The following is a 225,975-nucleotide window of genomic DNA, read 5'->3' on the forward strand; positions in this document are numbered from 1 at the left end:
ACATCGACTGCTGCAGTCCATGCGCAAAACCTCCCACAAAGCCACCGCATATCAAAGTCGATTTAATGAGAGACGATCCGTCAACAATCTCGGCAGTTGGCAGATGCCGGAGCGCATGTAATCCTTGTCGCATCAGTCGCAATCAGGGAGATGAACGATGGAAATCCGCAACGAAAACAACGCATCCGGCGGGCGCTATGTCGCAACCGTCGAGGGCCACGAAGCGGAAATGACGTTTTCCCGCACCTCCTCCAAGCTGATCATCATCGATCATACCGGCGTGCCGGATGCCCTGCGCGGCAAGGGCGTTGGCCAGGCGCTGGCTTTTCATGCGGTCGAAGAAGCGCGCCGCGGCGGCTGGAAGATTATTCCGCTCTGCCCGTTTTTCAAGGCACAGGCGCTGCGCCACGACGACTGGCGCGACGTCGTTAACCTGTAAGCATAGATTGCGAAAAGATTACGACATTGAGCCCGTAGCCGGATGCATCGGCTCCGGCCATTTTGGCCGGGCGCAGTCTGCAAGTACAAAAAGCCGCGCATGGCCGGCCCTGTCACGGCCGGTCACGCGTGGCTTTTGTGTCGTTTCCGTCAACTCGCGCATCTTCCGAAAATGGGTCCCGTATCGGAATGGAATGATGCCTGGGTCGAAAAAGGACGACGGTTTTATGACGTCAGGCGCGTGCCCTTGCCGGGCCAGAACCATCGCGCTCCTCGAGCGCTGCGGCCTTGGCATACTCGGCCTGTATTTCCTCAAGCGAGCTTTCCAACGTTTCTTCCTGAACCTGCAGCTCACGGATCGACACCTGCAGGTTGTCCGCGCGCTGGCGGGCGGCCTTGGCAAAGGTCGGGTAAGCAAAGTGGTTAGGGTCGGAAATACCGGACTTTTTCTCTTCCAGTACGATCTGGCTTTCCAGATCCTTTGTCATGCGGTCAAATTCCGCCATCATCATCTGCAACTGCTGCAGCTGACGGCGTTTTTCGTTCACCTGAAACTCTTTCAGGCGAACTAGGCTCTCACGTGACTTCATACGCATTACTCCCGTGATGCGAGACCCCGGCTCTCGATATTCTCACCCGCCGAGCCGCTTTGAGACGGCTTGGTTAAAAAAATTTCCAGCGATCTTAATAAAAGCCTACCGCTGGTAACCTTTCGTTTACGGGCATCGTTAATGATAGGCGCAATGATTTAAGGCTCGGTAAATGCTGAGGTCGGAATTCGACATGTTGGCATTGATGAGTCGGATGAATCACTTGGCGTAAGTTCCTCATGCGATACTTTAGGAGTCGATTTTACTGATTGTCGTTGGAAAACAGTGCAATGGAAAAATTATTTAATAAATTCGATACGACTTGCCAGAGTGAATCAGAATTTGTTAACCATTGCATGGCAGCTTCCAAATCAAGCAGTGATTTGATCGGTATCGCGTAAGGGGGCTGACGACCTTTCGGCGGCGGTAAAGGGGACAATTATGCGGGTTCTACTCATTGAAGACGACAGCGCGACGGCGCAGAGCATCGAACTGATGCTCAAATCCGAAAGTTTCAACGTCTATACCACCGATCTCGGTGAAGAAGGCGTCGATCTCGGAAAGCTTTACGACTACGACATCATCCTTCTGGATCTCAACCTTCCCGATATGTCCGGCTACGAAGTGCTGCGCACCCTGCGCCTTTCGAAGGTCAAGACGCCGATCCTCATCCTCTCCGGTATGGCCGGCATCGAGGACAAGGTTCGCGGCCTCGGCTTCGGCGCCGACGACTATATGACCAAGCCCTTCCACAAGGACGAGCTGGTCGCCCGCATTCACGCCATCGTTCGCCGCTCCAAGGGCCATGCCCAGTCGGTGATCATGACCGGCGAGCTCATCGTCAACCTCGACGCCAAGACCGTCGAAGTCGGCGGCCAGCGCGTGCATCTGACCGGCAAGGAATACCAGATGCTCGAGCTGCTCTCGCTGCGCAAGGGCACGACGCTTACCAAGGAAATGTTCCTCAACCACCTCTATGGCGGCATGGACGAGCCTGAACTGAAGATCATCGACGTCTTCATCTGCAAGCTGCGCAAGAAGCTCGCCAATGCAGCCGGTGGCGCCAACTACATCGAAACCGTCTGGGGTCGCGGCTACGTGCTGCGCGAGCCCGACAGCAACGATTTCGCTGAAAGCGCTTAAACCCGCCTCCCCGCCAAATACCGCAAAAGCTCTGAAATCCCGCCTCCTTCGGCGGGATTTTCTATTGGTAAGGCTGCCCAAAATAAAAGCCGCCTCAAAGGACGGCCGGCATTACTTCAAGAATGTTCGGCGAAATCAGGCGGCGACGGCGCGATTGCCGAATATTGCCGTCAGGATCTTACGGTCGAAGGGCTTCAGCAGAAAGTCCGTGGCGCCTGCCCGCTTTCCCGCCATCAGCTTGCGCAGGTCCGCTTCGACGACGCAGTAATAGATCTTCACGTCCTTGCCGTTCGGCATGGCGCGGATATTGGTAATGAGATCGAGCGCCCCTTCCATGCCGGCATCGACGATCAGATAATCCGGGATCTCGACCTGGCAGCGTACCAGCGCTTCACGGGCGTCGCCGGCTTCGCTCACGAGGAAATCCAGCTCGGACAGGATCCGTTTGCCGACCTTGCGCACGACATCCGAAGCATCCGTTATCATGAACCGCTGCATCTAGAACTCCCTGGCACCAATCGCCATCGTCGAACGGCGACATCAAATTGGAACGATAGGACCAGCATGCTAAGGATTCGTTACCGCTACATTATCAATTGCACGGACAACCATAAGATTTCGCGGCAATGGCAGCACACGAAAAGATAAGCCCACAGCCACCGGGCGGCCGCAGGCCAGAGAATGAAAAAAGCCGAAATCCGTCTATTCGGCCGGTATCTCGGCGATAAAGGTCAGTATTTCCGGCGTGGCGTTGTAGGAGAGCTCCATGCCGCTCTCTTCCGCAAGAAGCACCGTGTAGTAAGGCTGAATCGAATGAGCATCGATCGCCTCTTCCAGGGTGCCGGAACAAATCTCGGCGAATTTCGGCGGTACGCGCATCAGCCGCCCCTTGGCAGTGATGGTGAACTTGGCGTCGAATTCAGGATTTTCCAGCGTCACTTCGATATTGCCGCCACGCGGGATCGCGCCGTAAGCGACCAGGAAAAGATTGAGCAGCAGCTTGACCCGGTTCTTTGCGATGATGGCGCGCGGGCCGACCCAGCTGACTTCGGTCTTCTTTTCGGCAGCGGCAAAATCCTTCGCGGCCCGTTCAGCCTCGCCGGTATCGATCGATGCGCCGACCGAGCCGGATGCGCCGAAGGCAAGGCGTGCGAACTTGAGGCGAACCGAAGCATTCAGCGCGCTGGTGCGGATCAGATCCATCGCATCGGCATCGGCACCACCCTCGTCGAGCAGCTCCAGGCCATTGTTGATCGCCCCGACCGGCGAGATCACATCATGGCATACGCGGCTGCACAGCAGCGCGGCCAGATCCGGTCCGGTCAGAGTGAGATTTGGATTCTTCGACATTCATTGTCTCCTGAATGCTTGCAGGGCGAAACGTGACTCCACGCTGGCACGGTAAGGTTGCCCGAGGATTGTCACAGCCGGTGTACCGCGCGCCATAATGACACCATATTTGGTAAACCGATTGTTAAGACCAACGACGCAAAATGCATTCATCACCATCAGATCCTTTCGCACGCGAATCGTGCTGCGATGGATGGGCAAAAGGATCTGCTGGAGGGGACTAACCGCAGAGGCGCGTTCCAGCGAACGCGCTCCGCAGCCGTCTCCTATCGCCCCGACCATGATGAACGGATGACTTTCATGCGCTATGAATTCCTGAAGAGAATGCCAAGCCCCGGCACCAGGACGCTCGGCCTCGGCCTGATCCTGGCCATTGCTGCATTCGTGAGTTTCGCATTGCCGGTCCGTCAGGCCTCGGCTGCGCCAGCCAACAACTATTCAGCCCAGGAAATCGTCGATGCCGGCCACTCCTTCTTCGGCTCCACCAGCGGCGGCCTTGCCAAGGTGGTCGAACGGGCCTTCCAGCAATATGGCCTGCCGAATGGCTACATTCTCGGCCAGGAAGGTTCAGGCGCATTCCTGGCCGGCCTGACCTACGGCGAAGGACAGCTGAACACCAAGAATGCCGGCGAGCATCCGCTCTACTGGCAGGGGCCTTCGCTCGGCTTCGACTACGGCGGCCAAGGCACCCGCGTCATGATGCTGGTCTACGATCTGCCGAGTATCGACAGCGTCTACACCCGCTTCGGCGGCGTCAGCGGTCAGGCTTTCGTGGTGGCAGGTTTCGGCATGACCGTTCTGAAGAACAACAATATCGTGCTCGTTCCGATCCGCACCGGCCTCGGCGCACGCCTCGGCGTCAACATGGGTTACCTGAAGGTCACGCCCAATCCGACCTGGAACCCCTTCTGAGCTAGCTTTTAACATCCTCTCCCAGGCAGCACCTGCTTTGGCCCGCTCGGATTGCGGGCCTTTTCTTTCAGTAAATCCGGCGCTCGCCGGTAAACCATATCCGATTTAAACGCTTGCCCGCATGCCCAGCCCATGATTATTCATTTCACAGAGATCGAAAATAACCCCAGGATACTGGCCGCGTCGTGATTCAATTTGCTCTATTGTTCGGATTGGGCTTTCTGACGGCCGCGCTTCTGGTCTTTCTCATTGCGCCGGCAATCCATCGCCGCATCGTCTGGTTCACCGAAAAGCGCCTGAAGGCGACCATGCCCCTGAGCCCCCAGGAAGTGCGGGCGCAGAAGGATATGGCGCGCGCCCTCTTTGCCGCCGAGAATGCCAGAACCGAGCAGGCCCTGACCCAGGAACGCGACAGGAGCGTCGCGCTGCAGATCCATAATGGCAAACTGCAGCAGGAGGCAAGCCGGCTCGTCAGCGGCAACACCGAGTTGCAGACACGCATAGACGATCTGGAAGTGGAAGCAGGCGAATTGCGCTCTCGCCTGCGGCGCGAGGAAAGCTACATCAGCCAGCTCAAGTCAGGCATTCATGCGGCAGAACAGGCCAGCGCGGAAAAGGAAGCCGATATCGACGGCCTGCGCAAGCGCATGACGAAAATGGCGGCCGATGCGGACAATCTCAAGATCGATCTTGCAACGCGCGAAACCGAGATCGAGAGCTTGAAGCTTCGCATCAACACTTTACGGGACGAGCGTGATACGCTTCGCCAGGATCTGAGCGCCGCCAGCCTGCGCGCGGCCGACGCCGAGCAATCGCTGCGCCAGGAAAATGACAAGAACAAGCGGCTGGAAGAACGGCTGGATCGCGAGATTGCAGGCGGCGCCGACAAGGAAACCGCGATCGCACGGCATACTCAGGACATCGTGCGCCTGAAAGAGCGCCTTGAGGCCGCCGTCAAGGAATCGAGGGAAGCCAGCAAGATTCTACGCGCCGCCGGCATTACCCCGCCGAAGAAGTCGACAAAAACACCAAAATTGTCCGCTATCCCGATCATCAAGGATACAGCCGACAAGCAGACGAATGCAGCCGAGCCGGAACGCACAGTGGAAGACGACATCGCACATATGGCGGAAGAGGTCCGCAACCGCGCCGCAGCCCTTTCGGACCGCCTTCTGAAAGCGCGCTCGCCGGTCCACGAGGAAGCTATACGCGAGGAAATCGCCACCATCGCCGCCAACATGGTGGCACTGACGGCGCTCAAGGAAGGCAGCACCTCGCCCATCCTCGATCTTCTGTCCGGAGATGGGAGTTCGGGGGATAAGAATTCGGCCGAAGCCGGTCAGCGCACCAGCCTTGCCGACCGCGTGGCGAGTTTGCTGCCGAAGCACCCCTAGCCGTCGGGAACGATACCCCTCAAATCCGCTTGATTCGCGCGGCCATCTCGAAAAGCGCAATGCCGCTTGCGGTCGCAACGTTGAGGCTATCGAGCCCCGGAGCCTGCGGGATACGCACGCTGCCGAATCTGGACAGGATATTCTGAGGCAGGCCATCCCCTTCCGTGCCGACGACAAGTGCCATGCGCTCCAAGGCCGGAACATCGCGAATATCCACCTTGCCGTTGGGAGACAGGCTCCAGATCGCAAAACCGCGATCGGCCATCGCGGAAAGCAGGTCGAGGTCGCTCGACTGCCGGCAATAGGGCACGGTCAGAATGGAACCAACCGAGACCCGTAGCGCCTTGCGATAGAGCGGGTCGCAGCAGCTCTCGTCGAGCAGCACCGCATCGGCCCCGAATGCGGCCGCGTTGCGAAACATCGAACCCATATTGTCATGATTGGAGATGCCGCAGCCGGCAAGCACGAGCGCCCGTTGCGGCAGGCGCTCAAGGAAGGCGCTAAGCCCCGTCTCTGCCTTGCGGCGGCCAAGCGCCAGAACGCCGCGATGCAGATGAAACCCGACAATGCCGTCGAGCACCTCCGCCGTCGCGACGTAGATCGGAACATCGGCTGGGAGGGCCTCGATGATGTCGCTCAGCCCCGAGACGCGGTTTCTGAGCAGCAGTACCTTCTCCGCGGCGAAATCCCCCTCCGCCGCATGCGCTCCGGCAAGGAGCCTCAGCACGACAGTGCCCTCGGCGATGAAGCGGTTTTCTCGCCCGGTCAGGTCACGCTCGCGGATATCCCGGAATTCCGCAATACGCGGATCGTCAGCATCCGTGATCTCGATGAGCCGGCTGCTCGTCATCGCAATACCGTCAGTTCGACAGGGATATGGTCGCCACGATGCGGCCGATACCGTAGTCGAAGACGATGGCCTGCCGCTGACCGCTGGCGAGCGCACCGTAGAACAGCACCTGATTTCCCGACAGGGCCGTAGACTGAACGGTAAAGCCAGCCGGCAGCAAGGCCGTCACGGCAGCCGGGGCATCCGAGGGAATATTGGAGGCAGCCTGGCCCGCCGGCTTTGCCGGTTGCTTCATCGTCTTGTAGACAACGGCGCCGAAGACGGCCATAAGGCTCACCACCATGACAGCCGCGGAGACGATCTGCAGGCGGATCATCTTGCGTCGGACTTTCTCCAGGGCCGAATCGAGGGGCTTTTCCTCTTGATCGTCTGGCTCAAGATTCGTCATCGATGCATCCTTGCTGATTGAGAGCGCCTTGGAGCGCCGGAGAAATACGTTTGAGCGACCCCTTTAAAGAAGCCGCGGACAATAGAAAAGTCCTAACCGCCGACGAAAGCGCCGAAGGACGGCTGGACGCGTGGCTGACCGCGCAGTTCGGCAAGGAATTCTCCCGCAACCGCATCCAGGCGATGATCAAGGAAGGGGCCGTTCTGCTCAATGGCGAAGCGGTCACCGATGCCAAGCGCAAGGTGCGCCCCGGCGACGTCTATGAAATCGCTCTGCCCGAGCCCGAGGATCCGACGCCGCAGGGCGAGGATATTCCCCTCGACGTGCTTTACGAGGACGAGGACATCATCGTCATCTCCAAGCCTGCCGGGCTCGTCGTCCATCCCGCCGCCGGCAATTGGACGGGCACGCTGGTCAACGCGCTGATCCACCATTGCGGCGACAGCCTTTCCGGCATCGGCGGCGTGCGTCGGCCGGGCATCGTCCACCGGCTGGACAAGGACACGACCGGCGTCATGGTCGTTGCCAAAAACGATGTCGCCCACCGCCACCTGTCGCTGCAATTTGCCGACCATGGCAGAACGACATCACTGGAACGCGCTTATCAGGCCATCGTCTGGGGCCGCCCGCGTCAGCTCATCGGCACCATAGACGCGCCGCTGGGGCGTTCGAGCGTCGATCGCACGCGCCGCGCGGTCAAGCGTCCCACCTCCCAGGATGCCGATGAAGCCATCACGCATTACGAAGTACTGGAGCGCTTCCACGAAGGAGCGGATGCAATCGCCCTCGCCTCGCTGGTCGATTGCCATCTGGAAACCGGCCGTACGCACCAGATCCGCGTACACATGGCGCATATCGGCCATCCGCTCCTGGGCGACGCCGTCTATGGCGGCGGCTTCAAGACCAAGGCCAACCTCCTGCCGGAGCCGACCAAGCAGGTCGTCAACCGCTTCACCCGCCAGGCGCTCCATGCCTATATGCTGCAATTCGAGCATCCGCGCACGGGCGAGATCATGCACTTCGAAGCACCCCTGCCCGACGATATGGAAGAACTGGTGGAAGCCTTGCGTGTGTGAGCCGCAAGCCTCCGTGGTGAACACGTCCCGCTGGACGCATGCGACCTAACGCCCTATAATATCGAATGTAGGACCGAATCCGGTGCGCCGTCTATTGCTGGAAACGCCGATGCGTTTTGACAGCCGAGATGGTAGAGGCTGACTGCGCCGGACCATTCGGGAGGATAACCTCAAGGGCGACGTCACGGCGAGACCGCGGTCACGCTGCTATAACACTTGCGTGACTGCATCCTTGAATCACCGTTTCGCCGTACTTATCTTTACATTGGTTGAGTGCGGGGTCCCTGGACCCGTACGCCTTGGTCCGCTTCGCAGAAGGCGCGCAAATACGCCCCCAGAAGGAACCAAATCTCGAATAGGAGGGTGCACAATCATGGCCCGTAATACCTTGCCGTCCATTGCCGCCGGAGAGGCTGGCCTCAATCGTTATCTCGACGAGATCCGCAAGTTCCCGATGCTGGAGCCGCAGGAAGAGTACATGCTCGCCAAGCGCTATGCGGAACATGCCGACCGTCAGGCCGCGCATAAGCTCGTCACCAGCCATCTGCGCCTCGTGGCGAAGATCGCCATGGGCTATCGCGGCTATGGCCTGCCGATCGGCGAAGTCGTTTCGGAAGGCAATGTCGGCCTGATGCAGGCCGTGAAGAAGTTTGACCCGGAACGCGGCTTCCGCCTGGCAACCTATGCCATGTGGTGGATCAAAGCCTCGATCCAGGAATATATCCTGCGCTCGTGGTCGCTGGTGAAGATGGGCACGACTGCCAACCAGAAGCGTCTGTTCTTTAACCTGCGCCGTCTCAAGGGCCGTATCCAGGCCATCGATGACGGCGACCTGAAGCCGGAACACGTCTCCGAGATCGCCACCAAGCTGAACGTTTCGGAGGAAGAGGTCATTTCGATGAACCGCCGCCTTTCTGGCGACGCTTCGCTGAATGCGCCGATCAAGGCTTCCGAAGGCGATTCCGGCCAGTGGCAGGATTGGCTTGTCGACGATCATGACAGCCAGGAAGACGTGCTGATCGAACAGGATGAGCTCGACACGCGTCGCCGCATGCTGGCCCGCGCGATGAGTGTGCTTAACGATCGTGAACGCCGCATCTTCGAGGCTCGCCGCCTCTCGGATGACCCGGTAACGCTGGAGGACCTCTCGGCCGAATTCGACATCAGCCGCGAACGCGTCCGCCAGATCGAGGTTCGCGCCTTCGAAAAGGTTCAGGAAGCCGTGCAGAAGGATGCGCTGGAACGCGCCAAGGCGCTCCGCGTCGTCGAAGCGACGGCATAACGCTTCCCGCTCGGAGAGTTTCAACAATCAAAAAGAGAGGCGGGCCGCAAGCCCGCCTTTTTTCGTAGCCGTCGATATTCGAAGAGCTTACTGGCCGCTCGAGGCAACGCCGCCGAGAGCCTGCCATTCCGTGATCGCCTTGTTGAAGGCATCCGTGCCGGTTGGCCCCTTTTCCATCGTCAGCAAGGCACGGCGACCGTTGCGGTAGACGACTGGAATGTCGATCCAGTTACGGCTCCTCAAAAGGTCGAGATTGGTCTTGCGCGCATCCGGAAAATCGTTGAGTGCGACCATATAGACATCGTCGGTAACCTTGGCCGGCACGGCGATGAGGGCATCGCCGCGATCCTGCTCGGTCGCCTTCAGTGCAACGCGCTGCACATTATCGATCGCTCCACCTTCGAAATTCGGCGGCACCTGGAAGGCAAGCTCGATCAGATGGCTGGCAGGCAGCGAGGGGTCCGCATTTCTGGACACGGTGATCGTTGCCGCCAGGCCACGGTCGGGAACGCTGATAAGACCCTGCACGGAGGGCTCGGGCCGGCCGTCGGCGCCCTTGCCTTGCTGCAGTGACCAGGTGACAGTGCCCTGAAAGGCGGAAGGCGACGTCTGGCCGAGGCGCTCCTCATAGAGGAAAACCTTCTGTCCGTCGGTTGCCTGAGCCGTCTGCTGCGTGGCCGGCTGTGACGGGTTGGCGGCGGCCTGCTGCTGATTTGCCGCAGGGGTCTGCTGGTTCGTCGAAGCCGGAGTGTCGGCGGCAGGCGCCTGTGCCTGGGCCGCACCCGCATTGTTCGCAGGCGGTGCTGCGGCAGCGTTAGCCGGCGGTGCGACGGCAGCAGCCGGAGCCTTGGAAGCCACATTCTGCTCCGCCACGGACTTGCCTTCGGCGACGCCAGGCTGAGCGCCGGCCGCGGGACCCTTGTCCTCTTCCGTGCCATTTGACAGAAGACGCTGCGTGAACTTCGTATTGACCGTATTGGGATCGCTGTTCAACGCGGCGACATCCGTATTGCCGGCGCCCGCAGGCTTGGTAGCAGCCGCGCTATTCTGTGGGGGCGTCGATGGCTGGGTCGCTGCGGCGGCAGGAGGGTTATTCGCCGCATTGTTGCTTGCCGTGTTCTTGTTTGCCGAATCCGAAGCTGGAGGCGTCGCAGCACTCTTCGGTGCCGAGCTGACGAGCTTCGTCACCATATTGTTGAGCGCATCGCGGTTCAGCCAGGCCGCATAGCCACCGCCACCGACAAGGGCGAGGCCAACAAGCGTCAGGATGATGCTAGTGACATTGATGCGGCGGCGCTTCGGCTCCATTCGGAAGCTCTTGCCCTGCAGCTTGGCAGCCATCGCCTGATCGAGATCCGGCGGCATGGAAGAAGCTCCGCCACGCCCGTCTTCTGCGCGCTTGTCGAAGCCGGCAAGCTCCTTCAGCTCGCGCCAGCCGTCATTGCCCTCATCGGCATCCGCGCCCGTTTTGCGGGGGGAATGCACGTCGGCGAAGAGATCGACGTCCTCGAAGGCGTTATCCGACAGCTGCCGGGCGGGCTGCGCTGGCTGAGAAGCAGCCGGAACCGGCTGCAGTTCTTCGAACACATCCGCATCCCAGGCGAAGGCTTTGTTGGCAGCTTGTGCCGGCGCCTTCACATGTTCGGATGGCTCCACAGGATGACCGAACGCCGCATCGGCAAAAGCCGCAGCCGGCATAACCGGCTCCTCACGATGCGGAACGGCGGGCTCGGGGGCAGCGCGGTGCGAAGGTGCATCGACCTCCGCCCAGATCTGCTCCACTTGGCTGATGACGTCGTCAACCGCTGCGCTTCCAGCCTGATGCGCGGGAGCCGCACGGACGGGCTCGGCCGCAACAGGCCCCACCTCTTCCGCATGGTGCTCGGGTTCTTCGTGATAGGTTTGCGGTTCGTCGTGATAGACCGGGTCGTGGGCCGGCTCCACATGAGCCTCGGCATGATGCTCGGCAACATCATGGCGCGCAGCCGGGACATGCTGCTCTTCCTGATGAGGCTCGCTCCATTGCTCTAAGGGGGCAGGCTTCTGCGGCCAATGCTGCTCCGCCGATGCAGCCGGCTCGTGATGGGCGGGCTCTTCATGGACCGGTTCGGGAGCAGTCGTCTCCTCATGGGCGTGAACCTCGGCCGGAGCGGGCTCCGGCTCGTGCGCATGAGGCTGCGGATGAGCTTCGACATGATGCTCTTCGACCGGCGCGGGAGCCGCCACCTCATGGGCGACGGGCACTTCGGTGACCGGCTCCTCGGCCGCCGGCAGGGCCTCGGCATGCTCGGCTTCGACCTCAACGATCGCGGCTTCGAGCTTGTCGAGCTGGCGGCGTAGCATCTCTTCCGGCGGGCGCGGCTTCATGCTCTCAAGCTGCCGCTGAACGGCACCACGAGCTCGATCGTAAACCTTGACCCGCATCTCGGGAGTATTTTCCGTCAGGCCGTCAACGGCCCGTCGAATGACTGCTACAAAATCCGCCATCAGCACTTTCTCATGATGCCCAGCAAGCAGCCGGGCCGGGATTCGTCATAGGTTCGCGACTTTAGCCCTCAAAGGGGTCGGTCACAAGTATGGTGTCCTCGCGCTCCGGGCTGGTCGAAAGCAGCGCGACGGGCGCGCCGATCAGCTCTTCGACCTGGCGGACATACTTGATCGCCTGCGCCGGCAGATCGGCCCATTTGCGCGCACCTACGGTCGACTGCTTCCAGCCTTCGAGCGTGATGTAAACCGGCTCGACGCGCGCCTGCGCCGCTTGGCTCGCCGGCAAATAGTCGATTTCCTTGCCGTCCAGCTTGTAGCCGACGCAGATCTTCAGCTCGTCGAGACCATCGAGCACGTCGAGCTTGGTCAGCGCGATACCCGTAATGCCCGAGGTCTTTACGGTTTGGCGCACCAGCACGGCATCGAACCAGCCGCAACGGCGCGGACGGCCGGTATTGACGCCGACTTCGCGGCCGACGGTCGACAGGTGCTTACCGATCTCGTCGTGCAGTTCGCAAGGGAACGGTCCTTCGCCGACGCGGGTCGTATAGGCCTTGGTGATGCCGAGGACGTAGCCGAGCGCCGTCGGTCCGAGACCGGAGCCGGCGGCAGCCTGCCCGGCAACCGTGTTGGACGAGGTCACATAGGGATATGTGCCGTGGTCGTTGTCCAGCAGCGCACCCTGCGCACCCTCGAAAAGGATACGGGCGCCAGCCTTGCGCTGCTCGTCGAGCAGGCGCCAGACCTGATCGATATAGGGCAGGATGTGTTCGGCGACCGATGTCAGCTCGTGATGCAGGGCATCGAAGGAGATTTCGTCAACGCCCATGCCGCGGCGCAGCGCATTGTGATGGGTCAGAAGCCGGTCGATCTTGGCCGGCAGCGTTTCCGGCTCGGCGAGATCGATGACGCGGATGGCGCGGCGGCCGACCTTGTCTTCATAGGCCGGGCCGATACCGCGGCGCGTCGTGCCGATCTTCGTGCCGCTGTTGGAAGCCGCATCTTCCCGCATGGCATCGAGGTCGCGATGCAGAGACAGGATCAGCGGCGCGTTTTCAGCGATGCGCAGCACATCCGGCGTAACGGCGACGCCCTGGGCACGCAGTTTCTCGACCTCGGCGACGAAGTGATGGGGATCGACCACGACGCCATTGCCGATGACGCTCAGCTTGCCGCGCACGAGGCCGGAGGGCAGCAGAGCGAGCTTATAGCTGACACCGTCGACGACAAGGGTGTGACCAGCATTGTGCCCGCCCTGAAAGCGTACAATCACGTCGGCGCGTTCCGAAAGCCAGTCGACAATCTTGCCCTTGCCTTCATCGCCCCATTGTGAACCGATCACTACAACGTTCGTCATTCTTCAATTCCCGCTTCCTGCGCACGGAGGCGCGCCTTGCTCAAACCCGCGCATCTATAAAGCTTTGTTTTTGGGAAAGCGACCCTGTTGTCTCAGGAGATTCCGCTTTTTGCATGACGAATCAGCACGCCCAACAGGATTTCTCCGTTGAAACGGCCGGATGGGGCCGGGATCGGCCCCATCCGGCCGGCGTCGATTCCCGATCAGATACCCGGCTTATGCGCGACGACGTGAAAATACTCATGCTCAGGCGACGCAACATCGCCGATCGCCGTTCCATCCAGGTCAAGCAGCAGCGCAGGCGCTGCAAAGCCTGCCCTGGCGAGCTGCGACTGCAGCTGCGCGGGTGTCGTCGCATAGACCATCACGCCGAAATCGTGTGCACCGTGCAACAGGATGGTATGTTCGCCATCACGCTGTTCGAGGGGCCTTAGACGATGCTGACGCAGCGTACCGGCGATACGCCCTTCGACATAGCGAAGCGTCCTGAGCCCGAGCCGCACCGGATTGGCCGTCCATTCCAGTCTGCGATAGTCGACATGATGCTCGAAACCATGCCAGCCGCGATGGAATGTGGAGAAGACGAAAGCCCCGCCGGAAGCGAGAACACGCGCCACCTCGAGCAGAACAGCCCGCCGGCCATCGGCATCGACGGAGTCGATACCATTGTAGCTGAAGACGACGAGATCGAAGCTGGCATCCTGGAATGCCGACAGATCGCGCGCATCCATGATCTCGAAGCGGAGATCGGGGTGATTATGGCGACAAAGGTCGGCCATCTCGGGCGTGTAGTCGATACCGACGTAGTTGCTGGCAGTCGCACGTAAGAGATCGGCTGTGCGGCCTCCACCCACACCGATATCGAGAATGCGCCCCCTGCCCGCCGGCGGGGTAGCAATGGAAAAAGCGATACGCTCGCCTTCATTGAGGTAGCCGCTGCTGCGGCGATAATCCCGCAAGGCCCAGGGATTACGCCAAGTCTGCCGGTTAATACTTTCCATGACATGCATAGCCGGACTCCAACAAAGAAAATGAACAATCATTGTTCGATTTTTCCCCTATGCGCCCCCGGATGATCTATATATTAGCTGAATCGTAGATGCAGCTGCTAAGGCTGCTTAAACCTCCAACCGAGCCATTAATCGTCTGTTAAGGTTAACGGCACGGCGCCTTGCCGGCGAAACGTGAGCGGCGCTAGCCGAGTTCGAGCGTGGTCACGCCGAACACGCGATCGAGCGGTATCTCCGGCGCCTTGCCGCGATACATACGCGCCGTCTCGAAGACCGGCGACAGACCACAGTCTTCCGCGAGTTTGATACCTTGTGCATTGTCGACCGGCACGTCCAGATACACCGGCGCACCCTCGGCCTCGGCCAGCAGCCTTGCCAGCAAGGCCCGCGCTACGTCCGGCTTGTTAGCGAACAGCGGACCGATCTTATAGCCGTGGAAACAGCGGCGAATGGTCCCGTAGCCTCGAACCCTGCTACCACCGCCGACGATGAAGGTTGTCCGTCTTTCCGGCGCGCCGCACCAAGCCCTGATGAAGGAATGACGCAGACCAGGGAAGATCCCGGCATCGTAATGCACCAGGCCTTCAAGCTTGCCATTCGTGACCAGCACGACCTGCGCCGCCTGATCTCCCAGATCGGGCACCTTGGCGATGCCGGCATAGCGCAGCGTCCGATAGGCCGTTTCGAAGCCGTGGCGGCGGTAATAGTCCTGCTGCGCAACGACGCCGTCCAAGCCGACGACGCGATTGCCGGCGAGCGTCATACCCTTGTTCCAGAGCTGCTTGCCATATCCCCTGCCGCGAAATTCCGGATGCAGCATGTAAAGGCCGAGAAAGGCAAAGCTCTCGCCGTAGCGGACGACCGAGATGCAGCCGACCGGCACCTCGCCGATCGCGCCGACCAAAAAACCGGAGGGATCCGCCTCCCAGAATGCGGGGGCATCATCGACGCCGGGATTCCACCCTTCCTGCCGAGCCCATTCCAGAGCGAGCTCCAATTCCCCGGCTCGCATTGTACGCACGGCGAAAGTCGACTTCATGCAATAGTCCCGAACCGCCCATTCTATTTCGTTCCAGTCGAACGATTACCCTTGATTCATCATGCGGCAACATGTTGCCAATCACAAGCGATAGGCATGATAAGCTTAAAGTACAAAGGCTTCGTTTAACTTTGCACCCAGGTAACGGCGCCAGTAGAGCGATAGAGATGCGAGCAGCTTCTGTGACAGTTCCGTCGTAATTGTCCCGGCTGAGGATATCGCATATAGGCGGCTCGATTGATCCTGTGTATAAGCGCAGGTGATCGCAAATGCCGGCTTCGCGTCTTAACGCCAGGCCCGGCGCCAGCAAGAGGATTGAAGTTTCATGCGCATTACGATGATCGGCTCGGGATATGTAGGGCTTGTGTCCGGCGTCTGCTTTGCCGATTTCGGCCATGACGTCATCTGCGTCGACAAGGACGCCAGCAAGATCGCAGCGCTGCAGCACGGCGAGATACCGATCTTCGAACCAGGCCTCGAGCAGCTCGTTGCGGACAATGTCCGCGCCGGACGCCTCTCCTTCACCACCGATGTCGAGACGAGCGTTGCCGCAAGCGACGTCGTCTTCATCGCGGTCGGCACGCCTTCCCGCCGTGGCGACGGCCATGCCGACCTCTCCTACGTTTATGCCGCTGCCCGCGAGATCGCCGAGCACGTCAAAGATTTCACCGTCATCGTCACGAAATCGACCGTGCCGGTCGGCACCGGCGACGAAGTCGAGCGCATCATCCGCGAAACCAATCCGCAGGCCGATGTCGCAGTCGTCTCCAATCCGGAATTCCTGCGCGAAGGTGCCGCGATCGAGGACTTCAAACGTCCGGACCGCATCGTCATCGGTCTCAATGACGATCGCGCCCGTGGCGTCATGACCGAAGTCTACCGGCCGCTCTACCTCAACCAGGCGCCGCTGCTCTTTACCGCCCGCCGCACCTCGGAGCTGATCAAATACGCCGCCAACGCCTTCCTTGCCATGAAGATCACCTTCATCAACGAGATGTCCGATCTCTGCGAAAAAGTAGGCGCCAATGTGCAGGAAGTCTCGCGCGGCATCGGCCTCGATGGCCGCATCGGCTCGAAATTCCTGCATGCCGGCCCCGGTTACGGCGGCTCGTGCTTCCCGAAGGACACGCTGGCGCTGGCCAAGACCGCCCAGGACTTTGACAGCCCGGTGCGCCTGATCGAAACCACGATCTCCATCAACGACAACCGCAAGCGCGCCATGGGTCGCAAGGTAATCGCGGCGATGGGCGGCGATATCCGCGGCAAGACCATTGCCGTGCTCGGCCTGACCTTCAAGCCGAATACGGACGACATGCGCGACAGCCCGGCGATCTCGGTCATCCAGGCGCTGCAGGATGCCGGCGCGACGGTGACGGGCTACGATCCCGAAGGCATGGACAATGCGCGCCTGTTGATCGACAACATCGCCTATGCCGACGACGCCTATGCTGCGGCGCGCGGCGCCGATGCGCTCGTCATCGTCACCGAGTGGAACCAGTTCCGCGCGCTCGACTTCGCCCGGCTCAAATCCGTCATGAATGCGCCGGTCCTTGTCGACCTGAGAAACATCTATCGCCACGACGAGGTCACAAAGCACGGCTTTGCCTATACAAGCGTCGGCAGACCCTCAAACGACGCCACACTTTAGCGCGTTTACGCATTCCGAACGGAAAACCGCTACGCACTTTTCCTGGAAATGCTTTAAGCAAAGGCCGACCAATGCGCTATCTCATCACCGGCACCGCCGGCTTCATCGGATTCCATCTTGCCAAGCGCCTGCTCGACGAGGGTCATTTCGTCGTCGGCTTCGACGGCATGACGCCCTATTACGACATCAAGCTCAAGGAGAAGCGCACAGCCATTCTCGCCCGTTCCAACGGCTTCAAGGCCGTGACAGGCATGCTGGAGGACAAGGCGGCGCTGGATCACGCAGCGGAACTCGCCGAGCCTGACGTGATCGTCCATCTCGCCGCCCAGGCCGGTGTGCGCTACAGCCTCGAAAATCCGCGTTCCTATGTCGATTCCAATGTCACCGGCTCGTTCAACGTGCTGGAGCTGGCAAGAAATCTGCAGCCGAAGCACCTGCTGCTGGCATCGACCTCCTCGGTCTACGGCGCCAACGAAAAGATCCCCTTTGCCGAAAGCGACAAGGCCGACGAGCAGATGACGATCTATGCGGCGACCAAGAAGAGCATGGAGCTGATGGCGCATAGCTACGCTCATCTCTTCAACGTGCCTACGACCGCTTTCCGCTTCTTCACGGTTTACGGCCCCTGGGGTCGCCCCGACATGGCGCTGTTCAAATTCGTCGACGCCATCCGCAATGACAGGCCGATCGAAATCTACGGCGAAGGCAAGATGAGCCGCGATTTCACCTATATCGACGATCTCGTCGAAGGCATCGTTCGCCTCATCGGCGTTGTGCCCTCGGAGGAAAACCGGGTCGTATCAGAGACGGTGATCGACACCCTGTCGAAGAACGCTCCCTTCCGCGTCGTCAATATCGGCGGCGGTCAGCCTGTGGGACTGATGACCTTCGTCGAAACCATCGAGACGATGCTCGGCAAGAAGGCGATCCGCAAGATGCTGCCGATGCAGCCCGGCGACGTCCATAATACCTTTGCCGTGCCGGATCTGCTGGCGGCACTCACCGGCTTCAAGCCGCAGATCGAAGTCGACGAGGGCGTTCGCCGCTTCGTCGAGTGGTATCAGGAAAATTATTGAGAGAAACCGGCTATCTGGCAGGATGATGGGCCCCGCCGGATAGGTGCATTCTTCCAGCCGTCAGGTTCGGGTCGAGATCAGCAGAAACATCGGCCGCTCGCGCTCGATCGCCCAATCCGGATGCAAGGCGAGATCCTCGTCACTCGGCGACCATTCCTCGACATGGGCGATGGCGAAGCCGGATTTGATCAGCAAGTTGAGCGTCGTGCCCATGGTCCGATGCTGCTTGACGACGCCTTCGGCGAGCCAGTTCGTCAATCTCTTGCCTTCGATCTGGTAGGAGTTCAGCGGCCAGATCCTGCCACCATCTTCATCTGTCAGCCATGCCGGCTGCCGCGGCGCCATATAGATCGGATGTTCGATCGAAAAGATCAGCCGCCCGCCGGGCTTCAACGCCCGCCGGATGGTCGCCAGAAGTCCGGCAAAATCCTCGATATAATGGAAGGCCAGGGAGCTGTAGACAAGGTCGAAGCTCGCCTTGGGAAGCTCGAGCTTCTCCAGATCCGCGCTGTCGTAGCGAACGCGGGCATCCGTCGTCTCTGCACGGGCGCGCGCAAGCATCTTGTCCGATACGTCAAGCCCGAGCACGCCGGCAGCGCCCTGCTCGGCTGCCCAGCGGCAGAACCATCCGAATCCGCAACCAAGATCCGCGACTTCGAGACCGTACAAGTCCGGCAACAGGGCTCGTATGGCGGGCCATTCCGCCGCTCCAGCCAGCCCCTCTACCGACCGCTGAAGCCGGCTATAGCCTTCAAAGAAGCCTGGATCGTCGTAAATGTTCTGGGTCATGACGGTCTCCTGAACCTCGCTAGCCGGTCCAGCGGTGCTGGCTGCCGAAGCCGCGGCCGCTGCGCAGGTCACATCACTTTCGCCGCCGTAACCTCGACCTCCACCAGAAACTCGGCACGGGTAAACCCGCCGACGATCAGGAGCGTCGAGACGGGTTGGGGATCCTGAATATAGCGGTCCCGCACGGCCATATAGGCGGGAAAGTCCTCGCGCGTGGTCACGAAGCCGGCGATGCGGATCACGTCGGCAAAGCTCATGCCGGCATCGTCAAGGATAGCGTTGATCGCTCTGAAACACAGATCGGCCTGCAATGTGACATCAGGCGGAATGCGGTCGTCGAGACCGATACCGAGCTGACCGGATGTGACCAGAAGACTGGCGCCCGGCGGCACCAGCAGACCATGATTGTAATTGCCGAAAGGACGGCGGACGGACGGCGGATTGAATATCTTCTTCATCGATATCGACTCCTCGTGATTGGGAGATTTCAGCATTTTGAGATTGAGCCGACAAGCCGTTCAATGCGCTTGTGCGGAAGTAACCGCACGATTCCGCCGAACCTCCAGCAGGATATGACCGAAAAGCGCGGCAAGGACGATCGGCCCGCCGATCAGCGTTGCCGTCGACGGACGCTCGGCAAAGACCATCCAGACCCATAGCGGCGTCAACGGCACTTCGAGCGCCGTCAACAGCGCTGCATCGGAGGCCGGCACGAGCCGTGAGCCGAATGTGTAAAGACTGAGGCCCATGGCATTCTGAACGATGCCGAAGGCGATGATCAGACCGAGATCCTGTCCCGATACGGTAAGCGGCGAAGCAAACCAGAAGGTAATGAAGGAACAGAGCCAGGCGGAAAGCGCCATGGCCGGCAGCATCGGCACATCGCGGTGCCGCCGCATGACGACGGCAAGGGCTGCGACCGTCAGCGTCATGATCGCGGCCAACCCCTTGCCCAGCCAGCTGCCGCCATCGCTCGCATGCCCGGAAAGCATGACGAGAACACCGATGAAGGCAATGCCGCTGGCGATGAGCGTCCTCATATTCGGACGCTCGCCGATGAAGAGAAAGGCTACGCCCGCGGTTGCGAAAGGCACGGTCGCATAGATGACCATGGCGTCGGCAACCGACGTATAATAGATCGAGCCGATCCCGCTGATCATCGACGCCGTCGAAAAAATCGTTGCAGCCAGCGAAGGGCCGCGCATGGAGCGCAGGATGTGCCATGCGCGGCCACGTTCGATGTAGAGAAAAAGCGTAAATACGCCGAGGCCGGAAACGATGCCGCGGCAGAACAGAATGGTCATGAGGTCGGCATGGATAGCGCGCACGAACAGGCCGGATGTCGACCAAGCCAGCGCCGAAAGCGCCACGTAGGTCACGCCGAATCTGTATTGTTGCTGTTCCGCAAGCGTTACCATCAACTCCCCCCGTCGCATTGCGGCAGATCATTAGCGATGAGCAACGGAGGCCACAAGCAAAGCTTGGGCCGCAGCACGTTGCGGCTGCCGGAAGGTGGTGAGGGTTGCAGGAAGGCCACGCTTCCTCAACCCGGTACTGGCGGCGGCCGGCGCGTCTTGAGTGCGGCGCCAATCTCATTCATCTGATCATATTAATCTTGCAGATATTCTCTGCCGCTCTACGGTCTGCACGGTTTCGATCGAGGGAGAATCAGTTGCGCCTGCTGTCAGCCACCTTGTTTGCGTGCGGCTGCGTCAGCCTTGTCGATGGTCCCCTGTGGCCCCCGGCGGAGACCTACATCGATACGACGGTGCAGTGCAGTCAAAGCAGCGATCCTGCCCGTTGCCGGCATAATCGCGACCGGTGGAAGGCCGAGTATGACGAAGCCATCGCCGGCGGATATCGAGCGCAGAAACATGTTGCCTTGTGCCTGAGCACCGGCTGCGACGGGGCGATCCAGCCCGACAAGATGCTCGGCTGCGCCTGGCGTATCGTCATCGCCGATGTAACGCACGCTCAGCCGGACAGCATGGATATCGCCAATCTCAATCGTTTCTGTGGAACGGACTATATCGACGCGAAGGGGAAGCTCGCAGCCGCCTCGCAAGCCAAAGCGATGCAGCAGCAGATCGGCAAGTAACTGGCCGCGGAACAGCCTATAGCTGTTCCGCGGCCAGTTACTTGATCGACTTTACGCGTAGAGTGCGAGGAAGGTGCGGATAGCCTCGATCTCGTTCGGCCTGATGTCATGACCGCCGGCATGCCATTCCATCGTCACCTGTGCCTCTTGCCGGGCAAAGTAGTCGGCGAGCGCCTTGGTGACCGGTGCGGGCGCGATCGGGTCGCGTTCGCCCGCTGTGATCAGCACACGCCTGCCCTGCAGCCTGGCATTGTCCTTCGGCTGGAACGGGATGAGCGGATGCATCAGCACTGCAGCATCGAAGAGGTCGCCTTGCTCGATCAGCACGTTGGCAAGGATATTGGCGCCATTGGAGAAGCCAAGCCCGAGCACCTGCGATGCACCGTATTCGGCAGCAAGGCTCGAGACGTAGTTCGCCATCTTTTCCGTCGCGCGGGCAAGATCGGCCATGTCGTAGACGCCCTCGCCCGTCCGACGGAAAAAGCGGGCAGCGCCATATTCCGAGACGTCGCCGCGCGGCGACACGATGGTCGCGTCCGGCAGCAGACGGGCGGCGAAATCGAAGAACTGGTTCTCGTCGCCGCCGGTGCCGTGGAAAGTAAAGAAAATCGGCTTTCCGGGTGCACCGGCCTTCAACCGGTGCACATAGCTCGTGTCAGTCATGGTCTTTCCTCCGATTAGCCTTCCAGCGGCTCCAGATGCTGCTCGATCAAGCCGCGCAGATGCGCATGCTGTTCGGGCAGTTTCAGTGCCTCGCCGAGATGAGCCGTATCCTCATCGCGGTTGAAGCCGGGCTCATTGGTGGCGACTTCGAACAGCACGCCGCCCGGCGTGCGGAAATAGATCGCCCAGAAGTAGTCGCGGTCGATGACCGGCGTGACCTGATAGCCTGTGTCCATCAGCGCCTTGCGTACCTCGAGCTGCTTTGCGCGGTTCTCGACGGCAAAGGCGACGTGGTGGACGGAGCCGGCGCCCGGAAGCGCGCGGTTGATGTTCGGCATGGTCTCAAGATCGACATAGTCGGCACCGTTGCCGCCGGGAATGGCAAGGCGCTTGATGCCCTCATGCGTGTCGACGACTTCGTAGCCCATGTATTTCAGCAGTTCGGCCGTGGCGCCCTCGTCCCTGAGCCGCATGGCGACGGAATGGAAGCCCCTGATGGCATGCTCGGCATCGACGCCGTTGTGCGTCCAGGGCAGGCGCTTGTCGTCCTTGACCTCGACAAGCGCGAAGCCGTCGCCATCGGGACCGGCAAAATGCAGGCGCTTCTGGCCGAAGGATTCGTCGGTCTTCAAAGCTTCAACGCCGTGCTGACCCAGCCGTTCGGTCCAATAGCCGATTGCGCCTTCCGGAACGGAGAAGACCGTATTGCCGACTTCGCCTGTACCTGGACGACCGCGCGCCATTTTCGGGAACGGGAAGTAGGTCATGATCGTGCCGGGCGTACCGATCTCGTCACCGTAATAGAGGTGATAGACATCGGGAGCGTCGAAATTCACCGTCTTCTTGACGCGGCGCAGGCCGAGCGTGTCGGTGAAGAACTTGTTGTTGGTGCGGGCGTCTTCCGCCATCGAGGTAACGTGGTGAAGACCTTTGATCTGATTAAGCATCTCTAACCCCTTGTCTCGCCTGCACCGGCAGGCGTTTCTGATGGGCAGAAGATGGTCTCAGAGACGGTGTTCCGATAGCCCCCAATAGCCAAACGGATTGTCTTCAATGAGTGAACGATAAATTCTGATCGTTCAATAGGACGCAATACCTTCCGAAAAGCGACGCCTCACGACGCTTCCGGATTGCTCGGCAGAGCCCAGTCGATCGGATCCCTGCCATGTTCGGCCAGATAGGCATTGGCCTTGGAAAAATGCCGGCAGCCGAGGAAGCCATTATGGGCCGATAGCGGCGACGGATGTGCCGCCTTTAGCACCAGATGGCGTTCGGTATCGACAAAGGCGGCCTTCTTCTGCGCGTAGGAGCCCCAGAGCATGAAGACGACGCCGTCGCATTCGTCGTTGACCCTGCGGATGACGGCATCTGTGAAGCGCTCCCAGCCCTTGCCCTGATGCGATGCGGCCTGCGATTCCTCGACCGTCAGCACGCTGTTGAGCAGGAGTACGCCCTGTTTCGCCCAGCTTTCCAGAAAGCCGTGGCGGGCCGGCGGAATGCCGAGATCCGTCTCAAGCTCCTTGTAGATATTGACCAGCGACGGCGGAATGCGCACACCGGGGCGAACGCTGAAGCACAGCCCATGCGCCTGGCCGAAGCCGTGATAAGGATCCTGCCCGAGGATAACGACCTGCACCTCGTCGAGCGGGGTCAGATCCAGCGCCCGGAAATACTCGCTGCCACGGGGGAAGATCACCCGACCGCGCTGCTTTTCCTCGACAAGAAAAGCCTTGAGCTGCTGCATGTAAGGGCTCTCGAATTCCGGAGACAGCGCCTCTTTCCAGCTCTCCTCAAGCTTGATATTCGCTTCCGCCATTGATCATGCCTCCATCTTCGTCAGCAATCCGATTGAGGGCGAAAGCGCCGGCAAGTCAAGGAAAGGACGTCCATTGCGGCAGGCAGATCACAGCTTTCCGGCAATAGCGCTTCGATGCCGACCTATGTTGGCAACGATGGCCAGGCCTCAAGCGGACGTTGCTAGCGATTGCGTCCTCACTCCCGTCGAGATCAGCAAAGCGTCGCGTTCGGCCTCAGGCATGGCGCGCACCCGTCGCCTCACCGTAAGGCGGATCGCAGCAAATCCGGCCAGCATCAGCACAACTTTGCTGCCGATGCCGAAGGCCGGCATGACGACCGCCCATGTGGATAGATCAAAGGCGATCGCAACGAAGGCATTGAGCGCAGCAGACAGGAACATCAGGCCAGCCCAGGCGAAGCCCACATAAGTGGCGACATCCGATGCGACCGACCGCGCGATGGCGGGCAGATACCGGTTCATCCAACCCGGCTTCAGCATCACGACGCCGACAATCGAATAGATGACGCTCGGCTTGAACAGCACGAAACGCGGATCATCCGTCAGCAGCGTTGCCGCACCGGCGGCAATGACCAGAAAGAGGCTGAGCCACTCCATGACCTCGATGGGCTTGCCTCGAATGAATTGAACTCCGATCTGGAGAAGACCAAGCGCAATCGCCAGACATGTCGCAAGCGTGGCGTCGTGCGTTAACGACAGCAAAACGACGAAAAACAGACTCGAGGCCAGATCGGCAAGCAGCAGCCTGGCCGCATCGAAAAAGCTTCTCACCGCACCCGACCCTTATTGCGACGCTAGCGAAGGTTCATAAGGCCCCAGACCACCATTATCAAGGCGACTGCCCGCAATCCCCTTCCGCAATCACCCCTTGATCCGCGCCATCTGCGGATCATAGAGCGGCTTTAGCGAAACCTGACACGGCACGCGGCTCTGCGCGACATCGAGCTCGTAACGGCCGGACAACACAAAATCCTCCGTCACGCCGCCGGGATCGCGGACATAGCCGTAGCCGATGGCTTTGCCGATCGTGTAGCCATAGCCGCCGCTCGACAGCCAGCCGACGCGCTGGCCGTCGCGATAGATAGTCTCGCGACCGAGAAGCACGATTTCGGGATCGTCGGGCACGAAGCAGGCAAGCATCTTCTTCACGCCGGAGGCCAGTTGCCGCTCGATCGCCTCCCGGCCGCGGAAGGCTATGTCCTTCTTCATCTTCACCGCCCAGGCAAGCCCGGCTTCGACCGGTGTATGATCCGGCCCGATATCGGAGCCCCAGGCGCGATAGCCCTTCTCCAGCCGGCAGCTCTCGATGGCACGATAGCCGGCGTTGACGAGACCGTGCTCGCGTCCGGCCACCATCAGTACGTCATAGACGGTGGCCGCATATTCCACCGGCACATGCAGCTCATAACCGAGCTCACCAACATAGGTGATGCGCAGCGCCCGCACCGGGCAGCCGGCGATGCCGACGGTCCTCACCTTGCCGAAGGGGGATGCGGCGTTCGAAACGTCGGCCGAGGTCACGGCCTGCAATATCTCGCGCGACTTCGGCCCCATTAGCGACAACACGGAATAGGCAGAGGTCACATCCACCAGCTCCGCATGCATCTCGGATGGAATGTTGCGGGCGATCCAGTCAAAGTCATGGGTGGCGAAGCCGGTGCCCGTCGTGAGGTAGAATTCGTCCTCGGCGATGCGGGCGACGGTGACATCGCATTCGATGCCGCCGCGGTCGTTCAGCATTTGAGTATAGGTCAAAGAACCGACGGGCTTAGCCACATCATTGGCGGCAATCCACGACATTGCAGCCTCTGCATCCCTGCCCTTCAGCACGAATTTGGCAAAGGAGGTTTGATCGAAGATGACGGCGGCCTCGCGCACCGCCTTGTGCTCGCGACCGACGGCGTCGAACCAGTTCTGACGGCCATAGGTATAGACATCCTTTGGCTCCTCGCCGGCAAAGAGATCGGCAAACCAGTTCGGCCGCTCCCAGCCGAGCTTTTCACCAAAGCAGGCGCCCTGCGCCTTCAGCCGGTCGTAAAGCGGCGACTTCCGGCAGGGCCTGCCGCTGGAATGCTCCTCGAAGGGCCAGGCCATGGTGTAGTGCTTACCATAGGCTTCCAGCGTGCGAGTGCGCACCCAGTCGGTGTCGAAATGCGGGCGGCCAAAGCGCCTGATATCGACCGGCCAGAGGTCATAGGGCGGCTCGCCCTTGGCGACCCATTCGGCAAGCGCCATGCCGGCCCCGCCGGCCGAGGCGATGCCGAAGGCATTGAAGCCTGCGCCGACGAAGAAATTCTTCAGCTCCGGCGCTTCGCCGAGGATGAAGTTGCCATCAGGCGTAAAGCTTTCCGGACCGCAGAGCAGCTGCTTGACGCCGGCCGTCTGCAGCGCCGGCACGCGCACCAGCGCCTGCTCCATGATCTGCTCGAAATGATCGAAATTGCTGTCGAGAAGCGTGTAATGGAAATCTTTCGGAATGCCGTCGAGCGCCCAGGGGATGGGATTGGGCTCGTAGCCGCCCATCACCAGCCCGCCGACCTCCTCCTTGTAATAGGTCAGGCGGTCCGGATCGCGCAGCGTCGGCAGGTTGGAGGGTACGCCAAAGGATTCGGTGATGAGATATTGATGCTCGACAGAGACCAGCGGCACGTTGACGCCGAAACGGCCGGCGAAGGTCCGCGTCCACTGCCCTGCGCAGACGACGACGCGCTCGCATTCGATGCGGCCTCTCTCGGTGATGACAGCGCGAATCCGGCCCTTGTCGATCTCCAGATCGAGAACTTCGGTATCCTCGAAGATCGACACACCGCTCATGCGGGCGCCCTTCGCCAGCGCCTGGGTGATATCGGAGGGATTGGCCTGCCCGTCGGTCGGCAGGAAGGCGGCGCCGACGAGATCATCCACATCCATCAGCGGCCACAGATTGAGCGCTTCCTGCGGCGTCAAAAGATGCATCTGCAGGCCGAAGGACTGCGCCGTCGTCGCCTGCCGCTTGACCTCCGTCCAGCGCTCCTCGTTGCAGGCGAGACGCAGACCGCCATTCATCTTCCAGCCTGTGGCGAGCCCCGTCTCCGCCTCGAGCTTCTTGTAGAGATCGACGGAATAGCCAAGCATCTGCGTGATGTTGGCGCTGGTTCGCAGCTGGCCGACGAGACCGGCGGCATGGAACGTCGTGCCCGAAGTCAGCTTCTTGCGCTCCAGCAGCACCGTGTCGGTGAAGCCGAGCTTGCCGAGATGGTAGGCGGTCGAGCAGCCGATGATGCCGCCGCCGATGACGACGGTTTTCGCTGTGGCCGGCAGTTCCTTCATCGTGTCACCTCAAGAGTTGCGAAAGCTCTGCCAGGCGCTCTCAAATCGCCGCAGATTTTCAGCTGTATAGGATGAATAATCGAATTCGATGTCGGAATGGATTTCCGAAACCATGCTCCACATCGTCTCGCGCAGGAGCGAAGCGCATTTCATCGCCTGATAGCGTCGGCGCAGATCGTCGCTAACGGGAGCCTCGAAATAGGCTTCCAGCATCGCCTCTTCCTGCGCCTCGGAGAACTCATTGTTGGAGGCAAGGCCGCCGAGATCGAAAAGCGGCGTGTTGAAGCCGGCATAGTCCCAATCGATCAGCCAAAGCCGCTTGCCATCATCAAGGAAATTCGCGGCCAGCAGATCATTGTGGCCGAAGGCGATCTGGAAGGGACCGGCTGCGCGTTCGAGCCGCTCGGCAATCTCCAGAAAGGACGACAATAGCGGCTTGTGCCGGCTGCCGCCGGCCTCCAGAAGTGCCGCATAATCCCTGACCACATGGAAGACCCAGAAGATCGCCGCCGGCCCGCGAAAATGCCTGGCAACATCGCGATGGCAGGACCGGACGAGCGAAACGACTCGCGCCATGACGGTCGGCCGGCGGATATCCTCGGCAGACAGCGGCTTTGCGTCAATATAGTCGAGCACCAATATGCCGGGCTCGTGATGGATGACGGCAGGAGAAAGGCCGGCCGCGTGGGCCGCTCTGCTTGCCGCCACCTCGTTGGTGCGGCTGATGTGGTGAACGGGAATGTCCGACCCTAACCGAACGACGAATCGCCGCCCTGCATTATCAACCAGATAGTTGCGATTGGTAATGCCGCCAACAAGCGGGGCGATCTCGATCGGCCCGTGCCAGATGGCGAGAGAATGTATCCTGTCTTCCGGCGTCGCAGTCATTCCCCCTCCGGTGCCACTGCTCAGCATTCTCTGGGCGCGAAGGTTCCTTACAAACGCGTAGCTGTCAAGGCCAATCCACAAAATGAAACAAATATTTGGTTTTTTGTTGGATTTTGGGATAATTCCCAATCGAATGAACGATGGATATTACAACAGAACGCTTCACCGCAGGTGAGATTTGCCTTAAAAACTGCATCGCGAAGCGATCGGATTGATTTGCAAACCTTGATGCTTCCTTCGCATCAGCGCCTGCTCGATCCGGAAGCCGCAATTGAGCTTCGGGATCGTACCCGCAATAGGATCAGGACCATGTCGGGCATGTCCCAACCACCGCTTCACGCCAATCATCGCGAGCGCGAGATTCTGGAAGAACTCCGGCTGGCCGGCGGCGCCAGCCGCATTCAGTTCCTGGCCGAGCGGCTCGGCGTTTCCGAAGAAACCATCCGCCGCAACATCCGCAGCCTCGAAGCCAACGGCCTCGTCACCAAGGTACACGGCGGCGTCCATATCAAGGACTCGATGATCGAGCCGCCACTGCACCTGCGCATGAACGAGAACGCGGAGGCCAAGCGCATGATCGCCGCTTCGGTGGCTGCCATGATCGAGGATGGCGATACGCTGTTCCTCGATGTCGGCTCCACCACAGCCTTCATCGCCGTCGCCCTGCAAAAGCATCAGAAGCTTTTCGTCGTCACCAATGCCCTATCGGTGGCGCACGCACTCGCCACCCGCAACGGCAATCGCGTCTTCTTTGCCGGCGGCGAATTGCGCGGCCACGATGGCGGCGCCTTCGGCATGGAGGCGGCCAATTTCCTGCGCCGTTTCAACATACATCATGCGATCCTCTCGGTCGGCGCCATCAACGCCACCTCCGGCTTCATGCTGCACGATCTTGAGGAAGCGGAATATTCTCGGGAGGCGGCAAGCCGGGCTGAAAATTGCATTATCGTCGCCGACAGCGCCAAGTTCGGACGCAGCGCACCGATCGTCTTGAACGAGCCGTCAAGCTTCGACGTCCTGGTCACGGACGATATGCCGCCGGCAGACATTCGCTTCATGCTGGAGCGCAACGAGATCGAACTCGTGGTCGCCAACCGGCAGCGAACGGAACAGCGATAGCGGCCCGGCGCGCTGATCTGGAGCTCAAGTTAGGGAGCTATCGCGCTTGCCGCTGAGAGCATCACCGACAGAGTGAACCATCGGGGAGTCGACGGCGTCAGCTATTGCCGCCGGCTGCGTCTTCACCTCGCTCAGCTGGATCGAAGTTGACGAATTTGCGATAGCTCTTGCACATGGTCTCCAGCGTCTGGGCGGCCTTGCTGGCATGGCGCTCCTTGTGGCGCAGCAGGCGAAAGCTGCGAGCCGGAAGATCGAACGCCGCCTGAACCATAAAACCTTGTCCGAGATAGGCCTTGGCCGCTGCACTCGAAATAGCCGCAGCACTGTGCCCGACGCAGACTGCCGACAGCACGGCCTCGTTGGAGGGAAGGACAAGCGCAACCCTGAGATCGCGCGGCGAAGCGCCAAGCTTGGCAACCGCATTCTCGAATTCGGAACGGGTGCCCGAGCCCTCTTCCCGCATCACCCAGGACGTATCGGTAACGAGGTCGGCGATCGCCAATTTTCGGCCGTCCGCCCAGGGATGATGCGGTGGTACGACGATGACGAGCGCATCCTGCGCAACGATCTTCATCGACAGAGCCGGCGCATCCACCTCGCCCTCGATGAACCCCAGTTCCGCTGCGCCGTCGATAACAGCCTCGGTGACGGTTCGCGTATTGCCGATCGTAAGATCCAGCTCGATGCCGGGATAGTCGTGCTGAAACCGCATCAGCAAAGGCGGCAGCCAGTAACTGGCAATGGTCTGGCTGGCATAGAGGCTGAGTCGGCCGCGCCGCAGACCGCCCAATTCGGACAGCATAAGTTCTGCCGAACGCACGCGCGCAAGCGTCGCCTTGGCCTCACCCAGGAAAGACCGCCCCGTCTCCGTAAGCTCGATCCGCCTGCCGACACGATGAAACAGTTCCACCCCGTAAAACGCCTCGAGGTTCTTGATCGCCGAACTGACGGCCGAGGGCGTCAGGTTGATGGCTTCAGCGGCATTGGTCAGATGTTCTCGTTCGGCGACGGCGACGAAAATTGCGAGCTGCTCGAAGGTCATGGGAAATCATTCTAATTTATCGAACGAAACATAGGATAATATTCGATGGATGTCGACATCCGCAGGTGAGACTTTCCAGCCGTCAACAAATCAGAAAAAACGAATGGCGGCATGACATGTCCTTTGCTCGACAAACAAGCAAGATCCTTCCCGGCCTCGCTCTCACCTGCACCGTCGCAATTGCCGCCTATGCCGGCGAGCATGTGGAAGTCGGCCTTTTCGGCGGCCGATGGATCGAAAGCCTGGTGCTTGCCATAGCGCTCGGTATCGCCGTCTGCACCTTCAAGCCACTGAAGCCGTCCATGAAGCCGGGCATCGATTTCAGCGCCAAAATCCTTTTGGAAATCGCCATCGTGCTTCTCGGCGCGTCCATCAGCCTCTCGGCCATCCGCGGCGCGGGCGTCTGGCTGATCGCCGGCATCGCCATTGTCGTGGTGCTCTCGATCGCCGCGACCTATGTGATCGGGCGGCTGCTCGGCCTGCCGCCGAAGCTCGCAACGCTCATTGCCTGCGGCAATTCGATATGCGGCAACTCCGCGATCGTCGCCGTCGCCCCGGTGATCGAAGCAGACTCGCAGGAGATCGCCGCAGCCCTTGCCTTCACCGCGGTGCTGGGCATCGCCGCCGTCTTCCTCCTGCCGTTTCTCTACTTCAATTTCGGCATGAGCGTCCCGCAATACGGCACGCTGGCCGGCCTGACCGTCTATGCCGTCCCACAGGTGCTTGCGGCTACCGCCCCGGTCGGTCTTCTCGCCGTCCAGACCGGTACACTGGTCAAGCTCGTCCGCGTCCTGATGCTCGGCCCCGTCATCTTCCTGCTCGGTATCATCACCAAGGTCGAGACAACCGACCCGAACGCAGCGGGCAACGGCCATCATCCCTCGCTGGTCCCGTGGTTCATTTGCGGCTTCCTCGGGCTGATGGCGATGCGCTCCTTCGGCCTCATTCCGAACGCTCTGATCGTCCCGATGGAATCGGTCTCGAGCATCCTGACCGTCATCGCCATGGCCGCACTCGGGCTCTCGGTGAACATCCGCTCCGTCGCCCATGCCGGCGGGAAGGTCATTGCCGCAGCCACGCTGTCGTTGCTCATGCTGGGCGCGATCAGCTACGGCCTGATCATCGCGCTGCAGATCCAGTAGTACCCTCGTCCTCGACGGCAGCAGATCGGCTTCTGCCCCTGGCGTCAGCCGATTTCAGCAGTGTCGCGATCTCGCCTTCCGGAGAGGGATAGCCGATCGCATAGCCCTGAAGTTCATCGCAGCCGACCTCAGCCAGAATGCGCGCATGCTCTTCGGTCTCGACGCCCTCGGCAATAACCTCGACATTCAGAGCTCGTGCTATGTCGACGATCGAACCGACCAGACGACGTTGCTCGTCCGACACCGTCACGGCCGTTACCAGTTGCCGATCGATCTTCAACCGCTTCGGCTTGAGCTTCACCAGGCCGATCAGCGAGGCATGGCCCGAGCCGAAATCATCGATCTCGATGTCGATCCCCATCCTCTTGATCCCATCGATACTGGCGAGCACCCTGTCGTCGGGATCGTCAAGGAAAATGGTTTCCACGAGTTCGAAGGCAATGGCATGGCGCGGTATCTTCAGCGCCTGCAGCCCCTCGATCAGGTCGGGATCCGCAAGCCGACGACCGGAAATATTGACGGCGATACGCGGCGGCACCAGACCGCGCGAAACCCAGCTGGCACGGTCGGCCAGCGCCCGCTTCAGCACGGCAGCGTCGATCTCGGGTGTCAATCCGTATTCATCAGCGACCTTAAGGAAAGCGGCCGGGTTCAGCAGCCCCTTTTCCGGATGCCGCCAGCGCGCCAGCGCCTCCAGGCCGACGATGCGGCGGCTGCGGGCGTTCACCTGAATCTGATAGAAGGGTTCGATCTGCCGCAGCACGGGCGCCAGCCTTAGCTCGTCGGCCAGCCGACGTTCCGCATGCAGCTCGTCCTGGAGCGCCGGTGTGAAAAACTCCGCTCGGTTGCGGCCGAGCTTCTTGGCCTGGAAGAGCGCCACGTCCGATTCCGCCAGCAGATTGCCTGCTTTGCCGGCCTGGCTCAACGCCACGCCGATGGAGGCACCGACGCGCAGCATCTCGTTGCCGAAGCGCACTTCGCGCCGCAGCCGGGAAAAAATGTCGCTGACGATGGCTTTCAGCCGCTCGGAGCTGCCGACGTTGATCAATACGGCCACGAATTCATCGCCGCTGACGCGGGCAACGATGTCGTTGGCGGTGATCGCCGCCGAAACGCGCGCCGCCACACTCTGCAGAGCCGCATCGCCGGCCGCATGCCCCCATGTGTCGTTGATCTCCTTGAAGCCGTCGAGATCGATATGAAGGACGGCCAAGGTTTCGATCGTGGGATCCTTGCGCAACTCCGCCAGCCGCCGGTCGAAATAACGCCGATTGGGGAGCCCGGTCAGATAGTCATGATCAGCGGCATATTCGATACGGGCCCGGCTTTGCTCGAGCGCCACTGCACGCGCCTCTGCGATCGCCTTCTGGCTGATCAGTTCCCGATTGAGCAGGACATCGGCCGTGACATCCCATTCCGCGCCGATGAAGGATGGCGAGCCGTCGAGACCTTCGTAGAAATGCGCCCGCGACCGTATGTAACGCACCTCCCCGCTGGGCAGAATGATGCGAAACTGGGAATTGTAAAAACCGCGCATGTCGAGAGCGACCTGAAAGTCGCTGAAGGCCTTTTCTACATCTTCGGGATGGAGCGCATTCATCCAGACATCAGACGGCACGCGGCGATCCCGCAGCCCGGTCCCATAGAGCCTGTGCATCTGCATGTCCCAAAGCAGCTCGTTGTCGTCGACATTATGCTGCCAGACGCCGATTTGGGACGCGTCGAGCGCCAGCTCCAGCCTCCTCAGCAGGTCCTGGAACTGTTCCTCGGTTCGCCCTGATGCCACCTTTGCCAAAGAGCCTCCCTTCGGAAACTGGAGAGATTACATAGCCGCAACTCGGTAAACTTGCATACTCCACTTTCCCGAACTTTAACGGCAGCTCGATCCGCGCGTCATGACCAGATTCCGGTAAAAATTTTCGCTAGTGATTATGCCGTGGCGGAGTGGCTGCGATATTGCGGAAATCGGCCGCACCGTCGAGCACGGCGCCATCGGAAAGCTGCGTCACCGAACGGCGATAGATGCGCTGCCACGGCGTCGCATCCGGCGGCACTGCCGGAATGCCGTCACCCTTGCGCCGCTCGATTTCAACATCGTCCACCAGCATGTCGCAGCGGCCGTGATTGAAATCGATGCGGATCGCGTCGCCGGTCCTGAGCCATGCAAGGCCGCCGCCGGCAGCGCTCTCCGGCGAAGCGTTGAGGATCGAGGGGCTGTCGGCCGTGCCCGACTGGCGGCCGTCGCCGATTGTGGGAAGGCTGCGGATACCCCGCTTCAGAAGCGCGTCCGGCGGCTGCATGTTGACGACTTCGGCCGATCCGGGCCAGCCGATCGGCCCGGCCCCGCGGATGACGAGGATCGTCCTCTCGTCAATGCCGAGATCGGGATCGTTGATGCGCTTGTGGTAATCCTCCGATCCGTCGAAGACCACGGCCCGGCCCTCGAAGACGCCTTCGTGGCCCGGCTCCTGCAGATAGCGGCTGCGGAACTCCTCCGACACGACGCTCATCTTCATGATCGCGAAATCGAACAGATTGCCCTTGAGGACAAGGAAGCCCGCCCGCTCCTTTAGCGGATCGGCGAAGGGACGGATCACCTCGCGATCGGTCGCCTCGCGGCCCTTCAGGTTCTCCGCCATCGTCCTGCCGGTCACCGTCGGACAGCCTCCATCCAGCTTGCCGGCTTGCAGCAGCTCCCACATGACTGCCGGAACGCCGCCGGCACGATGGAAGCGTTCCCCGAGATAGGCGCCCGCCGGCTGTACATTGGCCAGCAGCGGAATGTCGAAGCCGTGCACCTGCCAGTCGTCGGGATAAAGCTCGACGCCGGCATGCTTGGCCATCGCCGCCAGATGCGGTTGGGCATTGGTCGAGCCGCCGATCGCGGAATTGACCCGGATGGCATTGAGGAAAGCCTCGCGCGTCAGTACGTCCGAGGGCTTGATATCGTCAAGCACCAGCTCGACTGCGCGCCTTCCCGTGCGATAGGCCATCTGCCCGCGCTCGCGATAGGCGCCGGGAATGGCCGCACAGCCCGTCAGCGACATGCCGAGCGCCTCGGCCATGGCATTCATGGTCGAGGCGGTTCCCATCGTATTGCAGTGCCCCACGGAGGGAGCAGAAGCGAGTGCCGCCTCCAGAAAACCCTCTTCGTCGATCTCGCTGGCCGCCAGCTTGCGCCGCGAGCGCCAGATCGCCATGCCGGAGCCGGCAAGCTCGCCATCGTGCCAGCCGTCGAGCATCGGACCGCCTGAGAGAACGATCGCCGGAATATTGACGGTCGAGGCCGCCATCAGTGCCGACGGCGTGGTCTTGTCGCAACCGGTCGTCAGCACGACGCCGTCGATCGGATAGCCGTAGAGCACTTCCACCAGGCCGAGATAGGCGAGATTGCGGTCGAGCGCCGCCGTCGGGCGCTTGCAATTCTCGAAGATCGGGTGGGTCGGGAATTCGATCGGAATGCCGCCAGCGTCGCGAATGCCGTCGCGCACGCGCTTCGCAAGATCGAGGTGATGGCGGTTGCACGGCGTCAGATCGCTGCCGCTCTGGGCAATACCGATGATCGGCTTTCCGGAGCGCAGCTCCTCCGGCGTGATGCCGTAGTTCATGAAGCGCTCGAGGTAGAGCGCCGTCATATCGATATGATCCGGATTGTCGAACCAGTCCTGCGAACGCAGACGACGCTTGGATGCACCCTTATCGCTCATCTCTTCCTCAAGCCTTTCCTCGGGCATTCTTGTCTTCCAGATGCTGCAGCAAAGCGCTGTGATCCAACTCTCCGCCACCACTCTTGACGAATTCTGCAAATTCGGCCCTGACGACTTCGGTCAGCGGTAAATTGAGCGACAGGCCTTGGGCAGCGGCAAGCGCCGTATCGAGATCCTTCAATTGATTGCGGGCGGTTCCGCCCGGCTCGAAATTGCGCTCGATCATGCGCTGGCCGTGCAGTTCCAGGATCTTGCTCTCGGCAAAGCCGCCGCGAATGGCGGCGCGAAAGGCCTCGCGCGAACCGCCGCCGGCTTCGACCAGCAGCATTGCCTCTGCGACGGCGCCGATCGTCACCGCAACGATCTGCTGATTGCCGAGCTTTGCGAGCTGTCCGGTGCCGCTTGGGCCGACACGCGTCACGCGGCCAAGAGGCGCCATGATCTCGCGAACGCTGTCTATAACATCGGCGTCGCCGCCGGCCATGATCGCAAGCGTCCCAGCCTCCGCGCCGACGACCCCGCCCGAAACCGGAGCGTCGATATGCCGAATACCGCGCTCGGCGAGCGCTGCCGCATGTTCGCGGGCAACAGCCGGCGATATCGAGCTATTGTCGATCACGACGGCGCCGGCTTCCAGCGCCTCGGCAACGCCGCTGCCGAACAGAACTTCGCCGACAGCACCGCCATTGGTGAGCATGGTGAAAAGCACCGCTGCTCCCCGCGCCGCCTCTGCCGCCGTATCCGCGACGATGGCGCCATCGGCAGCCAGAAGCTCGGCCTTGCTCCGGTCGCGATTCCAGACGGTCACCGCAAAGCCTGCAGCCAGCAGTCGCCGCACCATCGATGCTCCCATCAATCCCGTACCGAGAAAAGCGATCTTCCTGCCGCTCATAGACTATCCTCCGAACTGAAATGCAGGGGCTCCAGAAGTGATATGGCGACCGATCATGCCGGTGCATCCGACGATGAACTCCTGCACACCATCGCCCTCGAAACCCACCGGTTCCCCATGCCCGACGTACGTCAATCAACTTATCCAAGAGCTTGATAGACCTATGGTGCCAGCATGCAAAGGAAATCGACGGCCACGCGGCGAATTCTCCGAAAATCCTATTAAATTAGCTGAAACGAAAATATTGATCACGCAACGGAAAAGGCGGGACCTTGCGGTCCCGCCCTCGGCGCGTCGAGCACTGGAGTACTGTTCGGCACGGCCCCTATTCGGCGGCTATCGGGAGCACCTCCGCCGAATGTTCGTTGTCGTTGTGATGGTGCTGTTTCAGCGGACGGTTGCCCGTCAGGCTGCGGATCAGCACGTAGAAGACCGGCGTCATGAAGATACCGAAGAAGGTGACGCCGATCATGCCTGCGAACACAGCGACACCCATGGCAGCGCGCATCTCCGCACCGGCACCGGTCGAGGTGACAAGCGGCACGACACCCATGATGAAGGCCATGGAGGTCATCAGGATCGGGCGCAGACGCAGGCGGCTGGCCTCTATCGCGGCCTGAACCGGCGTACGGCCTTCGAATTCCAGCTCGCGGGCAAATTCCACGATCAGGATCGCGTTCTTCGCCGACAAGCCCACCAACACCACCAGGCCGATCTGGGTGAAGATGTTGTTGTCCCCACCCGTGAGCCAGACTCCGGTCAGCGCCGCCAATACACCCATCGGCACGATCATGACGATGGCGAGCGGCAATGTCAGGCTCTCGTATTGGGCGGCCAGCACGAGGAAGACCAGCAGCAGCGCCAACGGGAAGACGACGACGCTGGAATTGCCGGCCAGAATCTGCTGGTAGGTCAAGTCCGTCCATTCGAAGTCTATACCGGGCGGCAACGTCTCATGCAGAATCTTCTCGATTGCCGCTTGCGCCTGGCCTGACGAGAAACCGGGCGCCGGGCCGCCATTGATGTCGGCCGCCAGGAAACCGTTATAGCGGTTCGTGCGTTCCGGACCGGTCGTGGCGTTCACCTTCAGCAGGGCTGAAAGTGGGATCATCTGACCCGATGCCGAACGGACCTTCAACTGGCCGATATCTTCCGGCTGAGCGCGGAACTTGGCATCGGCCTGCACGCGGACGCTGTAGGTGCGGCCGAAGGCGTTGAAGTCGTTCACATAGAGCGAACCGAGATAGATCTGCAGCGTCTGGAAGACGTCAGTGACGGAGACCCCGAGCTGCTCTGCCTTGGCGCGGTCGAGATCGGCGAAAAGCTGCGGCACGTTAATCTGGAAGCTCGAGAAGATGCCGGCGAGTTCCGGTGTCTGGTAGGCCTTGCCGATCACTGCCTTGGCCGCCTGGTCGAGCGCCTGGTTGCCCAGGCCGGCGCGATCCTCAATCTGCAACTTGAAGCCGCCTGTCGTGCCGAGACCGTTGACCGGCGGCGGCGGGAACATGGCGATGAAGGCATCCTGGATGACGCCGAACTTCTGGTTCAGCGCCATGGCGATCGCCCCGCCAGAAAGGTCCGGCGTCTTGCGCTCGTCGAAGTCCTTCAGCGTCACGAAAACGACGCCGGCATTCGAGGAATTGGTGAAGCCGTTGATCGACAGGCCCGGGAAGGCGATCGCGTTGGCGACGCCCGGCTGCTTCAGCGCAATGTCCGTCATGCGCTTGATCACGTCTTCCGTACGGTCGAGGCTTGCAGCATCCGGCAACTGTGCGAAGCCGATCAGATACTGCTTGTCCTGCGACGGCACAAAACCGCCTGGAACCGTTGCGAACAGACTATAGGTTGCTCCCACCAGCGCGAGGTAGATCACCATGACGATGCTCTTTCGCGACAGCAGGCCGCCGACGCCCTTACCGTAGTATTTCGAACCGGCTCCGAACGCCCGGTTGAAGCCGCGGAAGAACCAGCCGAAGACCGCGTCCATGATCCGTGTCAACCGATCCTTCGGCGCATGATGGCCCTTCAGGAGCAGGGATGCCAGTGCCGGAGACAGGGTGAGCGAGTTGAAGGCCGAGATGACGGTCGAGATGGCGATCGTCAGCGCGAACTGGCGGTAGAACTGGCCGGACAGGCCGGAGATGAAGGCTAGCGGCACGAAGACCGCGACGAGGACCAGCGCGATCGCGATGATCGGACCGGAGACTTCCTTCATGGCCTTGTAGGTAGCGTCTCGCGGACTGAGCCCGTTCTCGATATTACGTTCGACGTTCTCGACCACCACGATCGCGTCGTCCACGACAATACCGATCGCCAGCACCAGGCCGAACAGACTAAGCGCGTTGATCGAGAAGCCGAAGACATACATCACCGCAAAAGTGCCGATGATCGATACTGGGACGGCGATCAGCGGGATGATCGAGGCACGCCATGTCTGCAAGAACAGGATGACGACGAGGACGACGAGCGCGATGGCTTCGAGCAGCGTGTCGATCACCTTCTCGATCGAGGCACGGACGAATTTCGTCGTGTCGTAGACGATCTCGTACTTAACACCCGCAGGCATGGCCTGCTGCAGCACGTTCATGGTCGAGCGCACGTTATTCGCGATCTCGATCGCGTTCGAACCGGGCGCCTGGAGAACCGCGACAGCGACGGCCGGCTTGCCGTCGAGCAGCGAACGCAGCGTATAGTCTTGGGCACCAAGCTCGACGCGGGCGACGTCGCGAAGGCGGGTGATCTCGCCGTTGGCGCCCGTCTTGACGATGATGTTGCCGAACTCCTCAGGGGTGCGCAGGCGGCCCTGGGCATTGACGTTGAGCTGCAGATCCACGCCCGGCCGGCTGGGTGAGGCACCGATGATGCCGGCCGCAGCCTGGACGTTCTGGGAGCTGATCGCATTGCTAATGTCGCTGGCGGCAAGATTATGCTCGGCCGCCTTCTGCGGATCGATCCACACACGCATGGAATAGTCGCCGGCGCCGAAGACCTGCACCTGCCCGACGCCTTCGATCCGGGCGAGCCGATCCTTAATGTTCAGGGTCGCATAGTTTCGCAGATAGGTGATGTCGTGGTCGGCCCCGTCCGAGACGAGGTTGACGACCACGATGAAATTGGGCGAGCTCTTGACGGTCGTGATGCCGAGGGCACGGACTTCCGCGGGCAGGCGCGGCTCGGCCTGCGAAACGCGGTTCTGCACGAGCTGCTGCGCCTTGTCCGGATCGGTGCCGAGCTTGAAGGTGACCGTCACGTTGAGAGCGCCGTCTGATGTCGCCTGGCTGGACATGTAGAGCATGCCCTCGACGCCGTTGATCTGCTCTTCGAGCGGCGTCGCCACCGTTTCGGCGATGACGGTCGGGTTGGCGCCGGGATAGGTGGCGCGCACGACAATCGACGGGGGCACAACCTCTGGATATTCGGAGATCGGCAGCGCTCTGAGGCCGATCAGGCCGGCGACCACGATGAGGACCGAAAGAACACCGGCAAAGACCGGGCGGTCGACAAAGAATCTGGAGATGTTCATATCAAAGCCCCCTCTGGGGTGAGAACGGATACAAAATTCCTGTCCGACGATTTGAGAGCCGCCGGCGGATCATGTGATTTCGGAATGTCGGCCTTCTGCCCACGGGCAGAAGGCGAAGTCTTACTGAGCGGTCGCGACCTTCTCTGCCAACTGCGGTGCGACGACTGCACCGGGACGGATCCGCTGCAGCCCGTTGACGACGATCTTCTCGCCGGCTTTCAGGCCGTTCTCGATCACTCGCTGGCCGTCAACCAGCGACCCGAGCTGGACCTGCCGGTAATTGACCTTGTTCTCGCCATCCACGACGAAGACGAACTTCTTATCCTGGTCGGTGCCGACTGCGCGGTCGTCGATGACGATCCTGTTCTCGGCTTTCGGCTGACCCATACGGACCCGCACGAACTGACCTGGGATGAGACGACCGCCCGGATTGTCGAAGACTGCGCGAACGCTGACAGTGCCGCTCGCCGCATCGACCTCATTGTCGATCAGCTGCAGCTTGCCCTTGATCGGTGTCCCGCTATCGCTTGCCGTACCGATCTGAACCGGGATCTGCTCGATCGGCGCAACGGCGCCACCATTCGCCGGCAGTTCGGCCAGCGCCTGGGTCACGGTCTGCTCGTTGGCGCTGAAGCTCGCATAGATCGGATCGACCGATACTAGCGTTGTCAGTGCCGGCGACGAGGAGCCGGCAGCGACAAGATTGCCGACGGTGACGGCGATCTTACCGACGCGCCCGGCGATCGGAGCGCGGACCTGCGTATAGTCGAGGTTCAGCTGCGCCGTCTGCAGGGCCGCCTGCGCCGCCTTCAGATTGGCCTCCGCCTCGGCATAATTGCTGGTGCGCGCATCCATGTCGCTCTGCGAGATCGTCTTGTTGTCGAAGAGCTTCTGGCCGCGGGCGACTTCGACCTTGGTCAGATCAAGCTTCGCCTTGGCGGCCGATACCTGTGCCTGCGCCTGTGCGACCGTTGCCTCATAGGGTGCAGGATCGATCGTCACAAGCAGGTCACCCTGCTTGACCAAGGCGCCCTCGCGGAAATGCACGGACTGAATTGCGCCGGCGACACGCGGCCGGATTTCGACCCGGTCGATGGCTTCAAGCCGGCCGGAAAACTCCTGCCAAGTGGTAATGTCGCGCGGCTCCACAGCAGCGACAGTGACCGGGATCGCCGGCGTCGCCGCCGGGCCGGCTGCCTCGGTTGCCTGAGCGCCACGCGGCAGCTCCAGATAGAAAGCCGCGCCTGAAATGGCCGCAACAACACCCATGCCGGCACCCCATAGGGCCCAGCGCTTACCGTTGGACTTCATGTTAGTCTCTCCTTTGGTCCCCTCTTGGGACACGGGAACCGAAAAATTCCTATTGTCTCGATACAGTCAGGGGCTCGAAGCGCCACGTATCCGCACGAAGATCACTTCTTGCCTTTGCTTCCGACATCTCATCCAGATCCGCGTTTTCCCTCGCGATCGGAACGCTGCCGTCGATCAAGCCTGCACGTCTTCGACAAAACCCTTGAAACAACAGCATACATCGCGTTGCCATGAAGGCCTGTCCTTCGACTGCCCGCCGTAGAGAGTGGGCCAGCCTGTCCCGGCGGGGAGGACTTGCTGGCGAACACGGACGCCAGCATCTCTCAGCCGACTGCCGTATTCCATGCTCTCGTCGCGGAGCGGGTCGTCCTCGGCCGTGAGCACCAATGCCGGCGCGAGGCCCGAAAGCCGCGAACAGTATCGAGGCGCTGCATAGGGATGGCAAACACCGCCCAGGAAACCCAGGTAACGGTTCCAACCCTCCGTCCAGCGCTCGCGCATGCCGCTTTCCTCCGCCTGGAGGAAAGATTTCGATCCCATGAAGGGATCGAGCAAAGGCGAGATCAATACCTGCCCGTCCAGCGAGCCCGGTATCTGGTCGCGCGCCTTCAAAGCGACGCCCGCTGCGACATTGCCACCCGATTCCTCTCCGGCGACAAACAGCAGCGATTTTTTCGCCCCGCCCAGCGCAAGCATGTTCCGCTTGTTGCTGAGGTAGGCGAGAATCCCGTAGGCGCATTCGAGCACCTTCGGAAAAGCATTCTGATTGCAGCTCGTATAATCAGCCGCAACCACGATGGCCCCGGCCTCTGCGAGGCTTGCCGCCACCGGTCTGTTGGTCGCATGGTCGGTATCGAGAAAAGCGCCGCCGTGCAGATAAAGCACGAGGGGTGCCGCCTTCTTCAAACCTTCGCCGTTATAGATCCGAGCTGCCACCGGCCCCGTAGGCACGTTTTCCAGCACAACATCTTTCCACGGCGCACTCATCGACCCAATTCCCTATCTGTTCGAGTGAATATGATCCAATCCAGCAGCCCTCTAACATGCTTTCAATCATATTCTCGATAATGCGGTCTTTGGCGCCCCCATGCCGCATTGCAACAATTACGATTAAAACATATTGTTATTCCGCTTCGAGAATAAGTAGCCTATATTCGATCAGACTATTCAGGATCACAAACAATCGACCTCTTTTCGTCGAGGTCAAGGGACATCATAGAATGGACCAATTATCAGCAATGCGGGCATTCGCGCGCGTGGTCGAAACGGGTAACTTCACCCGCGCCGCCGCCGCCCTTTCCATGCCGAAGGCAACGGTGACGACGCTCATCCAGTCGCTCGAGGCGCATCTTCACGCCAAACTTCTGAACCGCACGACCCGGCGCGTCATGGTGACGACGGATGGTGCGCTTTACTACGAACGCGCCATTCAGATCCTCTCCGAGATCGAGGAGCTGGACGGCAGCATCAGCAATTCGCAGAGCCTGCCGGGCGGCCGCCTGCGTGTTGAAATGGCCGGCGCCTTCGCCGAGAAGATCGTGATGCCGGCACTGTGTGATTTTCACCAGCGCTACCCCGACATCCACATCGATCTCGGCGTCGGCGATCGGCTCGTGGACTATCTGGCCGAGAATGTCGATTGCGCCTTGCGCGCAGGCATGCCGAGCGACCAGTCGCTGATCGCCCGGCGCGTCGGCGAAATGCACTTTGTCACATGCGCATCTCCTCTTTATATCGAGAAGCACGGCGTCCCGGAACGGCCGGAGAACCTTGAAACCAGTCATCATGCGGTCTGCTACTTTCGCTCGCAAACCGGCCGTACGGTTCCTTTCGTCTTCGAACGCGGCAATGAGTCTCTGGAGATCAGCCCCCGCTATATCCTCTCGGTCAATGACGGCCGCAGCTACATTCATGCGGCGTTGACCGGCCTCGGCATCGCGCAGGTGCCGAGCTTCATGGCGCGGGATGCGCTTGCCAGGGGAGACCTCGTGCCCGTCCTCTCAGGCTGGACCCGGCCTGTCATGCCCATGCACATCGTCTATCCGCCCAACCGGCACCTCAGCAACAAGGTGCGCGTTTTCGTCGACTGGCTGGCGAAATTGCTGGTGACCGCACGGGTCGGTGAAGCGTAAGATCGGAAAATCGCCCTCTCCCTTTTCCAAGGGAGAGGGATCGCGGCTTCGGGCATCCTTCAGTTCCAGGAGGCTCCCGCCTGCTGGCGAACCGTCGAGTTCAGCCGGTTCCAGACATTGTCGATCGCGATCGCAACGATGAGGGCGGACAATGCCTTCTCATCGTAATGCCGGGCGGCTTCGTTCCAAATCTCGTCGGTGACGGCATCCGGCCGGTCGGCAAGCCGGGTGACGGCTTCCCCTAGAGCAAGAGCCGCGCGCTCGGCATCCGAAAAATAGGGCATTTCGCGCCAGGCGGAGACGCCGACGATACGTTCCATCGTTTCGCCCGCCTTCTGCAGCTTGCGAAAGCCCATATCGGTGCAGACGCTGCAGCCGTTGATCTGGCTGACGCGCAGATGCACGAGGTCCATGGTGTTTTCCGACAGGCCGCGATCCTTGATCGAATTGCTGACGGCCATAAGCGCCTGCAGCGTTTCGGGCAGGACGAGGGCTGGGTTCTTCATACGAGCTTGCATATTTGTTTCCTCTGTTGTGCGAGCGCTGTTGCCGCTCGCGTTCAGACGATGCACTTTCCTGCCGATCCGTTGTCACACCGGCCGGATTTCGTTCGTCATAGGTCTGACGGAACACGATGAGGGAATGTGACCGATGGACGAAAAAAAGTGGCAGTCGGAAAAATTCGAGGCGAACCGGCCGCATCTGCGCGCCGTTGCCTATCGTATGCTCGGCTCGCGCACGGAGGCCGAGGATGCCGTGCAGGAAACATGGCTGCGCCTGGTCAGAAGCGACACCACCGATGTCGAAAATCTCAGCGGCTGGCTGACGACGGTCACCGCACGCATCTGCCTCGACTTGCTGCGCGCCCGCAAATCCCGCCGCGAAGAACCGCTGACAATTCATGTTCCCGAACCGATGGTGGTACATGAGGCCGGAAACGGCACCGATCCGGAACAGGATGCTCTACTGGCCGATTCCGTCGGCCTCGCCCTTCTGGTCGTCCTGGAAAAACTCAATCCGGCCGAACGTCTTGCTTTTGTTCTGCACGACATGTTCGACGTCTCTTTCGACGATATAGCCCCGATTCTGGGACGCACGACGGTTGCGACGCGCCAGCTTGCGAGCCGCGCCCGCCGCCGCGTGCAGGATACGCCATCGACAACGGAAGCCGATCTCACCCGCCAGCGCCATGTGGTCGATGCCTTCCTGACAGCCTCCCGCGTCGGCGACATGCAGGCGCTATTGGCCGTGCTTGATCCCGAAGCGATCTTCCGTCCGGATGCCGTCGCGGCTCATATGGGATCCGTCGGCGAAATCCGAGGGCGGGCCGCCGTCGCCGCGACCTTCAACGGCCGCGCGCAAGCAGCACGACCAGCCGTCATCGATGGCGCCGTCGGCGCCGTCGTGGTTATCGGCGGGCAGCTCCGCATCGCGCTTGGCTTTACGCTTAATGAGGACAATCTGGTCACGGCCGTCGATGCAATGGCCGATCCGGAACGGCTGCGCAAGCTCGACATCCTGATGATCGAGCCATGAACGCGCTATCTTATCTGCGTCGGGCTCGTCCCCGTCAGCCGGCGAAACATGGCGATGAAGGCGGACGCGTTGCTATAGCCCAGTCGCGAGGCGATGCGCTGAACCGGCTCGCCGGCTTCGATCAGCGACAGGGCGGCGACGAGCTTGGATCGCTGGCGCCATTCGTTGAAGGAAAGGCCGAGATCGTCCTGGCATCGGCGCGACAAAGTCCGCTCGGTCGTTCCCATCCGGCGCGCCCATTCGCTGAGCGAGTGCCGGTCGCCGGGATCGGCCTGCAGGGCGCTCAGAACCGGGCCAAGCAATGGGTCATCTGAAAACGGCAGATAGTTATCGCAGCCGGGCGCCAGACGAATCTGATCGACCAGAACCTGCGCGAGCCGCAAATCTTCTGCTGTTTCCGGCATGGTGATATCCCGCGCGGCGAAATCTGCGAGGATCGCCTTCAGCAGCGGGCTGATGCTCAGCATCGAGGGCTTATCAGGCAAATCGGCGCAGAGCCCGCGTTCGACATAGACGGTCACATAGCGCAGATCATGCTGATTGTGGGCGCCGTGCATCGTGTCCGGCGGCAGCCAGATGGCATAATGCGGCGGCGACAGATAGCGCACGCCCTGAATGTCGAACTCGCAGACGCCGATAAGCGCGTAATTGAGTTCGCCCCAGGGCTGGCTCTTTTTGGGAAAGACCGTGCCCGCTCTATAATTCTCCGTCCGAAAGGAAACGGGATTGGGCGGATCGCCCTGAATGCGTGGAGGCCTGTCCGGCATGTCGTCATTTCACTACTGATTGTCCTAATCTCGTTATATACCAGAATTCGGACAGGCGGTAGAAGAGCCCCACGGTGGCGAATGATGTTCGCCATTCCTCGTTTCGCATCGAAGCCAGAACGACGTCGGGAGACTGTTCCATGAGCAATCAGTCGAACTCATCCGCATCCATCGTCAGCGCAGTCGGATTGGCGCCGCTGCTGACGGTGCTGATCTGGTCCGGCAACACCGTCGTTACCAAGGCTTCCGCCGGCGTGATCTCTCCGGGTTCGATCTCTTTCTATCGCTGGCTGCTGGCCTTCGTCGTGCTCCTGCCCTTCGTCGGCCGCGCGGCATGGCGAAACCGGGCCGCGCTGCGCGAGCATTGGCTGAGGCTCACCATCCTCGGCGCCCTTGGCATGGTGATCTACCAGAGCCTCGCCTATGAGGCGGCCAAGACGACATCGGCCGTCAACATGGGCGTGATGGTTGCTCTGATGCCGCTGATGTCGACCTTGCTCGCCGGCCTGCTGGCAGGCGAAAGACTGACGACCGCGAGCATCGCAGGATGCGCCATTTCGCTGATCGGGCTTGTCTACCTGACATCGCAGGGAGACCCGATGCGGCTGATAAACGGCGGCTTCCATATCGGCGACGGACTGATGATCATCGCCGTCCTCTCGAATGCACTTTATGGCGTCATGCTCAAGCGTTGGGCCATGCCGATACCGATGTGGCAGCAGCTCTTCTGGCAGATCGGCTTCTCGACCATGCTGCTAGTCCCGATTTTCCTGGTGGGCGATATCTCGCCGGTCACCGCAGCAAACCTGCCGCTGATCCTCTATGCCGCAATCCCAACCTCGCTCATTGCCCCGCTCTGCTGGATGATCGGCATTCAAAGGCTCGGAGCGAGCCGGACATCGCTACTGATCAATCTGCTACCCATCCTCGTCGCGGCACTGGCCTGGGCACTTCTCGGAGAGCAGTTGCATTCCTACCATGCCATCGGCGGCGCCCTCGCCCTCATCGGTGTCGGCCTTGGCTTGCGAAAGGCCTCGGCGAAGACCGGTCAAGCCGATAAGGCAAGCTGGGAGGCTGAGGAAGCCTGAGCAAGGCCCCGCGAGCCCCTTTCCTTTCGCCTGCCCTTCGTTTTACCATGGACGAGTCCCAGCAGTGAAAAGGAAGCAAGCGTGCGCATAGCCCTGGAACCGGTGTCCTCCAGAACGACGATCCAGGAGAGCGTCTATCAGCAGCTGAGAAATGCGCTCATGGCCGGCAATTTCGATCCCGGCCAGACCCTGACGATCGCCTCGCTCGCCGAAACCTTCGGAACCAGCAACATGCCGGTCCGCGAAGCCTTGCGCCGGCTCGCCGCCGAAAATGCCCTGGAAGTCGCCGCCAACGGCTCGGCCCGCATTCCGATCGTCACGCTTGCGCGACTCGACGATCTTTGCCGCGCCCGCATCGCTGTGGAGGGCCTGGCCGCCGAGCTCGGCATGCCGAACCTCACCCCCACCGACATTGAAACGCTTGAGCGCATCGCCGGCGAACAGCATGTGATCGGCCTCGGCGCCAACGTCTACGACCTGATGGCCAAGAACCAGCAGTTCCACTTCACCATCTACAGCGCTTCCGGCTCCGAAGTGCTGCTGCAGTTGATCGAGACCTTGTGGCTGCGCTTCGGCCCCTACATGCGCATGCTCTCAGCCTCGGTCGAGCCTTTGATGCGCAGCGGCCAGCTCGACCCTGCGGGCGAGCACGTCGCGATCGTCAAGGCGCTGAAAGCCGGTGATTTTGCCGCCGCCCGAGATGGGGTCGTCGCCGATATCAGACGCACCCACGAAATCCTGCAGGACTATTGCCCGGCCACGCAGGACGAGCCGCGCAAGGGCTCCAGTTCCACCCGCCGCTAAACTTCCGACATAGGTTGAGAAATTTGGTTGAACCTTAAAGTATTTTGTGATCAAATGATCAAAATAGAAGTTTCAATCCCAACATACAGAGCGAGATCCCCATGAGCTCCGCCCCTTCCGCATCGCAATTCGCCGGCCATAACAATTTCCCGGTCGACGAGGTCCGCGCCATGTTCCCGGCCATCCAGAAGGCTGGCGATTTTGTCTTTCTCGACAATGCAGGCGGCGCGCAGGTGCCGCAGACGGTGGTGGATGCGGTTGCCAATCACCTGATCGATTTCAACGTTCAGCGCATGGCGAAATACCAGCACAGCCAGGGCGTCGACCGCAATCTGGACGAAGCGCGCGAAAGCGTCGCCATGCTGGTCAACGCCTATCGCCCGGAAGAAATCTCCTTCGGCCAGAACGCCACCTCCTTCATTCGTCTCGTGAGCCTCGGCATTGCCAAGCTGCTCGGAGAACGCAACGAGATCGTCGTCACCGACATGGATCACGACGCCAACATCGCCACCTGGATGGCGCTGGAAGGTGAAGGCGCCAAGATCGTCTGGTGGCGCATGCGCGAGGACGGCACGCTGCATCCGGAAGATCTGAAGCCGCTCCTGAACGACAAAACCCGGCTCGTTGCCTGCACAGTCACGGCGCATTCGATCGGCACCATCGTCGATGTCGCTGCCGTCTGCAAACTGGCACAAGCCGCCGGTGCCGAAACCTTCCTCGATTGCGTCCACTACGGCCCGCATGGCCTGATCGACGTTCAGGCCTGGGGCTGCGACTATCTCGTCTGCTCCGGCTACAAGAATTTCTCGCCGCATATGGGCTTCCTCTGGGGTCGCTACGACGCGTTGGTCAAGCTTCCCACATTCAAGGAAGACTTCATTCCGGACGTGCCGCCCTACAAGATCGAAGTCGGCACCTTCACCTACGAGAACGTCGCCGGCATGAACGCCGCGGTCAACTATCTCGAAGGCCTCGGCCGTCGCTTCCTGCCGAGCGGCAACCACAGCCGCCGTGAGGCGCTTGCAGCCGCCATGGGCGCGATCCGCCAATATGAACTGTTGCTCTCGCGCGAAATGATCGCGGTGCTGAAGCGCCACGGCGCCACCATCTATGGCGTCTCCGACGAAAACCGTCTCGAACAGCGCGTTCCCACAATCTGCTTCAACATGCCAGGCATCACGCCGCAGGAATTTGCCGGCGAGATGGGCAAGGAGCGTATCGGCCTGCGCGACGGTCACATGTTCGCACCGCGCCTGATGAAGCGCCTGGGCCTTTCCATGGAAACGGGCGCCATTCGCGTGTCGCTGGTGCATTATAACAAGATCGAGGAGATCGCCCGGTTCGAGGCGGTCCTGACCAAGGTCATGGCGCGGCGCAAATAAGCTGCGCTCATGAGCGGTGGCGGCGCCCGAACAACCCCGCCACCGCAATGCTCCGCATCGTCAGTTGCAATCGGCAACGATACGGAAAGCGACCTCGAGTTCAAAGTGGATTACCGCTTCGCAGCTATGGCTTTTCGGTCTATCCCTCGTTGAGAGGACCGTGGGAGTGAGAGGAAGAGGATGAGCGATTTCCGCCGGAATTGCATCGAGCGCAGGCTGATTGTCGGCACCTTTGCGGCCATCCCGCATCCGGTCGCCATCGAAGTCACGGCAGCCGCAGGCGTCGATTTCCTCTGCATCGACTGGGAGCATTCGCAGATCGGCCGCGAGCGCATCGAGGATCTGATCCGTGCCGCCGATCTCCACCGCGTTCCCGCCATGGTCCGCGTCCCCGGGCATGCCGCCGAAGACATTGCAGCCGTTTTGGATGCAGGCGCCGCAGGCGTTCTGGTGCCAAGGATTTCAACAGCCGAGCAGGCTCGGGCTGCCGTACAGGCCACACGCTATCCGCCGCTTGGCGCGCGTGGCGTCGGTCCCGGCCGCGCCGCAGCCTATGGCTACCGCATCCCCGATTATCTCGCCAAGGCCAATGCCGAACTGGTGCTTGCCATCCAGGTCGAGACGGCCGAAGGGCTAGCCAACGTTGCCGATATCGCCGCCGTCGACGGTGTCGACCTCATTTTCATCGGCCCTGGCGATCTCTCGGTCTCGATCGATGCGATTGGACCGGCAGGAAAGGAAAAGCTCGACGCCGCCATCCGCACCATCACGGAAACGGCTCTTTCGGCCGACCGTGCGGTCGGTATTTTTCGCCCTTCGCCTGACGATGTCGGCGCCTGGTCGCAAGCAGGCATAAGCTTCTTCCTGCTCGCGAGCGACACGATGTTTCTCGGCGCCGGCATGGCAGCGGGCATCGTCGGGGCCAAGAAGCATCAGAGCACTTCGGAGGCGAAGGAAAAATGAACGATTCCAAACCTTTAATGTACATGCCGACAGCAACCGAAGCGGATGAAAACATGGACCTTTAAGCTTAAAATTTGTCCTTGAAATGCATTTGTTTTTGGATAAGCATTCGAAAATGAAGAGCAATCCGGGCGCAGGTTTAAGCCGTCGTTTCGTTCCTTCAACACCGATTTCCCAGGGGAATTCCTTGTCTCTTCTGCCGCAGCACAATTTGCCGAACGCCATCGCCGGTCGCGACGCCCTTGAAGGCATCCGCGCCCAGATCCGCGACATGCGCACCGACAACATCGCCGTCCTCGCCAAGCGCGCCCGCGAACTCGGCGGCGTCATACCGCTCTGGTTCGGCGAAGGCGACATCGTGACGCCGGCCTTCATCCGCGACGCCGCGAAGAAGGCGCTGGACGATGGCGCGACCTTCTATGTCCCGAACATGCGCGGTCTCCCGACGCTGAACGAGGCGCTCTCGGACTATCAGACCCGCTGGCACCAGCGCCCTATCCCCATCGAGCGCACGACGGTCGCTCCCGGCGGCGTGCAGGCGCTCTATATGGCGCTCGAACTGCTCGTCGACGTCGGCACCAATGTCGTCTACGTCGCGCCGCAATGGCCGAATATCCACAACGCCATTCACCTGATCGGCGGCGAGCCGCGCGCCGTATCGCTTGATTTCGATACCGACTGGCGCCTCGATCTCGACAAGCTCTTTGCCCGCTGCGATGCGCGCACCCGCGCGATCTTCCTGTCGACGCCCGCCAATCCGACGGGCTGGACCGCCTCTCGCGAGGAGATGCTGGCACTGCTCGACTTCAGCCGCCGCACCGGCATCTGGATCATTTCCGACGAAGTCTATGCCCGCCTCTATTTCGACGGCGAGATTGCACCGTCGATCCTGCAGGTGGCGGAAGACGGCGATCGCGTGATCGCGGTCAACAGCTTTTCGAAGGCATGGGCGATGACCGGCTGGCGCGTCGGCTGGCTGACGCATCCTTCAGCGATTGCCGACCAGCTCGGTGCGATGACGCAATATATCAACAGCGGCACATCGGCGATGGTACAGGCAGGGGCCGCCGCGGCGTTGCGCGAAGGCGAGCCGCTGATTGCCGAGATCCGCGGCCGGATCAAGGCCGGCCTCGACCTTGCTTATGAGAAGCTGCCGCAGATACCCGGCATGATCCTTCCGGAAAAGCCGCGCGGCGGCATGTATGCCTTCTTCGCACTGCAGGGAGAGCCCGATGCGACCGCGCTTTGCGAGCGCATTCTGGAGACGGCCCGCGTCGGTCTGGCGCCCGGCTATCACTTCGGAGAATCCTCGCGGTCATTCCTGCGCATGTGCACTTTCCGCGAAACCGAACAGATGCGCCTCGCCCTCGACCGCATGGTCGATGCGATGACATGAGACGGCCGCCCTGACGGGCGGACGGGGAATACCGCGGGTGAGAGGAAAGCCCGCAGCCATAACCAGAGGGAGACTAAAAAATGCATATAACTCGTCGTAGTCTGCTGGTCCTCGCGACCGCCGTCGGCCTGGCCGGCGGAAGCCACTTTGCCTATGCCGCCGACGCGCTGAATGTCGGCTCCTATCCGAACAACCCGCCCTTCGAATACAAAACTGCCAATGGCGGTTTCGAAGGCTTCGAGGTCGATGTGGTCAACGAAGCGGCCAAGCGCGCCGGCATGACCACCAACATCGCCGACTATGGCTTTCAGGCCCTGTTTGCGGCAACGAGCTCCAAGCGCATCGACGTGGCGATCTCGTCCATCACCATCACGCCGGAGCGCCTGAAGTCGCAGTCCTTCACGCAGCCCTACTACGACTCCGACATGGGCGTCGCCACCAAGGAAGGCAGCTCGATCAAGGCGCTCGCCGATCTCAAGGGCGCGGTCGTCGGCGTACTCTCCGGCTCGACCGGCGAAAAATGGGTCAATGACAACAAGGCCGCTAAGGGCTTTGCCGACGTCAAGGGCTACAATTCGCAGCAGGACATGTTCCTCGATCTCGGCGCCGGCCGTATCGACGCCGTCGTCAGCGACATTCCGGGCATGCAGTATCTCTTCGTCAAGACCAAGGGCTTCGCCATCAAGGATCGCATCAAGACCGGCGAGCAATACGGCCTGATGATGACCAAGGATTCGCCGCTGCTCGGCAAGATCAACGACGCCATCACCGCGATGAAGAAGGACGGCACGCTGGAAAAGATCCACGAGAAGTGGTTCGGCAGCAAGGCGCCGACTGGCTCCTCCACCGTCACCGAATTGCCTATCCCCAAGGCGTGATCAAAAGATCATCGTCGAAATGAGCTGCGCCGGTCGTAACGACCGGCGCAGATACAAGAGCAATTCCGGCAAAAGTGCGAAGCGGTTTTTCGTCCGGAATTGCGTAAAAACAAAGAGATAGAGCATTTCTGCGACTCCGTTTAATGCAGAAATGCTCTAAGAGATCTTGTCTTCGTCTTGCACACGGGAGTGCCAATGTCTTTCGTCGATACCTTCTTCAATTCCGACGTCATGATCTCGGCTTTCCCGCAGCTGTTGCGCGGGCTTTGGATGACCATCGCGCTCGGCGTGGTCAGCATCCTGATCGGCGTGACCGGCGGCCTCATCGTCAGCCTGGTTCGCCTCTATGCTCCTAAGCCGCTGCAACTGCTGATGATCGCCTATATCGACATCATGCGCGCCATGCCGATGCTGGTCGTGCTGATTCTGATCTATTACGCGCTGCCCTTCGTCGGCATCAGCTTTTCGGCCTGGTGGTCGGCGATCATCGGCTTTTCCATCGTGCTTGCGGCCTATTCGGCTGAAGTCTTCCGCTCTGGCATCGAAAGCGTGCCGCGCGGCCAGTTCGAAGCCGCGGCAGCTCTCGGCATTCCCTTCCTGATCACGCTTTACAAGGTCGTGCTGCCGCAGGCGGTCCGCATCGTCATCCCGCCGACGACAAGCAATTGCGTCTCGATGTTCAAGGATACGTCGCTTGCCTCGACTGTGGCGCTGCCGGAACTGCTGAAAGAAGGCCAGAATGCCCAAGGCTTCTACGCCAACCCCTCGCCGCTGATCATGGCCGCGGTGATCTATGTCATCCTGCTCTGGCCGATGGTGCGCCTCGTCAGCGTGCTGGAGAAGAAGTTCAAGGGCGAGCGCGCCCGTTAGAACGGCGTCGGGAAAGGCGCATGGCGGTTTTCCGCAGGCAATCGCTTGGAAACAAGCGGGCCTACGATCGCTACTCGAAATCGGCACCCGAAAGATGGTTGCTCACCGATGACTTCACCTCGCCGATATCCCGCCACAACTCGCTGACGATGGCGGGATCGACATCCGCCATCATATCGCGCAGCCAGCCCTCATGGGCGGCCGCCATGGCGCTGAATGACGTCTCGCCCTTCGCTGTCAGCTTCGCGACCGTCACGCGCCGGTCGCCATCGGGAGTCACGCGCAATACGAGGCCATCGGCCTCCAGCCGCTCGACAAGCCCGGTGACGTTGCCATTGGTGACCATGGTGCGCTTCGACAGCTCTCCGAGCCGCAGGCCCTCGCGCTCGCGATAGAGCTGCGCCATCAGGTCGAATTGCGGCAGGGTCGCGCCGAACTCGTTGCGCAGCCGGCGGCGGATTTCCTGTGAGATCAGCTTCGTGGTCGACAGCATGCGCAGCCAGAGCCGCAGCTCCAGCTTTTTGCCTTCCTGCGCTCCCTGGACAATGATCTCCAGATCAACGTTTGCACTCTCGGACTCTGTCATGACGTCGCCTCGGCCTATCATTCCGCATCATCAATCTAAGCGATCTAGGGAACGATTTTTGAAATGTCAAAGGTTTGGCCGTCAAGTCGCTTTGCCGTCACTTGGCCAGCATTTTCCCCAACATGAAACCGGAACCGGCACCCGTTCCCGCACCCGGCCATGTCGAGGCCCCGCACATGAACAGCGATCCCACGGGCGTCTTGTAACGCGAATAGCCGGCAACGGGGCGGAACAGGAAGTTCTGGTCGAGGTGATGGCTACCCGAGAGATTGTCGCCGCCGACAAGGTTCGGATTTTCGCGTTCGAGATCGATGGGAGAAAAGACCGAGCGGCCCAATATCTTGCTACGCAAGCCTGGGGCGTAGCGCTCGATGATATCGAGGACCCGCTCCGCATAGGCATCCTTGATCCCGTCCCAGTCAGCGCCGGTGATTTCGTCTGCGGCATCGCCACGGAATTGCGCCGGCAGGACGCGCACCTGTATCCAGAGCACATGCTGCCCGGAAGGCGCGCGCGAGGGATCAATGGCTGTGGGCTGGCCCACCACCAGGGCAGGCTCGACCGGCAGCAAGCCGCCCATCGCCTCGGCATAGACGCGCGACATCATTTCGAGATCCGGCGCGATATGCACATAGGCGAAATTCTGCAGCGCCTTGCCCGCCGTCCAGTCCGGAAGACCCGACAGCGCCAGATGGATCATCATCGTGCCAGGGCCGGGCCGGAAGCGAGAAACCTTGCCATCGAACTCCTGGCGCGACGGATCCTGATCGAGAAGCTTGCCGAAGAGGATCTGCGGATGGATGTTGGCAATAACGGCGCGCTTCGCTTCATAGCGGCGTCCATCGGCAAGAACGACGCCCGTCGCCTTTCCGCCTGCCGTGACGATCTTGTCGACGCGCGTGCCCAGCATCAATTCGCCGCCCTTGCTCTTCAGCACGGCCGCCATCGCCTTGATGATCGTATCGGCTCCCCCCTTGCCGATCACCATGCCGAAGGCCTGATTGGCCATGGATTCGAGATAAGGAAACAGCGCGCCGCCGGCGACATCGGGCGCAAAATCGAGATGCAGCCCCCAGGCGGCCATCATCGTTTTGAGCTTGGTATTCTGGAAGCGGGCGTCGAGAAAATCGCGCGGCGAGGCAAACAGCATGCGCGCCGTGTCGTAGACCCAGCCGATCCCCTTTTCGCGCCACGCCTTCCAGACGACCTTGGCGGCGGCCATGGAGGGCATGGGCGAGCCGAGCAGACCGAAGATATGCGGGGCATCCGCGCCAAACTGCGAGAGCATATTGCGCCAGGCGGCAGCATCCTGCGGCGATATATCGGCGATGGCACCCGCAGTCTTCTCCAGATCGGTACTGACGCCGAGGTAGGTATTGTCGCGGAAGACGCTGGCGAAGCAATCCGCAGCGGGCCCGAAGCCCAGGCCTTCGGCCAACAGCTCATTCTTGTACTGCGCAAAGAAGGCGGAGCCTGCGAACATGGAAAGGTTCATGGCGCAAAGATCGTGCCTGAAGCCGGGCAGCGTCACCTCGCGGGTCTTGACTGCACCGCCCGGCTCAGCATTGCCCTCGATGACGGCAACCTTCCAGCCTTTCGCCGCCAGATGCACCGCCGCCGCCAGGCCATTGTGCCCCGCTCCCACTATGATCGCATCATAGCTCATCGTTCGCCCCTCATTCGTCGGTGATTATTATTGTCACATGCATACATCTTGAGCTTTAAGCTTCAAGTATTTATTGGCGCGAATTTCGCCGGTATTAGCAACCAGTGCGAGCATATGCCAAAGTTGTTTCTATAATATCCTTTCATTTTCAGCAACTTAATGACTCAGAGGCGACCCCTGCAAACGCGTCAAAATTGGACGCCTCCCCCATGCCGGAATGCTTGCAATATCATATATTGTGACATAGGCTCCCCTCATTCCGCCGCCGCGCGGGTCTGGTGCTGAGAGGAAAGGCACCCCGCGTCTGGCGAAAATGGCTTCACGCTAGATCCCGTTTGAAGACCCGCGAAGCGGCTCTCCGTACGGGCTCCTGCGACAACAAAGGGAACGCTATCATGACTGCCAACACACTCGCCAGCCTGGCCACCGCCCTGATTTCGGGCTCCGTCAAGGTCGTCGATCTCACCGCGCCGCTCGGCCCGGATACGCCGGTGCTCTACCTGCCGCCACAGTTCGGCAAGAACACGCCCAAGGTCAAGGTCCATACGATCTCGGAATACAACCAGGACGGCCCGTTCTGGGCCTGGAACTGGCTGGAACTCGGCGAGCATACCGGCACTCACTTCGATGCGCCCTGCCACTGGATCACCGGCAAGGACAATCCGAACAACACGACGGATACCATCCCTCCGCAGAATTTCGTCGCTCCAGTCAACGTCATCGACCGCTCCAAGGAAGCCGCCGCCAATCCCGACTATCTGCTGACGGTCGACAGCATCAAGGAATGGGAAGCCCAGCATGGCGCGATCGATGCCGGCAGCTGGGTGCTGCTGCGCACCGACTGGTACAAGCGCAACGGCTCGACCGAGGCCTTCCTGAACGCCGATGAAAACGGCCCCCATTCTCCCGGCCCGACGGCCGAAGCCATCGAATATCTGCTGAGCAAGGGCATTATCGGCTGGGGTTCGGAAACGATCGGCACCGATGCCGGATCCGCCGGCGGCATGAACCCGCCTTTCCCGGCGCACAACCTGATGCACAAGGCCAACCGCTATGGCCTCGCCAGCCTCTCCAATCTCGATCAGCTTCCGGCCAAGGGCGCGGTGCTGATCGCCGCCCCGCTCAAGTTCGTCAAGGGAACCGGCTCGCCGGTTCGTGCTTTGGCGTTGATTGCATGATAGGCTGGAAAAGGTGGGGCCTGCGGGTAATTTAGGCCCCTCCTTTCCATTTTATCTTGCCTATGAGGGGCACTGGCAATGGGCGATCATGATTACATCATCGTCGGCAGCGGCATTAATGCACTTGTCGCTGCCGCGATGCTTGGCAAAAAAGGCCATAAGGTGCTCGTGCTCGAGCGCAACGACCGCATAGGCGGCTGCCTGCGCACCGAGGAGATCACCGAGCCCGGCTTCATTCACGACGTCATGGCGACGACCATGGTGCTGTTCCTGACCTCGCCGGCCTATGGCGCCATCGGCAAGGATCTGGAGGCGCGGGGCCTGGAGTTCGCCCATGCCGACCTTCCCACAGGCGCGCTGCGACCCGACGGTTCGCATGTCATCTTTTCCAAGGACAGGCGGCGTAATATCGCTACCTTTGACGAATTGTCGCTGGGCGACGGGCAGACCTTCTCTCGCGAGATGGAGGCGCTTGCCGCCGACGCGCCATTCCTGTTTTCCCTGCTCGGCGGTGCGCTATGGTCGGGATCGACCTTGAAGACCGTTGCAAAGCAGGGCTGGAACCGCGGCCTGCGCAAGCTTGCGGCCTGGTTTGGCGACGCGCTGACGCCGGCGCGCGGCTATCTCGAAACCAGCTACAAATCCGAGGATATCCGCGCCCTTTGGGCGCCCTGGGTGCTTCATTGCGGGCTTGGACCCGAAAGCGCCTATTCTGCTGAAATGCTGAAAGTGATCGGCTTCGCGCTCGAGCTCGGCGGTGCGCCGATCGTCAAGGGCGGCGCCGCAAAGTTGCTGACAGCCTTCGAACGGCTGATTGGCGACCATGGCGGCGAAATCCGCCTCAATGCCGATGTCGCTGCCATCATCCCAGGCCCCAATCGCCGCGCCGACGGCGTGCGCCTTGCGAGCGGCGAAATCTTGAGGGCCAAATCCGGCGTCATCTGCTCGGTGACACCCAACCAGCTTTATGACCGGCTGATGGAAGATTGGCCGGATTCAATGCCGGCCGAGGTCAAATCCGGCGTTGCCAATTACCGCTATGGCAAGGGCAATATGCAGATCCACTACGCGCTTTCCGAGCCGCCGCGCTGGAAGGCCGACGCCGAACTCGGCAAGGTCGCGCTGCTGCATCTGACCCCTGGCCTCGACGGCGTGTCGCGTGCCGCCAACGAATGCGAGCGCGGACTATTGCCTGCCGAGCCAACCGTCTGCGTCGGGCAGCCCGTCGCGCTCGATCCGAGCCGTGCACCGGAAGGAAAATCGATCCTCTGGCTGCAGCTTCCTGAAGCACCGCGCCATATCAAGGGCGATGCCGCCGGCGAAATCGCAACACCGGAGGACGGCCGCTGGACGGAAGAGGTGCGGGAACGTTATGCCGACCGCGTCGAAGCGCTGCTATCAAGCCATATCGAGAACTTCTCGAGCATAAAGCTCGCCCGCCGTGCCTACTCTCCGGGTGATCTGGAAGCCATGAACATGAACCTCGTCGGCGGCGACCCCTATGGCGGCTATTGCGGCCTCGACCAGTTTTTCATCTGGCGTCCCTTCAAGTCATCTGTTAACCACCGCACCCACATATCAGGCCTGTACCACATCGGCGCTTCGGCGCATCCCGGTCCAGGCCTTGGCGGAGGCTCCGGCTTCCTGCTCGCATCATCGCTGAAGTAACAAGTTTCCTGGGGAGCATCGTCGATGGAGGAACGGTTTTCAGGCACCGTTTTAAGGCGCAAGCGGGATGAGAACGCCAAGCGCCCGACCATGGGCGAAATCGGCCTCAATCATTTCGCGCCCTATCTGATGAACCGGCTGATGGCGCGCTGGAACGCCAATCTTTCGGAAGAGCTGCGCGAATACGACATGACGACCGCGAAGATGCGCGCGCTCGCCGTCCTCAGCGTCTCCTCCAGCGTCACCATCAACGAGCTCTCCGTCTTTGCCGTGACCGAACAGTCGACGATGAGCCGCACCTTGGATTCCCTCGAACAGCAGGGTTACATCCGCCGCCAGCCGCGCGTCGAAGACATGCGCATCCGCGACGTTTCCATCACCGAAGAAGGCCGCGCCGCCTTCGAAAAGGTGTGGCCGACCATGTACGACCTCTTCCTGCAGATGTTCGACGGCGTCGACGAAGCCGAATACCGCACCTTCATCTCGACCTTGCACAAGGTGCTGCACAATATCAGGAAGCACGAGATCTGAGATGGATCATCCCGCCACCGGCGGGCGGGAAAGCAAATTCTTACATTTAGCCGCCGGGCTAAGTGTTAGAATTTGCAAGGGCGGGGGTAGGCAGGGACGCATGAACTTCCGGAACAAAGACGAACAAGAAACGGACCCCCGCTCTGGCAATTTCAATGATTTAGAAATTGCGATGAGCTTTTGAATGAGTGGCGGCGTCTGTGTCGCAATTGCTAAGCCAGTGAAATTGCTTTCTCGCCCGCCAAGGGCGAGATAAGGCCCCGCGCTCGCGGCAACCTCAGAGTGTCCCAACCGTCTTCAGCGCTCCATCAAGCGCAACGCCTTTCTCGTCTAGCAACGCCGCCTGCCGCAGCCGCCTCATCCATGCGGCTCCATCCTCGCGGTCTCGCAACAGTGGCAAAGCGGACATCACACGATCGAACTTCGACAGACCGCGCGCATGCGTATCGGAATAGCCCTTGACGAGACGGCGGTTGCCGAGCACCTCGACCGCAAGATCGTAATTCACCGTCAGCAGATTGGACGCCGCCGTGAGCCAGGCTTCGCGATGTTCGACTTCACGCGCGTGGCGCAGGGTGCCGCGACGGATGCGCCGCAGCGCCGAGACCATGTAGAGGCCCAGGAACCAGAATAGCGTGCCGGTCTGAACGCGCCGACCCTTGTTGACGAAGCGATCGAGCCGCGCAAACAGGCGCGGACGGTTCTCGATCCACAGGCCCATGCCCTTCGGCATCGTGCCGCAGACTTCGTCCATGCGCGGATGCATGTATTCGGTCATGTAGACGATCTGGTCGTCCTTGGCTCCGACCTCCTCGCGCACCCGCTCGAAACGCGAGCCGCGCACCTTCAGATCGGCAACGCGAATGACGTCGTCATAAGCCATGGCAACGGCGACATATTTCGCAGCCTGCACGGTGAAGGCGAAATCCTTGTTCGCGCCACCGGCCTTGCGATCCAGCGCATGAAGTGCCGCGACGCGGCTCAGATATTCGTCGGCATAGGCCGGGTCCTGATAGTCCGTAAGCCGCTTCGCGCCAGCAAAAAGCAGCGGATGTGCTACCTCCGGAAATTCCGCGCGGATGCGGTTGACCAGCCGGTCGAGAGCCGGATGGCCGGCCGTATCAGGCAGAACGTCGAAGTGCTTCGGCGGCGTCGCGGAGACAGCGTCGCGGGGCTTTTCCTTGACCCTATCGAAGGCCGCGTTGAACGCCTTGAGGCTTGGCTCGATGCCCTTGCCGCCGGCGCGGATCATCGCCTCGAAAGCCTGCTTTGCGAAAGGAAGCGCGCCGGAACCAGCCAGAGCGCCGAACATGGAAGCGGAAATGACGCTGCCGTTCCGGACAGCCAGCGTCTCCATGTCGAAGGCGATGGTGCGCTTGGCCGCAAAATCCGTGGCGTCGACCACCACTTCGGGATTGCCGATACCATCGCCCGGCTTCTCCTTTTCGCCGACCGCGAAGGAGCGGTGCGTCGAGGCGATCAGCACGGTCTTGTCCGGCGTGACGAGGCCGCGCAGCACGGAACGGCCGGCTTCCATCAGTTCGGCCGCCATGACGACATCGACATCGCCCGGCGTCGGCATCAACGAGAAGATCGGTGCGTGACCGTCGCGGGCCGGCAGCATCTCGATATAGTAGATCGTCGCGCCAGTGCGCTGGGCAACGCCGGGCACTGATGTCGTCTGCGCCATCCAGCCTTCGCCTTCGGCAAGGCCGACGATCCAGTCGGCCAGCACGCCGCCGCCCTGCCCGCCCATGGCGAGAATGGCAAGCGACAGCGGCTTGTCCGTCGAAAGTCTGTTGGCGCCGAGATCACTCATGCTCACATGCTCGTTCATATCGCCCTCTCAATCTGCGAAGACGATACGGCCGGCGCGGCGGCGCGCCTGCAGCCAGCCGATGACGCCGGAACGCAGGCCGGCGACGAAGCGATCCCAACCCGTCGGATTGTGAATGATATCGGCACGGTAGAAGGAGGGACAGAGCGCCGCCGCCTCCGAAACCTCGCCGCAATTGCCGCAGCCGACGCAATTATTGTCGATCGCCGCGACCGGATCGTCCTTCAGCGGGTCGTCGGTATGCTTGACCGACAACGAGGGACAGCCCGAAAGACGGATGCAGGCGTGATCGCCGGTGCAGACGTCCTCATCCACGCCGAAGCGCTCCTTGACCATGCGCTTGCCGTCCTTGACCGCCTTGGCGAATTGCGGCTTCACGCGGCGCTGCTTGTTGAGCATGCATTCCGAGGAGGCGACGATGATCTTCGGCCCCGGCTCCTTCGAGGTCAAAGCCTCGCGCAGCGTGTCGCGCATCTTGCCGACATCATAGGTCCGGTCGATCTGGCGCACCCAGGTCGCGCCGATGCCCTTGACCGCATTGACGATGGAATTGTTGGTCTTGCGGCGCGGATTGAGCGCACGCGAGGACGGTATGTCCTGCCCGCCGGTTGCGGCCGAATAATAGTTGTCGACGATGAGGATGACGCCGTCCTGCTTGTTGAAGACGGCATTGCCGACAGAGGTCGCCAGCCCGTTGTGCCAGAAGCCGCCATCGCCCATGACCGAGATCGCGCGCTTGTCGGCCGCGACATTGAAGGCCGAGGCGGCAGCCGGCCCGAGCCCATAACCCATGGTCGTGCTGCCCAGATTGAACGGCGGCAGGATCGAGAACAGGTGACAGCCGATATCGCCGGAGATGTGATGCTGGCCAAGCTCACCTTCGACCATCTTCATCGCCGCGAAGATCGGCCGCTCGGGACAGCCGATGCAGAAGCCAGGCGGACGTGGCGGCACGACCTCGGCCAGAGCCTTGATCTTCGGATCGTTGAGGATCGGCGTTGGGTCGGGCAGCGGCGGCTGATTGCCGAGCAGCACGCGCTGGTGAACTTCCAGGAAGTTCTTGATGCCCTTCATCAATACGGGCGCGGTATATTCGCCGCCCATTGGAAGGACATCCTTGCCCGCGACCTTGGTCTGGATGTCACGACGGCGCAGGATGGTGTTGAGCGATTGCTCGATATATTCGGGCGCGCCCTCCTCGACCATCAGCACCGCCTTCTTGTTGGCGCAGAACTCGGCCATCTGATCGTCGATCAGCGGATAAGCGACGTTGAGAACGTAGAGCGGCACGGCGGAATTACCGTAGACATCGGCAAGGCCGAGCTGCTGCAGTGCTCGCATGACGCCATTATACGCGCCGCCAAGCAAGATGATGCCGACCTCACCCTCGGAGGGGCCGAAATATTCGTTGAGCTGCCGCTTCTTGATGAAGTCGACCGCCGCGGGCCAGCGCTTCTCCAGCTTCTCCTTCTCGTGCAGGAAGGATGCCGGCGGCAACACGATACGGTTGACGTCGCGGACAGGCTTTTCCAGCGCCTGCTTCAGCGTATAGACCGGGCGCTTGTTGTCCTTGGCGACAAACTGACCATGCACATGGCAGCTGCGGATGCCGACCTGCAGCATGACAGGCGTATTGGAAGCCTCGGAAAGTTCGAAACCCTCCTCCACCGCCTGCACGATCGACGGCAGGTTCGGGCGCGGATTGAGCAGCCACATCTGCGATTTCATCGCATAGGCATGGCTGCGCTCCTGCATGATCGAGGAACCCTCGCCGTAATCCTCGCCGATGATGATCAGCGCGCCGCCCGTGACCCCGCCCGAAGACAGATTGGAAAGCGCGTCGGAGGCAACGTTGGTGCCCGCCGTCGATTTCCAGGTGACGGCGCCGCGCACCGGATACATGACGGAGGCCGAAAGCATGGCGGCGGCCGCCGCTTCCGAAGCCGATGTCTCGAAATGGACGCCCAGATCTTCCATCACGTCCTTGGCGTCGGCCAGCACGTCCATGAGATGGGAAATCGGCGATCCCTGATAGCCGCCGACATAGGATACTCCGGACTGCAGAAGTGCCTTGGTGATCGCGAGAATACCCTCGCCGCGGAAGACATCGCCTTCCCCGAGCTTCAGATCCTCGACCTCGCGCGCAAATGATCGCTCGGCCATAGTCGTTACCCCTTTGCCCCTATGGGCTTCTTTAAATCATTTGCAAAATCATATTTTGAACTTCCTTGAACTGTCAACGAACAAATATGAGATTAGACTGAATGGATTGCCGGTCGAAGGCGAAAGCAGCGTATTCATTTTCCGAAGCCAGAACCTTAGAATGGCAACAAGCAGCACAGATATATGCTTATGCATGGAATATATGCGCCACTCAGCCACCGGATTTTTTGAAAGGACCAGAGAAAGCGCTTGCCGCTCCGAAATACGTATTTTAAGATTAAAACATTCCGACATAAATCGCCAGTGGCGGGCGGGCGTCATGCCTTTCTGCCGCTTAACAGGGGAACGGAGTGACCATGACAACGCTTACTCGGCGCGAGGCCCTGAGCCTCGGCGCAGCAGCATTCATTACTGGGATTCTCGCAGGCCGGACGCCTGTGGAAGCAGCCGAAGCCGGCACGCTGACCATCGCCTTCAACGTCAACTTGCCCTCTTTCGACCCGACTACAGGGCCATCGGCGGTCAATCCGACGATCCAGGCGATCTATCGCTCGATCTTCGACCAGTTCGTCGGCCAGGGACCGGACCTGAAGTTTCAGCCGGGCCTGCTGACGGCCTGGGGCTGGAACGACGACAAGACCAAGGTCTGGATGGACGTCCGCGAGGGCGTCACCTGGCATGACGGTTCCAAGTTCACCCCGGCAGACATCGTCTGGTCGCTGGAGCGGGCCGCCAAACAGGAAACCGGCAACCCGATCCAGTTCATCTGGTCGACCGCCAATAATTATAAGGTGGAGGGCAACCGCATTACCGGCGATGTCGTCCGCTTCGAGCCGACCTTCTTCAAATGGATGGCGTTCCTGACCGGTTACGTCCTGCCGAAAGACTATTACACCAAGGTGGGTGCGGAAGGATTCGAGAAGAAGCCGATCGGCACCGGCCCCTATATGGTCGACGCCTATGAGGGCAATTCCTATCTGCGCCTGAAGGCGAACCCCAACTATTTCGGCGGCAAGCCCTCCTTCGACACGGTCATCTTCAAGTTCGTGCCCGACACGACGAGCCGCGTCGCCGAAATCGAGTCCGGCTCGTCGGACGTGACGCTGGAAATCCCCTATGAGGATTTCGACAGGCTGAAGACGAAATCCGGCCTTGCCGGCGTTGCCACCCCAATCTCCGATATCGGCATGATCTTCATCAGCAATGTCGATCCGATGCTGGACAAGAACGTCCGCCTTGCCGCCAGCATGGCAATCGACAAGGACGCGATCATCAAGCGGCTGCTGCGCGGCTACGGCAACGCCCTGTCGACACTCGAAGCGCCGGAATACGAAGCCTACGACGCATCGGTCAAAATCCCCTACGACCCGGAACAGGCCAAAAAGCTCCTGGCCGCCAGCGGCTATTCGACGAAAAAGCCGGTCAAGTTCACCATCAAGACCACCCGCGGCTTCAAGCCGAAGGACTATGAGATGATCCAGGCGATCGTCGGCATGTGGCGCAAGGTGGGTATCGAGGCAGAGATCGAAGTCTACGAAATCGCCAAGCATTACGAGCTGCGCGCAGCCCACAAGCTCGGCCCGGCCGCTTTCTACAACTGGGGCAACGCCATCGGCGATCCGACGACTTCGACCGGTTTCGCCATGTTCGGCCCCTCGCCGCACTCCGCTTGGAAGACCAAGGATGTCGACGACATGCTGGGGCCGCTCTGGGTGGAAAAGGACGAGTCAAAGCGCATCGCCGGCTGGAAAGCGGCGATCAAATACATCGCCGAACAGGGCTATGTGATCCCGCTGCTGCAATATGTTCAGCCGATCGTCTACAAGTCGAGCCTGAAGGTAACGCCGAACGTCTCTGGCGCCCTGCAGCCGATGCTCGTGTCGAAGGGTTGATGCGTCGGGCTTTGAGCATGTAGCTTTGCCCCTCACCCTAGCCCTCTCCCCGCTCGCGGGGAGAGGGAACGACCTCTGTTCCCTCGCGTGAACAGGCCGTTAGGGGTAGGCTGCAGACGCCTCTTTCCCCTTCTCCCCGTCAAAACGGGGAGAAGGTGGCCGACAGGCGGGATAAGGGGCCGTACTCTCCATTTGCAGCCAGTATAAGTGATCGGAATTCGTGGCGAATGATAACAGTTTCCATTCTCAACCGGCTGATCATGGCCGCCATCACGCTCTTCGGCGTGGCGGTGATCGTCTTCGTCCTGCTGCGCGTCGTGCCGGGCGACCCGATCGCCATGATGATCTCGCCGGGCGCAAGCCCCGCCGATATCTCAGCGCTGCGCGCCCATTACGGTCTCGATGCGAGCCTGACGACACAGTTCGGAATCTGGCTGAAATCGGTCCTTATGGGTGACTTCGGCACATCGATCTCCCTGAAACGCGATGTGTTGTCCCTGCTCGGAGAGCGCCTCCCCGCGACGCTGGAGCTTGCCTTCGCCGCGCTGGTGCTGGCGGTTTTGCTCGGCGGCGCGGTCGCCATCGTCGGCACGCTTGCCCGCCGCACGATTTTCGAGCCTGTGATCGACAGTCTGAACGGTCTTTTCCTCGCCGTTCCGGATTTCGTCTGGGCCTTGGCGCTGGTTCTGGTTCTCGGGGTTCTCTTTCCGCTTTTCCCGCTCTCCGGCCGCATCGACCCGAGCATCGACGCACAGTTTGCGACCCCATTCTATCTCCTCGAAAGCCTGGTGACGCTCCGCTTCGCGATCTTCGCCGACATCTGCGCGCATATGGTCATGCCGGTTCTGGCGCTTGGCCTGCCGCTCGCCGCCATCATCGCCCGCGTCCTGAAAGCCGCGCTCTCCGAGGCCATGGTGCAGGACTATATCCTGCTCGCCAAGCTGAAGGGCATGTCCGAGCTGCGGCTGGTGCTGCAGGAGGCGATGCGCAATGCCGTCGGCCCGACGATTGCGCTGACCGGCATGCAATTCACCTTCCTGATTGGCGGCACCGTCATCGTCGAGCGCATCTTCGCCTATCCCGGCATCGGCAACATGGCGATCGATGCGGTCATCAACCGCGACCTGCCGCTGATCCAGGGGCTCGTCCTGGTTTTCGGCGCCACCTTCATTCTCGTCAACCTGGCGGTCGATCTCCTGGTCGCGGCCTTCAATCCGAGGCTCGCCAATGGCTGACGTCACCTCGCCCGCCATACCGAGACCACCCTCAAGAACGGCGAAACGCATACGGGCATTGCTCGCCGAGCCGAAAGTGATTTTCGGCGGTGGCTTCATCCTGATCCTGATCATTCTCGCGATCTTCGCGCCTTACATCGCGCCGAAGGATCCGTTGGAGCAGGATCTGATGTCCGGCACCTTGCCGCCGGCATGGATCGATGGTTCCGATCCGGGCTTCCTGCTGGGCACGGACGATCTCGGCCGCGATGTGCTATCCCGCGCCATCTTCGGCACGCGCATCGCGCTCACGGTCGCCTTCGTCGCAGCCGGGCTCGCGGCCCTGATCGGCACGCTGCTCGGCCTGCTCGCCGGCTGGTACGGCGGCTGGATCGACAAGGTGATCTCCCGCCTCGTCGATATCTGGATGGCCTTCCCGCCGGTGCTGCTGTCGATCCTTCTCGTCGCCGTCTTCGGCTCCGGCGTGCATTCGGTCATCGCCGCCATCGTCATCATCGACTGGACGCGTTTCTGCCGCGTGGTGCGATCGGAAACGCAGGCGCAGGCACAGATGGATTATGTGACGGCGGCCCATACGATTGGCTTTTCGCGGGCCAGAATCCTCTTCAGCGAAATCCTGCCCAATGTCACGCCCGTGCTGATCGCCCTTGTGAGCCTCGAAATGGGCATCGCCGTCATCGTCGAAGCCATCCTGTCCTTCGTCGGCCTGTCGGTTGCATCCGACACGCCGACCTGGGGCGGCATGATCGCCGAGGGGCGGCAGATGATCTACCAAGGCTGGTGGGTGCTGGTCGTGCCGTTAATCGCGCTCTTTGCGACGGTGCTTGCCTTCAATCAACTCGGCGATGGCCTGCGCCGCGCCCTCGATCCGGTGATGCGCCGATGACATCTCCACTTCTCTCCATTGCCGGCCTCAGTGCCGTATCCGATCGCGACGGCGGCGCGCCGATCCTGCGCGACGTCTCTCTGACGCTCGAGCGTGGCGAAGTGCGCGGTCTCGTCGGCGAAAGCGGTGCCGGGAAATCGACCATCGCCAAGGCCCTGCTCGGCATCCTGCCGCGCGGAGTCCGCATCACGAGCGGATCGATCCTGTTTGAGAGCCGCGATCTCCTCACGCTCTCAGCCAAAGAATTACGCGGCATCATGGGCAGCGATATCTCGCTGATCCCGCAGGACCCGCAGACGGCGCTCAATCCCGGCCGCCGTATCGAGGCGCAACTGACCGATGGCCTGCGGTTGAAGCGGGGCATGTCCTCGGGCGATGCCCGGCGGCGCGCGCTGAAGCTGCTCGAAGAGGTGCATATCCGCGATCCCGAGCGTGTGCTGCGCGCCTATCCCCATGAGCTTTCCGGCGGCATGCGCCAGCGCATCTTGATTGCCGCCGCCTTCGCGCTTGAGCCGAAAATGGTCGTCGCCGACGAGCCGACCACGGCGCTCGACGTCACCGTGCAGAAGCAGATCCTGCGGCTGATCCGCGGCCTGCAGGAAGCGCACGGCACCGCCGTGATCTTCGTCACGCACGATCTCGGCGTCGTCGCCCAGATCTGCGACAGCGTCACCCTGCTCTACGCCGGGAAGGTCATCGAAGAGGGACGCACGAGCGACGTGCTCGCGCATCCGCAGCATATCTACACGAAATCGCTTCTTGCCGCCGGGCCACGCTATGACCGGCCGGATGCCGGGCTGACACCAGTTCCGCAGGCAGTCTTCGAGCAATTGCGCCGCGAAATCGGCATTCCGGAGGGCGGACGATGAGCGTTTCCGATAATCTCCTGTCGGGTAAAGGCATCGAAGTTACCTATGGCGCCAAGCCGCATCTTTTCGGACCGCCGGGCCATGGCATCAAGGTGCTGCACGGCGTCGATATCGATATCGGCCGCGGCGAAACGGTCGGCATCGTCGGCGAAAGCGGCTCGGGCAAGACGACCCTCGGCCGCGCCCTGCTACGGCTGGTCGATGTGACCGCGGGCGCAATCCATTTCGATGGCAAGGACATCACCCGCCTGCCCGCTACAGACATAAGGCCGCTGCGCCGCCGCATGCAGATGATCTTCCAGGATCCGATGGCTTCGCTCAATCCGCGCCACACGATCCGCCGCATCCTTGTCGAGCCGCTGCTCCTGCATAGGCTGGCTTCGGACCGGAAAGACGCCGAGCGACGCGTCGCCAAAATCCTTGAGCGCGTGACGCTGCCCCAGGCCTGCCTCGACCGCAATCCGCATGAGCTTTCCGGCGGCCAGCGCCAGCGCATCGGTATCGCGCGGGCGGCCCTGCTGAAGCCGGATTTCGTGCTTGCAGATGAGATCGTCTCCGGCCTCGACGTGTCGACACAGGCGCAGGTACTCAATCTGCTGAAGGAACTTTCGCGCGATCTCGGCCTTTCCATGGCATTCATCAGCCATGATCTCTCGGTCATCCGTGCCGTCTGCGACCGTGTCTATGTCCTGCGCCATGGCCGTGTCGAAGAAGAAGGCGATTGCGAACGCGTTTTCACCGCACCCGCCTCCGCCTATACGCGCATGCTGCTGGACGCCATTCCGCTGCCCGAAATCGACCCGAAATGGCTTGGGCGCGAAAGTCTGATGGAAGAAGCGCCCGCTGCATGAAGGTCACCCGATCCGGGCGCAAAGTTTGCGCTTGAGCCGCAGGTGTCAGCGGGAATGCAACAATATCGGCATATGGAAAGGGAAGTCTCTATGAAGGATCCTGTTTCAGTAGCAACAAAAGCTGCGGGGCTGCCCGGACTTCGTGGTCACGACCATACGGGACTCACGGTGCCGGATATGAAGCAGGCGGTCGATTTCTTCGAGGACGTGCTCGGCTGCGAGGTCATCATGTCGTTCGGCCCGTTTGCCGACGATAAGGGCACATTCATGACCGATCTGCTCGGCGTCGATCCCAAGGCTGAGATAAAACAGATAATCCAGGTGCGATGCGGCTTCGGATCGAACATTGAACTGTTCGAATATTCAGCCCCCGATCAGCGGGACCTCAAACAGAAAAACAGTGATATCGGTGCGTTTCATATCGCGTTGTACGTTGATGATATTGATGCGGCAAAGGCGTACCTGGACAGCAGGAACGTTGCGACGCGGTTAGGGCCGCTCCCGATCAGCGACGGCCCGGCAGCTGGCCAGTCGATCCTTTATTTCCAGGCACCATGGGGCCTGCAATTCGAAGCAATCAGTTATCCCAAGGGTATGGCTTACGAAAAAGATGCCGAAACCGTGCTGTGGAGTCCGAAAGATCCGGGCAAATGAGGCGGGGTTTGGATAACGCCGCGCGATCAAGCCGGCGGCGGCTTCAGCCGGAAACGCTGTATCTTACCTGATTCCGTCTTCGGCAGGGCTTCGACGAAGATAATGGAGCGTGGATATTTATAGGGCGCTATCACGGCTTTGACGTGATCCTGCAGTGCCTTGACCAGCAGATCCGAGCCAGTGACGCCCGGCGCCAGCACCACATGGGCCTGAACGATATGGCCCCGCTCCTCGTCCTGCTTGCCGACGACGGCGCATTCCAGCACGTCGGCATGCGAAAGAAGCGCAGCCTCGACTTCCGGACCGGCAATATTGTAGCCGGCAGAAAGAATGATGTCGTCGGAACGGGCGGCGAAATGGAAATAGCCGTCTTCATCCTGAATGAAGCTGTCGCCCGTCACATTCCAGCCGTCGCGCACATAGTCGGCCTGTCTGTGATCGGCGAGATAGCGGCAGCCGATCGGCCCGCGAACGACGAGCTTGCCGATCGTGCCGCGCGGCACCTCGTTCATCTCCTCATCGACGACGCGGGCGTCATAGCCGGTCAGCGGCTTGCCCGTGCTCTTCGGCTTGGCATCGGAGAGCCGGTTGGAGATGAAGATGTGCAGCATCTCGGTCGAACCGATGCCATCGAGGATCGGCTTGCCGGTCTTGCGCGTCCACTCGTCGAAGATCGGCCCTGGCAACGTCTCGCCCGCTGAAACCGCTATGCGAAGCGAGGAAAGATCCGCCCCCTCCTCCATGGCGGCCAGCATGGCGCGATAGGCCGTCGGCGCAGTGAAGCTGATCGTCGCGCCATATTCCTGGATGATCTCGACCATGTTCTTCGGCGAGGCATTTTCGAGCAGAGCCGTCGATGCGCCGAAGCGCAAGGGGAAGACGACAAGCCCGCCGAGCCCGAAGGTGAAGGCGATCGGCGGCGAACCGATGAAGACGTCATCAGGCGTCACCTGCAGCACTTCCTTGGCATAGGCGTCGGCGATGATCAGGATATCCCGATGAAAATGCATCGTCGCCTTCGGCACACCCGTCGATCCCGACGTGAAGCCGAGCAGTGCCACATCATCCCGCCCGGTTTTGACCGGCTCGAAACGAACGGGCTTGTTGAGGGCAATCCGGTCGAGTTCGGCGTCGTGATTGGCGGTGCCGTCGAAGCCGACGACCTGCTTCAGGAAGCGGCTGTCCTTGGCAGCCGTGATGAGCTCTTCCAGAAGCCGCGTGTCACAGAGCGCAAACGAGATTTCCGCCTTGTCGATGACCTTCGACAACTCCCCTGCCCGCAGCATCGGCATGGTATTGACCGCGACCGCGCCGACCTTCGTTACCGCCAGCCAGCAGGCGATCATGGCGGGATTGTTGCCGGAGCGGATGAGAACGCGATTGCCGGGCTTGACGCCGAAATCTTCAACGAGCGCATGGGCGATCCGGTTGGTCCAGTCCGCCAGCTCCTTATAGGTGCGACGACGGCCATTGCCGATCAGGGCCACATTGTCGCCGAAGCCCCTCTCGACCATTCGGTCGCTGAGCTCAAAGCCGGCATTCAGCCATTCCGGATAATCGAAACCATCCATCAGCAGCTCGGGCCATTCACCCAAAGGCGGCAAATTATCTCGTGTGAATGTATCGATGTGACCGGTCGGTCCCAGCATAGCCTCGCTCCCACATGCTTCTCGATCAACCGCCATCATGACCGCCTCCCCAAGGCGGTATGTGTGGCGTCGCTAAAAAGATCGCACCGACGAATGAAATGTTCAAGCAAGAAATTTTAAGCCTAAAATATTTTCGTCTATTATTTGATTTAAAAGGACTTTTCGGAGTTTTCGCAGTATCGTGCAAAGGCTCAGCCCGGAGATTCCGGAACGAAATCTCTTGACGAATGACGGCAGCGAGATATTTTAAACTTAAATGATTTTTCGGAACCGGCCCCGGTTTCACAGGAGGGAAAAGCGATGCGCATCGTCTGTATCGGCGGCGGCCCCGCAGGGCTCTACTTCGCGCTTCTGATGAAGAAGCTCCACCCGGAGCATTCGATCCGCGTCGTCGAGCGCAACCGCCCCTATGATACCTTCGGCTGGGGCGTCGTCTTCTCCGACGCGACCATGGTTTCGATGCGCGAATGGGATCCGGAAAGTGCGGCCGAGATCGAGGACGCCTTCAACCATTGGGACGACATCGAAGTCCTGTTCAAGGGCACGCGCCAGCGCACATCGGGCCACGGCTTCGTCGGCATCGGCCGCAAGAAACTCTTGAACATCCTGCAGAAACGCTGCGAGGCGCTGGATGTCGAACTGATCTTCGAGACGGACGTCAATTCCGACCTCGATTACCCGGACGCCGATCTGGTCATCGGTTCGGACGGCCTCAATTCGCGCATTCGCAATCATTATCCGGAGGTCTTCCAGCCGGACATGATCACCCGGCCGAACCGCTATATCTGGCTCGGCACCGACAAGCTCTTCGACGCCTTCACCTTCGATTTTCGCAAGACCGACCACGGTTGGTTTCAGGCGCATATCTACAAGTTCGACGACAAGACCTCGACCTTCATTGTCGAAACCACCGAGGAAGCCTATCTCGCTCACGGCCTCGACAAGGTCGATCAGGACGGCTCCATCGCCTTCTGCGAAAACCTGTTTTCCGAAGTGCTCGAAGACGCTTCGCTGATGACCAATGCCCGCCATATCCGCGGCTCGGCCTGGCTGAATTTCAACCGCCTGATCTGCGGCAAGTGGAGCCATTTCAACGGCAATTCGCATGTCGTGCTGATGGGCGATGCCGCCCATACCGCGCATTTCGCCATCGGTTCCGGAACCAAGCTCGCCATCGATGACGCCATCGAGCTGACCCGTCAGTTCCAGATCCACGGGCATGAGAAGGACAAGATCCCGGCCGTTCTCGATACCTACGAGGAAATCCGCCGCGTCGACGTCGCCCGCATCCAGAACGCCGCCCGCAATGCAATGGAATGGTTCGAAGTTGTCGGCCGCCGCTATGCGGATACGCTTGAGCCGCCGCAATTCATGTATTCGATGCTGACACGCTCGCAGCGCATCAGCCACGAAAATCTAAGGCTCCGCGACAAGACCTGGCTCGAAGGCTATGAGCGCTGGTTTGCCGAGAAATCCGGCCTTGCCGTCGGCAACGACCGGTGCCTGCCACCGATGTTCACGCCCTACCGGCTGCGCGATGTCCAGCTCGTCAACCGCATCGTCATGTCGCCGATGGCGATGTATTCGGCTCAGGATGGCGTGATGAATGATTTCCACATCATCCATCTCGGCTCGCGCGCCCTTGGCGGCGCCGGACTGATCTTCGCGGAGATGACCTGCGTGACCCCGGACGCGCGCATCACCCCCGGCTGCCTCGGCCTCTGGAACGAGGAGCAGGCGGGTCAGTGGAGGCGGCTCGTCGACTTCGTTCACACGAGCAGCGCCGCCAAGGTCGGTATCCAGATCGGCCATGCCGGACGCAAGGGCGCGACGAAACTTGCCTGGGAAGGCATCGACCAGCCGCTTACCGAAGGCGACTGGCCGCTGATCTCGGCATCATCAGTCCCCTACCTCAAACACAGCCAGGTGCCGAAGGCCATGGATCGCGCTGACATGGATCGCGTCAAGGCCGATTTCATCCGCTCGACCGAGCTCGCAATCGAGACCGGTGCCGACTGGCTGGAATTGCACTGCGCTCACGGCTATCTGCTGTCGAGCTTCTTGTCGCCGCTGACCAATCTGCGCGGCGACGAGTATGGCGGCAGCCATGAGAACCGCGCCCGCTATCCCCTCGAAGTTTTCAAGGCGATACGCGCGATCTGGCCGGCACATAAGCCGATCTCGATCCGCCTCTCCTGCCATGACTGGACCGATGGCGGTAACACGCCGGAAGATGCGGCCATCTTCGCCGCCATGTTCAAGGAAGCCGGCGCCGATTTGATCGACTGCTCTTCGGGTCAGGTCTCCAAGCAGGAAAAGCCGGTTTACGGCCGGCTGTTCCAGACGCCTTTCTCCGACAAGATCCGCAACGAGATCGGCATTCCCACGATCGCCGTCGGTGCGATCTCGGAGGCCGATCACGCCAATTCGATCATCGCCGCCGGTCGTGCCGATCTCTGCGCCGTCGCCCGCCCGCATCTGGCGGACCCGGCCTGGGCTCTGCATGAAGCCGCCAAGATCGGCCTGACTTCCATTCCCTGGCCGAAGCAATATCTTTCCGGCAAGATCCAGTATGAAACCAACCTCGCCCGCGCGGCCACGGCAGCACCGGCGAAATGAGGATAAGATGACGACTTCGGGCAAACTCGCCGGCCGCCATGCCCTCGTCACCGGCGCCGGCAGCGGCATCGGCACCGCGATCGCCAGGGCGCTCGCCGCCGAGGGTGCGCATGTCAGCCTGGCGGGCCGCCGCAAGGGGCCGTTGGAAGCGATCGCCACCGAGATCGGCACGGCTGGTTTCGTGGTCGACGGCTTCGATGTCACAAGTCCCGAGGCCGTGGCCCAGGGCCTCGCCAAGGCGCGCGAAAAATTCGGCCCGGTCGATATTCTCGTCAACAATGCCGGCGAAGCGCCGAGCGCGCCCTTCGAAAAGACGAGCCTGAAGGCCTGGAACCACGTCCTAACGGTCGACCTGACCGGCGTTTTCGTGGTGACGCAGGCAGCTCTTCCAGACCTGAAGGCTCGCGGTTCCGGCGCGCGCATCATCAACATCGCCTCGACGGCGGGCTTGAAGGGCTATGGCTATGTCTCGGCTTACGTCGCCGCCAAGCACGGCGTCGTCGGCCTCACGCGCTCGCTGGCGCTCGAGCTGGCCAAGACCGGTATCACGGTCAATGCCGTATGCCCCGGCTTTACCGATACGCCGATCATTCAGCGGTCGATCGAAACGATCGTCGCCAAGACCGGGCGCACGGCCGAACAGGCGCTTGGCGAGTTCACGAAATCCAATCCGCAGGGACGGCTGATCAAGCCGGAAGAAGTTGCCGACACCGTGCTATGGCTGGCATCGCCAGCCGCGGCATCGATCAATGGACAGGCAATTGCGGTTGCCGGTGGGGAGATTTGAACGCCATGAGCGATCGGGACATGACGATGAAGGGACATCTGAAACCCTTCAAAGATTTGAAGCCGCAGCATTTCCTCTGGGATGTCAGCGAAGACGGCCGTGTTGCTACCATCCGCCTGAACCGCCCCGAGCGTAAGAACCCGCTGACCTTCGACAGCTATGCCGAGCTGCGCGATCTCTTCCGCGATCTCGCCTATGCATCCGATATCCGCGCCATCGTGCTGACCGGCGCCGGCGGCAATTTCTCCTCCGGCGGCGACGTCTTCGAGATCATCGAGCCACTGACCCGCATGGCGATGCCCGAGCTCCTGGCCTTCACGCGCATGACCGGCGATCTCGTGAAAGCGATGCGCAAATGCCCGCAGCCGATCATCACGGCAGTCGACGGCATCTGCGCCGGCGCCGGCGCCATCCTTGCCATGGCCTCCGATCTCAGGCTCGCGACGCCGGAAGCGAAGACGGCCTTCCTCTTTACCCGTGTCGGTCTTGCCGGTGCCGATATGGGCGCATGCGGCATCCTGCCCCGCATCATCGGCCAGGGCCGCGCCGCAGAACTTCTCTATACCGGTCGCTCAATGACGGCAGCGGAAGGCCAGGCCTGGGGCTTCTATAACGGCCTGCATGTCGGCGCCGACCTCGAGAGCGAAGCGGTCAAGCTCGCCCGCTCGCTGGCCGATGGCCCCTGGTTCGCCCATGGCATGACCAAGACCATGCTGAACCAGGAATGGGCGATGGGGATCGAGGAAATGATCGAGTCCGAAGCGCAGGCGCAGGCAATCTGCATGGCGACGCAGGATTTCCGCCGCGCCTTCGAAGCCTTCGCGGCCAAGCGCCGGCCGGAATTCCAGGGGGATTGAGCTGATGTCCACGGCAAGCAGCCTCCCCGGCCCGACCCGCGATCATCTGGATTGGCCCTTCTTCGACGAGCGCCATCACCGCTACGCTGCGGAAGTCGATGCTTTCGCAAAGTCTGGCGCCATGGCTTCGATCGACCACGCCGATGTCGATGGCGCATGCCGCAAGCTGGTCAAGGCACTGGGCGATGCCGGGCTTCTTGCCGCTGCAACCGGGTCCTCCGACAGCGAACCGCTGATCGATTCCCGCATGGTCTGCCTCGCCCGCGAAACGCTCGCCTGGCATGACGGCCTTGCCGATTTCGCCTTGGCCATGCAGGGGCTCGGCACGGGAGCCATCGGCCTCTCGGGCTCGCCTGAATTGCGCGCCGCTGTGTTGCCCAAGGTACGCTCGGGCGATTGGCTTGCCGCCTTCGCGCTGTCGGAAAAAGACGCCGGCTCCGACGTGGCTGCCATGAGCTGCGCCGCCCGCATCGAGGGCGATCACTATGTTCTCGATGGCGAGAAGACCTGGATTTCGAACGGCGGCATCGCCGACGTCTACACTGTCTTCGCGCGTACCGGCGAGGCGCCGGGAACCCGCGGCATTTCCGCCTTCGTCGTCTTTGCCGATGATCCCGGCTTCTCGATCGCCGAACGCATCGAGGTCATCGCGCCGCACCCGCTGGCGACGATCCGCTTCGACAATTGCCGCATTCCCGTTTCGCGCCGCCTCGGCGCACCGGGCGAAGGCTTCAAGATCGCCATGCGCACGCTCGATATCTTCCGCGCCTCGGTCGCTGCCGCAAGCCTTGGCTTTGCCCGCCGCGCCCTGGATGAATCGCTGGCGCACGTTCGCGCCCGCCCGATGTTCGGAGCAAGGCTGGCCGACCTACAGCTGACGCAGGCGGCCCTCGGCGACATGGCGACCGGCATCGACGCGGCCGCATTGCTGACCTACCGAGCGGCTTGGCGCCGCGACGTGCAGCACCTGCCGACGACGCGCGAAGCGGCCATGGCCAAGATGACGGCGACGGAAACCGCACAGAGCGTCATCGACCGTGCCGTTCAGCTCTTTGGCGGCCGTGGCGTTCGGTCCGGAGAGATAACGGAGAAACTCTATCGGGAGATCCGCGCGCTTCGCATCTATGAGGGTGCGACTGAAGTTCAAAAACTCATCGTTGCGCGCGAACTTCTGAAGACCTAGAGCAGTTCCGGGAGAATTGCGCAGCAATTTTCCGTCCGGAATTGCATGAACAAGGAAATTGAGCGGTTCAGGGCTTACGAAAACGCCGAACCGCTCCAATGGGAGATACGAGCATGAGCCGCGAGATTTTCGACTGGGCCGACCCGTTCCGGCTGACGGAACAGCTGAACGACGACGAACGCATGGTGCTTGAAACGGCGCATTCCTATGCGCAGGAGAAGCTTGGCCCCCGCGTCCTCGAAGCCTTCCGCAATGAACAGACCGATCCGACGATCTTCCGCGAAATGGGCGAACTCGGCCTGCTCGGCCCGACGATTGCGCCGGAGTACGGCGGCGCTGGCCTCAGCTATGTCGCCTACGGCCTGATCGCCCGCGAAGTCGAACGCGTCGACAGCGGCTATCGCTCGATGATGAGCGTTCAGTCCTCGCTGGTGATGGTGCCGATCGATGCTTTCGGCTCGGAGGCGCAGAAGCAGAAATACCTGCCGAAGCTCGCAACCGGCGAGTGGATCGGCTGCTTCGGCCTCACCGAGCCGAACCATGGCTCCGATCCCGGCTCGATGGTCACGCGGGCAAAGAAGGTCGACGGCGGCTACAGCCTGACGGGCGCCAAGACCTGGATCTCCAACGCACCGATCGCCGATGTCTTCGTCGTCTGGGCCAAGACCGAAGATGGCCTCATCCGCGGCTTCATCCTCGAAAAGGGCTGGAAGGGCCTGTCCGCGCCCGCTATCCACGGCAAGGTCGGCCTGCGCGCTTCCATCACCGGCGAAGTCGTCATGGAAAATGTCTTCGTACCCGAAGAAAACCTGCTGCCGAACGTGTCCGGCCTCAAAGGCCCCTTCACCTGCCTCAACTCGGCGCGCTTCGGCATTGCCTGGGGTGCTTTGGGTGCGGCCGAAGACTGCTATGCCAAGGCGCGGCAATATGTGCTCGACCGCAAGCAGTTCGGCCGGCCGCTCGCCGCCAACCAGCTCATCCAGAAGAAGCTCGCCGACATGGTGACTGAGATCACGCTCGGCCTGCAGGGCTGCCTGCGCCTCGGCCGCATGAAGGAAGAGGGCCATCCGCCGGTAGAGCTCACCTCGATCCTCAAGCGCAACAGCTGCGGCAAGGCGCTGGATATCGCCCGCGCCGCCCGCGACATGCTGGGTGGCAACGGCATCTCGGACGAATTCGGCATCGCACGCCATCTCGTCAACCTCGAAGTGGTCAACACCTATGAGGGCACGCACGACATCCACGCCCTCATCCTCGGCCGCGCCATCACCGGCATCGCCGCCTTTTCGAACTGAGGCCCGCCTTGGCGTTTAGAACCACCAGACCCTTACGTTTCGGAGATTGCGATCCTTCCGGGATCGCATATTTCCCCTCCTATCTGAACATCCTCGTCGGGGTTCTGGAAGACTACTTTGCCTCGCTCGGCTTCCCCTGGAGGCGCTTGATCGACGACCGCCGCATCGGTGTCCCCACCGTGCGGCTCGATCTGACCTTCATGAAGCCGGGCCTACAAGGCGACGAGCTGGAATTCGTGCTTGTCGTCCGCGGCATCGGCCGTTCCTCGCTCGATCTGGAACATCAGGTCTCGGCGAATGGTCAGGTGCTGTGGACGGCCAAGCACCGCGTCGTCGCCACCTCGCTCGACAACAATCAATCGCACGCATGGCCGGATGATATCCGCGCCGCGCTGACCTCTCATCTGGAGAAGACCGATGCATACCATCCTGCAACCTGAAGGCTGGGCCAAGCCGATCGGCTATGCCAATGGCATGGCGGCAACGGGCCGTATGGTGTTCGTCGGTGGCCAGGTCGGCTGGAATGCCACCTGCGAATTCGAAAGCGACGATTTCGTCGAGCAGGTGCGCCAGACATTGAAGAATGTCGTCGCCATCCTCGCCGAAGGCGGTGCCGAGCCGAAGCACATCACCTCGATGACCTGGTATTTCACCGACAAGACTGAGTATCTCAGCAACCTTAAGGGCATCGGCCAGGCCTACCGCGAAACCATCGGCCGGCATTTCCCGGCCATGGCCGCCGTGCAGGTCGTCGCTCTCGTCGAGGATCGCGCCAAGATCGAGATCCAGGCGACCGCCGTCATCCCGGAATAATATCGGACAGGCTGGTAGAGAATCATGTCGGCATTGCGCTTTTCGGACACCATCTCGGCGGCGCTCGCCGACGGGATCCTCGTCGTCACCATAGACAACGCGCCCGTCAACGCGCTCTCAGCCGATGTGAGAGCCGGCCTGATGGCGGCGCTCGATCACGCGGAGAAAGACGGCGCGGTTAAGGGCGTCGTCCTGACCGGAGCAGGCAGCACCTTCATCGGCGGCGCCGACATCAAGGAATTCGGCAAGCTGCCGGTCGAGCCGCTGCTGCCCGATGTCATCTCGCGCATCGAGGCCTTTTCGAAGCCCATCGCGGCAGCAATCAATGGCGCGGCGCTCGGCGGCGGCCTGGAAGTGGCGCTTGCCTGCCATCGCCGCCATGCCGCTCCATCGGCCAAACTCGGACTGCCGGAAGTCAAGCTCGGCATCGTTCCCGGCGCCGGCGGCACGCAGCGCCTTCCCCGCCTGATCGGTATCGCCGCGGCCATCGACGTGGTCGCTAGCGGACGTATGGTCCCCGCCTCCGAAGCTCTAAAGCTCGGCATTATCGATGGCGTATCCGGCGGTGCACTGCTTGCGGATGTTATCGCGGATATCAAGGTAGCCAACGCGCCCAGCCTGCGCCGCACCGGCCATTTGTCGGTGCGTTCGGAAACGGCTGACGCTGTCGATAGGGCAGCGGCAGACGCATCCCGCAAGGCGCGCGGTCAACGCGCCCCCTCCGAGGCCGTCCGCCTCATCCGCCTGGCGGCAACCGCCTCCTTGGCAGAAGGACTGGCTGAAGAGCGCCGCACCTTCATCGAGCTTCGCGACAGTGAAGAGGCGGCGGCCCTGCGTCATGTCTTCTTCGCTGAACGTGCCGCCGGCAAGGTCGAGGGGCTGGAAGCGGTCGCTCCGCGCAAGATCGAAACGATCGGCATCGTCGGCACCGGCCTGATGGGATCAGGCATTGCTGTTTCGGCGCTTAACGGCGGTTTCCGCGTCATCGGCGTCGAACAGAGCGCGGAAGCCGCAGAAAAAGGCCGAGACCGGATCGTCGGTCTGCTCGATAAGGCCGTACAATCAGGCCGTCTCGATGCGGCTGGCCGTGAGGAACGCGTTGGTCGCTTGACGGTAACGGCCGACATGCAGCAACTGACACAAGCCGGCATCGTCATCGAAGCCGTCTTCGACGATCTCATCGTCAAGACCGAGCTGTTCCAGCGCCTCGATACGATCGTTCCGGCCGAGACAATTCTCGCCACCAATACGAGCTATCTTGATCCTGATGCCATCGCCGCCGCCACCAAGCTGCCCGAGCGCGTCGTCGGGCTGCATTTCTTCTCGCCGGCGCATATCATGCGACTGCTGGAAGTGGTGAACTGCAAGGAGACGGCGCCCGACGTGCTGGCGACAGCCCTTGCGCTGGCAAAGCGGCTGGGCAAGCTGCCCATCGTCTCCGGCGTCACCGAAGGCTTCATCGGCAACAGCATCTTTTCGGCCTATCGCCGCGAAGGAGAATATATGCTCGAGGATGGCGCCTCGCCGCAGGAGATCGATGCGGCGCTGGAGGCCTACGGCTTCGCGATGGGTCCGTTCGCCGTCTTTGACATGGCGGGCCTGGAAATCGCCTGGGCACGCCGCAAGCGGCAGGCCGCGACACGCGATCCTTCGGAACGCTATGTCGTCATCGCCGACCGGCTCTGCGAAGCCGGACGCTTCGGCCAGAAGGCCGGACGCGGCTGGTATGCCTACCCCGACGGCAAGAAGACGGTAGATCCGGAAGTAACGGCCGTGATCGAAGCCGCGCGCGCCGAAAAAGGCATCCTACCGAAAAAGTTCACCGCAGAAGAGATCGTCGCCCGTCTGCTCAAGGCCATGGTCGATGAAGGCGATACCCTGCTTTCGCGGGGAATCGCCGCCCGCGCCAGCGACATCGACCTCGTCATGATCAACGGTTACGGCTTTCCCTCGAGCAAGGGCGGGCCGATGTTTGCCGCTGGCCGTCGCTGAGGGACAGGTTAACCTCGGGTGCTTGAGAGCAATTCAAGCCGCCGTTGTTCGGCCAGGTAACACCCTGTAGAGTTGGGCGACACTTGGGAGATCGGCAACATGGCGCTCAAGCGTATGGATAACGTCGGGATCGTCGTCGAAGACCTCGGAGCGGCGATCAATTTCTTTCTCGAACTCGGCCTCAAGCTCGAAGGGCGAGCCACAATAGAAGGAGAATGGGCGGGACGCGTTACGGGGCTGGGCGATCAGCATGTCGAGATTGCCATGATGCGCACGCCGGACGGACACAGCCGGCTTGAACTCTCCCGCTTCATCAGGCCGGCTGTTGTCGCAGATCACCGCAATGCTCCGGTGAACGCTCTTGGCTACCTCCGCGTCATGTTTACCGTTGATGACATCGACGAGACGCTTGAAAGGCTCCGAAAACAGGGCGCGCAACTCGTCGGCGACGTCGTCGATTACAACGGTATCTATCGGCTCTGCTACATCCGGGGACCTGAAGGGCTTCTCATCGGATTAGCCCAGGAACTGAGCTGAGCGCGATAGCAGTACCGATCAGGCGGCCGAAGACAGCAGCGTAAACAGTTCCTGTGGCCGGTTGACGCCGCGCAGCGCATAGCGGCCCACAGAGACGAGATCGTTGCCCCGGTTGGTCGACAGCGCCTCGACGAAATTCGAGGACATCAGGACGTTGCGATCGGCCGATCGGCACATCGAGGCGATGCGGCTGACTTCGTTGACCGCAGGCCCGATGACCGTGAAATCAAGCCGGTCCATGCTGCCGATATTGCCATAGAAGACGTCGCCGATGTGCAGGCCGAGATAGACCTCCGTCACCGGCCTTCCTTCGATCTGCCGCTGCGAGTTGAGGTCGCGCAGCCGCTGGCGCAGCAGCGATTCCGCCATCAGCGCGGCAGCGCAGGCATCGGCGGAATTCCGGGCCTTGAAGATCGCCAGCGTGCCGTCGCCGATCAGCTTCAGCACATTGCCGCCCGCCTCGTGGATCGAGGAGATGACCGCATCGGCATAGGCATTCAACATCGGGATGATTTCGTCCGGCTCGGCCGTATCCGAGATACGCGTGTAATTCGCCAGATCTGAAAACCAGAGAGCAGCCGAAATCCGTTCCGTCTTACCGCGGGTGATCTTGCCTTCGAGCACATGCCGCGCGGCATCCTCGCCGAGATAGACCTCGGCAATGGTGCGGGCGATGCGGCTCATGCCGGTGCATTTGATCGCTAAGGCCAGAGCCGGCGTCAGCTTGCGCAGCACGCGCAAATCTTCCTCAGGAAAGCCCACTTCGGCGGCCGTCGCGAAGTTGGAATAGAAGCAATCCATCTCGCCGATCGTGCCGCCTTCTTCGAAACGGTGCACCATGGCGATGTAATCGGTGTGCCCGTCGGCCAGCAGCGTATCGAGCCCGAAGAAATCGGTGGGCTCGCCGAAACCGATGCGCCGGCGCACCTCGTCTCCGCCCGTCGTCAGCATGTGATAAAAGGCGGAACGCTGCCAATTCTCGGAGGCGATCCCCTGATGCGTCGGGCCATATTCGAACTCGCGTTCGATCAGCTGATTGCCGTCCCAGCGAAAGGCACGTCCCTCATAAACCGGATGCAGCGTGTCCATCAGCGCCATGGCGCGATCGATGTTGAGGCCATGCTGACGGCACTGCTCGCAGAAACCCGCCAGGATATCGGCTTCCGACATCCCCTTGAGACCGGCCTGCATGAGCCAGCTGGCAATTTCGCCAATGTCCTTCGCGTCCATGGATATCTCCCGACCCTCTGAGGGACTCGCTTTAGTACGAAACTCAAATACTTGGAATGCCGTACCGCACAAAATAGTCTCGACGGAAGCAAGAGATCGCCGCTTCTGTGATATGGAAACGGCGATCGACACGCTGGAAGGGTAGCGGCGAAGCCTCAGCTCAGGATATGAGGCCTCAGCAGATCCTCCACACCGATGCGCCGGAAGAGCTCTGCCCGCACCCGGTCGGCAACGCCGTTGACGATTTCCGCGCCGTCTTCCGATGGATCTATATGGATACGCAAGGGGCGCGTGCCAAACGGCATGTCGACGACTTGCTTGCTCATGATCCTGCCCCTTTGTGGGATTGACTGTCGCTGACGATTGGTAGGAATGGAGAGATCGGCGGCAGGCATTGCCCTGCCGCCTGATTGGCTCAGATCATGCCGCCATTGGCGCGCAGCGTCTGGCCGTTGACCCAACCGCCGTCCGGGCCGACTAGGAAGGAAACGGCGGCGGCGATATCCTGCGGCGTGCCGAGGCGCTCCAGCGGGTTCATCTTGGCCATGCGGTCGATGAGCTCGTCGCTCTTGCCGTTCAGGAAGAGATCCGTGGCCGTCGGGCCAGGCGCGACCGCATTGACTGATATCGAGCGGCCGCGCAGTTCCTTCGCCATGATGCCGGTCAAAAGCTCGACGCCTGCCTTGGTAGCGGCGTAGACGCCATAGGTTTCGAGCTTCAGGCCAACGATGCTGGTCGAGAAGTTGACGATACGGCCGCCGTCACGCAGACGCTTGCCGGCCTCGCGTAGCGTATTGAACGTGCCCTTGAGGTTGATGGCGATATGGCGGTCGAAATGGGCGTCGTCCGCATCGGCAATCTTGGCAAGCTGCATGATGCCGGCATTGTTGATCAGAACGTCGACACCGCCGAAGGCAGCCTCAGCCGCATCGAACATGCGGCGCACGGCCTCGACATCGGAAACATCGGCCTTCTCGGTCAGCGCCTTGCCGCCCTTTTCCTCGATCTTGCGAGCGAGTTCCTCGGCAGCGGCCTCGCTGCCCGAATAGTTGATGACGACGGTAAAGCCATCCTCAGCCAGACGCTCGGCAATCGCCGCACCGATACCGCGCGATGCGCCGGTCACGATTGCTACCTTGTTGGGATTATTGCTCATTTTCCTCATCCTTCGTTGCTTTGCGCCGTAGCGCGTTTCGATGAGGAGAAGATGCCCCTTTTCATAATGCGGATAATCGGCCATTAATCGGCATCACTATCCGAAAATTGCGAACAAAAAGATGGACAGATTCGATGCCATGCGGGTGTTTTGCCGGGTCGTGGAGCGGCGCAACTTCACGCTGGCGGCCGAAGACACAGGCCTGCCCCGCTCGACGGTGACGGATGCGATCAAGCAGGTCGAGGCGCGTCTCGGCGTGCGCCTGCTACAGCGCACGACGCGGCATGTCAGCCCGACGCTCGACGGCGAAGCCTATTACCAGCGCTGTCTGCGAATCCTTTCCGATATCGAGGATGCCGAAGGCGCCTTTGCCGGGGCGAAGCCGAAGGGTGTATTGCGTGTCGATCTGCACGGCACGCTCGCCCGGCACTTCGTCCTGCCGAACCTACCATCCTTCCTGGAAACCTATGCCGACATCGAATTGCAGATCACCGAGGGCGACCGGTTCGTCGATCTCATCCGCGAGGGCATCGACTGCGTGCTGCGCGTCGGCACGCTGCAGGATAGCGACATGATCGGCCGCCGCGTTGCCATGCTGGAAGAAGTGACACTTGCTGCGCCGATCTATGTGAAGCGTTTCGGCATGCCGGCCCATCCCGACACACTCGACGGCCACCGCATGATCGGCTTCCGCTCCTCCGCAACGGGTGGGCTCTTGCCGCTGGAATTCCAGATCGACGGTGCGGTACGCGAAATTACCTTGCCGGCCACCATTTCCGTCAACGCCGCCGAGAGCTATCTTGCTGCGGCCAAGCTCGGTCTCGGCCTTATACAGGTTCCGCGCTATCACGCCGAGGAAGCGTTACGATCAGGCGAGCTGCTGCATGTCCTTCAGGACTATCCGCCGACGCAAACGCCGGTCTCGATGCTCTATCCACGCAGCCGCCAGCTTTCGCCGCGAGTGCGTGTCTTCATAGACTGGCTGGCCAAGGTTTTCGCCGGACAGAACAGCGTCGAAACCCTGCCCGGATGAATATTCCGCGAAAGCGATCAAATAAATGAAATCGGCTCTTTGAATGCGCGAGGAGCACGCCTACGTCGTTATGCATGATCCCGCGGGCGGTGCCGTTGCGACGTCATGATAGCCCAACGATTTTCGAGAGAGAGCCGATGACCGAACAGAAGCAATTGAAGCTCGGGGCCTTCATGCGTCCCGTCAGCCTGCATACCGGTGCCTGGCGTTATCCCGGCGCCTATCCGGACGCCAACTTCAATTTCCAGCACATCAAGAGCTTCGCGCAGGAGCTGGAAAAGGCGAAATTCGATGCCTTCTTCATGGCCGATCACCTGGCGGTTCTCAACATGCCGATCGAAGCGCTAAAGCGCAGCCAGACCGTCACCTCCTTCGAGCCCTTCACCCTGCTTTCGGCGCTCGCCGCCGTCACCGACAGGATCGGCCTCGTCGCCACCGCCTCCACCACCTTCGACCTGCCCTATCACATTGCCCGCCGTTTCGCCTCGCTCGATCACATCAGCGGCGGCCGCGCCGGCTGGAATATCGTCACCACATCCAACCCTGATGCCGCCCTTAATTTCGGCCTCGAAGAACATATGGAACATGGCGAGCGCTATCATCGCGCCCGCGAATTCTACGATGTCGTCACCGGCCTCTGGGACAGTTTTGCCGATGACGCCTTCATCCGTGATCCCGAAAGCGGCATCTTCTTCGATCCCGAACGCATGCATGTCCTCGGACACAAGGGCGAGGAACTCAGCGTTCGCGGCCCGCTCAACATCGCCCGCCCGCCGCAGGGCTGGCCCGTCATCGTGCAGGCCGGCCAATCCGACGCCGGCCGTCAGCTCGCCGCCGAAACGGCGGAAGCGGTCTTTGCAGCGCCCCGCAATCTCGCCGACGGCAAGTCGATCTTTGCCGATATCAAGGGACGCATGAAGGCAATCGGCCGCGACCCGGATCACCTGAAGATCCTGCCCGCCGCCTTCATCGTCGTCGGCGATACCATCGAGGAGGCGAAGGCCAAGCGGGCCAAGCTCGACAGCCTCGTCCATTACGACAGCGCCATCGCTTCGCTTTCGATCGCGCTGGGGCACGATGCTTCCAAATTCGATCCAGATGCTCCGCTGCCGGAAACGCCGGAAACCAATGCCAGCAAGAGCGGCCGCGAACGCGTCATCGCCCTTGCGGAAACGGAGAAGCTGACTGTGCGCCAGCTAGCCCAGCGCCTCGGCGGCTATGCTGGCCTTGCCTTCGTCGGCACGCCGCAAAGCATCGCCGACGAGATGGAGCAATGGTTGCACGAGGAAGGCTCGGACGGTTTCAACGTCGTCTTCCCCTTCCTGCCGCAGGGCCTGCTTGACGTAACGACCCGAGTTGTTCCAGAGCTTCAGCGCCGCGGCATCTTCCGTCGCGACTACGAAGGCACGACATTGCGCGAGCACCTTGGCTTGCCGCGTCCGGAAAACCGCTTCTTCAAGGCAACGGCTGCGGCAGCGCAGTAAAAAGAGAATGACATGAGCCATATCACGCCGATCGACTACGAGACCGCTTCCGACGCCGTACGCGCCGAACATGACCGCGAGGTGCAGCTGCGCGGCCGCATGACGAACATGAAGCGAACATTGCTGCATTCGCCGGTGGCGCATCGCATCTATGCAGAGTGGTTTCCCTTGCGCGAAGAGCTGCGCCCGGCGCTGGACGATCGCGCCGTCTGGCTGCTTTGCCAAGCCATCGCGATCGAATGCCGCTCGATCATCCCGGTCGGTTTCTTCCGGCGTGCGCTGATCAATGCCGGCTTGACGCCGGAAACGATCGTGCCGAGCGAGGACGAAGCGCTCTTGATCGAGTTCGGCAGGGCGATCGTCAGCGATTCCAACGCCATTCCCGAAGAAATCTGGACGCGGCTGAAAGCGCGTTATGACGAGCCGACGCTTGCCAATCTCGTCGCCTTCGCGGGGATCATGATCGCCACGGCCATCTACAACAATGCCGTGAAGGTCGACATCGATCCGGAGCTTGGGCCTTATCTCGAAGGGTTTGAGTTTCCGCCGAAGTGAGGAGCCGCGACGGATGCCGAGCCATCTCGCCCTTGGCGGGCGAGAAAGCAATTTCATTGGTTTAGGAATTGCGGCATGAAGCGTTCTACATTCTCGAAGCCTCGCGCAATTTCTAAGCCATTGAAATTGCAAGAGAGGGGGACCGCGTCTTGCTCGTTCCACTTCCGGCAAGCAGATGCGTCCCTGCCTACCCCGCCCTTGCAAAATCTAGCACTTAGCCTTGCGGCTAAATGCTGATTTTGCTTTCCCGCCCGCAAGGGGCGGGATAGAGCTAAAACTCACCCAGAAATGACAGTCGAAAACTGGGGATTGCCGCGGATCGTGTTGCTGACGGTGCAGATCTCGTCTTCGGCGGCATGTGCGATCGCATTGCGCACCTCATCGCTGAAATCGCCCTTGATGGTGAAGGCAATATTGAATTTCTCGACGCGGGAAAGGCCTTCGGCCGCCTTTTCGCCCGTAACGACGGCCGTGACTTCGGTGAGCTTGTCGAGCACGCCGAGGCTGCTTGCCGCCATGCGGGCGCTGAGAACAAGACAGGCCGACAGCGACGAATAGAGCAGATCGAGCGGGTTGAAACCGGGCTGCGACGGCGAGGTGACGATGTCGATCTCGCCGCCCGTCACCGACGTCACATGCGGAAATCCCGTGCGGCCGACCGTTGCGGTTGCGCCCGTCTGCCTCGTCTTCACTCTCAGTTCGGCCATATCGAAAATCCTTGAAATAAAAGCGGGAAACTCTTTTCCTCAACATAGGGATTCATCGTGCCGGACACAATTGCAGTTCCTGGCCCTTGCGTCTTCGAACCAGTTAAGCCACCAAATGGTTACAGGCTCCTAGAGCAATTCCAGGAAAAGTGCGTAGCGGTTTTCCGTCCGGAATCGCGTACAATCATTCTAGCAGACAGGCAGTTCGACATGACCGTTTCCGATCCCCGCGCCTTCCTGACCTCGCTGTTCGCTGCCGCCGTGCGCGCCGCCGATCCGCTGACCGGCATCCGCGCCAATCTGCCGAAAAAGCCGAAGGGCCGGACGATTGTCATCGGCGCCGGCAAGGGCTCCGCCCAGATGGCGGCCGCGCTGGAGCAATGCTGGGATGGCCCACTGGAAGGCCTGGTGGTGACGCGATACGGTTTCTCCACCCCCTGCCGCCAGATCGAGATCATCGAAGCAGCCCATCCCGTACCCGACGAGGCCGGCCTCGTCGCCTCCCGCCGACTTCTGAAACTTGTCGAGGGGCTGACGGAGGGCGATCTGGTGATCGCCCTGATCTCCGGCGGCGGCTCGGCCCTGCTGCCCTCGCCGGCAGGCGAGCTTAGCCTTGCCGACGAGATCGCCGTCAACAAGGCGCTGCTTGCCTCCGGTGCGCCGATCTCGGCGATGAATGTCATTCGCAAGCATCTGTCGACCATCAAGGGAGGCCGGCTCGCGGCAGCAGCCCATCCCGCCAGGGTCGTCTCACTCGTCGTTTCGGACATCCCCGGCGACGATCCGGCGCTGGTGGCATCCGGCCCGACCGTGCCCGGCGCGGGCACGCGCACTGAGGCGCTCGACCTTATCCGCCTCTACCGCATCGAGCTGCCGCCGGCCGTTCTCGCCCATATCGAAAAGGCCGAGGCCGATGCGCCGCGCCCGGACGACCCGCGCTTTGCCGGCAATGAAGTCCATCTCATCGCATCCGCCGGCGTCTCTCTGGAAGCCGCCGCCGAGATGGCGCGTACCGCCGGCATCGAAGCAGCCATACTCTCCGACGCCATCGAGGGCGAGGCTCGCGAAGCTGCCCATGTCCACGCCGCCATCGCCCGCGAAGTGCTGCATCGCAACCGCCCCTTCGCCAAGCCGATCGTGCTGCTCTCCGGCGGCGAGACGACGGTGACGCTGAAAGGCAAGGGCAAAGGCGGACGAAATTCGGAGTTCCTGCTATCGCTGGCGATCGATATCGACGGCCACACCGGCATTCACGCCATGGCGGCCGACACGGACGGCATCGACGGCAGCGAGGACAATGCCGGCGCCTTTGCCGATGCGGGCACGGTGGCACGGCTGCGCGAGGCTGGATTGATACCAGCCGAGATGCTCGCAAGCAACGATGCCTGGACAGCGTTCAACGCGATCGGCGGTCTATTCGTGCCTGGCCCGACCGGAACGAACGTCAACGACTTCCGCGCGATCCTGATTGTGTAGCATCGCCAAGCAACGGGAAATCAGGCAATGGCGCTGCAATCGTCGCAGCGCCAGTAGGCCGCTGCCGTCGATGACCATCGGAAGAAATGCCGGTGGCAATGGCCACATTCGATTTCAACAACATGCGTCTTTTCGGAAACGACGAGCGACTTGATCTTCGTCATGCGCTCGCTCTTCCAGCGTTCAAGCTTCGTCACGGCCATCACTACCCTCCACGCATTACTTTTGGCTCGACTGAAGGTGCATTAATGTAGATACAACTAATAAAAGAAATATTACAGCAGCCAAGTCGTCAAGCGTTCACTCGCTTTCGGAAGAACAAGGCCCCTTCGTCGATCCAATTTGCCCGATATGAGCGTTGTGGACGTCATCTGGCTATGGGCCGCACTCGTCCGGCCAGGAGCCCCCACATCCGTTGCCGGCTCATATCGAAATCGCGGCCACAAAATTTGCAACTGCGGATATCGCCATTTTCGTCAGAGGCACCATTTCAAGGATGGACTTCATTCCCAAGCCAATAACGGGAGGCATCATCATGCGCCAATTCCGCCACCGGGTGATTTCATCGGTGACCCTGATTACCTTTGCTCTCTTCTCCGCAACAGCGAGAGCAGCCGCCCCGCCTCCGGTCGAGGCAGAACATGGCATGGTGGTCACCGCGCAGCATCTTGCCACGGATATCGGCGTAGAGGTGTTGAAAAGCGGCGGCAATGCTGTCGACGCGGCCGTTGCCGTCGGTTACGCGCTGGCGGTGGTTTATCCGACCGCCGGCAATATCGGCGGCGGCGGCTTCATGACCGTCCGCATGCGGGATGGCAAGACGGACTTCCTCGATTTCCGCGAGCGCGCGCCGCTGGCGGCCACCAAGGGCATGTATCTCGACGACAAGGGCAATATCGTCAAAGGCGCGAGCACCGCCGGTTATCTTGCTGTCGGCGTCCCTGGTTCGGTCATGGGCTTCGAAACCGCTCGCGAGAACTACGGCACGAAGTCCCGCCAGGATCTGATGGCACCCGCCATTCGCTATGCCAAGGAGGGCTTCACGCTGAACCAGGCCGACGCCGCCGAGCTGAATGAAAACAAGGATTGGCTTTCACGCGATCCGGCCACCGCCGCGATTTTTACCAAGGCAGACGGAAAACCCTTCGCGACGGGCGATAAGCTCACGCAGCCGGATCTCGCAAATGCCCTCTCCGGCATTTCGGATCAGGGACCGGATGGATTCTACAAGGGGCCGGTCGCCAACGCCATCGTCAAGGCAAGCCAGGACAAGGGCGGCATTCTCGCCAACCAGGATTTCGAACAATATAAAGTCCGCAAGCTTGAGCCCGCAAAGTGCGACTATCGCGGCTACCAGATCATTTCTTCGCCGCCGCCCTCCTCCGGCGGCGTCATTATCTGCGAAATCCTCAATGTGCTGGAAGGATATCCGCTCTCCTATACCGGCTATGGCTCGGCCGAGACGGTGCATGTCATGGTCGAAGCCATGCGCCATGCTTATGTGGACCGCAACTCGGCGCTCGGCGACCCGGACTTCGTCAAAAATCCCGTCAGCAAGCTGCTGGACAAGGACTACGCAAAGACGATCCGCGACAGCATCGATCCGTACAAGGCCGGTGTCTCCGCGGACCTGATGCCGAAAGGTCTCGGTGAGAGCCACGAAACCACGCACTACTCGATCATCGATAATGACGGCAATGCCGTTGCCGTCACCTATACGCTGAATGGCTCCTTCGGCGCAGGCGTTGTCGCGCCCGGCACGGGTATCCTGTTGAACAACGAGATGGACGATTTCACCTCCAAGCCCGGCGTGCCCAATCTTTACGGCCTGGTGCAGGGCGAGGCCAATGCCATCGAGCCGAAGAAGACGCCGCTATCCTCCATGAGCCCGACGATCATCGCCAAGGACGGTAAGCCTTTCATGGTGATCGGCAGCCCCGGCGGCTCGCGCATCATCACCATCACGCTCGAGGCGATCATCAACGTCATCGATTTCGGCATGAACATTCAGGAAGCGATCGACGCGCCGCGCATCCACCATCAATGGCTGCCGGATAAGATCTACATGGAGCCGCATGGGCTTTCGCCCGATACGATCAAGATGCTCGCCGGCATGGGCTACACGGTTCAGGTCGACAACGACTGGCCGATCTGGGGCCAGTCGGCCGGCATTCTCGTCGGCGGCAAGAGCCTGAGCGACATCGCCAAGGGCGGCGGTGCCCGCTACAACGGCGCCATGGACAGCCGCGCCGGCTCCGGACTGGCGGCCGGCTACTGATGGCGACGCAATGAATAAGACCGGTGCCGCCCACGTCGGCACCGGTCTTTTCACGTCCGAATGTCTACCGAAGCGAGCACATTATCTTAGGTGGCAAAACCAACCGTGAGCATTTCGGCGCCATATCGCGCTATTCGTTCACCTGGCGTTCATCTGCCGCCGCGTTCACGCTTATGTGTGTCATTTTTTTCATCCCATCAATCAGATTTGCGGTTTCTGATATGGCCATCGCGGCCGAGCGGGAGTATACAAACCGCCGTTCAAACAGGCCTTCGCGGCCGTGACCAGACTTGCGGTTCTGTCTTCGGACCCCACCGCACCATCGAGAGCGATCCCCGACAATGTCGGATCAGATATTCCAGGCCGCCCCCGTCAGGCGGGCCGCGCCGAATTTTCGTGTAGTAGCGCTTATCGTGGCAAGCGCGATGTTCATGGAACAGCTTGACGCGACCGTGCTCGCAACAGCCCTTCCGACCATGGCAAGAGACTTCGGCGTCAGCGCGCCGGCCATGAGTATCTCGCTGACTTCATACCTTCTCAGCCTCGCAATCTTCATTCCCGCCAGCGGCGCGATCGCCGACCGCTTCGGGTCGCGCACCGTCTTCCGATCCGCCATCGCGGTTTTCGTTCTCGGCTCGCTTTTGTGCGCGCAGGCGCCGAACCTGTGCTTCCTCGTGCTTGCACGGCTTTTGCAGGGTCTCGGCGGCGCCATGATGCTGCCGATCGGCCGTCTCGTGCTGATGCGCAGCGTCGCCCGCAAGGACATGGTCAACGCCATGTCCTGGCTGCTGATCCCGGCGCTCGTCGGCCCCATCCTCGGGCCGCCGGTCGGCGGCATGTTCGTGACCTATCTCGACTGGCGCTGGATCTTCTACATCAACGTGCCGATCGGCATCATCGGCTTCATCCTCGTGACGATGTTCATCGAAGAGGTGAAAGGCCCGCGCACCGGTCGCTTCGACCTCTCGGGCTTCATCCTCTCGGGCATATCGCTCGGCTCGCTGCTCTTCGGCTTCGAAATGTCGAGCCGCGAGGGCGAAGGCTATCTCGCCATTTTCCTGATCTCCATCGGCCTCTTGTTCGGCATCGCCTATCTGCGCCATGCCCGCAGGCATCCCTCGCCGATCATGGATTTCTCGCTGATGAGGGTGCCGACCTTCCGCACCTCGGTCATCGCCGGCTCGCTGACGCGCATCAGCCAGGGCGCCCATCCCTTCCTGATCCCGCTGATGCTGCAGCTCGGCTTCGGCCTTTCGGCAGCAGCCGCCGGCCAGATCGCCATTGCGACCGCACTCGGCTCCATGGCGATGAAGCCTTTCCAGGTTCGCATCCTGCGCACGCTCGGCTTCCGCACCGCCCTCATCATCTTCGGCCTCATCGGCACGCTCGGCTATGGCCTATGTGCAATCTTCAAGCCTGATTGGCCGCTCCCCGTCATCTTCGTGACCCTGTTCTTCTGCGGCTTCTTCATGTCGTTCCAGTTCACGGCCTACAACACGATCGCCTATGACGAGATCGAGCGCGACCGCATGAGCATCGCGACGAGCTTCTACTCGACCTTCCAGCAGCTGATGCTGTCTCTCGGCATCTGCGTTGCTGCCCTTGCCCTGCATGGCTCAACGCAGTTCCTTGGCCACGCCAAGCCCGAAATGGCGGATTTCTCTGTCGCCTTCGTCGTCGTGACGGCCATCGCGCTTCTCGCGGTGATCTGGAATGCCAGCTTCTCGCGCACCGCCGGCTCCGAGATCAGCGGCCATCGCCGCAAATCGCCGGAAGACAGCGTCGGCGAGCATTGAGCTGGCTCAAGCTCCAAATACGAAGTCGAGGAAAAGCGCCGATTACGCATCGACACTTAGAGCATTTCCAGGACGAGCGCCGTGGTTTTCCGTCCGGAATGCTTAAAAAAACAAGAAGATAGAGCGGCTTATCCACACTGCAGAAGCAGGCTCAGGACAAACAAAAAAGGCCGGGCTAACCCGACCTCTTCCTTCATTGTCTCAACGATCTATGCCCGTACATACGTGGTCAAAGACCGGAAACAAGTGTCTTACAGGGCTTCCAGCTGATCAGCAGACACCTTGCCCGAGCGCTTGTCCTTGACAAGCTCGTAAGAGATCTTCTGACCGTCGCGCAGCGTGCTCATGCCAGCGCGCTCAACGGCTGAAATGTGGACAAAAACATCCGTCGCGCCATCATCGGGCTGAATGAAGCCAAAACCCTTTGCTGCATTGAACCACTTTACAGTACCTGTGCTCATAACGATGACCTTTCAATCACTCATACGAAGACGCCAATCCAGACAACACCCGGATGGCAGTAGACCGATTTTGGGAGGTAAGTTCGTCAATGTCGCGCAGAGTGCGTCGAGGCAAAGCTCATTCACAAATATCGATTATTGTCATGTATCCGATAAGCTCAGCCGTCACAAGCAGAAACATCTAAAATATCAGAAGCCTGGACGGCTCGTCTAAAAATGGCGCGAGCGACGTCAACCGACGACGGAATTGCCTCATCAATGCTTAAGCGTCCACCGCCATAGGATGAAATTAATGTCTTGTGCATGTGGTCGATGAGCTTAGACTATTGAGGCCGACATCGGCACCTATGCGAGCCTAGGAGGCCAACATGACGCCACCGAATAAAGACAGCCTGTTCGGCTCCAAAAGACAGGCACCGTCAGCCAAGGCCGATCAGCTCGATTCCACCGTCAAGCAAATCCTCGCAAGCGAGCATTCGATACGCGAGAAAAAAACAGCCCGCCTGCGCGAGCTTCGTCTTGAGAAGGAAGCATCGCAGTCGCCGCCGGAGCCCAAGACAAAATCCAAGCGAGGGACTGCAAAAACTCCGGAATAGGCGAAATCGAATCTGACAAGTAACGCGGGATGAAACCAGCCTTGCGCATTTTGTGAACAGTGCCTCCACGGACGGCGCATTGCATTGAACAATAGCCGCGGCCTAAATAGCGACCAGAACGGAATAACAGTCTGGAGCATCCCATGGTCGCCGGTATCCATCACATCACGCTGATCACCCGCAAGGTCCAGGCGAATGTCGATTTCTACGTCGGCTTCCTTGGCCTGCGCCTCGTCAAGCGCACGGGCGGCTTCGAGGACGCGACGCAGCTTCATCTCCTCTATGGCGACGCCAAGGGCTCGCCCGGCTCGTTGATCACCTTTCTCGTCTGGGAAGACGGCTCTCCCGGCCGTGCCGGCGTTGGCCAGGTCGGCGAGATCTCGCTCGCCATCAATCCGGCAAGCATCGGCTTCTGGCTGACACGTGCCTTGAGCGCCGGCCTCAAGCCGGAGGGTCCCTCGGACGAATTCGGCGAGCCTGTCCTGCGGCTGAAGGATCCGGATGGCGTCATCGTCAAGCTGGTGGGAACGAACGCGCTGCAGGCGGCAGCTCCTTGGACGAGCGACACCATCCCGCAAGAACACGCGATCCGCCGCATTCGCGGTGCAACGCTGTTCAGCGAAACACCCGAGGAGACCCAGGCAATCCTGGTCGATCACTTCGACTATCGGCCGCTTGCCGCCAACGGAGCGATCAGCCGACTCGTCTCGGCACCGGGCGATATCCTCGACATCCGCGATGCTCGCGGCTTCTGGGCAAGCGCGCCTGGGACCGGCACGGTCGATCATGTCGCTTTTCGCGCCAGTGACGATGCTGAGCTGCAATCGGTTCGCACCGTACTGCAGGCCGTCAGCGCCTGGCCGACGGCGATGCATGATCGCAAGTATTTCCGCTCGCTCTATGTCCGCGAACCCGGCCGCATCCTGTTCGAACTCGCAACCGACGCGCCCGGCATGTTGATCGACGAGGACGAAGCAACACTTGGCACGCGTCTCTTTGCCCCCGGCGACAGTCCGAAGCTTCTGGCTGAGCTGAACGTGGTGCTGCCGCAGTTCTCCATGCCGGGAGAGCCGCGCGTCATCTATCGCGATCTGCCCTTCATTCATCGCTTCTTCACGCCCGAGCAGCCGGACGGCAACGTCTTCATCCTGCTGCATGGTTCCGGCGCCAACGAAACGACGATGCTGCCGCTCGGCCACGAGATCGACCCCGACGCTACGCTGCTCACCGTGCGCGGGCGCGCGCTCGAGGAAGGTGCGCCGCGCTGGTTCCGTCGCAACGGGCCGATGACGTTTGATCAGATCGATATCGCCAGCGAGGCCGAAGCCTTTGCGGCCTTCATCGATGGCGCTATCCATGCCTACGGGCTCGATCCGGAACGTATCGTCTATGTCGGCTATTCGAACGGCGCAAATCTGCTGAATGCTATGCTGTCGCTGCACCCGCACGTCATCCGCCGCGCCGTGCTGCTGCGCTCCATGGCCGTGCTCGAAAATCCGCCGACGATTGATATGTCGGATGTCGACGTGTTGGTGGTGGCTGGCGAGAAGGATCTGTACGGCCCATACGCTCAGCCTCTCGCCGAACGCCTGCGTGACGGCGGCGCGAAGGTCGAGCTTGCGACGGTGCCTGCCGGTCACGAGTTTGACGATGCAGACGTGCCGGTCATTCAGGCTTGGTTGAACAAGTCCGCCTGACGCGCATCTTCTGAGCATGAACGACAAAAGCCCGCCGGATGGCGGGCTTTTGCTTTGAGCGATACGGCCGGGCTTAGCCCTTGAACGTATATTCCGCAATCGATTCCGGCTTCATCTCGATCGAGAAGCCCGGCAGGCTCGGCGGCATGTAAGCCGCGTCGCGGATGATGCAGGGGTCGATGAAATGCTCGTGCAGGTGATCGACATATTCGATCACACGGCCGTCCTTGGTGCCCGAGACGGCGATGTAGTCGATCATCGACAGGTGCTGCACATATTCGCAAAGCCCGACACCGCCGGCATGCGGCCAGACCGGCAATCCGTACTTGGCAGCGATCAGCAGCACCGCCAGCACTTCGTTGAGGCCACCCATACGGCAGGAGTCGATCTGCACGATGTCGATGGCACCCTCGGCGATGAACTGCTTGAACATGATGCGGTTCTGGCACATCTCGCCGGTCGCGACCTTCACCGGGCCGATGGCCTGGCGGATCTTGCGGTGGCCGGCAACGTCATCCGGGCTGGTCGGCTCCTCGATGAAGAAGGGCTTGGCGAAGGCAAGCTTGCGCACCCAGTCGATCGCCTGGTTGACTTCCCAGACCTGGTTAGCGTCGATCATGAGGTAGCGGTCGGGGCCGATCACTTCGCGGGCGATGGTCAGGCGGCGAATATCGTCCTCGAGATCGCGGCCGACCTTCATCTTCACATGGTTGAAACCCGCGTCGATCGCTTCCTGGCACAGGCGGCGCAGCTTGGCATCGTCATAGCCGAGCCAGCCGGCAGACGTCGTGTAGCAGGCATAGCCCTCGCGCTCGAGCGTGGCGATGCGGTCGGCCTTGCCGGCTTCCGCCTTTTTCAGGATGGCGACCGCCTCATCGCGCGTGAGGACGTCGGTCAGATAACGATAATCGACGATATCGGCGATATGCTCCGCATCCATCTCCGAAACCAAGCGCCAGACCGGCTTGCCGGCTTCCTTGGCGAGCAGATCCCAGACGGCGTTGACGACCGCGCCGGTCGCCAGATGCATCGCACCCTTCTCCGGGCCGATCCAGCGCAGCTGGCTGTCGCTGGTCAGATGCCGCCAGTATTTGCCGGGATTTTCCAGAACGGTCGTAAGCTCCGTGCCGACGACCAGATGCCGCATCGCCTCGATCGCCATGCAGCAAATGTCGTTGCCGCGGCCGATGGTGAAGGTCAGGCCGTGGCCGGCAAGCCCAGGCTTGTCGGTATCGAGAATGACATAGGCCGCCGAATAATCCGGATCCGGATTCATCGCGTCCGAGCCGTCAAGGCTCTGCGATGTCGGGAAGCGCAGATCGAAAACGCGAAGATTGGTGATGCGCGTCATTGGAAAACTCCTTCTAAATCCATCGCGACCTCCCCGACCCCTTTAACCGAGGTCGAACTCCTCCCAGAGCGCCGCATTATGCTCGCCAACGTGCGGGGCCGCACGCTCGAATTTCGGACGCTGCCCATCGACGCGGATGGGCGAGCGGGTGGTCTGCAGGCTGACGCCATCGTCGCGCCCGACCGTCTGCAGCATGTCGAGAACACGGAAGCCGTCGCTGCCGAGAAGCTCCGGCCAGTTCAGCACACGCGCACACCAGATGTCGGCAGGTTCGAGGATGGCAAGCCAGTCGTCAACATTGCGGGTGGCAATGCGCGCAGCAATCAGCGCCTTGATCTCGTCGCGCGTCGCAAACCAGCTTTTCTCATGATCGCGATAGGGCGCCAGTTCCTCCATGCCGAGCAGATCGGCAAGCTTGGAAATCGGCGTCATGGCAATGGCGAGATGGCCGTCGGCGGCAGGATAGACGCCATAAGGCGCCGAGAGATAGGCATGAGCGCTGCGGACATGGGAGCGCTCGGGCAGCTTGTGGCCGTCGTTCATGTGCACGCTCAGCACTTCGACCTGAAGATCGACTAGAGCTTCGAGCAAGCTGGTCTCCACCAATCCGCCCTCGCCCGTCACGCCACGCCGCACCAGCGCTGCGAGAATGCCCTGCGCAGCCGCCGCACCCGCCAGCATATCGCCGATCGCAAGGCCGAAGGGCACGGGACCCTGCCCCTCGTCGCCGTTCAACCACATGACGCCGGAGCGTGACTGCGCCAGAAGATCCTGCCCCGGCCGCGAGACCCACGGTCCCTCTTCGCCGTAACCGCTGATCGAGCAGTAGACGAGGCGCGGATTGAGCTTGTTTGCAGCCTCGTAGTCCAGACCCAGCCGTTCGATCACGCCAGGACGAAAATTCTGTACGAGAACGTCGGCCTTCGTGATGAGCTTGCGCAGCGCACGCATATCACGCTCGCTCTTCAGGTCGATCGCCAGACTTTCCTTGGAGCGGTTGATCGCATGGAAGATCGTCGAATCGCCGCTCTCATGGTCGCTAAGGTAAAGCCCGCGCGAAAGATCGCCTCCGGCCGGCCGCTCGATCTTGATGACCCTGGCGCCGAGATCCATCAAGCGGAGCGTACAATAAGGACCGGACAGGAACTGGCTCATGTCGACGACAACAAGCCCGGCCAGTGGCAAGTCCTTCTTTAGCGCCATTGATACTCCCGCTCCCCTGACATCGCTCCGGCTCAAAGCGCCTCTCCGCCTTGAGGACTATCCTCGTCACCGGTTCCTGCGTCAGCCTCAATCTTCTTATGTGAATAGTATTTTCACATATGGATGATTTTTGCAAACGAAAAGAGGGGGGAATTCGAGCCCCATCCTGCCGACGCCGCGGAAAAATGCGCTATGTTCCGACCGAACCGGAATTGCTGAAGGAGATGGGGAATGACGACAGTCAAATTGCTCGACGATGCGGAAGCGGAGGCCATTCCCGCGGTCAAGGCTGTTTTCGACGATATTCGTGCGGTCAGAAAGTCCGATTTCGTCAATAATTTCTGGCGCGGTCTGGCGAACGACCCCGCATTACTGAGGCGCACCTGGGAGGGCTTGAAAGCAGTCATGATGGCGGAAGGGGCGCTCGATCCGCTGGTGCGCGAGATGATCTACATCGCCGTCTCAACCGCCAACGGCTGCACCTATTGCGTCCATTCGCACACCGCCGCCGCCAAGGCAAAAGGCATGACCGATGCCCAGCATGGTGAGCTCTTGGCGGTCATCGGCCTGGCCGGACAGACGAACCATCTGGTCACGGCCATGCAGATCCCCGTCGATCCGGAATTCGACGCCGGTAGGCGCTGAAAAGGTAAAAGGCCCGCAGGCATGCCGGCGGGCCTTCCGTAAACGTTCCAGCTTTTTCAGCGACCAGTCTTTTCCGTAGCCCCGGCATCTGCGGCCATGGCGGCGACGTCGAGGCCGTTGTTGACGGCCAGCAGCCTCTTGCGAACCAATACGCCCATGACGCGCGCTGCGGTCGAGAAGGTCATCGTATCAAGCGGACCTTCGCCCGCCCAGGGCTTGGTCAGCCGCTCGGTCACAGCCGAGACGATGTTGTTGGGCACGATATCGGTGCATTCGCGCATGGCTTCGAACACGACGCCGATAGGCACGATGCGCGCCTCGAACGTCACGATCGGTTCGGTTACTTCTGTTTCCCATTCCTCGAAGGCATAGAGCGCCTCGCGAAAGAGCTGTTGCAGGGTGATAGGGGCATGACCCTCATGAAGGGGCGGCAAGGCATTCGACATGTCTGTCTCCTTTCAATTGGAAGTCCGGCGCATGATTAAGTAAAATCGACGGTCTCCACCGAGACCCAAGCGCTGCTTCTTCAGTTCGGCGCGCCCCGAAACGCATTCAACGGGGATAAGTGACGCGGCAAACCATCTTGTAACCGGTGCAACGCGGGAACCACACGAAATGTTCCCACCGGTCATTTAACTTGATCAAGTCTATAGATTAATCTCGACTTGAAAAGCCTCTTTGATAATTTTCTGAATTTCCCTTTATCTTTGAATGACTTCGCGTAAAGTGAAACAACAGTGTTCCTTGCGAACGGCATCCGAATCTCCCTCAAAGCCGAAAGGAAGACCATGTGCGGCGATCATGAACATGGGCATCAAGACGGGCACGATCACGGTCATCAACCGGTCGACTGGCGTGAGCACGGCATCAAGATCATTCCGGGCAATGCTCTCGATCCAAATACGGCGCAGACGCCAGGCATGAACCGTGCAACGGCAATCAACCATGCCCGAGCCGGTGCGGAGAAGATCTGGGCCGGCACCGTGACGATCCACGCCAATGCCAAGACAGGCGCTCACCATCATGGCGATCTCGAAAGCATCATCTACGTCGTCAAGGGCAAGGCTCGGATGCGCTGGGGCGAGAATCTGGAATTCGTGGCCGAAGCCGGGCCGGGAGACTTTATTTTCGTGCCGCCATTCGTGCCGCACCAGGAAATCAATGCCAGCCGCGACGAAACACTGGAATGCGTATTGGTGCGCTCGGGACAAGAGCCTGTCGTGGTCAATCTCGATATCGAGCCGGTAGAAAAGCCGGAAGAGGTCCTCTGGAAAGACCCCATCCATCGCTGATCTGCACAATCTTTAGGCAATAAACTAACCTGCCGCATTGATAATCTACAATATTTATGGAAAATAAATTTCCGCCTGCGCAGCGAACTGAAAGAGTTTTTCAGAACTGCAGCGCACAACGCATGATCCTGCTTCGCAGCATGAACACGCGTCTGAGATGATCGGCCCGTCAACGAGAGAATAATCTCGATCATTTGGAATAGGATTTCCCATGACTGAAACGCTCTTCAGAGGTTTGGACGCGCTGCGCCTTTCCCGTCGCGCCGGCCTTGCAGCCATCCTCGCATCCGCCGTCGCCTTTTTCGGCTGGACAGCCACCGCTACCCCGTCTCTCGCTGCGGACAAGACGGTCAAGGTCGGCATCATGAGCGGCGAAGATGAGGACGTCTGGCGCACAGTCGTTGCCGAAGCCGCCAAGAAGGGCCTGACGGTCGAACCCGTCGTCTTCAACGACTATACCCAGCCGAACGAGGCACTCGAGCGCGGCGAAATCGACGCCAATGCCTTCCAGCACAAGCCCTATCTCGACAACCAGATCAAGCAGCACGGCTATCACATCGTGGTTGCCGGCTATACCGGCATCTGGCCGATCGGCCTTTACACGAAGAAATACAAGACCGTGGCCGAGCTTCCGAAGGGTGCAGCTATCGGCGTGCCAAACGATCCGTCCAACGAAGGCCGTGCGCTTCTCGTTCTGCAGCACGAGGGCATCATCAAGCTCAAGGAAGGCACCGGCATCCTCGCCACGACCGCCGACATCGCGGAAAACCCGAAGAACGTCGACATCAAGGAACTGGATGCCGGCATCGTCGGGCGCTCGATCGACGACCTTGACGCAGCGGTCGTCAACACCGACTGGGCTTTGAAAGCGGGGCTCTCGCCGAAGGACCGCATCGCGCAGGAGCAAATCGACGGCAACCCATACCGCAACTTCATCGCCGTCAAGCAGAGCGACGAGAATGCTCCCTGGGTGAAGACCTTGGTGGCCGCCTACCAGAATGACATTGTGAAGGCCGAGTTCGACAAGGTCTACAAGGGCACCGGGCAGAGCGCCTATTGATATCAGGATGGCGCTAGATGGCGCTGAGCGGCAAGGCGGCTGGGGTTATTGCCCGGGCCGCCTTTGGCGTTTTTCCCGTTAGGATGCGATGAAGCGCTGTGAAAATTGGCTAGGAAGTTCGTGGAGAGTATGTACCCCCCTCTGTCACTTTCGTGACATCTCCCCCACAAGGGGGGAGATTGGTAGCACCTAGCAAGCCATCGCTAGAAAACGCGTATCGTATCTGCTGACACATTGCCGATTGTTCTGCTAAGCGCGCAACACACTCCCAACGATCTCCCCCCTTGTGGGGGAGATGTCACGAAAGTGACAGAGGGGGGTATAATGGCCTCAACGAACTTGAAGGCCGCTTTTATACAAAGAGAAGCACCATGAACTCCATCACCCCCGCCACATCAATCGATGGACAGGCACCGCCTGAGCGATCCTCGGGCGAGGAAATCGTCCGTCTCGTCGACGTTCGCCGTCGGTTTGGCACGACGCCCGCGCTCGATGGCATTTCGCTGACCGCACGCCGTGGCGAAATCGTCGGCATCATCGGCCGCAGCGGCGCCGGCAAGTCGACGCTGATCCGCTGCCTGAACGGGCTGGAACGCGCCGATAGTGGTGAAATCCATATCGAGGGCCGTGACATCGCTCGCCTGTCGGAGAAGGAACTGCAGCCGCTGCGCCGCCGCATCGGCATGGTCTTCCAGCATTTCAATCTGCTCTCCTCCAGAACCGTCGAGGAAAACATCGCGTTGCCGCTGAAGATCGAGGGCGTTGGCAAAGCCGAACGCTCGCAGCGCGCCCGCGAACTGCTCGAGCTTGTCGGCCTCGCCGACAAGGCGAAAGCCTATCCCTCAGCCCTTTCCGGCGGCCAGAAGCAGCGCGTCGGCATTGCCCGCGCCCTCGCCGCTCGGCCTGCCATTCTTCTCTCGGACGAAGCGACATCGGCGCTCGACCCGGAAACCACGCGGTCGATCCTGGCATTGCTCAAAGACATCAACCGCAAGCTCGGCCTGACGATCCTCCTCATCACACATGAGATGGAAGTGATCCGCTCGATCGCCGACCGCGTCGCAGTCATCGATACCGGCCGGATCGTCGAAGAGGGTTCGGTATGGACTGTTTTCGCCAATCCGCAAACGGAAATTGCAGCAAGCCTGCTTAGCGGCGCCCGCCCGCAGCTTCCGGAGCACATCGCCGCCCGCCTTTCCCCGATATCGGGGGCCGAAGCCATCCTCAGCGTCGACCTTGCCGGCCCCGCCGCGCAGGGCGCACTCTTTGCCGAGCTTTCGGCGGCGCTTCCCCGCTCTTTCCGGCTGGTCCACGGTGGCATCGACCATATCCAGAACCAGCCCGTCGCCCGCTTTTTCGTCGCAGTGCCGACGCGCGATGCGGCCTTGCCGATGCAGGTCAGTGATTTTCTGAAAGCCCGTTCCGCCCGGGTGGAGGTTCTAGGCTATGACAACTGATGTAATCCTCGGCCTGCTGTGGCGCTCCTTCTGGCAAACCGTCTGGATGACGGGCGCATCCGGCTTTCTTTCCTTGGTTATCGGCCTGCCGCTCGGCCTCGCCCTCGTCGTCACCAGCCGCGGCGGCATCGCCGAGCAGGGTGCGATCAACCGCGTTCTGGGCGTCCTGGTGGACGGCTTCCGCGCCGTGCCTTTCATCATCCTGCTCATCGCCCTAATTCCGCTGACGCGCCTGATCGTCGGCACGGCGCTGGGCACAACGGCCGCGATCGTGCCGCTGACCATCGCCGCGATCCCCTATTACGCGCGCGTCGCCGAAGTCTCGCTGCGCGATGTCGATCGCGGCCTGATCGACGCCGTGCGCGCCATGGGCGGCAATCGCTGGACCATTATCCGCGAGGTGCTGATACCGGAAGCCATGCCCGGCATCGTCGCCGGTTTCACCGTAACCATGGTGACGCTGATCGGCGCTTCCGCCATGGCTGGCACGATCGGCGGCGGCGGCCTCGGCGATCTTGCCATCCGCTACGGCTACCAGCGCTATGAGACGAACGTCATGATCGCCGTCGTCATCATCCTGATCATTCTGGTCTGGGGTATGCAATGGCTGGGCGATCGCCTCGCCAATCGGCTCGATCGCCGCTAGCCTCGCCGATACAAATCCAATCCCGGCGCAGAGAGACACTCCGCCGGGATTGGAGATCAGCCATCAGTTGCGCGTCACCGGCTTCGAGCGCATGCGCGACACCGTCTCCCGTTCCGCGCGCTTGCAGCGCATCGGCGGCAGGCCGCGATCCATCAGATCCATATCCTCCAGCACCATGTCGCCCATTTTCTTGAAGGCGCTGTCGAGCGCGCCGGCGCGATGGGCCGAGCGCAGGAAACCCTTGAGCTTGCGCACCGGATGATCCTTGCCGAGCGGCTCCTCGGGATAGACATCGCTCGCCGCCACGATATGGCCGGACGCGACCGCGGCCATCAGCGCGTCAAAATCGACAACATCGGCGCGGCTAAGCAGAATGAAGGCCGCGCCCTTGCGCATCCTGGCGAAGGCGTCGGCACCGAGAAAGCCCCTGTTCTCGCTGGTGACCGACGCAACGACGAAAACGAAATCGCTGCCTGACAGCACCTCGTCCAGCCCGGCGGGCTGCACGCCATGCTCCCTGAGGATCGATGGCGGCATCCAGGGGTCGAACACTTTGATATTGGCGCGGAAGCCGGAAAGCACCCGGTTCAGCGCCTTGCCGAGATCGCCGAAGCCGACAATGCCGATATCGCTGCCCGAAATCAGCCGGGCGCCGGCATTACCGTCGCCGCCCCAGAGCTCTCTGCCCTCACGGAAATCCAGATCGGCATCGGCGATGCCGCGCGCCAGACTGAGCGCAAATCCAAGGCCGATCTCCGCGACCGGCTCGGCAAAGACGAGGCCCGTGGTGACCACATGAATGCCGCGTTCGAACAGGACCTCATAGGGCATATTGTTGATGAGGTTGCTCTCGACGTTCAGGACGCAGCGCAGTTGCGGCATGCGATCCAGCGTTTCCTTCGACAAAGGAGGCTGGCCGATGATGTAGCGCGCCTCGCCGAGCACCGCGTCGCCAAGTCCGGCGATATTGTCCGGGTCCGCCTCCACGAGGCGATATTTCGAATGGAGGAGCGACAATGCGTCCTTGGTGAAGATGAGCTCGAGCGAGCGCGGCTGCGGAGCGCAGATGGCCAAGGGCATGCTTTCCGTCGTCATTCCGTTCCTCCCTGTCCTGGAGCAAGATGCAATATCATTCGATGGGTGAGATCAATCAGGTCTCGTCTTCTTCTCCCGGCATTCCGACGGAGAAGGCGCAGATGCGCGAGAGATGGGTGAGCGGCAGGCCCGTCTCCGCGTGCCAGGCATTGAACTGATCCTGGATCAGTCGCAGATCCTTCTTGGTCGGCTTGCTTTCGGAGATCGGCACGCCGGAAAGCCGCAGGCAGACGAGAACGTCATGGCTCATGACGAAGCTGTCGCGGCCGATTGCCCGCAGCAGATATTGTCCTGTCATGCCACCCAGCCTGTTGGCCTGCTTGTCCAGCACGGCAAGCAGGCCGATCTGATCCTCCAGCGGCCAATCGGCAAAGAAGCGGCCGGCGCTGCCGTGCTCGTCGGCAACCCGACGGATGAACTGCGTGTTGGCGCGCACCGACATGATCTTGGCGCCATTGCGGATAACGCGCGTATCCGAGGTCAAATCATGCCAATAATCGTCCGGCGCGAGATTGAGAAAGGCGGGGTCGAAGCCGGAAAAGGCGGCTTCGAAACCCGGCCATTTGGCATCGATGACGTTGCGCACGAAGCCCGCATAGAAGATATAGCGCGTCATCTCCGACAAGATCCGGTCGTCAGGCAGGGTCCGCAGCGCGTCATGGTTGGGCGCCTTCGGCATCAATGCCTTCAGCCCGTCAGCGCCGCCCTTGCGCTTCTCCGCCCGCTCCCTGATCTCCGCAAAGCTTCCCATGCGTTTCTCCCTTCGATTGCGCTCCATGCCAAGTCTTTTACGATCCGGCGCCTATGCGCAAGGGGTCGGCAAACATGCGCGTGCCCGCCGAAAACACGACATGAAAATGAGCGTTTTCAAAGTTGATCGGACCGCCACTCGAAATGGCTTGAGGGCGATTGAAACGGTTCCGGGCCGCGCCAGATACTTTCTTGAAATTAACTTGAGATTTCACCCATCGTTGCGTTAATTCGGCGGCATCGGATCGGAGCCTCGTACCATGAACAACAACGACGACTGGAACTACCCCGTCATGGTTATCTGCAAGCGCACCGGAAAGGTCTATACGGTCGCGAGCACGAAGGAGGCGCTGGAGATGCTGCTCAACGCGTGGCCCGTGGCGGAAGGCAAGGCATTTCTGATGGCCCTGCAGGTCTGCGCCGATGTCGAAAGCGGCCACGGACAGTCGCTGGAAGCCCGTAAGAGCTTCCTGGCTGCTGCCATGGAAGCCGGCGTTCCGGTCGAAATCCCGGCGATCCAATAGAATACCGGCCGGAGCCAGTCCGTGCACCGGCAGCACCATAGAGCCACGGCCGAAGTTGCCGCGGGCGCGCTGCGTTCGATGATTGATTACCGAGCAATCGCGCCGTCGGCAGTTCATGAGCGGCTTGCGGCGGGATTCATTCCCATCAGTGCCCAGTTTAATTTTCCGAAAAATTTCGAAACCTTTTCCGGCGGCGGGAGTTTGGGTAGCAATGTCGGAGCACCAAAAGAAATGAACATGACTGTTGGAGCCAGCTATGCTCGCTGGTCTGAACCCGTTTATCTACGTATCGGCTATGGGATGCCGGAAACGATAAGAAGTCCGAAAGAAGCTCTCAACCACCTTCTTTTCCGCTGGCCAGCAATCCGGGGCAAGAAATACCAATCGGCGGCGAACCTCTGTGGCGCTGCGAACGGAAATCCCTTTCTATGTGAGCAGGCCAGGAAGCTATTCGTCGAAGCCTGCGTCGAGGCTGACGTACTGGATTAGATCTGCCCGCAAAATCTCGGGCTAGCCTGAACAGATCGGGCAGCCCTGCGCTGCGCCGTCCGGCGCAGGGTTGGCGGCGCGCTTTGATTTGCCCGCATGCCAACGCCCGAGCGCTCAATAGCCATCATAGTCGCCAACGAAATCCGGAGCCGGCGAGCACAACTATGTGTATAGTTGCCGGAAACGGCTGACCATTCCGCCGTCATCGGCGTGCAATCGAAAACAGCCGCACCAACGCCGGGCAAGATCGCGTGCCACACGGAACACTTCTTGCAGGCTTACCGGAGCATTTACGTTTCGGAGGTAACGCGTTTTGAAACGAAACACTTTACGGCCATTTCCGGCTGTCACGCTTGTGATGGGAGAGAACGGCAATTATCGCCGCGTCAATTCGGTACACCAGGTTGCGGAATTGCTGCTGCAGCATTGGCCGGTCGAAAACGGCGAAGAATATGTCGCCGCAGTACGTGTATGCCTCGAGGCCATGCTAGGCGCCGCCCCACCTGAAGCTGCAAGGGAAGCATTGATCAAGGCCGCCGGCGAGGCCGGCATCTCCGTGATGCAGTGAAATCATCGCTCCGCTCCGCAAGCAATTGGAATCCAACAAGAAGCAATTCACCTTTTGTGAACCACTGCCAGCGATTGTGCCAACAAAGGCAAGGCGATTCGCCTCGCTAATGACGGAGAGATTATGTCGCTTTTAGCATTCCCTGCCGACAGACGCACCAGCGACATCAGGCGCTGCGCCAAGGCCTTGCTGCAACTTAACGGCGAGGAAGCCAATCGTTTCTGGCGCTCGGAAATGGCAAGCTTCGCCGCGACCTTGACGGAACAAGGAATGGACGCCGACGAGATCTCGCGACAAGCAGCACTCTTCATGCATGCGGTTCAGATGGAACTGCAGCTCGCCTTTGCGATGGACGAACTCAACGCCTCTGCCTGAGGCCGCTATTTCGGCAGCCTGCAGAATGCGATCGACTTGTCGCCGCTCGTCGGCGACTTGATCTGCACGGTCCATTCCCCGCCGGGAAAATGGTATCCTTTGGACGCGGCGACGCCTGCGATCTGCATGCAGGCCTTCCGGGCATCGGCGCTCGGCAGGTCGATCGTCGCCGTAAGCGCGTATTTCCGGCTGGAAACCTGGCACGGCGCGGTGAACAAGCCGGTATTGTCTATCATCTTGCAGACCCGGAACGCATTGCTCACGGGATCATCGGCAGCCATTGCGGAATTGGCGACCACCAAAACAGCGGCCACCGCCAAAAGTCGCTTCATTGAAAACCCCATTCCCCACTGTAGCACGCTGCCAGAGCATGTTTCGTCTTGCAAGACGTGCCGCGCGGATTTGCGGTGACCGTTTGAAAATACAACGCAAATATGGGCAACTTGTTCTCGAAAACGACTGTTCCGAGAGCTGCCACGCATGTCCGCCCGAACTGGGCCGGTGGTTCGGCCAGCAGCTTTGTGCGAAGCGCCGATCGTCGCCTGCGCGAAGTCGAGGACGATCCCCCAGCCGTTGCCGCGCCCGCCCCGGCCTGAGAAAATCGATTTCCGGCAGCATCATATTAACTTTCCCGATATTAGAACACTCGGAATTAGCAAAACTGCCATCCGGAACCAAAGCGATGACCGAACCCTCGCAAGAAAGCAGAACGTCGGGACGCAAGCGGACGCTTCTCGGAGCCAAGATCATCTTCAACGGCGGGCATTCGATCTTCGATTGCGTCGTGAGAAACCTGTCGGAGACCGGTGCGATGATCCAGATCGAAAACCCGCTCTCAGCGCCGGACAGCTTTGATCTTCAGCTGTCGGACAACAGGCTGTTGGCCTGCGAAGTCCGCTGGCGGAAGATCAACAGCATAGGCGTCCAATTCGTGTAAGGCGCCTTCGCGAGCCGGCCTATGATGGCTAGGATCACCACTCGCCGTCTGCAAAGGCTCGACGCCCCGCCCGCTCAAGCCTGGCGCAAGCTGACAAACCTAGCCTCTCCCATGAAAGCTAGGGATCAGCAGCTCGTTCGGAAATGGCGCTATTCAGCCAGGACCGAGGCAGCATCCATGGCCTGTATCGACCTCAAAGATTGCATCTGAAATTGCATGCTTTGGGTTCAGGCGCAAGCGCGGCAGCGTTGGGGAACACGACGTGAATACAGCTCCGAACTCCAATCAATTCAATTCGTATCTCATCGGCGCACCGAATGCTCAACCCGGTCCGGCTCAGACTTTTCCGACACCGGCCGCCACCCGGGATACGCGTCCGCTTCCATCCGTTAGGACATTCGACGTCTTCGACACGCTGATCGCGCGCCGCTGCGTCGAGCCCGCCCATGTCTTCGAGATCGTGGGCAAGCATGCGGGCCTCTCATCTTTCGCGGTGGCGCGCAAGCAGGCCGAGGCGAAGGTCGCCCAACACCCCTATAATCTCGACATGATCTACGACGAACTGGCGGTCGCGCTGCACCTCGACCCGCTGCAGGCTTCCGCGCTGAAGGCGCTGGAGATCGACGTCGAACTGGAGCAGGTCATTCCGATCGCGGAAAACATGGCCCGCCTCCGCCACGGCGACGTACTGATCTCCGACATGTATCTCGGCCCCGACATTATCCGCCGGCTGCTCGACAAGGCCGGTCTCGACAAGAAGGTGAGCCTGGTCGTGACCTCCGACGGCAAGCGGTCCGGCGCGATCTGGCCGCAGGCACAGGCGAACCTGGCGATCGAAGAACATCTTGGCGACAATGCCCACTCCGACGTGGAGATGCCGCGCCGCTTCAATATTCCCAACCGCCACACGACCATTTTCGGTCTCAACCCGGTCGAGAGCGTTCTGATGCAGATCGGTCTTCGGCAGCTTGCGGAACTCTGCCGCGAGACCAGGCTTTCGACCTGGGCGACGGACCCGCGGAGCAGAACCGCCCAGGTGGTCCAGGCGAGCCTGAACTTTCCGATCATGCTGCTTGCAAGCGTCGCTCTGGCGAGGCTTGCTGCGCGCCTCGACAAGCGTTCGATCCTCTTCTCCAGCCGCGACTGCGATTCCTGGATGCCGCTGTTCGAGAAGGTGTCGCAACGGCTCGGATTTACCTGTCAGGCAACCTATTTCTATACGAGCCGCCTCGCCAAGATGCAGCCCTCGGCCAGCTACACGGCCTATGCGAAACGCCTGTTCTCCGATGATGCGGTGATCGTCGATCTCTGCGGCACCGGATGGTCGCTTGCCAACTTCGCAGCTAGGCTCGGCCTGCGCAACCTGCCGGTATTTTTCCTTCATAAGCTGCCGACCGCGCCCGCCTATGAGGCGATGGCCGCGACCCCGCAGACCTGTCAGTTCCACACGGTCATCTCGCCAACCGAAACGGGCGTCGAAAACACCGTGCTCGAAATGAGCAACTATGCCACGCATGGCATGGTCGAGGATGTCCGCATGCTGCAGGATTTCGCCATCCCGGTCTTTGCGAAGGACAGCCGCCCGGCCGAGACCCTGGCGATCGTGCAGGCGCAGCAGGATTGCTTCGCCACGGCCATTAGGCTCATGGAGAAATATGACCTGCACGACGTCTTTGCCCTGGACGACGCATCGCTCGTCGCGGTGTCGACGGCGCTCTACGGCATGCTGACGCAGCAGACGGAACTACGCTCGATCTACGGCAGCAGCCATACGGCGGAAGAAACCGACGTTCGCCGCGCGCTCGGCTGCGCCTGACGCCAGATTCTTTGGAAGGACCTCCATGCCTGAACTCGTAGAGCTTGCCGATTACTACCGGACCGACAAGGGGACGCAGATCGGCCACGCCCATAATTACGCGGCCCTGTACTCGTTTCTCTTCGAACAGTTTCGCGACCAGGCCTTTTCGATGCTGGAAATCGGCCTCGAGCGAGGCGGCGTCGAAGCGGGGGCCTCTGTCGACCGCATCGGCAGCGACGTGCCGTCGATCCGCATGTGGCTCAACTACTTTCCTCGCGCGAAGCTCTATGGTTTCGATCTCTCCGACTTCTCGCACATCCGGCTGGACCGCTTCGAGTTTCACCGCGGCGATCTCGGCAGCATCCCCGATCTCGATCGCCTGAGTGCCGCCCTCCCCGCGCTGAAGCTCCTCATCGACGACGGCTCGCACGCCTCGTTCCATCAGCAGCTCGCCTTCCTGAAGCTGTTCGACAAGGTCGAGCCGGGCGGGTTCTATGTCATCGAGGATTTTCACTGGCAGCCGCCCTTCGAAAGCTCTTTGCCGCCCTGCAAGAAGAGCGCGGAGGTTTTCGAAACCTTCCTGAAGACCGGCAAGCTCGATATTCCCTTCGCCCATCCGGATTATCTGAGCATGGTCGCCTCGCAGATCCAGAACGTCTATGTCCACCGCAACAACCGCGGCGGCATCAACGACTGGCACTTCAAGATGGTTGCGCTGCAGAAGCGGCTTTGACAGCAGAGCGAAAGACGACGACATGCCCTACAGCATCGTGACCGGCTGGTACGCAGACAGCGACGCCCGCAACTACAAAGTCCTCGGCGACGATTTCGTCCGCTCGGCGGAATGCTTCGATATCTGGTATCATTGCGTCCGCTCCTTCACCGCGCCGAGCAACATTCTGATCGTCGATTCGGCCTCGCCGGTGCGCCCCAAGATGCCGGACGATCCCCGCATCAGCTGGGTCAATCTGAAACGCAACTATGGACATGCTGTTCAGGGCTATAGCGCGCTCTGCGGCTGGTCGCGAGCGCTGCTACTCGGCCTGAGCTACGGCTTCAACAACGGCGACCTCTACACGGTGCTTGTCGAACAGGGCACGCTCTTCTACGGCAAGGACATCATCGAGCGCCAGATCGCCGCCCACCCGGACGCCGACATCATCGCGCCCAACGGCTCGGGAACGCCACAGCCGCTACAGACGGGAATCTTGATTTTCCGCAGCGCGATCATCCCGAAATTCATCGAGAACTACACGCGCATTGCCGCCGCGGACGATGCCCTGAGCCCGGAAAAGAAGGTTGCTCTTGCAGGCAACGGCATGCGGATCGCCTTCTCCAACCTCCCCTTCGGCCGCCGCAGGCCAATCGATGTTTCGGCAGACCACTTCTTCCTGCGCCACTGCAACATCGCCGAACTGCACGCCTTCGCGGCACGCCTGGGCTTCGGCAAAGAGCTTCTGCCGCCTCTTCAGCATCAAGTCGCCTGATTGAGGATTTCGAATTAATTTTTGAGTGAAATTTGGTAGCGGAGGAGGGATTTGAACCCCCGACACAAGGATTATGATTCCTCTGCTCTGACCTACTGAGCTACTCCGCCACGTCGACGCATGATGTTGAGATCATACGCAAAGGTCAAACGAACCGCCGCTCGAAGCCGCCAGCTCGTTGGTGAGCGGCTTATAAGGTGCGGTTCGGCTTGGTGTCAAGCGGATGATTTGGAAAAATCAGTGCTTTCTCTTGAGCCGGCTCTTTCGCCCTTCAAGCCGCGACCGGGCTCGCCAGCAAAGCCTTCAAAGAAGCTTCCGCCATCGGCTCTCTTTCCGAGCGTTCGATGAAGCCGCCGCCGTAGACGCGGGCGTCGTCGCCCGGTGCCGAATAGAGCGCGCAGGCCTGTCCCGGAGCGACGCCCGCTTCGCCGACGGTGAGGTCGACATAGATCCCGGTGGCATCGGCATGCAGCACGGCCGGGGCCGGGGCGCGGGTGGAGCGCACCTTGGCGAAACAGGCAAAGCCCTCGCCGGATGCCGCCTGCAACAGCGGCTCGTCGCCCAGCCAGTTGACATCGCGCAGATAGACGCGATGCGTTTCCAGCGCTTCCTTCGGTCCGACAATGACGCGGCGCGAACGGGCGTCAAGATAGACGACATAGAGCGGCTCGCCCGTGGCGATGCCGATGCCGCGGCGCTGACCGATCGTATAATGCAGGATGCCTTCGTGGTGACCGAGCACGCGGCCGTCGAGATGGACGATCTCGCCGGCAAGCGCCGCATTCGGCTTCAGCTTGGCGATCACGTCGGAATATTTGCCCTGCGGCACGAAACAGATGTCCTGGCTGTCGGCCTTCTTGGCGACGACAAGGCCCATCTCCTCGGCAAGCGCCCGCGTTTCCGACTTCGGCATGCCGCCGAGCGGAAAGCGCAGATAGTCGATCTGCTCCTGCGTGGTCGCAAAGAGGAAATAGCTCTGGTCGCGATCGGCATCGGCCGGGCGATAGAGCGCACGGCGATGCGGATGCTCGGCGGACGGGTTCGGACGCGAGCGGATGTAATGGCCGGTCGCCAGCGCATCCGCGCCGAGTTCCTTGGCGGTCAACAGAAGGTCGGCAAACTTGACGGTCTGGTTGCAGGCAACGCAGGGGATCGGCGTCTCGCCGGCGACATAGCTCTCGGCGAACGGGTTGATCACCGTTTCGCGGAAGCGCTTTTCGTAATCGAGCACATAATGCGGGATGCCGAGCGTCTCGCAGACGCGGCGCGCATCGTCGATATCCTGGCCGGCGCAACAGGAGCCGGCACGATGCACGGCCGCGCCATGGTCATAGAGCTGCAGCGTGATGCCGAGCACATCATAGCCCTGCCGCTTCAAAATGCCGGCGACGACGGAGCTATCGACGCCGCCCGACATGGCGACGACGACGCGGGTATCTTCCGGCCTCTTGTCAAAATCCAGTGTATTCACGGTCGTTGCCGCCAGTCTTGAACGATCTTCGATGCTGCCGAGCGGGATGACTTTTCTTCGAAACGTCGCCACACTCTCATTGTTTGATTTCGCATGAACTTATCCAAAAACCGCTGCGCACTTTTCGGGATCATGCTTCTCGCCGCTGGATGCCACGCAAAAACGGCGAATTTTCATGCGGGGCCTTCGGCCGCTCTTTGCGGTCAGCCTCAATTGTGGACGGATATAGAAAGGATTGCCAACCCATGCAAGGGGTGGGCGAAATCGCGAATCATCCCCTGGCCTTCAAATGCCCGATCAAATTGCCTGCGCGCCGCAAAACGGTGGCGGCAGAGCCTATGGCAACGATCCAGAGCGCAATCGTCAAAACCCAGCTACCACCGCTCCAGAGGGCCTCGATGATGGAGAGAAGGGCCGCACCCGTGACCACAGCCATGCGATGCTGTTTGGCCATCGGCCCGCCGAAATCGCTCGGATTTCCCGTCGCACGTCCGAGCTCGCGAACATAGGCGGTCAGCACAGCGAGGGCTGCCGCAGCCCAGCCAAGCCCCGGCGATGCGATACCATAGCCAATCCCGGCGAAGATCAGGATATCGGCAACGCGATCCGGGAATTCGTTCCAGAACGGTCCGTCAGCTTCGCCCTTCCCGCCTTCGACGGCGACCATGCCGTCAAGCAGATTGCAGAGGAGCCGCAACTGGCAGAACAGGGCCGCAAGGATCAGCAGGACCACACGCGTCCCCACACTGCCAGCGCTCCCCGAAAGCCAGAAGGAACCGCCCGCCAGCGCCGCCATCAACATGCTCGCCTGCGATATCTGGTTCGGCGTCACCGACAGTGCGGTCATGCGCCGCGCCAGCGTCCGAGCCCATCGCGTGTTGCGGCTCGCCAGCGGCCGCCTGTCGCCCGTCCCCTCGTTTGTCATGGCCCCTCACCTGTCATGGCTCTTCACCCCTCATGGCTTCGACGCCTCCCGCCTGATATCGAGTAATTGTAGATGGCTGCATAGCTGGAGGAGACCAGCAGCGGCACGGCAATCGTCTTCAAGATCTCCGGCGTGCCGCTCAGCATATGGATGACGATCAGAATGGTTGCCGAGCCCAGGCAGGCGATCAGCGGCGGCGCCCAAAGGGCCGCAAAGCCGCGGAAGCGTCGCGACAGAGCCTCGACTACGGATTTCAAAAACAGCGTCAGGCAGCCCGAAAGTACGCCCTGCACGAAGCCTGATATCAGGGGGCGCGGCATCGGGTGCATGCGATTGGCGAAAACGGCCCAGCCGCCCATGGCAAGGAAGGCAAAAAGCACATGCACGATGCTGCTGCCGGCAAGCGCTTTAAGCTTTTCCCTCATGACAGCGACCACCAGTAGCGCACGAGATGGAAAAAAATCGGCGCGGAGAAGACGACCGAATCCAGGCGGTCGATCAACCCGCCATGCCCCTCGATGAGGTGGCCCCAATCCTTGACGCCGCGATCCCGCTTGATCGCCGACATGACAAGCCCGCCGAAGAAACCCATGAGCGTGATGACGAAGGCGAGCAGTCCGGCCTCCAGCGGCGTGAAGGGCGTCACCCACCAAAGCGCCGCCCCGATCAACGAGGCACTGATGACGCCCCCCACAAACCCTTCCACCGTCTTAGACGGAGACAGCCGCGGCGCGATCTTCGTTTTCCCGAAGAGCTTGCCCCAGACATATTGCAGCACGTCGCTGAGCTGCACGACGATCACCAGGAAGGCGATCAGCAGCACGTTGCGGCCCTCATAGCCCGGAATATGCAAAGTGAGCAGCGCCGGCACATGCGAGGCGCAGAAAACGCAGATCATCAGCGCCCATTGCACCTCGGCGATGCGCACCAGAAACCGCTCGGTATCGCCGCGCAGCACCGCGATGATCGGCATGAAGAGGAAGGCGTAAACCGGAATGAAGATCGAATAGATGCCGTATTGCTCGGCCCAGAGCAGGTAATATTGCACCGGCAACGCTACGAAGAAGGCCGCGGCAAGCGCCCAGTGATCCGCTCGCTTCGTATTGATCAGCGTCACGAATTCGCGTAGCGCCGCAAAAGAACAGAAGGCAAAGAGCAGGATGACGCCGGCCCGCCCGGCGACGAAGGCGATGCCGATCAGCACCACCATCACCCACCAGGCTTTGATGCGGGCATTCAGGTTTTCGATCGCGGCATTCGATCCATCGGGCGACAAGCGCCGTTCCAGCACATAGCCGATGATGGAGGCGACGATCAGCACGCCGAAAATGCCGAGAACGAGGTGGATCAGATCGGCGCTTGCCGCACTCATGCTCAGTCTCCCGCCCGCTTGGGCGCAAGCGCCAGCAGGGCCGCTTCGGCCCTCGCCAGGAAATCCGCCTTCTCCTCTGTCTCGCCAATATGCAGCGCCTCGCCGAAGGTGACGGTGCAGATCAGCGGAATAGGCACGAATTCACCCTTGGGCATGACGCGGTTGAGGTTGTCGATCCAGACGGGAACGAGATCGATATCCGGGCGAGCCCGAGCAAGGTGGAAGAGCCCGCTCTTGAACGGCTGCAGCGGCTGTTCGGTGAGATTGCGGGTGCCCTCCGGAAACAGGATCAGGGAAGAGCCGGCGTCGAGCGCCTGCGTCATCTGCGTGACCGGATCTTCCTTGCGCGCCTCGCGATCGCGCTCGATCAGCACGGCGTTGAACACATCGCGGCCGATGAAGCTGTTCAGCGGCGATTTCAGCCAATAATCGGCGCCGGCCACCGGCTGGACGCGCCGGCGCAACCGCGACGGCAGGACAGTCCATATCAGGATGAAATCGCCATGGCTGGAATGGTTGGCGAAATAGACGCAGCGGCGGGTAGGCATGCCGCTCTCGGGCCATATGGCCCTCACTGCAGTAACGGCCCGGGCAAACAGTACGATGGCCACGGAGACAGGTTTGGCAAGCCATCCGATCGGCGTGCCCATCCCTTCCCCGAGAATGTTCTTCCGCAAAGCCTCCATCACACAAGAAATAGGCGTGTTTGGCCGGCCCCGATAGTCTGCAGGCCGAGCTTATCCACAACCCTCACAACCACGCGGAAAAGCCCGGCGCAACTCGCATCGCGCCGGGCTTTCGGACTGGCTCTTAAGAGGAGCAAACTCTGTGGCTACCGCCCTTCGAAGGCAGGCCAGCTTAGTCGACTGCGAACACCAGCGGCTTCGCCTGACGGATGGCCTGATGCGCAGTCAGCTTGGCAAGCACATCGTCGCCGAGCGGGCCATCGACATAGAGCAGCGCGATGGCATCGCCGCCCTGCCTGTCGCGACCGAGCTGGAAGTTGGCGATGTTGACGCCGGCGGAACCGAGCGTCGTGCCGATGAAACCGATCATGCCGGGAACGTCGGTGTTGGCGATATAGATCATGTGGTTGCCGACGTCGGCGTCGAGATTGATGCCCTTGATCTGGATGAAGCGCGGCTTGCCGTCCGAGAAGACGGTGCCGGCAACGGAGCGCGTCATGCTGTCGGTGGTCACCGTCAGCTTGATGTAGCCGTCATAGACGCCGGTCTTGTCGCGTTTGACTTCGGCAAGCACGATGCCCTTTTCCTTGATCATGATCGGCGCCGAAACCATGTTGACGTCGGCAACCTGATTGCGGATCAGGCCGGCAAGCAATGCGCTCGTCAGAGCCTTCGTGTTCATGCCGGCCGTCACGCCGTCGTAGAGGATCTCGATTTCCTTGATCGGATCTTCCGTGACCTGGCCGACGAAGGCGCCGAGAACATCGGCAAGCTTGATGAACGGCTTCAGGATCGGCGCTTCTTCAGCGGTGATTGAAGGCATGTTGATGGCGTTGGAAACCGCGCCCTTGACGAGATAGTCCGCCATCTGCTCGGCCACTTGCAAAGCTACGTTTTCCTGCGCTTCCGTGGTGGAGGCACCGAGATGCGGCGTGCAGACGACGTTCGGCAGGCCGAACAGCGGGCTTTCCTTGGCGGGCTCGACTTCGAAGACGTCGAAAGCAGCACCGGCGACGTGGCCAGACTTGATGGCGGCAGCAAGAGCAGCCTCGTCGACCAAACCGCCGCGGGCGCAGTTGATGATACGAACGCCTTGCTTCATCTTGGCGATCGCAGTCGCGTCGATGATGTTGCGGGTCTTGTCCGTCAGCGGCACATGCAGCGTGATGAAATCGGCGCGGGCAAAGAGCTCGTCGAGCTCGACCTTGGTGACGCCCATTTCCTCGGCGCGCTCCTTCGACAGGAACGGGTCGTAGGCAACGACATGCATCTTCAGGCCGATGGCGCGAGCAATCACGATGGAGCCGATATTGCCGGCGCCGATGACGCCGAGCGTCTTGCCGGTGATTTCGACACCCATGAACTTCGACTTTTCCCACTTGCCAGCCTGGGTCGAGGCATCGGCAGATGGAAGCTGACGAGCAACCGCAAACATCAGCGCGATCGCGTGCTCGGCGGTCGTGATCGAATTGCCGAACGGCGTGTTCATGACGATGATACCGCGGCGCGAGGCAGCCGGAATATCGACATTGTCGACGCCGATGCCGGCGCGGCCGACGACCTTGAGGTTCTTCGCCGCTTCGATGATCTTCTCGGTCACCTTGGTGGCCGAACGGATGGCGAGACCATCGTAATTGCCGATGATTTCGAACAGCTTATCCTTGTCCTTGCCGAGCTGCGGCTGAAAATCGACTTCAACGCCACGATCGCGGAAGATCTGGACGGCGGTTTCCGACAGTTCGTCGGATACGAGAACGCGAGGTGCCATGGAGGCCTCCTGAAAAAGTCACCTAAGACGAGCAATTCCACGAAAAATGCGAAACGGTTTTCCGGTCGGAATTGCGTGAAAACAACGAGAATTTCGGGATGCTGGGCTCCGCCTCTTCTGGCGGAGCCATAAACGCTTCAAACCTCAGGCAGCAGCCTGGGAGAGCGTCGCCTTCTGCGTTTCGAAGGCCCAGGCAAGCCAGGGCATCAGCTTCTGCATGTCGGCAGCTTCGATGGTCGCACCTGCCCAGATACGCAGGCCCGACGGGGCGTCACGATAGTGGCCGACGTCATAAGCGACGCCTTCCTTCTCAAGCAGCGCGACCAGGCCCTTGGCGAAGTTCGCCTGACCATCGGCATCGAGAGCGACGACATCCTTGTCGACGATCTTCAGGCAGACGGACGTGTTGGATTCCGTCTCGGCCTTGACGGCGAGATTGGCGATCCAGTCGTTGGCGGCGACGAAATCATGGATGACCTTGGCATTGGCATCGGCACGGCCGATCAGCGCCCTCAGGCCGCCGAGGTCCTTGGCCCACAGCAGAGCGTCGATATAGTCCTCGACGCAGAGCATCGAAGGCGTGTTGATCGTCTCACCGGTGAAGATACCTTCGATCAGCTTGCCGCCGCTGGTCATGCGGAAGATCTTCGGCAGCGGCCAGGCCGGTACGTAAGTGGTCAGGCGCTCGACGGCGCGCGGCGACAGGATGATGACGCCATGTGCGCCCTCGCCGCCCAGAACCTTCTGCCAGGAGAAGGTGACGACGTCGAGCTTGGCAAAATCGAGGTTCTGAGCGAAAGCTGCCGAGGTGGCGTCGCAGATCGTCAGGCCCTTGCGATCGGCCGGAATGAAATCGGCATTCGGAACGCGCACGCCGGAGGTGGTGCCGTTCCAGGTGAAGACCACATCGCGGTCGAAATCGACAGCGGAAAGATCGGGCAGCTCGCCGTAGCCGGCTTCAAGCTTGCGCACGTCCTTGAGCTTCAGCTGCTTGACGACATCGGTGACCCAGCCGGCACCGAAGCTTTCCCAGGCAAGCATGTCGACGCCACGGTCGCCGAGCAGCGACCAGAGCGCCATTTCGACGGCGCCGGTGTCGGAAGCCGGAACGATGCCTATGCGATAATCCGCCGGCACCTCAAGAATTTCACGGGTAAGATCGATGGCCTGCTTCAGCTTGGCTTTGCCGACCTTCGCGCGGTGCGAACGGCCAAGGGCCGCGTCGGAAAGAGCGTCAAGCGTCCAACCGGGGCGCTTCGAGCATGGACCAGAAGAGAAATGGGTATTATCCGGACGGATGTCCGGCTTGGCGAGCTTAGTCATGATGCTATCCTCTCAGATAGAAAGCTCCTCGTTGGGGAGGAGTGTCCCGCCGCCGGGTATATTGGAAGCCGCTCGTAAGCGCAATAGCAAAATACACGGGCGCCACCGCTTCACCAATTCATGGAGAAGGCTTGATCAAGGCAACCTACGCGCAATGCAATCAAATTAAGTTTAGCTGCACAAAGCTGGTTTCGGTGACGATCCGTACTCATATCAGATCGACGCCGACCGATTGGCGTCACCGGAAAATGACAAGTGTGCTCGATGTCCATAACTGCACTCGCCAAAGCCCCTCTTCAGCCTGCTCAGCCCATACCAATCTATCTGATCAACATCGACCGAGCGGCGGATAGGCTGGCGGAAATTCAGCGGCAGAGCAGCGAATTCAATTTCCGGTTCGAGCGCATCAATGGCGTCGACGGCGCGCTTGTCCCCCGGTCGCAATGGATCGATGTCGACCACGCGCGCTTTCAACGGCGGCATGGCAGAACCATCCTGCCCGGTGAATACGGCTGCTACCGCAGCCACCTGATGGCCTTGCGCCAATTTCTGGCCAGCAGCGACGAAATAGCCGTCGTCATAGAAGATGATGTGGCTCTGGGCGGGGATTTCCTCGATCGCGCCATGGCAGCCAAAGAGGCCGCACCCACGGCCGATCTGATCAAGCTCGTCAATCATCGCTGGCACGGCTTTCGCACGATGGCGGGCAGCCGGAAGGGGGACGTTGTCGGCCGTTGCCTTTTCGGTCCCCAGGGTTCGACGGCATGCTATCTCGTCACGCGCAGTGGAGCCGAGAGAATCGTGAAGTCGCTGACCGTCATGTCCCTCCCCTGGGATGTCGCCATCGAACGCGGCTGGGATACACAGATCTCCATATTCACCACCCGCACCAATGTCGCCGGCTTCAGCCGGCTGAAGGGACTTACGATGGTCGGCTGGCGCCGCGACTATCGTGCCGCCAAATCCTCGGCGTGGCGGAGGATACCCGCACATCTGTTTCGTGTTTCGGATTTCTTCCGACGGATCGCTTACGTTCTGACGAAGCGGTAGCTGGAGCATTTCCAGGAAAAGTGCGCGGCTGTTTCCCGTCCGGAATACGTAAAGAAACAAGAGGATAGAGCGTTTTCGCGATTCGAAGAAGAGCGGAAATGCTCTAACCGGCCTACCAGGTGGTGATCCGGAGACCGATCCTTATCTCATGACGCGACAGCGCGCCATCGCGCCCCATCATGCCGGCGCCCGCCGCCGAATCAGCAGCGGAAGCACCGAACATGTCGCCGCCCGCGATATGGGAGAAGCGATAGCCGAGATCGACCTTTACGTTCGGCGCAACCTCATAGGCAACGCCAGCCATCAAGGCATAGGTCAAGCGCCAATCGCTGTCCCCGGCATAGCGCGTGCTGACGGAGGCCGCGCCGCCGCAGCCCGAAATGCCGTCGACGCACGAACCGATCGCATTGACGCTGCTCCAGGAAACCCGCGTCGCGCCGAGACCGGCGCCGACATAGGGTGTGAGACCGGCGACCGTGCCAAGATCGACATAGCCGTTCACCATCAGACTGCCCGCCCTGAAGGAAGAGCGCGCCTTGGTGGAGCAACCGGTGCCCCCCGCCCCGCCGGAGCAGGGCATATCGCTCGAGATACGACCATTGAAATCGTCGCTGAAGAAGTCGCCGGTGACGTCTGCACGGAACAGATCGTTGAACTGATAGCCGACACCCAACCCGCCGGAAAAGTCGCCGCCGAAGCGGTTGGAATCGAAGCGACCCGAACTATAGCTGCCGCCGGCCGGATCGTAGGTGCGCAACGTCGTGGCGCTGCGGCTGGCATTGACGGCGTAGCCGAGATCGCCGCGCACGTACCATCCCTTCGCGTCCTTGACGCTCACTTCGGCCATCTTGATCTCAGGCGGCGCATCGCCGGCAAGGGCAGCACCGGCCGATGCGCCTGCGATCGCTGCGGCCAGCGCCAAAGCGTCAAAACGGATCATTACCCCTCGCCTTCCATCCAAGTGCGGATGCCCGCCTATCGAACCGCTGGCCTTTGTTGCTCCGGCAAGGGCTCGAAAGAGAGCCCGTGACCGGGAAGCCGCCATTCTCATTTCATTAACCATAGGGAATTCATGGTTAATGAAGGTTTAAAGCGGGGGAAATTAGCTTAACGAGAAGATGGAAAAGCAAGAGCCGCCCGGAGGGAAACCGGACGGCTTTTCAATATCTTATGCAAAAAGCGCTTACTTGTAGACCGGCTGGACCGGGATATCGGCAGGCGGCATGTAGCTTGCAGTCTGGCAACCGCCGAAGGTGTAGCGGGCACCGATGCGGGCTTCATGCAGGTTGATGCCCTTGTCGTAGCCAGGGCCGCCATTTTCCGCGTAGCCGAACATGTCGCCACCCTGGATATGACGGTAGCGATAGCCGACATCAGCCTTGAGGTTGCAGCTCAGGTCGATGGAGGTACCGGCCATCAGCGCATAAGTGAAGCGCCAGCTGCCGCGGCCATTATGATTGACGGATCCGTCGCAAGAGTCCGGATTGGCGTCCGAGCACGACGTGTTGTTCAGCTTGTCCCATTTGACATAGGTGCCGCCGATACCGGCGCCGACATAGGGCGTAAATACGCTGTAGGTGCCGAGGTCGACATAAGCGTTGGCAAGCAAGCTATAGGCCGTCATCGACGCCAGATCGCGAGAGGTCGCAGGCACAGCCGTGAAACCCGGGCCGCAGGCGCCGCAATCGCCCTTCGTCGAGCCCTTGAAATCGGACTTGAAGAGATAGTCCAGCGTCACGTCGGTCCGGAGATAGTTGTTGATCTGATAACCGACACCGCCGCCGAGCGTGAGGTTACCATCAAGCTTCGCGCTGTCGAAATCCACCAGGCTGGCATTGGACCCCTGGAAATAGTTCGCGCCGCGCAGGTTCGCAAAGGCGTAGCCGACATCGCCGCGCAGATACCAACCGCTGGACTGGGCGACAGCCACCTCCGGCTGCGGCTGCGGCTCTGGCGTATAAAGATCTGCAGAAAAGGCTGACGTGCCGACAAGCAAACTGGCAAGTGCGCCGATCACGGTTTTCATCATGGTTTTGGCTCCAAATTTCTTGCCATTGGCACAGCAGATGCTTGCCAATCGAAAAGACCTGAGCGGAATAATGAGGAAAAGGAGTTAAAACCTGATTAACTACGAATGTTTACCTTGTTTTACTGAAGACTTATACTGTATCAGGCATATTATGTAACGATAAATAATAAGCAAAAATAGAGAGATACGAGAACCCTCCGCGCACTCGCACCGGGCAAAGCATAGGTTCGGGCGGGCGGTCTTACAGAAACCTCTAAACCAATTGGCAAGAATCCGATCGCTACAGTGCAGCCGTGAGTTCACTCAGGAGGAAGTCACTGACCTACCAACGGAATATATGCACCTGCCTGTGCCTGATCTTCGCCTTCCTGGGCTCCATCGCTCAAGCCCATGCGATGCCGGTAAAGCCCGTCGCCGCCACGGCATGGAACAAGGGGCGCGAAACGGGATTGCCCATCCCCCGTTTCGCTTCGCTCAAGGCTCAAAAGGCGCGCATGCGGGTCGGCCCATCGACGATCTATGCGACGAAATGGATCTACATGAAGCCTGGCCTTCCGATGGAAATCATCGACGAGTATGGCCACTGGCGGCAGGTTCGCGACTATACCGGCGTGACCGGATGGATGCACAGCGCCCTCCTCTCCGGAACGCGCATGGCCGTTGTTGCCCCTTGGCTGACGAAAAACGCCATGCTGCGCGCCAATCCGGAACCGACCGGCACGCCGGTTGCCCAGCTGCAGCCGCGCGTTCTGCTGTCGCTGCACTCCTGCACCGGAGCCTGGTGTCGCGTTTCCGCCAGGGAACATTCGGCGCGGGGCTATGTCAGACAGGACAAGCTCTGGGGCGCCTATCCCGGCGAAATGTTCCAATAAACAACCAACCTGCGAAGAGCGACAAAGCAGCGCGGCCGCCCTCGTTAAAGGCGGCCGTCGATCTGATTGACGATGATGTCCGATCTGCCGCTCAGGCGGCCGTGCGCACGCTCGAGATGACGTCGATCAGCCCGCCGACGATACGTTCGATCTGGCTGCGATCGTCGCCCTCCGCCATAACGCGGATCAACGGCTCGGTGCCGGACGGGCGGATCACCAGGCGGCCATTGCGGGCAAGTTCGCTTTCGGCATCGGCAATCGCTTTGCGCACCTGACTGTCTTCCAGCGGCCTGCCACCGGAAATACGCACGTTGCGCAGCAATTGCGGCACCGGCTCGAAACGGCGGCAAACTTCGCTGACCGGCTTGCCGGTGCGCTTCACCGCGGCAAGGATCTGCAGGGCGGCGACGAGGCCGTCGCCCGTCGTCCCATAATCGGAAAGTACGATATGGCCGGATTGCTCGCCGCCGACATTGAAATTGTTCTGGCGCATGTGCTCGACGACATAGCGGTCGCCGACGGCCGTGCGGGCGAGCGACAGGCCGCGCTCGTCCAGGAAGCGTTCCAGACCAAGGTTGGACATGACGGTCGCCACGATGCCATTGCCACGCAACAGCTGGCTCTCGGCCCAGCTTTCGGCGATAACGGCCATCAGTTGATCGCCATCGATGATCGTGCCGGCTTCGTCGACGATGATGACGCGATCGGCATCGCCATCCAGCGCGATGCCGATATCGGCACGCACTTCATCCACCTTCTTCTGCAACGCTACCGGGCTGGTGGAGCCGCAGTTCAGATTGATATTCGTGCCGTTCGGCTCGTTACCGATCGTCACGACCTCGGCACCAAGCTCCCAAAGGGCGGCCGGGGCAACCTTGTAGGCAGCACCATTGGCGCAGTCGATGGCGATGCGCAGCCCTTGCAGCGTGACGTCGCGCGGCAGCGTACGCTTGACGTGTTCGATATAGCGGTCATGGACGCCGTCGACACGCTTTGCACGGCCAATATTCTCGGCCTTGGCAAGATGCTCCGAAATATCTCTATCGAGCATGTCCTCGATCTTCATTTCAAGATCGTCGGACAGCTTGTAGCCATCGGGGCCGAAAAGCTTGATGCCGTTGTCTTCGTACGGATTGTGAGAGGCGGAAATCATGACACCGATATCGGCGCGCAGCGAACGCGTCAGCATCGCGACGGCAGGCGTCGGAATAGGCCCGAGAACGAAGGCATCAACGCCGGCGGCCGTGAAGCCCGCGACCATCGCGTTCTCCAGCATGTAACCGGAAAGGCGCGTGTCCTTGCCGATGACCACTCGGTGACGGTGACTGCCTCGCTGGAAGATCGTGCCTGCAGCGATACCCACGCGCATGGCAAGATCCGGCGTCATCGGATAGGTATTGGATTGACCGCGAATTCCGTCGGTTCCGAAATAGCGACGTTTCATATGCACTCCCGTGATTGCAGCGTCCCTCTGTGGGACTGCGGCATCCCGTTCACCTCCACTGAATTCCGTGGGCGGCGCGAACATCGATGCTTGAGGCTCATGCCATAGATCGCAAAACTCGGCACGTAAATTACCAAGAAAGCGTATTACAACGCGTTACCATTAATAAGCACTAAAAAAGGCTGATCCCCAATGAAACGGAACCAGCCTCCTAGTCTATCGGCGTAAATGCAGTGGCCGTTGGTATGGCAGCGGTTGAAAACGTATACTACCCTCGCACATCCTTAACGGCGTTGCCCTTCCTGCATCTGGACCGGCGGGCAAGGAACGGTTCCGTATGAACAGAACACGCAACAGTCGCCGGGCTTCGGCCGAAGGATGGCACCGCAGCCCTTGCAATCATAGAAATGCTGGCAGGCATCGGTCGGCATGATTTCGGTCGCCGCAAAGCGGCAGATCGGGCAGGTAATGGTTGAGCTGAGGATCACAGATGCGTCACGCACAGAGATATCCGATCTTCAGTAAGGTAGTGTCGGCTTACCGAGTGCAGCACTCGGGTTATTATCGATGGTCGGGCTACCATCGACTGCAACCTCGGCTTCCCTTCGTTACTCTCACTCATCAAAAAGAGGCCAGATCCCTATTCAAAGGAGAACTGGCCTCTTCGTTTGCATAATCAATCGGCTCCGTGCGTCAGCGTGGCTGAGGTTCAAAACCGCCTTCAGCTTCATCGCCCTTGGTGCCGAGCGTGCCATCCTTCTTCGCGCCGGTCTTCGGCACTGCCGAACCGCGGCTCGGCGGCGTGTCGTCGCCGAGATCGCGCGCCGGCTTTTCACCGCGGATCAGCGCCTTGATCTCTTCGCCGGTCAGCGTCTCATATTCGAGGAGGCCTTCGGCAATCGCCACGAAGCCATCATGCTGTTCCGTGAGGATGTCTCTGGCCTGCTTGTAAGCGTGGTCGATCAGGCGGCGCACTTCGTTGTCGATCTTCTGCGCAGTCGCTTCCGAAACATTCTTCGACTGCGAGACGGAATGACCGAGGAACACTTCCTGCTGGTTCTCGCCATAGGCGACCTGTCCGAGCTCGTCGGAGAAGCCCCACTGGGTCACCATCGCGCGGGCAAGCTTGGTCGCCTGCTCGATGTCGGAGGATGCGCCGGAGGTGATGTTTTCCTTGCCGAAGGTCAGCTCTTCGGCGACGCGGCCGCCCATCATGATGCAGAGGCGCGACACCATCCACTTGTAGCTCATCGAGTAGCGATCGCCCTCGGGGAGCTGCATGACCATGCCGAGCGCACGACCGCGCGGAATGATGGTCGCCTTGTGCAGCGGATCAGCGAGATCGACATAGAGCGCCGTGATCGCATGGCCAGCCTCGTGGTAGGCGGTGAGCTTCTTTTCCGCTTCGGTCATCGCCGAAGAACGGCGCTCGGCGCCCATCATGATCTTGTCCTTGGCGTCTTCGAATTCCTGCATCGTCACCAGGCGCTTGTTGCGGCGGGCAGCCATGAGGGCAGCTTCGTTGACAAGGTTCATCAGATCTGCACCTGAGAAACCGGGTGTGCCGCGAGCGAGCGTCTTCAGATCGACATTCGGAGCGAGCGGAACGTTGCGGGCATGGACCTTGAGGATGCGCTCGCGGCCGACGATATCCGGGTTCGGCACCACGACCTGGCGGTCGAAACGGCCCGGACGCAGCAGCGCAGGGTCGAGAACGTCGGGACGGTTGGTGGCCGCGATCAGGATGATGCCTTCATTGGCCTCGAAACCGTCCATTTCGACCAGCAACTGGTTCAGCGTCTGTTCGCGCTCGTCGTTACCGCCGCCGAGACCGGCGCCACGATGGCGACCGACGGCATCGATTTCGTCGATGAAGATGATGCAAGGCGCATTCTTCTTGGCCTGCTCGAACATGTCGCGGACGCGGCTTGCGCCGACGCCGACGAACATTTCAACGAAGTCGGAACCGGAAATGGTGAAGAACGGCACGTTAGCTTCGCCGGCGATGGCGCGCGCCAGAAGCGTCTTACCCGTACCGGGAGGTCCCACAAGCAGAACGCCGCGCGGGATGCGACCGCCGAGACGCTGGAACTTCTGCGGATCGCGCAGGAATTCAACGATTTCCTCCAGATCCTGTTTGGCTTCGTCGACACCTGCGACGTCCTCGAACGTGACGCGGCCATGCGCTTCCGTCAGAAGCTTGGCCTTGGACTTGCCGAAGCCCATCGCACCGCGCGAGCCGCCCTGCATCTGCCGCATGAAGAACAGCCAGACACCGAGGATCAGTAGCATCGGCAGCAGCGTGCCGAGATAGCTCAGGAAGCTCGACGAACCATCCGATTCGGGACGGCCGACAATGTTGACGTTCTTGTTCTGCAGGCGTTCAAGCAAGCTGTCATCCACGACCGGAGCATAGGTCTGGAAGGGTGTTCCATTTTCCACATAGCTGCCGACGACGCGATTGCCGGTGACGGTAACGTCACGGACGCGTCCGGAATCAACTTCCCGAAGGAACTGCGAATAAGGTATTTCCCTGGAGCCTGTTTGTGCCGGCGCGTTCTGAAACATACTGAACAGAGCAATCAACAGCAGAGCTATGATTGCCCACAGAGCGAAATTACGAAAATTAGGGTTCATCGAACTCCCCAGCACTGAAACTTCCGGCGCAAAGCGACGGCATTACTTGATCTCTAACATAGGGTTGCGCCAAGCCGTTGCCAAGGCAAACCGCGTCGGCGCATGCCTTTTTCCGTCTATATGACCGAAAGCGGCAGCCGCCTATAGGCTTGACGGCCAAAAGCGATCGAAAGCCGATCCGCAAAGATGAGGTCGAATCGTGTCAAAAAGCGGTCGAAGGGTGCAAGATAGGGTACGACCGCCACAGTTGGCGCCACGCCGGCCTCCTCCGGTACAATCAGAGGCAGGGCAGCCCGAGCCCGCCGCACTGCCGCCCGCGGCAAATTCGGCGGAAAAATCAGTGCACTATCCGCACCGGCCGCTTGGACGCAGATCGTTGACCGGCCCCGATTGGTCACCTCAAAACGGCGATCCCAAATGCCGCCGGCACCTGGCGCCAGAGCCAGCGGCTTGATGTTGCGGCTTTCCCGCATGAGGCAAAGCGTCTCACGGCGCAGGTCGAAGACCACTCCGCCTGCGGTGCGGCGTCCCGGCAGCCCTTTGTTCACGAAATCGAGAATGCGTTCCATCTGCTGGCGGCCAGGCCCATAGGCGTCCCCACCGAAGGCGGCCGTAAGATAAGAGAGGGCATAGGCGAAAACCTCAGCATCGGCGGATAGGCCAGCCCGGTCGATGACGCAGAGCGCATCGGCATGAATGGTCACATGCTCGTCCAGCCACAACGCCGCCTTGCCGGAAAGCAGGGCGCGATTCGCACCGCCATCTGCGGGAGGAGCAGCAATCGGGTCCTCCGCCAGGCGCATGCGTGTCCGCACGCGTTCGTAGCGGATATCCTCATTGCTGGGGTCGTCGAGCCAGGAGACGCCATGCCTTTCGAGATAAGCCCGAATATCCATGCGCCGGCAGGCCAGAAACGGCCTGACGATCCAGATGCGGCGATCGAACAGCATTGCATCGGCGATGCCTGTGCGGGTTTCATCGCCGCCCCCGCTTCGACGCTGCGCGCGCATGACGATCGTTTCGCGCTGATCGTCGGCCGTGTGGGCGGTGACGATCAGATCGGCCGAAATTTCGCAGGCGAGATCGGCGAGCAGTTCGTAGCGCGCCTCGCGGGCAGCCGCCATGATGCCGCTCTTCGGCTTTTCGCCTTCCCAGCGACGGATGAAATGAGGAATGCCGCGCACGGCGCAGACTGCGGCGACCTCTCGCGCCTCGTCGGCGCCAGCAGCGCGCAAACCATGATCGATGGTCGCGGCGGAAAGGGTAATATCGGGATGGGGAAAGGATTTCAGTTGCTCGGCCAGCGCGATCAGCAGCCCGGTGGAATCGCTGCCGCCGGAAATGGCGACCAGAATATGAGCAGGCTTTGCAAGCGAATGGAGAAACTCGGCTGCGGCGACTTCGGGCGCGAGGGCTGTGGCTGCCCCGGTCACAGCGACGTCAGACATGGCAATCAGCAGGCAAGCCGCTTCTGCTCGCTTGCGACCTTGCTGGTAACGGCCTTGGAGGCCTTCGGATAGCGCTTACCCACTTCGCGAAGCGTGGCGCAGGCGGTGTCCTTATTGTCGAGCGCGGCAAGCGACATGCCGAGCTTCAGAAGCATTTCAGGGGCCTTTTCCGACGTGCTGTACTTCTGATGTGCATTCAGAAAGGTCTTGGCCGCTTCATTATACTTGCCCTGAGAATAGAGCGCTTCGCCGAGCCAGAAATTCGCATCCGCGGACCGCGAGCTGCTTGGGTAGCTGTCGATATACTGGCGGAACTCTCGTTCGGCGACACCATAATCGCCGGACAGGACGTGGCCGTAAGCGGCCTTGTATTGATCGTTTTCGTTGCCGAGCGAGGCCGTCTGCGTCCCCGAGCCTGCGCTCGGCGGCGCGCCGGAACCGTTATCGGTCCCGGTATTCGAACTGCCGACTTGGCCGCCGTTCTGATCGAACTGGATCGAGCCGAGCTGGGACGGCGGCTTGCCGGTGCCGGCACCCCGCGGGGAAGCCGTATTGCCGTTCTGAGAGTCGCTTATGACGTTGGCAACGTCATCCTGCTTGCCGCCGGTGCCCTGAGCCGGCACATCGGCCTCGCTCTTCTTCATCGCGCCGCCGGCCGGCGCACTGCCGCCACGCTTCTCGATCTGCTGGAAGCGGAACTCGTTGTCTTCCTGCGCCTTGCGGATCTGTTCCTGCATTTGCAGCAACTGATAGCTCATTTCCTCGACGCGGCCGTTCAACTGGCGCAGCTGGTCCTCGAGCCGCTGCAGGCGAACCTCGGCATCGCTGCTCTGAACTTTGACGACCGGAGCGCCGCCATACTGGGCTTGTCTCTGATACGCGCTGTTGGGCGCCGACTGCGCGGAGGTGTCGCGGCCTCCCAGGTGGATTCCAAACAGCGACATGGCAGAGGCATCGCGCTCACTACCTGCAAAAGCAGCGAGACAAAGCATGCTCGCCACAACAAGTTTTTTCATATGGATCGTCCTGTCTCATTGATTCTTCGGGCCAGGGGCTCGAACAGGAGATTTTTACAATTGCTCTCAAAAAGCAACGGAGTTCGGCCAAAGTGTGGTCAAAAAAACAAAGGCGACCCTGAGGCCGCCTTTATCATCTGGACTGGCCGTTTGACCGATCAGGAACCGGCGCCGTTCAGCACGGTGACGGCGCGGCGGTTCTGCGACCAGCAGGAAATATCGTCGCAGGTGGCGACCGGACGTTCCTTGCCGTAGGAAATCGTCTTCATGCGCTTGGCCGGAACGCCGCGCGAAGCGAGGTAATCGCGGGTGGCAGCCGCACGACGGGCACCGAGCGCCAGGTTGTATTCGCGCGTGCCGCGTTCGTCTGCATGGCCTTCGACGGTGATTGCATAGTTCGGATAGCGAGCCAGCCACTGGGCCTGGCGATCGAGCGTCTGCGCAGCATCGGTACGGATCGAGGTGCTGTCGGTGTCGAAGAAGATGCGGTCACCAACATTGACCGTGAAGTCCTGCGGCGAACCCGGAGCAGCATTGCCGGCACCATTCAGGCCAAGACCGTTGGCATCGTTCGGCAGACCCTTCTTGGAGGCGCAGCCGGCCAGAGAAAGGCCAACGAAAAGCGCGATCATGATCGGGTTGCGGGCGAGGTTCTGCATATGGCCAACGGCCGGGGTAGCGATGCGGCTCATGGCCGGTCTCTCCTTAAGTCTCTATCAGGGTTGCCAGACTGTAACCGGGTTCGGTTAATCCAATTCCAACGACTATGGTTAATGATGTCCTAAAATTGTCCGGAAAAGGTCCAGTCACAGGACTTTGCGGCGATAAAGTGGCAGTCCCTTCACTACTCGAGAAGCGGCGACCATGCCGGGTCGGAAGCAAAGCCCGGCGTCGGGATTTTCTGCTCGTTATATCCGGTCAGGTCGATGGAGAAGAGCTGCGGGCCACCGGAGCCGGCCGGCTGGCGGAAGAACATGATGACGCGGCCGTTCGGAGCCCAGGTCGGACCTTCGTTGTGGAAGCCGGTCGTCAGCAGGCGCTCGCCGGAACCATCCGTCTTCATCACGCCGATGGAGAAACTGCCACCGGACTGCTTGGTGAAGGCGATGAGATCGCCGCGCGGCGACCAGACCGGCGTGGAATAGGAGCCGTCGCCGAAAGAGACGCGGCGCTGGTTGGAACCATCCGCATTCATCACATAGATCTGCGGCTTGCCGCCACGGTCGCTTTCAAAGGCGATCTGCCGGCCGTCAGGCGAGTAGGACGGCGAAGTATCGATCGCACCCGTCGAGGTCAGACGCGTGGTCGTGCGCGAGCGCAGGTCCATCGTGTAGATATTGGCGTTGCCTTCCTGCTGAAGGCTCATGATCACACGCTGGCCATCCGGCGAGAAGCGCGGCGAGAAGGTCATGCCGGGGAAGTTGCCGACCAGCTCGCGCTGACCCGTCTGCAGCTGCAGCAGATAAACGCGCGGCTGCTGATTGGCGAAGGACATGTAGGTCACTTCCTGCCGGTTCGGCGAGAAGCGCGGCGTCAGCACGAGGTCGCTGCCGTCGGTCAGCATGCGCACATTGGCACCGTCCTGATCCATGATGCCGAGCTGCGTCTTGCGGGCCGTCTTCGGGCCGCTTTCAGCAACGAAGACGACGCGGGTATCGAAGTAGCCCTTCTCGCCGGTGATCTTCTGATAGATCGCATCAGCAATGATATGGGCGACACGGCGCCAGTTATCGGGCTGGGCATAAAACTGCTGGCCGACCATCTGGCTGTTGCCGAACGTATCCCACAGGCGGAATTCGGCGCGAAGACGGCCGCCTTCCTGCGTCACGCGGCCGGTGACCAGCGCCTGCGCGTTGATCGCTGTCCAATCCGGGAAGCGCGGCGTCGAATCCGGATTGCTGATCTTCTCGATGAAGGCCTGCTTGTTGATCGGTGCGAACAGGCCGGAACGCTGGAGGTCGGCGGCGATCACGCTCGAGATCTGCGGGCCGAGGCTGTCATTCGACAGAAGATCGGTGATCGCGATCGGCATGGGCTGAACATTGCCCTTGTTGATGTTGAGCTCGACCACGGCATAGGCCGGAGTGGCGAGGGCTGCCGTCAAGCCTGCCAGCACCAGCAGGAGACGAACGAGGGAGTTTCTGATCATATGTGCCAAGCCTTTCAGCATTAAAGCGCCATGTCGCCGGGTTCGAAGTTCAGGATGACTTCGACCGAACGAGTTTCATTATCGAATTGAGTCTGCGGCAGATCCTTGAAAGGTGCCGCCCGAAGGACGGCGCGAACTGCACTTGCCGCAACAGCAGTCTGCGTCTCTTTGGGGCCGCCCTTTGCGGTGACTTCAGGCTCTCCCGAAATCCGTCCGCCGCGATCAAGTCTGATGCGAATCCGAACGTGAACATTCTTCACGCCAGCCAGACCCGGAGTGAGGTTCCAGTACTTAGCGACTTTCTCGCGAACACTTTCCGCAGCCGCGCGCTCAAGAGGGTGCACGCCTGTTGCGTTCACGGGCCGCGCTGACAAGAAACCGGCCAGCGTAATCCCAAAGGCCATAAGCAAACTCAGGCCGAAGCGGGAACAGTGTTTCGTCGAAAGCTGTACTCCCCGCATCACAACCCAAGGTCCCTAGGATCGAAGTTGAGCACCAATTCGTTCCAGCCATCTGCGCCGTCATACTTGTCCGGTGGCAACAGCCCTCCGCCGTTTACTTCCTTCTGCAAATCGGTTCGGCTTTTCAGCACCGCACGCTCAGCCGCGCCCCTTAGGGCTTCCTGTGTCGTGGCCGGCCCGCCGCTGACGGCGACCTCCGGTGCACCAACAATCTGACCTGACTTGTCAAGACGAACATGAACTTTGATCTTTACATCGCTCGCCCCTTCCATGCCGGGGACGACATTCCAGTTCTTGGCGATCAGATCGCGCAAACCGTCCTTTTGGCTCTGGCTGAGCTTGCCGCCGCCGAGCGATTTCATGCCGCCGCGCGAGGCGACCTGCGTATCAGCGCCGGCGGAGGCCTGCTGGGACGAGCGCTTCGCACCGCCCTTCGACGATGTGTTGTTCAGCATCGCCGAGATTTGATCCTCATTGAAATCGCTCGGAGTCGACTTGGCTCCTTTGGCGGACTCGCGCTTCTTATCTGCGTCTTTTTTACCATCATCAGCGGACTTTTCCTTGCTGATGCTCTGAGTCGCGGTCTTGTCCGTCGGCTTAGCGGCGGCCACTTTGGGCTCCGGCTTCGTCTGGGGCGTGGTCTCTGGCTTTGGCTCAACAACTTTCGGCGGCGTCGGCTGCGGCTTTATGTCCGGTACGGGAACATTGTTCGGCAGCTGGATCTCGGCCTGCTGCGTCGGCTGTTCGGTCGGCGGCGGTGTCGGTGTCGGCGTCGCATCGGCCTTCGGTGTCGGCGGCGTCGGATCAGCCTTCGGCGTCGGAGTGGGCGTCACATCCGGCTTCTGCTGCGGGATGGCCGCCACTTCTTTCGGCGCAGCCTCTGTTTCCTGCTGCTCGATTGTCTTGGCGTCGTTCGGCCGCGGATCGTCCTGCGGAACGGGCGCATCCACCTTCTTCGGCGCCAGGGCCGCTGTGTCGCTCTCCGGTCGTTGAGTCGGCACGACCGGGTTCTTGATATCGACTTTGTTCTCGCCGACATTCTGAGCGTTGGCGACCTGGTCCTGCTTCGTGGTCTGCTTGCGCGAGACGTGATCCGTCACCGGCGCCTTCTTCTCACCCTGCTGGAGCTGGTCTGCCGTGACGATATCGACATCCATCGCCGTGCTTTCCGGCGTCTCCAGAGGCGCCGGCGCGCTCAGCGTCACCATGGCGCCGATCAGCACCAGGATGTGAAAAACCGCAGATGTGGCAAGACTGCGCTTCATGGCGATCCGTCAGTGATCCGTTATCTGCTGCGTGACCAGACCGATATTCTTGTAACCGGCCTCCTGGATGCGCGACATGACGTCGGCGATCACGCCATAGGGCGCCTTGCCGTCACCGCGCACGAAAATGCGCTCGTTGTAGCCAGTGGTCGCGATCGCCTTCAGCTTGGCGGCGATCTCGGTCACGTTGATCTGCGTTTCCTGCAGGAAGACCTGACCGTCGGACTTGATCGAAATGGTGATGGGCTGGGTCTGGGCGTTGAGCGCGCCTGCCTGCGTCTGCGGCAGGTCGATCGGCACGCCCGACGTCATCATCGGCGCCGCGACCATGAAGATGATCAGCAGAACGAGCATGACGTCGACCAGCGGCGTCACGTTGATATCGGCGATCGGGCCGCCTCGGCCTCCGCCACGACGACCGCCCCGGCGGCCGCCGCCACCGCCCTTGCCTCCAACAGACATTGCCATGTGAGCTACTCCGGTTCCGTCCGCTGTTTACTGCGCCGCCTGACGCGGCTGCAGCTTCTCGTCGATCTGGCGCGAAAGAATGGCGGAGAATTCGTCCGCAAAACCTTCCATACGCGCCGAAAGCTTGCCGGCATCGCCAGAGAATTTGTTGTAGGCGATAACGGCGGGAATAGCCGCGACCAGACCGATGGCGGTCGCCAGCAGCGCTTCGGCGATACCCGGCGCGACGACCGCAAGGTTGGTCGACTTCGAACCGGCGATGGCCTGGAACGAGGTCATGATACCGACGACCGTACCGAACAGACCGATGAACGGACCGGCGGAGCCGATGGTCGCGAGCGATGCTAGGCGGGCGGTCAGATGTTCCGACTCACGCGCCAGAGTGACGTCCATGGCGCGATCGATACGCATCTGCAGACCGATCGGCGAACGAGCGCCGCGCTCGAACGACTTCTTCCATTCCCGCATCGCCGAGACGAAAATGGCGCTGAGGCCCGTATTGTTGCGCTCCGAAAGCGTGCGGTAAAGTTCTTCGAGCGACTGGCCGGACCAGAAGACCTGCTCGAATTGATCGAATTGCCGGCGTGCCCGCGCATAGCTCAAATACTTGTCTATGACGATCGCCCAAGTCCATACGGACGCGGCCAAAAGGCCGATCATGACGAGCTTGACCACCAGGCCCGCCTGCATGAAGAGCGACCAGAGCGTGATGTCCGGTGTGGTGGCCGCTGCCAATGCTACTTGTTCCATTGATCCAAAATCCCCGAATCCAAACGCCCGGCGCTAGACCGGGCGGCTAAAAGTGATCTCACAAGAAATGTTTGGCAGCCGCCGCTGAACGCCCTGGTCAAGCCTTCCAAGCTTACAACTGCCTTCTTGCCGTCAAATTTGGTCAAAGGAAGGCGTGCACCGCACAAACTCCGACATAAGCAGTAAGACACTATTATGGTTAAAAGAATGTTAGCGTCAAAACATGAAGGATTTAACGGCGGCGAAGGCTATTCTTGTTCCCGGAAAGAATTGACCGGACGAAGCAGGCGGCAGACGCGGCACATCTTGCACGGCAAATTCCTTCTCATAAAACTCAAGTTTTTGCAAGCATCCGCAAGCTCAGCATTGCGCCGCTCCCGTCCGTCGCTTGCCGCTGAGCCGGCGGGATTGCATGCTAGCCGGCGGTTTCCGAAGCGGCCAGCATCTGCGCAGCCAGCTTCTCGGGTAACCGTCGCGGCCGCCCCTTGGCGTTGATCACGGCGATGATGACTTTGGCGGCGATCAGCAAAGTATCGTCACGACGTATTTCCTGGGAAAGCACCATCTTGGCGCCGCCGGCCTTTTCGGTGACTGTGCTGATCGTCAACACATCATCCATGCGCGCCGGCCCCTTGAAGTCGATCTCCATGCGATGGACGACAAAAACCAGCCCTTCCTCATCAGCGTTCAGGAGCTCGCGCTGTTCCACGCCGAGGCAGCGCAGATAGTCCGTACGCCCTCGTTCGAGGAAATGCAGGTAGCGCGCGTGATAGACGAGCCCAGAAAAATCCGTATCTTCGTAATAGACTCGCTGCACCAGCCGGTGGCTTCCGGCTTCCAGTTCCCCAGCTATCAGAAAGGGGCTGTTCATCGTTGCCGCATCTCCTTGAATGTCCGGCACCTCTTTGGCCGAACTTCTGCCATCAAGCAAGCTTTGAACAATTGTCATAGACTCCGACTATCCGGAATGATGCCGGATGGCGGATCGGCGCAGAAGGAAACATCTCATGAAAATAGCGGTTATGGGCGGCGACGGTTTCATCGGTTGGCCAACCTCGCTCCACCTCTCCGACGCCGGTCATGAGATCCACATCCTCGACAATCTCTCCCGCCGATGGATCGACACGGAACTGGGCGTCCAGTCGCTGACGCCGATGGATTCGATCCAGGAACGCACCCGCATCTGGCACGCCGAAACCGGCCGCCGCATCCATTTCAATCTGATCGATCTCTCCAAGGACTACGAGCTTCTGAAGAAGTGGCTGGCCGAGCATCGCCCCGATGCGATTGTGCATTTCGCCGAACAACGTGCCGCTCCCTACTCGATGAAGACCGACCGCCACAAGAACTACACGGTCAACAACAACGTCAACGCGACCCACAATCTGCTGAACGCGCTCGTCGAGCTCAATCTTGACGCGCATCTGGTGCATCTCGGCACGATGGGCGTCTATGGCTATTCCACGATAGGCGCCGCCATCCCCGAAGGCTACTTGCCGGTCGGCATCGATACGACGGACGGTCGCACCGTCAGCCAGGAAATCCTCTATCCCGCCAATCCCGGCTCGATCTACCACATGACGAAATGCCTCGATCAGCTGCTCTTCCAGTTCTATGCCAAGAACGATGGGCTGAGGATCACCGACCTGCATCAAGGCATCGTCTGGGGCACGCACACCGAGCAGGCGCGCCGGCATCCGCAGCTGATCAACCGTTTCGACTATGACGGCGACTACGGCACGGTGCTCAACCGCTTTCTCATCCAGGCGGCGATCGGCTATCCCTTGACCGTGCACGGCACCGGCGGCCAGACCCGTGCCTTCATCCATATTCAGGACTCGGTGCGCTGCATCGAACTTGCGCTCTTGAACCCGCCGGCCCGTGGTGCCCGCGTCGAAATTTTCAACCAGATGACGGAAACGCACCGCATACGCGATCTCGCCGAGATGATCGCTAGGGTCAGCGGTGCCGAAATCGTCCGCCTGCCGAACCCGCGCAAGGAAGCGCCGGAAAACGAACTGATCGTCAAGAACGACAAATTCCTGGGCCTCGGCCTGGAGCCGATCACGCTCGAAGCCGGCCTGCTCGGCGAGATCGTCGATGTCGCCAAGAAATATGCCTATCGCGTCGACCGATCGCGCGTTCCGGCGGTATCGGCCTGGACGAAGGATCTCGCCGCGACAGTCAACCATGATCCCGAGGGCAAGAGGTTGAAGTCCGTGTCATGATGCTCGGAAGCGAAATGCTGCAGGGGTTGCGCCCGCACACCCGTCCCCGTTCCGGCCAGGCCTTCGTGACGCTGGTCACGAATGCCGATTATGCCATGGGCGCGCTGGCGCTGGCGCGTTCGATCGCTCGCACCGGCACAAGGGCCGATATCGTCGTGCTGCATACTGCCGGCGTGCGCGAAAGCGATCTTGCTCCGCTCGCCGCGCTCGACTGCCGTCTCATCGAAGTCGAACACCTGCCGCTGTCGGATGGCTTCAACGAGCGGCATGCAGGCGGCAACCTCCATGCGGCGGCTCCCTTCACCAAGGGCCGCAAGCCTTCGTTCCACACACCGCTCGACAATTTCTGCAAGCTGCGGCTATGGCAGCTCATCGAATACGACACCTGTGTCTTCATCGATGCCGATGCGCTGGTGCTGCGGAATGTCGACCGGCTTTTCGATTATCCGGAATTTTCCGCCGCGCCGAACGTCTATGAGAGCCTGGCCGATTTTCATCGGCTGAATTCCGGCGTCTTCGTCGCCAAACCGTCGCTTGCGACGTTTCAGGACATGTTGAGACAGCTCGATCGCCCCGATGTTTTCTGGCGGCGGACGGACCAGACCTTTCTCGAGGCCTTTTTCCCGGATTGGCACGGCCTGCCGATCTTCATGAACATGCTGCAATATGTCTGGTTCAGCATGCCCGCCCTCTGGAATTGGAACAGCGTTTCGATCCTGCACTATCAGTATGAAAAGCCCTGGGAGGAAAACCATCCGAAGGCCGAGCAGCTGCGACCGTTGATCGACTTGTGGCATAGCTTTCATACCGGCCAGGATGTACCTGACATCGCGACCCTCGCCAATCCGCGAGCCGCCGCATGAAAGTTCTTCTATCCGGCGGAACGGGTCTCGTCGGCCGATATATCGCCGAGGAGCTGCTTGCCGCCGGATACAAGATCGCGATCGGTGGGCGCAACGCGCCACCTGCGGGTTTCTTTTCCCGGCCCGTCCCCTTCGTGCCGCTTAGCCTCGATCCCGCCGAAACCCAGAGCCATGCTTTCGATGACGCCTATGTCTTCGTGCACGCCGCCCTTAGCCATATCCCCGGCAAATACCGCGGCGGTGAAGGGGAAGACCCTGAGGGATTTCGCCGGCTCAATCTGGATGGCACGGTCAAGCTGTTCGAGACGGCCAGAAAGGCCGGCATCCGCCGCTGCGTCTTCCTTTCCTCCCGCGCCGTTTATGGCGAGGGGATTGCCGGAGAGGAGCTGACCGAAGCGGCCAAACCGATGCCGAACACGCTCTATGGTGAAATAAAGCACGATGCGGAGCATGCCCTCTTTTCCCTGTCTGCACCCGGCTTTGCGACCACGAGCTTGAGAGCGACAGGCGTCTATGGCGACCTGCGGCCCAACAAGTGGGATGATCTGTTCGACGACTATCTGAGCGGCAAGCCGGTTCCTTCTCGTGCGGGAACTGAAGTCCACGGCCGCGATCTTGGCCGCGCCGTGCGCTTGCTGTTAGAAACGGAAGCGGGCCGCATCGACGGCGAGGCCTTCAACCTGTCGGATATGCTGACCGATACCCGTGAAATCCTTGGCTACCTCCAGCAGGCATTAGACTGTCCCCATCCCCTCCCCGCTCAGACCCGCGAGGACGCAGCCGGCATCATGAATACGGCGAAGATTCGCGCGCTCGGATGGCAGGGCGGCGGAAAGGCGCTATTGAAGCAAACGATCGAAACCTTGGCGAGGACGATGCCGAAGCGCCATGCCGGCGTCAGCGCATCAGCTTCGCCTCGTCCCAATTGAGCGCCGCCAATTCAGCACCTCGGAACCGTGCATCGTCGGCAACGATGAACTCGTCGAGCTGTGGCGGCGCAACGCTGGTTCCGGCAAGCATGGCATGCACCTGGCCGCGGTGATGCGTCTGATGCTGGAACAGATGGTTCAGCACATCGTCTGCCCGATCCCGCTGGATGCGGCCGCCACGTTGGATATCGACGATCCTCATGGCGATCGCCGGCGTCAGTCCCTCGCAGAAAGCCACCAATCGCCGGTCGACTTCGGCCTGCCGTGCGGCCAAATCATCCGGCCGATCATACGGCTCCTCGATATCGAAAGCTTTCAGGCCCAGCGTGCCGCCCTCCAGCGCATCGACATAGAACCAATCCACGGTCAGGATGTGATTGAGGGTCGCCTTGATCGATGGAAAGAAGCTGACGCGCGTCGCTTCGAATTCGCCAGGCTGCAGCGCCGCGCAGGCCCGATGCAGCCGGATATTCGCCAAAGCGTTGTTATAGGCAAGCTTGCGAAAGCTGCGAACGGGATCGAAAGCGGACATGGAGCCTCCTGACTGGAGCATTTCCCGGAAAAGTACGCAGCGGTTTTTCGTCCGGAATGCGCAAAGAAACAAGAAGATTGGGCGTTTTCGCGATTCGAAGAAAAGCGAAAATGACCTAGGCCTTGTCGAGATCGCCATCCCGCCAGACGAGATGACGCGGCGCCAAGGGCAAGGTCTCGATTTCCTCAGCAATGAAATAGGGCGGAATATCGAGCGCCACCAGTGCTTCGCGCGTCGCCCGCACCCATTTGAATTCCAGATCGTTATCGCCGTCCTCGACGCGGTGGACGATCTCTTCCGGATGGAAGGGGAAGCTTGCGGGTATTTCCATCAGATAATAGAGCCCGAGCTCATGCCAATCGCGCCGCTCATAATGAAAGAAATTCTCCACCGACCAGAGCAGTCGCTCCACCGTGACATCGATGCCAAGCTCCTCCTGCATTTCCCGTCGCAGGGTCTCCTCGGAGGTCTCGCCGATCTCGGCGCGGCCGCCGGGAAACGTCCAAAAGCTTTCGTGCACGGCGCGATGCACCAGCACATGCCCATCGCGAAAGCCCAGGCCAGCCACACGCATTTGAAAACGTGAGCGACCAGCATTCAATCTGATGAGCTTGCGTTTCGACATGATCGTCACCCTACATCGATCACGACGATCTCAGGCGGAACTCCGAAGCGAACGGGCATGATGGAGCAGCCGAGGCCGCCGGAAACAATGATATGGCGGTCTTCCTCGACGATATGGCCATAAACATACCGGTCGCCGTACCGCGACGGCGAATAAGGCGACCAGCCGAAGATCCTCACCTGCCCGCCATGCGTATGCCCCGACAGGGTCAGTGATACCCGCGATGGAACGGCGGGAAAAACATCCGGCTCATGTGCGAGAAGGATAACCGGCGCATCATCGGTGATCTGCGCCAGGGTCCCGCCGATATCCTCGAGCCCCTGCGTGAACGGCCGCTTCCAGCGGATGCTCCGGCGCAGGGCAAGCTGATCCTCAATACCGGCAAGCCAGAACCCGTGCCCGTCTTTTTCCAGACGCACGGAGCGATTGGAATAGACCTCGATCCCGACGCCGCTTAAGGCGCGATGGCTGAATGTCGGGCCTCGACCGCTTCTTTGAGCGGCCGCATCGTGCCACCAGTCGTGATTACCGACGATGGCATGGACGCCAAGCGGCGCCCTCAGCGTCGCGAGTTGCTCAGCCCACGCGCGATGACCAACCTTGCCAGTAATGAGATCGGTTCCCGAGGTATAATCGCCGAGCAGGACGATGATGTCGCCGCCAAGCCCGTTGGCATGGGCGCAGATCGAGCCTATGCGCTCGGCCGACATCCACGGCTCGCAGGCATGGAAATCGGCAAGCGCCACGATCCGAAGCTTCAGCCCCGGCGTCCATCCAGGCGGCGTCAGCGCATAGCGGGTCACGTCCAGCCGAATGACGGGTTCATATCCAAAGGCATAGCCTCCGAGTGCCATCAAACCGAATAGGCTGCCGCCAAAGAGCTTCAGAAAGGCACGACGGCCGAGCATCAATCCCCCTCCTGGAACAGCCGGAACTGGGCAGCCTCCAGATCCTTGGGCGGCTGCAGGCCGAGATGTTTCCAGGCGATCGCGGTCAAAACGCGGCCGCGGGGCGTGCGCTGAATGAAGCCCTGCTGGATCATATAGGGCTCGATAATGTCTTCGATCGCGTCGCGCGGTTCGGAAAGTCCGGCGGCAATGGTCTCGATGCCCACAGGCCCGCCGCCGAAATTGACCGCGATCATGTTGAGGTAACGCTTGTCGAGCTGATCGAAGCCGACATTGTCGACGAGGAGCCGTGTCAGCGCCTCGTCGGCAATTTCCCGCGTCACCGCCTCGACCTTGGCAACCTCCGCAAAATCGCGCACGCGGCGCAACAGGCGACCGGCGATGCGGGGCGTACCGCGGGCACGGCGCGCAATCTCGCGCGCGCCCTCGTCGGTCATGCCGAGGCCCATCAGCCTTGCGCCGCGCCGAACGATCAGCTCCAGCTCGTCAACAGTGTAGAAACTCAGCCGCACCGGGATGCCGAAACGATCGCGCAACGGCGTCGTCAACAACCCGAGGCGAGTGGTCGCGGCAACCAGCGTAAACTTGGCAAGATCGATCTTCACCGAACGCGCCGCCGGCCCCTCGCCGATGATGAGATCGAGCTGAAAGTCCTCCATGGCCGGATAGAGGATTTCCTCGACAGCTGGATTGAGGCGATGAATTTCATCGATGAAGAGCACGTCGCGCTCCTCGAGATTGGTCAGCAGTGCGGCAAGATCGCCCGCCTTGGCGATAACCGGCCCGGAGGTGGAGCGGAAATTGACGCCGAGCTCCTTGGCCATGATCTGCGCCAGCGTCGTCTTGCCGAGGCCGGGCGGACCGACAAACAGCACGTGATCCAGCGCCTCGCCGCGCCCCTTGGCTGCCTCGATGAAGACCTTCAGATTGGCGCGCGCCTCCGCCTGGCCGGTAAATTCGTCCAGCGACTGCGGCCTGAGCGTCGCATCGATATCTTCGCCCCGCTTTTCCGGCGATATCAGACGTGCGGCTTCACTCATGTCAGCGGTTCCATTCCCGGTATGCGTTGTGCAGCCCCCATACCGAAGGCGGCATCATGTCTTTCGCGCTTAAAATATCGTTCGATGCGACAGCATCGCAAGTCGATCTCTCCACTTGGAAACAATAGTCAGGAACACGGAAGGTGCAAAGCCTCACCGCGAGAGTTCCTTGAGGCCGAGGCGGATCAGCTTGGCGCTGTCGGCGCCTTCCCCGGCCGTCTTCAAGGCTGCGGCCACGGCATTGGCGGCCTGATCGCGGGAATAGCCGAGATTGGTGAGCGCGGAAACGGCATCGGCGACGGGCGCTGCGGCAACCCCATCTCCCAGTTCCTGCTTGAGCCCGATATTGGCCGCATCGCCGGCAAAGACCGGCGCCTTGTTCTTGAGTTCCGTCACGATGCGCATGGCAACCTTTGGACCGACGCCCGGCGCTCGCGAAACAGCGGCACGATCCTGCAAGGCGATCGCATTCGCAAGCTCGGCCGGCGTCAGTGTCGACAGCAGAGCAAGCGCTACCTTGGCGCCAACACCCTGAACCGTCTGCACGATGTTGAACCATTCGCGCTCCAGCACCGTCATGAAGCCGAAAAGACGGATCTGATCCTCGCGCACATAGGTCTCGATGAAGAGAATGCAGGCCTCGCCGACGGAACCGAGCTTCGACAGCGTTCGGGCCGAGCAATAGGCGGCATAGCAGACGCCGTGCACATCCACGAGCACATAGTCTTCGCTGATCTCTTCGATTGTGCCTTTGAGCTTGCCGATCATGGGTGATGTCCGTCAGGGATGCGTTTCAGGAGTGATGAGGTCGATCGAGGGAAAGTAGGAACGATAGCCCTTGGGATCTCGCGTCAGTATGGAATAACCACGCACTGCGGCGTGCGCGCCGATCAGAAAATCGGGAAGAATGCGCTCCCTCCCACCGCCCGCCTGACGATAAATCCTAAAAGCCGCCGCCGCGGCGAATGCTGCCGACCAGGGAAGGCTTTCACGGCGAAATTCGCTTTGCGGCAGCAGCTCGTCCACTCGATCCATGTTGCTGTAACGCACCGAAAATTCCGCATAGATAATTGAATTGATAACGACCGGCCCTTGTTTAAAAGCAGAGAGAACCTGACTGCTGGACCAACCATGCCAAGCTGAACCGGGTATCGCCAAGTCAACCAACACATTCGTGTCGATGATCGTGACCATGATTACCGGTCACGCGTCATCGACATCAGTGCTTCGGCGTCGATATCCTGATCGCCCGTGCCTTCCAAGCGCTTAAGAGTGGCCATGAACCGATCGAGCCGCTGCCTGTCCTCGATTTCCCGCTTACCGTTCTTGGGCGAAACAACCAGTTTTCCATCCTCCACGGAAAATATGACTTCGCTGTTGAGCTCAATGCCAGCCAGCTCACGCAAGTCGCGGGGGATTGTCACCTGTCCTTTGGATGTCACGCGCATTCTTGCTCTCCAAATCTTATGGTAAGAATTATCATTACCACAAGAACAAACTACCCCGCCAACGCCGCCTGCCGCAGCCGGCTCGCCCCGCGGTTATGCGCATGGCAGACGGCAATGGCGAGCGCATCGGCCGCGTCATTGCCCTTGAATTCCACCTTGGGCATCAGGATCTTCAGCATCATGTGGATCTGCTGCTTTTCGCCGTGGCCGACGCCGATGACGGCCTTCTTGACCGCATTCGGCGCATATTCCGAGACTGGCAGGCCGGCACGCGCCGGCACCAACATAACAACGCCGCGTGCCTGACCGAGCTTCAAGGTCGCCACCGCATCCTTGTTGACGAAGGTCTGCTCGACGGCGGCCTCATCCGGCTGATAGCTGTGAACGACTTCGGCAAGCCCGTCGTGAAGCTGACAGAGGCGGGATGCGAGATCCATGTCACCATCCGAGGTCACGGTTCCCGAAGCGACAAAGCGAAGCGAGTTGCCGAGCGTATCGATGATACCCCAGCCGGTGCGGCGCAAGCCCGGATCAATGCCGATGATGCGAATCGTATTCTGCATAAGACAACCTATCTTTCGGGCCGTAGATGTGCCAGCAAAATGTGAACAAAACAAAAACGAGACACAGATTGGACCGCCGGTGCCGCGCTGAAAACATCGTGACGAAATTGCGGCGACGGGGTTTGGAATAGGCGCACAGCACTCCTACATGTGGGTGCGACCCTCCCTTCCACCACGCAGGTTTCTTGCCATGGTTCCCTTTTCCATCCTCGATCTTTCGCCCGTTGCCGAAGGCAGCACCATCCGCCAGTCCTTCGAAAGCTCGAAGCGCATGGCGCAGAAGGCGGAAGAGCTTGGCTACAACAGGTTCTGGCTCGCCGAACATCACGGCATGCCGGGTATTGCCAGCGCCGCGACGTCCGTCGTCATCGGCCATGTCGGCGCTGCGACCTCCCGCATCCGCATCGGTTCGGGCGGCGTCATGCTGCCGAACCATTCGCCGCTCGTCATTGCCGAGCAGTTCGGCACGCTGGAAGCTCTCTTCCCCGGCCGCGTCGATCTCGGGCTCGGCCGCGCGCCAGGCACCGACATGCGCACGGCGCAGGCTTTGCGCCGCAATATCGATGCCGGCGCGCAGAGCTTTCCGCAGGATATCGTCGAGCTGCAGCACCTCTTCAGCCCGGCTGACGACAACCAGATCATCCTCGCCATTCCCGGCCACGGCGCAAACGTGCCGATCTGGCTGCTCGGCTCCAGCCTCTACAGCGCCCATCTCGCCGCCATGCTCGGCCTTCCCTATGCCTTTGCCTCGCATTTTGCGCCGGAAGCCCTGCTGGACGCCATCGCCATCTACCGCGAGCGCTTCACCCCTTCGGCCACGCTCGACAAGCCTTATGTGATGGTCGGCGCCATGGGCGCTGTGGCGGATACGGATGAAGAGGCCCAATACTATTTCACCTCGGCACAGCAGCAATTCGTCAACCTGCGCCGCAACGTGCGCGGCCCCTTCCCCCGCCCGCGCCGCGACATGGACGATTTCTGGACGCCGATGGAAAAACTGAATGTGGAAAATACGCTGCGCTACGCCGTGGTCGGCTCACCGGCGACGGCGGAGGCGAAGCTCTCGCAATTCGTCAAGGACACGGAAGCCGATGAAGTCATCATTTCGATGCCGATCCACGATATCGAGGCGCGCTTGAAGTCGGTGGAACTCTTCGCGACGCTTTCAAGCTTCAAGAAGGTCGCCTGACTTTCGAAGGCGCGCAGTCTATCCGGTGAGCCGATCCTGTATATGCGGCTCACCGGGCGCTCGACAAGCTCAAGCGAGGAGCCTCGTCTTCCAATGACGCCGGATGAGCATGTCCAGAGACAGCTTGCCGGCGCCGGCGACGATCAGCGCGAACATGCCGCCGGAGATCGCCAGATCCTTTTCAAAGTGCAGCAACTCATTGTGGCTGGCGAAGTTCGTGTGAAAGAGCAGCGCCGTCAGCAGGCAGAACAGGCCGAGGCCAAACGCCGCCAAGCGGGTCATCAGCCCGAGCGCAATGGCAAGGCCGGCGCCAAGCTGCAGCACGATGGTTGCGATTGCGACGGGGGCTGACACGCCAAGCCTGGCCATGGCCTCCAGAGCATTGTCGAAATTGCTGGCAAGTTCGATGCCTTCTTCCAGGAAGAGCAGCGACAGCAAGATGCGGCCGAACAGCAATGCCATATCGGCCATATTCACAAGAACGGCACTCTCCTCTTCGAATTCCATGACCTGTCTCCTTCCCGTCGAGATGCGCGCGCTCTCCGATCCTGCCCGGCGGCATTTCCGCGACTTCGTCGAATGGAAATGCCGCCGGATCGGCTGAGGCCGTGCGCTAGTTGGTACTCTTGGCGGCGATCGCCTTCGTCAGATCCTCAAGCTCTTCGCATCCCGCCGGGCAAAGCTTGGTCAGTGCTGCCAGCTGCTCGCGGGCCTTGGGCATATCGCCGGTCTCGGCATAGAGTTCGCCGAGATATTCATGCGCGCCCTTGTGATCCGGCTGCAGTTCCAGGGCCTTGGTATAGTAGGTGAGCGACGTCTTGAAGTCGCCGGTCTTGCGCAGGGTGAAGCCCATCAGATTGTAGACATCGGCCTGCTGGTGCTCCTCGGCGATGTCGCGAAGCTCGGCGAGAGCGCCCGCATAGTCTTTCGCGCCAATCTTGGCGCGCACCGAAGTGAGGTCCGGCGCATCGGTCGATTCCATATTGTCGACGGCAAAGGCGACGCCTGCCGTTGCGGCCGGAAGGATGGTGACGGCACACAGGCTGGCGATCCCGAAAATGGCATGTCTGAACATGGTATTTGCTCCTGTTGTGGCCGCTCAGGCCTGGATGGTGGGGGTGAAGCCGTAGGAATTGCCGTCCTTTACGAAGGTGCCCGAGCCCGGGAATGGGAAATGCGAGCCGCAAATCCTGATCTTGTCGGCAATGACGCGATCGACGAGCCTGCGGCGGGTGGCGACGGCCATCGGGCCGTCCTGGTCGTAAGCGCCTTCCCATTCCGGATGGGGGGCGAGCAGCGCCGGCACGTACATGATGTCGGCCGAAACCATCAGCTGCTCGCTGCCGCCATCGATGAGGAAGACGGAATGGCCCGGCGTATGGCCGTATGCGGCCAGCATATGCACGCCGGGTGCCACTTCGGCATTATCGTCGACTAGCTTCCAGTTCTTCCATGTCGGGAAGACGGAGGCGATGCGCCGGCCGGCCTCCTTGCGGCCCTCCGCCAGCTTGTCGACGCGGCCGGGATCGGTCCACCAGTTGAATTCGGCGGCATTGACGATCAGCTCGGCATTCGGGAAGACGGCGGTGTTCGTTCCCTTTTCCATCAGACCCCAGACATGGTCCGGATGGAAATGTGAGATCATGATCGTATCGATCTTCTTGTAGTCGATGCCGGCGGCGGCCATGTTGGCCGGCAGATGCGTGGCGTTGGTCTGCCACTGCCCGACACCCGAACCGGCATCCATCATGATCTTGCGTCCGCCGATATCGAGAACGACGACAGTCAGCGGAATGGGCATGAAATCGGTCGTGAGCCCCGCCTTGGAAAGCGCCTCCTTGGTATCATCGACGGAGGCGTTCTTGATGAAGGCCGGATCATGCGGCTTGCGCCAGATGCCGTCATAAATGGCGGTCACCTCGATCGAACCGACCTTGTATTTGTAGAAGCCGACCGTCGGCTCCAGCGGCGTGGCAGCAAAGGCTTGCGGGATGAATTCGAGCTTCGACGACAGCCCGAAAGCTGCCGCAGCGGCGGCCGTACCGAGCACGGCGCGGCGGGTCATATCAAACATCGCAATATCTCCTCAGGGTTATGGCTTTCGAGCCAGGCGGAGGACGCTTCAGATCGCGGCCGTCCACTGAGGAAGAAGATCGATGGCGATGAGCGCTTATTCCCAGCCGTACGAAGAATTCTCGCAAGCCATTGAGATATATGGCGTTATTTTTGTGGAACCGGATTGAAGCGGCAGAACGACGGGCGTCCGCATTCAGTATCTGCGATTTTTTGCATCCGATCGGGAATAAAACGCACGTCGTCGCGATCTAGTATCGCAGGCAACATTGCAAGCACCGTATCCGAGGCCTACAGTCGGCATCGGCGTTTTGCGGGGATCATGATGACAGACGCCCGATTTATGACTTCGATGACGCTCGGCGACCAAGTCAACGCATGGACTTGGAATTGGCCGCAAACCACCGCGATACGCAGGCTGGCTGGGCTTTTGGCTCGCTTGCACACTTTCCTAGCGCAACTGAAAACGGCCCATCACGCCATCCTTATGACGGTGGCGGAGCCGACGGCCAATGCCGGGCCGCTGCAGCGCGCAATCGCCTCCCCTGACGAGACCATGCGCCGCTTCCAGCGCACGATCATTCCGCATCTGGACGCCGCCTATAATTTCGCGCGCTTCCTGAGCCGAGACGCCGATGCGGCGCAGGACATCGTGCAGGAGGCATATCTGCGCGCCTATCGCGGCTTTGGCGGCTTTCGCGACGGCGATGCCCGCGCCTGGACCTTCACCATCGTCCGCAACTGTTATCATGCCTGGCTGCAGGAGGGCCGGCGCAAGACCCGTTATGAACAGCCGATGACCGACGAAAGAGACTTGGATGAAGGCTCGCCCTCACCCGATCCCGCTTCCGAGGAGGATACGCCGGAGGCCGCCTTCATCCGCAAGTCGGAAACGCAGCGGGTGCGTGAGGTCATCAACATGTTGCCCGATGCCATGCGCGAAGTCCTGGTCCTGCGTGAGCTCGAGGATCTTTCCTATAAGGAGATCGCCGACATTATCGACGCGCCGATCGGCACCGTCATGTCGCGCCTTGCCCGCGCCCGCCGCGATTTCGGCGAGGCCTGGCGCAGCCTCGACGAAAAGGGGGCGGCACGATGAGCGAGGGGAAACACAATGATCACGGCGAGTGGGCAGACCTGCTGCACGGCTTCATCGACGGCGAATTGGACGCAGCGAATGCGGCGCGTTTCGAGGCACATCTGGCGACTTGCGCCGAATGTGCAAGGGAGATGGAGAATGCCATGATGGTCAAGCGACTTTCCGCACGCGAAGGTGTCAAATGGCAAGCGCCGGATATCGTCCATGCCCGCGTTCAGGCCGCACTTACGCTGGAACAGGCCATGACGAAGCGCGCGATGGCCGCGATCCAAACGGAAAGCCTATGGCGGCGCGCTTGGCGCTTGGTTCGCGAATGGAGCTTCGTGCCGTCGCTCGCCGTTCTGGCCGCAAGCCTCATGCTGGTGCTGAACCTGCCGCAGCAGAGCCAGACGATCGAAGATCAGCTTCTTGCGAGCCATGTACGCTCGATGCTCGCCGATCATCTGACAGATGTGCTGACCTCCGACCAGCACACCGTCAAACCGTGGTTCAACGGCAAGATCGATTTCTCACCGCCCGTGGTCGATCTGGCGGCTCGAGGCTTTCCCCTCGTCGGCGGCAGGGTGGATTACCTCGATGGCCGGGTGGTGGCGGCGCTGATCTATCGCCGGCACGGCCATGTCATCAATCTCTTCATCTGGCCGGCCACTGCGGAAACCCGCAGCAATGCCGAGAAAGATGGCTACAATTTCGTCGAATGGCATGCGGACGGGCTGGTCTTCTGGGCCGTCTCCGATGTCGCCGCACCCGATCTCGCCGCCTTCCGCGACGATTTCACGCGCGCAACAACGCCATAACGCAAAAAGCCGGCCGCATCGCTGCAGCCGGCCTTTTGATGGATCTCGATGGATCAGGCCGAGAGCTTGGCCAGAACTTCTTCCGAAACTTCGAAGTTCGAGTAGACATTCTGAACGTCGTCGTCGTCTTCGAGGCTGTCGATGAGCTTCAGCAGCGACTGGGCCTTTTCTTCGTCGACCGGCACATTGTTCTGCGCGCGCCAGATCGCCTTGACCGTTTCGGCTTCGCCGAGCGTCGCTTCGAGCGCCTTGGCAACTTCACCGAGAGATTCGAAGGCGCAGATGATCCAATGACCTTCCTCGTCGCTTTCGACATCGTCAGCGCCAGCTTCGATCGCCGCTTCCATCACCTTGTCGGCATCGCCAACGGTCGGCTTGTAGGTGATTTCGCCGACGTGGTCGAAGGAGAAGGACACCGAACCGGTTTCGCCAAGCGCGCCGCCGGCCTTTGTAAAGATCGAGCGGACGTTGGAAGCCGTGCGGTTGCGGTTGTCGGTCAGCGCTTCGACGATGATCGCCGTGCCGCCCGGGCCGTAGCCTTCGTAACGGATCGCATCGTAATTCTCGGTGTCGGCACCGGACGCCTTCTTGATAGCGCGATCGATATTGTCCTTCGGCATCGACTGCGCCTTGGCGTTCTGAATCGCCAGGCGCAGGCTCGCGTTCATGGTCGGGTCAGGCAGGCCCGCCTTGGCGGCGACGGTGATTTCACGCGCCAGCTTCGAGAACATTTTGGAACGCACCGAGTCCTGACGACCCTTGCGGTGCATGATGTTTTTAAACTGTGAATGGCCAGCCATGGCACCCCTGTTCACGTCTTTTGTTGGGAATGGCCGCCTTATAAGAGCGAAGCGGCCTTCATTCAAGTAAAAAGCCGGGTAACGGGAGCAGCAGAAGCCTTTCGCCGCCATTCCTATGGCTTGACGGCAAGCCTTCCCGCCTGGATATCCGCAACGGTTTCCATGGCCTTGTTCAATCCTTCGAGCGACGCGCGTTCGTCCTTGATGACGGGTCGTAGATCGGGCGACCAGTCATTGATGGCGCCAACGCGCGCCAGGAAAGTGCCGCCGCTTCTCATCTGGTGAATGATCCGGCTTGCCCGAACGCAACCCTGTGTATCCGTAGCAACCGCCGGGTGGCTATCAATCCTGATCAACGCGGTCGTGCCCGGTGCATCATGCAACAAGGCGCAGACGCGTTGGGGTGATGGTGAACTACCGTAGTCAATGAACAAAGCCCCCGACAAGGACGTAATGCTGCAATTGCGCTTATCGGTCATTGCATCGGTCGGGCACGACACATTCCAATTGCCAGCAGCTAGCGGGTTTGCGCTCCTGCCAACAGAAACCGTTCCCCGACTGAATTTCTCGATGCGGTAGCCATCGGATGTCGTGCTGACCGGATTAGGAGAGACGCAGCCCGATAGTGTCGCAGCTATGATTGCAGTCAAAAGAACCCGGTTCATGCGCTTCCCCCAAATGGTACAGCGCAATCAATCACGACGAGCGGAAGTTGCAAAGATGGCGGAGAGGCATGTCCCAACAAAAATCGTCAGAGCCCCTTGAGCACGTAGATCAGCGGCTTGCGCGGCAGGGTCTTCAGCGACACTGTAACGCTTGCCGTCGGCGCGTAGCCTACATCGAAGTCAGGGCCGAAAAGCGCCAGGAACTGATCGATCGGCGGGCCCCAGCGATGCATGGGCAGGATCAGCGACGAACGCAGCCGCTTGACGACGCGGCTCATGCTGTCGGCGCCCATGGTCAGGCCGCCGTCGACAGGCACCATTACGACATCGAGCCGGCCGATCTCGGCATATTGCTGATCGGTGAGCTCGAAATGCAGATGTCCCAGATGGCCGATGCAGAGACCGGCCACCTCGAAGATGAAGATCGAATTGCCGTTTGCTTCGATACCCCCGCCCCAGGAGCGAATATCGGTCACGACATTGCGGATCAGCGTGTCGCCTACGGTCAGATGGATCTTCGCCGGCTCTCCGGGCACGTCGCTCCATCCATGCAGCACATATTTGATCGCCGGATCGGGCGTCAGCGTATAGTGGCTCGGATGCGCCTTGTTCATCGTCACGACGTCAGCCGTGTAGGGTGGCGGATATGCGCCGCTATAATCCGTGGCGATCGAAACCCCACCGGGTGTCTCAATGAAGAACGTCGCATGTCCGAGGAAGGTGATCTTCACGTCGCCATCGACGAGGTCATTGGCAAGGATGGGGCCGGGAGAAGAGAAGCTGGCGAAGCTCGCCTTGGGCAGGGATTGCGCGATCGCCTGGCACTGGCTCGGCTCCGGGCGTGCCGGCTTTTGCTGGGCGTCAGCCGCGCTCCAGCCGAAAATCATCGATAGGAAGAACGCGGCAAGGACAGGAAATCGCGGCATCATGCCATCCCCTCAAGCCCGATAGTGGCGGAAGGATGCGGCATGGGCGTAGGCGGGTCCAGCTGCAATCAGGCTCGATTGCTCACAATCGCGTCATCGCATGGCGATGATGAAAACCCCGTGCTTCGCTCAGCGCCAGAAGTCCGGAATGGTTTCCGCCAGACGCGGGCCAAGCCGCAGCGGCGCGATCTTCTCAGCCAATCCCGTTGCGTCGGAAATCTCGACGCCGACGCCGCAGATGGTTGCAGGCCCGGAAGCCGCTTCGAACCGTCCCTTCGGCATCTTCGAAATGAAGCGGTTGAGCGGTTCTTCCTTTTCCATGCCGAGCGAGGAATCATAATCGCCGCACATGCCGGCATCCGACATATAGGCCGTGCCGCCATTCAGGATCTGCGCGTCCGCGGTCGGCACATGCGTATGCGTGCCGACGACAAAGCTGGCGCGACCATCGACGAAATGCCCGAAACACTGCTTTTCGCTGGTCGCTTCCGCATGAAAATCGAAGATGATGGCATCGGCCTGTTCCTTCAGCGGGCAGGCATCGAGAATGGCTTCCGCCGCTTTGAAGGGATCGTCCAGCTCCGGATGCATGAAGACGCGGCCCATGATGTTGGCAACGAGGACGCGGGCACCGTTGCGCGCATAGTATATTCCGGAGCCGCGGCCGGGCGTGCCGGCAGGATAGTTGGCGGGGCGCAGGAACTGGTCGTGGCGCTCGCAGAAAACGACGGCTTCCTTCTGGTCCCAGACATGGTTGCCTGTTGTCACGACATCGGCGCCGGCATTGATCGTTTCGAGAAAGATATCCTCGGTAATGCCGAAACCGCCGGCGGCGTTCTCGCCGTTAACGATGACGAAATCGAGCTTCAGATCGGACACCAGCCCCGGAAGGCGGTCCCATACCGCAGTCCGTCCGGTCTTCCCGACCATGTCACCCAGAAAAAGCAGCCGCATTCGCTATCCAATCGCTTCCGAAACGAAATTGAGTCCGCTCTCGGTCAAAATCGCGTCAAGACGGACATCATGCGGCTCAGCCGGTACTGATGGCACTTCTTGGCAATCAAATGCAATGCCGATCAGCCGCGGATTCAGCCCTTTTTCATGCAGACGGGTGATCGCGCGGTCGTAATGTCCGGCTCCGTAGCCGATGCGGTGGCCGGTTCTGTCGAAGGCCGAAAGCGGCACCAGCATGAGGTCTGGGTCGAGCACGGCCGCATCAGGCCCGGGCCCCGACGTGCCGAACCCGCACGGAACGAGCGGTGCGCCGGGCACGAGCTCGCGAAAGACGATCGTGCTTCGATCGAGGATGATGGGCACGCAAAGCCGTGCTCCGCGCTCCCGGAACCGCGCCATCAGCGGTCTTATATCGGCCTCGGAGCGTATCGGCAGGAAGCCGGAAACGACAGTTCCGGGCTCGATGTCGATCGCATCGCCGCCATGCATGGCCATGGCAAGCGCCATTTCGATGCGCTCGTCTGCCGGAATTGCGTCACGTGCAGCCAGACGCTCGTTGCGATATTGGGCTTTCAGCTCTTTGGGGGACATCGGATCTTCGCAAACTTTATGATATCACGAAAACATAATGAGCCGGCAGCTCAATGCAATGCGCGAAAGCGACATGCCGCAATCGTGTGACCGATCCGGCATCATCAGCCGTTGCAGACAACCGACATTTTTCCTTCGCCGTCGACATGCGCATGGACGTTTTCATAGTTCGGCAAGGTCGTGTGCCCGGTTTCCACGGGATGCGAGTGCGTCGCGGTAATGACGAGCACATCGGCGCCGGCCGCTTCGCCCGCCTTGATACCGGCCATGACATCCTCGAACACCAAGCAATCGGAGGTGCGCAGGCCAAGACGTTCTGCCCCAAGAATATAGCATTGCGGATCCGGCTTGCCGACCTTGACGTCCTCGGCAGTCACGATGAAGCGCGGCACCGGGATGCCGGCGGCGTCCAGTCGGGCCATCGCCAGACGGTATGGGGAGGAGGTCACGATCGCCCAGCGCTCCGGCGGCAGGGACGCGAGGAAGTCGATCGCACCCGGCAGCGCAACCACGCCTTCGACATCGGCGATCTCCGCTTCCATGATCAGCGTCGACTCGGCAACCGGATCGACGCCGGGCAGGTTCAGCTGGCCGATCGTATCGATACCGCGCTTGCCATGCATGGTCGGCATGAACTTCTCGACATCGAGACCCTTGCTGCGGGCCCAATTGCCCCAGACGCGTTCGGCAGCGGCGATCGAATTGATGATCGTGCCGTCCATGTCGAACAGGAAGCCGGAATAGGTTTTGGCGAAAGCGGAAGACTGTGCGACGGACAAGGGAGGCCCTTTCTAGGGCAATTCCAGCAAAGCTGCGCAGCGATTTGCGTCCGGAATTGCGTGAAAACAAGGAGACAAAGCATTTCCGCGACTTCGTTTGAAACGGAAATGCTCGAGACGTGGAAACGAGTGGCCGGCGCCAGCCATGCCACTCGCAATTTGTGCCTCTTCGACTAACGGCAGCCGCAGCAAGAAGCAAATGATTGCTGAGCAACGAACGCGGAAAGGTCCGTTCCTTCGTCTCGACCGACGCTATATCGGAAGGCCGCGCTGCTACCGCCAGGGCAAGATATCGAAGTGGAGACGGGCGGCTGTGCAAACAGCCGCCCGCATGATCGATTATTCGCCGAGGCGGCTCTTCAGACCATTGATGATATGGTTCGACAACGCCTCGTAGTCGTCATCAAAGTGATGGCCGCCATTCATGACGATGATTTCCGCACCCGTGTCCTTCAGCAGCGGGCATCCAACATCCTCGTCATCGTCCTTGCCGTAGACGCATTGCACCATCTTCGGGTTGATCGACTTCAGATCCTTGATCGGATCACCGCCCTTGCCTTCGCTCGAAGCTCCAAGCCAACCCATGACGGAAATCACGTAATCGACCTTCTGCGACAGCGACAGCAAGGACATCTGAACGATCTTGTCCTTTTCCGGCTGCTTCAGGCGGTTATAGCTCGCCGGCAGCACGTCGGCGCCGAAGGAATAGCCGATCAGCACCACATGCTTGACCTTGAAGCGCTTGGTGTAGAACTGGATGATCCGGGCGAGATCATCGGCCGTCTGCTGCGGATCCCGCTGCGACCAGAAATAATGCAGGGAATCGACGCCCACGACCGGAATGCCCTGATCCTGCAGATAGCTGCCGACCTCCTTGTCGATATCGCGCCAGCCGCCGTCGCCCGAATAGACGATGGCAAGCGTATCCTCGGTCGGCGTCGCCTCCATGATGTCGAGCGGCAGGCCGAGCGGCGACTTGGCGTCGTCGATCGACTTGATCAGGTCGGCAAGCGAAGCCTCAAGCGTGGCATAGGTGTCGGTGTTGCTGGAATCCGTGGTCTGGACCTCGGGATGGTCCTTCTGGATGTCTGTAACATGGTCACGGCCATCCTTCGGTGCATTCGCCGTGAAGCTCACCACGATCGGATTCGGCAGCGCGCCTTCCTGCAGGCCGAAGGACACGATGTCGCCATCGGTCTTCTTCTCGGCCGGCGTGCAGAGCTCCTGCTTCAGAGCGATGCCGGCCGCCGGATCGACGGCCAGTGTCCCCGCGACCGTGGCATCCGGCGTCTGGGCTGCAATCGTCAGGGCCATGGCGCCGCCGGCGCCGACGCCGGCAATGATCGGCGATTGATAGGTGCTGTCGGCAAACGAACGCTGTACCTGCTGGCTCAGTGATTCCAGATCCGCGACGATGTAGATGCAACCATCGTTCTTGCTGACGTCATATTTGTTGAGCGACGTCAGAAAGGACGGATAGTCGATGCCGATGACGAGCGATCCATTGGCGACAAGCTTGTCGGCAACGGCCTTCTCCTTGTCGCCCCAGCCGGCAAGATCGGAAATCAGGACGACCTCGTTTGAGACCTTGCCCTGCGGGCGCATGATATGCGGTGCAGGGATCATGCCCAGATCGTATTTGGTATCGTCGGCTTCCGCGCGCGCCTGGCCTGACACCAGCAGACCCGCCGACAACATACATGCGAAAGCCAACGACATTGCGTATTTCAAGATCATTTCCTCACGACCCCCTTAAGTCCGCCGCCGATGAGGAATGTGGCATCCATCAACGCAATCATGGGACTTACACCACCCGAAACAGCCAGATAGCGCGGCTGCCATTCGGGATGGAACTTGGATTTGAAGGCACGAAGCCCTTTGAAATTGTAGAAGCGCTCGCCGTGTTCGAACACCGTTCCCCCGACCCTGTCCCAGACCGGCGCCGATTCACGTCTCGACATGCCCGATAGCGGTGCCATGCCGAGATTGAAACGATGAAAGCCTTGGCCCTTGAGGTATTCGAGGATCTGCACGAACAGAAAATCCATCGAGCCTTTTGGGGCATCGGGCAAAAAACGCATCAGGTCGACGGACCCCTCCTCCCTGGTCTCCGTCATCAGAATATTCGCAAAGGCGACGATCTTACCATCCTTTTTCAACACGCCGACGGGCTGTGAGCTCACATAGTCCGGATCGAACGCGCCCAGCGAGAAGCTCTTTTCCTTGGCATTATGATCGGCGAGCCATGTGTCTGAGACTTCGGCGAGCTGATCTATGACATCTGGCACATCTTGAGGCTGGATAACGGCAAATTCTAGTCCGTCGCGAACCGCGCGGCTTGCCGTCTGCCTGAGGTTGGCCCATTTGCCGCCTTTCAGCTCGAAATTCGAAAGGTTGACCACCGCCAGCTCGCCGAGCTTGAACGCACGCAGACCGGCATCGGCGCAATAGGAAAGCAGTGCCGGCGAGATCTGATAGAAGACCGAACGGCAGCCGGCAGCGCGCGCCGCCTCGACAAACCGCCAGATGAGATCCGGCAGCGCCTGACGCGGGCCGACGGGATCGAAAAGCGCGATCCATGAGCGGCCTTGCTTGCTGTACATGATGAAGGCATCGCCCTTTTCCGAGAACATGATGTTCTTGTCACCCATGCGCACCAGATTGGCGTCGGCAATGCCTTGCTTTTGCACGACCTGAACGGCACGCGCCACCAATTCCCCGGTTACCGGCTCCAACCGTTTCGTTGCCGGCCGCAGCAGGCTGAAGATCGCTATCGTGGACGACAGGATGGAAATGCCGAGCGCAGCGCGAAGGCCTCGCGGCGCCTCGTCGGCGAATTCGAACTGCCACCATAGCTGGTTGCTGTATCCGACATCGCGATAGACGAAGAACAGGACCACCACGGCGCCGATGCAGATCACGGCCATGGCTGTCAGCCATCCGGCCGTGAGCGTCTGGCTCAGCAACGATGCCGGCCGCAAGAACAGCCGGCGGCTGACGACGAGGCTGAAGATGAAGAATGCCAGCAATCCGGCTTCGACGATGGCGATGGCTTTCAGCAGCGACAGCAAAAGGGCGAACGCCGCCGAGAAGATCGATACCCACCAGGCGCCGTCGAGACGCTGGCCCAGGCCGCGTGCGGCAACGACGATGGTCAGCCCGAGAAGGCTCGAAAAGAAATGCGCACTTTCGATGATCGGCAGAGGCAGATAGTCGGACAGAACGATCAGGTTCTGGTCCGGCGTCGGCGTCACGCTCGAGAAGATCAGCATCATACCAAGCAGCAGCGCAAAGGCGGACAGCAATTGCGGCATGAGGCGGCCGCCGACGCGGCGCATGCTGGACGCGGCGGGATGATCGACGAAGCGGCGCAGCTCCGCCACCGAAATCGCCGCAATCGCGATGACGAGCGGAATGACGTTGTAGATGACGCGATAGAGGACCAGCGAACTCAGCACGGCATCTTCGTTTACCGAGCTGCCGAGCCAGGCGATGATGATCGTCTCGAAAACGCCGAAGCCGGCGGGGACGTGACTGAGCACGCCGAGAGCGACGGCGATGGCATAGATGGCGAAAAACCCTGGCCAGCCGATCGCAGTTGGCGGCAAAAGCACGTAGAGCACGGAGGCGGACGCGGCGATATCGAAGGCGGTTACCAGGAACTGCCGGGACCAGGTGCGCGAATCCGGCAACCGGACGGCGATGGAACCGAGCCGCACCTCGCGGCCATTGCGGCCGGCAAAGACGACGAAAGCAAGCGCGACAAGGATCGCAACCGCGATCAGGCGCAGCCATAGCCCGTCTATATCGATCAGCGGCCCGATCTCATCGGCGATGACCAAGAGCGCGATGGCGCCCACTGCGGCAAGGCCGAGACCGAAGGAAAGCGTGACGAACGCGATGACGCGCGTGATATCGTCGGGCGATAAACCCATCCGCGTATAGGCACGGTAGCGGATCGCGCCGGCACTCAAGGCACCGAAGCCGGCGGTGTTGCCCACAGCATAGGCGCTGAAAGAGGTCAGCGCCACATGCGGAAACGGCAGGCGCTTACCGATATATTCAAGCGCGTTCTGGTCGTAGAAGACCAGGGAGGTAAAGCTCAGACCGGTGAACAGCAGAGCGAGCAGCACCGAGGAAATCTTCGTCGTCGTCAACGCGTGCACGACGTCGTCGTAGCGAACTTCATTGGTCAGATCGTAGATCGCATAAGCCGCCAAGCAGAAAACGGCGACGGTGAGAACGGCGATGATCAGCGTGCGATAACGATTGAGGAAACCGATGACGCCGCCAATTTCTTCCAGTTCCTCATCGGCTTTTTCCAGATCGATTGGGCTCGACATGCTCTACCTGTTTGTTGACCTTCGTCAGTCCCGATTGCGCGAACAGTCAGTAACGCCGACATTGCGTCTCTGTGTTACCGCCCTGCATTTCTTTCGACGGGACCGTTGTTACGTGCTCCCATCATTCCGAATTTGGGCAATTTTGGCGCGGCTCCCGATTCCGCCAGCAATGAATCCGCGATTATTGAAAGGAATTTGCCAAGCACCCGGCTTTTAAACTTATCTACACATAAAAGTGATCTTCACATTCATCTTGCGCGCAGCTCCCTATCAGGAATTTTCAACTCGGTCACCTGCTGCACAACAGCTTTCGGATGAACATTTCCTGACAGTCAGGCAGGTGACCGCAATGCAGCCGCGACCGGAATTTCCGCGACGATGCCAGCGCGGCGCAATTCCTCCGGCCATCGAGGCCGCGCAACGTTAAATAGATCGGAAAATTGCTCTATCAACCGTTCGTGCGCTGAGAGCTAGGCTGAGGATACCGCGGATGACGATCAGCCTTCGGCTTCCACTTCAGCCCGAAGTTGCGTCAGTATCTCGATCAACTCCGGCGCCATGTCGCGGATTTCGCGCAGATGGATGGTACTTAGCCGCTGCAGCACCTCTTCGGAACGCGCCGTCAGCTGCAGCGTCTGCCGGCGTTTGTCGGCGGGATCGGGATGCCGCGTGACATAGTCTGCATCGATGAGGCGTCCGACGAGTTCGGTCGCCGTATGCGGGGCGATCAGCAGCCGCTCCGCCAGCAGACCGATCGTCATCGCCACCCCCTGCGGATTGCCCTTGATCGCCAGCAACGCCTGGTGCTGCTGCGGCGGCAGGCCGGCCTCCTGCGCCGCTGACGTGCTGAAATCGGTGAACTTGCGCAGGGTGTAGCGCAATGTGGCGAGCGCCTCGTAATCCGCCTGCGAAAGAACTTTATCCAAACGTCGCACCATCAAATCATCCTCTTTGCCGCAATTTGCGGTCCTAGTTGATTTATATCGTATTACGATATATTTGCCATCTTGAAGCGGGGAGCGGCTGAAGGACGGCCGTGCACGCTTAGCACAGAAGGTCGCCGATGCAGGACAGCACACTCCAACAAACCAACAGACATGATTTCTCAGGCGGAGCCTCCCGCAAGGACAATGGCGACTTCACCACCGACAAGCGCGTCCTGCTGCTGATTGCCATGGCGCTCGTGGTCGGCACCGGCGGCGCTTTCGCCGCCGGGGCGCTCATCAACCTCATCGCGCTCGTCAGCAACGCCTTGTGGCTGTTCAAGATCAGCACCGAGCCGCTGTCCTTTACCATGGTGGCACGCTCGCCCTGGATGGTGGCCGCTCCCATTGTCGGCGGCCTCATCATTGGCCTGATGGCGCGCTACGGCTCCGAGAAGATCCGCGGCCACGGCATTCCGGAAGCGATCGAGGCGATCCTGATCGGCGGCAGCCGCATGTCGCCGAAGGTGGCGGTGCTGAAGCCCCTGTCATCTGCCATTTCGATCGGCTCCGGCGGTCCCTTCGGTGCTGAAGGTCCGATCATCATGACCGGCGGCGCCATCGGCTCGCTCTTCGCCCAGCTCTTCCATCTCAGTGCTGCCGAAAGAAAGACGCTGCTTGTCGCAGGCGCTGCGGCCGGCATGACGGCGGTGTTCGGCACGCCGATCGCAGCGGTCATGCTCGCCGTCGAACTGCTGCTGTTCGAATGGAAGCCGCGCAGCTTCATCCCGGTGGCGGTCGCGGCCTGTGTTTCGGTTGTCTGGCGCCCGCTGTTGATCGGCGGCGGTGCGCTGTTTCCCGCCCATTTCGATATGTCGCTCTCTTGGTGGGGCATTCTGCTCGCCGCCGGCCTTGGCATCATCTCGGGCCTGCAATCCGGCCTGCTGACGACCCTGCTCTATAAGATAGAGGATAGTTTCGAGAAGCTGCCGATCCACTGGATGTGGTGGCCCGCACTGGGTGGCCTCGTTGTCGGCCTCGGCGGCTTGATCGAACCCCGCGCCCTCGGGGTCGGTTACGATATCATCGCCGATCTGCTGCACAGCCACATCGCCATCGGCGCCGTGCTGGCGATCCTTCTGGTCAAGGCGGGCATCTGGCTCGTCGCGCTTTCGTCCGGCACATCAGGCGGCGTATTGGCGCCGCTGCTCATCCTTGGTGGTGCGCTCGGCTGGCTGGTGGGCCTCGTTTTGCCAGGCGATCCCGGCTTCTGGGCGATGCTCGGCATGGCGGCGATGATGGGCGGCACCATGCGCGCGCCGCTCACCGGCACCTTCTTTGCCGTCGAGCTGACGGGAGACACGAGCGCTCTCGTGCCACTGCTGGCAGCAACCGTTGCAGCCTATGCCGTTACCGTTCTGCTGCTGCGCCGCTCCATCCTCACGGAAAAGATCGCGCGCCGCGGCCAGCACATCACCCGCGAATATGGCATCGATCCGTTCGAGCTCACTCGCGCCCGCGACATCATGATCGCAAAGGTGGATACACTGCCCGCTTCCATGCGCCTGTCGGAAGCGCTGACTCAAATGACGGAGCGGCCGGATGCGCATCGCTTCTATCCCGTCGTCGAAAATGATGGCAGCCTCGTCGGCATGATCTCGCGCGCCGATGCCCTGCGCTGGCAGAGCGAGCCGGAGCTTATGGATCAATCGCTCTATGATGTCGTATCCGATACGTCTCTTCCGGTCGCCCACGCCGACGATACCGTCGGCCGCGTCGCCGACATCATGATCCATGCCGATACGGGACGCATTCCCGTTGTCGAACCGCAAACGGGCCGCCTCGTCGGCTTGATTGCCCGCAAGGACCTGCTGCGCTTGCGCAGCGCGACCAACCGCGCGGAACTCGAGCGCGGTGCTTATCTCGGGTCGAAAAGTTAAGGGGAGGACTGGTGTCAGCGCGGCACAAAGAAAAGAACTGCGCGACGCCTTCCTTGCCTTAGCGAGGAAAATTTAAGAGCGATCCACGACAGCCGATGGATGTTTACGATCCTGGGTGCCTACAAACGTAGGTGGGCACCGTGTGTCCAGGCCCACGGGCCTGGTCAGGGACAGCTCCCTTTGGATCGAGTATGGCCCCAGGGATTGTGGTTCCTGTCGGGAAGCGCAGACCGCCCGGACTATATAAAGTGGTTTCAGGATTTCTGCCAGAGGGTGATGAGCGCCACCCTCAGAAATAAACTCAGCCCTGCTCAGTGCTCGGCCGGACGAGGAGCTTTTCGGTGATGCCTTGGATGCGCGTCGTCACCTCATCGATGACGCTCGCCAGCGTCTCCTCGGCCCGCGCATTGGCGGCCATGGTCGTATCGCGATTGCTGGTCAGGGATTCCAGCTCGGCTTCGAGCGAAGACACGCGGCGCGTGAGTTCCGCCACCTCGTCGGTGATCATGATGCCGGCCATGACCGTAAGGCGCAGGTCGCCGATCTCTCCGAACTGGCTCTTCAAATGCAGCACATAGCGGTCGAAGCGAGTGGCGAGATCCGTGAGATGATCTTCCTGCCCCTCTTCGCAGGCCATCCGGTAGGCTTTGCCGTCGATCGTTACCGTTACTTGTGCCATTCGACTTTCCGATCATTGCCGTGCCGCGACGGCTGCCCCGAGGGATCAGCGGTCCAGCACGGCTCTTATGGTTTCCATCGCCGTAACAAGCCGGCGCGACACCTCGCGATTGACTTCCTCGAGCCGGTTCGCACGGAACTCGGCCTGGTCCAGCTCCTGAGCAAGACGCGAGCGATCGGCGTGAACCCGCCGAACCTCGCCTTCTATGTCACTATGCGCACGCTCGCGCTCAAACCGCCCGTCAACCGCGCTCTCCAAAGTGGAAAGCGCCTGGCGTAGTTGGGCGAGCGCTGCGTCCACCGTTTTGCCTGAAGGTGTCATGGCCTTCGATACTCCGCGCAAGGCCCGAATCAAAACATCCGGCCACTTGTCTGATTTCGCAACAATATTCAACTCGGCAACAGCACGTCAATAAAGGCCGCCATGTGACACCCCCCCTATTCTGTGGATGAATGCCTCCTTTGCCGGCCATACCGGCCTTGTCGCATGATTGTCGTCTTTTGTAAAAGTAAACGGGCAAATGTCAAAAAATTGCCTCGGGGACCCTGGATTGAACCGTCGATTTATTGACTTGCTCGCCCCAACTGCTATGTCTCAGCCGCCTGAGGCGACGTTGAAAATGGCGTTCGGAAGAGCGTCTCCCTTTATACCCGCCTTTCAACCGATGGCTCTCCCTCCCAGGCGTGCGGCCATCCCCGAACCCGGAACACTGCGGAAAAACCCATGAACTCTCGCGAACAACACGACCGGATGGCAAATGCGATCCGTTTCCTTGCCATGGATGCTGTCGAGAAGGCCAATTCCGGTCACCCCGGTTTGCCGATGGGGATGGCTGATGTTGCCACCGTTCTCTTTGGCAAATATCTGCGCTTCGATCCGAAGAACCCCCATTGGCCGGACCGCGACCGTTTCGTCCTGTCGGCTGGCCACGGTTCGATGCTGCTTTATTCGGTTCTCTATCTCACCGGCTATCCGGATATGACGGTCGAAGAGCTGACGCGCTTCCGCCAGCTCGGCTCCAAGACTGCTGGCCATCCGGAATATGGTCATGCCACCGGCATCGAAACCACCACCGGCCCGCTCGGCCAGGGCATTGCCAATGCCGTCGGCATGGCGATCGCCGAACGCAAGCTGCGCGAAGAGTTCGGCGCCGAGCTTCAGGATCACTACACCTACGCCATGTGCGGGGACGGCTGCCTGATGGAAGGCATCAGCCATGAAGCCATCGCGCTTGCCGGCCACCTCAAGCTCAACAAGCTGATCCTGTTCTGGGACAACAACTCCATCACCATCGACGGCGCCGTCTCGCTTTCGGATTCGACCGACCAGATCATGCGCTTCAAGGCCGTTCACTGGAACACCATTGAAGTCGACGGTCACGATCAGGCCGCCATCAGTGCTGCCATCGAAGCCGCCCATCAGTCCGACCGCCCGACGCTCATCGCCTGCAAGACGGTCATCGGCTTCGGCGCGCCGAACAAGCAGGGCACCCACAAGGTCCACGGCTCGCCGCTCGGCGCCGAGGAAATTGCCGCAACCCGCGTCGCCCTTGAATGGCCTTACGAACCCTTCGTCATCCCGAACGACATCCTCGGTGAATGGCGCGCTGCCGGCGAACGTTCCGTCGGCACCCGCCAGGCCTGGGAAGGCCGCCTTGCCGCCGCCGACGCTGCCAAAAAGGCTGAATTCACCCGCCGCTTCGATCACAAGCTGCCGGCCGGCTTCGACGCCGCCATCAGCGACTACAAGAAGAAGCTCGCTGAAACCAAGCCGACGGTCGCAACCCGCAAGGCATCGGAAGATGCGCTCGAGGTCATCAACGGCTTCATTCCGGAAACGATCGGCGGCTCGGCCGACCTGACGCCGTCGAACAACACCAAGACCAGCCAGATGAAGTCGATCACCCCGACCGATTTCTCCGGCCGCTACATGCACTGGGGTATCCGCGAACACGGCATGGCTGCCGCGATGAACGGCATTTCCCTGCACGGCGGTCTGATCCCCTACAGCGGTGGCTTCCTGATCTTCTCGGACTATTGCCGCCCGCCGCTCCGCCTCGCCGCCCTAATGGGCATCCGCTCCATCCACGTCCTGACGCATGATTCCATCGGCGTCGGCGAAGACGGCCCGACCCACCAGCCAGTCGAGCAGGTCGCAAGCCTGCGCGCCATCCCGAACTTCCAGCTGTTCCGCCCGGCGGACGCGACGGAAACGGCCGAATGCTGGCAGATCGCCATCAAGACGACGAACCGTCCGTCCGGCCTCGCACTGACCCGTCAGAACCTCTTGGCCGCTCGTACGGAATATAGCGAGAAGAACCTCTGCGAACTCGGTGCCTACACGCTGGCCGGTAATGCGGACGCCAAGGTGACGATCTTCGCTTCGGGCTCCGAAGTCGAACTTGCTGTCGCGGCTCGCACGGCTCTCGAAGGCAAGGGCGTCTCCACGCGCGTCGTTTCCGTTCCCTGCACCGAACTCTTCTTCGAGCAGCCGGAAGCCTACCGCAAGGACGTCATCGGCAACTCGCCGGTCAAGGTTGCCGTCGAAGCCGGCGTTCGCGAAGGCTGGGATGCCTTCATCGGACCGGAAGGCGCCTTTATCGGCATGAAGGGCTTCGGCGCTTCAGCTCCTTATAAGGACGTCTACAAGCACTTCGGCATCACCACCGAAGCCGTAGTCGCCGCCGCTGAAGCAAAGCTTTCCTGAGGGCGCTGACAAGCGCTCTCAAATCCAATAGATAGACGTCCTGAATGAACGGGAGTGAATTTCAATGACTGTAAAAGTAGCCATCAACGGCTTTGGCCGCATCGGCCGTAACGTACTGCGCGCAATCGTCGAATCCGGCCGCACCGACATCGAAGTCGTTGCCATCAACGACCTCGGCCCGGTCGAGACCAACGCTCACCTGCTGCGTTACGATTCCATTCACGGCAAGTTCCCGGCGGAAGTGAAGGTCGAAGGCGACACGATCATCGTTGGCGGCGGCAAGCCGATCAAGGTCACGGCGATCAAGGATCCGGCAACGCTGCCGCACAAGGAACTCGGCGTCGACATCGCCATGGAATGCACGGGCATCTTCACGGCCCGCGACAAGGCCGCCGCCCACCTGACGGCCGGTGCTAAGCGCGTCATCGTTTCGGCTCCTGCCGACGGCGCCGACCTGACCGTCGTTTTCGGCGTCAACCACGACCAGCTCACCAGCGAGCACATGGTCATCTCCAACGCTTCCTGCACCACGAACTGCCTGGTGCCGGTCGTGAAGGTTCTCGACGACGCCGTTGGCATCGACCACGGCTTCATGACGACCATCCACTCCTACACCGGCGACCAGCCGACGCTCGACACCATGCACAAGGACCTGTACCGCGCCCGCGCCGCAGCCCTGTCCATGATCCCGACCTCGACGGGCGCCGCTAAGGCCGTTGGTCTCGTTCTGCCGCACCTGAAGGGCAAGCTCGACGGCACGTCGATCCGCGTTCCCACCCCGAACGTCTCGGTTGTCGATTTCAAGTTCGTGTCCAAGAAGGCAACGACGGTCGGCGAAATCAACGAAGCCATCAAGGCTGCATCGAACGGCAAGCTGAAGGGCATCCTCGGCTACACCGACGAGCCGCTGGTTTCCCGCGACTTCAACCATGACAGCCACTCGTCGATCTTCGCGAGCGACCAGACCAAGGTCATGGAAGGCAACTTCGTGCGCGTCCTGTCCTGGTACGACAACGAATGGGGCTTCTCCAGCCGCATGTCCGACACGGCCGTTGCCTTCGCCAAGCTGATCTGATCCAGGGTTTCTCCCCTCTTTGCGACGGCAGCCCACTCGCCGAAGCAATTTGGATGGAAGCCTGCGATCATCATCGCAATCGATAAAGCCGGCGGCGCAGTCATCTGCGCCGCCGGCTTGGTATCAAAGGGCTCGAAAGCCTCTCCTCCAGTGTGCCACCGCCCCTCGACGGCAAAGACGCAAATTTTGCCCGCTCCCGCATCGTCTTAAAAACATTTCGATTTTTTCGGTGCTGCCCTGCTATGGTCCAGATTTACCAATAAATTTTGAAGCTCGAAGTCTCCCAGGGCGTTCCCAGCCGCTTTGCCGTTCTGGCAAAGTGCATCACACAATGACGTTGCAGTCATCGGAAAGAGTTTCAATTCGTAAACTCTCCTCCGAGCGATTTCCGTGTTTGCCAATTTGCCCGGCACGGCGGCATGATGAAAACTGGCGAGATTTCCAAAATTCCGGGCTTTTGGCCCTAACTGCGGCGCACGGAAAGGGAAAGAAAAGGTGGAGGCATTTTACGTCATCGTGCTGATCAGCACGGTCCTCATTCTCATTGCGGCCTTCTCCAGCCTTATCGCCTTCCGTTTCGGCGCTCCCTTGCTACTGCTCTTCCTGATGATCGGACTTGCCGCCGGCACCGACGGGCTCGGTATCGAATTCTCCAACAATTATCTCGCCTATATCCTGGGCTCCCTCGCGCTTGCCATTATCCTCTTCGATTCCGGCTATGGCACGCCGATCCAGGCCTTCAAGCTCGCGGCCGCACCGGCGCTGACCATTGCCTCCGTCGGCGTCATCGTGACGGCGGCACTGTTCGGTCTCGCCGCCACCTGGCTGCTCGGCTTCACCTGGCTGCAAGGCCTGCTGCTCGGCTCCATCGTCGCCTCGACGGATGCGGCCGCCGTCTTCTTCCTGCTGCGCATCGGCGGCATCAATATCCGCGACAAGGTTCGCTCGACGTTGGAGGTCGAATCCGGCACCAACGACCCGATGGCGATCTTCCTGACGCTTGCCTTGGTCGAGCTTCTGGCAAGCGGCGACGGCTATGCGGGCATCAACATCGCCATGCTCGCGACCTTCATCAAGCAGATGGGCCTCGGCGTCATCCTCGGCCTCTTCGGCGGCATGATGATCGTTCTCATCGTCAGCCGGCTGGAAACCGATCGCGGCTTGACACCGATCTTCGTGCTGGCGCTGGCTCTGCTCGTCTTCTCCTTCACTGGCGCCGTCGGCGGCAGCGGCTTCCTGGCGGTCTATGTCGCCGGCATCTATGCCGGCAATCGCAGGATGCCCGCCTCGGCCTCGATCAAGCGCTTCCAGGACGGCATGACATGGCTGGCGCAGATCATCATGTTCCTCGTCCTCGGCCTGCTCGCCACGCCATCGGAATTTCCCGCCATCGCCGTTCCCGCCGTGGCGCTGGCGCTGTTCCTGATCTTCATTGCCCGCCCGATCGCCGTGTGGCTCTGCCTGCTGCCCTTCGACTATACCCAGCGCGAGACCGGCTTCGTCGCCTGGGTCGGTCTGCGCGGCGCAGTCTCCATTCTTCTGGCGATCATGCCGATCCTCGGCAACCTCCAGTCCGGCCAGACCTATTTCAACGTCGCCTTCATCGTCGTGCTGGTGTCGCTGCTCGTGCAGGGCTGGACCATCAAACCCATGGCACGCCGCCTCGGCCTCATCGTTCCCCCCCGCATGGGGGCGATCGACAAGGTGGAGGTCGACCTGCCGGGCACGGTCAATCACGAACTCCTCACCTACCGCGTCGTGAAAGACAGCCCGGTTCTGCGCGGCGAACGCATCCCGCGCTGGGCTATGCCCTCGCTTGTCGTGCGCGACGGCAAATCCATGCGCTATCAATATGCCGGCCGCCTGCGCGAAAACGATATCGTCTATCTCTTCGTCTCGCCCAATTATTCGCGCCTGCTCGACCGGCTCTTCGCCAGCCGCGCGCCGGTCGATCCCGATGACGCCGAATTCTTCGGCGCCTTCTCGATCTCGCCGCTGCGCCCAGCCGCAGATCTCGATGCAGCCTACGGGCCGGGCCTGCTGAGCGAACAGGAAAAGGGCCTCACCATCGCCGAGCTTATGCGCCACCGCCTGGGCGGCAAGGCCGACTATGCGGATCGCATTCGCCTCGGCGAGATCATCCTCATCGTCCGCGATCTCGATGAGAACGACCATATTCAGTCCGTCGGCATGTCGCTCGAAGCGGTGGAACCGCCCGGCCTCCTGCCGATCTTCATCAATCTCCACGATATTTTCAACAGCATCCACGCCTACCTGCAGAAGCGCCGCGAGCGCGCGCACGAAGCCGTTTCAAGCGATTCGACGACGGGCAAAAACGACGCCTGAATGCCTTGCGTCTCCGATCATCCGTAGTATGGTCGGCGCGCTTCACGCCACCAACAACATTGGATCCTCCCCATGGCAGCCTTCAAGACTCTCGACAATCTCACCGACGTCACCGGTAAGCGCGTGCTCGTGCGCGTCGACCTCAACGTGCCGGTCAAGGATGGCAAGGTCACCGATGCGACCCGCATCGAACGTGTCGCCCCGACGATTCTCGAATTGTCCGAAAAGGGCGCCAAGGTCATCCTGCTTGCTCATTTCGGCCGCCCCAAGGATGGCCCCTCCCCGGACCTTTCCCTCGGCCTCATCGTGCCGGCCGTCGAGGAAGTGCTGGATCATGCCGTTCTCTTCGCCTCCGATTGCATTGGTGCTGCGGCCGCCGACGCCGTTGCCAAGATGAATGACGGCGACATCCTGCTGCTTGAAAACACCCGCTTCCACAAGGGAGAAGAGAAGAACGACGCGGCCTTCACCAAGGCGCTCGCCGCCAATGGCGACCTCTACGTCAACGACGCCTTCTCGGCCGCGCACCGCGCCCATTGCTCAACCGAGGGCCTCGCCCAGCTGCTGCCGGCCTATGCCGGCCGCACGATGCAGGCAGAACTCGAAGCCCTGGAAAAGGGCCTTGGCAATCCGGTCCGTCCGGTGGTCGCCATCGTCGGCGGCGCCAAGGTTTCCACCAAGATCGATCTTCTGATGAACCTCGTGAAGAAGGTTGATGCGCTCGTGATCGGCGGCGGCATGGCTAACACCTTCCTCGCCGCCCGCGGCACCAATGTCGGCAAGTCGCTCTGCGAGCATGATCTCGCCGACACAGCTAAGCAGATCATGATCGAGGCCGCCGCCTCCGGCTGCGCGATCGTTCTGCCGGAAGACGGCGTGATCGCCCGCGAATTCAAGGCAGGCGCCGACAACGAAGTCGTTGCAATCGAAGCCATTCCGGCCGATGCCATGGTCCTCGATGTCGGCCCGAAGTCGGTCGAAGCCATCAAGAACTGGATCGGACGCGCCACGACGCTGGTCTGGAACGGCCCGCTCGGCGCCTTCGAAATCACGCCCTTCGATGCTGCCACCGTCGCGGCTGCCAAATATGCCGCCGAATGCACCAAGGCCGGCAAGCTGACGTCGGTCGCCGGCGGCGGCGACACGGTCTCCGCGCTCAACCATGCCGGCGTTGCCGACGACTTCACCTACGTCTCGACGGCAGGTGGCGCGTTCCTTGAATGGATGGAAGGCAAAGTCCTTCCCGGCGTCGCTGTCCTGCAGTCCGGCAAGTAAGAAAACCTCTTCGCAGTGATCGACGGAAGCCGCGGAAGCTGAACCTTTCGCGGCTTTTCCACGAGCGCCGGAATGGTGTCCAAAACATTCAAACGGTTGAAATCATTTCAATCGTTTCAATTAGTTAGCCGGCCGTTTCCCTCCTTCTACACTTCTGTTATCGGCGATCTATGTCGACCTTGTCGCCGACTGAAGTAGCATTGGAGAACCGAAATGAGCGAACGAATTGAAGACATTGCCGTAAAGATGGTTGCTGGTGGCAAGGGCCTCCTGGCGGCGGACGAATCCACCGCCACGATCAAGAAGCGCTTCGACACCATCTCTCTCGTATCAACGCAAGAGAGCCGCCGCGACTATCGCGAAATGCTCTTCCGCTCCGACGAGGCGATGAAAAAATACATCTCCGGCGTCATCCTTTATGAAGAAACCCTCTATCAGAAGGCCGCAAACGGCACGCCCTTCGTCGACATCATCAAGGCGGCGGACAGTATTCCCGGCATCAAGGTCGATGTCGGCGCCAAGCCGATGGCCGGCTTCCCCGGCGAAACCATCACCGAAGGTCTCGACGGCCTCGCCGACCGGCTGGCGAAATATTACGACGCCGGCGCCCGCTTCGCGAAATGGCGCGGCGTGATCGCCATCTCCGACAAGCTGCCGACCTTCGGCGCCGTCAAGGCCAACGCCCACGCGCTCGCCCGTTATGCCGCGCTTTGCCAGCAGGCCAAGATCGTTCCGATCGTCGAGCCGGAAGTGCTGATGGACGGCGAACCCGGCACGCATGACATCGACCGCAGCGAAGAAGTCACCCGCTGGACGCTGCAGATCGTTTTCCAGGAACTCGCAGAAGCCCGCGTCAAGCTCGAAGGCATGATTCTGAAGCCGAGCATGGTCATCGACGGCAAGAAGGTCCGCAAGGCTTCCATAGAGCAGGTTGCCGAACGCACCGTCCGGGTTCTGAAGGAAACCGTCCCTTCCGCCGTTCCGGGCATCGCCTTCCTCTCCGGCGGCCAGTCCACCGACGAAGCAACCGCGCATCTCTCCGCCATCAACTCCGGCCATGATCTGCCCTGGCATGTGACCTTCTCCTACGGCCGCGCCCTGCAGGACAGCGCGCTGAAGGCGTGGGGCGGTAAGCCCGAGAATGTCGCCGCCGGCCAGCGCGCCTTCACCCATCGCGCCGAGATGAACTATCTCGCCGCCAAGGGCAGCTGGACGAAGGACCGCGAACAGGCCGCCTGAATCAGGTAGCGGTTCGAACGAACAAAGCCCCGGCCGCGATGCGGTCGGGGCTTTTTGCTTTCGAGTGGTGGCCATCCGGATGTTCAGGATCGGGCAAGGCATATCTTCCGCAAGGAAAGTATAGATTTGCTACGACATCGGAAAATAACGCTGTCAAACGGGTGTTACGAAAGCGCGGCACTAGGTTGCCCCACTTATAGTAGCGGGGCTTAATTGGGGGGTGCCGTATGCTTGCCTGGCGCGGTTTTGTCGCTGTCCTTGCTGTGATCTTGTTTTCTCAGATCGATGCTGCTCATGCGCAGCAGTTGCAGCCGGCTAACGCCGTCTTTTCCCCGACCGGGCCGGATGCGGAGGCTTACGGTGAGAAGCTCGGTTATCCCGTCGGTGTGCCGCTCAGCGAGCAACGGAACATGATCGGCAACTTCAGTCACGCCGATAGGCTTGCGCCAACACACACGATCGCCGCTGCCGAAGATCCACTGCCGCTGTTGCGCGCCCCATCCGAGATTTCGGTCAAGTTTACGTTCGGCACTGAAACCGCCTCGTTGTCGAAATATCTCGCCACCAATCCCACCACGGGATTGCTGATTGCGCACAACGACACGATCCTGTTCGAACATTATCAATACGGCCGCACCGATCGCGACCGCCTTGTCTCGCAATCCATGGCGAAAACCTTGACCGGCATGCTCATCGGAATTGCGATTTCCGAAGGTGCCATTCACTCCGTTGACGACACCGTGCAGACCTATGTGCCGGAATTGAAGGGCACCGAGATGGGGAGCACGCCGATCCGCGCACTACTGCATATGGCCTCCGGCATTGCCTTCACCGAAAACTTCGGCAACCCCGACGATAACGTCCGTCTCAGCAGCTCACTCCTCGGCCCGGAAAAGCTTGATCCCATCACAGCCGTATCGCGATTCAACAAGCGGGTCGCCCCTCCCGATACGGTTTGGCACTACAGCAATCTCGATACCGAAGGGCTGAGCCTGGTCCTGACCCACGCCACCCATATGACGATGTCGGACTATCTCCAAACCCGGATATGGCAACCCATGGGCGCAGAAGCCAGCGCGAACTGGCAGGTCGACAGCACGGGCCAGGAAGTCGGCTACTGCTGCTTTAGCGCGACGCTTCGAGACTATGCTCGCTTTGGCATGCTGCTCGCCCATGACGGCGCCTTGAATGGCCGTCAAATCATACCGCGCCAATGGCTGCTGGACGCGACGCAGCCGGTCAAGCAGGGCTCGTTCCTCGCAGTCAATCACGAGACGAACCCCTGGGGTTACGGCTATCAAACCTGGCTGATGCCCGGCCCACGCAGAACGTTCTTTCTCGACGGCCGAGCAGGCCAACGCATCCTCATCGATCCGACGACACATCTCGTCCTCGTGCACACAGCCGTTCGTGCGAAGCCGAATGATATGGGCAGCGCCGAACTGGTCGCGCTCTGGTCGAGCGTGCTGAAGCAGTTCCAGGGCAATTGACGCGATCCTCGTGCATGCCGCGGGGCGTTAAGACAGCCCATGGGGGACTGCGAGTGAACTTGTCATGGGCACAAGTTCACGCTTCCCGGTTCAGTCGGGTAGTGGCTACATCCTCGGCGTTCAACAATTGCTCCGGAGATCGCCATGAATACCGTCGCCTACGTCACCGTCGACGTCTTTACCTCGGAGCGTTTCGTTGGCAATCCGCTTGCCGTCATCCCCGATGCCCGCGGCCTCAGCAGCGATGCGATGCAGAAGATCGCGACCGAATTCAATTATTCGGAAACGACCTTCGTGCTGCCGCCGGAAAACCCTGATCATAGCGCCCGCGTTCGCATCTTCACGCCAACGGCGGAAATCCCGTTCGCCGGCCATCCCAACGTCGGCACCGCCTTTGCTCTCGGCCAGCAGCGGGAAATCTTCGGAAAGCCGGTGACCGATAGGCTGACCTTCGAGGAAGAGGCCGGCCTGGTGGAAGTAACGTTGCTGCGCAAAGGCGGCGACATTACGGGCGCGAGCATTCGCGCGCCGGGAAGCCTGACGATCGGGGAGGCAGTTGCCGATGAGCTGATTGCGCGCTGCGTGCAGATCGATCCGCTATCGATCTGCCGGACATCGCATGCCCCGATCTTTGCGTCCGTCGGTCTGCCCTTTGCTTTTGCGGAGCTGGATAGTCTCGAAACGCTCGGGAAAGCATGGCCGAATGCCGCTATCTTTGCCGAAGCGGCCGCGCGGCACGAGGAGGACAAGACGGGCTTTTCGCTCTTTCTCTATGTGCGCTCTACCGAAGACCCCTGGCACATCCGCGCCCGCATGTTCGCACCCCTCGACAATGTGACGGAAGATCCGGCAACCGGCAGCGCCTCTGCCGCACTCGGCGCCTATCTCACCTCGCTGCTGCCGGCGCAGGACGCGGAGGTAAAAATCGCCATCGAGCAGGGTGTAGAGATGGGCAGGCGCAGCGTGATCGGCGTTGAGGTCAGGAAAACTGCCGGCGTGGTAAACGAAGTCCTTCTGAGCGGCAGCAGCGTCCACGTCATGCGCGGGGAAATCCTGCTCTGAAAGAAGGTGCGGCGCCCTGAAAGGGCCGATATCCGGCCCAAAACGCCTTAAAACGTCTCGTTGATGACCAGCGCGATCGCCCAGGCAACGAAGGCGATGATCGCGATCTTCCAGAAATCGCCCCGGCGCTTGAGACCCGGCAGCCCCAAAGGCTTGATCAGCTGCACCGCCATGGCGAGCAGCAGCAGCACCCCGATGGCTTTTGTCACGCTATTTTTCCCCGTTTGCGCAAGAGTGAGCATGGCCGCGACCAAAAACCGCTGCGCAGTTTTCGCGATCATGCTCTAATTGTCATAGGACGGACATTTTTCCGCGCCAACAGACTGTTTCTACACGCCGATAGCGGCAATCCGGGACACAATCAATAGCGAATACGGGCAGGAAGAAATTCCTGTCTTACCGGCTCCTTAAGTGGGGCCGCATGAAGGTGAGGAGCATGAAAAGAAATATTTTGCCCGTATTGGCCTTGCTGTTCGGCACGCTCTTCCTGTTTACGGGAAACGGTCTGCATAGCCTCTTGCTACCGGTGCGCGGCACTGCAGAGGGCTACGCGACCACGACGCTCGGCCTGCTCGGCACGACCTGGGCCACCGGCTTCGTCCTCGGCTGCCTGACGGCTCCGAAACTGGTCAGGCGCATCGGCCATGTCCGTGCCTTTTCGGGCTTCATCTCCGTCATCGCCATCATAGCGCTTTTGACCGGCATCATCGTCGACCCGATCTGGTGGGTGGCGCTGCGCGCCGTGACCGGCTTCTGCACGGCCGGCACCTCGATGATCATCGAGAGCTGGCTGAACGAACGCGCCACCAATGAGAGCCGCGGCGCGATCTTCTCGCTCTATATCGGCATTACCCTCATCGGCGCGGTCGCCGGCCAGATGATGGTGCCCTTCGCCGATATCCACACGCCCATTCTCTTCATGATGTGCGGCATCTGCTACTGCGTCGCCATGCTGCCGACGACGCTCTCGACCGCTGCCTCGCCGCAGCCGCTCAAGGCCGTCAGCCTCGACCTGAAGGCGCTCTACCGCAATTCGCCTGTCGCCTCGATCGGCATCCTGCTCGTGGGCATCGCCAACGGTGCCTACGGTACGCTCGGCGCTGTCTTCGGCGCCAATGCCGGCCTTTCCGAAAGCGACATCGCGCTGATGATGAGCTTGACCATCTTTGCCGGCGCCGTCATGCAGCTGCCGGCCGGCCGCCTTTCGGACCGCATCGACCGCCGCTACGTGCTGGCGGGCATGGCTGCCGTCGCGGCCGTGGATGGCCTGCTGCTCTTCCTGCTGCAGCCCGGCAGCTCCTATTTCCTCATCAGCATGGTGGTGATCTACGGCGCCTTCGCCAACACGCTCTACCCGATCGCCGTCGCTCACGCCAACGACTTCGCCGCGCCGGAGGATTTCGTCAAGGTTTCCGGCGGCCTGCTGCTGCTCTACGGCATCGGCACGATCATCGGCCCAACCATCGGCGGCCCGGTCATGTCTTCGGTCGGCCCCTACTCGCTCTTCTTCCTGACAGCCCTTGCTCACGTGCTGATCACGTCCTATTCGATCTTCCGCAGCCGCCGCCGCGCCGCAAAGCCAGCGGGTGATCGCGATGCCTATACGACCATGCCATCCGCCAATGCGCAGATGATCACACCCGAGAGCATGGCACTTGCGCGAAGCGAGACTTCAAAAAAGGACGATATATCTATAAATTACGGCACCTGATCCCTCTAAGGGAAAGGAGGAGCCGAAATGAGCATATTCGACGACGATCGTCCGCAGCAGCCGTCGGCGCATGAGATCGGCAGCGACCTGTCGCTGCTGTCGGTCGACGAACTGAAAAACCGCATAGCCTTGCTCAAGAGCGAGATCATCAGGCTGGAAGAAGAGGTCACCGCCAAGGCATCGGGCCGCCAGGCAGCGGAAAGCCTCTTCCGCTTTTGAGGGGAACGGCCGGCGCAAAACCTGGGGTGGCAAGCTTAAGATTGAGGCAGGCGCAACTGAATATTAAGCTTTACGACATATTACTATGAGCATCCAGATTCGCTCTGGACTCAGACAATTCCTCCACTTGGCGAATTGGTCTGATTTTTCTCCCTGTTTTACCTTGAGAGCCGCTTTTGCGGCTCTTCTTTTTCGACCTGTATCACGGTCCTTGCCGAAACTGTGGAGATTAACCCTTTCTTAAGAATCGCCTTGCGAATTTCAGTTAAAACAACCATCTTAAAGTCATAAAAGCGGATGCCGAAAGCTCTTAGGGACTTGACCGGCTTTTCCTGAACAAAAGTGTTGCGTGAAGCAGGGATTTATTCGATGTCGGAACTTGGGTTGAACACGATCAGCTTTGCTGGCCATGCCGCATCGTCGGCGCAGTTCAGGGCACTGTATTCTGAAGGCATGTCGCTGGTGGAGGAAACCGCCGGTTATCTCGACGGACAGGGCCGCGCCGCTTCCAAGGTTCTGCCGCGCATGGCCTCTGTGCTTTACGCCGCCGAATCCATGCGGCTGACGACCCGTCTCATGCAGATGGCCTCCTGGCTGCTGCTGCAGCGCGCCGTCAACAATGGCGAAATGTCCCGCGACCAGGTGCTTGCCGAGAAGAACAAGGTTCGCCTCGACGGCTTCAACGTCGACCGTACCGCACCCGGCTGGAACGATCTGCCGGAATCCTTCCGCGACCTCGTTGAACGTTCCCTTCGGCTGCAGAACCGCGTCGCCCTGCTCGACCGCGAAATCTACCGACCGACGGAACCCGCAATCGTTCCGGACAACCAGAACAGCGTCAAGGCGCAGCTCACCCTGCTGCAGACGGCCTTCGGCAACAACTGAGCCGATCGCAACATCGATGACGGATTTGGACCGGCCGTGCCCCGCACGGCCGGTTTTGCGTTGAACCGCTATCGCAGCATTGTTTCAGCGCGGATCAAGCCGTCACGAAAATGCAAAAAAGCCCGGCAAACCGGGCTTTTTTCAAGAGATCGGATCGCGAAGCGATTAGATGCCGAGACCGCCGAAGCGCTTGTTGAACTTCGAAACGCGGCCAGCGCGGTCGAGCATCTGCTGGTTGCCGCCGGTCCAAGCCGGGTGGGACTTGCTGTCGATTTCGAGGTTCATGACAGCGCCTTCAGAACCCCAGGTCGAGCGGGTTTCGTATTCGGTGCCGTCGGTCATGACTACCTTGATGGTGTGGTAGTCGGGATGGATGTTCGCCTTCATAACAATCTTCCTGTCATGGCAGGGTCCATTTGTCGCAAGGCATTGCGGCAACCGAACCGATTGAATAAATGAAGCCGCAGTCCGGTTAGGCCACGGCTTCCAATTAAGATGGCGTGCCTATACATGAAGGCGGCAGGGATAACAAGGGGCGAAAACGTCAAGTCCCTTGCTGAATATGGGGATTGGAGACGACTTGTCGGAAATTGACCAGACAGACGGGAAGAGAAGCAGGTCTATCCGGCCCCTTGGGCGCCTCGCCCCCTACCTCAAGCGATATCGCGGCATGGTGGTCGGTGCAATCGTCGCGCTTGTCGTTGCCGCCGTCACCTCGCTCGCATTGCCGCTCGCCGTACGCCGGATGATCGATCACGGCTTCGATCAGGCCGACCGCGGCCTCATCGACAGCTATTTCATCGCCATCCTGACCATGGCGTTGATACTGGCTGCCGCGAGCGCACTGCGCTATTATTTCGTCATCACCATCGGCGAACGCATCGTCTCCGACATACGCCGCGAAGTTTTCGATCACGTCACGCGGCTCTCGCCTTCCTTCTTCGACGTCAATCAGTCCGGTGAGATCGTTTCGCGCCTGACGGCCGACACGACGCAGATCAAGTCGGCCGTCGGCGCGACAGCCTCGGTGGCGCTGCGCAACCTCATTCTCTGTCTCGGTGCCATGGTGATGATGATCATCACGAGCCCGAAACTGTCGAGCATCGTGCTGGTAGCAATTCCCGTTATCGTGCTGCCGCTGATGAGCTTCGGCCGCTCGGTGCGCAAACGCTCCCGCGCCGCGCAGGACAGGCTGGCCAACGCATCTGCCTATGCCAACGAGACCATTGCCGCCAGCCGCACGATACAGGCCTATAACGGCGAGGAAGCCGCCTCCCGGCATTACGGCACAGCGGTCGAAGACGCCTATCGGGCGGCGCGCGCGGCGATCAAATCCCGCTCGCTGCTGACGGGCTTTGCGATCGCCATGGTCTTCGGCAGCATCGTCGCCGTTCTTTGGGTCGGTGCGCAGAATGTGCTTGCCGGCACCATGTCGGCGGGAACGCTTGGTCAGTTCCTGCTCTACTCCGTCATCGCTGGCTCCTCGCTCGGCTCGCTGTCGGAAGTCTGGGGAGAGCTGTCGCAGGCCGCAGGTGCTGCCGACCGCCTTGGTGAACTCCTTGCGGAGGTATCGCCGATAACAGTGCCGGCCAATCCGGTCGCCTTGCCGAAGCCCGAAGGCCGGGTCGATTTCTCGGACGTCCATTTCTTCTATCCGTCGCGCCCCGGCAGGTCGGCCTTGCACGGGCTTTCCTTCTCGGTCAAACCGGGCGAAACGGTCGCAATCGTCGGTGCCTCGGGCACCGGCAAGAGCACCATCTTCTCGCTGCTGCTGCGTTTCTACGACCCGCAGCAGGGCAGCATCGCCGTCGATGGTGCCGATATCAGCCATGTTCTGCCGGAGGCGCTGCGGGAACGCATCGCCATCGTGCCCCAGGACACCACGATCTTTGCCGCCACGATCCACGACAACATCGCCTTCGGCCGTCCCGGCGCTTCCCGCGACGAAGTGCGCGCCGCCGCAATCGCCGCGCAGGCGGACGAGTTCATTTCCCGCCTGGAGCAGGGCTACGACACGCAGGTGGGCGAGCGCGGCGTGACGCTTTCCGGCGGCCAGCGCCAGCGCATCGCCATTGCCCGCGCTATCCTGAAGAATGCGCCGATCCTGCTGCTCGACGAAGCGACCTCCGCTCTCGATGCCGAGAGCGAAACGCTCGTTCAAAAGGCGCTGGAAGGCTTGATGGAGGCACGCACCACGCTTGTCATCGCTCATCGTCTCGCAACGGTGCTCAAAGCCGATCGCATTCTCGTACTGGATCAGGGCCGCATCGTCGAGGAAGGCACGCACCAGAGCCTGATCCGCCATGGCGGCATCTATGCGAAGCTCGCTCGCCTGCAGTTCGATGCCGGCATCGAGCAGCGGATGCTCATCGCAAAGTAGCGCGAACCGGGTCAAGTCGAGCCGCATACAACCATGTAGAAATGACATCGAAGTTGGGCTAGATTTTCAGCGTTATCCACGCTGACGCGATTCTAGGAGACGAGAACGATGTATAAATTTGAAGTCTACAAGGACAAAGCCGGCGAGTTTCGCTTCCGCTTCAAAGCCTCGAACGGCGAAATCATGTTCGGATCAGAAGGCTACAAGGCGAAGGCTTCGGCCCTGCATGCCATCGAATCGATCAAGGCCCACGTCGGCGGCGCCGCCATCGAAGACCAGACCACGGCTACCGCCTGAGACTTCGCGTCAAGCCTTTATTGCAAAGACCGGCCGGCCGCCCTTTGGTGCGCCGGCCGTTTTGTTTGTCAGGCGACAGATTTAGAGCATTTCCAGGAAAAGTGCGCTGCGGTTTTCCGTCCGGAATGCGTAAAGAAACAAGAAGATCGAGCGTTTTCGCGATTCGATGAAAAGCGGAAATGCTCTGGGAAAATTCCCCCCGCGCCCATCGGCTTTCGTCAACGAGATAGGATCGGAGTTGCAGTCGCGCCGCCGGAGCGCTGACGGATTATTTCTCCGTCAGCTTCAGCTCGATGCGGCGGTTGGTGGCACGGGCCTCCGGCGTATCGCCGGGTGCGATCGGCTGGAACTCGCCGAAGCCGGCGGCAACCAGCCTGTCGGAAGGAACACCCTGCCCGATCAGGAACTTGACGACGGCGATGGCGCGCGCCGACGATAGCGCCCAGTTGTCCGCATAGCGGCCACTGCCGGAGAGCGGCACATTGTCGGTATGACCGTCGACACGCAGCACCCAATTGATCTCCGGCGGGATTTCCTTGGCCAGATCGATCAATGCCGCGGCGAGCTTGGTCATTTCCGCCTGGCCGGCCGGATTGAGATCCGCAGCACCCGACGGGAACAACACTTCGGACTGGAAGACGAAACGGTCACCGACGATGCGGATATTGTCGCGATCCGAAAGAATCTCGCGCAGCCGGCCAAAGAAATCGGAGCGATAGCGGTTCAGTTCCTGCACACGCTGCGCCAGCGCCACGTTCAGCCGCCGCCCGAGATCGGCGATCTTGACCTGCGACGACTGATCCTTGGCCTCGGATGCCTGAAGCGCGGCCTCCACCGCAGCGATCTGGTTGCGCAGTGCGGCAATCTGCTGATTGAGGAGGTCGACCTGGCTGAGCGCCCGGGCACTTGCCTGCTTCTGCTCGTCAAGCTGCTGCGTCAGCGTGCCGACGCGCGTCTCGGCGGCCTGGCTGTTGCCGGAGCCTGCCGCAAGCAAGGCCTGCAGGCGCGATCGCTCGCTCTCGGCTGACGAAAGCGAGGCCTGCAGGTTGGCAACACTATCCTCGAGATCCTGCTTGCCGTTCTTCTCCAGCGCCAGCTGTTCCACCAGATCGTTGATGCGGCTGTTGAGGCGGTTGAGCACCTCGTCACGCCCGGAGATCTCACGGCTGAGAATAAACTGGCCGACGACGAAGACCGTCAGCAGGAACATGATGGCCATCAGCAGCGTCGACAGCGCATCGACAAAGCCAGGCCAATAATCGACGGTTCGCTGGTGACGTCGGTTGCGGGCGAGCCCCATGGATTACTTGCCCCCGGTCTTCTCGGCATGGCCGATGCGGTCGGCAAGGCGGTCGAGCGTCCGGCGCATCGATTTCGCCTCTTCCTGCTGCGCCTCGATCCAGTCGCGCAGCATCTGCTGCTCGTTGCGCATGTTCTTGACCAGCCCCTGAATGCCTTCGGCCAGGTTGGCCATCGCCGTCACCGAACGCTGGCCGCCGCCCTCGTCCGTGATCTTGCGCAGATAGTCCGACAGCGCACGCATGTCCTCCGACGAGGAGCCGGTTGCGGCATCGATGACGGGCGCAATGTCGGAACCGACATCCGTGACGGAGGAAAGCCAATTTTCAAGCTCGGTATAGAAGCGGTTCTGCGCGCGTCCTGCCTGCAGGTCGAGAAAGCCGAGGATCAGCGAGCCGGAAAGGCCGAGCAGCGAGGACGAGAAGGCCGTGCCCATGCCGACGAGCGGGCCTGAGAGGCCGGTTTTCAGTGCGCTCAGAATATCGCCGGTATCGCCGGTGCCGGCATCGAGGCCCTGGATGACGTCGTTGATTGAGCCGATCGTGCCGATCAGGCCCCAGAAAGTACCGAGCAGGCCGAGGAAGACGAGGAGGCCGATGAGATAGCGCGAGGTATCGCGCGATTCGTCGAGACGCGTGGCGATCGAGTCGAGAATGGAGCGTAGCGTCGCCGTGGAGAGCTGCATCGCGCGGCGATTGCCGAGCAGCGCCCGCATCGGCGCCAGCAGCCGCGGATTGCGGCCGACCTTGTCGGCATTGCCGACGGCGCGAAAATGATTGAACCAGCGAACTTCCGGCCGCAGCATCAGCACATGATTGAAAACCAGGAGGATGCCGACGGCGAGCACGCCAAGGATCAGGCCGTTTAGACCGGGATTGTGCAGGAATGCAACCTGAGCCTGCCGGAATAGGATGGCAACGATGAAGCCGACAATGATCAGAAAAAGGACCATCGTCCAGAAGAAAGCCATGGGGCTGGAGAGCTTGTAGGCGTAACCGCCCGACACGTTGTCGGTCGATCCCAGGTCCGCCAAATTCACATTTTCCATCATACGCTCCGCCACCGCATTCTCTGCAGCCGGAGACTAGATCAACATTGTGCCGAATTGAAGAGACGGAAAGCACAAAACCGCCCGTTGGCAACAGGCTGTTTTGTCGCGCAAAAAACTGGCGGAGACTAGCTTACTTCGTCGGGATCGGCCGCTTGACGACCTCGGCAAGCGCCTTCTGAATATGCTCATTGCCGCAAATGATCGAGCCGGTGTCGAGCATGTCGGTGCCGCCGTCGAAATCCGAGGCAAAGCCACCGGCTTCGCGGATGAGCAGAATGCCGGCAGCAATATCCCAGGCGGACAGGCCGGTTTCCCAGAAACCGTCGAAACGGCCGGCAGCGACATAGGCCAGATCGAGCGATGCCGAGCCGAGACGACGGACGCCGGCGACTTCCCCCATGACATGGCGCAGTTCAACGAGGAACTTGCCGTGATTGCCACGCCCGAGATTCGGAACGCCGCAGCCGATGACGCTGTCGGACAGCACGCGGCGCGAGGCGACGCGCAGGCGACGATCGTTGAGGAAGGCGCCGCCGCCGCGCTCTGCCGTGTAGAGTTCATCCGTCGCCGGATTGAAGGTAACGCCGGCAACGATTTCGCCGTTGCGCTCAAGGGCGATCGAGACCGCAAACAAGGGAATGCCGTGCAGGAAGTTGGTGGTGCCGTCGAGCGGATCGACGATCCAGCGATGCGCGCCGTCCGTACCCTTGATCTCCTCGCCCTCTTCGCCAAGGAAACCGTAGGTCGGGCGGGCCTTCATCAGTTCGTCGCGGATGATCTTCTGCGCCTTGATGTCGGCCTGACTGACGAAATCGCCGGGTCCCTTCACCGAAACCTGCAGGTTCTGCACTTCGCCGAAATCGCGGCTGAGCGACTTGCCGGCCTTAAGGGCAGCCTGAACCATAACATTGAGAAGAGCAGAACGGGCCATCGGGTTTCCTTGGGTAATGCAGAAGGTGCTGACCGGGCCCAAAATCGGACCCCGGCGGAGCGGAGCGTCAGCACGAATAAAAGATTGGCGGCCTCAAGACCATAAAATCGGGGGAATTTCAAGTGGCGAGGCGACCGCGCAGGCAAAGTGGCGCCATCAGGCCTATCATAAGGTGGGATTGCGGCCTGCCATCTACCGTACCCGTCGGTATTTGTTGGCAGCCTCGATGGCCGCTTTCTGCTGGAAGTCCTCGATGCCCTGGTAGAAATCCTCAAGCTGCGGATCTTTCAGGCCGGCCCGGCGCGATATGACATACCATGTCGCTGCCGCCACCGGATCCTGCTTCGTGCCGATAGCATTGATATAGAGATGCGCCAGCTTGTTTTGCGCGACGACATTGCCGCGATAAGCTGCGACCCGCATCCAGTTGAAGCCGTTTTCGAGATCTTGCTTGCCGGCCGTGCCGTTGATGAGCCAAAGGCCCATATCGAGTTGCGCTGTATCGAAACCGGCATTTGCGGCGCGCGACAGCCATTCCCGGGCGCGCGCCTTCTTTTCCGCCGGCAGATCCGGAAGATTGACGTAGAGCTGCGAGACCGCATATTGCGCGTCGGCAATGCCCTGCTCCGCGGATTTCTCATAATAAGGAAGCGCTATCTGCAACCCCTTCAATCCGGGGTTTTCGGCGGTGATCATCTGGGCCACGTTGAATTCGGCGGAGGGCTCTCCGGCGTCGGCGGCCTTCCGCATCCATTCATCCGCCTTTTTCTGATCGCGGGGAACGTCACGCCCCTCCATCAGGATCAGCGCGTATTTGAACATGGCGGTCTGATTACCGCCCTCGGCCGCCTTGCTGTACCAGAAAGCGGCGTCCTTGGTATCTCGTTTGACGCCAAGACCCTGCGTCATCAGCTCGGCAATCAGCGTCTGCGCCGCAGCATCGCCAAGCTGCGCTCGCGGCAAGGCTTTTTGAAAGGCGGTCAGATAGTAGCCGCGCTGGAAAGCGCCGAAGGCCTCGTCAATCTTGCCGGTGAAAGGCTTTTCCGGCGGCAGATCGGGCAGCTTCGCACCCATGCGCTCGAACACGCCCACGCCTGCCGAAGGCTTGACGTCGCTTTCGGCTTTGGGTTCGGCGCCTGGCTGGATCCTCTCGTTCTTGAAGCTGCCGGCATCGGCATCCAGCGGCCGCGTGACGATGCTATTGTTCTCTTGCGGCGCGCCCTTGTCCGTTACGGCCGAACCATCATCGGGCTGCGCGTTGTCTTCAGGCTGCGCACCTTTCTCGGCCTGCGTCGTGACGCCAGGCAGAGACGTATCGCCATTTCCCGATTGCGCCACGGCCAGCAACGGAAATGCCGCAAGCCCAATTGCGAGCGCGGCAAGAAAGGATCGATGGCAGAATCGTGGCTTTGGCGACATGAAACGCTATCAATCCTCAAACCGTGGCGCTTTTTCGTCGAGAAGCGCATTCACTTCGGCAACGACGGAAGGCGCGTTTGCGGGCTCGGCGAATACTGCCGCACGCAGCGCCACGAATTCGGCGCCCGTCAAGGCCACCTCCAGCGCCGATTTCACATCCGTCCCGCCCATGACGATGCAGGGGATCTCGATCATCGAGGCCCACCATTCGCCGAGCGCCAGATTCTTCGGATGCGCTTCGGGCTTGATATCGCCATCGAGCTTGCCGAAGAAGATATAGTCGGGCCGCAGCTCGCCAACCTCCAGAGCGCTGTGCCTTTCGGTAGCACCGCCGCCGCCGACGATCAGCTTCGGAACGAATTTCTCCACGGCATCAGCAAGCTCCGCGAGATTGCCAGTGATATGCAGCCCGTCGGCCTTCGCCCGCCCAGCCACGCGGCTGTCACCGGAGATAAGCGCTGCAGCACCGGCCGCCTGAACGATCGGCACCAGCTTTTCCGCATGCTTCTGAAACGCGCCGTCATCCAGCCCATACTGGGGAATGATCACCGAGGCGACATCGCCGCCCCTCAGCGCATCGGCAACGGCCTTCGCCTGTTCCTCGATATCGGCGATATCGGGGACGATGAGAACGAGGCGGCAACGATCTTCGGGCACGGTCATGCGAGCTTCCATGGTTTCGGCTTCCATCGTCAGCGACGGCTCACCGGTTCGATAGTCGTGAGTAAATCCGTTAGCCCTCTCTGACAAGGGGCAGCAATCGAAACGGGCACCGATGACGAAGGGTCCGCATGATCGGCGCCGCTGCCGTCGCTACTCCACAATATATCATGCAGCGCACAATTAGCTTGCCGCACCCAGGCGTTTGACGTAGCTTTTCGCCATGTCGACCATGGATCCTTTTGCAGCCATCGCGGACCCGAACCGGCGCTACCTGCTGGAGGAGTTGCGCCGCGCACCCAAGACGGTCAACGAACTGGCGCAGGGCCTGCCGATCAGCCGCCCGGCTGTCTCGCAGCATCTCAAGGCATTGCTCGACAGCAATCTCGTTTCCGTGACCAACGAAGGCACGAAACGCATATACGCGGTCAACAGCCGCGGCTTCGACAAGCTCAATCTATGGCTGGATCAATTCTGGGCCTGAAAGCCGGCCTCTCGCCTTCGTGATCTCTGGAAAATCGCGGAATTCGTTGGCAGATGTCGGCCAAGCTAACGGCGGCGGCATTTGCCGCATAAGATGGGAAAATTGCGCCAACCCCTACCCCTTACGATATGACGTTGGCGCATCCGCTTTTACGGGAGTGCTCACCCATCCTGGTTGCGAAATTGTTGGGATCTTGCGATCTGCCTCTTGCCGCCAATGATCGGTGTTTTTGATCTCTACAGGCGTTGCGTCAGTGAACCGACGAACGCAGACGTTGGATTTCGTCTTTGACCCGTAATTTCCTGCGTTTGATATCAGCAATCGTGATATCATTGATAGAGGGAGACGTCAGTGCCAGATGCAGCTCCTCCTCAAGAGCGACATGTTTCTTTTCGAGCGATTCAAGATGAGCTTGAACAGTCATATGACCCTTCCTTCCTCTTTAAGGGCCCCGACCATCCATTCGCCAGGGCTCTAGGTGTCAACCTTCCCACTGTGCCATAATATCGAGCCCTTGTCGAAGGCGAAAACGTGGCCTATAGGCGGCAAATTCGTGATGAAGGATAACTTCCCGTTATCGCCATTTGGTGATAGGAGCTTGCGGGATTTACAAGGCGGAAGGAATGCGATTCCGCGATATGCTGGGGAAATGAACATGGCCGATCAGGAACAGGCGGAAATCAGGCTGATCGTGGCGCGGCTGCGCCAGGAACACGAGGATTATGACGCCGCAATCAATGCCATGATCCAGACGGGCTGCGAGGCCCTTCGCATCCAGCGCATGAAGAAGAAGAAGCTCGTCATCAAGGACAAGCTCTCCAAGCTGGAAGACCAGATCATTCCCGACATCATAGCCTGAGGAGTATAACGCGACGATGATGACCGAAAGACCGCCCGTCGCCATCATCATGGGAAGCCAGTCCGACTGGGAAACCATGAAGAATGCCGCAGACACTCTGGAAGCCCTGGAGATCACTTATGATGCGCGCATCATCTCAGCGCATCGCACGCCCGACAGGCTCGTGAGTTTCGCCAAGGGCGCAAGGGACGAAGGCTTCAAGGTCATCATTGCCGGCGCCGGCGGCGCGGCCCACCTTCCAGGCATGGCCGCATCCATGACGCCGCTGCCGGTCTTCGGCGTGCCGGTACAATCGCGTGCGCTCTCCGGACAGGACAGCCTGCTCTCCATCGTGCAGATGCCGGCCGGTATCCCCGTCGGAACATTGGCGATCGGCAAGGCCGGCGCGGTGAATGCCGCCCTTCTTGCCGCCGCAGTCCTGGCGCTCAGCGACGAAGAGATTGCCGACCGGCTCGACGAGTGGCGCGCGCGACAGAGCGCCGGCGTTGCCGAATATCCGATGGACGACCTATGACCGAAAAGACGATCGGCATCATCGGCGGCGGCCAGCTCGGCCGCATGCTCGCCATGGCGGCTGCTCGCCTGAATTTCCGCACCATCATCCTCGAACCGCAGGCCGATTGTCCAGCAGCGCAGGTCGCCAGCGAGCAGATCGCCGCCGCCTATGACGATGCGGCCGCCCTTGCCGATCTGGCGAAACGCTGCGATGTCGTGACATACGAATTCGAGAACGTTCCGGTCCATGCTGCCGAGAAGCTCGCCAAGGATGTCGACGTCTATCCGCCGCCAAAAGCGCTCGAGATGGCGCAAGACCGGCTGACCGAGAAGCGCTTCATCAATGATTGCGGCATTCCGACGGCCCGCTTCCGTGCTGTCGACAGTCAAGCCGATCTCGAAGCAGCCCTTGCCGATTTCGGCGGCAAGGGCGTACTGAAGACCCGGCGCCTCGGTTATGACGGCAAGGGCCAGCGCGTCTACCGCTCCGCCGCGGACAGCGCCGATGGCGGCTATGCGGCCTTGGGCAGCGTACCGCTTATTCTCGAAAGCTTCGTATCCTTCGAGCGCGAGATTTCGATTATTGCGGCACGCGGCATCGACGGAACGGTCGCCTGCTATGATCCGGCTGAAAACGTCCATCGCGACGGTATCCTCCATACGTCTACGCTGCCGGCAAGAATTTCGGAGCAGACGACCGCGGCTGCCTTCATGGCCGCGGAAAAGATCCTGACGGCGCTCGGCTATGTCGGGGTGATCGGCATCGAGTTCTTCGTGCTCTCCGACGGTAGCCTGATCGCCAATGAAATGGCGCCGCGCGTGCACAATTCCGGCCACTGGACGGAAGCTGCCTGCATCATCTCGCAATTCGAGCAGCATGTCCGTGCAGTCGCCGGCCTGCCGCTCGGAAATCCTGAGCGCCATTCGGATTGTGTCATGACGAATCTGATCGGAGACGATATTCTGGCATTGCCGGAATGGCTGCGCCTTGACGATGCACTGGTGCACCTTTACGGCAAGAGCGAAGCGCGCCCCGGCCGCAAAATGGGCCATGTTACGCAGCTTCTCCGCTAAGAGCGGTGGGAAAAAGCCCCTGACATGGTTGACAGGGCACAGGCGACAGGGTATTTGCTCCCCACCCTAAAGAGCGCGCCCTGAGCGCGCTTTTGATTGTTAAAGACACGGGCGAATGTGACATTCCCCCTCGAACATCGCGGATCAGAAAAATGAAGATCAAGAATTCGCTCAAGTCGCTCAAGGCGCGCCACCGTGACAACCGTCTCGTCCGCCGCAAGGGCCGCATCTACATCATCAACAAGCTGAACCCGCGCTACAAGGCTCGTCAGGGCTGATATAGCGCGCAGCTCCCGTCTTATGGATAGGGCGCTCAGTTTTAGTTGATCGCATCAAATTTGTTTTTGATCTTCGACATTGGCGGGCTACTATGCCCGCCATGCGCGTTTTAGCTTTGTCATATCTAGCCCTGCCGATTCTGCTTGCTCTGGCTGTCTCCCCACCCCTTGTGGCGCTGGCGGATCAGCCGGCCGATCTGGAAAAGAAGGATCCGGGAGCTCCGGGTGCGTCCTCCGGCAGCCTCTCGCCCAAACAGCAGCTCGACAATCTGTTCACGGCGCTAAAGCGTCAGCGCGATCCCGATCAGGCGGCATTGATCGCAGATCAGATCAATGCCCAGCTCAACGATTCCGGCAGCGCGACGATCAATCTCCTGATGCAATGGGCCGACAAGGCTATCCTGGACAAGCGCAGCGCCGCTGCCATGGACTATCTGGATCAGGTCATCTCGCTAAAACCAGACTACCCCGAAGGCTGGAACAGGCGCGCGACGCTGAATTTCGCGATCGGCGACTACCGCAAGTCGATGGAAGACATCAATCAGGTCCTGCGCATCGAGCCACGCCATTTCGGCGCTCTGGCCGGCATGGCGACGTTGCTGACCGAACGCGGCAACGATGCGCTTGCCCTGAAAGCCTGGGAGCGCTTCCTCGAGATCTATCCGGCGAATCGCTCGGCACAGGAAGAGGCAAGCAAGCTTTCGGAGAAGATTGCCGGCAGCCGTACCTGATCCGATGGCAAGGCGAGATTATCTTTCGTGGCGGAAACCACCTCCCAAGGGATGAAACGCCGCAATGCTGCACTAGATTAGTGGTTTGCGATATTTGATCCGTGCCGCGATGATCGATTCTCTACTCGCCACCGTCATTACGTTTGTCGTCTTTGCTGCGGGCTTTTCCGCCTACAAGACCCGTGCCATAGAGCAGGCCTATCCCAATATCGGCGAGCTGACTGATATCGGCGGCTATCGTCTGAACGCCGTGCATCTGCCGCGCCCGGCAACTGCGGATCTCCCCCCATTGGTCTTCATCCATGGCGCCAGCGGCAATCTGCGCGATCAGTTCGAAGCCTTTGCGGTGCCTTTAAGCGGCCGCGCCGAAATGCTCTTCGTCGACCGTCCCGGTCACGGCTATTCCGAGCGCGGAACGGCTGAAAACGCCCTTCCCTCCGGCCAGGCCGATGCCATCGCCAGACTGATGGACAAGCGCGGCATCAAGAGCGCCATTATTATCGGCCACTCTTTCGGCGGCGCGATTGCCGCCGCTTTCGGCATGCGCCATCCTGAAAAGACCGAGGGGTTGCTGTTTCTGGCGCCTGCCACCCATCCCTGGCCCGGCGGCGTCGATTGGTATTATACGCTCGCCGCCATGCCGGTCCTCGGCTGGCTCTTCACGCATCTATTCGTCATTCCGCTCGGCCTGCGCAGGGTCGAGACCGGCACGCTCAGCATCTTCCGTCCGAATGCGCGGCCCGCAGACTATATCGTGAAGACGGCGCCGGAACTGGTGCTGCGGCCCCACACCTTCCGCAACAACGCCACCGATGTCGTCAACCTGTTTGCCTATGTCTCCGCCCACGCGCCGCGCTACAAGGAGATCAAGGCACCCACCGTCATCATCACCGGCGACAGTGACGATGTCGTGCTGGAGGAATTGCACTCACGCGGCCTGGCTCGGGATATCCCCGGCGCCGAACTCGTCACCATCGGCAATCTCGGCCATAAGCCCGACTACGTGACGACGGATGTGGCGATCGCAGCCGTCGAACGGCTTGCAGGTCAGCCACGCGACCTGCAAATGCTTGCGGTACAGGCCGAAGTCCGCATCGCCAACCTCGGCAGCGACGGTTCCGGGCGGCAATCCTCATCTCAGGCCGTGACGACGTCGTAGTCAGACGCATCCTCGAATATCCGGCTCTGCGGCACGGCCTCGACCGCCTGCCGCACAGCCTGCAGCATGATCGATGCCAATCGCTCCGTCGCCGGGCTCGCCTCCGCCACGGCGCGATGCAATACGAGATCCAGCTTCGGCAAGGCCGGCAGACCTGCCTCGCCCGGCGTCAGCTGCCGCACCTTCTGCGGCAGGCCGAGCGGCGTGCGCAGCGCCAGACCGAGGCCCGCCGCCGTTGCCGCCCAAAGTCCTCCGAGGCTCGGGCTGACGAAGGATATCCGCCAGCCGATACCGGCGCGATCGAGCGTCTTGGTGGCGATGTTTCGCAGCAGGCATGGCGCCTCGAGCGAGGCCAGAGGCATGGCCTCGCCGCTGTCGGCATGCCACTGCACCGCGCCATTTGCCGGACCAACCCAGCAGATCGGCACCTCGGCGATACGATCCGTATACTCGGTACGGAAGCCGTCGCTCCAGGCAAGCGCCAGATCAAGCTTGCCCGACGTCACCCGCTCGACCAGCTCTGTGTTGCGCACGACGCGCGCCTCGATGCGTACCTTTGGATGCGCCCGCGCGAAACGCCCAAGCACGTCGGGCAGCAGCGTTTCGCCAAAATCCTCCTGCAATCCCAGGCGCACCCAACCTTCAAGCTCGGTCCCGTGCAGCGCGGTAGCCGCCTCGTCATTCAAATCAAGCAGACGTCTGGCGTAGCCAAGCATGGTCTCGCCGGCATCGGTGAGCGCCAGCCCTCGGCCCGCCTTGCGGAAGATGGGCGTCCTCGCCTGCTCTTCCAGCTTCTTGAGCTGAGCGCTGATAGCGGAGGTCGAGCGCCCGAGCCGGTCTGCCGCCTTGGCATAGCTGCCGAGATCCATGCCGGTGACGAAGCTGCGCAGCACATCAAGATCGAAGATAATCTTCCGCATGGATAACCATCCATATTTTTAGGATTATAAGTCCAGAATTATCTGGTTTTCGGGATGATTATCTGCTGGCATTCTATGATCGTCAAGAGACACGGAAACAGGAGCATTCCATGCCATTCACCCGCATCACCCTTCTGCGCGGCAAGTCGCCGGAATATCTCAAGGCACTGTCGGACAATTTCCACCACGCTCTGGTCGAGGCTTTCGACGTGCCACCCACCGATCGCTTCCAGGCCATTCATCAGCTGGAGCCGCATGAACTCGTCTTCGACCGGACTTATTTCGCCAGCACCGCACGCTCGGACAATTACGTCTTCTTCGATGTCACCATCGGCAAGCCGCGCAGCACGGAAGTGAAGAAAACCTTTTATCGCCGGGTCGCCGAACTTCTGGGCGACGCTCCTGGCGTCCGCCCAGAAGACATCATGATCACCATCACGACGGCGACCCGCGAGGACTGGTCTTTTGCCGACGGTCGCGCGCAGATGATTGAACAGGTCTGAGAGCGATGCCTCAGACCACAGCAACCCAGTCGCCCGCCATTCACCGTGCCGGCACCAACATGCGTCAATCGCCCGAGGGCATCGCCACTGCCCCTTTCCTGGTGGAGTCACTCGTCGAGAGCAATGAGAACGGCGGCTTGACTGCAATGCGCTGCGCGCTTGAGCCAGGCGTCATGACGCGCTGGCACACGCATCCGCACGGACAGATCCTTTACGTCCTGTCCGGCGTCGGACTTGCCGAACGCTTCGGCAGCCCGGCCGAAGAGCTGCGCGCCGGCGATTGCATCAGCTTCGCACGGAACGAAACCCATCGGCACGGCGCCGGAGAACGCCTTTTCCTATATCAGCATCCAGGCGGCGCAGGATGGAAGCGCCGTCACCTGGCTGGAGGAATGACCAATGATCGCCATGCAATATAACTTCCCCCTTCCGGCGGATTACGACATGGCGATCATCGATCGCCGCATCCGCGAAAAAGGTCCCCTGCTCGACAATCTCCCGGGCTTGAAGTTCAAGGCCTACTTGACGGCGAGAAAGGGCGACGCCGTCACGGGGAGCCGGCAGAACTTCTATTCCCCCTTCTACGTCTGGCAGCAGGAAGAGGGTCTGAGCGACTTCGTCTGCGGTCCCGGCTTCCAGGCTTTGACCGAGAATTTCGGCCGTCCCCAGGTCAATAGCTGGATCGTCTGGCACGCAGATACCTCCAAGGATATTCGCAACACCAAATTTGCCACGCGCGAGGTGATCGCGATCAACGCCGAAACGTCGCTCGCTGAACTCCGCGCAAACGAGACCGAGGCGGCAGCGCAGGCCATATCCGATGGTGAAGCGCTGGCATCGGTGGTCGCCTTCGAGCCGACGCACTGGACCCTGGTGCGCTTCCGCCTGCTGGCTGAACCACCGAAGGACCCGGCAAGATCCAGCCTGCAGATCTATAACGTCGGGCATCTCTCGCTGCCGGGCGTTGGCTGAAGTGTCATGGAGACAATCTCCTTGTTTCAAAGGAGAGGCGGGCGCTCTATGGATCGAAAGTCTTTCTGAATCAGAAGAGTGATCGCTCCATGGTCGATATCGCAATGATCGAAGCCGCCCGCACGCGCCTCGGCGGTCGGGCGCGCCGCACGCCGCTCCTCTCCTCGCCCTTTCTCGATGAAATTGCAGGCCGCCGCCTCTTCGTGAAGGCCGAGTGCCTGCAGCATTCCGGCTCCTTCAAGTTTCGTGGCGGCTGGTCGGCTGTCTCGGCTCTGGAGCCGACCGTACGGGCCAGGGGCGTCATCGCCTTCTCCTCCGGCAATCACGCGCAAGGCGTGGCGCTGGCTGCAAAGCTGCATGGCGTCCCCGCCGTTATCATCATGCCGACGGACGCCCCGAAGCTTAAGATCGCCAATACCCGCGCCTTCGGCGCGGAAGTCGTGCTCTATGATCGCGTCAAGGAAGATCGCGACGAGATCGGCGCACGCATTTCCAAGGAACGTGGCCTGACGCTCATCAGGCCCTTCGACGAGCCGCAAGTGATCGCCGGCCAGGGAACGACGGGGCTCGAAATCGCCGAACAGGCTGCCGAGGAAGGTATCGAGGCCGCAAGCGTGCTCGTTCCCTGCGGCGGCGGTGGCCTGACCTCCGGCATCGCTCTGGCACTCGAATCCCGAGCACCGGGCCTGAAAGTGCATCCATGCGAACCGGAAAATTTCGACGACACCGCCCGTTCGCTGGCCGCCGGCAAAATCGAGCGCAATGCCGCGCTGCAAGGCTCGATCTGCGACGCCATCATCACGCCGCAGCCGGGCAACATCACTTTCCCGATCCTGAAGCGCCTCTGCGGCCCCGGCCTCGTCGTCACCGACGAGGAAGCGCAGAAGGCCATGGCTCTCGCCTTCACCCGCCTGAAGATTGTCGTGGAGCCCGGCGGCGCCGTTGCACTGGCCGCAGCGCTCTTCCACGGCAGGGATATTGGCGGCGATGCGGTGATTGCAGTCACCTCTGGCGGCAATGTCGACCAGGATGTCTTCGAGGCGGCACTGAACCGCCGCTAAATTCTCAGTTCACGGCGCGACGATAAAGCACCAGCGATCCGGCAAGAGCCAAAAGCGCGCCGCCACAGGCGCGCTCGAGCCATTTCGCCCCTTCCGACTTCAGGACACGCACGGCCTGCGAGCCGAACACCGCATAGCCGAACATAATCATGAAATCGAGTGCGGCGAAGACCGCGCCCAGAATGATGTATTGCTGCATCTGCGGCGCTGAAGGATCGATGAACTGCGGCAGGAAGGCCGAGAAGAATAGATAGCCCTTCGGATTGGTGACGGCGACCATGAAGCTCTTCAGGCCGATGGCAAATGCCGTTCCCTTCGGCTGGCTCGCGCTGGCTTGTAGGGCATTGTCGATGCCCCCTTTCGAGCGCAGCATCATGATGCCGAGAAAGGCGAGATAGGCCGCGCCGACCCATTTAAGCGCCGAGAACCAGAATTCGGAAGCCGCAAGCAGAGCGCCGAGACCAATGGTAACGGCGGTAATTAAAACCGCATCGGAAAGGACGGCACCGATCATGCCCGGCAAGGCGCGCCGGACGCCAAAGCGCGAACCATTGGTCAGCGCCAGAAGCACGGTCGGCCCCGGCGTTGCAATACCAATGAAGGAGACGGCGGCAAAGGCGAGCAGCGTGGTCAGATGCATGATGTCCCTCCTCTTTGGTCGAGGAAGGTTGCATGGGGTGCGGTGGTTAGCAAGGGGCTTGAGAGAGGCTTTCGGTATACCAAACCTCTGATACCCCCTCTGTCCCTATCGGGACATCTCCCCCACAAGGGGGGAGATTGGTAACCCGTGGCACCGGCACACCTCAAACCAACTTTATATCCGCAGAGACTGAAGCGCATCGTATCGTTAAGGGCGTCTGCAAACTCCAAACGATCTCCCCCACAAGGGGGGGAGATGTCACGAAGTGACAGAGGGGGTGCATACTCTCCATTAATCCAATCACCGATGGTGGCACTCCCAGCCCACCAATTACTCCACCAACCCCGCATCCTTCGCCGCCAGCGCTCCGACAGCCGACCAGTCCAGCTCCTCGCCGCCATGCGCAAGCAGGGTCAGGAACCGATCACGCAGCAGGCTCGCAAGCGGCAGCGGCACATTAAGCGCCTCGCCAGCAGCCAGTGCCAGCCGAATGTCCTTTTGTCCCAGCGGCGCCGTAAAACCGGCCGGCTTGAACTTGCGGTCTGCGATCAGCCCGCCATAGGTCTTATAGACGGGCGCGTTGAACAGCGTCGAGGTCAGGAGATCGAGATAGGCGTGCCGGTCGACACCGCCCTTCTCGACGAGCGCCATGGCCTCGCCGAGCGACTCGATGACGGAGGCGATGAGGAAATTGCCGCTGAGCTTGACGAGATTGGCGGCCTTTGGTTCTTCGCCGAGTACGAAGGTACGCTGACCGATAGCCTCGAAGAGCGGCGTGACCGTTTGGATGGCATCCGGCGCACCTGCTGCGGCAACGAAGAGCTTTGCCGCGGCAGCGGCTTCCGGACGACCGAAGACGGGTGCCGCCACGAAGCGTTGGCCTGCCGCGGCGTGCTCTTTGGTGAGCCGCTCGGACATCGCCACGCTGATCGTGCTTGCGGAGATATGAACCGCGCCCTTGCCGAGGCTGTCGAGAACCCCGCCATCGCCATGGACGACGGCCGAGAGCGCGTCGTCATGGGCGAGCATGGTAAAGACGGCCTCGCCACCGCACGCTTCCGCCACCGTCGCCGCAACCTTGGCGCCCTCGCCGGCCAGAGCCTCGGCCTTGTCGCGCGAGCGATTGTAGACCGTCACCTCATGCCCGGCCTTGATGAGATTGGTTGCCATGGCGCTGCCCATCTGGCCCAACCCGATAAATCCGACTTTCATGGCATATCTCCTTCTCAATCCGCCTGCTTGGGGTGCCCGCGGGCGTTCGGCTTCAAGAAAAAACCCGCCGTCTTTCGACAGCGGGTTTCGGATGTTTGAGGTGCTGCCGCAATCAGATGTCGGCAATCACACGCCGGACTGGCCGTCCGAACCGATATAGGCGATGCGCAGCATGTTGGTGGCGCCCGGCGTGCCGAGCGGAACACCGGCCGAAATGATGATGCGGTCGCCCGGCTTGCCGAAGCCTTCCTCGGCAACGATGCGGCAGGCATTGTTGACCATGTCGTCGAGGTCGGTCGCATCGTGGGTGACCACACAGTGCATGCCCCAGACGACAGACAGACGACGTGCCGTCTGGATGATCGGCGACAGTGCCAGGATCGGAACCTGCGGACGCTCGCGCGAGGCGCGCAGGCCGGTGGTGCCGGACGAGGTGTAGCAGACGATGGCGGCAAGCTTCAGCGTTTCGGCGATCTGGCGGGCGGCAAGCGAAATCGCGTCGGCGCCGGTTGCTTCCGGAAGGGCGCGCTGGGCATAGATGATGCCCGGATAATGCGGCTCGCGCTCGATCGTGCCGGCAATGGAAGCCATCATGGAAACGGCTTCGACCGGATAGTCGCCGGATGCGGATTCGGCCGAGAGCATGACGGCATCGGCGCCTTCGAACACGGCGGTTGCGACGTCGGAAACTTCGGCGCGGGTCGGGACCGGCGCGGAGATCATCGATTCCAGCATCTGCGTGGCGACGACCACCGGCTTGCCGGAACGGCGGCAAGCGCGGATCAACTGCTTCTGAATGCCTGGAACGGCTTCCAGCGGCATTTCGACGCCGAGGTCGCCACGGGCCACCATCAGCGCGTCGGAGAGCTCGATGATTTCCTCGATGCGCTCGACGGCCTGCGGCTTCTCGATCTTCGACATCAGGCCGACGCGACCGTGGGAGATCTTGCGAACTTCCGTCAAGTCTTCCGGGCGCTGGATGAAGGAGAGCGCCACCCAATCGACTTCGTTGGTGGCGAGAACGGCATCGAGGTCGGTGCGGTCCTTGTCGGTCAGCGCGCCGACGCCGAGCAGGGTGTCGGGCAGGCTGACGCCCTTGCGGTCCGAAATCTTCGTGCCGGAAATAACCGTCGTGACGATGCTCTTGCCATCGCACTTCTCGGCGCGGAGCGCGAGCTTGCCGTCATCGATCAGCAGGCGGTGGCCTGGCTGGACAGCTTCCAGAATTTCCGGATGCGGCAGGAACACGCGGGTGTTGTCGCCGGGTGTATTCTGGTCGTCGAGCGTGAAGGTCTGGCCGGGCTTGAGATCGACCTTGCCTTCGGCAAACTTGCCGACGCGCAGCTTGGGACCCTGCAAGTCAGCGAGAATGCCGATCGGACGGCCGCAGCGGCTTTCGACGGCGCGAATGCGCTGGATCAGCATGCGCATCACGTCATGGCTGGCGTGGCTCATGTTGATGCGGAACAGGTCTGCCCCGGCTTCATGAAGCTTCTGGATCATCTCCTCGGAGGAGGATGCCGGACCAAGCGTTGCGAGGATTTTGACTTTTCGGTTTCGTCTCATCAATTCTGGCTTTCCTGGCTGCCCGGGGTATCGGAGAGCTGAACCATCCAGCTCGCCTGACGCCCCGTGTCGTATTCCTTGAATCCCATCTTCTGGTAGCCGCGAGCGTAGCAATCCTTCACGCCTGGGATTTTAAATTCGTTTTCCGCCACGCACATTTCGACGTCGCCCGTCCAGCGGCCGCCGCGAGCGGCATCTTCTGCGTAGAGATAATAGTAGCGGGACTGGAGCGGCCCCTCGATCAAGGTGGCACAAGTATTCGCTGGAATCTGCCACCAGCCTTCCGTCACCCAGCCGTCCTTTGCGCGATAGCCGATCGCCACACCGACAAGGTTCTGCGTACCGTTGCATGTTCGGAAATCGGCATGAGCCGCATTCGGCATGAAAAAGAAGAACGGCGCTGCTGCGGCGAGAATGAGGAAGGCGATTCGGGCTAGCGGACCTGACCGCTTAACGAAACGTGGCGCGACTTGGCTGGACACGGCTTCCAATTGGCTCCCGGTTATTCGTTGTTGCGTCTTCTTGCGCTGCCATCCCATGAATGTCAACGCAACTCTAATCGATTATATTTTCTTCACGGGATGCTGACGGCATCACGCACCGCTCTTCATCCGATCGAAGCCGCAAACCTTGCACCTTCCATCCGCACATGCAATCAAACAAAGAGTTGAAAATTTCAATAATCGACAATCCGCATGACCGACTTCAGACCGTTTGAAATCATACCCGGCAATCGTGACAAAGGCATGGTCATTCTTGGCGATCACGCCATGCGACATCTGCCGGAGCGCTATGGCAACCTTGGCTTGCCGGAAGCCGCTTTTTCCCGCCATATCGCCTATGACATCGGCATCGAAAGCCTGTGCCGCCATCTCTGCAAGCGACTGGATGTGCCGGGCGTACTCGGCGGCTTTTCCCGCCTGCTGATCGACCCGAACCGCGGCGAGGACGACCCTACGCTGATCATGAAGATCTCGGATGGCGCGATCATATCAGGCAACCATCCGATCACGGATGAAGAATGGAATTACCGCATAGAGACCTTCCACAGGCCCTATCACAAGGCGGTCGACGAGACGATTTCCGCCGTGGCCGAGGCGACGGGCAAGGCACCCCTTGTATTCTCGATGCATTCCTTTACGCCGGCGTGGAAGAGCGTGCCTCGCCCCTGGCACGCAGCCGTGCTTTGGGATAGCGACGAGCGTGCCGTTATGCCGCTTCTTGCAAAGCTCGGCGCCGATACCGATCTGGTGATCGGCGACAATGAGCCTTACGACGGTGCGTTGCGCAACGACACCATGTTCCGCCATTGCATGATGAAAGGCATTCCGCACGCGCTGCTGGAGGTCCGCCAGGATCTGATCGGGGGCGAGGCCGGCATTGCCGAATGGACCGACCGGCTGGCACCGATCTTCGCCGAGATCAACGCCGATCCGGCCCAGCACGAATACAAACGCTATCCTTCGCGCACCGGTCCCTACGAGACATGAGGCGGCGAGCGAACCGAGGAGAATAGAGATGACCCCACTCACCAAGGAACAAGAGACCGAGCTCGAGGCCGCCGCGTTCCGCCGCCTCGTTACGCACTTGCGCGAACGTAGCGACGTCCAGAACATCGAACTGATGAATCTCGCCGGCTTCTGCCGCAACTGTCTTTCCAACTGGTATCGCGAAGCGGCCGAAGAGGCAGGTCTGCCCGTCAGCAAGGACGAGTCGCGCGAGGTGATCTACGGCATGCCCTATGAGGAGTGGAAGAACCTGCACCAGAAAGAAGCCTCGCCTGTGCAAAAAGCCGCTTTCGAGCAGAACAAGCCGAAAGATTAACGCTCCCTTTACCAATCCGGCTTGACCTTGCGCGCCATTCGCGGCACGTCAACTGCCCGATCGAATTCGAAATACCGCGCAGGCCCTGAAGCGAAGTGCAGCATCGGTTGAGCTACCGATCCCATTTGCGACCGGCTTCGAGCGACCCTCTAGGACCCTTTAGGAGAAGTGCATGGAAGAGAATAGCGTCGAGAACGTGGCCGCGGCTGAACTGCGCCAATTCATTGAGCGCATCGAGCGTCTGGAAGAAGAAAAGGCCGCGATCGCCTCCGACATCAAGGACGTCATGGGCGAAGCCAAGGGCCGCGGCTACGACACCAAGGCGATCCGCACGATCATCCGCCTTCGCAAGAAGGACGCGAATGAGCGCCTGGAAGAAGAATCCATCCTGCAGACCTATATGGCTGCCCTCGGCATGGAATAATCGAGGCTCTTGTCAGCCTTGCGGGACGATCGGGAGCCGGCTTGCCGGCTCCTTTCTTTTTGGGCGCATCATTCGGCAAAGAGACGACTGATCAAATCGGCAGCACTGCCCTGCCAAAGTTCGCCCTTGCCTGTTCCCGACCAGAGAGACAGGAAATCCGGCAATCCTTTCGCCGTCGATGCGCCACGCATATCGCGCGTGAACTTGTTTTGCACCGGAAAGGGAAGGATGGCGTCCGGCTTCCCATCCATCTCCTCCATGAAGCGGTTTTCGATGCCGCGGGCAAAACGGCCCGAAAAGACGCGTGTCGTGCGTGTCCTGCGTTCCGGCGCTTCGAGAAGCTTCTTTCGATAGGGTGCCGATGTTCCGGCCTCGGTGCAAGCAAGGAAGGCCGTGCCCATCTGGACGGCCTGCGCGCCCGCTTGCAGCGCCGCCCGAATATCGCTGGCCGTCATGATGCCGCCGGCTGCGATCAGCGGCAGGCGAATGGTGCCGACGCATTGCGCCAAGAGATCGCGAATGCCGATTTCCGGATCGGCCGCCTTGGCACCGAAAATGCCGCGATGGCCGCCAGCTTCGAAACCTTGCAGCGTCACCGCATCCACGCCGCTGTCTTCCAGCGCGCTCGCCTCCTCAAGTGTCGTCGCCGTGCCGATCAGCGGAATACCTGCCTTCTTTGCCTCGCGGACATAATCGGCGGGCAGCAAGCCGAAAACGAAGCTGAAACACGCCGGCTTGAGGCGCAGCACGGCCTCGAATTGCACATCGAAATCCTCCTCATAGGGAGGGTTAAGCTGCGGCGCCGGCAGCTCCAACTCCTGACGGTATCGAGCGGTCGCCTCCACTGCACGCTCGACGCGATCGGCCGCGACCTCCGGGATCGAGTGCGGAATGAAGAGATTGATCGAAAACGGCTTGTCTGTTCGCTGACGCACCTGACTCGCAAAGGTCTCGATCGCCGCAGCACTGGAATAGGCGCCGCCCATCGCGCCGAGAGTCCCCGCAGCCGAGGCGGCCGCCACGAGCTCAGCCGACGAAGGGCCGCCCGCCATCGGTGCGACGATCAACGGATGCTTCAAACCGAGTTGTTGAAAAAGATTGCTGTCCAGGGGAGCAGACATATCCGTTTTCCTTTCAGGAATGTCTGTTTAGATCTCAATCCAACATAGGCATCGCACGGTGGTTTGCCAGAACAATTCCCAGAAAACGCCGAGCGTTTTTCCGCCCGGCATCTCGCAAAACCTAATCGATAGAACGGGTTAGAAATTGCGCCGGGCGCCGAGCCGATCTAGGGGCGACCAAGCGCCGCGGTACGGGCCTCAATGGCGGCAACCACCGACATCATATCGAGCCGGCCATTGCCGAGTTCGACGCTCTCCCCGTAGAGCGTACGGCAGAGGTCGAGAACCGGGGAGGCCATGCCGGCGGCGCGCGCCGCCTGCGCGATCAGATTGGTGCTGTTGAGCGCATCGGCCGTTGCCGCTTGGACTGAAAAATCCCGGTCGATCAGCTTCGGAATTTTCACGCGCGTCAAATCGCTGGCCATCGGACCGGAGTCGATCGCCGCCTGGAACGTCGCAAGGTCGAGCCCGTTCCGCTCGGCGAAATGCGCCGCCTCGGCGAGCCCCGCGAGCATCGTGCAGAGATAGAGATTGACGGTCAGCTTCATCAGCAGCGCATTGCCTACCGGGCCGCACAGGATCGTTTCTCGGCACATGGGCGCAAGCAGCGGCCGCACCTCCGCGACCGTTTCCGCATCGCCGCCAAGCAGTGCGACGAGCTGTGCCGTCTCTGCCGGCTTCCTCGAACCGGAAACCGGAGCCTCGACATAGCGCCCGCCGGCGGCGGCGATCTCGGCGGCAAGCCCGCGCGAATAGTCGGGCGGATTGGACCCCATCGAAACGACGATATGTCCCGCGACCAGCCCGGCAAAGCCCGGTGTCCCACGCTGCAGCACCGAATCCAGCACCGTTTCGTTGACAAGCATCAGGATGACGATGCGCGTGCGCTCGAACACCTCCTCGACACTTGCCGCCACGGCAGCGCCCACCTCACGCAGCGGATCGGCCGCTTCCCGCGACCGGTTCCAAACGACGAGTTTCGTGCCTGCTTTCGCGAGATTGAGAGCCATCGGCTGGCCCATGACGCCGAGACCGACAAAACCGATCTCTTCGCCCGGCTCGACGCCGGGACGTTCGCTGACCTTGGTCATCAAGACAACTCCGATTTTCGGGTGACGATGCTATCTCAGATGTCAGAGCCCGGCGGGAGAGCCATATGCGTTTCCCGCCGGGTATCGATCACGCTCCGGTCAGAGCCCGACGCGGATTGCGTGGCGACCGCTCAGAACAGCCGGTCCAGCCACTCATTCTTGTCCGGTGCACGGCCGAATTGGATATCGGTGAGCGCGGCCTTCAGGCGAAGCGTGGTCGCCCCGGCGTTTCCGTCGCCGATAGTGAAGTTATGCTTGCGGCCCTTCACCTTGCCGATCGGCGTCACGACGGCCGCCGTGCCGCAGGCGAAGGATTCGCGCAGACGCCCGCTCTCCGCATCGGCCTGCCACTGCTCGATCGAATAGGGCTCTTCGCGAACGGTGAGACCCATGTCGCGTCCCAGCTTGATCAGCGAATCGCGGGTGATGCCCGGCAGGATCGTACCGGTCAGCGGCGGCGTCTGCAGCGAGCCGTCGTCGAAGACGAAGAAGATGTTCATGCCGCCAAGCTCTTCGATCCAGCGCTTTTCGACGGCATCGAGGAAAACGACCTGATCGCAGCCTTCACGCTGGCCTTCGGCGAGCGCGGAAAGGCTTGCAGCATAATTGCCGCCGCACTTGGCAGCACCGGTGCCGCCGGGCGCGGCGCGGGTGTAGTTTTCGGAAACCCAGAGCGTGACTGCCGATGCACCGCCCTTGAAATAGGAGGCGACCGGAGAGGCAATGACGCAGAAAAGGTAGTCGGTAGCCGGCCTGGTGCCGAGCGCGGATTCCGAACCGATCATGAACGGGCGGAGATAGAGCGATGCGCCCTCGGCGGTCGGGATCCACTCGCGATCGATCTTGACCAGCTCGCGGACGGACTCGACGAAGAGCTTTTCCGGCAGCGGCGGCATGGCCAGCCGCTCGGCCGAATTGTGGAAGCGTTGCGCGTTGGCGCTCGGGCGGAAGAGCGCCGCGCCGCCGTCGGGCAGGTGGTAGGCCTTCATGCCTTCGAAGATTTCCTGCGCATAATGAAGCACGACGGTCGCCGGATCGAGAGCCAGCGCCTTGCGCGGCTCGATCCTGGCGCCATGCCAGCCGCGATCCTGCGAGTAGCGGATCGTCACCATGTGATCGGTGAATACGCGGCCGAAGCCCGGATTCTGCAGCAGGGCTTCCCGCTCGCTGGCCGTTGCGGGGCTAGAATTCTTTTCGATGTGGAACGTCAGTGCGTCGCCGTTACTCATGGCTCCTCCAATGCTTCATTGTAGCGGCTTTGGCCGCCCGTCTCCCGTAAGAAGGTTTAAACCAAATCGGGTGGTATTTGATTGCGTTTACGCCTGTTGCCGCGCAAGTTTAAGAGCGCTTTACGCAAATTTTCGAGCGGAATCGTTATTTTTCACCTGGAAGCGCGCGGCACTCTCCATCAATTCGGGATCACAGCACCTTCGCAATCGCCTCGGCTGCGACAACCCCGCTTTCATAAGCACCATGCGCCGTCGAATATCGCGACCGCGAGCAAGCCTCTCCGGCGAAGAACAGACGATCGTTGCAGGGCGCGGCCAGCACGCCGCGCAGATCCGAAGCGCCGGGGATCGCATAGGAATAGGAACCGCCGATCAGGGGTTCGCTGGCCCAGGTCGACATGACAAGAGGCGACAGTTTTGCGCCTATGTCGGAGCCAAAGACGCGCTTCAACTGCTCCACGGAGAAATCGAAGGCAGCCTCCATGCCCTGCCGTTCGAGATCGAGCGCAAGATCGCCGGCAAAATAGGCCTCGATGGCGGGCGCGCCGAATGGCCTCAGCTGATAGGCGCCAGTGCGGCGATCCTGCCGAGAGCCCATGACATGCGTATCCTCCGGGAACATGCCGGGCTCGGACGTTTGGATAAAAAGCTTATTCGCCAATCCGAGAGGCAGACGCGAAGCCGCCTCGATCTTTTCCGGCAGCGGCGGCCAGAAGGCAATCCGCTCGCCGGCAAGGACATTGGTGGAGACGGAGACGACAACGGCGCTTGCCCTCAGCTCGCCCTTGCTCGTCGACAGCACGATATGATCGCCGCTGCTATGATCGATCCGGCTGACTTCAGCACCGAGAGCGGTCGGCACCGGCAAACCATAGCTGGCAACAAGCGTGCCGTACCCCTGCCGGACGCGCCAGTCGGGACCTGGCCCGGGATCATAACGGCCGAGATCGATGACCGAAGACTTCGGCAATTCGGCCCCGGTCATGAACGCGCCGACGGCATAAATTCGTTCACGCCACGGCTCGTCCGGAGACAGCATGGCCGACAGATCGGCGTCGCCAACCCCATCATAGGCGTCGACCCGCTCGAAAAATTCAGCCACCGCACCGGCTGCCGCCATTATGCCGGGATCACCGCGCTCGAGCTGCCGCCCGCCATCACTCCAGGGCGCCGGCGTGCGATCGACCGCCAGCCCGATCTCTTCGGTTATTTTTGTCCAGGGATTGGTGCGCGCGCCATGCAGCCAGCCGCAGCCGAGATCAAGCGCGGCCCCATCTGCACCGAAGGGATGGATCGTTCGAGCCCTCCCGCCGACACGATCGGATGCTTCGAGCAGCACGACCGAAAGATCGGGCCGAAGCGATTGCAGCCGCCGGGCAGCTCCCACGCCGGCAGCGCCGGCGCCGATCACGGCGACGTCGACATCGCCGCCCCTCCAGGATTCGATGGGCATTCGATTTCCTTTTCGCTCAAGCGCCTGAAGGCAAAGCGGCGCAGGACGATGAACGACCCAGAGCCCGCCCGAACCATTAGTCCAGACCTTCTGACCAATCTGTAGCTGACCTCCGCGCAGCATGTAAACGGCACTGCAGCAGCCGAACCAAATTGCCGCATTGAGCTGCGGCGGCGAATGTCGTAGTTGCTTTGGACAATAATGGGGAGAAACGTGCGGAAGCGAACCTTTGGGACAACGCAGTGGCTGGTGCGCATTCTTTGCGCCATCGCATTGCTATCCGTCGGCTTTGCCCATCGCCCTGCGGTTTCGAGTGTTGCGGAACCGACCCCCTTCGAGCTTGCCCAGTATCGTCTGCCCGATGGAAGCCTGCCGGTCATCTGCGTCACCGAAAGGACGCCTGACGGCAAGGAGCACAGCAAGGCCAATATGCCGGGATGCGAAGCGTGCCGCATATCAGCAGCCGTCCTGCTCCCTACTCCGCCGACGGAAATTTGCGAACACCTCGCCTTTGTCCGGGACGACATCGTCGTCGCCAAGAACGAGGCATTCCGCCGCCAGCTTTATCCGCCCAATAGCGGCCCACGCGCTCCCCCTGCTCTCAGAAGCTTTGCCTGAACCCTGCGTTACGGCCGATGTCGTGACGCTTGTCGTCAATGGCGGCCGGACCATGCACGAGAGCTGATCGTGCCGGCTGCGGGTAAGGTGCCTCCCTGCCGATGTCTCGAAGCTTAATGGAGCGCTCATAGCGGCTCCGGAGGCGGCATCGGCAGGGGTAGTGACCGGATCGGTCGCGTCTCTCCCGCAGACAGGCAATCCTCTTGCAGATTGGGTCAATCCGCGCCGCCGCATCTTCGGGGAGTCCCCCATGTCCGCCTTCACCGCGACCGAGCCAAGTGCTGTCGCAGCCGATAATATCTCTCTTTATCGCGCGATCTGGCGCTGGCATTTCTTCGCCGGTCTGCTCGTCATTCCCTTCCTGCTCAATCTGGCGATTACCGGGTCCATCTATCTTTTCAAGGATCAGATCGCCGACACCTTTTATGCGCATCGCCACATCGTCGCCGACACCGGCGCGACGCTCCCGCCGCAGAAGATCGTCGATGCGACGCTGGCGGCAATGCCGGGCGCCAAGGCGACATCCTATCGCGAGGCCGCGGCGGGCAATCGGTCCGCCCTGGTCACTGTATCGACGGCGGGGCAATCGACACTGGTCTACGTCAATCCGCACAATGGCGAGGTGCTCGGCTCGGTCGGTTCCAGGCAGGAATTCGGCTGGGTCGTCAAACGCATCCACAGCCTCGAATATTTCGGCACATGGACCAACCGCATCATCGAAATCGTCGGCGGCTTTGCGCTGATGCTGGTCGTGACCGGCATCTATCTCTGGTGGCCACGCCGCCAGACGGGCGGCGTGCTGACGGTTCGCGGCACCCCGTCCCGCCGCGTCTTCTGGCGCGATCTCCATGCCGTGACCGGTGCGATCGCCGGCATCGTCATTTTCTTCCTCGCGTTTACGGGTATGCCTTGGTCGGGCTACTGGGGTGCCAATGTCAATGCGTGGCTGACCTCAAACGATCTCGGCTATCCCGCGGCCCTTTGGGACAAGGTGCCGAAATCCACCAAAGTCACGCAGGATATCGTAAATCGACCCGGCTGGATCGTCGAGAATGCGCCCGTGCCGCTTTCCGATGCGGCAACGACGTCGCAGCCGATCGGGTTGGACAAGGCCGTAGAGATCGCCAGAGGGCTGGGCTTAGCTCCGGGCTTCAGCGTCGCTCTTCCTGCCGGCGAAACGGGCGTCTTCACCGCCTCGATCTTCCCCGCCGATCTCTCGAAGGAACGTACCGTCCATATCGATCAATATTCCGGCAAGCCGCTTATCGATCTCTCCTTCGATCAATATCCGGCGCTGGGCAAGGCGATCGAATGGGGCATCAACGTCCATCAGGGGCAGGAATGGGGCCTCTTCAATCAATTGCTGATGCTGGCGACCTGCATTGCCATCATCCTCAGCTGCATCACCGCCGTCATGATGTGGTGGAAGCGCCGGCCGGCCGGTCGTCTCGGCGTGCCGCCCATGCCGCCGCAGAGGTCCGTCTATATCGGCCTGTGGCTGATCGCGATCGTCTTCGGCGCCGCCTTTCCGCTCACCGGCCTGGCCATCGTCGCCATGCTGCTGATCGACCAAACCATCCTTCGCTTCGTGCCGCCGCTGAAGCGGTTCTTCTCATGAAAGGCTGCGCGGCAGCATCTGCCGCGCGGCACCCAGATCCCCGGAGAAAACCGATCATGAACCGATTTCTCAGCTCTTTTATTGCCGTCAGCCTCTGCACCGCTGTTCCAGGGCTGGCTTTCGCCACCGACGTAACGGTGGGGAAGCTCAAGATTACCGCGCCCTATGCGCGCGCCATGGTGCCAGGCGCCGAAGTCGGCGGCGGCTATCTGACGATCACCAATACCGGCAGGACCGACGATCGGCTGATCGCAGCCAGCTCGTCGAGGGCCCTGAAGGTGGAAGTCCATGAAATGAAAATGGACAACGACGTCATGGTCATGCGTCAGCTCGCCGGCGGCCTGCCGCTCCCCGCCGGCAAGAGTATCCAGCTGAAACCCGGCAGCTACCACCTCATGTTCATGGAGGTCGTCGATCCGTTCAAACAAGGAGAGACGATCAGAGCAAGATTGACCTTCGAAAAGGCCGGCTCGATCGATGTCGATTTCCCTGTGGGTTCGGCCGTCGCCAGCACGGCTGATAATGGAGGCAAACATGCCAACGCAGCTGAATGAACGGCGCAGCGGCAGCCGCGTCTCCCCTCGCGCCAAACAGGAGAAGCCGATGTTCACCAGGGAATGGTCGATCCCCGCGATCCTGACGATCTTCCTGCTCAGCGTCTGCGGCCTGATCGCCTATTTCACCTGGAGCCTCATCCCACAGGCAACGGCGGCCGAAAACCATGTCGGCGGACCATTCAACCTGATCGACGACCACGGCCAGCCCATTACGGAGCAGGCGCTCAAGGGCCATCCGTCGCTGATCTACTTCGGCTACACCCATTGCCCCGACGTGTGCCCGACGACGCTGTTCGAGATGGCCGGCTGGTTCAAGACGCTTGGCCCCGAAGCGGGCAGGCTGAAGGCCTATTTCTTTTCCGTGGATCCCGAACGCGACACGCCTGATGTCATGCACAAATACACCGGCAATTTCACCGATCGCATCACCGGCATTACCGGCGACCCGGCGGAAATGCAAAAGGCCGTCAAAGGCTGGCGCATCTATACCAAGAAGGTGCCTTCACCCGGTGGCGACTACACGATGGATCACACCGCCTCTGTTCTTCTGATCGATGCAGGCGGCAATCTGCGTGGCCTGATCGCCTATGGCGAAGACGAGGGCATCGCGCTGCAAAAGATCCGCAATCTTCTGAAGTGACCGGTCTCCGGTCACCCGCATCTGTCCCTTCGGCCGCAATCCGAACGGATGTCATCGGCGACATCGGCTCGCCAGCAAACCCGCCACAGGCCTCCTGGGGCGCTCAACCCGAAAGGAAAAACGACATGCCCCGGATGAAGAAGCTGCTGCTTGCCACACTCACCGTCAGCCTGGCACTTGCGGGCCAATCCTTTGCGCATGCTCATCTCAAGACTTCCGCACCTGCCGCCGATAGCGCCGTCAAGCAAGCCCCGTTGGAACTCGACCTAACCTTCACCGAAAGCCTCAATCTGAAATTCAGCGGCGTAACCGTTACCGGCCCCGACAAGAAAGTCGTGAAAACCGGCGCTTCCATGCTCATGGATGGCGACAGGATGCTGATGGTGCCTGTGAGCGACAAGCTCGCCCCAGGCAAATATACGGTCGAATGGCACGTGCTCTCGACGGATGGTCATAAGACCAACGGCAGTTACAGCTTCACCGTCGCACCCTGATCGGACAGGTCAGCGGCGGCCGACGGCCGCTCCGGCACTATGCGCCGGATAGAACCGACCGGAGGCAGCCGCCTATCCGGACACGCATTTCCTGACGAAATGCAGCCACGTGTCGTTGCGACGGACGGTCGCCCTCGGTAGGCCGAACGGATCGTCCTGCGGCCGCGCCCTGCCGCGCTGCGTCGTCGTCGCCGCGCTGTAACCGGCCTCATAGGTCAGCTTTCGATCCACTTGCGTTTCATCGCCATAGGGAAAACAGAAAGACGAGACCTCGACACCAAGCAAATCCTCGAGCACGCCGCGGGAATCGGAGATCTGACGGCGCGCCTCCGTCTGCGACAGTTGCGGCAGGTGCACATGGTCGAGGGTATGCGAACCCACCTCGTGCCCAAGACTGCTCCAGTGCCGCAAATGCTCGGCCGACATGCAAGCTGCCGGCGCGACTCCAAGCGGCAGGTCCCAGACGTTGCTCCCGCCGATCTGATTCGCGACCACGAAGTTCGTCGCGGTAAAGCCGAACTCCTGCAGCACGGGCAGCGCATTCTCATAGACGTTGAGATAGCTGTCGTCGAAGGTGATGGCCGCCACTTTTCCGGCCTTCGCTCCCGTGACGAAGGGCATCGCCTCACGCAGCGACAGCCCCTGGATTCCCAGCCTTTTCAGCCACTTCATCTGGCTGCGGAAGGCGTCCGGATGGACGACCATGCTTCTGAATGGTGCCTTGCCGGAAGGCGGTACGGCAATCTGATGATATGCGAGGATGGGAACGGCCAAGTTGAACGTCTCAGATGGTGTTGCGCGAGCGCAGTGCAATTCTTGCACGATATAGCGGCCGCAACACCTCTCTGGAAAGCTTTTCCATCAAAGTTCTGCGACTCTTGATGGTGCTGCCGCCGAGCTGCGAGGAGATTTCGTGCACGCCGCCGGGCAGGACGGAAAGCGGTGAAACCTTTGTGAGCCAGCGCATCTGCACGGTCGTATCGACCGGACGATCAAAGACTTCTGTTGCTTCCAGCAGACGGATGGCGGCATCGCGGCTGACAAGCTGGGCCACCATGCCGAGACCGACGCGCGTCGGCTGGATGACGTCGGTCTTGTCCTGCGTCCATACGCACTTGCCATCTTCCTTGCCCATGCGGAAGGGGAAGCGAATAAAGGCACCGGGCACAAGGCAGGCCTTGGCGGCGGCAAAGGCGGCAGGAAACAAATCGTCGATCTCGACATCGTCTTCGAATATGAGACCAGCATCGATCCCCTGTTCGACAATGGTCGCCCATGCCTTGCGATGCGACAGGAAGCAGGCGATCTCGCCGGTGCTCATTTCGAACGGATAGGACGGCGCATGAAGCCGGCGGCGATACACCCGATCTATCTCGGCCTTGGTCAGGGAACGCCCGTCGACCGCCTCGACGATTTCGCTGGGAACCGGAAGGCTCGCCATTAGTCTTTCGACCTGCGGCAAGCGATCGCGGGCGCGGTCCAGATGGACGACGAAACCACGGATGACGGGCTGGACGGGCTCCGACGCATGATCGAATCCGATCCCCGTATGTGATCTTTCAAGCGGCATCGCCGAAGACAGGTTGGATCCGCGATTCTGCATCAAATAGTGTCCCGATGTTATTAAGGCAGGCTCTAGCAATCGTGAATGAAGGCGGGCTTAGGTAAAAATGAGCCAAAACTGAAAATTGCGATGTCCAGCCATACTACACACAGCAAAAGGCGGACCTATTGACGACGGTCAGGCAAGTATACTGATTCGACCACTCGCCATTTTGTCTTCGACCCAACGGCGTTCGTCCAGTAGAGAATGGCGCTTCCACCCGTCCCAACTGAAACCGCACAATTTCACCTCCCATTCGCAGGCGGAAAGTATCGAAAGCACGTATCGAATGCCGAAGAAGCCGACGCTTGGAGTGGCTGGACGCTTCTGGCATTCGGCAACCCCGAGCTCCGCGCAGCCATCGATATAGAACTGCGGCGGCATGATCCGGATCTCCTTGCCCGTGGCGCCGGCGAGTTTGATCATCCGCATCATCCAATCGCCCTTCCGGCGGCCCTTCAGGCGCTGGAGGACGCGAGACCTGCGGCTATGCCTGCCGAAAATACCGGGGTGATAGGCTAGCACGATCTTCTTGGCGGCCTTGAAGGTGGCGCTGGTCAGGAATGCCGGATCGATCAACCGGCGCGGCATGCGTTTGCTCGAGGCTGCGAGCATAAGGACATCCGTGCGTGAGCCGCTCAAGCCGATAGATGCCTTGGGCTCCTCGAAGCGCATCGCGAATTCCGCATTGTCCACGATCTCGGATAGATCGCGATGCAGTTTTCCGTTGCCGACGATGACTGCCGTTTTACGCATAAATTGAAAACACTCACCTTTCCATCAGGACGTGCAACAGCAGATATGAATCGAAATTGCGTCAATAATAATACCAAATAGATGAAATCGTACGACAGCCCGAAAGATCGAGAGCTATCGGCGGCAGGCAGCCGCCGGAGTGGCCTCCATGGAGAGAAGCCATGCGGGCCGGCGACCGTGCCTCCCTATCGACGCTGCTGAAGCTGAAATCTTGTCTCGAAATGCAAAAGGAGCCCAAATGGGCTCCCCGCAAGCTGGATCATCTGGGATGCGCTCGGCTATTCGACCGAGTTGAACTTCTTCACCTGGAGGAAATTCACGGCCGAGCCGCTGAAGCGTTCCGGGTCGATCGAGGCCGTCTGCATCTTGAAGCCGTCGGTATAAACGGCCGTCGGCTGGGCACGAAGTGCCGGACTTACGAAACGCGGCGCCTTGACCGGACGGTTGACGATCTCGACGCGGGCCTTTGCGATTGCCCACTGGGAAATCATCTTTTCGGTCAGCTTCGGCGCCGTCGTTATCGTGGCATGACCGGCATCGGCGTCAACGGCATCCTGCTTGCTCGGCCGACCACCCTTGGCCGCGATGCCGGCAGCAATCGGGCGCTCCTGCGGCCTTGTCGCATCGAAGCTGTCATTGAAACGGCGGTTGCTTGCCTTGACCTCATTGCGGATCGGCGCCAGTGCAGCCACCTGCATCGGCATCTGCTGCGCCGGTCTCTGCTGCGGCAGAACCGATGCAATCGCCTGCGCAGCATCGTTACCACCAACGGCACCATTGCTGGGCGGCGCAATCTGGTCCTTCGACGCAACATCGTTAAGCGGCGGGTTTACGGGAACTTCAGCACTGGCAACCGATCGATCGGGCCGGCTCTGCTCGAGCGCCGCAACGATCGCGGGCGAAAGCGTATTCGCGTCGGCCTGGTCGTCGAGGGCTTCCTGATCGGCATTGGCAGAGGCCAAAAGATTCTCCGCAATTTCAGGACGCTGTGCCGGCAGAGGCACGGCCGCCAGCTGGCCCCTCATATCAGCCTCGGCCGACGCCACTTCGGCATCGCCAGGCGCACGACGCTCAAGCAGGGACGGCACGGGTACACGATAGGAGCGAAGATCGGCATATTGCGGCTGTTCGCCCGCATCCGGCATGGCTGCAGCAAGCGCGGCCTGCGCATCGTTGCGCGGCGGCGATACGAGAGCGGAAGCAACTTCGCTGCCAGCAGGCTGATTGCCGAAGGCCGGGCGAACCTGCGGAACAGGCGCGTTTATGCTGGCAACCTGAACCTGGGGCTGGGTTTGAGCCTGGACGGGTGCGCTGTCGTCGCCATCATCGCTTGCCGCGGCCGGAGCCGGTTGACTCTTCTGGCTAGCCGAAGCGACAGCCACCGGTGCTGCCGCCGTTCCGCTTTCCGCATTGTCCTCTTCTTCGTCGGCACCGCCGCCAATGCCAAACAGGCGGGCGAAGAAGCCGCGCCGAGGCGAGGAAGAGCTGGCGATCTGGATATTATCAGACGACATGCGGCGTTTGTAATCCGCAACAGCCTCCTGATAGCCCGGCAACGGGCGGCCGTCGGCGGGAATATGCATCGTCTTGCCGTTCGGGAACAGGCGGACGAGTTCCTGGCGATCCATGCGCGGCCAGGCGCGCACGCCACCGACGTCCATGTGCACGAACGGCGAACCGGAGGTCGGATAGTAGCCGACGCCGCCCACCTGCAGCTTCATGCCGATCTCGCGCAGCTTGGAAAGCTTGACGTCCGGAAGATAGAAATCCATCGCATTGCCGAGCATGTGCTGGCTTTTCTTGGCAACGCCGGTATGGGAAGAGCGCGTGCGCAGCATCTCGTTGGTGCCCGGCGACCGGAAGCCGCAGATCACGTAGATGAATTCGTGCGAACCGCTTTCGCGGTAGGCTTCCCAGATGAGGTCGAACAGACGCGGGTTCATCTTGGTCGGCTGGTTCTTGCGCCAGTCGCGCAGGATACGGTTCAGCTTTTCCAGACCGTCCGGATCGAACTTGCCATTGCGCTTGTAAGTGATGACGGCCTTTTCGCCGGTATGGACGTAATAGATCTTCAGGCTGCGGGTTTCACCGCCGGCCTGAGAGGGCGTGCCGACGAATACGGGGGTAGAAACAGCCAAAGCAAGGAGGCCAACGGCTGCAACCTTGGCCACCTTGCGAAATAAGTCCGAGCACGCAGAAAACCCGCTCAAGCTTTTAGGCTTGGTATTTCCACTCAAATTCGGCAATTCGATCCCCGTCCGACAGACAATGTCGCATCGTGTTCCAAATGGCTGTCAATTGCGGTGACACGATGGCAAAAATGCCACACATAGTCGCCCTCTTCATACATGGTGAACGATGCACTAACAAGTGCTTTACGACGGGTAACAAAATATGCTTGCTTAAACGTTAAGCTCTCCTTCATGCGGCGCTTTTTTGCGGGTCATCCGGGTCTATCCCGTAGTCCTTCAACTTGCGATAGAGAGTCGAACGCCCGATCCCGAGTTTTCTTGCGACCTGGCTCATCTGCCCGCGATAGAATTTGAGGGCGAATCGGATCAACTCTTCCTCGACATCCGCCAGTTTTCTTACATCTCCTGATGTATTCGTACTGACGATGACATTGTCCGAACCGGTCGACAAACCATCGCCGACAGGAAGCGGAGAGGTTGCAGTCGCATCGGAGGAGACGACGCGCATGCCGCGTTCCATTCGCTCTCCGGCTGCAGCTTCCGAAGCGTGAGTCTGCGAATTATCCACAACTAAGGTCGGATGCTCGTTGGCGAAATAGCCCGGCAGCTGTGCCGCAATCTGCGGAAAATCGGTATCCAGCAGTTCCGATCCTTCGGACAGGACGACCGCCCGGAAGACCGCATTTTCGAGCTGACGGATATTGCCCGGCCAGTCATAGGCCGTCAGCAAAGCAAGTGCGCTGTTGCTGATCGCAAGCGGATGGTCGAGCTTCTGCTCGATTGCAAAACGATCGGCGAAGGCACGCGCCAGATGCGGAATATCTTCCTTGCGGCGGCGCAGCGCCGGCATGGTGATCGGGAAGACATTGAGCCGATAGTAGAGATCCTCGCGGAACCGACCGGCCTTCACCTCTTCGATGAGATCCTTGTTGGTCGCCGAAATCAGCCGGACGTTGACCTTCTGCGCGACGCGCGCGCCGACAGTCTCGATTTCGCCCTGCTGCACGGCGCGCAGCAGCTTGACCTGGACTTCCAGCGGCAGATCGCCGATTTCGTCGAGGAACAGCGTACCGCCGTCCGCTTCCATGAACTTGCCGACATGCCGCTCGGCCGCGCCGGTGAAGGCGCCCTTCTCATGCCCGAACAGGATGCTTTCGACCAGATTATGCGGGATGGCACCGCAGTTGACGGTGACGAACGGCTTGCCGGCGCGGTCGCTGGCGGCCTGGATGGCACGCGCGACGAGCTCCTTGCCGACGCCGGATTCGCCTTCGAGCACAACGGGGATATTCGATTGCGCCGCCCGATGCGCAAGATCGATCACGCGCATCATCGCCGGGCTTGCCGAGACGATGTCATCGAAGGTGATGGCGCTGGAACGCGACTTGCGCCCGGCGCGGGCCTTTGCTTCACGCTGGTCGAGCTTCAAAGCATTGGCGATCGACGCCGCAATGCGCTCCGGCGACACTGGCTTGACGACGAAATCGAAGGCGCCGGCCCGCATGGCCTGCACGACCGTGTCTATGCCGCCTTGCCCCGTCTGCACGATGACGGGCAGGTCGATCCCCATATCGTTCAATGCGCCCAGAAACTCGATACCGTTCATTTCCGGCATCATCAGATCGAGCACGATGACGTTGATCTGATCGCTGCTGCGCTTCAGAACCTCAAGGCCGAAACGGCCATTCTCCGCCAGATGGGCAACGTGTCCGTGCCGCTCGATGGCATTTTTCAGCAGACGACGTTGAATCGGATCATCCTCGACAACGAGAATCTGCGCGCCACCCTTGGCGCTGTTATAAACGGTCATTGGTGCCTCACTTCATGCGAAACCTGACAGGAACATTCGCAGAAAGGCTTGAACATGAAGTTTTGCCAAATCATCGCATTTTAATCATTATGACGAATGTAACAGCGCCTGTGATTCAACCCGCCGGTGTAGGAAAATCAGGCCTTGCAGCAGGCTTTCCGGCCGAATAGACACGATCGGACCGGACGTTTCAAAATAATAAAGCAGAGGAAATATCGCCCATGAGCCCGACCTCGCTCCGTCAATCCCTTAATTTCTCCACAGGCCAGGCCGCCGCGAGCAGCGCTCTTGGAGATCTGCCCGCCTGGAAGCTCGGCGACCTCTATCCCTCCTCTACCTCCCCGGCCTTCGTCGGCGACATGGAGAGAGCCGGCACGATGTCGATCGCCTTCGAGGAAAAGTGGAAGGGAAAGCTCACCGATGCGGCGGGCAAGACCGGCGACGCCGGCATCGGCGCCGCCATCCGGGAATATGAGGCGCTGGACGATATTATGGGCCGTCTCGGCTCGTTTGCCGGGCTTACCTATTTTTCCGACACGGTCGATCCGGCCAACGGCAAGCTCTACGGCGACGTTCAGGCAAAGCTGACGGATTACGCCGCTCACCTGCTGTTCTTCCCGCTCGAGCTGAACCGCATCGATGATGCTGTCATGGATGCCTGCATGGCGAACGACCCCGCCGCCGGCCACTATCGCCCCTGGATCGTCGATCTGCGCAAGGACAAGCCGCATCAGCTCGACGACAGACTGGAGCAGCTGTTCCTTGAAAAATCCATGACGAGCGCCGCTGCGTTCAATCGCTTGTTCGACGAGACGATGGCGGAACTGCGCTTCGAGATCGACGGCGAGAAGCATGCGCTGGAAGTCGCCTTGAACATGCTGCAGGAGCAGGATCCGGAAATGCGCCGCAAGGCGGCCATGGCGCTTGCCGAAACCTTCAAGGCCAACCTGCGCACCTTCACGCTCATCACCAACACGCTCGCAAAGGACAAGGAAATCTCCGACCGCTGGCGCGGCTTCGAAGACATCGCCGACAGCAGGCATCTGGCCAACCGCGTCGAGCGCGAAGTGGTGGACGCATTGGCCGCCGCCGTTCGCGACGCCTACCCCCGCCTTTCGCATCGCTATTACAAGATGAAGGCCAAGTGGCTCGGCATGGACCAGATGAACTTCTGGGACCGCAACGCGCCGCTGCCGGAAACGCCCAATGCGCTGATCCCCTGGAGCGAGGCGAAGGATACGGTGCTATCTGCCTATGGCAATTTCGCCCCCGAGATGGCCGATATCGCCAAGCGCTTCTTCGACGAGGAATGGATCGACGCGCCGGTGCGCCCCGGCAAGGCACCGGGTGCCTTCGCGCATCCGACCGTCCCCTCGGCGCATCCTTACGTGCTGGTCAACTATATGGGCAAGCCGCGCGATGTGATGACGCTGGCACACGAGCTCGGCCACGGCGTGCATCAGGTGCTGGCCGGCGGCCAGGGCGCGCTGATGTGCCAGACGCCGCTGACTCTGGCCGAAACGGCTTCCGTCTTCGGCGAGATGCTGACCTTCCGCGCCCTGCTCGACAAGACCACCGACAAGCGCGAGCGCAAGGCGATGCTCGCCCAGAAGGTCGAGGACATGATCAATACGGTCGTGCGCCAGATCGCCTTCTACGAATTCGAGCGCAAGCTGCATACCGCCCGCAAGAATGGCGAGCTGACATCGGACGACGTCGGCAAGCTGTGGCTCTCCGTGCAGGAGGAAAGCCTGGGACCGGCCATCAAGATATCCGAGGGCTACGAGACCTATTGGGCCTATATCCCCCATTTCATCCACTCGCCCTTCTACGTCTACGCCTATGCCTTCGGCGATTGCCTGGTGAACTCGCTCTATGCCGTCTACCGCAATGCCGAGAAGGGCTTCCAGGAGAAGTATTTCGAGCTCCTGAAGGCCGGCGGCACCAAGCATCACTCCGAACTCCTGAAACCCTTCGGCCTCGACGCGACCGATCCGTCGTTCTGGAGCAAGGGCCTGTCGATGATCGAAGGGCTGATCGACGAGCTGGAAGCGTTAGATAAGGACTGAGCTGAAGACAAGCAGGACAGGCACGTCCGCCATTGCCGCAACTTCCGTGCCTGGCCCCTCACCCTAGCCCTCTCCCCGCTTGCGGGGAGAGGGGACTGGCTCAGCATCCACCGCACCGTTCTTTGCAAACGACGGTGTAGCGGCTGCGGTAACTCCCTCTCCCCGCATTGGCGGGGAGAGGGTTGGGGTGAGGGGCCAGACACGGAAGTTGCTTCAATGACGGACGTGCCTGACAAACGACATAACAACGACCCGATAGACACCCGCGCATGGCCGATGCCATACCCTACGTCCTCTTCAGGGACGACAGCACAGGACAGGTGATGATCTTCGCCGAACCGGCAGAGATCATCACGGCTCACACGCGCGCGCAATTCTTCGATGCGCTCGATCGAATGGAAGAAGCCAAGCGGCAGGGAAAATGGCTTGCCGGCTATATGGCCTACGAAGCCGGCCATCTCTTCGAAGAAAAACTCGCATCGTTCGCCGAAGAGAACAGGGAAATACCGCTCGTCTGCTTCGGCGCCTTCGATGCCCCCGCCACCGATGGCCATCCGCTCGGCCAGCCGGCGCAACGCCTCGAAAACCGGGAATTCCTGACGGAGCCGAAGGCGGCCTGGAATTTTGAAGCGTATCAGGAGCGCTTCGACAGGCTGCACCAGCATCTGCGCCTGGGCGACTGTTATCAGGCGAACCTCACCATGCCGATCCACGCCCGCTGGAGCGGCGATCCCCGCGCTGGCTTCTGGTCGCTGATTGACCGGCAACCGGTGAAATACGGTACGCTCGTCGATCTCGGCGGCCCGATCATCCTGTCGCGCTCGCCGGAGCTTTTCTTCCGCACCGACGAAGACGGCTGGATCGAGACGCATCCGATGAAGGGCACGGCCAAGCGCGGTAGAGATGCCGCCGAGGACGATGAGATCATCGCCGCCATGCTCGCCGACGAAAAGACGCAGGCCGAAAACCGCATGATCGTCGACCTGCTGCGCAACGATATCTCGCGCATCACGCAAGTCGGCACGCTCGATGTGCCCAAGCTCTTCGAAATCGAGAGCTATCCGACCCTGCACCAGATGGTCAGCCATGTGCAGGCCAGGTTGCTGCCGGGCATATCTATCCGCGATATCCTTGCCGCGCTCTTCCCCTGCGGCTCGATCACCGGCGCGCCGAAAATGCGGGCGATGGAAATCCTGCATGAGCTCGAAGACGGGCCGCGCGACGCCTATTGCGGCGCGATCGGCATGATCTCGCCCACGGGCGCCATGCGTTTTTCGGTGGCGATCCGCACGATCACGCTTTTCGAAGACGGCCGCGCGGTGTTCAATGTCGGCGGAGGCATCGTCTTCGATTCGACGGCGGAAGCGGAATATGAGGAATGCCTCCTCAAGGCGCGCTTCGCCGTGGGGGACCGATGGATCGACCGGTAGAGGATTTTTCCCTGATCGAGACGCTGCGCTACGAGCCGAAAACCGGCTTTGTCCGTCTGCGCCTGCATCTCGCCCGGCTGCAGCGCTCCGCCCGCCGCCTTGGCTTCCAGGCGCCGCAAAACGTGCTTGGAAAATTGGAGCATGCCGTCGCCGGTGCTAACGCGCCCCTGCGAGTTCGGCTGACGCTGGATCGTGAAGGGCAAACGAAGGTGATGACGGCCCCCTTTACCCCGCTGCCGCCCGATACCGTCTGGCGCGTCCGCATCGCAGCCACCCGGCTCTCTTCCGCCGACAAGCTGCTGCGCGTCAAGACGACCCGCCGTGCTGTCTATGAGGCGGCACGCGCCGAATATCGTCCCGATGAGGCAGACGAGGTGCTGCTGCTGAACGAGAAGGACGAGGTTTGCGAGGGAACGATCACGTCCGTTTTCCTCGAGGATGGCCCGGGCGCGCTCCGCACTCCGCCCATTTCTTCCGGCCTGCTTGCCGGCGTCTTGCGCACCGAACTCATCTGCCAGCGCAAGGCGCGTGTCGGACGCATCCGGCTCGACGAGCTGAAAGATCGCACTCTTTATATCGGCAACTCCCTGCGCGGCCTGATCCGCGCACAACTTATATGGAATTGATTGCATGTTCATTCTGTCGCTCACCTACCTCAAGGGCAATGACGAAGCCGACAAGCACATGGAGCCGCACATGGCCTGGGTGAAGGAGGGATATGCCAAGGGCTGGTTCCTCGCCTCCGGCCGCAAGGTGCCGCGCACCGGCGGCGTCATCTTCGCCCGCGGCGAGCGCGCGGAACTGGAAGCCTATGTCGCTGCCGATCCCTTTGCCATCCATGGCGTCGCCGCCTACGAGGTTCAGGAAATCGCCCTCACGACCGTCATCGACGGGTTGGAAACCTTGAAAGCCTGATTGACGGGAGGCGCCTCAAACCCTATTCCGCTTTGGTCAGCGAAAACCAACCTAGTAGGCAACAAACTCGTCGCATATGGCGTGTATGTTGGCCGCACTTGACTTTGCCCGGCTAACCCTGAACAGCTCTTTATTGTGACATCAAATTATGATTAGAGCCGCTCACCCCGCGTTTTCGCGCAAACTCTGATTGAATTTCGTGAACCGAACGGCGTCCCGCCTTTCGAAGGAGAAAAGAATGACGAAACACAACTATCCGGTATATGCCGAAATTACCGGTCCGATCGTAATGATCGGCTTTGGCTCTATCGGTCGCGGCACCCTGCCCCTGATCGAGCGCCATTTTAAATTCGACAAGAGCCGGATGGTCGTGATCGACCCGCAGATGGACGCCGAACACCTGGCGATCCTGGAAAAGCATGGTGTCCGTCATATCCAGGAGTATGTCACCAAGGACAATTACAAGGATCTCTTGAAGCCGCTCCTGACGGAAGGCGGCGGTCAGGGCTTCTGCGTCAACCTCTCGGTCGATACCGGTTCGCTCGACCTGGTCAAGCTGTGCCGCAAGCTCGACGTGCTCTACATCGACACCGTTGTCGAACCCTGGCTCGGCTTCTATTTCGACAAAAACCTGAACAATGCCGACCGTACCAACTATGCACTGCGCGAAACCATGCGCAAGGAAAAGGAAAAGAACCCTGGCGGCACGACGGCGGTTTCGACCTGCGGCGCCAATCCGGGCATGGTCTCCTGGTTCGTCAAGCAGGCGCTCGTCAATCTCGCCAAGGATATCGGCCTGAAGTTCGAAGAACCGGATCAGCATGACCGCGAAGGCTGGGCCAAGCTGATGAAAAAGGTCGGCGTCAAGGGCGTCCACATCGCCGAGCGCGACACGCAGCGCACCAAGCATCCGAAGCCGCTCAACGTCTTCTGGAACACCTGGTCGGTCGAAGGCTTCATCTCCGAAGGTCTGCAGCCGGCCGAACTCGGCTGGGGCACCCATGAAAATTGGATGCCGAAGAACGCCAAGAAGCACAAGAAGGGCAACAAGGCGGCTATCTACCTGGAACAGCCGGGCGCCAACACCCGCGTTCGCACCTGGTGCCCGACGCCTGGTCCGCAGTATGGCTTCTTGGTCACGCACAACGAATCGATCTCGATCGCCGACTATTTCACCGTCCGTGACAAGGACGGCGAAGTCACCTTCCGCCCGACCTGCCACTATGCCTATCATCCGGCCAACGACGCCGTGCTCTCGCTGCACGAAATGTTCGGCAATGGCGGCACTCCGCAGCCGGTTCACCACGTTCTCGACGAAGACGAACTGGAAGACGGCATCGACGAACTCGGCGTGCTGCTCTATGGCCACGACAAGAACGCCTACTGGTACGGCTCGCGCCTGTCGCTCGAAGAGACCCGCCGCATCGCTCCCTACCAGAACGCCACCGGCCTGCAGGTGACGTCTGCCGTTCTTGCCGGCATGGTCTGGGCGCTTGAAAACCCGACCGCCGGCATCGTCGAAGCCGACGAGATCGACTACAAGCGCTGCCTCGAAGTGCAGCTGCCCTATCTCGGCCCGGTTGAAGGTCATTACACCGACTGGACCCCGCTCGACGGCCGCCCGGGCCTGTTCCCGGAAGACATCGACACGAAGGATCCCTGGCAGTTCAAGAACATCCTCGTTCGCTAAGAGGAATAGCATTCGCGAAACGCGATGATCGAATGCCCGCACAGGTCGTGCGGGCATTTTTGTTACGCAAGCGGGATAAATCAAGCAGTTGCCTTCTGAAGCCTTGCTTTAACCCAATAGCCGCGCCATCTTTCTCGCAACCGATACGACGCCACTCCGCCCTTCATCGCGGGAGACCTTTATGAAGCTCAGAACTACCCTTTCTCTCGTTGCTGCCGCAGCAGCCCTGTCCGCCTGCGTCGATTTCGGCGGATCGAGACCCCCGCCGATGACGATGAACTCAGGTGCACAGCCGCGCGCAAACTCGGTGGAAGGCAGCTGGGCCGATTCAAACGGCCTGAATTCGACGTTCAATGCCGGTCGGTTCGAGACGCACACGACCGACGGCACCAACCAGCAGATGGCTTCGGGAACCTACACGACCGACCCCTCCGGCGTGATCCAGATCAATCTCTATTCGAACATCAAGCGCACCAGTTCCAAGGTGAATTGCTTCATGGCAAACCCCAGTCAGCTGAACTGCACGTCCGAGACGGGCGGACACTTCTCTCTCAATCGCCAGGGCTGAACGGCCAGCGCGGACGGATAGGGCGCCATGCGCGGGATGATGGCTCTCTATCTGACCCTCATCGCCGCGCTGCCCCTCGCGCTTCTGGCGATGATCCTTCCCGTCAATACCTATCGGGCACAGGGCATCGAAGCGCTCGATTGCGACGGGCCGATAAGCGTTCTCCTGTATGCCCTGCCTGCACTGCTAATCTATGGCGCCGGCGCGATCCTGCTCTACCGCGATCGCCGCAGGCGCTTTCATACCGCCGCCGCTTTTCTCTGCCTGCTGATCCTCTGCTCCGTCGGCTGGAATGCCGTCTCGGCACTGCGGGCATCTTATGGAAGCGCCTCCATCGAGGCATGCGCCTGATCTGATGATCGCACTTCGTCGCTTTGTAAAATCCTAATGAAGCCAACAGCTTTTGCTTGCACTCGCTTCGCCATGATGAAAACATTCGGGTGGGGGACCGTTGCGGGGTTTGCGCGGGCCGGATTACAACGACGAACAGGAGAGACAGATGAAGCAGCCCTTCGGAGCGTGTCTTTTGGCCGCTACGCTATTGGCGCTCAGCAGCAGCGCCGCCTTCGCGGACTATCAGCTCAATATCCTGCACTTCAACGATTTCCATTCGCGCGTGGAGTCGATCAACAAGTTCGATGCGACCTGCTCTGCAGCCGAGGAAGCCAAGAACGAATGCTTCGGCGGCGCCGCGCGGCTGAAAGCGGCCATCGACCAGAGGCGCGCTGCTCTTGCCGGCCAGAACGTGTTGGTGCTCGACGCCGGCGACAATTTCCAGGGCTCCCTGTTCTACACGACCTACAAAGGGGCGGCCGAGGTCGAATTCCTGAACGGCATGAAGATCGACGCCATGACCGTCGGCAATCATGAATTCGATGATGGCGAGGGCCCGCTTGCCGCCTTTCTCGACAAGGCGCAGTTCCCGGTCGTGACAGCCAATCTCGTGATCGACGACCAGTCGAAGCTCGGCAACCGCATCAAGAAGTCGATCGTCCTCAATATCGGTGGGCAAAAGATCGGTATCGTCGGCGCCGTGACGACCGAAACGCCGGAGCTCGCCTCCCCCGGCCCACATGTCAAGGTCACCGACGATGCCGCCGCCATCAGCGCCGAGGTGGATGCGCTTAAGTCGCAGGGCATCAACAAGATCATCGCGCTCACCCATGTCGGCTATCCGCGCGATGTCGACAAGATCGCCAAGATCGCCGGCGTCAGCATCGTCGTCGGCGGCCACTCGCATACGCTGCTATCGAATACGGACCCGAAGGCCGCCGGCCCCTATCCGACCATGGTCGACAATCCGGCAGGCTACAAGGTGCCGGTGGTTCAGGCCGCCTCCTACAGCAAATATCTCGGCGATTTTGTCGTCACTTTCGACGACAATGGCGTCGTCAAGGACGCCAAGGGCGACCCGATCCTGCTCGATTCCTCCGTCAAGCCAGATCCCGCCATTGCCGCGCGCGTGCAAGAGATGGCCAAGCCGATCGAAGAGCTGCGCAAGAAGGTCATCGGTAACTCGCAAGGCCCGATCGAAGGCGCACGCGAAATCTGCCGCGTCCAGGAATGCTCGATGGGCAATCTGGTGGCCGACGCGATGCTGGACCGTACCAGGGCACAGGGCATTTCCATCGCCATTCAGAACGGCGGCGGCCTGCGCGCCTCCATCGGCGCCGGCGATGTCAGCATGGGCGACGTGCTGACCGTACTGCCTTTCCAGAACACGGTCGCGACCTTCCAGCTGACCGGCGCCGATGTGAAAGCAGCGCTCGAAAATGGCCTCAGCCAGATCGACGACGGTGCCGGCCGCTTCCCGCAGGTTGCCGGTCTTAAATACAGCTTCGATAAGTCGAAGCCCGCAGGCAGCCGTCTGATCTCGGTTGACGTCCAGGAAGGCAAGGAATTCAAGCCGCTCGACCCCGAAAAGACCTATGGCGTCGTCAGCAACAACTACATGCGCGCCGGCGGCGACGGCTATGCGGTTTTTGCCAAAAATGCCAAGAATGCCTATGATTTCGGCCCCAACCTGGAAGCGGTGGTCGCCGACTATCTTGGCGCACACAATCCCTACAAGCCCTATACGGATGGCCGCGTAACCCAGGTCGCTCCAGTAGCCCAAGTCGCTCCGGCAGCCCAGGCCGCCCCTGCCCAGGCAGCCGCACAGCCGGAGCCGGCAAAGCCCGCCGATGCCAAGCCGCTGGCCGCGCCGGAGCAGAAACCGGCACCTGCAGCTGCCGAGGGCACCGCCGCCTCGCCCGCGGCGACGGCGCCCGCCTCTTCGGCTCCCAGCGTGACCACGCCCAGCACGTCCATGCCGGCAAACCCGACGCCGGCCCCGCCCGTTCCGGCAAAATCGGACCCGACAAAGTCGACGTCTGCAACGTCAGCCCCCGCTGCTGAAACGCCGGCCACCCCCGCGGCCGCGGCCACGGCTCCGGCAGCAGCCGCGCCGCAAGCTGCGGCAAGCGAACCGCCGAAGACACCGACGACTCATGTCGTCGTCGCCGGCGACACGCTGTGGGGTCTCGCCAAGACCTACTATGGCAGCGCCAACCAATGGCGCAAACTTCTGGCCGCCAATCGCAATATCAAGCCGCGCCATCTGCCGGTCGGCGAAAAGTTGAGGATTCCAGCCAAGTAAGGACGATTTGTCTCGCCTATCCGAGCCGGTCCGGGCTTCCCCGGGCCGGCTTTTGTTCCTATGTGAGGTGCTTGGTATCTTGAGAGGAATTCAACCGATGACAGCAGACCCGACCGCGCTTCCGTCCGATCACCCAAGCGTGACATACGGCAAGGTCGGCGTGCTGCTCGTCAACTTGGGAACACCCGACGGCACCGATTATTCCTCGATGCGCCGTTACCTGCGGGAATTCCTGAGCGACCGCCGTGTCATCGAATGGTCGCGCTGGAAATGGTATCCGATCCTGTTCGGCATCGTGCTCAACACCCGGCCGCAGAAGGTCGGCAAAGCCTATGAGACGATCTGGAACAAGGAAAAGAACGAAAGCTATCTGCGCACCTATACGCGCAACCAGTCCGACCTGATGGCTGGGCGCCTGGGCGACCTGCCCAATGTCCGGGTGGATTGGGCGATGCGTTACGGCCAGCCCTCGATTGCCGACCGTATCCAGGCCCTGAAGGACGAAGGCTGCGAACGCATCGTGCTCTTCCCGCTCTATCCGCAATATGCGGCAGCAACGACGGCAACGGTCAACGACAAGGCGTTCGAAAAACTCCAGAAGATGCGCTGGCAGCCGGCGGTCCGCACCGTGCCGCAATATCACGACGACGAGACTTATATCGAGGCGCTTGCCAACTCCGTGACACGGCACCTCTCGACGCTGGACTGGCAGCCCGAAAAGATCCTCGCCTCCTTCCACGGCATACCGATGTCCTACTTCAAACTGGGCGATCCCTATTACTGTTTCTGTCAGAAGACCGGCCGCCTGCTGCGCGAGAGGCTTGGCCTTTCCGAGGACCAGTTCATGGTCACCTTCCAGTCCCGCTTCGGGCCGGAGGAGTGGCTGCAGCCCTACACCGACAAGACGGTGGAAGAGCTGGCCAAAAACGGCACGAAACGCATCGCCGTTCTCAATCCGGGCTTCGTCTCGGACTGTCTGGAGACGCTGGAGGAGATCGCCGAACAGGCGGCCGAATCCTTCCATCACAATGGCGGCGACAAGTTCACCCATATTCCCTGCCTTAACGACAGCGACGACGGCATGAACGTGCTGGAGAAGGTCGTGCGGCGGGAGCTGCTCGGCTGGGCTTGAGACCTGCCGGCAGCGGGGCCGGCGATGCAGGCCTATTGCAGCTGCGGCTTTTTGAGGAAGCTGCCGCGATCTGCCGATTTGACGCGCAGCCAGGCCTCACGGCCGTCGCGCAGCACGCGCATGGGGATCTCCGCGCCCGCGGGTCCGCTCTGCCATATCTTGCGGTAGAAGTCGGCGAGCCCGTCGACCTCCCCGTCGCGGATCTCGGAAATGACGTCTCCCCGGCGCAACCCCGCCTTGGCGGCGGGACCACCTTCGGTCACGCTCATGACAACGACCTCGCCGTTGCTTTCCGCGGAAAAGGCGCCGAGCCAGGGTCGCGGTGGCTTATCGACCCGGCCGCGCTTGATCAGGTCGTCCAAGATCGGAATCAGCAGGTTGATCGGCACGATCATGTTGATATCGGCACTGTCACCATTCTGGGTCGCCATCTGCAGGTGCAGCGAACCGATGCCGAGGAGCTTGCCATCCTCGTCGAGTAGCGCAGCTCCGCCCCAGGAGGGATGGGCGGGTGCCGTGAAGATCGCCTCGTCGAGCAGATATTCCCAATAGCCGGCGAATTCCTGCTTGGCGACGATCTTTGCCTCGACGAACTGGCCAATCCCGTCGGCGACGACAACTTCATCGCCGATCTCCGCCTTGTTGGCATCGCCGAATTCGAGGGCGGGCACGTCGAGCGGGCCGAGCGCCTGCACCAGACCGAACCCGGTTTCCTGATCGTAAGCCAACGCGTGGCCCGGCACGACGCGACCGCTATTGGTCGTCAGCCAGACCTCGTCCGCTTCGGTGATCAGATAGCCGATCGTCAAAACCAGGCCGTTTCCCCGGATGACCACGCCGCTGCCTTCCCTGCGGATACCGAGCGTTGTCGCAGTAAAAGCATCTTCCGGAATTGACGCGTGCACGGCCACGACCGACCGCAAGGTCCTATCTATGTTCATAGCCTCACCCCGATGATGCGCAATAGCCTGGCTCGAAAGGTTGCCTGGCAGCGGAGCCGGAAATTCACCTGATAAGGTATGAAGATCAATCGTCCGGCGCAAGACCTTGATCGCGATAGATTGATCGAACCACGCCGCCGCGGCAGGCTTGAACACCCGTCGCGCCCCCATTCCTCACTTGCCGAGAACATGCTAACCCACCACATCTGATTGAGCTGCCGCCTCTTATGCTCGACCGAGCGGTTAGGGGCAGAACGGTGGCGATTTACGCGACGCGCCCCCGCTGCAGGCGGGCGCGTCCATGGAGGAGTTCGATGGTGGTCGGTGGTTTCAGCATTGTTGTGATTGCCCTGGTGGTCTTGGTCATCCTGGTGCTGTTTGCGGGCATCAAGACCGTGCCGCAGGGCTATCGGTACACGGTCCAGCGCTTTGGCCGCTATATCCGCACGCTGGAGCCGGGGCTCAACCTGATCGTGCCCTTCATCGAAACGATCGGCGCACGCATGAACGTGATGGAACAGGTTCTCGCCGTGCCGACCCAGGAAGTCATCACCAAGGACAATGCCAGCATTTCCGCCGATGCGGTGGCCTTCTTCCAAGTGCTGAATGCGGCTCAGGCGGCTTATCAGATCACCAATCTCGAAACCGCGATCCTCAATCTTACCAAGACCAACATCCGTACCGTCATGGGTTCGATGGATCTGGATGAGCTTTTGTCCAACCGCGACGCCATCAACGAGCGATTGCTACGCGTGGTCGACGAGGCGGTGGAGCCCTGGGGCATCAAGGTGACGCGCGTCGAAATCAAGGACATCCAGCCGCCGAAAGACCTGGTCGACGCCATGGGCCGGCAGATGAAGGCCGAGCGTGAAAAGCGCGCACAGGTTCTCGAGGCCGAAGGTCTGCGCAATGCGCAGATCCTGCGTGCAGAAGGCGCCAAGCAGGCCGCCGTCCTGCAGGCCGAAGGCCAGCGCGAAGCGGCCTTCCGCAATGCCGAGGCTCGCGAACGCCTGGCCGAGGCCGAAGCGAAGGCGACGCGCGTAGTGTCCGAGGCCATCGCCGAGGGCAACGTGCAGGCGATCAACTACTTCATCGCACAGAAGTACACGGAGGCCTTGACCGCGATCGGCTCCGCCGGCAATTCGAAGATCGTGCTCATGCCGATGGAGGCCAGCGCCATCATCGGCTCGCTTGGCGGCATCGGCGCCATCGCCCGCGAAGTTTTCGGCGACAATGGTGATGGCGACGGCGCGCCGCAGCCACCTCGCCCACGCACCGGCCCCGCACGCACCACGCCGTCGATCAATCCGCAGACATCAAAGGAGAGCTGAGATGTTCGACAATCTCGTCGTCGAACTCGGCCCCTGGAGTTGGTGGCTGGTGGGTCTGGTGCTGCTTGCCGCCGAGTTGATCCTGCCGGGCTTCTTCCTCGTCTGGATCGGGCTTGCCGGCATCATCGTCGGGGCCTTGTCGCTGCTCTTCTGGACAAGTGCCTTCTGGGTCTGGCAGGTGCAGTGGCTCGTCTTTGCGGCCACCGCCGTGATCACCGCCCTGCTTGGCCGCCGCTATCTCTATAACGAGAACCAGGTCACGGATGAACCGTTCCTGAACCAGCGCGGGGCAAGCTTGGTCGGACGCACGGCAACGCTCGACCAACCGATCACCGAAGGCCGGGGACGCATTCGCCTGAACGATACCTATTGGACGGTCAGGGGGCCTGATCTGCCCGTCGGCACCCGCGTCAAGATCATCGCCAGCAACGGCCGCGACCTCACGGTCGAGCCGGCCTGACAGGAGCAACTCGGGGAAGAGTGCACAGCGGTTTTCCGTCCGGAATGCTGAAAGGAACCCTCTAGGCCACGCCGATCCGCAGCAGATCGTGGAAATGCACGACGCCGATCGGCCGACGTGCATCGTCGACGACTATCAGCGCCGAGATATTGTGACGATTGAGCACGGCCATGGCGCCCGTCGCCAGCGTCGTTTCCTTCACCGTCTTCGGGTTACGGGTCATCACCTCGTCCACGCGCATATCGGCAAGGCTGGTGCCGAGATTGCGGGCGATATCGCCATCGGTGACGATGCCGCACAGGCAGCCGTCATCATCGATCACACCGACACAGCCGAAACGCATTTTCGACAGCGTCATCGCCGCTTCCGGCATGCCGGTGCCAAGGCGAACCAGGGGCACGCGGTCACCCTTATGCATGATGTCGGCGACATGCGAAAGGCTGGCGCCGAGCTTGCCGCCGGGATGGAAGGTACGGAAATCTTCGGCCGTGAAGCCGCGTGCCTCGAGCAGAGCCACGGTCAGCGCATCGCCGATGGCCAGCTGCAGCAGCGTCGATGTCGTCGGGGCCAGTCCGTGGGGACAGGCTTCCTGCTCCTTGGGCAGCAGCAATACCACGTCCGACTCGCGGGCGAGCGTCGAGGTCTCGCCTGCGGTGATGGCGATCATCGGGATCGAGAAGCGGCGGGAATAACTGATGATGCCGCGCAGCTCCGCGCTTTCGCCACCCCAGGATATGGCGATGATGACGTCGTCCTGCGTGATCATGCCGAGATCGCCGTGATTGGCCTCGACCGGATGGACGAAGAAAGCCGGCGTGCCCGTGGAGGCCAGACTTGCGGCAAGCTTGTTGCCGATATGGCCGCTCTTGCCGACACCGGTGATAACGACGCGGCCGCTGATGTCGCCGATGACCTCCACCGCGCGGCTGAAGGGCTCGGCCAGACCGTCGCTCAGCGCGCGTTCCAGCGCCTCCATGCCCCGTCTTTCGGTCTCGATCGTTCGCATGGCGGATTCGATCGCACCGTTCTCGATGAGTTTTACAGCTCTCTTATTCATGAGGGAGGCCTAACGCTTTTCCATAAATCTGTCCACCGAAGATCGGTCAGTGCCAACAGCCGCGGTGCGCTGCTCTACCCCGATAATATTACCGCCGCGATCCTCACAACTGCCCCTTAGCAACCAAGCGTTAACCACACGGCTTTACACTTGGGTAAGGATTTAGCGCATTTCCAGTAAGGTCAGATATAAACAACATGAACATCGGCAAGAACAAGGCGGGTAAAAGTGCCCTCCG

At 60.9% G+C, this 225,975-nt stretch carries 219 protein-coding genes, 1 tRNA gene, 1 other RNA gene and 4 pseudogenes (1 of these 225 only partly in view); 111 read left to right on the top strand and 114 right to left on the bottom strand.

Features of this window, described 5'->3' with window-relative positions:
* Positions 1-157: 157 nt before the first annotated feature.
* The gene (locus tag RHSP_RS11975) at positions 158-439 is read left to right on the top strand and encodes a GNAT family N-acetyltransferase (RefSeq protein WP_004116989.1); all 282 of its coding nucleotides are present in this window, start codon (positions 158-160) and stop codon (positions 437-439) included.
* 232 nt (positions 440-671) lie between these two features.
* Here RHSP_RS11975 and RHSP_RS11980 read toward each other — a convergent pair whose 3' ends face one another.
* Positions 672-1,028, bottom strand: coding sequence for a hypothetical protein (locus RHSP_RS11980; RefSeq protein WP_004116991.1), 357 nt, complete (start codon positions 1,026-1,028; stop codon positions 672-674).
* 441 nt (positions 1,029-1,469) lie between these two features.
* Between RHSP_RS11980 and ctrA the strand changes: the two genes are divergently transcribed.
* The gene (gene ctrA / locus RHSP_RS11985) at positions 1,470-2,171 is read left to right on the top strand and encodes a response regulator transcription factor CtrA (protein WP_004116994.1); all 702 of its coding nucleotides are present in this window, start codon (positions 1,470-1,472) and stop codon (positions 2,169-2,171) included.
* Between the two features lie 135 nt (positions 2,172-2,306).
* Here ctrA and RHSP_RS11990 read toward each other — a convergent pair whose 3' ends face one another.
* Both RHSP_RS11990 and chpT read right to left on the bottom strand, forming a co-directional pair.
* Entirely contained in the window at positions 2,307-2,669 is a 363-nt protein-coding gene (locus tag RHSP_RS11990; RefSeq protein ID WP_004116997.1) for a response regulator, read from the bottom strand.
* A gap of 204 nt (positions 2,670-2,873) precedes the next feature.
* Complete coding sequence (gene chpT / locus RHSP_RS11995; RefSeq protein ID WP_004116999.1) at positions 2,874-3,521, bottom strand: histidine phosphotransferase ChpT; 648 nt, start codon at positions 3,519-3,521, stop codon at positions 2,874-2,876.
* 300 nt (positions 3,522-3,821) lie between these two features.
* Here chpT and RHSP_RS12005 point away from each other — a divergent pair, with 300 nt between their 5' ends.
* The gene (locus tag RHSP_RS12005; RefSeq protein WP_037151905.1) at positions 3,822-4,433 is read left to right on the top strand and encodes a DUF1134 domain-containing protein; all 612 of its coding nucleotides are present in this window, start codon (positions 3,822-3,824) and stop codon (positions 4,431-4,433) included.
* 185 nt (positions 4,434-4,618) lie between these two features.
* The gene (locus tag RHSP_RS12010; RefSeq protein ID WP_004117005.1) at positions 4,619-5,827 is read left to right on the top strand and encodes a hypothetical protein; all 1,209 of its coding nucleotides are present in this window, start codon (positions 4,619-4,621) and stop codon (positions 5,825-5,827) included.
* Positions 5,828-5,846: 19 nt separating this feature from the next.
* Here the strand turns inward: RHSP_RS12010 and RHSP_RS12015 are convergent, their stop codons facing one another.
* On the bottom strand, positions 5,847-6,677 hold the full coding sequence (locus RHSP_RS12015) for a TrmH family RNA methyltransferase (protein WP_004117007.1): 831 nt from the start codon (positions 6,675-6,677) through the stop codon (positions 5,847-5,849).
* A gap of 10 nt (positions 6,678-6,687) precedes the next feature.
* Positions 6,688-7,065 (bottom strand): hypothetical protein, encoded by a 378-nt coding sequence (locus RHSP_RS12020; RefSeq protein WP_004117010.1) that lies wholly within the window; start codon positions 7,063-7,065, stop codon positions 6,688-6,690.
* Between the two features lie 50 nt (positions 7,066-7,115).
* Here RHSP_RS12020 and RHSP_RS12025 point away from each other — a divergent pair, with 50 nt between their 5' ends.
* A complete protein-coding gene (locus RHSP_RS12025) occupies positions 7,116-8,141 on the top strand; it encodes an RluA family pseudouridine synthase (RefSeq protein WP_004117018.1) in 1,026 nt (341 codons plus the stop codon).
* Positions 8,142-8,514: 373 nt separating this feature from the next.
* A complete protein-coding gene (rpoH, locus tag RHSP_RS12030) occupies positions 8,515-9,423 on the top strand; it encodes an RNA polymerase sigma factor RpoH (protein WP_037151476.1) in 909 nt (302 codons plus the stop codon).
* Positions 9,424-9,510: 87 nt separating this feature from the next.
* Here the strand turns inward: rpoH and RHSP_RS12035 are convergent, their stop codons facing one another.
* The 4 genes from RHSP_RS12035 to RHSP_RS12050 all read right to left on the bottom strand — a co-directional run bounded on the left by RHSP_RS12035 (position 9,511) and on the right by RHSP_RS12050 (position 15,316).
* Complete coding sequence (locus RHSP_RS12035; protein WP_004117029.1) at positions 9,511-11,910, bottom strand: hypothetical protein; 2,400 nt, start codon at positions 11,908-11,910, stop codon at positions 9,511-9,513.
* 61 nt (positions 11,911-11,971) lie between these two features.
* Positions 11,972-13,267, bottom strand: coding sequence for an adenylosuccinate synthase (locus tag RHSP_RS12040; protein WP_037151479.1), 1,296 nt, complete (start codon positions 13,265-13,267; stop codon positions 11,972-11,974).
* A gap of 203 nt (positions 13,268-13,470) precedes the next feature.
* Positions 13,471-14,268 carry a methyltransferase domain-containing protein gene (locus RHSP_RS12045; RefSeq protein WP_240535417.1) on the bottom strand — a complete coding sequence of 266 codons (798 nt, stop codon included), beginning with the start codon at positions 14,266-14,268 and terminating at the stop codon, positions 13,471-13,473.
* 193 nt (positions 14,269-14,461) lie between these two features.
* Positions 14,462-15,316 carry a GNAT family N-acetyltransferase gene (locus RHSP_RS12050; protein ID WP_037151481.1) on the bottom strand — a complete coding sequence of 285 codons (855 nt, stop codon included), beginning with the start codon at positions 15,314-15,316 and terminating at the stop codon, positions 14,462-14,464.
* A 325-nt stretch (positions 15,317-15,641) separates the two neighbouring features.
* Between RHSP_RS12050 and RHSP_RS12055 the strand changes: the two genes are divergently transcribed.
* Positions 15,642-16,964 (top strand): UDP-glucose dehydrogenase family protein, encoded by a 1,323-nt coding sequence (locus tag RHSP_RS12055; RefSeq protein ID WP_004117039.1) that lies wholly within the window; start codon positions 15,642-15,644, stop codon positions 16,962-16,964.
* Between the two features lie 71 nt (positions 16,965-17,035).
* The gene (locus RHSP_RS12060) at positions 17,036-18,040 is read left to right on the top strand and encodes an NAD-dependent epimerase (RefSeq protein WP_004117041.1); all 1,005 of its coding nucleotides are present in this window, start codon (positions 17,036-17,038) and stop codon (positions 18,038-18,040) included.
* Positions 18,041-18,100: 60 nt separating this feature from the next.
* On the opposite strand, the gene RHSP_RS12065 is transcribed toward RHSP_RS12060, so the two are convergent.
* The 3 genes from RHSP_RS12065 to RHSP_RS12075 form a co-directional block, all read right to left on the bottom strand.
* Positions 18,101-18,829, bottom strand: a complete 729-nt coding sequence (locus tag RHSP_RS12065) for a class I SAM-dependent methyltransferase (RefSeq protein ID WP_004117044.1) — start codon at positions 18,827-18,829, stop codon at positions 18,101-18,103.
* A gap of 68 nt (positions 18,830-18,897) precedes the next feature.
* Positions 18,898-19,287 (bottom strand): RidA family protein, encoded by a 390-nt coding sequence (locus tag RHSP_RS12070; RefSeq protein ID WP_037151484.1) that lies wholly within the window; start codon positions 19,285-19,287, stop codon positions 18,898-18,900.
* Positions 19,288-19,347: 60 nt separating this feature from the next.
* Positions 19,348-20,247 carry a DMT family transporter gene (locus RHSP_RS12075; RefSeq protein ID WP_037151491.1) on the bottom strand — a complete coding sequence of 300 codons (900 nt, stop codon included), beginning with the start codon at positions 20,245-20,247 and terminating at the stop codon, positions 19,348-19,350.
* 254 nt (positions 20,248-20,501) lie between these two features.
* Here RHSP_RS12075 and RHSP_RS12080 point away from each other — a divergent pair, with 254 nt between their 5' ends.
* The gene (locus tag RHSP_RS12080) at positions 20,502-20,927 is read left to right on the top strand and encodes a hypothetical protein (protein ID WP_004117048.1); all 426 of its coding nucleotides are present in this window, start codon (positions 20,502-20,504) and stop codon (positions 20,925-20,927) included.
* A 51-nt stretch (positions 20,928-20,978) separates the two neighbouring features.
* Here RHSP_RS12080 and RHSP_RS12085 read toward each other — a convergent pair whose 3' ends face one another.
* The 6 genes from RHSP_RS12085 to RHSP_RS12110 form a co-directional block, all read right to left on the bottom strand.
* A complete protein-coding gene (locus tag RHSP_RS12085) occupies positions 20,979-21,590 on the bottom strand; it encodes an alpha/beta hydrolase (RefSeq protein ID WP_004117050.1) in 612 nt (203 codons plus the stop codon).
* A gap of 14 nt (positions 21,591-21,604) precedes the next feature.
* Entirely contained in the window at positions 21,605-22,537 is a 933-nt protein-coding gene (locus tag RHSP_RS12090; RefSeq protein WP_004117052.1) for a VOC family protein, read from the bottom strand.
* Between the two features lie 167 nt (positions 22,538-22,704).
* A complete protein-coding gene (gene ung, locus RHSP_RS12095; protein WP_004117055.1) occupies positions 22,705-23,406 on the bottom strand; it encodes a uracil-DNA glycosylase in 702 nt (233 codons plus the stop codon).
* A 147-nt stretch (positions 23,407-23,553) separates the two neighbouring features.
* Entirely contained in the window at positions 23,554-24,177 is a 624-nt protein-coding gene (locus RHSP_RS12100; protein ID WP_004117058.1) for an inner membrane-spanning protein YciB, read from the bottom strand.
* 90 nt (positions 24,178-24,267) lie between these two features.
* A complete protein-coding gene (locus RHSP_RS12105; protein WP_004117060.1) occupies positions 24,268-26,715 on the bottom strand; it encodes a GcvT family protein in 2,448 nt (815 codons plus the stop codon).
* 9 nt (positions 26,716-26,724) lie between these two features.
* Positions 26,725-27,603 (bottom strand): choline/ethanolamine kinase family protein, encoded by an 879-nt coding sequence (locus tag RHSP_RS12110; RefSeq protein ID WP_004117063.1) that lies wholly within the window; start codon positions 27,601-27,603, stop codon positions 26,725-26,727.
* A gap of 228 nt (positions 27,604-27,831) precedes the next feature.
* On the opposite strand from RHSP_RS12110, the gene RHSP_RS12115 reads away from it, so the two are divergent.
* Positions 27,832-28,722, top strand: a complete 891-nt coding sequence (locus RHSP_RS12115) for a DeoR/GlpR family DNA-binding transcription regulator (RefSeq protein WP_240535418.1) — start codon at positions 27,832-27,834, stop codon at positions 28,720-28,722.
* A 97-nt stretch (positions 28,723-28,819) separates the two neighbouring features.
* Here the strand turns inward: RHSP_RS12115 and RHSP_RS12120 are convergent, their stop codons facing one another.
* A complete protein-coding gene (locus RHSP_RS12120) occupies positions 28,820-29,764 on the bottom strand; it encodes a LysR substrate-binding domain-containing protein (protein ID WP_004117071.1) in 945 nt (314 codons plus the stop codon).
* A 116-nt stretch (positions 29,765-29,880) separates the two neighbouring features.
* Here RHSP_RS12120 and RHSP_RS12125 point away from each other — a divergent pair, with 116 nt between their 5' ends.
* Complete coding sequence (locus RHSP_RS12125) at positions 29,881-30,906, top strand: YeiH family protein (protein ID WP_037151494.1); 1,026 nt, start codon at positions 29,881-29,883, stop codon at positions 30,904-30,906.
* Here RHSP_RS12125 and RHSP_RS12130 read toward each other — a convergent pair.
* The 6 genes from RHSP_RS12130 to RHSP_RS12155 all read right to left on the bottom strand — a co-directional run bounded on the left by RHSP_RS12130 (position 30,884) and on the right by RHSP_RS12155 (position 41,326).
* On the bottom strand, positions 30,884-32,692 hold the full coding sequence (locus tag RHSP_RS12130; protein ID WP_004117076.1) for a bifunctional diguanylate cyclase/phosphodiesterase: 1,809 nt from the start codon (positions 32,690-32,692) through the stop codon (positions 30,884-30,886). The genes RHSP_RS12125 and RHSP_RS12130 overlap by 23 nt on opposite strands.
* A 136-nt stretch (positions 32,693-32,828) precedes the next feature.
* Positions 32,829-34,613, bottom strand: coding sequence for an IlvD/Edd family dehydratase (locus tag RHSP_RS12135; RefSeq protein WP_037151912.1), 1,785 nt, complete (start codon positions 34,611-34,613; stop codon positions 32,829-32,831).
* A 7-nt stretch (positions 34,614-34,620) separates the two neighbouring features.
* Positions 34,621-35,505: an NAD(P)-dependent oxidoreductase gene (locus RHSP_RS12140; RefSeq protein WP_004117082.1), complete on the bottom strand. Its 885-nt coding sequence runs from the start codon at positions 35,503-35,505 to the stop codon at positions 34,621-34,623.
* Between the two features lie 325 nt (positions 35,506-35,830).
* A complete protein-coding gene (locus RHSP_RS12145) occupies positions 35,831-39,028 on the bottom strand; it encodes an efflux RND transporter permease subunit (RefSeq protein WP_004117084.1) in 3,198 nt (1,065 codons plus the stop codon).
* A 120-nt stretch (positions 39,029-39,148) separates the two neighbouring features.
* Positions 39,149-40,339, bottom strand: coding sequence for an efflux RND transporter periplasmic adaptor subunit (locus RHSP_RS12150; protein ID WP_004117087.1), 1,191 nt, complete (start codon positions 40,337-40,339; stop codon positions 39,149-39,151).
* Positions 40,340-40,513: 174 nt separating this feature from the next.
* The gene (locus RHSP_RS12155) at positions 40,514-41,326 is read right to left on the bottom strand and encodes an alpha/beta hydrolase fold domain-containing protein (RefSeq protein WP_004117091.1); all 813 of its coding nucleotides are present in this window, start codon (positions 41,324-41,326) and stop codon (positions 40,514-40,516) included.
* 233 nt (positions 41,327-41,559) lie between these two features.
* On the opposite strand from RHSP_RS12155, the gene RHSP_RS12160 reads away from it, so the two are divergent.
* Positions 41,560-42,471 (top strand): LysR family transcriptional regulator, encoded by a 912-nt coding sequence (locus RHSP_RS12160; protein ID WP_037151497.1) that lies wholly within the window; start codon positions 41,560-41,562, stop codon positions 42,469-42,471.
* 59 nt (positions 42,472-42,530) lie between these two features.
* Here the strand turns inward: RHSP_RS12160 and RHSP_RS12165 are convergent, their stop codons facing one another.
* Positions 42,531-42,989, bottom strand: coding sequence for a carboxymuconolactone decarboxylase family protein (locus RHSP_RS12165; protein WP_004117096.1), 459 nt, complete (start codon positions 42,987-42,989; stop codon positions 42,531-42,533).
* A 133-nt stretch (positions 42,990-43,122) separates the two neighbouring features.
* Here RHSP_RS12165 and RHSP_RS12170 point away from each other — a divergent pair, with 133 nt between their 5' ends.
* Positions 43,123-44,007 (top strand): sigma-70 family RNA polymerase sigma factor, encoded by an 885-nt coding sequence (locus RHSP_RS12170; protein ID WP_004117099.1) that lies wholly within the window; start codon positions 43,123-43,125, stop codon positions 44,005-44,007.
* A gap of 5 nt (positions 44,008-44,012) precedes the next feature.
* Here RHSP_RS12170 and RHSP_RS12175 read toward each other — a convergent pair whose 3' ends face one another.
* Positions 44,013-44,774, bottom strand: a complete 762-nt coding sequence (locus tag RHSP_RS12175; RefSeq protein ID WP_004117102.1) for an AraC family transcriptional regulator — start codon at positions 44,772-44,774, stop codon at positions 44,013-44,015.
* Between the two features lie 140 nt (positions 44,775-44,914).
* Here RHSP_RS12175 and RHSP_RS12180 point away from each other — a divergent pair, with 140 nt between their 5' ends.
* The 7 genes from RHSP_RS12180 to RHSP_RS12210 all read left to right on the top strand — a co-directional run bounded on the left by RHSP_RS12180 (position 44,915) and on the right by RHSP_RS12210 (position 52,155).
* Positions 44,915-45,862, top strand: coding sequence for a DMT family transporter (locus RHSP_RS12180; protein WP_004117104.1), 948 nt, complete (start codon positions 44,915-44,917; stop codon positions 45,860-45,862).
* A gap of 81 nt (positions 45,863-45,943) precedes the next feature.
* Positions 45,944-46,666, top strand: a complete 723-nt coding sequence (locus tag RHSP_RS12185) for a GntR family transcriptional regulator (protein ID WP_004117107.1) — start codon at positions 45,944-45,946, stop codon at positions 46,664-46,666.
* A 101-nt stretch (positions 46,667-46,767) separates the two neighbouring features.
* Positions 46,768-48,048, top strand: a complete 1,281-nt coding sequence (locus RHSP_RS12190) for a cysteine desulfurase-like protein (RefSeq protein WP_037151499.1) — start codon at positions 46,768-46,770, stop codon at positions 48,046-48,048.
* A 180-nt stretch (positions 48,049-48,228) separates the two neighbouring features.
* Positions 48,229-49,011 carry an HpcH/HpaI aldolase family protein gene (locus RHSP_RS12195; RefSeq protein WP_004117116.1) on the top strand — a complete coding sequence of 261 codons (783 nt, stop codon included), beginning with the start codon at positions 48,229-48,231 and terminating at the stop codon, positions 49,009-49,011.
* Between the two features lie 187 nt (positions 49,012-49,198).
* Positions 49,199-50,407, top strand: a complete 1,209-nt coding sequence (locus RHSP_RS12200; RefSeq protein WP_157385342.1) for a pyridoxal phosphate-dependent aminotransferase — start codon at positions 49,199-49,201, stop codon at positions 50,405-50,407.
* 80 nt (positions 50,408-50,487) lie between these two features.
* Complete coding sequence (locus tag RHSP_RS12205; protein ID WP_004117120.1) at positions 50,488-51,285, top strand: ABC transporter substrate-binding protein; 798 nt, start codon at positions 50,488-50,490, stop codon at positions 51,283-51,285.
* A gap of 195 nt (positions 51,286-51,480) precedes the next feature.
* Complete coding sequence (locus RHSP_RS12210; RefSeq protein ID WP_004117123.1) at positions 51,481-52,155, top strand: amino acid ABC transporter permease; 675 nt, start codon at positions 51,481-51,483, stop codon at positions 52,153-52,155.
* A 70-nt stretch (positions 52,156-52,225) separates the two neighbouring features.
* Here the strand turns inward: RHSP_RS12210 and RHSP_RS12215 are convergent, their stop codons facing one another.
* Together RHSP_RS12215 and RHSP_RS12220 are read right to left on the bottom strand one after the other, a co-directional pair.
* The gene (locus RHSP_RS12215; protein ID WP_004117125.1) at positions 52,226-52,741 is read right to left on the bottom strand and encodes a MarR family winged helix-turn-helix transcriptional regulator; all 516 of its coding nucleotides are present in this window, start codon (positions 52,739-52,741) and stop codon (positions 52,226-52,228) included.
* A gap of 97 nt (positions 52,742-52,838) precedes the next feature.
* Positions 52,839-54,407, bottom strand: coding sequence for a phytoene desaturase family protein (locus RHSP_RS12220; protein ID WP_037151503.1), 1,569 nt, complete (start codon positions 54,405-54,407; stop codon positions 52,839-52,841).
* 395 nt (positions 54,408-54,802) lie between these two features.
* Here RHSP_RS12220 and RHSP_RS12225 point away from each other — a divergent pair, with 395 nt between their 5' ends.
* The 3 genes from RHSP_RS12225 to RHSP_RS12235 all read left to right on the top strand — a co-directional run bounded on the left by RHSP_RS12225 (position 54,803) and on the right by RHSP_RS12235 (position 57,784).
* Positions 54,803-55,585 carry a cyclase family protein gene (locus tag RHSP_RS12225; protein WP_004117134.1) on the top strand — a complete coding sequence of 261 codons (783 nt, stop codon included), beginning with the start codon at positions 54,803-54,805 and terminating at the stop codon, positions 55,583-55,585.
* A 78-nt stretch (positions 55,586-55,663) separates the two neighbouring features.
* Positions 55,664-57,253, top strand: a complete 1,590-nt coding sequence (locus RHSP_RS12230) for a phytoene desaturase family protein (RefSeq protein ID WP_004117135.1) — start codon at positions 55,664-55,666, stop codon at positions 57,251-57,253.
* 24 nt (positions 57,254-57,277) lie between these two features.
* Positions 57,278-57,784 carry a MarR family winged helix-turn-helix transcriptional regulator gene (locus tag RHSP_RS12235; RefSeq protein ID WP_004117136.1) on the top strand — a complete coding sequence of 169 codons (507 nt, stop codon included), beginning with the start codon at positions 57,278-57,280 and terminating at the stop codon, positions 57,782-57,784.
* A 277-nt stretch (positions 57,785-58,061) separates the two neighbouring features.
* Here RHSP_RS12235 and RHSP_RS12245 read toward each other — a convergent pair whose 3' ends face one another.
* Both RHSP_RS12245 and RHSP_RS12250 read right to left on the bottom strand, forming a co-directional pair.
* Positions 58,062-59,621, bottom strand: coding sequence for an indolepyruvate oxidoreductase subunit beta family protein (locus tag RHSP_RS12245; RefSeq protein WP_004117137.1), 1,560 nt, complete (start codon positions 59,619-59,621; stop codon positions 58,062-58,064).
* A gap of 9 nt (positions 59,622-59,630) precedes the next feature.
* Positions 59,631-61,784, bottom strand: a complete 2,154-nt coding sequence (locus tag RHSP_RS12250; protein WP_004117138.1) for a thiamine pyrophosphate-dependent enzyme — start codon at positions 61,782-61,784, stop codon at positions 59,631-59,633.
* A 356-nt stretch (positions 61,785-62,140) separates the two neighbouring features.
* Here RHSP_RS12250 and RHSP_RS12255 point away from each other — a divergent pair, with 356 nt between their 5' ends.
* The 6 genes from RHSP_RS12255 (at position 62,141) to RHSP_RS12280 (ending at position 68,171) form a co-directional block, all read left to right on the top strand.
* Positions 62,141-63,676 carry an ABC transporter substrate-binding protein gene (locus RHSP_RS12255; protein ID WP_037151509.1) on the top strand — a complete coding sequence of 512 codons (1,536 nt, stop codon included), beginning with the start codon at positions 62,141-62,143 and terminating at the stop codon, positions 63,674-63,676.
* Positions 63,677-63,903: 227 nt separating this feature from the next.
* Entirely contained in the window at positions 63,904-64,911 is a 1,008-nt protein-coding gene (locus RHSP_RS12260; RefSeq protein WP_037151512.1) for an ABC transporter permease, read from the top strand.
* Positions 64,904-65,797: an ABC transporter permease gene (locus RHSP_RS12265; protein ID WP_004117155.1), complete on the top strand. Its 894-nt coding sequence runs from the start codon at positions 64,904-64,906 to the stop codon at positions 65,795-65,797. Before RHSP_RS12260 ends, RHSP_RS12265 begins: the two co-directional genes overlap by 8 nt.
* Positions 65,794-66,666 carry an ABC transporter ATP-binding protein gene (locus RHSP_RS12270; protein WP_004117158.1) on the top strand — a complete coding sequence of 291 codons (873 nt, stop codon included), beginning with the start codon at positions 65,794-65,796 and terminating at the stop codon, positions 66,664-66,666. The genes RHSP_RS12265 and RHSP_RS12270 overlap by 4 nt, the downstream gene beginning before the upstream one ends.
* The gene (locus tag RHSP_RS12275; protein WP_004117160.1) at positions 66,663-67,517 is read left to right on the top strand and encodes an ATP-binding cassette domain-containing protein; all 855 of its coding nucleotides are present in this window, start codon (positions 66,663-66,665) and stop codon (positions 67,515-67,517) included. The genes RHSP_RS12270 and RHSP_RS12275 overlap by 4 nt, the downstream gene beginning before the upstream one ends.
* Positions 67,518-67,607: 90 nt before the next feature.
* Positions 67,608-68,171, top strand: a complete 564-nt coding sequence (locus tag RHSP_RS12280) for a VOC family protein (RefSeq protein WP_004117162.1) — start codon at positions 67,608-67,610, stop codon at positions 68,169-68,171.
* Between the two features lie 26 nt (positions 68,172-68,197).
* Here the strand turns inward: RHSP_RS12280 and RHSP_RS12285 are convergent, their stop codons facing one another.
* Complete coding sequence (locus tag RHSP_RS12285; RefSeq protein ID WP_037151517.1) at positions 68,198-69,820, bottom strand: AMP-binding protein; 1,623 nt, start codon at positions 69,818-69,820, stop codon at positions 68,198-68,200.
* 300 nt (positions 69,821-70,120) lie between these two features.
* On the opposite strand from RHSP_RS12285, the gene RHSP_RS12290 reads away from it, so the two are divergent.
* From RHSP_RS12290 to RHSP_RS12330, 9 genes are all read left to right on the top strand, one after another.
* Entirely contained in the window at positions 70,121-72,439 is a 2,319-nt protein-coding gene (locus RHSP_RS12290) for a bifunctional salicylyl-CoA 5-hydroxylase/oxidoreductase (RefSeq protein WP_037151520.1), read from the top strand.
* Positions 72,440-72,446: 7 nt separating this feature from the next.
* A complete protein-coding gene (locus RHSP_RS12295; protein WP_037151523.1) occupies positions 72,447-73,226 on the top strand; it encodes an SDR family NAD(P)-dependent oxidoreductase in 780 nt (259 codons plus the stop codon).
* A gap of 5 nt (positions 73,227-73,231) precedes the next feature.
* Entirely contained in the window at positions 73,232-74,083 is an 852-nt protein-coding gene (locus RHSP_RS12300; protein WP_037151525.1) for an enoyl-CoA hydratase family protein, read from the top strand.
* 4 nt (positions 74,084-74,087) lie between these two features.
* On the top strand, positions 74,088-75,266 hold the full coding sequence (locus RHSP_RS12305; protein ID WP_004117173.1) for an acyl-CoA dehydrogenase family protein: 1,179 nt from the start codon (positions 74,088-74,090) through the stop codon (positions 75,264-75,266).
* 113 nt (positions 75,267-75,379) lie between these two features.
* The gene (locus RHSP_RS12310) at positions 75,380-76,561 is read left to right on the top strand and encodes an acyl-CoA dehydrogenase (RefSeq protein WP_037151531.1); all 1,182 of its coding nucleotides are present in this window, start codon (positions 75,380-75,382) and stop codon (positions 76,559-76,561) included.
* 8 nt (positions 76,562-76,569) lie between these two features.
* Positions 76,570-77,001, top strand: coding sequence for an acyl-CoA thioesterase (locus RHSP_RS12315; protein ID WP_004117177.1), 432 nt, complete (start codon positions 76,570-76,572; stop codon positions 76,999-77,001).
* The gene (locus tag RHSP_RS12320; RefSeq protein WP_004117178.1) at positions 76,979-77,374 is read left to right on the top strand and encodes a RidA family protein; all 396 of its coding nucleotides are present in this window, start codon (positions 76,979-76,981) and stop codon (positions 77,372-77,374) included. The genes RHSP_RS12315 and RHSP_RS12320 overlap by 23 nt, the downstream gene beginning before the upstream one ends.
* A gap of 24 nt (positions 77,375-77,398) precedes the next feature.
* Positions 77,399-79,366, top strand: a complete 1,968-nt coding sequence (locus RHSP_RS12325; protein ID WP_004117181.1) for a 3-hydroxyacyl-CoA dehydrogenase NAD-binding domain-containing protein — start codon at positions 77,399-77,401, stop codon at positions 79,364-79,366.
* Between the two features lie 99 nt (positions 79,367-79,465).
* A complete protein-coding gene (locus RHSP_RS12330; RefSeq protein ID WP_037151534.1) occupies positions 79,466-79,903 on the top strand; it encodes a VOC family protein in 438 nt (145 codons plus the stop codon).
* Between the two features lie 18 nt (positions 79,904-79,921).
* Here the strand turns inward: RHSP_RS12330 and RHSP_RS12335 are convergent, their stop codons facing one another.
* From RHSP_RS12335 to RHSP_RS12340, 3 genes and pseudogenes are all read right to left on the bottom strand, one after another.
* Complete coding sequence (locus tag RHSP_RS12335) at positions 79,922-81,133, bottom strand: adenylate/guanylate cyclase domain-containing protein (RefSeq protein WP_004117186.1); 1,212 nt, start codon at positions 81,131-81,133, stop codon at positions 79,922-79,924.
* 155 nt (positions 81,134-81,288) lie between these two features.
* Positions 81,289-81,447: pseudogene (locus RHSP_RS33560) on the bottom strand (short-chain dehydrogenase/reductase); the annotation flags it as partial.
* Positions 81,448-81,548: 101 nt separating this feature from the next.
* Positions 81,549-82,289, bottom strand: a complete 741-nt coding sequence (locus tag RHSP_RS12340; RefSeq protein WP_004117192.1) for an SDR family oxidoreductase — start codon at positions 82,287-82,289, stop codon at positions 81,549-81,551.
* A gap of 121 nt (positions 82,290-82,410) precedes the next feature.
* On the opposite strand from RHSP_RS12340, the gene RHSP_RS12345 reads away from it, so the two are divergent.
* From RHSP_RS12345 to RHSP_RS12355, 3 genes are all read left to right on the top strand, one after another.
* Positions 82,411-83,322: a LysR family transcriptional regulator gene (locus RHSP_RS12345; RefSeq protein WP_037151537.1), complete on the top strand. Its 912-nt coding sequence runs from the start codon at positions 82,411-82,413 to the stop codon at positions 83,320-83,322.
* Between the two features lie 137 nt (positions 83,323-83,459).
* On the top strand, positions 83,460-84,806 hold the full coding sequence (locus tag RHSP_RS12350; protein WP_037151540.1) for an LLM class flavin-dependent oxidoreductase: 1,347 nt from the start codon (positions 83,460-83,462) through the stop codon (positions 84,804-84,806).
* A 12-nt stretch (positions 84,807-84,818) separates the two neighbouring features.
* Entirely contained in the window at positions 84,819-85,361 is a 543-nt protein-coding gene (locus tag RHSP_RS12355; protein WP_004117208.1) for a carboxymuconolactone decarboxylase family protein, read from the top strand.
* Between the two features lie 278 nt (positions 85,362-85,639).
* Here the strand turns inward: RHSP_RS12355 and RHSP_RS12360 are convergent, their stop codons facing one another.
* The gene (locus tag RHSP_RS12360) at positions 85,640-86,068 is read right to left on the bottom strand and encodes an OsmC family protein (RefSeq protein WP_004117210.1); all 429 of its coding nucleotides are present in this window, start codon (positions 86,066-86,068) and stop codon (positions 85,640-85,642) included.
* Positions 86,069-86,278: 210 nt separating this feature from the next.
* Between RHSP_RS12360 and RHSP_RS12365 the strand changes: the two genes are divergently transcribed.
* A complete protein-coding gene (locus tag RHSP_RS12365; RefSeq protein ID WP_037151544.1) occupies positions 86,279-87,544 on the top strand; it encodes a glycerate kinase type-2 family protein in 1,266 nt (421 codons plus the stop codon).
* Between the two features lie 20 nt (positions 87,545-87,564).
* Here RHSP_RS12365 and RHSP_RS12370 read toward each other — a convergent pair whose 3' ends face one another.
* On the bottom strand, positions 87,565-87,747 hold the full coding sequence (locus RHSP_RS12370) for a hypothetical protein (protein WP_037151548.1): 183 nt from the start codon (positions 87,745-87,747) through the stop codon (positions 87,565-87,567).
* A 332-nt stretch (positions 87,748-88,079) separates the two neighbouring features.
* Here RHSP_RS12370 and ggt point away from each other — a divergent pair, with 332 nt between their 5' ends.
* Positions 88,080-89,822, top strand: a complete 1,743-nt coding sequence (ggt, locus tag RHSP_RS12375) for a gamma-glutamyltransferase (protein ID WP_004117215.1) — start codon at positions 88,080-88,082, stop codon at positions 89,820-89,822.
* A gap of 341 nt (positions 89,823-90,163) precedes the next feature.
* Positions 90,164-91,618, top strand: a complete 1,455-nt coding sequence (locus RHSP_RS12380) for an MFS transporter (RefSeq protein ID WP_004117217.1) — start codon at positions 90,164-90,166, stop codon at positions 91,616-91,618.
* Between the two features lie 251 nt (positions 91,619-91,869).
* On the opposite strand, the gene RHSP_RS12385 is transcribed toward RHSP_RS12380, so the two are convergent.
* Positions 91,870-92,079, bottom strand: coding sequence for a cold-shock protein (locus RHSP_RS12385; RefSeq protein WP_004117219.1), 210 nt, complete (start codon positions 92,077-92,079; stop codon positions 91,870-91,872).
* A 368-nt stretch (positions 92,080-92,447) separates the two neighbouring features.
* On the opposite strand from RHSP_RS12385, the gene RHSP_RS12390 reads away from it, so the two are divergent.
* A complete protein-coding gene (locus RHSP_RS12390) occupies positions 92,448-92,675 on the top strand; it encodes a hypothetical protein (protein ID WP_037151551.1) in 228 nt (75 codons plus the stop codon).
* A gap of 143 nt (positions 92,676-92,818) precedes the next feature.
* Entirely contained in the window at positions 92,819-94,372 is a 1,554-nt protein-coding gene (locus tag RHSP_RS12395; RefSeq protein ID WP_004117224.1) for a VOC family protein, read from the top strand.
* A gap of 73 nt (positions 94,373-94,445) precedes the next feature.
* Here RHSP_RS12395 and RHSP_RS12400 read toward each other — a convergent pair whose 3' ends face one another.
* Together RHSP_RS12400 and RHSP_RS12405 are read right to left on the bottom strand one after the other, a co-directional pair.
* Positions 94,446-95,723 (bottom strand): L-fuconate dehydratase, encoded by a 1,278-nt coding sequence (locus RHSP_RS12400; protein ID WP_004117226.1) that lies wholly within the window; start codon positions 95,721-95,723, stop codon positions 94,446-94,448.
* A gap of 42 nt (positions 95,724-95,765) precedes the next feature.
* Positions 95,766-96,926, bottom strand: a complete 1,161-nt coding sequence (locus RHSP_RS12405; RefSeq protein WP_004117229.1) for a CaiB/BaiF CoA transferase family protein — start codon at positions 96,924-96,926, stop codon at positions 95,766-95,768.
* 231 nt (positions 96,927-97,157) lie between these two features.
* Here RHSP_RS12405 and RHSP_RS12410 point away from each other — a divergent pair, with 231 nt between their 5' ends.
* Positions 97,158-97,571, top strand: a complete 414-nt coding sequence (locus tag RHSP_RS12410) for a carboxymuconolactone decarboxylase family protein (protein ID WP_004117233.1) — start codon at positions 97,158-97,160, stop codon at positions 97,569-97,571.
* 56 nt (positions 97,572-97,627) lie between these two features.
* Here the strand turns inward: RHSP_RS12410 and RHSP_RS12415 are convergent, their stop codons facing one another.
* Positions 97,628-98,017 (bottom strand): BRA0787 family protein, encoded by a 390-nt coding sequence (locus RHSP_RS12415; RefSeq protein ID WP_004117235.1) that lies wholly within the window; start codon positions 98,015-98,017, stop codon positions 97,628-97,630.
* A gap of 342 nt (positions 98,018-98,359) precedes the next feature.
* Between RHSP_RS12415 and RHSP_RS12420 the strand changes: the two genes are divergently transcribed.
* The 4 genes from RHSP_RS12420 to RHSP_RS12435 all read left to right on the top strand — a co-directional run bounded on the left by RHSP_RS12420 (position 98,360) and on the right by RHSP_RS12435 (position 102,026).
* On the top strand, positions 98,360-98,863 hold the full coding sequence (locus tag RHSP_RS12420) for a cupin domain-containing protein (RefSeq protein ID WP_004117238.1): 504 nt from the start codon (positions 98,360-98,362) through the stop codon (positions 98,861-98,863).
* A gap of 211 nt (positions 98,864-99,074) precedes the next feature.
* Positions 99,075-99,923, top strand: coding sequence for a MetQ/NlpA family lipoprotein (locus RHSP_RS12425; protein ID WP_004117239.1), 849 nt, complete (start codon positions 99,075-99,077; stop codon positions 99,921-99,923).
* Positions 99,924-100,294: 371 nt separating this feature from the next.
* Positions 100,295-101,380 carry a methionine ABC transporter ATP-binding protein gene (locus tag RHSP_RS12430; protein WP_037151555.1) on the top strand — a complete coding sequence of 362 codons (1,086 nt, stop codon included), beginning with the start codon at positions 100,295-100,297 and terminating at the stop codon, positions 101,378-101,380.
* Positions 101,370-102,026: a methionine ABC transporter permease gene (locus RHSP_RS12435; RefSeq protein WP_004117244.1), complete on the top strand. Its 657-nt coding sequence runs from the start codon at positions 101,370-101,372 to the stop codon at positions 102,024-102,026. Before RHSP_RS12430 ends, RHSP_RS12435 begins: the two co-directional genes overlap by 11 nt.
* A 63-nt stretch (positions 102,027-102,089) precedes the next feature.
* On the opposite strand, the gene RHSP_RS12440 is transcribed toward RHSP_RS12435, so the two are convergent.
* Positions 102,090-103,121, bottom strand: a complete 1,032-nt coding sequence (locus RHSP_RS12440) for a hydroxyacid dehydrogenase (RefSeq protein ID WP_004117246.1) — start codon at positions 103,119-103,121, stop codon at positions 102,090-102,092.
* Positions 103,122-103,176: 55 nt separating this feature from the next.
* Positions 103,177-103,872: a DNA-3-methyladenine glycosylase I gene (locus tag RHSP_RS12445; protein WP_004117247.1), complete on the bottom strand. Its 696-nt coding sequence runs from the start codon at positions 103,870-103,872 to the stop codon at positions 103,177-103,179.
* A 259-nt stretch (positions 103,873-104,131) separates the two neighbouring features.
* Between RHSP_RS12445 and RHSP_RS12450 the strand changes: the two genes are divergently transcribed.
* The 4 genes from RHSP_RS12450 to RHSP_RS12465 all read left to right on the top strand — a co-directional run bounded on the left by RHSP_RS12450 (position 104,132) and on the right by RHSP_RS12465 (position 105,827).
* Entirely contained in the window at positions 104,132-104,395 is a 264-nt protein-coding gene (locus RHSP_RS12450) for a DUF982 domain-containing protein (protein WP_004117249.1), read from the top strand.
* 21 nt (positions 104,396-104,416) lie between these two features.
* The gene (locus RHSP_RS33070; protein WP_051074073.1) at positions 104,417-104,884 is read left to right on the top strand and encodes a DUF982 domain-containing protein; all 468 of its coding nucleotides are present in this window, start codon (positions 104,417-104,419) and stop codon (positions 104,882-104,884) included.
* Positions 104,885-105,197: 313 nt separating this feature from the next.
* Positions 105,198-105,452, top strand: coding sequence for a DUF982 domain-containing protein (locus RHSP_RS12460; RefSeq protein ID WP_037151560.1), 255 nt, complete (start codon positions 105,198-105,200; stop codon positions 105,450-105,452).
* Positions 105,453-105,575: 123 nt separating this feature from the next.
* The gene (locus RHSP_RS12465; protein ID WP_004117250.1) at positions 105,576-105,827 is read left to right on the top strand and encodes a DUF6074 family protein; all 252 of its coding nucleotides are present in this window, start codon (positions 105,576-105,578) and stop codon (positions 105,825-105,827) included.
* Between the two features lie 5 nt (positions 105,828-105,832).
* On the opposite strand, the gene RHSP_RS12470 is transcribed toward RHSP_RS12465, so the two are convergent.
* Positions 105,833-106,159, bottom strand: coding sequence for a hypothetical protein (locus RHSP_RS12470; protein ID WP_004117252.1), 327 nt, complete (start codon positions 106,157-106,159; stop codon positions 105,833-105,835).
* Positions 106,160-106,509: 350 nt separating this feature from the next.
* Between RHSP_RS12470 and RHSP_RS12475 the strand changes: the two genes are divergently transcribed.
* From RHSP_RS12475 to RHSP_RS12495, 4 genes are all read left to right on the top strand, one after another.
* The gene (locus RHSP_RS12475; protein ID WP_004117253.1) at positions 106,510-106,764 is read left to right on the top strand and encodes a PilZ domain-containing protein; all 255 of its coding nucleotides are present in this window, start codon (positions 106,510-106,512) and stop codon (positions 106,762-106,764) included.
* Positions 106,765-107,026: 262 nt separating this feature from the next.
* Positions 107,027-108,580: a hypothetical protein gene (locus RHSP_RS12485; RefSeq protein WP_004117255.1), complete on the top strand. Its 1,554-nt coding sequence runs from the start codon at positions 107,027-107,029 to the stop codon at positions 108,578-108,580.
* 25 nt (positions 108,581-108,605) lie between these two features.
* On the top strand, positions 108,606-109,295 hold the full coding sequence (locus RHSP_RS12490) for a hypothetical protein (RefSeq protein ID WP_004117258.1): 690 nt from the start codon (positions 108,606-108,608) through the stop codon (positions 109,293-109,295).
* Positions 109,296-109,317: 22 nt separating this feature from the next.
* A complete protein-coding gene (locus RHSP_RS12495) occupies positions 109,318-110,049 on the top strand; it encodes a hypothetical protein (RefSeq protein ID WP_004117260.1) in 732 nt (243 codons plus the stop codon).
* 33 nt (positions 110,050-110,082) lie between these two features.
* Here RHSP_RS12495 and RHSP_RS12500 read toward each other — a convergent pair.
* From RHSP_RS12500 to RHSP_RS12535, 8 genes are all read right to left on the bottom strand, one after another.
* Positions 110,083-110,159: transfer RNA gene (locus RHSP_RS12500), tRNA-Met, on the bottom strand.
* 161 nt (positions 110,160-110,320) lie between these two features.
* Positions 110,321-111,520 carry a tRNA 2-thiouridine(34) synthase MnmA gene (gene mnmA, locus RHSP_RS12505; RefSeq protein WP_004117263.1) on the bottom strand — a complete coding sequence of 400 codons (1,200 nt, stop codon included), beginning with the start codon at positions 111,518-111,520 and terminating at the stop codon, positions 110,321-110,323.
* A 271-nt stretch (positions 111,521-111,791) separates the two neighbouring features.
* Positions 111,792-112,445 carry a CDP-alcohol phosphatidyltransferase family protein gene (locus RHSP_RS12510; protein ID WP_004117265.1) on the bottom strand — a complete coding sequence of 218 codons (654 nt, stop codon included), beginning with the start codon at positions 112,443-112,445 and terminating at the stop codon, positions 111,792-111,794.
* 23 nt (positions 112,446-112,468) lie between these two features.
* A complete protein-coding gene (locus tag RHSP_RS12515; protein ID WP_081615312.1) occupies positions 112,469-112,882 on the bottom strand; it encodes a hypothetical protein in 414 nt (137 codons plus the stop codon).
* Positions 112,867-113,817 carry a phosphatidate cytidylyltransferase gene (locus tag RHSP_RS12520; protein ID WP_004117271.1) on the bottom strand — a complete coding sequence of 317 codons (951 nt, stop codon included), beginning with the start codon at positions 113,815-113,817 and terminating at the stop codon, positions 112,867-112,869. The genes RHSP_RS12515 and RHSP_RS12520 overlap by 16 nt, the downstream gene beginning before the upstream one ends.
* 2 nt (positions 113,818-113,819) lie before the next feature.
* Positions 113,820-114,467 carry a lysophospholipid acyltransferase family protein gene (locus RHSP_RS12525; protein ID WP_051074074.1) on the bottom strand — a complete coding sequence of 216 codons (648 nt, stop codon included), beginning with the start codon at positions 114,465-114,467 and terminating at the stop codon, positions 113,820-113,822.
* A 208-nt stretch (positions 114,468-114,675) separates the two neighbouring features.
* Positions 114,676-116,271: a phosphoglycerate dehydrogenase gene (serA, locus tag RHSP_RS12530; protein WP_004117273.1), complete on the bottom strand. Its 1,596-nt coding sequence runs from the start codon at positions 116,269-116,271 to the stop codon at positions 114,676-114,678.
* A gap of 144 nt (positions 116,272-116,415) precedes the next feature.
* On the bottom strand, positions 116,416-117,594 hold the full coding sequence (locus RHSP_RS12535) for a phosphoserine transaminase (RefSeq protein ID WP_004117274.1): 1,179 nt from the start codon (positions 117,592-117,594) through the stop codon (positions 116,416-116,418).
* Positions 117,595-117,858: 264 nt separating this feature from the next.
* On the opposite strand from RHSP_RS12535, the gene RHSP_RS12540 reads away from it, so the two are divergent.
* Entirely contained in the window at positions 117,859-118,644 is a 786-nt protein-coding gene (locus RHSP_RS12540) for a glycosyltransferase family 25 protein (RefSeq protein WP_051074075.1), read from the top strand.
* 112 nt (positions 118,645-118,756) lie between these two features.
* Here the strand turns inward: RHSP_RS12540 and RHSP_RS12545 are convergent, their stop codons facing one another.
* Entirely contained in the window at positions 118,757-119,584 is an 828-nt protein-coding gene (locus tag RHSP_RS12545) for an outer membrane protein (RefSeq protein ID WP_004117276.1), read from the bottom strand.
* Between the two features lie 243 nt (positions 119,585-119,827).
* Positions 119,828-120,673, bottom strand: coding sequence for an outer membrane protein (locus RHSP_RS12550; protein WP_004117282.1), 846 nt, complete (start codon positions 120,671-120,673; stop codon positions 119,828-119,830).
* Positions 120,674-120,966: 293 nt separating this feature from the next.
* Between RHSP_RS12550 and RHSP_RS12555 the strand changes: the two genes are divergently transcribed.
* The gene (locus RHSP_RS12555) at positions 120,967-121,545 is read left to right on the top strand and encodes an SH3 domain-containing protein (protein ID WP_240535419.1); all 579 of its coding nucleotides are present in this window, start codon (positions 120,967-120,969) and stop codon (positions 121,543-121,545) included.
* Positions 121,546-121,636: 91 nt separating this feature from the next.
* Here the strand turns inward: RHSP_RS12555 and glmM are convergent, their stop codons facing one another.
* The 12 genes from glmM to ybgC form a co-directional block, all read right to left on the bottom strand.
* Positions 121,637-122,989 (bottom strand): phosphoglucosamine mutase, encoded by a 1,353-nt coding sequence (glmM, locus tag RHSP_RS12560; RefSeq protein ID WP_037151568.1) that lies wholly within the window; start codon positions 122,987-122,989, stop codon positions 121,637-121,639.
* 284 nt (positions 122,990-123,273) lie between these two features.
* Positions 123,274-123,477 (bottom strand): GDCCVxC domain-containing (seleno)protein, encoded by a 204-nt coding sequence (locus tag RHSP_RS35580; protein WP_240535422.1) that lies wholly within the window; start codon positions 123,475-123,477, stop codon positions 123,274-123,276.
* Positions 123,478-123,682: 205 nt separating this feature from the next.
* Positions 123,683-125,626, bottom strand: coding sequence for an ATP-dependent zinc metalloprotease FtsH (gene ftsH, locus RHSP_RS12570; protein ID WP_004117289.1), 1,944 nt, complete (start codon positions 125,624-125,626; stop codon positions 123,683-123,685).
* Positions 125,627-125,742: 116 nt separating this feature from the next.
* On the bottom strand, positions 125,743-127,074 hold the full coding sequence (gene tilS / locus RHSP_RS12575; RefSeq protein WP_004117290.1) for a tRNA lysidine(34) synthetase TilS: 1,332 nt from the start codon (positions 127,072-127,074) through the stop codon (positions 125,743-125,745).
* 5 nt (positions 127,075-127,079) lie between these two features.
* Positions 127,080-128,090 carry a tol-pal system protein YbgF gene (gene ybgF, locus RHSP_RS12580; RefSeq protein WP_037151573.1) on the bottom strand — a complete coding sequence of 337 codons (1,011 nt, stop codon included), beginning with the start codon at positions 128,088-128,090 and terminating at the stop codon, positions 127,080-127,082.
* A 158-nt stretch (positions 128,091-128,248) separates the two neighbouring features.
* Positions 128,249-128,782 (bottom strand): peptidoglycan-associated lipoprotein Pal, encoded by a 534-nt coding sequence (gene pal, locus RHSP_RS12585; RefSeq protein ID WP_004117292.1) that lies wholly within the window; start codon positions 128,780-128,782, stop codon positions 128,249-128,251.
* 152 nt (positions 128,783-128,934) lie between these two features.
* Positions 128,935-130,239, bottom strand: coding sequence for a Tol-Pal system beta propeller repeat protein TolB (gene tolB / locus RHSP_RS12590; RefSeq protein WP_037151933.1), 1,305 nt, complete (start codon positions 130,237-130,239; stop codon positions 128,935-128,937).
* Between the two features lie 20 nt (positions 130,240-130,259).
* Positions 130,260-130,643, bottom strand: a complete 384-nt coding sequence (locus tag RHSP_RS12595; RefSeq protein ID WP_004117300.1) for a hypothetical protein — start codon at positions 130,641-130,643, stop codon at positions 130,260-130,262.
* Positions 130,644-130,699: 56 nt separating this feature from the next.
* The gene (locus RHSP_RS12600; RefSeq protein WP_037151576.1) at positions 130,700-131,965 is read right to left on the bottom strand and encodes a hypothetical protein; all 1,266 of its coding nucleotides are present in this window, start codon (positions 131,963-131,965) and stop codon (positions 130,700-130,702) included.
* 9 nt (positions 131,966-131,974) lie between these two features.
* Positions 131,975-132,433, bottom strand: coding sequence for a protein TolR (tolR, locus tag RHSP_RS12605; RefSeq protein WP_037151579.1), 459 nt, complete (start codon positions 132,431-132,433; stop codon positions 131,975-131,977).
* Between the two features lie 27 nt (positions 132,434-132,460).
* Positions 132,461-133,183, bottom strand: a complete 723-nt coding sequence (gene tolQ, locus RHSP_RS12610; RefSeq protein ID WP_037151581.1) for a protein TolQ — start codon at positions 133,181-133,183, stop codon at positions 132,461-132,463.
* A gap of 415 nt (positions 133,184-133,598) precedes the next feature.
* The gene (gene ybgC / locus RHSP_RS12615) at positions 133,599-134,054 is read right to left on the bottom strand and encodes a tol-pal system-associated acyl-CoA thioesterase (protein ID WP_037151940.1); all 456 of its coding nucleotides are present in this window, start codon (positions 134,052-134,054) and stop codon (positions 133,599-133,601) included.
* Positions 134,055-134,190: 136 nt separating this feature from the next.
* Between ybgC and RHSP_RS12620 the strand changes: the two genes are divergently transcribed.
* From RHSP_RS12620 to RHSP_RS12630, 3 genes are read left to right on the top strand one after another with little or no spacing between them, the layout of a single operon-like run.
* Positions 134,191-135,411 carry an NAD-dependent epimerase/dehydratase family protein gene (locus RHSP_RS12620; protein WP_004117310.1) on the top strand — a complete coding sequence of 407 codons (1,221 nt, stop codon included), beginning with the start codon at positions 134,191-134,193 and terminating at the stop codon, positions 135,409-135,411.
* Complete coding sequence (locus RHSP_RS12625) at positions 135,408-136,274, top strand: glycosyltransferase (protein ID WP_004117312.1); 867 nt, start codon at positions 135,408-135,410, stop codon at positions 136,272-136,274. Before RHSP_RS12620 ends, RHSP_RS12625 begins: the two co-directional genes overlap by 4 nt.
* Positions 136,271-137,203 carry an NAD-dependent epimerase/dehydratase family protein gene (locus tag RHSP_RS12630; protein WP_004117315.1) on the top strand — a complete coding sequence of 311 codons (933 nt, stop codon included), beginning with the start codon at positions 136,271-136,273 and terminating at the stop codon, positions 137,201-137,203. Before RHSP_RS12625 ends, RHSP_RS12630 begins: the two co-directional genes overlap by 4 nt.
* On the opposite strand, the gene RHSP_RS12635 is transcribed toward RHSP_RS12630, so the two are convergent.
* From RHSP_RS12635 to ruvC, 8 genes are all read right to left on the bottom strand, one after another.
* Entirely contained in the window at positions 137,172-137,735 is a 564-nt protein-coding gene (locus RHSP_RS12635; RefSeq protein WP_004117318.1) for a DinB family protein, read from the bottom strand. The genes RHSP_RS12630 and RHSP_RS12635 overlap by 32 nt on opposite strands.
* Before the next feature lie 115 nt (positions 137,736-137,850).
* Positions 137,851-138,360, bottom strand: coding sequence for an NUDIX hydrolase (locus RHSP_RS12640; RefSeq protein ID WP_004117321.1), 510 nt, complete (start codon positions 138,358-138,360; stop codon positions 137,851-137,853).
* Between the two features lie 5 nt (positions 138,361-138,365).
* Positions 138,366-139,268 (bottom strand): metallophosphoesterase, encoded by a 903-nt coding sequence (locus RHSP_RS12645; protein WP_004117324.1) that lies wholly within the window; start codon positions 139,266-139,268, stop codon positions 138,366-138,368.
* Positions 139,268-140,308, bottom strand: a complete 1,041-nt coding sequence (ruvB, locus tag RHSP_RS12650; protein ID WP_037151585.1) for a Holliday junction branch migration DNA helicase RuvB — start codon at positions 140,306-140,308, stop codon at positions 139,268-139,270. Before ruvB ends, RHSP_RS12645 begins: the two co-directional genes overlap by 1 nt.
* A 153-nt stretch (positions 140,309-140,461) precedes the next feature.
* Complete coding sequence (gene ruvA, locus RHSP_RS12655; protein ID WP_037151588.1) at positions 140,462-141,076, bottom strand: Holliday junction branch migration protein RuvA; 615 nt, start codon at positions 141,074-141,076, stop codon at positions 140,462-140,464.
* A gap of 12 nt (positions 141,077-141,088) precedes the next feature.
* Entirely contained in the window at positions 141,089-141,502 is a 414-nt protein-coding gene (locus tag RHSP_RS12660; RefSeq protein WP_004117333.1) for a type II toxin-antitoxin system VapC family toxin, read from the bottom strand.
* Between the two features lie 2 nt (positions 141,503-141,504).
* Entirely contained in the window at positions 141,505-141,756 is a 252-nt protein-coding gene (locus RHSP_RS12665) for an AbrB/MazE/SpoVT family DNA-binding domain-containing protein (RefSeq protein ID WP_004117336.1), read from the bottom strand.
* A 50-nt stretch (positions 141,757-141,806) separates the two neighbouring features.
* Entirely contained in the window at positions 141,807-142,319 is a 513-nt protein-coding gene (gene ruvC / locus RHSP_RS12670; RefSeq protein WP_004117339.1) for a crossover junction endodeoxyribonuclease RuvC, read from the bottom strand.
* 190 nt (positions 142,320-142,509) lie between these two features.
* Between ruvC and RHSP_RS12675 the strand changes: the two genes are divergently transcribed.
* The gene (locus tag RHSP_RS12675; protein WP_037151593.1) at positions 142,510-143,508 is read left to right on the top strand and encodes an LLM class flavin-dependent oxidoreductase; all 999 of its coding nucleotides are present in this window, start codon (positions 142,510-142,512) and stop codon (positions 143,506-143,508) included.
* Positions 143,509-143,577: 69 nt separating this feature from the next.
* On the opposite strand, the gene RHSP_RS12680 is transcribed toward RHSP_RS12675, so the two are convergent.
* The 3 genes from RHSP_RS12680 to RHSP_RS12690 form a co-directional block, all read right to left on the bottom strand.
* Entirely contained in the window at positions 143,578-144,015 is a 438-nt protein-coding gene (locus tag RHSP_RS12680; RefSeq protein WP_004117345.1) for a DoxX family protein, read from the bottom strand.
* Positions 144,016-144,121: 106 nt separating this feature from the next.
* Entirely contained in the window at positions 144,122-144,583 is a 462-nt protein-coding gene (locus RHSP_RS12685) for a tetratricopeptide repeat protein (protein WP_004117348.1), read from the bottom strand.
* 24 nt (positions 144,584-144,607) lie between these two features.
* Positions 144,608-145,582 carry an MBL fold metallo-hydrolase gene (locus tag RHSP_RS12690; RefSeq protein WP_004117351.1) on the bottom strand — a complete coding sequence of 325 codons (975 nt, stop codon included), beginning with the start codon at positions 145,580-145,582 and terminating at the stop codon, positions 144,608-144,610.
* 342 nt (positions 145,583-145,924) lie between these two features.
* Between RHSP_RS12690 and RHSP_RS12695 the strand changes: the two genes are divergently transcribed.
* On the top strand, positions 145,925-146,680 hold the full coding sequence (locus RHSP_RS12695; RefSeq protein ID WP_004117353.1) for a sigma-70 family RNA polymerase sigma factor: 756 nt from the start codon (positions 145,925-145,927) through the stop codon (positions 146,678-146,680).
* A complete protein-coding gene (locus RHSP_RS12700) occupies positions 146,677-147,477 on the top strand; it encodes an anti-sigma factor family protein (RefSeq protein WP_037151597.1) in 801 nt (266 codons plus the stop codon). The genes RHSP_RS12695 and RHSP_RS12700 overlap by 4 nt, the downstream gene beginning before the upstream one ends.
* A gap of 53 nt (positions 147,478-147,530) precedes the next feature.
* Here the strand turns inward: RHSP_RS12700 and RHSP_RS12705 are convergent, their stop codons facing one another.
* From RHSP_RS12705 to RHSP_RS12740, 9 genes are all read right to left on the bottom strand, one after another.
* On the bottom strand, positions 147,531-148,277 hold the full coding sequence (locus tag RHSP_RS12705; protein WP_037151600.1) for a YebC/PmpR family DNA-binding transcriptional regulator: 747 nt from the start codon (positions 148,275-148,277) through the stop codon (positions 147,531-147,533).
* 113 nt (positions 148,278-148,390) lie between these two features.
* Positions 148,391-148,942 (bottom strand): hypothetical protein, encoded by a 552-nt coding sequence (locus RHSP_RS34645; protein ID WP_157385343.1) that lies wholly within the window; start codon positions 148,940-148,942, stop codon positions 148,391-148,393.
* A gap of 86 nt (positions 148,943-149,028) precedes the next feature.
* On the bottom strand, positions 149,029-149,871 hold the full coding sequence (locus RHSP_RS12710; protein ID WP_037151603.1) for an MBL fold metallo-hydrolase: 843 nt from the start codon (positions 149,869-149,871) through the stop codon (positions 149,029-149,031).
* Between the two features lie 126 nt (positions 149,872-149,997).
* Entirely contained in the window at positions 149,998-150,822 is an 825-nt protein-coding gene (locus tag RHSP_RS34345; RefSeq protein WP_004117362.1) for a TIGR00282 family metallophosphoesterase, read from the bottom strand.
* Positions 150,823-150,825: 3 nt separating this feature from the next.
* On the bottom strand, positions 150,826-151,413 hold the full coding sequence (locus RHSP_RS34350) for a 5-formyltetrahydrofolate cyclo-ligase (RefSeq protein ID WP_004117364.1): 588 nt from the start codon (positions 151,411-151,413) through the stop codon (positions 150,826-150,828).
* A 104-nt stretch (positions 151,414-151,517) separates the two neighbouring features.
* The gene (locus tag RHSP_RS12725) at positions 151,518-152,192 is read right to left on the bottom strand and encodes an HAD family hydrolase (RefSeq protein ID WP_004117365.1); all 675 of its coding nucleotides are present in this window, start codon (positions 152,190-152,192) and stop codon (positions 151,518-151,520) included.
* 339 nt (positions 152,193-152,531) lie between these two features.
* Positions 152,532-153,929, bottom strand: coding sequence for a virulence factor (locus tag RHSP_RS12730; protein ID WP_004117367.1), 1,398 nt, complete (start codon positions 153,927-153,929; stop codon positions 152,532-152,534).
* On the bottom strand, positions 153,926-156,535 hold the full coding sequence (mprF, locus tag RHSP_RS12735; protein ID WP_004117370.1) for a bifunctional lysylphosphatidylglycerol flippase/synthetase MprF: 2,610 nt from the start codon (positions 156,533-156,535) through the stop codon (positions 153,926-153,928). Before mprF ends, RHSP_RS12730 begins: the two co-directional genes overlap by 4 nt.
* A 497-nt stretch (positions 156,536-157,032) precedes the next feature.
* The gene (locus RHSP_RS12740; protein ID WP_004117373.1) at positions 157,033-157,473 is read right to left on the bottom strand and encodes a MarR family winged helix-turn-helix transcriptional regulator; all 441 of its coding nucleotides are present in this window, start codon (positions 157,471-157,473) and stop codon (positions 157,033-157,035) included.
* A gap of 125 nt (positions 157,474-157,598) precedes the next feature.
* Here RHSP_RS12740 and RHSP_RS12745 point away from each other — a divergent pair, with 125 nt between their 5' ends.
* Positions 157,599-159,398: a chloride channel protein gene (locus RHSP_RS12745; RefSeq protein WP_004117376.1), complete on the top strand. Its 1,800-nt coding sequence runs from the start codon at positions 157,599-157,601 to the stop codon at positions 159,396-159,398.
* Between the two features lie 76 nt (positions 159,399-159,474).
* On the opposite strand, the gene ssrS is transcribed toward RHSP_RS12745, so the two are convergent.
* From ssrS to RHSP_RS12755, 3 genes are all read right to left on the bottom strand, one after another.
* Positions 159,475-159,633, bottom strand: a non-coding RNA gene (gene ssrS, locus RHSP_RS33570) — 6S RNA.
* A gap of 66 nt (positions 159,634-159,699) precedes the next feature.
* On the bottom strand, positions 159,700-160,077 hold the full coding sequence (locus RHSP_RS12750; protein ID WP_004117378.1) for a cell division protein ZapA: 378 nt from the start codon (positions 160,075-160,077) through the stop codon (positions 159,700-159,702).
* Between the two features lie 45 nt (positions 160,078-160,122).
* Positions 160,123-160,398 carry a DUF4164 domain-containing protein gene (locus tag RHSP_RS12755; protein WP_004117381.1) on the bottom strand — a complete coding sequence of 92 codons (276 nt, stop codon included), beginning with the start codon at positions 160,396-160,398 and terminating at the stop codon, positions 160,123-160,125.
* A 402-nt stretch (positions 160,399-160,800) separates the two neighbouring features.
* On the opposite strand from RHSP_RS12755, the gene tkt reads away from it, so the two are divergent.
* The 7 genes from tkt (at position 160,801) to RHSP_RS12790 (ending at position 171,270) form a co-directional block, all read left to right on the top strand.
* The gene (gene tkt / locus RHSP_RS12760; RefSeq protein ID WP_004117384.1) at positions 160,801-162,783 is read left to right on the top strand and encodes a transketolase; all 1,983 of its coding nucleotides are present in this window, start codon (positions 160,801-160,803) and stop codon (positions 162,781-162,783) included.
* A 64-nt stretch (positions 162,784-162,847) separates the two neighbouring features.
* A complete protein-coding gene (gene gap, locus RHSP_RS12765) occupies positions 162,848-163,858 on the top strand; it encodes a type I glyceraldehyde-3-phosphate dehydrogenase (protein WP_037151607.1) in 1,011 nt (336 codons plus the stop codon).
* A 495-nt stretch (positions 163,859-164,353) separates the two neighbouring features.
* Positions 164,354-166,204, top strand: coding sequence for a potassium/proton antiporter (locus RHSP_RS12770; protein WP_004117389.1), 1,851 nt, complete (start codon positions 164,354-164,356; stop codon positions 166,202-166,204).
* Between the two features lie 72 nt (positions 166,205-166,276).
* Positions 166,277-167,479, top strand: coding sequence for a phosphoglycerate kinase (locus RHSP_RS12775; protein ID WP_004117390.1), 1,203 nt, complete (start codon positions 166,277-166,279; stop codon positions 167,477-167,479).
* A 213-nt stretch (positions 167,480-167,692) separates the two neighbouring features.
* Entirely contained in the window at positions 167,693-168,718 is a 1,026-nt protein-coding gene (locus RHSP_RS12780; RefSeq protein WP_004117391.1) for a class I fructose-bisphosphate aldolase, read from the top strand.
* 227 nt (positions 168,719-168,945) lie between these two features.
* Positions 168,946-170,208 carry a serine hydrolase domain-containing protein gene (locus RHSP_RS12785; protein ID WP_004117392.1) on the top strand — a complete coding sequence of 421 codons (1,263 nt, stop codon included), beginning with the start codon at positions 168,946-168,948 and terminating at the stop codon, positions 170,206-170,208.
* Positions 170,209-170,352: 144 nt separating this feature from the next.
* Positions 170,353-171,270 carry a PhzF family phenazine biosynthesis protein gene (locus RHSP_RS12790; protein ID WP_004117393.1) on the top strand — a complete coding sequence of 306 codons (918 nt, stop codon included), beginning with the start codon at positions 170,353-170,355 and terminating at the stop codon, positions 171,268-171,270.
* Between the two features lie 47 nt (positions 171,271-171,317).
* Here the strand turns inward: RHSP_RS12790 and RHSP_RS12795 are convergent, their stop codons facing one another.
* A complete protein-coding gene (locus RHSP_RS12795) occupies positions 171,318-171,551 on the bottom strand; it encodes a hypothetical protein (protein ID WP_004117394.1) in 234 nt (77 codons plus the stop codon).
* Between the two features lie 155 nt (positions 171,552-171,706).
* Here RHSP_RS12795 and RHSP_RS12800 point away from each other — a divergent pair, with 155 nt between their 5' ends.
* The 3 genes from RHSP_RS12800 to rcdA all read left to right on the top strand — a co-directional run bounded on the left by RHSP_RS12800 (position 171,707) and on the right by rcdA (position 174,085).
* On the top strand, positions 171,707-172,981 hold the full coding sequence (locus RHSP_RS12800; protein WP_004117395.1) for an MFS transporter: 1,275 nt from the start codon (positions 171,707-171,709) through the stop codon (positions 172,979-172,981).
* Positions 172,982-173,008: 27 nt separating this feature from the next.
* Entirely contained in the window at positions 173,009-173,200 is a 192-nt protein-coding gene (locus RHSP_RS12805) for a DUF1192 domain-containing protein (protein ID WP_037151612.1), read from the top strand.
* A 369-nt stretch (positions 173,201-173,569) separates the two neighbouring features.
* Entirely contained in the window at positions 173,570-174,085 is a 516-nt protein-coding gene (gene rcdA, locus RHSP_RS12810; RefSeq protein WP_004117396.1) for a protease adaptor protein RcdA, read from the top strand.
* Between the two features lie 165 nt (positions 174,086-174,250).
* Here rcdA and rpmE read toward each other — a convergent pair whose 3' ends face one another.
* On the bottom strand, positions 174,251-174,472 hold the full coding sequence (gene rpmE / locus RHSP_RS12815; protein ID WP_004117397.1) for a 50S ribosomal protein L31: 222 nt from the start codon (positions 174,470-174,472) through the stop codon (positions 174,251-174,253).
* Between the two features lie 175 nt (positions 174,473-174,647).
* Here rpmE and RHSP_RS12820 point away from each other — a divergent pair, with 175 nt between their 5' ends.
* Both RHSP_RS12820 and RHSP_RS12825 read left to right on the top strand, forming a co-directional pair.
* Positions 174,648-176,465, top strand: coding sequence for an ABC transporter transmembrane domain-containing protein (locus RHSP_RS12820; RefSeq protein WP_420820093.1), 1,818 nt, complete (start codon positions 174,648-174,650; stop codon positions 176,463-176,465).
* Between the two features lie 108 nt (positions 176,466-176,573).
* On the top strand, positions 176,574-176,762 hold the full coding sequence (locus RHSP_RS12825; protein WP_037151618.1) for a YegP family protein: 189 nt from the start codon (positions 176,574-176,576) through the stop codon (positions 176,760-176,762).
* A 268-nt stretch (positions 176,763-177,030) separates the two neighbouring features.
* Here RHSP_RS12825 and RHSP_RS12830 read toward each other — a convergent pair whose 3' ends face one another.
* From RHSP_RS12830 to RHSP_RS12850, 5 genes are all read right to left on the bottom strand, one after another.
* A complete protein-coding gene (locus tag RHSP_RS12830; RefSeq protein ID WP_004117400.1) occupies positions 177,031-178,062 on the bottom strand; it encodes a peptidoglycan -binding protein in 1,032 nt (343 codons plus the stop codon).
* A 3-nt stretch (positions 178,063-178,065) separates the two neighbouring features.
* Entirely contained in the window at positions 178,066-179,109 is a 1,044-nt protein-coding gene (locus RHSP_RS12835) for a hypothetical protein (RefSeq protein ID WP_004117403.1), read from the bottom strand.
* Positions 179,110-179,242: 133 nt separating this feature from the next.
* Positions 179,243-180,043, bottom strand: a complete 801-nt coding sequence (locus RHSP_RS12840; protein ID WP_004117405.1) for an inositol monophosphatase family protein — start codon at positions 180,041-180,043, stop codon at positions 179,243-179,245.
* Positions 180,044-180,235: 192 nt separating this feature from the next.
* A complete protein-coding gene (locus RHSP_RS12845; RefSeq protein ID WP_004117407.1) occupies positions 180,236-181,462 on the bottom strand; it encodes a tetratricopeptide repeat protein in 1,227 nt (408 codons plus the stop codon).
* Between the two features lie 9 nt (positions 181,463-181,471).
* Positions 181,472-182,125, bottom strand: a complete 654-nt coding sequence (locus RHSP_RS12850; RefSeq protein ID WP_037151951.1) for a thiamine phosphate synthase — start codon at positions 182,123-182,125, stop codon at positions 181,472-181,474.
* Positions 182,126-182,345: 220 nt separating this feature from the next.
* Here RHSP_RS12850 and RHSP_RS12855 point away from each other — a divergent pair, with 220 nt between their 5' ends.
* On the top strand, positions 182,346-182,606 hold the full coding sequence (locus RHSP_RS12855; RefSeq protein ID WP_004117412.1) for an ArsR/SmtB family transcription factor: 261 nt from the start codon (positions 182,346-182,348) through the stop codon (positions 182,604-182,606).
* 250 nt (positions 182,607-182,856) lie between these two features.
* Here RHSP_RS12855 and RHSP_RS33575 read toward each other — a convergent pair whose 3' ends face one another.
* Positions 182,857-183,030, bottom strand: coding sequence for a YdcH family protein (locus RHSP_RS33575; RefSeq protein ID WP_037151622.1), 174 nt, complete (start codon positions 183,028-183,030; stop codon positions 182,857-182,859).
* A 231-nt stretch (positions 183,031-183,261) separates the two neighbouring features.
* Between RHSP_RS33575 and RHSP_RS12865 the strand changes: the two genes are divergently transcribed.
* The 6 genes from RHSP_RS12865 (at position 183,262) to RHSP_RS12890 (ending at position 187,202) form a co-directional block, all read left to right on the top strand.
* Positions 183,262-183,465: a YdcH family protein gene (locus RHSP_RS12865; protein ID WP_037151625.1), complete on the top strand. Its 204-nt coding sequence runs from the start codon at positions 183,262-183,264 to the stop codon at positions 183,463-183,465.
* Positions 183,466-183,484: 19 nt separating this feature from the next.
* Positions 183,485-183,979 (top strand): 5-(carboxyamino)imidazole ribonucleotide mutase, encoded by a 495-nt coding sequence (gene purE / locus RHSP_RS12870; RefSeq protein ID WP_037151954.1) that lies wholly within the window; start codon positions 183,485-183,487, stop codon positions 183,977-183,979.
* A complete protein-coding gene (locus RHSP_RS12875; RefSeq protein WP_037151627.1) occupies positions 183,976-185,034 on the top strand; it encodes a 5-(carboxyamino)imidazole ribonucleotide synthase in 1,059 nt (352 codons plus the stop codon). Before purE ends, RHSP_RS12875 begins: the two co-directional genes overlap by 4 nt.
* A gap of 152 nt (positions 185,035-185,186) precedes the next feature.
* Positions 185,187-185,312: a type B 50S ribosomal protein L36 gene (gene ykgO / locus RHSP_RS12880; RefSeq protein WP_003582204.1), complete on the top strand. Its 126-nt coding sequence runs from the start codon at positions 185,187-185,189 to the stop codon at positions 185,310-185,312.
* 92 nt (positions 185,313-185,404) lie between these two features.
* Positions 185,405-186,043, top strand: coding sequence for a tetratricopeptide repeat protein (locus RHSP_RS12885; protein ID WP_004117418.1), 639 nt, complete (start codon positions 185,405-185,407; stop codon positions 186,041-186,043).
* Between the two features lie 109 nt (positions 186,044-186,152).
* Positions 186,153-187,202 carry an alpha/beta fold hydrolase gene (locus tag RHSP_RS12890; RefSeq protein ID WP_037151956.1) on the top strand — a complete coding sequence of 350 codons (1,050 nt, stop codon included), beginning with the start codon at positions 186,153-186,155 and terminating at the stop codon, positions 187,200-187,202.
* Here RHSP_RS12890 and RHSP_RS12895 read toward each other — a convergent pair.
* Positions 187,181-188,122, bottom strand: coding sequence for a LysR substrate-binding domain-containing protein (locus RHSP_RS12895; protein ID WP_004117428.1), 942 nt, complete (start codon positions 188,120-188,122; stop codon positions 187,181-187,183). The two genes, RHSP_RS12890 and RHSP_RS12895, sit on opposite strands and share 22 nt — an antisense overlap.
* Before the next feature lie 110 nt (positions 188,123-188,232).
* On the opposite strand from RHSP_RS12895, the gene RHSP_RS12900 reads away from it, so the two are divergent.
* The 4 genes and pseudogenes from RHSP_RS12900 to RHSP_RS12915 all read left to right on the top strand — a co-directional run bounded on the left by RHSP_RS12900 (position 188,233) and on the right by RHSP_RS12915 (position 190,658).
* Complete coding sequence (locus tag RHSP_RS12900; protein ID WP_004117431.1) at positions 188,233-188,625, top strand: tautomerase family protein; 393 nt, start codon at positions 188,233-188,235, stop codon at positions 188,623-188,625.
* Between the two features lie 5 nt (positions 188,626-188,630).
* A pseudogene (locus RHSP_RS12905) lies at positions 188,631-189,021 on the top strand (cupin domain-containing protein).
* Between the two features lie 3 nt (positions 189,022-189,024).
* The gene (locus tag RHSP_RS12910; protein WP_004117437.1) at positions 189,025-189,597 is read left to right on the top strand and encodes a DUF4865 family protein; all 573 of its coding nucleotides are present in this window, start codon (positions 189,025-189,027) and stop codon (positions 189,595-189,597) included.
* A gap of 89 nt (positions 189,598-189,686) precedes the next feature.
* Positions 189,687-190,658 carry a threonine ammonia-lyase gene (locus RHSP_RS12915; protein ID WP_004117438.1) on the top strand — a complete coding sequence of 324 codons (972 nt, stop codon included), beginning with the start codon at positions 189,687-189,689 and terminating at the stop codon, positions 190,656-190,658.
* A 4-nt stretch (positions 190,659-190,662) separates the two neighbouring features.
* Here the strand turns inward: RHSP_RS12915 and RHSP_RS12920 are convergent, their stop codons facing one another.
* The 4 genes from RHSP_RS12920 to RHSP_RS12935 all read right to left on the bottom strand — a co-directional run bounded on the left by RHSP_RS12920 (position 190,663) and on the right by RHSP_RS12935 (position 194,567).
* A complete protein-coding gene (locus tag RHSP_RS12920) occupies positions 190,663-191,298 on the bottom strand; it encodes a LysE family translocator (RefSeq protein ID WP_004117441.1) in 636 nt (211 codons plus the stop codon).
* Positions 191,299-191,628: 330 nt separating this feature from the next.
* Complete coding sequence (locus RHSP_RS12925; RefSeq protein WP_037151630.1) at positions 191,629-192,510, bottom strand: NAD(P)-dependent oxidoreductase; 882 nt, start codon at positions 192,508-192,510, stop codon at positions 191,629-191,631.
* Between the two features lie 126 nt (positions 192,511-192,636).
* Positions 192,637-194,076, bottom strand: coding sequence for a pyruvate kinase (gene pyk, locus RHSP_RS12930; RefSeq protein ID WP_037151633.1), 1,440 nt, complete (start codon positions 194,074-194,076; stop codon positions 192,637-192,639).
* Complete coding sequence (locus RHSP_RS12935) at positions 194,076-194,567, bottom strand: DUF1036 domain-containing protein (RefSeq protein ID WP_037151637.1); 492 nt, start codon at positions 194,565-194,567, stop codon at positions 194,076-194,078. The genes pyk and RHSP_RS12935 overlap by 1 nt, the downstream gene beginning before the upstream one ends.
* 204 nt (positions 194,568-194,771) lie before the next feature.
* Here RHSP_RS12935 and RHSP_RS12940 point away from each other — a divergent pair, with 204 nt between their 5' ends.
* The 3 genes from RHSP_RS12940 (at position 194,772) to RHSP_RS12950 (ending at position 196,324) form a co-directional block, all read left to right on the top strand.
* Positions 194,772-195,566 carry an N-formylglutamate amidohydrolase gene (locus RHSP_RS12940; RefSeq protein WP_004117449.1) on the top strand — a complete coding sequence of 265 codons (795 nt, stop codon included), beginning with the start codon at positions 194,772-194,774 and terminating at the stop codon, positions 195,564-195,566.
* Between the two features lie 28 nt (positions 195,567-195,594).
* Positions 195,595-195,900, top strand: coding sequence for a DUF1244 domain-containing protein (locus RHSP_RS12945; RefSeq protein ID WP_004117452.1), 306 nt, complete (start codon positions 195,595-195,597; stop codon positions 195,898-195,900).
* A gap of 172 nt (positions 195,901-196,072) precedes the next feature.
* Positions 196,073-196,324: a DUF2312 domain-containing protein gene (locus RHSP_RS12950; RefSeq protein WP_004117455.1), complete on the top strand. Its 252-nt coding sequence runs from the start codon at positions 196,073-196,075 to the stop codon at positions 196,322-196,324.
* A gap of 68 nt (positions 196,325-196,392) precedes the next feature.
* Here RHSP_RS12950 and RHSP_RS12955 read toward each other — a convergent pair whose 3' ends face one another.
* From RHSP_RS12955 to RHSP_RS12970, 4 genes are all read right to left on the bottom strand, one after another.
* Positions 196,393-197,445, bottom strand: a complete 1,053-nt coding sequence (locus RHSP_RS12955) for an NAD(P)H-dependent flavin oxidoreductase (RefSeq protein ID WP_037151640.1) — start codon at positions 197,443-197,445, stop codon at positions 196,393-196,395.
* 167 nt (positions 197,446-197,612) lie between these two features.
* Positions 197,613-198,536 carry an NAD(P)-dependent oxidoreductase gene (locus RHSP_RS12960; protein ID WP_004117459.1) on the bottom strand — a complete coding sequence of 308 codons (924 nt, stop codon included), beginning with the start codon at positions 198,534-198,536 and terminating at the stop codon, positions 197,613-197,615.
* Between the two features lie 131 nt (positions 198,537-198,667).
* A complete protein-coding gene (locus tag RHSP_RS12965) occupies positions 198,668-199,765 on the bottom strand; it encodes a branched-chain amino acid aminotransferase (RefSeq protein WP_004117463.1) in 1,098 nt (365 codons plus the stop codon).
* Between the two features lie 190 nt (positions 199,766-199,955).
* Positions 199,956-201,218, bottom strand: coding sequence for a flavin monoamine oxidase family protein (locus RHSP_RS12970; RefSeq protein WP_037151644.1), 1,263 nt, complete (start codon positions 201,216-201,218; stop codon positions 199,956-199,958).
* A 201-nt stretch (positions 201,219-201,419) separates the two neighbouring features.
* On the opposite strand from RHSP_RS12970, the gene RHSP_RS12975 reads away from it, so the two are divergent.
* The 5 genes from RHSP_RS12975 (at position 201,420) to copC (ending at position 205,145) form a co-directional block, all read left to right on the top strand.
* On the top strand, positions 201,420-201,836 hold the full coding sequence (locus tag RHSP_RS12975) for a hypothetical protein (protein ID WP_081615313.1): 417 nt from the start codon (positions 201,420-201,422) through the stop codon (positions 201,834-201,836).
* Between the two features lie 250 nt (positions 201,837-202,086).
* Entirely contained in the window at positions 202,087-203,454 is a 1,368-nt protein-coding gene (locus tag RHSP_RS12980; RefSeq protein ID WP_004117470.1) for a PepSY-associated TM helix domain-containing protein, read from the top strand.
* Between the two features lie 56 nt (positions 203,455-203,510).
* Positions 203,511-204,008: a copper chaperone PCu(A)C gene (locus tag RHSP_RS12985; protein WP_051074076.1), complete on the top strand. Its 498-nt coding sequence runs from the start codon at positions 203,511-203,513 to the stop codon at positions 204,006-204,008.
* 49 nt (positions 204,009-204,057) lie between these two features.
* On the top strand, positions 204,058-204,651 hold the full coding sequence (locus tag RHSP_RS12990) for an SCO family protein (RefSeq protein WP_037151966.1): 594 nt from the start codon (positions 204,058-204,060) through the stop codon (positions 204,649-204,651).
* A gap of 125 nt (positions 204,652-204,776) precedes the next feature.
* Positions 204,777-205,145: a copper homeostasis periplasmic binding protein CopC gene (gene copC, locus RHSP_RS12995; protein ID WP_004117473.1), complete on the top strand. Its 369-nt coding sequence runs from the start codon at positions 204,777-204,779 to the stop codon at positions 205,143-205,145.
* Positions 205,146-205,217: 72 nt separating this feature from the next.
* Here copC and RHSP_RS13000 read toward each other — a convergent pair whose 3' ends face one another.
* The 6 genes and pseudogenes from RHSP_RS13000 to RHSP_RS13020 form a co-directional block, all read right to left on the bottom strand.
* Positions 205,218-205,919, bottom strand: coding sequence for a polysaccharide deacetylase family protein (locus RHSP_RS13000; protein WP_037151649.1), 702 nt, complete (start codon positions 205,917-205,919; stop codon positions 205,218-205,220).
* Between the two features lie 10 nt (positions 205,920-205,929).
* On the bottom strand, positions 205,930-206,748 hold the full coding sequence (locus RHSP_RS13005) for a glycosyltransferase family 25 protein (protein ID WP_004117476.1): 819 nt from the start codon (positions 206,746-206,748) through the stop codon (positions 205,930-205,932).
* A 138-nt stretch (positions 206,749-206,886) separates the two neighbouring features.
* Positions 206,887-207,504: a hypothetical protein gene (locus RHSP_RS13010; protein WP_004117477.1), complete on the bottom strand. Its 618-nt coding sequence runs from the start codon at positions 207,502-207,504 to the stop codon at positions 206,887-206,889.
* Between the two features lie 278 nt (positions 207,505-207,782).
* The gene (locus RHSP_RS13015; protein WP_037151653.1) at positions 207,783-209,750 is read right to left on the bottom strand and encodes a peptidoglycan L,D-endopeptidase MepK; all 1,968 of its coding nucleotides are present in this window, start codon (positions 209,748-209,750) and stop codon (positions 207,783-207,785) included.
* A gap of 175 nt (positions 209,751-209,925) precedes the next feature.
* Positions 209,926-210,147, bottom strand: a pseudogene (locus RHSP_RS36020) (helix-turn-helix domain-containing protein); the annotation flags it as partial.
* A gap of 107 nt (positions 210,148-210,254) precedes the next feature.
* A pseudogene (locus tag RHSP_RS13020) lies at positions 210,255-211,506 on the bottom strand (sigma-54-dependent transcriptional regulator); the annotation flags it as partial.
* A gap of 221 nt (positions 211,507-211,727) precedes the next feature.
* On the opposite strand from RHSP_RS13020, the gene RHSP_RS13025 reads away from it, so the two are divergent.
* The 9 genes from RHSP_RS13025 to hemH all read left to right on the top strand — a co-directional run bounded on the left by RHSP_RS13025 (position 211,728) and on the right by hemH (position 221,948).
* Positions 211,728-213,575 carry a M3 family oligoendopeptidase gene (locus RHSP_RS13025; protein WP_004117486.1) on the top strand — a complete coding sequence of 616 codons (1,848 nt, stop codon included), beginning with the start codon at positions 211,728-211,730 and terminating at the stop codon, positions 213,573-213,575.
* Positions 213,576-213,844: 269 nt separating this feature from the next.
* Complete coding sequence (locus RHSP_RS13030; protein WP_004117489.1) at positions 213,845-215,005, top strand: aminodeoxychorismate synthase component I; 1,161 nt, start codon at positions 213,845-213,847, stop codon at positions 215,003-215,005.
* Complete coding sequence (locus tag RHSP_RS13035) at positions 214,990-215,631, top strand: aminotransferase class IV family protein (RefSeq protein WP_004117491.1); 642 nt, start codon at positions 214,990-214,992, stop codon at positions 215,629-215,631. Before RHSP_RS13030 ends, RHSP_RS13035 begins: the two co-directional genes overlap by 16 nt.
* Before the next feature lie 4 nt (positions 215,632-215,635).
* Entirely contained in the window at positions 215,636-215,920 is a 285-nt protein-coding gene (locus RHSP_RS13040) for a YciI family protein (protein WP_004117492.1), read from the top strand.
* A gap of 238 nt (positions 215,921-216,158) precedes the next feature.
* On the top strand, positions 216,159-217,610 hold the full coding sequence (locus RHSP_RS13045; RefSeq protein WP_037151660.1) for a homospermidine synthase: 1,452 nt from the start codon (positions 216,159-216,161) through the stop codon (positions 217,608-217,610).
* 181 nt (positions 217,611-217,791) lie between these two features.
* On the top strand, positions 217,792-218,178 hold the full coding sequence (gene omp10 / locus RHSP_RS13050; RefSeq protein ID WP_004117495.1) for an outer membrane lipoprotein Omp10: 387 nt from the start codon (positions 217,792-217,794) through the stop codon (positions 218,176-218,178).
* Positions 218,179-218,205: 27 nt separating this feature from the next.
* A complete protein-coding gene (locus tag RHSP_RS13055) occupies positions 218,206-218,529 on the top strand; it encodes a hypothetical protein (protein WP_004117496.1) in 324 nt (107 codons plus the stop codon).
* A 148-nt stretch (positions 218,530-218,677) separates the two neighbouring features.
* On the top strand, positions 218,678-220,816 hold the full coding sequence (locus RHSP_RS13060; protein WP_004117506.1) for a 5'-nucleotidase C-terminal domain-containing protein: 2,139 nt from the start codon (positions 218,678-218,680) through the stop codon (positions 220,814-220,816).
* 97 nt (positions 220,817-220,913) lie between these two features.
* Complete coding sequence (gene hemH / locus RHSP_RS13065) at positions 220,914-221,948, top strand: ferrochelatase (RefSeq protein ID WP_037151663.1); 1,035 nt, start codon at positions 220,914-220,916, stop codon at positions 221,946-221,948.
* 32 nt (positions 221,949-221,980) lie between these two features.
* On the opposite strand, the gene RHSP_RS13070 is transcribed toward hemH, so the two are convergent.
* Positions 221,981-222,889: a S1C family serine protease gene (locus RHSP_RS13070; RefSeq protein ID WP_037151969.1), complete on the bottom strand. Its 909-nt coding sequence runs from the start codon at positions 222,887-222,889 to the stop codon at positions 221,981-221,983.
* A gap of 314 nt (positions 222,890-223,203) precedes the next feature.
* Here RHSP_RS13070 and RHSP_RS13075 point away from each other — a divergent pair, with 314 nt between their 5' ends.
* Positions 223,204-224,220 (top strand): SPFH domain-containing protein, encoded by a 1,017-nt coding sequence (locus RHSP_RS13075; RefSeq protein WP_004117512.1) that lies wholly within the window; start codon positions 223,204-223,206, stop codon positions 224,218-224,220.
* A 1-nt stretch (position 224,221) separates the two neighbouring features.
* A complete protein-coding gene (locus tag RHSP_RS13080) occupies positions 224,222-224,680 on the top strand; it encodes an NfeD family protein (protein WP_004117515.1) in 459 nt (152 codons plus the stop codon).
* 61 nt (positions 224,681-224,741) lie between these two features.
* Here the strand turns inward: RHSP_RS13080 and RHSP_RS13085 are convergent, their stop codons facing one another.
* Positions 224,742-225,737, bottom strand: a complete 996-nt coding sequence (locus RHSP_RS13085) for a KpsF/GutQ family sugar-phosphate isomerase (RefSeq protein ID WP_037151666.1) — start codon at positions 225,735-225,737, stop codon at positions 224,742-224,744.
* Positions 225,738-225,934: 197 nt separating this feature from the next.
* On the opposite strand from RHSP_RS13085, the gene RHSP_RS13090 reads away from it, so the two are divergent.
* Positions 225,935-225,975, top strand: the start of a protein-coding gene (locus RHSP_RS13090; protein ID WP_004117521.1) for an outer membrane beta-barrel protein. It continues 1,477 nt past the right edge of the window; only the first 41 of its 1,518 coding nucleotides appear in the window; its start codon is at positions 225,935-225,937; the stop codon falls past the right edge of the window.

The sequence above is a fragment of the Rhizobium freirei PRF 81 genome (genome assembly GCF_000359745.1).
Taxonomy (GTDB): Bacteria; Pseudomonadota; Alphaproteobacteria; order Rhizobiales; family Rhizobiaceae; genus Rhizobium; species Rhizobium freirei.

Excerpts from the sequence above, each read along its gene's own strand:
- RHSP_RS11975 (WP_004116989.1), top strand. The coding sequence starts at position 158 with ATGGAAATCCGCAACGAAAACAACGCATCCGGCGGGCGCTATGTCGCA.
- RHSP_RS11980 (WP_004116991.1), bottom strand. The coding sequence starts at position 1,028 with ATGAAGTCACGTGAGAGCCTAGTTCGCCTGAAAGAGTTTCAGGTGAAC.
- ctrA (WP_004116994.1), top strand. The coding sequence starts at position 1,470 with ATGCGGGTTCTACTCATTGAAGACGACAGCGCGACGGCGCAGAGCATC.
- RHSP_RS11990 (WP_004116997.1), bottom strand. The coding sequence starts at position 2,669 with ATGCAGCGGTTCATGATAACGGATGCTTCGGATGTCGTGCGCAAGGTC.
- chpT (WP_004116999.1), bottom strand. The coding sequence starts at position 3,521 with ATGTCGAAGAATCCAAATCTCACTCTGACCGGACCGGATCTGGCCGCG.
- RHSP_RS12005 (WP_037151905.1), top strand. The coding sequence starts at position 3,822 with ATGCGCTATGAATTCCTGAAGAGAATGCCAAGCCCCGGCACCAGGACG.
- RHSP_RS12015 (WP_004117007.1), bottom strand. The coding sequence starts at position 6,677 with ATGACGAGCAGCCGGCTCATCGAGATCACGGATGCTGACGATCCGCGT.
- RHSP_RS12020 (WP_004117010.1), bottom strand. The coding sequence starts at position 7,065 with ATGACGAATCTTGAGCCAGACGATCAAGAGGAAAAGCCCCTCGATTCG.
- rpoH (WP_037151476.1), top strand. The coding sequence starts at position 8,515 with ATGGCCCGTAATACCTTGCCGTCCATTGCCGCCGGAGAGGCTGGCCTC.
- RHSP_RS12035 (WP_004117029.1), bottom strand. The coding sequence starts at position 11,910 with ATGGCGGATTTTGTAGCAGTCATTCGACGGGCCGTTGACGGCCTGACG.
- RHSP_RS12040 (WP_037151479.1), bottom strand. The coding sequence starts at position 13,267 with ATGACGAACGTTGTAGTGATCGGTTCACAATGGGGCGATGAAGGCAAG.
- RHSP_RS12045 (WP_240535417.1), bottom strand. The coding sequence starts at position 14,268 with ATGGAAAGTATTAACCGGCAGACTTGGCGTAATCCCTGGGCCTTGCGG.
- RHSP_RS12050 (WP_037151481.1), bottom strand. The coding sequence starts at position 15,316 with ATGAAGTCGACTTTCGCCGTGCGTACAATGCGAGCCGGGGAATTGGAG.
- RHSP_RS12055 (WP_004117039.1), top strand. The coding sequence starts at position 15,642 with ATGCGCATTACGATGATCGGCTCGGGATATGTAGGGCTTGTGTCCGGC.
- RHSP_RS12060 (WP_004117041.1), top strand. The coding sequence starts at position 17,036 with ATGCGCTATCTCATCACCGGCACCGCCGGCTTCATCGGATTCCATCTT.
- RHSP_RS12065 (WP_004117044.1), bottom strand. The coding sequence starts at position 18,829 with ATGACCCAGAACATTTACGACGATCCAGGCTTCTTTGAAGGCTATAGC.
- RHSP_RS12070 (WP_037151484.1), bottom strand. The coding sequence starts at position 19,287 with ATGAAGAAGATATTCAATCCGCCGTCCGTCCGCCGTCCTTTCGGCAAT.
- RHSP_RS12075 (WP_037151491.1), bottom strand. The coding sequence starts at position 20,247 with ATGGTAACGCTTGCGGAACAGCAACAATACAGATTCGGCGTGACCTAC.
- RHSP_RS12085 (WP_004117050.1), bottom strand. The coding sequence starts at position 21,590 with ATGACTGACACGAGCTATGTGCACCGGTTGAAGGCCGGTGCACCCGGA.
- RHSP_RS12090 (WP_004117052.1), bottom strand. The coding sequence starts at position 22,537 with ATGCTTAATCAGATCAAAGGTCTTCACCACGTTACCTCGATGGCGGAA.
- ung (WP_004117055.1), bottom strand. The coding sequence starts at position 23,406 with ATGGCGGAAGCGAATATCAAGCTTGAGGAGAGCTGGAAAGAGGCGCTG.
- RHSP_RS12105 (WP_004117060.1), bottom strand. The coding sequence starts at position 26,715 with ATGAAGGAACTGCCGGCCACAGCGAAAACCGTCGTCATCGGCGGCGGC.
- RHSP_RS12110 (WP_004117063.1), bottom strand. The coding sequence starts at position 27,603 with ATGACTGCGACGCCGGAAGACAGGATACATTCTCTCGCCATCTGGCAC.
- RHSP_RS12115 (WP_240535418.1), top strand. The coding sequence starts at position 27,832 with ATGCTTCCTTCGCATCAGCGCCTGCTCGATCCGGAAGCCGCAATTGAG.
- RHSP_RS12120 (WP_004117071.1), bottom strand. The coding sequence starts at position 29,764 with ATGACCTTCGAGCAGCTCGCAATTTTCGTCGCCGTCGCCGAACGAGAA.
- RHSP_RS12125 (WP_037151494.1), top strand. The coding sequence starts at position 29,881 with ATGTCCTTTGCTCGACAAACAAGCAAGATCCTTCCCGGCCTCGCTCTC.
- RHSP_RS12135 (WP_037151912.1), bottom strand. The coding sequence starts at position 34,613 with ATGAGCGATAAGGGTGCATCCAAGCGTCGTCTGCGTTCGCAGGACTGG.
- RHSP_RS12140 (WP_004117082.1), bottom strand. The coding sequence starts at position 35,505 with ATGAGCGGCAGGAAGATCGCTTTTCTCGGTACGGGATTGATGGGAGCA.
- RHSP_RS12145 (WP_004117084.1), bottom strand. The coding sequence starts at position 39,028 with ATGAACATCTCCAGATTCTTTGTCGACCGCCCGGTCTTTGCCGGTGTT.
- RHSP_RS12150 (WP_004117087.1), bottom strand. The coding sequence starts at position 40,339 with ATGAAGTCCAACGGTAAGCGCTGGGCCCTATGGGGTGCCGGCATGGGT.
- RHSP_RS12155 (WP_004117091.1), bottom strand. The coding sequence starts at position 41,326 with ATGAGTGCGCCGTGGAAAGATGTTGTGCTGGAAAACGTGCCTACGGGG.
- RHSP_RS12160 (WP_037151497.1), top strand. The coding sequence starts at position 41,560 with ATGGACCAATTATCAGCAATGCGGGCATTCGCGCGCGTGGTCGAAACG.
- RHSP_RS12165 (WP_004117096.1), bottom strand. The coding sequence starts at position 42,989 with ATGCAAGCTCGTATGAAGAACCCAGCCCTCGTCCTGCCCGAAACGCTG.
- RHSP_RS12170 (WP_004117099.1), top strand. The coding sequence starts at position 43,123 with ATGGACGAAAAAAAGTGGCAGTCGGAAAAATTCGAGGCGAACCGGCCG.
- RHSP_RS12175 (WP_004117102.1), bottom strand. The coding sequence starts at position 44,774 with ATGCCGGACAGGCCTCCACGCATTCAGGGCGATCCGCCCAATCCCGTT.
- RHSP_RS12180 (WP_004117104.1), top strand. The coding sequence starts at position 44,915 with ATGAGCAATCAGTCGAACTCATCCGCATCCATCGTCAGCGCAGTCGGA.
- RHSP_RS12190 (WP_037151499.1), top strand. The coding sequence starts at position 46,768 with ATGAGCTCCGCCCCTTCCGCATCGCAATTCGCCGGCCATAACAATTTC.
- RHSP_RS12195 (WP_004117116.1), top strand. The coding sequence starts at position 48,229 with ATGAGCGATTTCCGCCGGAATTGCATCGAGCGCAGGCTGATTGTCGGC.
- RHSP_RS12205 (WP_004117120.1), top strand. The coding sequence starts at position 50,488 with ATGCATATAACTCGTCGTAGTCTGCTGGTCCTCGCGACCGCCGTCGGC.
- RHSP_RS12210 (WP_004117123.1), top strand. The coding sequence starts at position 51,481 with ATGTCTTTCGTCGATACCTTCTTCAATTCCGACGTCATGATCTCGGCT.
- RHSP_RS12215 (WP_004117125.1), bottom strand. The coding sequence starts at position 52,741 with ATGACAGAGTCCGAGAGTGCAAACGTTGATCTGGAGATCATTGTCCAG.
- RHSP_RS12220 (WP_037151503.1), bottom strand. The coding sequence starts at position 54,407 with ATGAGCTATGATGCGATCATAGTGGGAGCGGGGCACAATGGCCTGGCG.
- RHSP_RS12225 (WP_004117134.1), top strand. The coding sequence starts at position 54,803 with ATGACTGCCAACACACTCGCCAGCCTGGCCACCGCCCTGATTTCGGGC.
- RHSP_RS12230 (WP_004117135.1), top strand. The coding sequence starts at position 55,664 with ATGGGCGATCATGATTACATCATCGTCGGCAGCGGCATTAATGCACTT.
- RHSP_RS12235 (WP_004117136.1), top strand. The coding sequence starts at position 57,278 with ATGGAGGAACGGTTTTCAGGCACCGTTTTAAGGCGCAAGCGGGATGAG.
- RHSP_RS12245 (WP_004117137.1), bottom strand. The coding sequence starts at position 59,621 with ATGAACGAGCATGTGAGCATGAGTGATCTCGGCGCCAACAGACTTTCG.
- RHSP_RS12250 (WP_004117138.1), bottom strand. The coding sequence starts at position 61,784 with ATGGCCGAGCGATCATTTGCGCGCGAGGTCGAGGATCTGAAGCTCGGG.
- RHSP_RS12255 (WP_037151509.1), top strand. The coding sequence starts at position 62,141 with ATGACAACGCTTACTCGGCGCGAGGCCCTGAGCCTCGGCGCAGCAGCA.
- RHSP_RS12260 (WP_037151512.1), top strand. The coding sequence starts at position 63,904 with ATGATAACAGTTTCCATTCTCAACCGGCTGATCATGGCCGCCATCACG.
- RHSP_RS12265 (WP_004117155.1), top strand. The coding sequence starts at position 64,904 with ATGGCTGACGTCACCTCGCCCGCCATACCGAGACCACCCTCAAGAACG.
- RHSP_RS12270 (WP_004117158.1), top strand. The coding sequence starts at position 65,794 with ATGACATCTCCACTTCTCTCCATTGCCGGCCTCAGTGCCGTATCCGAT.
- RHSP_RS12275 (WP_004117160.1), top strand. The coding sequence starts at position 66,663 with ATGAGCGTTTCCGATAATCTCCTGTCGGGTAAAGGCATCGAAGTTACC.
- RHSP_RS12280 (WP_004117162.1), top strand. The coding sequence starts at position 67,608 with ATGAAGGATCCTGTTTCAGTAGCAACAAAAGCTGCGGGGCTGCCCGGA.
- RHSP_RS12285 (WP_037151517.1), bottom strand. The coding sequence starts at position 69,820 with ATGCTGGGACCGACCGGTCACATCGATACATTCACACGAGATAATTTG.
- RHSP_RS12290 (WP_037151520.1), top strand. The coding sequence starts at position 70,121 with ATGCGCATCGTCTGTATCGGCGGCGGCCCCGCAGGGCTCTACTTCGCG.
- RHSP_RS12295 (WP_037151523.1), top strand. The coding sequence starts at position 72,447 with ATGACGACTTCGGGCAAACTCGCCGGCCGCCATGCCCTCGTCACCGGC.
- RHSP_RS12300 (WP_037151525.1), top strand. The coding sequence starts at position 73,232 with ATGAGCGATCGGGACATGACGATGAAGGGACATCTGAAACCCTTCAAA.
- RHSP_RS12305 (WP_004117173.1), top strand. The coding sequence starts at position 74,088 with ATGTCCACGGCAAGCAGCCTCCCCGGCCCGACCCGCGATCATCTGGAT.
- RHSP_RS12310 (WP_037151531.1), top strand. The coding sequence starts at position 75,380 with ATGAGCCGCGAGATTTTCGACTGGGCCGACCCGTTCCGGCTGACGGAA.
- RHSP_RS12320 (WP_004117178.1), top strand. The coding sequence starts at position 76,979 with ATGCATACCATCCTGCAACCTGAAGGCTGGGCCAAGCCGATCGGCTAT.
- RHSP_RS12325 (WP_004117181.1), top strand. The coding sequence starts at position 77,399 with ATGTCGGCATTGCGCTTTTCGGACACCATCTCGGCGGCGCTCGCCGAC.
- RHSP_RS12330 (WP_037151534.1), top strand. The coding sequence starts at position 79,466 with ATGGCGCTCAAGCGTATGGATAACGTCGGGATCGTCGTCGAAGACCTC.
- RHSP_RS12335 (WP_004117186.1), bottom strand. The coding sequence starts at position 81,133 with ATGGACGCGAAGGACATTGGCGAAATTGCCAGCTGGCTCATGCAGGCC.
- RHSP_RS12340 (WP_004117192.1), bottom strand. The coding sequence starts at position 82,289 with ATGAGCAATAATCCCAACAAGGTAGCAATCGTGACCGGCGCATCGCGC.
- RHSP_RS12345 (WP_037151537.1), top strand. The coding sequence starts at position 82,411 with ATGGACAGATTCGATGCCATGCGGGTGTTTTGCCGGGTCGTGGAGCGG.
- RHSP_RS12350 (WP_037151540.1), top strand. The coding sequence starts at position 83,460 with ATGACCGAACAGAAGCAATTGAAGCTCGGGGCCTTCATGCGTCCCGTC.
- RHSP_RS12355 (WP_004117208.1), top strand. The coding sequence starts at position 84,819 with ATGAGCCATATCACGCCGATCGACTACGAGACCGCTTCCGACGCCGTA.
- RHSP_RS12360 (WP_004117210.1), bottom strand. The coding sequence starts at position 86,068 with ATGGCCGAACTGAGAGTGAAGACGAGGCAGACGGGCGCAACCGCAACG.
- RHSP_RS12365 (WP_037151544.1), top strand. The coding sequence starts at position 86,279 with ATGACCGTTTCCGATCCCCGCGCCTTCCTGACCTCGCTGTTCGCTGCC.
- RHSP_RS12370 (WP_037151548.1), bottom strand. The coding sequence starts at position 87,747 with ATGGCCGTGACGAAGCTTGAACGCTGGAAGAGCGAGCGCATGACGAAG.
- ggt (WP_004117215.1), top strand. The coding sequence starts at position 88,080 with ATGCGCCAATTCCGCCACCGGGTGATTTCATCGGTGACCCTGATTACC.
- RHSP_RS12380 (WP_004117217.1), top strand. The coding sequence starts at position 90,164 with ATGTCGGATCAGATATTCCAGGCCGCCCCCGTCAGGCGGGCCGCGCCG.
- RHSP_RS12385 (WP_004117219.1), bottom strand. The coding sequence starts at position 92,079 with ATGAGCACAGGTACTGTAAAGTGGTTCAATGCAGCAAAGGGTTTTGGC.
- RHSP_RS12390 (WP_037151551.1), top strand. The coding sequence starts at position 92,448 with ATGACGCCACCGAATAAAGACAGCCTGTTCGGCTCCAAAAGACAGGCA.
- RHSP_RS12395 (WP_004117224.1), top strand. The coding sequence starts at position 92,819 with ATGGTCGCCGGTATCCATCACATCACGCTGATCACCCGCAAGGTCCAG.
- RHSP_RS12400 (WP_004117226.1), bottom strand. The coding sequence starts at position 95,723 with ATGACGCGCATCACCAATCTTCGCGTTTTCGATCTGCGCTTCCCGACA.
- RHSP_RS12405 (WP_004117229.1), bottom strand. The coding sequence starts at position 96,926 with ATGGCGCTAAAGAAGGACTTGCCACTGGCCGGGCTTGTTGTCGTCGAC.
- RHSP_RS12410 (WP_004117233.1), top strand. The coding sequence starts at position 97,158 with ATGACGACAGTCAAATTGCTCGACGATGCGGAAGCGGAGGCCATTCCC.
- RHSP_RS12415 (WP_004117235.1), bottom strand. The coding sequence starts at position 98,017 with ATGTCGAATGCCTTGCCGCCCCTTCATGAGGGTCATGCCCCTATCACC.
- RHSP_RS12420 (WP_004117238.1), top strand. The coding sequence starts at position 98,360 with ATGTGCGGCGATCATGAACATGGGCATCAAGACGGGCACGATCACGGT.
- RHSP_RS12425 (WP_004117239.1), top strand. The coding sequence starts at position 99,075 with ATGACTGAAACGCTCTTCAGAGGTTTGGACGCGCTGCGCCTTTCCCGT.
- RHSP_RS12430 (WP_037151555.1), top strand. The coding sequence starts at position 100,295 with ATGAACTCCATCACCCCCGCCACATCAATCGATGGACAGGCACCGCCT.
- RHSP_RS12435 (WP_004117244.1), top strand. The coding sequence starts at position 101,370 with ATGACAACTGATGTAATCCTCGGCCTGCTGTGGCGCTCCTTCTGGCAA.
- RHSP_RS12440 (WP_004117246.1), bottom strand. The coding sequence starts at position 103,121 with ATGACGACGGAAAGCATGCCCTTGGCCATCTGCGCTCCGCAGCCGCGC.
- RHSP_RS12445 (WP_004117247.1), bottom strand. The coding sequence starts at position 103,872 with ATGGGAAGCTTTGCGGAGATCAGGGAGCGGGCGGAGAAGCGCAAGGGC.
- RHSP_RS12450 (WP_004117249.1), top strand. The coding sequence starts at position 104,132 with ATGAACAACAACGACGACTGGAACTACCCCGTCATGGTTATCTGCAAG.
- RHSP_RS12465 (WP_004117250.1), top strand. The coding sequence starts at position 105,576 with ATGTCGCTTTTAGCATTCCCTGCCGACAGACGCACCAGCGACATCAGG.
- RHSP_RS12470 (WP_004117252.1), bottom strand. The coding sequence starts at position 106,159 with ATGAAGCGACTTTTGGCGGTGGCCGCTGTTTTGGTGGTCGCCAATTCC.
- RHSP_RS12475 (WP_004117253.1), top strand. The coding sequence starts at position 106,510 with ATGACCGAACCCTCGCAAGAAAGCAGAACGTCGGGACGCAAGCGGACG.
- RHSP_RS12490 (WP_004117258.1), top strand. The coding sequence starts at position 108,606 with ATGCCTGAACTCGTAGAGCTTGCCGATTACTACCGGACCGACAAGGGG.
- RHSP_RS12495 (WP_004117260.1), top strand. The coding sequence starts at position 109,318 with ATGCCCTACAGCATCGTGACCGGCTGGTACGCAGACAGCGACGCCCGC.
- RHSP_RS12510 (WP_004117265.1), bottom strand. The coding sequence starts at position 112,445 with ATGACAAACGAGGGGACGGGCGACAGGCGGCCGCTGGCGAGCCGCAAC.
- RHSP_RS12520 (WP_004117271.1), bottom strand. The coding sequence starts at position 113,817 with ATGAGTGCGGCAAGCGCCGATCTGATCCACCTCGTTCTCGGCATTTTC.
- RHSP_RS12525 (WP_051074074.1), bottom strand. The coding sequence starts at position 114,467 with ATGGGCACGCCGATCGGATGGCTTGCCAAACCTGTCTCCGTGGCCATC.
- serA (WP_004117273.1), bottom strand. The coding sequence starts at position 116,271 with ATGGCACCTCGCGTTCTCGTATCCGACGAACTGTCGGAAACCGCCGTC.
- RHSP_RS12535 (WP_004117274.1), bottom strand. The coding sequence starts at position 117,594 with ATGACTAAGCTCGCCAAGCCGGACATCCGTCCGGATAATACCCATTTC.
- RHSP_RS12540 (WP_051074075.1), top strand. The coding sequence starts at position 117,859 with ATGTCCATAACTGCACTCGCCAAAGCCCCTCTTCAGCCTGCTCAGCCC.
- RHSP_RS12545 (WP_004117276.1), bottom strand. The coding sequence starts at position 119,584 with ATGATCCGTTTTGACGCTTTGGCGCTGGCCGCAGCGATCGCAGGCGCA.
- RHSP_RS12550 (WP_004117282.1), bottom strand. The coding sequence starts at position 120,673 with ATGATGAAAACCGTGATCGGCGCACTTGCCAGTTTGCTTGTCGGCACG.
- glmM (WP_037151568.1), bottom strand. The coding sequence starts at position 122,989 with ATGAAACGTCGCTATTTCGGAACCGACGGAATTCGCGGTCAATCCAAT.
- ftsH (WP_004117289.1), bottom strand. The coding sequence starts at position 125,626 with ATGAACCCTAATTTTCGTAATTTCGCTCTGTGGGCAATCATAGCTCTG.
- tilS (WP_004117290.1), bottom strand. The coding sequence starts at position 127,074 with ATGTCTGACGTCGCTGTGACCGGGGCAGCCACAGCCCTCGCGCCCGAA.
- ybgF (WP_037151573.1), bottom strand. The coding sequence starts at position 128,090 with ATGAAAAAACTTGTTGTGGCGAGCATGCTTTGTCTCGCTGCTTTTGCA.
- pal (WP_004117292.1), bottom strand. The coding sequence starts at position 128,782 with ATGAGCCGCATCGCTACCCCGGCCGTTGGCCATATGCAGAACCTCGCC.
- tolB (WP_037151933.1), bottom strand. The coding sequence starts at position 130,239 with ATGATCAGAAACTCCCTCGTTCGTCTCCTGCTGGTGCTGGCAGGCTTG.
- RHSP_RS12595 (WP_004117300.1), bottom strand. The coding sequence starts at position 130,643 with ATGGCCTTTGGGATTACGCTGGCCGGTTTCTTGTCAGCGCGGCCCGTG.
- RHSP_RS12600 (WP_037151576.1), bottom strand. The coding sequence starts at position 131,965 with ATGAAGCGCAGTCTTGCCACATCTGCGGTTTTTCACATCCTGGTGCTG.
- tolR (WP_037151579.1), bottom strand. The coding sequence starts at position 132,433 with ATGGCAATGTCTGTTGGAGGCAAGGGCGGTGGCGGCGGCCGCCGGGGC.
- tolQ (WP_037151581.1), bottom strand. The coding sequence starts at position 133,183 with ATGGAACAAGTAGCATTGGCAGCGGCCACCACACCGGACATCACGCTC.
- ybgC (WP_037151940.1), bottom strand. The coding sequence starts at position 134,054 with ATGAACAGCCCCTTTCTGATAGCTGGGGAACTGGAAGCCGGAAGCCAC.
- RHSP_RS12620 (WP_004117310.1), top strand. The coding sequence starts at position 134,191 with ATGAAAATAGCGGTTATGGGCGGCGACGGTTTCATCGGTTGGCCAACC.
- RHSP_RS12625 (WP_004117312.1), top strand. The coding sequence starts at position 135,408 with ATGATGCTCGGAAGCGAAATGCTGCAGGGGTTGCGCCCGCACACCCGT.
- RHSP_RS12630 (WP_004117315.1), top strand. The coding sequence starts at position 136,271 with ATGAAAGTTCTTCTATCCGGCGGAACGGGTCTCGTCGGCCGATATATC.
- RHSP_RS12635 (WP_004117318.1), bottom strand. The coding sequence starts at position 137,735 with ATGTCCGCTTTCGATCCCGTTCGCAGCTTTCGCAAGCTTGCCTATAAC.
- RHSP_RS12640 (WP_004117321.1), bottom strand. The coding sequence starts at position 138,360 with ATGTCGAAACGCAAGCTCATCAGATTGAATGCTGGTCGCTCACGTTTT.
- RHSP_RS12645 (WP_004117324.1), bottom strand. The coding sequence starts at position 139,268 with ATGCTCGGCCGTCGTGCCTTTCTGAAGCTCTTTGGCGGCAGCCTATTC.
- ruvB (WP_037151585.1), bottom strand. The coding sequence starts at position 140,308 with ATGAGTGAAGCCGCACGTCTGATATCGCCGGAAAAGCGGGGCGAAGAT.
- ruvA (WP_037151588.1), bottom strand. The coding sequence starts at position 141,076 with ATGATCGGCAAGCTCAAAGGCACAATCGAAGAGATCAGCGAAGACTAT.
- RHSP_RS12660 (WP_004117333.1), bottom strand. The coding sequence starts at position 141,502 with ATGGTCACGATCATCGACACGAATGTGTTGGTTGACTTGGCGATACCC.
- RHSP_RS12665 (WP_004117336.1), bottom strand. The coding sequence starts at position 141,756 with ATGCGCGTGACATCCAAAGGACAGGTGACAATCCCCCGCGACTTGCGT.
- ruvC (WP_004117339.1), bottom strand. The coding sequence starts at position 142,319 with ATGCAGAATACGATTCGCATCATCGGCATTGATCCGGGCTTGCGCCGC.
- RHSP_RS12675 (WP_037151593.1), top strand. The coding sequence starts at position 142,510 with ATGGTTCCCTTTTCCATCCTCGATCTTTCGCCCGTTGCCGAAGGCAGC.
- RHSP_RS12680 (WP_004117345.1), bottom strand. The coding sequence starts at position 144,015 with ATGGAATTCGAAGAGGAGAGTGCCGTTCTTGTGAATATGGCCGATATG.
- RHSP_RS12685 (WP_004117348.1), bottom strand. The coding sequence starts at position 144,583 with ATGTTCAGACATGCCATTTTCGGGATCGCCAGCCTGTGTGCCGTCACC.
- RHSP_RS12690 (WP_004117351.1), bottom strand. The coding sequence starts at position 145,582 with ATGTTTGATATGACCCGCCGCGCCGTGCTCGGTACGGCCGCCGCTGCG.
- RHSP_RS12695 (WP_004117353.1), top strand. The coding sequence starts at position 145,925 with ATGACTTCGATGACGCTCGGCGACCAAGTCAACGCATGGACTTGGAAT.
- RHSP_RS12700 (WP_037151597.1), top strand. The coding sequence starts at position 146,677 with ATGAGCGAGGGGAAACACAATGATCACGGCGAGTGGGCAGACCTGCTG.
- RHSP_RS12705 (WP_037151600.1), bottom strand. The coding sequence starts at position 148,277 with ATGGCTGGCCATTCACAGTTTAAAAACATCATGCACCGCAAGGGTCGT.
- RHSP_RS34645 (WP_157385343.1), bottom strand. The coding sequence starts at position 148,942 with ATGAACCGGGTTCTTTTGACTGCAATCATAGCTGCGACACTATCGGGC.
- RHSP_RS12710 (WP_037151603.1), bottom strand. The coding sequence starts at position 149,871 with ATGATGCCGCGATTTCCTGTCCTTGCCGCGTTCTTCCTATCGATGATT.
- RHSP_RS34345 (WP_004117362.1), bottom strand. The coding sequence starts at position 150,822 with ATGCGGCTGCTTTTTCTGGGTGACATGGTCGGGAAGACCGGACGGACT.
- RHSP_RS34350 (WP_004117364.1), bottom strand. The coding sequence starts at position 151,413 with ATGTCCCCCAAAGAGCTGAAAGCCCAATATCGCAACGAGCGTCTGGCT.
- RHSP_RS12730 (WP_004117367.1), bottom strand. The coding sequence starts at position 153,929 with ATGATCTTGAAATACGCAATGTCGTTGGCTTTCGCATGTATGTTGTCG.
- mprF (WP_004117370.1), bottom strand. The coding sequence starts at position 156,535 with ATGTCGAGCCCAATCGATCTGGAAAAAGCCGATGAGGAACTGGAAGAA.
- RHSP_RS12740 (WP_004117373.1), bottom strand. The coding sequence starts at position 157,473 with ATGGTGCGACGTTTGGATAAAGTTCTTTCGCAGGCGGATTACGAGGCG.
- RHSP_RS12745 (WP_004117376.1), top strand. The coding sequence starts at position 157,599 with ATGCAGGACAGCACACTCCAACAAACCAACAGACATGATTTCTCAGGC.
- RHSP_RS12750 (WP_004117378.1), bottom strand. The coding sequence starts at position 160,077 with ATGGCACAAGTAACGGTAACGATCGACGGCAAAGCCTACCGGATGGCC.
- RHSP_RS12755 (WP_004117381.1), bottom strand. The coding sequence starts at position 160,398 with ATGACACCTTCAGGCAAAACGGTGGACGCAGCGCTCGCCCAACTACGC.
- tkt (WP_004117384.1), top strand. The coding sequence starts at position 160,801 with ATGAACTCTCGCGAACAACACGACCGGATGGCAAATGCGATCCGTTTC.
- gap (WP_037151607.1), top strand. The coding sequence starts at position 162,848 with ATGACTGTAAAAGTAGCCATCAACGGCTTTGGCCGCATCGGCCGTAAC.
- RHSP_RS12775 (WP_004117390.1), top strand. The coding sequence starts at position 166,277 with ATGGCAGCCTTCAAGACTCTCGACAATCTCACCGACGTCACCGGTAAG.
- RHSP_RS12780 (WP_004117391.1), top strand. The coding sequence starts at position 167,693 with ATGAGCGAACGAATTGAAGACATTGCCGTAAAGATGGTTGCTGGTGGC.
- RHSP_RS12785 (WP_004117392.1), top strand. The coding sequence starts at position 168,946 with ATGCTTGCCTGGCGCGGTTTTGTCGCTGTCCTTGCTGTGATCTTGTTT.
- RHSP_RS12790 (WP_004117393.1), top strand. The coding sequence starts at position 170,353 with ATGAATACCGTCGCCTACGTCACCGTCGACGTCTTTACCTCGGAGCGT.
- RHSP_RS12795 (WP_004117394.1), bottom strand. The coding sequence starts at position 171,551 with ATGATCGCGAAAACTGCGCAGCGGTTTTTGGTCGCGGCCATGCTCACT.
- RHSP_RS12800 (WP_004117395.1), top strand. The coding sequence starts at position 171,707 with ATGAAAAGAAATATTTTGCCCGTATTGGCCTTGCTGTTCGGCACGCTC.
- RHSP_RS12805 (WP_037151612.1), top strand. The coding sequence starts at position 173,009 with ATGAGCATATTCGACGACGATCGTCCGCAGCAGCCGTCGGCGCATGAG.
- rcdA (WP_004117396.1), top strand. The coding sequence starts at position 173,570 with ATGTCGGAACTTGGGTTGAACACGATCAGCTTTGCTGGCCATGCCGCA.
- rpmE (WP_004117397.1), bottom strand. The coding sequence starts at position 174,472 with ATGAAGGCGAACATCCATCCCGACTACCACACCATCAAGGTAGTCATG.
- RHSP_RS12820 (WP_420820093.1), top strand. The coding sequence starts at position 174,648 with ATGGGGATTGGAGACGACTTGTCGGAAATTGACCAGACAGACGGGAAG.
- RHSP_RS12825 (WP_037151618.1), top strand. The coding sequence starts at position 176,574 with ATGTATAAATTTGAAGTCTACAAGGACAAAGCCGGCGAGTTTCGCTTC.
- RHSP_RS12830 (WP_004117400.1), bottom strand. The coding sequence starts at position 178,062 with ATGGGGCTCGCCCGCAACCGACGTCACCAGCGAACCGTCGATTATTGG.
- RHSP_RS12835 (WP_004117403.1), bottom strand. The coding sequence starts at position 179,109 with ATGGAAAATGTGAATTTGGCGGACCTGGGATCGACCGACAACGTGTCG.
- RHSP_RS12840 (WP_004117405.1), bottom strand. The coding sequence starts at position 180,043 with ATGGCCCGTTCTGCTCTTCTCAATGTTATGGTTCAGGCTGCCCTTAAG.
- RHSP_RS12845 (WP_004117407.1), bottom strand. The coding sequence starts at position 181,462 with ATGTCGCCAAAGCCACGATTCTGCCATCGATCCTTTCTTGCCGCGCTC.
- RHSP_RS12850 (WP_037151951.1), bottom strand. The coding sequence starts at position 182,125 with ATGACCGTGCCCGAAGATCGTTGCCGCCTCGTTCTCATCGTCCCCGAT.
- RHSP_RS12855 (WP_004117412.1), top strand. The coding sequence starts at position 182,346 with ATGTCGACCATGGATCCTTTTGCAGCCATCGCGGACCCGAACCGGCGC.
- RHSP_RS33575 (WP_037151622.1), bottom strand. The coding sequence starts at position 183,030 with ATGACTGTTCAAGCTCATCTTGAATCGCTCGAAAAGAAACATGTCGCT.
- RHSP_RS12865 (WP_037151625.1), top strand. The coding sequence starts at position 183,262 with ATGGCCGATCAGGAACAGGCGGAAATCAGGCTGATCGTGGCGCGGCTG.
- purE (WP_037151954.1), top strand. The coding sequence starts at position 183,485 with ATGACCGAAAGACCGCCCGTCGCCATCATCATGGGAAGCCAGTCCGAC.
- RHSP_RS12875 (WP_037151627.1), top strand. The coding sequence starts at position 183,976 with ATGACCGAAAAGACGATCGGCATCATCGGCGGCGGCCAGCTCGGCCGC.
- ykgO (WP_003582204.1), top strand. The coding sequence starts at position 185,187 with ATGAAGATCAAGAATTCGCTCAAGTCGCTCAAGGCGCGCCACCGTGAC.
- RHSP_RS12885 (WP_004117418.1), top strand. The coding sequence starts at position 185,405 with ATGCCCGCCATGCGCGTTTTAGCTTTGTCATATCTAGCCCTGCCGATT.
- RHSP_RS12890 (WP_037151956.1), top strand. The coding sequence starts at position 186,153 with ATGATCGATTCTCTACTCGCCACCGTCATTACGTTTGTCGTCTTTGCT.
- RHSP_RS12895 (WP_004117428.1), bottom strand. The coding sequence starts at position 188,122 with ATGCGGAAGATTATCTTCGATCTTGATGTGCTGCGCAGCTTCGTCACC.
- RHSP_RS12900 (WP_004117431.1), top strand. The coding sequence starts at position 188,233 with ATGCCATTCACCCGCATCACCCTTCTGCGCGGCAAGTCGCCGGAATAT.
- RHSP_RS12910 (WP_004117437.1), top strand. The coding sequence starts at position 189,025 with ATGATCGCCATGCAATATAACTTCCCCCTTCCGGCGGATTACGACATG.
- RHSP_RS12915 (WP_004117438.1), top strand. The coding sequence starts at position 189,687 with ATGGTCGATATCGCAATGATCGAAGCCGCCCGCACGCGCCTCGGCGGT.
- RHSP_RS12920 (WP_004117441.1), bottom strand. The coding sequence starts at position 191,298 with ATGCATCTGACCACGCTGCTCGCCTTTGCCGCCGTCTCCTTCATTGGT.
- RHSP_RS12925 (WP_037151630.1), bottom strand. The coding sequence starts at position 192,510 with ATGAAAGTCGGATTTATCGGGTTGGGCCAGATGGGCAGCGCCATGGCA.
- pyk (WP_037151633.1), bottom strand. The coding sequence starts at position 194,076 with ATGAGACGAAACCGAAAAGTCAAAATCCTCGCAACGCTTGGTCCGGCA.
- RHSP_RS12940 (WP_004117449.1), top strand. The coding sequence starts at position 194,772 with ATGACCGACTTCAGACCGTTTGAAATCATACCCGGCAATCGTGACAAA.
- RHSP_RS12945 (WP_004117452.1), top strand. The coding sequence starts at position 195,595 with ATGACCCCACTCACCAAGGAACAAGAGACCGAGCTCGAGGCCGCCGCG.
- RHSP_RS12950 (WP_004117455.1), top strand. The coding sequence starts at position 196,073 with ATGGAAGAGAATAGCGTCGAGAACGTGGCCGCGGCTGAACTGCGCCAA.
- RHSP_RS12955 (WP_037151640.1), bottom strand. The coding sequence starts at position 197,445 with ATGTCTGCTCCCCTGGACAGCAATCTTTTTCAACAACTCGGTTTGAAG.
- RHSP_RS12960 (WP_004117459.1), bottom strand. The coding sequence starts at position 198,536 with ATGACCAAGGTCAGCGAACGTCCCGGCGTCGAGCCGGGCGAAGAGATC.
- RHSP_RS12965 (WP_004117463.1), bottom strand. The coding sequence starts at position 199,765 with ATGAGTAACGGCGACGCACTGACGTTCCACATCGAAAAGAATTCTAGC.
- RHSP_RS12970 (WP_037151644.1), bottom strand. The coding sequence starts at position 201,218 with ATGCCCATCGAATCCTGGAGGGGCGGCGATGTCGACGTCGCCGTGATC.
- RHSP_RS12975 (WP_081615313.1), top strand. The coding sequence starts at position 201,420 with ATGGGGAGAAACGTGCGGAAGCGAACCTTTGGGACAACGCAGTGGCTG.
- RHSP_RS12980 (WP_004117470.1), top strand. The coding sequence starts at position 202,087 with ATGTCCGCCTTCACCGCGACCGAGCCAAGTGCTGTCGCAGCCGATAAT.
- RHSP_RS12985 (WP_051074076.1), top strand. The coding sequence starts at position 203,511 with ATGAACCGATTTCTCAGCTCTTTTATTGCCGTCAGCCTCTGCACCGCT.
- RHSP_RS12990 (WP_037151966.1), top strand. The coding sequence starts at position 204,058 with ATGTTCACCAGGGAATGGTCGATCCCCGCGATCCTGACGATCTTCCTG.
- copC (WP_004117473.1), top strand. The coding sequence starts at position 204,777 with ATGCCCCGGATGAAGAAGCTGCTGCTTGCCACACTCACCGTCAGCCTG.
- RHSP_RS13005 (WP_004117476.1), bottom strand. The coding sequence starts at position 206,748 with ATGCAGAATCGCGGATCCAACCTGTCTTCGGCGATGCCGCTTGAAAGA.
- RHSP_RS13010 (WP_004117477.1), bottom strand. The coding sequence starts at position 207,504 with ATGCGTAAAACGGCAGTCATCGTCGGCAACGGAAAACTGCATCGCGAT.
- RHSP_RS13025 (WP_004117486.1), top strand. The coding sequence starts at position 211,728 with ATGAGCCCGACCTCGCTCCGTCAATCCCTTAATTTCTCCACAGGCCAG.
- RHSP_RS13030 (WP_004117489.1), top strand. The coding sequence starts at position 213,845 with ATGGCCGATGCCATACCCTACGTCCTCTTCAGGGACGACAGCACAGGA.
- RHSP_RS13035 (WP_004117491.1), top strand. The coding sequence starts at position 214,990 with ATGGATCGACCGGTAGAGGATTTTTCCCTGATCGAGACGCTGCGCTAC.
- RHSP_RS13040 (WP_004117492.1), top strand. The coding sequence starts at position 215,636 with ATGTTCATTCTGTCGCTCACCTACCTCAAGGGCAATGACGAAGCCGAC.
- RHSP_RS13045 (WP_037151660.1), top strand. The coding sequence starts at position 216,159 with ATGACGAAACACAACTATCCGGTATATGCCGAAATTACCGGTCCGATC.
- omp10 (WP_004117495.1), top strand. The coding sequence starts at position 217,792 with ATGAAGCTCAGAACTACCCTTTCTCTCGTTGCTGCCGCAGCAGCCCTG.
- RHSP_RS13055 (WP_004117496.1), top strand. The coding sequence starts at position 218,206 with ATGCGCGGGATGATGGCTCTCTATCTGACCCTCATCGCCGCGCTGCCC.
- RHSP_RS13060 (WP_004117506.1), top strand. The coding sequence starts at position 218,678 with ATGAAGCAGCCCTTCGGAGCGTGTCTTTTGGCCGCTACGCTATTGGCG.
- hemH (WP_037151663.1), top strand. The coding sequence starts at position 220,914 with ATGACAGCAGACCCGACCGCGCTTCCGTCCGATCACCCAAGCGTGACA.
- RHSP_RS13070 (WP_037151969.1), bottom strand. The coding sequence starts at position 222,889 with ATGAACATAGATAGGACCTTGCGGTCGGTCGTGGCCGTGCACGCGTCA.
- RHSP_RS13075 (WP_004117512.1), top strand. The coding sequence starts at position 223,204 with ATGGTGGTCGGTGGTTTCAGCATTGTTGTGATTGCCCTGGTGGTCTTG.
- RHSP_RS13080 (WP_004117515.1), top strand. The coding sequence starts at position 224,222 with ATGTTCGACAATCTCGTCGTCGAACTCGGCCCCTGGAGTTGGTGGCTG.
- RHSP_RS13085 (WP_037151666.1), bottom strand. The coding sequence starts at position 225,737 with ATGAATAAGAGAGCTGTAAAACTCATCGAGAACGGTGCGATCGAATCC.